We start from the raw sequence: 225222 nt of genomic DNA, 5'->3' as shown, positions 1-225222 counted from the left end.
ACCTGATCGTCATCGACTCGGTCGCGGCCCTGGTCCCCAAGGCTGAAATCGAAGGTGAAATGGGCGATTCGCTGCCCGGTCTGCAGGCTCGCCTGATGAGCCAGGCGCTGCGCAAGCTGACCGCCACGATCAAGCGCACGAACTGCATGGTCATCTTCATCAACCAGATTCGCATGAAGATCGGTGTGATGTTCGGCAACCCCGAAACCACCACCGGCGGTAACGCGCTGAAGTTCTACGCCTCGGTGCGTCTGGACATCCGCCGCATCGGTTCCATCAAGAAGGGCGACGAGGTTGTCGGTAACGAAACTCGCGTCAAGGTCGTGAAGAACAAGGTCGCGCCTCCGTTCAAGCAGGCCGAGTTCGACATCATGTACGGCACTGGCATCTCGCGCGAAGGCGAAATCATTGATCTGGGCGTTGCCGCCAATGTGGTGGACAAGGCCGGCGCGTGGTACAGCTACAACGGCAACCGTATCGGCCAGGGCAAGGACAATGTCCGCGAATACCTGAAAGAGCACAAGGAAATCGCGATTGAAATCGAGAACCGCGTTCGCGAGAACCAGGGCATCGTCAGCCGCGCCGCAGAATTCGTGCCCACGGTGGAAGACACCGCCGAGTAAGCTTTGGTCCCGTTGCCGCTTGCATAGCGTTGCAGGCGGCAGCCCATTGCGATCGGGCCTGGCCCGATGACTTGCGGCAGGCGCCATGACGGGCCTGCCGTAATGCATAGCACGCAGGAAGCGCATGAGCTGGAAATCGACCCCCGCGTCAGCCGACCGTCTTCGCGCCAAGTTGGATGACGAATTTGAAACCGTCGCCAAGCCGCAAGGCTTGCGGCGGAGTTCGGATGCGCGCCGCGAACAAGAAGCCGCAGCGTCCGCAGGCGAACCTGATCAGTGGCAACGCAGTTCGGAGCAACGTAGCGCCGAACGCGAACGCCGAGCCGCCGCTGGCGAAGCGTCTTCCGCAGAGGGCGGCAAGCAAGCGCGTAAGGGCCCGTCGCTGAAAATGCGCGCCGTGGGTTATCTATCGCGGCGCGAACATGCGCGCGAAGAGTTGTCGCGTAAGCTCGCGCCCTATGCCGAAGACGCCGGCGAGGTCGAAGCCACGCTGGACGCGCTGGAAAAAGAAGGCTGGTTATCTACGGAGCGCTTTGCCCAAAGTCTGGTACACCGGCGCGCCTCGCGTCAGGGGGCAGCGCGCATTGTGCAAGAGCTGCGCCAACACGGTGTGGACGATACCCAGGTCGCCGAATTCCGCGAGCAACTTCGCGCCACGGAATATGACCGTGCGCTGGAAGTCTGGAAGAAGCGCTTTGACGCCAAGCCAGCTGATCGCGCGGCCTATGCCAAGCAGGCGCGTTTCCTGGCCAGCCGTGGTTTTGCGCATGATGTGATCCGCCGTATCGTGGGCGACAGTGATGAAGACTGAGCGCTGCGTCTGTCTGCCGCCAAACACCAACCGCCCCGTAGGGCGGTTTTTTTTTCATGTCTCAGGGCCCCAAATGCAGGGGCGCGCTAGTTCACTTTGCCGACTTGATACCCGACAACGTCTTGAAGCACACGTCGCGCGTAATGGTCAGAAATTCGTCGATATACGAGGTGTCCGTATCTTCGCTGCGCACGGTAGCGTACAAGGTGCGCCAGACCCCTTGCGGACCCAAACGGCATAAGCGCAACCAGCCCTGATTCATATATTCGGTCAGCGCCCAATTGGGCAACGCCGCCACGCCCCGGTTGCTGGCAACCAACTGCGCAATGATGGGTGTGAGTTCCGCTTTGCGAATGGCGGCCGGTTCCACGTCGGCAGGGTCAAGAAAGGCGGTAAAGATGTCCAGACGCTGCTTGTCTACCGGATAGGTGATCAGGGTCTGATCGGCCAACTGGTCCGGCATGATGAATTTGCAGCTGGCCAGCGGGTTCGATTCCGACACGGCCAACACCAACTCGTACTTGAACAACGGCAAATACTCGACCGCTTCCAGCGGTTGCGGGTCAGACGTGATGACCAGGTCCAGATCGCCGCGCACCAAGGCTGGCAGAGGGGCGAACGAGAAAGCCGCTGACAAATCCAGCGCCACGTCTGGCCATTGGACCCGGAAGGCATCCAAGGCCGGCATCAGCCACTGGAAGCAGGAGTGGCAGTCAATGGCCAGATGCAGCCTGCCCGTACGGCCAGCCGCCAGGCGCTGCAATTCGCGTTCGGTGGCCCGGATGCGGGGCAGCACTTCGTCGGCCAGCGCCAGCACGCGCAAGCCGGCGGTTGTCAGCCGCGCTGGCCGGGTGCGCCGATTGAGCAGTGGCGTGCCCAGCCGGGTTTCCAGATCGCGCAATTGGTGCGACAGGGCAGACTGGGTCAGGTGCAGGCGTTCTGCGGCTTCTTGCAGGCTGCCGCCCTCGCGGATGGCGGTCAGCGTTTCAAGATGGCGGATTTCTAACATGTGGCGTGGCGATGACGTGAGGACACCGCAACTGGAATGGCTGCGGTTTCCGGCTCCGGACCCTTGGGGCGGGAATGAGCTTATATTGTATGAGAGTTATTCATCTTATGGATGTAGACATTGATTTTGATTCATTTTGGTTTGCCGTCAGAATAGTCGTCACTTGAACAAAATTTGTCTAACGGCGGTGTTCTCATGACTACTATTCATAATTTGGGGTTCCCCCGCATTGGTGCCCAGCGCGAATTGAAGCGCGCTGTTGAAGCGTATTGGGCAGGCAAGGAAACTGCCGGCTCGTTGCAAGAAACTGGCCGCCAACTGCGCGCCAAGCACTGGAAGCTGCAAGCTGCCGCGGGCCTGAAGTTCGTGCCCGTGGGCGACTTTGCCTGGTACGACCAGATTTTGGAATGGACCACGCTGCTGGGCGCCGTTCCCGCGCGCTTCGGCCAGAACGACAAAGAAGCGGTCTCGCTGGACACGCTGTTCCGTATGGGCCGTGGCCGCGCGCCGACCGGCAAGCCGGCCGCTGCTTGCGAAATGACCAAGTGGTTCGACACGAACTATCACTACATCGTGCCGGAACTCGCGCCCAACCAGACTTTCCGCATTGCGCGTGAATCGCTGTTCGAGCAAATCCAGGAAGCGCAGGCGCTGGGCCACGCCGTCAAGCCTGTGATTCCGGGCCCGCTGACCTGGCTGTATCAAGGCAAGGGTGATGCCTTTGCTGGCGGCGCCGCCGATGCAGGCAAGCTGCAATTGCTGGCATCGCTCGTGCCCGTTTACGAAGAAGTGCTGGCTCGCTTTGCCAAGCTGGGCGTGGAATGGGTGCAGATCGATGAACCGATTCTGGTGCTGGATCTGCCGCAAGCCTGGCGCGATGCCTATAAGCAGGTCTACGGCACGCTGTCCGCCAGCCCCGTCAAGCTGCTGATCGCCACTTACTTTGATGGCCTGAAGGACAATCTGTCCACCGTTCAAGCGCTGCCCGTTGCCGGTTTGCACGTGGATCTGGTCCGCGCGCCGGAACAATTGGCTGATGTCGTGGCCGGTCTGGGCGCCCAGCAAGTGTTGTCCGCTGGCGTTATCAACGGCCGCAATATCTGGCGTACCGATCTGGACGCCGCCATTGCCACATTGGCTCCGGTCAAGCAGCAATTGGGTGACCGCCTGTGGCTGGCCCCTTCGTGCTCGCTGTTGCACGTGCCGGTGGATCTGACCAACGAAACCGAACTGGACGCTGAACTCAAGAGCTGGCTGTCGTTTGCCGCGCAAAAGCTGGAAGAACTCAGCCTGCTGGGCCGTGCGCTGGATAACGCAACGGAACCCTCGGTGCAGGACGGACTGATCAAGCAGCGCGCCGCTCTAGCCGCGCGCCGTTCGTCGCCGCGTATTCACAACCCGGTGGTGGGTCAGCGTATGGCGACTGCCGCCGCTGTGTCGCGTGACCGTGCGCCGTTCGCCGGCCGTATCGCACGCCAGCAAGAACAACTGGGCCTGCCCGCCTACCCGACGACCACGATCGGTTCGTTCCCGCAGACCGCCGAAATTCGCGCACTGCGCCGCGATTGGAAGTCAGGCGCGCTGACGGATTCGGGCTACGAGACCGCCATCCGCAAGGAAATCGAAGAAGTCATCCGCTTCCAGGAAAAGGTGGGTCTGGACGTGCTGGTGCACGGCGAACCCGAGCGCAATGACATGGTGGAATACTTTGGCGAACTGCTGGCCGGTTTTGCCTTCACCAAGAACGGCTGGGTGCAAAGCTACGGTTCGCGTTGCGTCAAGCCGCCGATCATCTTTGGTGACGTGGCCCGTCCCGCGCCGATGACCGTGGGCTGGTCGTCGTTTGCTCAATCGCTGACCGACAAGCCGGTCAAGGGCATGCTGACTGGTCCGGTCACCATCCTGCAATGGTCGTTCGTGCGTGACGATCAGCCGCGTGAACAGACCTGCCGCCAACTGGCGCTGGCCCTGCGCGACGAAGTGGTGGATCTGGAAACCGCCGGCATCAGCGTGATTCAGATTGACGAGCCGGCGATTCGCGAAGGCTTGCCGCTGCGCCGCGCCGACTGGAAGGCGTACTTGGACTGGGCCGTGGACTGCTTCCGTCTGTCGACCGCCGGTGTGCGTGATGAAACCCAGATTCACACTCACATGTGCTATTCGGAGTTCAACGACATCATCGAATCGATCGCCGCCATGGATGCGGACGTGATCACGATCGAAACGTCGCGCTCCAACATGGATCTGCTCAAGGCGTTTGAAGACTTCGACTACCCGAACGACATCGGCCCCGGTGTGTACGACATTCACTCGCCCAACGTGCCCGAAGTGGACTGGATGGTCGGCCTGATGGAAAAGGCGGCAGCTCGTCTGCCCAAGGAGCGCCTCTGGGTGAACCCGGATTGCGGTCTGAAGACGCGTGCCTGGCCGGAAACTGAGGCCGCGCTGATCGGGATGGTGCAAGCTGCCCGCGCCCTGCGCAAATCGGCTTAAACAGCACAGCGGTTCCCGGAAAGTATCTTCCGGGGTTGCGGAAAACCTCGGGTTTGTGGCGTTCGTGCACAAACCCGAGGTTTTTTGCATTCGGGCTTGAACGAAATCCTGCGGCGTGGGTCAATAAACAAAAATCCTCACAGCCGGATTGTTGCCGTTCCTATGATTCTTCAAGGCCCTTATCGGTCCGATCTGCTTCTTGCGGAAACGTTGCCCGATATTCTGGAAGCCACGATCCAGCGGTTTCCCGCCGCCGCCGCCATTCAATGGCTGGATCAAACTCTGAACTACGAGACACTGGGTCAGCGCGCTGATCTGGCGGCGCATCATCTGATCGAAGCCGGTGTGCGGCCTGGCCATATTGTGGGTCTGTGCCTGCCGCGTGGCGCGGACCTGCTGGTGATGCAGGCGGCCATCGCCAAAGCGGGCGCCGCCTGGCTTCCATTTGAATCCGACACGCCACCCGACCGTATGTTGGTCTGTCTGCAAGACGCGGGCGCCAATGGGCTGATCGCGGGTGCGGATGTGAGTCTGGAAGGCATGACAACGTGGACCACCTGGGCCTTGTCCGAGCCTGCGGACGGGGCGTTGCGCAAGCGGGAAGGGCTGATGCCCGAGCATCCCGCCTACGTGATCTACACGTCCGGCTCCACCGGCAAGCCCAAGGGCGTGCCGATCAGCCAGGCCAGCATCTGTCATTTCTTGCGCAGTGAAAACGAGGTGCTGGGCGTCCGCCATGGAGACAAGGTCTACCAGGGATTCTCGGTCGCCTTCGACATGTCGTTCGAAGAAATCTGGATCAGCTACCTGGTCGGCGCGACCTTGTGGGTCGCGCCCAAGATGTTGACGACCGACCCGGAAGGACTGCCAGATGCTCTCGTGCGCGAAGGCGTCACGGTGCTGCATGCCGTGCCGACGTTGCTGGCTTTGTTTGCTCGTGATGTACCCGGCTTGCGCATCGTGAATCTGGGTGGCGAGGTGTGTCCGGACTTCCTGGTGCCGCGCTGGGCCACGCCCGGCAGGCGCTTGTTCAATACTTATGGCCCGACCGAAACCACCGTGTCCGCCAGTTTGGCAGAGCTTCTGCCCGGGCAGCCGGTAACGATCGGCACGCCCTTGCCGAACTACGGCATGCTGATCCGCGGCGAAGATGGCGCGGTGCTGCCGCAGGGGCAGGTGGGCGAACTGTGCATTACCGGGCCGGGTGTGGCGGGCGGGTATCTGGGCCGCGCCGAACTGACGGCCGAGAAATTTCTGGCCAATCCCCGGCCCAGCGGCGACCACGATACCCGGATGTACCGCAGCGGCGATCTGGCGCGCATCGATGAGCATGGGCAGATTCAGTGTCTGGGCCGCAGCGACGATCAGGTCAAAGTTCGAGGCTTTCGGGTTGAGCTGGGTGAAATCGAGGCGGCGCTATACCGGCAGGCTGGCGTGGGCGCTGCGGCCGTCGTGCTGCGTGACTTGGCTGGCATCGAACAATTGGTGGCCTTTCTGAAGCCGGAAGGCGAATGCAGATTGGACCCGCACGCTTTGCGCGTGGCGCTGGGCGCGGAATTGCCCGCCTACATGATTCCGGCGCGCTTTGAACTGGTGGCCGATGTGCCGAGACTGACGTCGGGCAAGATCGACCGCAAGACGCTCAAAGCGCGAGAACTTGAAACCGTCTCTGAACCTAGCGGTGAAGACGACGAGCCCGTGACGGCAGGAGAGGTGGCGCTGTTTGAAGCGCTGCGGCCACTGTTTCCCGGGCAACCGTTGCGGCTGGCCAGCGATTTCTTTCGTGATCTTGGCGGCCATTCCCTGTTGGCCGCGCGCCTGGTGTCGTCTCTGCGGAAACATCCGCATTTCTCGGCGCTGACGATGCATGAGCTTTATCAGCATCCCGGGTTGGGTTCGCTCGCGGCGCGGCTGGACGCGCTGGCGCAGGCAGATGTTGCAGCGGCCGCCAGCGCGGCTGCGCGGCCAGGCCAAGAACGGGACGCAACGGCAGTCCCGGCGGCGGCGCCCGAATGGCGCCGCTGGACTTGCGGTCTGGCCCAATTGACCGCGCTGCCGCTGTTGATCGGCGTGCGCATGTTGATCTGGCTGACGCCATTCTTTACCTATCACTACTGGACGGGTGACGAAGGCGATTCGGTCTGGCGCGCCGTGGCCTTGTCCATTGCCAGCTATCTGGCCTGCAATTTGTTGAGCTTCGGCGTGGCGGTGGCCTGTAAGTGGGGCATTCTGGGGCGGCTGAAACCCGGCCGCTATCCGCTTTACGGCTGGTTGTTTTACCGCTGGTGGCTGGTGGACCGCGTGATGGATATTCCGCCTGCTCACTTGCTTGCCGGATCACCGTTGCAAGTCTGGTATCTGCGCGCTCTGGGTGCGCGCATTGGCCGCGATGCCGCCATCAGCCGCATATCGGTGCGTGCGCCGGACCTGCTGTCGGTGGGCGACGGAGTGAGCATCGGCGCTGCGGTAAACCTGGAGAACTTCGCGGTGCGCGGCGGCATCTGGGAAGTGGCGCCCATCACGCTGGCCAACGATGCCTACGTCGCATCCTATGCAGTATTGCAGGGCGACGTGGCGTTGGGTGTAGGCGCCCGGCTCGAAGGCTTGTCGTCATTGGCCTCGGGCTCTCGTGTTCCGGCGGGGCAGATCTGGACTGGCGCGCCAGCGCGCCATGATCCCCAGGCGCGCACGCCTGAATTGCCGCCGCGCCCCGTACGCGAAGGCGTCTGGAGCCGGCTTGATGTGCTGGCGTACGCCGCCGGCGGCACGCTGATCGCCGCGCTCTTCTTCATGCCGGTGTTTCCCAGCTTTGTGCTGATCGACTGGATCGACGCGCGCTGGCTGGACTTGATGAGCTCGCGCGCGTCCTGGCCCTACGCCTTCCTGTGCTATCTGCTGCTGGCCTTGCCGGCCAGTGCCTTGCTGTTGTTTCTGACGGTGCTGGTTTCCGCCATGTTGCGCTGGGCGCTATTGCCCAGGCTGTCCGGCGGGCGCTGGCCCGTTTATGGACAAATCTATCTGCGTCGCTGGCTGACCAATCAAATCCAGGAATCCAGCTTGAGCGTGTTGCACGGCCTCTATGCGTCGATCTATGCCGGCACGTGGTATCGCTTATTGGGCGCAAAGGTGGGGCGCGGCACCGAGATCTCAACGGCCATGGGTATCGTGCCCGACATGCTGACGCTGGGCCGCGACAGCTTTATCGCCGATGGCGTCATGCTGGGCGACGAAGAAATAGACCGCGGTTGGATGACCATGCGCCCGACCATCATCGGCAACCGCAGTTTCGTGGGCAACGGAGCTTATGTGCCCGACGGGTCCGTGCTGCCGGACGATGTGCTGATCGGCGTGCAGAGCCGCGCGCCGGCCAACGGCCGTATGGCCAGCGGACAGACCTGGCTGGGCAATCCGCCGCTGGCGCTGCCAGCGCGCGAGCAAACGGCCGGCTTCGCGGCGCACCTGACTTTCCGCCCCAGCTTGGGCCGCAAGATTGCGCGTGGCGCGGTGGAAGGCATGCGCATGATTCTGCCGCTGGCGGTGGTGATTGCGGTGGGTTACCTGACCGTGATGAAAGTCATACCTATCGCGGCGGCCGAAGGTTTTCTGGCCGCCTTCGATGAACTGATGCTGGCAGGCGTGCTGTACGGCATCGGCACCTTCCTGTTCCTGGTCTTGCTGAAATGGGTGCTGATCGGCCGCTACAAGCCCCGCGCGGAACCGATGTGGACGCCTTTCGTCTGGAAGAGTGAAGCGGTGACGAGCCTGTACGAATCCATTGCGGTGCCCAATTTTTTCAATTTTCTGCGCGCAACACCCTGGCTGCCGCTGGCGATGCGCTGCATGGGCGCCAAGATTGGCAAGCGCGTCTTTATGGACACCACTGATTTGACCGAATACGACTGCGTTTCGGTGGGCGATGATGCCGTGCTGCATGCCTGGTCCGGCCCGCAAACCCATCTGTTCGAGGATCGAGTCATGAAAATCGGCCGGGTCAGTATCGGGCGCGGCGTCAACGTAGGACCGCGCACCACGATCTTGTACGACACCCATGTCGAGGACCATGCGCGGCTTGGGCCGCTGACCCTGGTGCTCAAGGGCGAGACGATTCCGGCCGGCCAGGCCTGGATGGGGAGTCCGGCCACACCGTGGACAGAATGACTGGCCAGATATTGAGGCTGACCGGGGAGGGTGCTCCCGTCGAGTTGTGGCTGATGCGCCTGGCGGCCGCCCGTGGCGCCCAGCGTCAGGCTGCCCGCGAGTGGCTGGCCGCAGAGTTGCAACGGCGCGAACCGAGCCTGCCCGCATGGGTAGAAACGTCCAAAGGGCCCGCACGGCCGCCGGGTGCGCGATGGAACAGTTCCTTTTCTTACTGTGGCCCCTATATTCTTTGCGGTTTGTCCCAGTCGGGCATGCCAGGCGTGGACCTCACCACCGCAGATACCTGGGAAGGGGCCGACGACGTGGCCCGGCTCTATGGCGGACCGGAAGCGGCCAAGATGGTGGCTGGCAGCCCGCCCTCCTGCCGGGCGGACATCTTTGCTCAGATGTGGGGCGCTTTGGAGGCTCGTCTGAAGGCTTGCCGGCGGGGCCTGGAGGAATATTCGCCCCAGCGCGACCTGCATCTGGCCGCCGCCGGCCTGACCTGCCAGGTCAGGCATGGCAGGCTTTGGGCATCGTCCGCCCTGTGTCCTGATAGGGGAAATGCCCAACAAGGCGCTTGATCTGGAGCCGCCTGCGCTATACTTTGAAGGTTTTGTTGCCGCGCACCATGCGCAGGCCATCTTCGCCCCGCAGGCCCCTAGCATGCCCTTGCCCCCTCCCGAATATCCTCGCCAACCGCTGCACACACGTTCCATACGTGTGCAGTCGTATGCGCGCGATGACGGGCATTGGGATCTGGAAGCCGAGCTGATCGACGCCAAGGCGTACGATTTTCCCAAAAGCGACGGCAAGATGTTCAAGGCCGGGCAACCCATCCACCATATGCACTTGCGCATCACCATCGACGAGAATTTCTTGATCGTGGCGGCGCAGGCTGTCTATGACGCGGCCCCTTATGGCGGTCATTGCATGGCAATCGAGCCGGCTTACACTGATTTGATCGGCATGAACCTGCTCAAGGGTTTTCGCCGCCAAGTCAAGGAGCGGTTCGGGCATGTGGACGGCTGTACGCACATGACCGAGCTGTCGCAGGTGCTTCCCACCGCGGCGGTCCAGACCATGGCCAACCGCCGGCGGCAGGAAACCAACCCGAACCGGCGTCCATTCCAATTGGATGGCTGTCATGCGCTGAGCACTGATGGCCCGGTGGTGGCTGAGCACTATCCCAAGTGGTACACCGGGGGTAGCACTGAGGCATCGGCCGATTCGTCCTCCGATTCACCTTCTTTTTCTCATACGTCCTGACAGGTAACACATGAAAATCCACGAGTATCAAGGTAAGGAACTGCTGAAGCAATTTGGCGTCCCCGTGCCGCGCGGGATCCCCGCACTTTCCGTCGACGAAGCCGTGGCTGCCGCTGAAAAGCTGGGTGGACCGGTTTGGGTCGTCAAGGCACAAATCCACGCGGGCGGCCGCGGCAAGGGCGGCGGCGTCAAGCTGGCGCGCTCGCTGGACGACGTCCGCAAGCTGGCCTCGGAAATCCTGGGCATGCAGCTGATCACGCACCAGACCGGCCCGGAAGGCCAGAAGGTTCGCCGCCTGTACATCGAAGACGGCGCCGACATCCAGAAGGAATACTACGTGTCGCTGGTCACTGACCGCGCTACGCAGAAGGTTGCCTTCATCGCTTCCAGCGAAGGCGGCATGGACATCGAGGAAGTGGCTCACTCCACCCCCGAAAAGATCATCACCGAATACATCGACCCGCTGACCGGCCTGTCCGTTGAGCAAGCCACCAAGATCGCCAACGCGATCGGCCTGCCCGCCGACTCGACCGCCCAAGCCGTGGACGTGTTCCAGAAGCTCTACAAGTGCTACATGGACACCGATGCTTCGCTGGTCGAAATCAACCCGCTGAACCGCGATGGCAAGGGCAACATCATCGCCCTGGACGCCAAGTTCAACTTTGATCCGAATGCCCTGTTCCGCCACCCGGAACTGGTCGCCTACCGCGATCTGGACGAAGAAGATCCGGCTGAAATCGAAGCCAGCAAGTTCGACCTGGCCTACATCCAGCTCGACGGCAACATCGGCTGCCTGGTGAACGGCGCTGGTCTGGCCATGGCCACGATGGACACCATCAAGCTGTTCGGCGGCGAGCCGGCCAACTTCCTGGACGTCGGCGGCGGCGCCACGGCTGAGAAGGTCACGGAAGCCTTCAAGATCATGCTCGCCAACAAGAGCGTGAAGGCCATTCTGGTCAACATCTTCGGCGGCATCATGCGCTGCGACGTCATCGCCGAAGGCGTGATCGCTGCTTGCAAGGCCGTCAACCTGAACGTGCCGCTGGTCGTCCGCATGAAGGGCACCAACGAAGAACTCGGCAAGAAGATGCTGGCTGACTCCGGTCTGCCGATCATTAGTGCCGACACGATGGCCGAAGCGGCCACCCGCGTCGTAGCCGCCGTCAAGTAAAAAAAAGCTAAGGATTCACAATGTCGATTCTGATCAACAAGGACACCAAAGTCATCACCCAGGGCATCACGGGCAAGACGGGCCAGTTCCACACCCGTATGTGCCGTGAGTACGCCAATGGTAAAGCCGCCTTCGTGGCCGGCGTTAACCCCAAAAAGGCGGGTGAAGACTTTGAAGGCGTGCCGATTTTTGCTTCGGTGAAAGACGCCAAGGCTGACACCGGTGCGACCGTGTCCGTCATTTACGTGCCGCCCGCCGGTGCTGCTGCCGCCATCTGGGAAGCCGTTGAGGCCGAACTGGAACTGGTGATCTGCATCACCGAAGGCATCCCGGTCCGTGACATGCTGGAACTCAAGAACCGCATGAAGGCCAAGGGCAGCAAGACGCTGCTGCTGGGCCCGAACTGCCCCGGCCTGATCACGCCCGACGAAATCAAGATCGGCATCATGCCCGGTCACATCCACCGCAAGGGCCGCATCGGCATCGTCAGCCGCTCCGGCACCCTGACGTACGAAGCCGTGGCGCAAGTCACCGAACTGGGCCTGGGTCAATCCAGCGCCGTCGGTATCGGTGGCGATCCCATCAACGGCCTGAAGCACGTTGACGTGCTGAAGCTGTTCAATGACGATCCCGACACCGACGCCGTCATCATGATCGGCGAAATCGGCGGTCCGGACGAAGTCAACGCTGCTGAGTGGGCCAAGGACAACATGAAGAAGCCGGTCGTCGGCTTCATCGCTGGTGTCACGGCTCCTGCCGGCAAGCGTATGGGCCACGCTGGCGCCCTGATCTCCGGTGGCGCCGATACGGCTGATGCCAAGCTGGAAGTCATGGAAGCTTGCGGCATCCGCACGACGCGCAACCCCTCCGAAATGGGCAAGCTGCTCAAGTCGGTGCTGTAAGTCTTCAGCGTTCGCGTTCAAAAAGCCCGCTTCGGCGGGCTTTTTGTTGTCTGGCCGTCTGAGGCACTAGGGAAATCCCGTGTCCATATCGCGGTCGCCCCAGCATACGGAAAGCTGAACGAAACTATAATGAAAGAAATTTCGCACGTACCCTGCAAGAATGCCGTCGGGCTCGCACCAAGACGGTCAGTACGGCTTTCATTTTTTTTCGTCCATTAATTTGGTTTGTCCTAGGGGGATCACACCTAGGAAAGAGAGGCATGGAACTCAGTTCAGCGGCATTCTGGATAGCGTTGCTCCAGATTATTTGGGTCAACATTCTGCTATCAGGCGACAACGCCGTGGTTATTGCGCTGGCGGCGCGTTCGTTGCCTCCGGCTCAACAGAAGAAAGCGATCACGATCGGCTCCGCCGCCGCGATCATCATGCGTATCGTGCTGACCCTGGTGGCGGCCAAGTTGTTGCTGTTGCCATGGCTAAAGCTGATCGGCGCGCTGCTTCTGGTCTACATTGGCGTGACGCTGCTGTTGCCGGAAGGCGAAGAAGACAGTGCGGGCAAGAAGCAGGGCAATTTGTTGACGGCAATTCGCACTATCATGATTGCCGATCTGGTCATGAGTCTGGACAACGTGGTGGCGGTTGCCGCTGCGGCGATGGGCGACACGACCTTGCTGGTTCTGGGCTTGGCGATCAGCATCCCCTTGGTTATCTTTGGCAGCACGCTGCTTTTGAAGGTCATCGAGCGGTTTCCCCTTATTGTGTGGGTGGGTGCAGCGTTGCTGGGCTTCATTGCTGGTGAGTTGTTGGTGGGTGACCCCGCCTTGCAGGAACCGGTGGCGCGCATCGACGCGGCATTGGGCGTTACACAGCACAGTTTCGAATTGATGACGGGCGTGCTTGGCGCAGTGCTGGTGCTGGCAATTGGTAAAGTTTTGCTGATGCGCCAGAAAGCTGACTGAAAGCTGAATTACAATAATTAGTTGTTTTGAATGACCTTGCCGCGTAAAACGCGGCAAGGTGGCCGGCTCGGGACCGGCCTTCTTTTCATAAATGCCTTCGGGGGTTCTATAGTGCTTGAGTTTTTCCAGACGCTGAGTTGGGCAGCGGTATTTCAGATCATCCTCATCGATATTCTTCTCGGCGGCGATAACGCCGTCGTGATCGCGCTGGCTTGTCGAAACCTGGCGCCCAAACAACGCATGCAGGGCATTCTGTGGGGCACCGCGGGCGCCATCATCCTGCGTGTCGTGCTGATCGCTTTCGCGCTGACGCTGCTGTCGATTCCGTTCCTGAAGGTCGTCGGCGGCCTGCTGCTGGTCTGGATCGGCGTCAAGCTCTTGATTCCCGAAGACGATGCCCATGGCAACGTGAAGGGCGGGACATCCATTGCCGCAGCCATCAAGACCATCATCATTGCTGACTTCGTGATGAGCCTGGACAACGTGATCGCCATTGCCGGCGCGGCCCAGAACGCCCATGCCGACCACCAGATCGGTCTGGTGGCCTTCGGCCTGATCGTCAGTGTGCCGATCATCATCTGGGGCAGCACGCTGGTTCTCAAGCTGATCGACAAGTATCCGCTCGTCATTACGCTGGGTGCCGCGCTGCTGGGCTGGATCGCTGGCGGCATGCTGATTACCGATGTTGTTGTCGAACGTCAATTCGGTGTTCAGCCGACTGCGGTTAAAATCGGTGCAGAAATTATTGGCGCCTTGCTCGTTGTTGTCCTTGGACGGTGGCTGGCAAGCCGCAAAACCGCTTCCAAGGAATCAGCACATGAGTCTGCGTAGATCCGTCGATCCCCAGCAATCCGAATCGGGCCTGAGCCTCCTTCAGGGCCTTTTCGTGCTGGCCATCCTCGGGGTAGTCGCGACGGTCATCGTCTCCAATTTTGTTTGATGACCTCACGTGTCTCTTCCGCAACGCCTGGTCATCGCGACCCGCGCCAGCCGGCTTGCCCTGTGGCAAGCCGAGCATGTGCGCGACCGGCTGCGCACGCTGTACCCAGCGTGCGCGGTTGAGCTTCTTACCCTGACGACCCGAGGTGATCAGATCCTTGACCGCACACTGTCAAAAGTGGGTGGCAAAGGACTGTTCGTCAAAGAACTCGAAAATGCGTTGCTCGATGGGCGCGCCGATCTGGCCGTGCACTCCTTAAAGGACGTGCCGGTCGATCTGCAAGCCCCGTTCGAGCTTTGCGCCGTTCTTGATCGCGCGGACCCGCGCGATGCCTTCGTGTCCAACCACTACGCTACGCTTGCCGATTTGCCGGCTGGCGCAGTCGTGGGCACGTCCAGCCTGCGCCGTGAATCCCAGATTCGCGCACGCTATCCCGAACTTGTGGTCAAGCCGCTGCGCGGTAATCTGGACACTCGCCTGGGCAAGCTCGATAAAGGCGAATACGACGCCATTGTGCTGGCCGCTGCCGGTCTGGAACGTTTGGGCCTGGGGGCGCGAATCAGCAGCCTGCTGGACCCGTCCGACAGCTTGCCGGCCGCAGGGCAGGGCGCTTTGGGCATCGAAATCCGTGATGACCGCGACGATATGCGCGGGTGGCTCGCGCCGCTGATCAGCGCTGGCACGACGTCCTGCGTGGTGGCCGAACGCGCGGTGTCGCGCCGGCTGGGCGGCTCCTGTCAGGTGCCGTTGGCGGCATTCGCCGAAATCTCTGGCGGCACCTTGTCCTTGCGTGCGCTGGTCGCGTCTCCGGATGGCCTGCGTATGGTTCATACGACCCGCAGCGGTCCTGTGGCCGAGGCCAATGCCATTGGCGAAGCCGCTGCGCAAGAGCTACTGGATTCCGGAGCTCAGGCCATCCTGCAGGAACTGCTGCAAGAACCCCGGTCCGAAGACTGATGGACAAGGCGCCCGCAGCCGCCGAAACGCCGCGAGTCGCCGTCCTGACGCGGCCTGCGGGCCGCAACGAGGCGCTGGCCGGCCGTCTTCAAGACGCCGGCTGGTCGACCTGCATCCTGCCCGCGCTGGAAATCCATCCCTTGCCGGTTGCCGCCGCAGACTTGCCGCGCCCGGCCGATTTCGACATGGCGGTCTTTGTGAGCGGCAACGCCGCCCGGCAATATTTGGATCAGCTCGCCAGCGTTGATGGCCAGACCCCTTGGCCCACGCAGACGACCGTCGCAACAGTCGGCCCGGCCAGCGCGCAAGGACTGCGCGAATTGGCGGGTTTTGGCGCGAATACAACAGTTCTGCATCCTGATGGCAATGCACTCAGCCACGATTCCGAAGCCCTGTGGGAAGTGCTTTGCGGCTTGCCGCAGTTGCCCCGCCGCGTGTTGCTTGTGCGCGGCACGCAGGGCAGGGACTGGCTCGGCGACAAACTAGCGGCGCATGGCGTGGCGGTGACACGTCATGCGGCGTACATGCGGCGGCCAGCCGCCTGGGATGCCGGACAACTGGCGTCATTGCGCCGTTGGGCGGATACCGGAGCTGGCGCGACATGGCTGATTACCAGCGGAGAGGGCGCCGATGCCGTGCGGGCCTCCCTGGACGCAGCAGGGCTTGCCAGTTGGTGGGAGCAATGCGGCTTTGTATTGACCCACCCCTCATTGACGCGCCGTGTGCCGCAGCCCTGTCATGGCGCCACATCGTCAGCAGTGGTAAAAATCTGCTTGCCCAACGACGAGTCGATATTCCAGGCTTTTGTTGCTGACTGATTCGTTGCATCGGACTGACACCGAATACAATCGCGTCATGACAGACAAGACTCCCGCTACCGATCCGGTCGTTCAATCGGCCGCCCCGGGCGCAAGCTCGCCCGCATCGGCCCCGGCCGATTCCGTCAAGGCCCGTCCGGCCAAGCGCGGCAGTGGCCCGCTGGTCACCGCCCTGATAATCGTCATTCTGCTTGCCGTGGGCTTGGGTTACGCCCTTTGGAAGCAGCGCACGCAATTCGTGTCCGCCGGGCGCGAAGTCGCTTCGCGCATCGATACGCTGAGCGCTGACGTTGCGCAGGCCCGCAAGGACACGCGCGAAGCGTTGGCGCTGGCGCAGGCGCAGGCTGGCCGCGTAGGCGAACTTGAAGAATCCGTCCGTGAAACGCAAAGCCAGTACAACGCCTTGCAACTGGCCTGGCAGAACTTCAACGACAGCGCCAGCGACGAACTGCTGGCCAATGACGTGGAACGCCTTCTGACCATCGCCAACCAGCAACTGCGTCTGGCCGGCAATGTTTCCAACGCCATCGTGGCGCTGGAAACCGCGCAATCGCGTCTGGCGCGCGCCGACCGTCCGCGTTTCGCCAGCCTGCAACAATCGATCAACGGCGACCTGGATCGCCTGCGTGCCGTATCTACCGTAGACATTCCTGCCCAATCCTCGCGCATCGAACGTCTGGTGGCGCTGGTTGGGAAGGCCCCCTTGCTGGTGCCGGATTCCGTTGCCCCGGGTATTGCGCCCGCTGGTGAAATCCGTCCCGCCGTGGCGCCTGCGCCTGCCGTGGACCCGCAAGCCGGCCTGCCTGCCGACGCGCCCTGGTGGCAGCGTTGGCGCGCCGAAGTGGCTTCCTGGCCAGGCCGTGCGGGGACTGCTCTGGCGCATGAGCTGGGCGGCCTGATCACGATTCAACGCGTGGATGAGCCGGCCGCGCTGCTGTTGTCGCCCGAGCAGGCTGACCAGGTGCGCGGCACGCTGCGTCAGCGTCTGCTGACGGTGCAACTGGCCATGCTGATGCGCCAGCCCGCTATCTGGAAGAGCGAGCTCGACAATGTCGGTGTGACGCTTGCCAAGTATTTCGATAATCGTTCGCCCGATACGGTCGCCGCCCAAACGCTGGCGCGTGAACTTGCACAGACCGACATCGCCGTGCGCATGCCGGAAGTGGCAGACAGCCTGAACGCCGTCGCCGCTTTGCGGGCTGCGGGTTTCAAGACTAGCGATCAGGACTAAGGCATATGCGTACCTGGTTCTGGACACTGCTGCTCGCCGTCATAGCCGTCGCTCTGGCGGTGGTGCTGCGCTCGCATTCCGGCAACGTGCTGTTGCTGGTCTGGCCGTGGCGCATCGGGATGTCGCTGACGCTTGCCGTCTTGCTGATCGTGGCGGCTTTTATCGTGCTCTATGTGGGCTTGCGATTGCTGGCATGGCTGCTGGCCATTCCTGATCGCGTCCGTGTGTGGCGTGGCAAACGCGCGCAGGCGCGCGATCACGAATTGCTGGAACGCGGCTGGATTGGCCTGCTTGAAGGCCGTTATGCGCACGCCGAAAAGGATCTGACCAAACTGCTGGATCAGACCAAAGTGCAGACCCGCCGCGTGCTGGCGGCGCTGTCAGCCGCACGCGCTGCCCACGGCTTGGGCGAGTTCGACCGGCGCGACCGTCTGTTGGCGACCGCGCAGGAACACGCGGGTACGGACCCCGGCCTGGTTGAAGCCACGGCTACGGTGTCCGCCGACATGCTGCTGGATCAAGGCCACGCCGAGCGCGCTTTGGCTGTGCTGGCGCCGTTGGCTGATGGTGGCGCGCGTCATCTGCACACGATGCGTTTGCTGTTGCGCGCCCACACGGCCCTGCACCATGACGAACAGGTTTTCACGCTGGCTCGCGGTCTGGTGCGCCGTAATGCTCTGGCGCGCGGCGAAGCCGATCTGCTGATCGACGCCTCTGGCGCGGCGCGTCTGCGTGCAGGCGCCAACAGCGATGCCTGGCGCGCTATCTGGAAAGATCTGAAAGCCGAAGAACGTCTGCTGCCGGATGTGGCGCTGGCAGGCGCAGCGGCCTTTGACGCCGCCGGCGAACCCAACGAAGCCGCCCGCGTGCTGGAAGCCGCCGTTGCCGTAAAGTTCAATCCCGCGTTGGTTGCCGCGTATGCTCGCTGCGAAGCCGAACAGGTCTCGCGCCGTCTGGCCAAGGCAGAAACCTGGTTGCAGCAGCGCCCCACCGATCCCGATTTGTTGACCGCGCTGGGCATGCTCTGCCTGAACGGCCAACTGTGGGGGCAGGCTGAACGTTATCTGCTGCGCAGCCTCAGCCGCCGCAGCGATGCGCAGACTCACGCACTGCTGGGCAGCTTGTACGACCGCCTGGACCGTCCTGCCGATGCCGTGCGCCACTGGCGTTTGGCGACAGCAGCCAGCATGGCTTTGCCGGTGCTGGCGGTTGACGCAATTTTGCCGGCCGCAGACACGGGCTTGGACCCGTATCGCGTAGACGCCGAAGGCGGCTATGCGGTGGGCTTGTCGGATACGGATAGCGACACCGATTTGGGTGGCGACTACCCGGCGCTTCCGCCTGCCGTGGCAGCCTCGGCTGCCGACTATGTGTTGGACCCGGACGCTCGTGTCAGCCGCGAACAGCGCGACCGTGCGCTGGCGCCGGAAGATGCTCCGCTGGCTGGCGGCACGTCCGACATCGACGAGTACTTCGACAGCGCCCCCATACCGGCGGCAGCTTTTGATGAACCCGTGCCTACGTATTCGCCGGCGCCGCCCGCCAGCCCGAAGCCCGCGCCTGCCGTGGTGCCCGTGCCGGCCACCAAGCCGCCGTTCAAGAACGACGGCTCGCTCTAATCATTCTTCAGACAAACACAAGGTTGAATCATGAGTCTTGATCGCGTCTCCCCTGGCAAGAATCTGCCGGAAGACTTCAACGTCATCATCGAAATCCCCATGAACGCCGACCCGGTAAAGTACGAGGTCGACAAAGACTCGGGCGCGATTTTCGTTGACCGTTTTATGCTGACGGCCATGCACTACCCGTGCAACTACGGCTACATCCCGCAAACTCTGTCGGACGATGGCGACCCCGCCGACGTGCTGGTGCTGACCCCGTTCCCGATCCAGATCGGCGCCGTCGTGCGCTGCCGCGCCATTGGCGTGCTGGAAATGGACGATGAGTCGGGTGGCGACGCCAAGCTGCTGGCCGTGCCGATTGAAAAGCTGTACCCCCCGTACCGCAACATCAAGTCCTACGAAGATCTGCCGACTGAAGACGTCGCTCGTATTCAGCACTTCTTCGAGCACTACAAGGACCTGGAAAAGGGCAAGTGGGTCAAGGTCAAGGGCTGGAAGGGCGTCGACGCTGCTCACGAAGAAATCGTGAATAGCGTAGAGCGCTACAACAAGGCCTGATCAGGCTTTGGGCCGCGCCGGTGTTGCACCGGCCGGCGCTCTGAGGCGGCGCGGCCGCGACGGCATGATGCCGATCGCCGCCGCGCCGTTGCTTTGCGGAGCTTGCAGATTCTGCGATACCTGCGCAGCCGCAATCTGTATGCGCGCCTGCAATACCTCCAGCCGTTCAGCAGAAGTGCGCGCCTGGGCTGCAATGAAGACCAGGCTGCCAACCACCTTCTGATCCGGACTGAAGATGGCCGAGCCTATCCCCATCAGCCCGCGGTCAACTTCCCCATGGGACACGCACACGCCTGCGCTGCGCAATTGCTTCAGGTTTGCGCGAAATTCATCCCAGTCGTCTCCCAGCCCGGCCTCGCGTATTTCCGCGGCGTGCCACAGCATCAGGTTGCGCAACTGGTAGGGGGGCAGGTTGGCAAGAATGGGTTTGGCCGTCGCGCCCCGGAACATCGGGAAAGGCCGCCCGCGCGCGTAGCTGGATTCAATGGATTGATCCGTCCAGTAGCGGTCCACGCACATGACCTTGTCGCCGTAATAGCTGCACAGCATCAGGTTGGCGTGCAGTTCATCGCCCGTGGCTCGCATGACGTCGCGTGCGGCCCGCATCAGCGGATCGTGCTGGCGCAGATGGCGGTCCAGTTCGATGATGCGCGAGCCCAGCACGTAGGCGCCGCCCGCAGTGGGCGCCAGTAACCCGCTTTCGGTCAGCGACTTCAGATAGCGATAAGCAGTGGCGCGTGAGCACTCCAGATGCGCCATGACATCCTCCTGGAACGCGGCGGTCGTGTCGTCGCGAAAGAGGTCTAGGATGGACAACATGCGGTCGGGAGTGCTCATTGCGAAAAGGCGCGCCTAATGAATGTGGAAGCCGCCATTGACGTCGACCACGATGCCGGTTGAATAAGAGGACAGGTCCGATGCCAGAAAAAGGATGGCTTGTGCGACTTCGACGGGCGAGCCGAAACGCTGTAGCGGAATGCCCTGTTTGAGTTCTTGTTCCCAATTTTCGCCGAATTTCCCCAGCGTCATGTCGGTTTCAATAATGCCTGGCGCCACGCAGTTGGCCCGAATGCCGCGCGGCCCCAATTCCCGGGCCAACGCCTTGGTGAAACTGATGACGCCGCCCTTGGACGCCGCGTAATGCGAACCGCCCAGCAGCCCGCCGCCCCGCAAGGCGGCGGTGGACCCCAGATTGACGATGGCGGGACGCCGCGTGCTTTCCAGGAGCGCTGGCAGCGCGGCATGTGTGACGTTGTAGGTGCCCGTCAGGTTGACCTCAATCATGCGGCGGAATTCGTCTTCCGGCAGATCCCAGATGCGGGTGGCGGCGACGATGCCGGCGTTGTTCACCAATACGTCGATGCCTCCTAGCGCCGCGTTCGCTTGCGCCAGCGCGGCTTCGCATGAAGCGCCGCGTGAGACGTCGCAGTGCAGGTTGACTCGGCCTTGCACAAGCGCGGCGTCTTCGCCGTCGGGGTAAGCCTGGTCCAGCACAGCGACCGTCGCGCCCTGTGCCAGGAACAGCTCGACAATCGCGGCGCCGATGCCCCGGGGGTTGGCGCCCCCCGTGACAACGGCGCGTTTGCCGGCCAGTAGTTGCGGGGCGCCATCCATTACGACTTCACCAGCGAGCAGCCGCCATCCTTCAGCGGACGGAATGCCTGTTCAGCAGGAATCTTGCGCACCAGGTTGTAGTAGTCCCAATCACGCTTGGATTCCGACGGCTTTTTCACCTGGAACAGATACAGGTCGCGCATCACGCGCCCATCTTCACGGATGCGGCCGTTTTCGGTCATGAAGTCGTTAATGGGCGTGTCGTGCATCTTCTTGATGACCGCTTCGGACGCGTCGGTACCGGCAGCCTTGACCGCATTCAAATAGTGCATGGTGGCGCTGTAGTTGCTGGCCTGCACCATGGACGGCATCCGGCCAGTGCGTTTGAAATAGCGTTCAGACCATTGCCGCGCCTTGTCGTCCTGATCCCAGTAGAAGGGCTCGACCAGGTTCAGCCCTTGCGCGTATTCCAGCCCCACGCTGCGCACGTCCACGATGCTCATGAAGAGCGCCGCCACACGTTGCTTGCTGCCCATGATGCCGAATTCAAACGCCTGCTTGATGCTGTTGATGGTGTCGCCGCTGCCGTTCGCCAGCCCGATGACCTGAGCCTTGGAAGCCTGCGCCTGGAGCAGGAAGGATGAAAAATCCGAACTGGCGATGGGGTGGCGCACGCTACCCACCACTTGTCCGCCCTTGGCTTTCACTACGGCCATTGCGTCACGCTCCAGCGAATGGCCAAAGGCGTAGTCAGAGGTAATGAAATACCAGCTTTTGCCGCCGTCTTCCATCACGCCGTTGGCTACACCAGTGGCATAGGCATAGGTGTCGTAAGTCCAGTGCATGCCGTTGGGCGAGCAGGCTTTTCCTGTCAGATCAGCCGAGCCCGCGCTGGTGAAGATCACCACGCGTTTCATCTGGCGCGTCAAATCCTGCACGGCCAGCGCGATAGCGGAATTCGGCACATCCAAAATCAGATCGACCTTGTCGTTCTCGTACCAGCGGCGCGCAATCGACACGCCGATGTCCACCTTGTTCTGGTGGTCGGCGGAAATGACTTCGATGGGTTTGCCCAGCACGGAGCCGCCAAAATCTTCGACCGCCATCTTCACGGCCTCTACGCCGAACTTGCCGGACAGGTCGGCCATCATGCCGGACTGGTCGCCCAGTACGCCGATCTTCACGACATCATCGGACACTTGCGCGTGAGCGGATACGGACAAGGCGCCCAACACGCAGGCGGCCAGGGTGTTCTTGAAACGGGTCTTCATGGGTTGTCTCCCTTGGGGGCTTGGTTCTCTGCATGCCGCCCTGTGCCGGGCGGTCTAGCGGGGTCATGACTGCGCAGCGGCCTATTCCAGTGTTTGTCCGGCGTAGGCGTCAATGAACAGATTGGGTTTCAGAAAAAAGCTGAGTACCAGCGCGCCGTTGGGCGCGCGCGCCACGTGCTGGTTGCCGCGCGGGCGCCATACGTAGTCGCCTGCGCAAACTTCACCTTCGGCGTCCACGATCGAGCCTTCCAGCACGTAGGTCTGTTCGACTTCAACGTGTTCATGCAGCGGCAGTTCGGTGCCGGGCTGCCAGCGGAACAGGGCGGTAAGCAGACCGGACTCTTTGTCCTGCATCAGCACCTTCATGTCGATGCCTTCTACCTGCGTTGGTTTCCAGGGCAGATCAGCGACTTTCAGGAAGCGCGAGGCCAGCGGCGGCAGCGCGTTGGCTGCCGGGCAGCCGGGGGTTTCGAGGGCCATGGTTGTCTCCTAGCCAGAACTCGTTATTAGAGATTAAGGAAGAATCTTGTTATTGAGTGTTTAAAAATAGTCGCGTATATTGAGATTAATGTCAATCGTGATTTCGCAAAGACGAACACAGATAGGCACAGGCCGGACCTAGAGATCTGGTGCATATAAGACAAGGAGACAAGCTTGAAGAACGACTATCTGAACCAGACGTTCGGTCTGGCGGGGCGCGTCGCGCTGGTGACGGGCGCAGCACGGGGGCTGGGGTTTGCGATCGCGCACGGCTTGGGAAAAGCCGGTGCGCAGGTGGTGGTAAACGACCTGTCGCAGGATGCTTGCGAAGCCGCCCGCGAGCGGCTGGCAGCTGACGGCATCCAGGCCCACATCGCGCCGTTTGATGTGGCGGACGGCGCGGCAGTAGCGGATGCCGTGGCTAGTCTGGAAGACGCTGGCGTTGCCATTGATGTGCTGGTCAGCAATGCTGGCAATCAGAACCGCAAGCCGGTCGTCGAGATGTCGCCAGCCGAATGGCAGACTCTGCAAAATGTGCACGTCAATGGCGCTTTTCATTGCGCACGCGCCGTGCTGCCCGCGATGAGCAAACGCGGTTTTGGCCGCATCGTTTTGATGTCGTCGGTGGCCGGTCAGGCCACGATGCCGAACATTGCTGCTTATGCCACCGCCAAAGGCGCAATTGCTGCCTTCGCGCGTGCGCTGGCAGTGGAGTACGGCGCAAGCGGCATCACTTGCAATGCCCTGGCGCCGGGTTTCGTGCGCACCGATTTCACGCAGGGACTGCAAGACAATCCACAGTTCCAATCCTTCTTGGCTACGGCCGTTCCCACCGGGCGCTGGGCCACGCCGGAAGATATTGCGCCGGCCGTGGTGTACCTGGCATCGCCGGGCGCGTCGTTCGTCAACGGGCACGTCCTGGCGATCGACGGCGGCCTTTTGGCCCGCATGTAGGACGACGGCCATGAGCACCAAAGCGCTTCCTAACGCGGTTCTCTCTGCAGAAGGGCTGGTCAAGCGATTCGGCGGTTTCAATGCCGTCGATGGCGTGACGCTCTCTTTGCAAGAAGGGTCCATCCATGCCTTGATCGGCCCTAACGGCGCCGGCAAAACCACCTGCTTCAACCTGCTGACGAAGTTCCTCACGCCTGACGCGGGCGTCATCCATTATCGCGGCCGCGATATCACGGCGCTTTCGCCGGAAAGCATCGCACGGCTGGGCATCGTCCGTTCCTTCCAGATATCTGCGGTGTTTCTGGGGCTGACTGTGTTGCAGAACATGCGCGTCGCCCTCATGCGCCAGCACGGCGACGGTCTGCGTTTTTGGCGCAGCCGCCGCAGTGTCGATCGCCTGAACGGGCGCGCGCTGGAGCTGCTGGATGCGGTGGGCCTGGCGAATCTGGCGGACACTACCGCCGCTTTGCTGCCTTACGGCCGCAAGCGGGCGTTGGAAATCGCCATGACTCTGGCGCTGGACCCGGAAATCATGCTGCTGGACGAACCCATGGCGGGTTTGGGCCAAGAGGACGTGGTCCGCATCGCCGCCTTGATCCGGCGCGTGTCCGTGAATCGCAGCATTCTGATGGTTGAGCACAACCTGTCGGTGGTGGCTGACCTGTCCGACACCATCACGGTTCTTGCGCGCGGCGCAGTGCTGGCGCAGGGTGACTATGCCGCTGTGTCGCGCGATGAGCGCGTCATTACGGCCTACATGGGTTCGGACGAGGAGGCGCACTGAGATGCTGTCGATCAAGAACCTCAACGCCTGGTATGGCGAGTCCCATGTGCTGCATGGCGTGAACCTGGACGTAAAGCGCGGTGAACTGGTCACCATTCTGGGCCGCAACGGCGCAGGCAAGACAACAACCTTGCGCGCCATCATGGGCATCATGGATAAGCGCAGCGGCTCTATCCGCCTGAATGACCAAGAGACCGTGGGCATGGCGCCGCACCGCATTCCGCGGCTGGGCGTGGTGTATTGCCCCGAAGAACGGGCGGTGTTTCGCAGCCTGAGCGTGACCGAGAACCTGATGCTGCCGCCCAAGCTGGCGCAAGGGGGAATGTCGCTGGACGAGATCTACACGCTGTTTCCGAACCTGCGCGAACGCAGCGCCAGTTCGGGCGGCAACCTCTCGGGCGGTGAACAGCAGATGCTGGCGATTGCGCGCATCCTGCGTACCGGCGCTCAACTGATCTTGCTGGACGAACCCACCGAAGGTCTGGCGCCCGTCATCGTGCAGCAGATCGGGCAGGCCATCCGCACGTTAAAGGAGCGCGGCTTCACCATCGTGCTGGTCGAGCAGAACTTCCGCTTTGCGACCAAGGTGGCTGACCGCCACTACGTCATGGAGCATGGCTGCGTGGTCGACCAATTGTCGGCGGACGAGGCGCGTCTTGATCCTGCCCGGATCGCGCGCCGCCTGGGCGTTTGAGGGGGAGATTCCAGTGTTCGAAATATTCGGTGTGCCGTCGACGGCACTATTCGGCCAGCTCTTGCTCGGCCTGATCAACGGTTCCTTCTACGCCTTGCTCTCGATCGGGCTGGCGGTGATATTCGGCCTGTTGAACATCATTAACTTTGCCCATGGCGCGCAATACACGGCGGGCGCTTTCCTGGCGTGGATGCTGCTGAACTATGCGGGCGTGAACTATTGGGCCGCGCTGGTACTGGTGCCGCTGATCATGGCGGTGTTTGCCATCGTGACCGAACGCCTGCTGATTTCGCGTACCTATCGGATGGATCATCTGTACGGGCTGTTACTGACGTTCGGCATTGCCTTGCTGATCGAGGGCGGGTTGCGGCAGGCCTATGGCGTGTCGGGCTTGCCCTATACGATTCCGAAAGCGTTGAGCGGGGGCGTCAATCTGGGGTTCATGTTCCTGCCGTGGTATCGCGGCTGGGCGGTCGCGGTGTCGCTGGTGCTGTGTCTGGCCGTGTGGGTGCTGATCGAGAAAACGCGTGTGGGCGCGATGCTGCGCGCGGCGACCGAAAATCCGACGATCGTGCGTTCCTTTGGCATCAATGTGCCGCTGCTGATCACGTTGACCTACGCCCTGGGTGTGGCGCTGGCTTCAGTGGCCGGCGTGATCGCGGCGCCCATCTATCAGGTCAGTCCCATGATGGGTTCAAACCTGGTGGTCGTGGTGTTTGCCGTCGTGGTCATTGGCGGGATGGGCTCCATCATGGGCGCCATCGTCAGCGGGTTTGGCCTGGGCATCATTGAAGGGCTGACCAAAGTCTTCTACCCGGAAGCCGCCAATCTGGCGATCTTCGTCATCATGGTGCTGGTGCTGTTGTGCAAACCTGCCGGCCTGTTCGGCAAACCTTTGCAAGTGCAGAACGTGCTGGCGGCGGAAGCCTCCCGGCAGCCGGTGCAGCTCAGCCGCCGTACGATGCGCATTGTGATGTCGGTGCTGGCCGTGGTGATGTTGATTGCGCCGTGGTTCGTATACCCGACTTTTCTCATGAAGGTATTGTGCTTTGCGCTGTTTGCGGCGGCCTTCAACCTGCTGGTGGGTTACGTGGGTTTACTGTCGTTCGGCCACGCGGCGTTTTTTGGCGCGGCGGCCTATGCCACCGGCATCGTCATGAAGCTGCTGGGCGCAACGCCAGAATTGGGGCTGCTGGCCGGGGCGTTGACAGGCGGGCTGCTGGGGCTGGCGTTTGGCGCGATCGCTATCCGGCGTCAAGGCATCTACTTTGCGATGATCACGCTGGCTTTGTCGCAACTGGTGTACTTCGTGGCGGTCCAGGCGGGCTTCACGGGGGGCGAGGACGGCTTGCAGAGCGTGCCGCGCGGCAAATTGTTCGGATTGATTGATCTGGACGGCGTGATGCCCATGTATTACTTCACGCTTGTGGTCTTTGCGCTGGGTTATGCCTTTGTGCTGCGCGTGCTGAATTCACCCTTTGGCGAAGTGATCCGTTCGGTGCGCGACAACGAGCAGCGCGCGCGGTCCTTGGGTTATTCCACGTCGCGCTACAAGCTGATCGCATTCACCTTGTCTGCATCGGTGGCGGGGCTGGCCGGTGGCCTGAAGGTGCTGGTGTTTGGCGTGGCCTCGTTGACTGACGTGCACTGGCACGCAAACGGCGAAGTGGTGCTGATGGCGCTTTTGGGTGGTATTGGCACGGTGTTCGGCCCCCTGGCCGGCGCCTTTGCCTTTGTGTCCTTGCAGAATTATCTGGCGCCGCTAGGGTCATGGGTGTTGATCGTTCAAGGCGCCATCTTTGTGTTGTGCGTATTGTTGCTGCGTGACGGCATCATGGGCCTGGTGTCCCGGGCCTGGCTGGCGCTCGCTCGCGTTAAAAAGGAATCCTGATGTTCTTGCATGTTGTGATGCTGCAACTATCCGAGGCCGCCGATGCGCGATTTCATGAACGGGTCCAGGCCTATTGCGACCGGATACTGGCGGAATGCGCGGGCGTGGCGGGGTACGCCTTCCGGCCAAATCAGGCGAGCCGCGCAGACGGTCTGACGCACGCGGTGGTGGCGGCTTTTGCTGACAGCGCGGCGCACGACCGCTATCAGGTTTGCCCGGCGCATCAAGAGATGAAGGCCTATATGGCGGACTTCATCGAGCGCCTGGTGGTGTTTGATGGGGATATCCCTACATTTTCCTGAACGCATCAGAGCTGCGCTTTGCTCTCTGGAAAGGGATAAACTCGCTGCTGGTTTTTCCACATTGTCAGGCCGTCCCAAGACAAGCCGCGTCCCCTCGGGGGCTGGTATCGCCCAGCGAGCGCGGCGCGGGAGCCTTTTTATTTCTGGTCGCGTATTCGTCATAGGTTAAGAGATCATGGACTACGTATTGCCTCCCCAGCCGCCCGTCGCGGTTCCCGTTACCGGCAGCGCTGCGCTGTTTCCGGTTCGCCGCGTTTATTGCGTGGGCCGCAACTACGCCGAGCATGCCAAGGAAATGGGTTTCACCGGCCGTGAAGACCCGTTCTTCTTCTGCAAGCCCGCCGACGCCGTGTTGAGCGTCGCCGACGGTGAAACCGGCAAGATGGCGTACCCGCCCAAAACCTCCAACCTGCACTACGAGATGGAGCTGGTTGTGGTGCTGGGCAAGGGCGGACGCAATATTCCGGTCGAAGAGGCCAATGAATGCGTGTGGGGTTATGCGCTGGGTCTGGACATGACCCGCCGTGACCTGCAAGGCGAAATGAAGAAGCAGGGCCGTCCCTGGGAAATCGGCAAGGCGTTCGACCAGTCCGCACCCTTGGGTCCTATCCACCCGCGCAGCGTCGTCGGCACTCTGGATAAGGGCGCGATCTGGCTGGATGTGAACGGCCAGCGCAAGCAATCCAGCGACATCTCGCAAATGCTCTGGAATATCCCCGAGAGCATTTCCTATCTGTCGGGCTTGTTTGAGCTGCAACCCGGCGACATCATCTTCAGCGGCACCCCGGAAGGCGTCGGCGCTGTGGTGCAAGGCGATGTGATCACGGGCGGCGTCGAAGGCCTGGGCGAACTGCGTGTGCAGATCGTCTGAGTCCGGTAACGGTTTCTTTTTTCTTAACGGAGTGACAGCATGCGCGGCAAGATCGTGCTGACCGCCTTTGTCGTATTCGGATTCGTGCTCGCCGGTTGCAATACCGTCGCGGGCATGGGCAAGGATATGTCCCGGGCCGGCAATGCCATTTCCAACGCCGCCGACAAGTAATTGTTGGTGTGTTTGTTGTGTAGCAGGGGGGTAGCGCGAGATTTTCTGAAGCAGAACCCGGAAATCAAACGCGTGTAGCCCACCATGTTCAGATAGAAAAAAGCGCCTGGCTTGTTATGAGCCAGGCGCCTTTTTTTGTGCCGCGTGGATGTCTACAGCACATCCCCGGCGTAGTCGGCCAAGCGTGAGCGTTCGCCGCGTTGCAGGGTGACGTGCCCGGAGTGCGGCCAGCCTTTGAACCGGTCGACAACGAACGTCAGGCCGGAGCTGCCTTCGGTCAGATACGGCGTATCGATCTGGGCGACGTTGCCCAGGCAGATCACCTTGGTGCCGGGGCCCGCGCGGGTCACCAGCGTCTTCATCTGCTTGGGCGTCAGGTTCTGGGCTTCGTCGATGATCAGATACTTGTTCAGGAAAGTGCGGCCGCGCATGAAGTTCAGCGACTTGACCTTGATGCGCGAACGGATCAGGTCCATGGTGGCGGCGCGCCCCCAGTCCCCGTTGCCTTCGCCTTCGCCCATATTGAGCACATCCAGGTTGTCTTCCAGCGCACCCATCCAGGGCAGCATCTTTTCTTCTTCCGTACCGGGCAGGAAACCAATGTCCTCACCGACGGGCACCGTGACGCGGGTCATGATGATTTCGGTGTAGCGCTTGGTTTCCAGCACCTGCGTGATACCCGCAGCCAGCGCCAGCAGCGTCTTGCCCGTGCCTGCCTGGCCCAGCAGCGACACGAAGTCGCATTCGGGATTCATCAGCAGGTTCATGGCGAAGTTCTGTTCGCGGTTGCGCGCGGTAATGCCCCAGACATTGTTCTTGCCGTGGGTGTAGTCGCGCAGCGTAGCCAGCACCGCCATCTTGCCGCTGACCTCGCGCACTTGCGCGTACAGCGGCATCTGGCCTTCAAAGTAGACGAACTGGTTGACGACAAACTGCGAGCACAGCGGGCCATGAATGCGGTAGAAGGTTGTGCCGCCTTGCTGCCACGATTCAACGTCCTTGCCATGCTTGTTCCAGAAGTCTTCAGGCAACTGCATTACGCCCGAGTACATCAGGTCCGAGTCTTCCAGGACGTGATCGTTGAAGTAATCCTCGGCAGCCATGCCCAGCGCGCGTGCTTTCAAGCGCATGTTGATGTCTTTGGACACCAGCACGACTTCACGTTGCGCGTACTTTTCCTGCAAGGCCCGCACCACGCCCAGAATCTGGTTGTCGGCCTTGCCCATGGGCAGGTCCGACGGCAGGGTGCTGTGGATGGCGGTCGTCTGGAACATCAGGCGGCCCGTGGCATCCTTGTTGCCCAGCTTGGCCAGCTCCAGCCCTTCATCGAGCTGCGTGGTGTCTTGCACCAGCGCATCCAGCGATCGGCTGACCTGGCGCGCGTTGCGCGCCACTTCCGACATGCCCTTTTTCTGGTGGTCCAGTTCTTCCAGCGTCATCATCGGCAGGAAGATGTCGTGCTCTTCAAACCGGAACAGCGAGCTGGGATCGTGCAGCAGCACATTCGTGTCCAGCACGAACAGCTTGCGCGGCTCGTTCTGGGCGCGTGGCTTGGCGCGCTTTGTGGCGGTTGGTGTGGTCTTGGCCGGCCTCGTTTGCGTGCGGGCGGCGGGGGCAGCGGGCGGGGGCGGGGCCACTTGGCGCGTTGGCGCGGGAATCTGCGCCTTGCGAGCCGGGGCGGCCATGCCCTCAAGTTCAGGCTGAACCAGCATCTCGTCTTCGGTGTCGTCAGCGAGGGCGGCTTGGGTATTGGACCGCGCAGCGGCAGTCGAGGTCGTGCGGGCCTGCGCCCGGGCGGATTCGCCCGAGGGGAAGGTCAGGATGGCTGCGGGGCGGGTAGGCAACTTCGGAAGCGGCATATGCGTCACTCTCCAGGGTGGGCCGGCTATAGCGCCTGACGGGTATTCCTGTACGGCTAACCGATGCTTTTTGCGGCCTGCAGGACTTCCTTGGCGTGGCCCGGGACCTTCACCCCGCGCCACTCCTGCACCAGCACGCCATAGGCATCAATCAAAAAGGTGCTGCGCTCAATGCCGCGCACCTGCTTGCCATACATATTCTTCTGCTTGATGACGCCGAACAGATTGCACACGGTTTCGTCGGCGTCGGAGATGAGCGGGAAAGGAAGTTCGTACTTGGCCTTGAAATTCTCATGCGATTTCAGCGAATCGCGCGAGATCCCGATGACCACGGCGCTGGCTGCCAGGAATTCGGCATTCAGGTCGCGGAAGTCCTGGCTTTCCGTGGTGCAACCAGGTGTATTGTCTTTGGGGTAAAAATACAGAATCACGGCGCGGCCCTGGCATTGGTCCAGACTGATCGGACCAATGGTGCTTTCAGCGGTGAACAGCGGTGCGGGCTTGCCTATGTTCGGCGTCATTTCTGGGATTCTCCGTTGGGAGGGATGAGGGCGACGACGACGCGGCGCCCCTCGGCCATCAGGATGTTGTAGGTGCGAGAGGCGGCATGGGTATCCATGATCTCGACGCCGATGCCCATTGCCAACAGGGGACGCAGCACTTCAGGACGCAAGAACTGTTGGCGGGCGCCCGTTCCGACCAGCAGCACTTCTGGCGCATTGGCCGGGCGGCTGGCGGGGGCGGCTTCTGGTTCGTCCAGAAATGCCATGGGATCGCGGACGGGCTCAGTCAAACCGGCCGCCTGATGCAATAGGGAGGATGTAATGTCAGCCGGCGACGCAACAGGCCACTCGGTGACTTCGCCTTCGGGGCCAAAGGCGACCGAAGAGGAAAAACGTATCTGATTGACCTCGATGTAGCCATCACCGTAGGCGGTGACGGTGTTCAGAGCGGCGGTCGCAGGGTCGGTATGCAGCTTCAATAAAAACTCCGGCTTTATGGCTTGATAATAGCGCATCAGGATGTACAGATGTTGCACTGTGCAAGGGACTTCACGCTTGTCTTGCCCGGCGCGTTCCTACCCTTAAAAAGCAGACTTTTTTTCTCGGGGCGGCCCGAAGGAAAAAATCCTGTCTTTTCAATGGGAAGACGGCCCCGTTTTTACTCCATTTGCCGCCCAGGCATCCTTGCGCTAGATTACAGGGTTTTGCTGCGCTGCAAACGTGTGCTGGCGCGGCGTTGATCTCAACCCCTACGCGCGACCGCGCCCTGGTTTTTTTGTCTTTTCGCCCCCCAAGGATTCCCATCATGAGGAAGTTCTCTCGCATTGAGCGTTTGCCACCGTACGTGTTCAACATTACGGCCGAACTCAAGATGGCGGCGCGCAGGCGTGGCGAAGACATCATCGATATGTCGATGGGCAACCCGGACGGCGCAACACCCAAGCACATCGTCGATAAGATGGTTGAAGCGACGACTCGTCCGACGACCCACGGGTATTCGGTGTCCAAGGGCATCCCGCGTCTGCGCAAGGCGATCTGCGACTGGTATCAGCGCCGCTATGCCGTTGAATTCGATCCGGATTCCGAGGCAATCGTCACCATCGGTTCCAAAGAAGGCCTGGCTCACTTGATGCTGGCCACGCTGGACCGCGGCGACACCGTGCTGGTGCCGAACCCGAGCTACCCGATCCATATCTATGGCGCGGTCATTGCAGGGGCCAACATCCGTTCCGTGCGCATGACGCCGGGCGTGGATTTCTTCGAGGAACTGGAACGCGCCGTGCGCGAATCCATTCCTAAGCCCAAAATGATGGTGCTGGGTTTTCCCAGCAACCCGACCGCCCAGTGCGTGGACCTGTCGTTCTTCGAGCGCGTGGTGGCGCTGGCCAAGGAACACGACATCCTCGTCGTGCATGACCTGGCCTACGCCGATATCACCTTCGACGGCTACGTCGCGCCGTCTATCATGCAAGTGCCCGGCGCGCGCGATGTCGCGGTCGAGTTCTTCACGATGAGCAAAAGCTACAACATGGCCGGCTGGCGCATCGGCTACATGGTCGGCAACAAAGATCTGGTCAACGCGCTTGCGCGGATCAAGAGCTATCACGACTACGGTACGTTTACGCCGATCCAGGTGGCGGCGATTGCCGCGCTGGACGGCCCGCAGGACTGCGTCAACGAGATCGTGGCGCAGTATCAAAGCCGCCGCGATGTGCTCGTGCGCGGCCTGCACGAAGCAGGTTGGAATGTGGAAATTCCCAAGGCGTCCATGTATATCTGGGCGCAGATCCCCGAGCCCTACCGGGCGATGGGCTCTTTGGAATTTGCCAAGCGTGTCCTTTCGGATGCGAAAGTGGCCGTGTCCCCCGGGATCGGCTTCGGCGAGTATGGCGACGACTACGTGCGCTTCGCTCTTATCGAAAACGAGCAACGCACCCGGCAAGCGGTGCGCGGCATCAAAGATATGTTCCGCAAGGACGGATTGCTGAAATGAATACCCCTGAACGCTCACCTGTCGCGCAAGGCTCTGAGGCCAGCGGCATGAACCCCATGAAGGTGGGCCTGCTTGGTCTTGGCGTGGTTGGCGGCGGCACATGGACCGTGCTGTCCCGCAACGCCGAAGAAATCGCGCGCCGCGCCGGCCGCCGCATCGAAGTCACCCGCGCCGCCGTGCGCGATGTGGCCAAAGCGCGTGCCCGCGTGGGCGACTCGATTCTGGTCGACACCGATGTGCACGCTTTGGTGCGTGATCCCGAAATCGATATCGTCGTCGAACTGATCGGCGGCGACACGCTGGCGCTTGAACTGGTGATGGAAGCCATCGCCAACGGCAAGCACGTTGTGACGGCCAACAAAGCGCTGCTGGCCAAGCATGGCAACGAAATTTTCGCCGCTGCCTACGCGCGTGGCGTGATGGTCACGTTTGAAGCTGCCGTTGCCGGCGGCATCCCGATCATCAAGGCCATTCGTGAAGGCCTGACGGCCAATCGCATCCAGTGGGTGGCCGGCATCATCAACGGCACCACCAATTTCATCCTGTCCGAAATGCGTTCGCGCGGCCTGCCCTTTGCCGAAGTGCTGGCTGAAGCGCAACGGCTGGGCTACGCGGAAGCCGATCCCACGTTCGACGTGGAAGGCGTAGATGCCGCGCACAAGCTGACCTTGCTGGCCTCTCTGGCATTTGGCGTTCCGGTGCAGTTCGACCGCGCCTATATCGAAGGTATTTCCCAACTGGCCGCCGAAGACATCGAGCACGCCGAACGTCTGGGTTATCGCATCAAGCTGCTGGGCATCACGAAGCGCCGTCCCGATGGGATCGAGTTGCGCGTGCATCCGGCACTGGTGCCGTCCGAGCGCCTGCTGGCCAACGTCGAAGGCGCGATGAACGCCGTGCTGGTCAAGGGCGACGCCGTCGGCCCGACGCTGTATTACGGCCAAGGCGCGGGTGAAGAGCCGACCGCTTCGGCCGTGGTGGCCGACCTGGTCGACGTGACCCGCTTGCACACGGCAGACCCGGGCAACCGAGTGCCGCATCTGGCGTTCCAGCCGGACGCGATGTCGGACACGCCGATCCTGCCGATCGAGCTGGTCAGCACCTCGTACTACCTGCGTCTGCGCGTGGACGATCAGCCTGGCGTGCTGGCGGATATCGCCCGCATTCTGGCCGACCGTTCCATCTCCATCGGGTCGATGATCCAACAGCCGTCCCATATCGGCGGCGCAGACATCATCTTCCTCACGCATGAAGCGGTGGAAGGCAACGTCAATCAAGCCATCGAGCGCATCGAAGCCATGCCGTTCGTGCGGTCGAAGGTGACGCGCCTGCGCGTGGAGAACCTGACATGAAATACATCTCTACCCGTGGCGGCATGGCTGCCCAGCCGTTCTCGGACATCCTGCTGGAAGGCCTGGCGCCGGACGGCGGTCTGGCCGTGCCGGAACATCTGCCCCAGGTATCAGAACAGACGCTTGAGTCCTGGCGTGGTCTGACTTACGCGGATCTGGCGTTCGAGGTGCTGTCGCTATTCGCAACCGACATTCCTGCGGATGACCTGCGCCGGCTGACACGCGCCGCCTACACGCCAGAGACGTTCAACAGCGAAGACATCGTTCCGCTGCGTCCGCTGGAAGGCGGCTTGTCGCTGCTGGGTCTGTCCGAAGGGCCGACGCTGGCTTTCAAGGACATGGCCATGCAGTTTCTGGGCCAAGTCTTTGAATACGTGCTGGCCCAGCGCGGCACCACACTGAATATCCTGGGCGCAACCTCCGGCGACACGGGCTCGGCGGCGGAATACGCCTTGCGCGGCAAAGCGGGTGTGGCGGTGTTCATGCTGTCGCCGCATGGCCGCATGAGCGCCTTCCAGCGCGCGCAGATGTATTCCCTGCAAGACGAGAACATCCACAACATCGCCGTGCACGGCGTGTTCGATGAAGCGCAGGACATCGTCAAGGCACTGGCAGGCGACCTGGAATTCAAGACCAAGTACCGTCTGGGCGCGGTCAACTCCATCAACTGGGCGCGCATTGCCGCTCAGGTGGTCTATTACTTCCATGGCTGGCTGCGCGCCACCGACAAGCCCGGACAGCAGGTGTCGTTCGCCGTACCCTCGGGCAACTTCGGCAATATCCTGTCGGGCCACATTGCCCGCAGCATGGGTTTGCCGGTGCGCCGTCTGGTGCTGGCCACGAACGAGAACAACGTGCTGGAAGAATTCTTCCGCACGGGCGTTTATCGTCCGCGCCCCGCCGAGCAAACTTACGCCACGTCCAGTCCGTCGATGGACATCTCGCGTGCGTCGAACTTCGAACGCTTTGTGTTTGACCTGGTCGGCCGCGATGCCGACCGCGTGAAGGCCTTGTGGGCATCCGTGGCGCGCGATGGATCGTTCGATCTGTCCGCTCTTCAGCCCCAGTTCGAGGAACGCTATGGCTTCGTGTCCGGCCAAAGCTCGCACGCGGATCGTCTGGCGACCATCCGCGCCGTCTACGAAACCACGGGTGTATTGATCGATCCGCACACCGCCGATGGCGTGAAGGTCGCGCGTGAGTTCGTCGAACCGGGCGTGCCGATGCTGGTTCTGGAAACCGCCTTGCCGGCAAAGTTCTCGGAAACCATCGAAGAAGCGCTTGGCCGTCCGGCCACGCCGCCGGGCAACCTGGCCAATCTGGAATCCTTGCCGCAGCGTGTGGAAGTTCTGGAATGCACCGAAGCCGCCGTACGCCGTTTCATCGAGGCCAACGCGAAGGTGTAAAGGTGTAACTGCTTGCGGTTTATGTAAGAGCAAAACCCCTGGCAGACGTGCTCTGCCAGGGGTTTTTTACGATGTAGGACGGGCGGGATTACGTTCTTACGCATTTTGACCACAACCAGACATGTATTTGGGGCCAGGTTGCCGATACAGTGGGTTCACCTAATCAACACTTGGAGAACACGCCCATGAACCTGAAGACCATGACGTTGGCCCTGGTGGTGACCGGAGTTGGGGTGCTGGCCGGATGCTCGTCGCCCTCGGTCATTCAGCAACGGGACGGGACCTCGACCGTAACCCCCGATACGCCGACTTACGACAAGAAGTCCGGCATGTATGAATACGATAAGGACGGCAAGAAGGTCCAGATCAATAAGGACGATGTGAAGTCCATTGAAGAGGTCAAGTGACCTGTATTGCTTAACACGCGCGATAAAAAAAGCCCCGGACTGAAATTTCAGCCGGGGCTTTTTAGTGCAGCGAGGTTTTACTTCGCCGCTTCTTGCGCATGGTACAGACCCACGCGCTCGACTTCGTTCTTCGAACCCAGAATCACGCTGACGCGCTGGTGCAGGGTGTCGGGCTGGATGTCCATGATGCGCTGGGTGCCATTGATCGACGCGCCGCCGGCCTGTTCGATCAGGAAGCTCATGGGATTGGCTTCGTACATCAGGCGCAGCTTGCCTGCCTTGCCCGGTTCGCGGGCATCCCAGGGGTACATGAAGATGCCGCCGCGGGTCAGGATGCGATGCACGTCCGCCACCATCGAGGCGATCCAGCGCATGTTGTAGTCCTTGCCCAACGGGCCGGTCGTGCCAGCCAGGCAGTCGTCCACATAGCGTTTGACCGGGGGAGCCCAGTGACGCATGTTCGACATATTGATCGCGAATTCCTTGGTGTCTTCCGGCACCTTGATGTCTTCGTGCGTGAGTACCCACGAGCCCATTTCGCGATCCAGCGTGAAGCCCACCACGCCGTTGCCGATGGTCAGGACCAGCATGGTCTGCGGGCCATAGACAGCGTAGCCGGCCACGACCTGCTTGTTGCCCGGTTGCAGGAAATCCTGTTCGCAGACGGGCGCGCCCGACACGTTGTGCGGCGCTTGCAGCACGGAGAAGATCGTGCCGATGGAGACGTTTACGTCAATGTTCGACGAGCCGTCCAGGGGATCAAACAGCAGCAGGTATTCGCCCTTGGGGTAGCGGTTCGGGATCAGATGGATAGTTTCCATTTCTTCCGATGCCATGGCCGCCAGGTGGCCGCCCCATTCATTGGCTTCCAGCAGAATTTCGTTGGACAACACGTCCAGCTTCTTCTGCACTTCGCCTTGGACGTTCTCGCTTTCCAGGCTGCCCAGAACGCCGCCCAGCGCGCCCTTGCTGACGGCATGGCTGATGGCCTTGCAGGCGCGCGCCACCACTTCGATGAGCAGCCGCACTTCCGGGGCAAGGGCTTGGGCGGAGCGTTGTTGCTCCACCAGGTATTGAGTCAGTGTTTTACGTTTCAAAAGGGTCTCCCTATGCTGCGAATTCTAAAGCCTTGGATACGATTTCCTGCACGTTGCGCGACAAACCTTCATGCGCGCGCACCTGTTGCAGGGCCGCCTGCATCGGCGTGCGCAAGGCCGGCACGTAGCGCGACCAGTTGTCCAGCGCACGCGCCAGGCGTGCTGCGATTTCCGGATTCAGCGCATCCAGCGCCAGCACCTGTTCCGCCCAGAACGCATAACCCGTGCCATCCGGGTGATGCATGCCGCGGGCGTTGTTCAGGCAAAACTGGAAAATCAAGGCGCGAGCGCGATTTGGATTGCGCAAGGTGAAGGCGGGGTGCGTCATCAGATCACGCGCCGTCTGCACGGTGGTTGAGCGGGCTGCCGCCTGCAGGGCAAACCACTTGTCCACCACCAGCGGATTGTCGCTCCACTTGTCGTAGAACGCGGCAAGCGCTTCTTGCGGGAACTCACCCTGACCGTAATTGATCAACGCGGACAGCGCGGCCATGCTGTCTGTCATGTTGCCCGCTTTTTCGTACTGCTGTTCTGCCAGGCGCTGCGCTTCGTGTTCGCCAGCGGCCAGCAGGTGGCTGAGCGCCAGATTCTTCAGTGCGCGCATGCCAGCCGGCACGGGCGCGGGGCTGTACTCGCCCGGCGTCTGGTTTTGGTCGAACGCCAGACGGAATTCGGCGGTCAGTTGGCGGCCGAGTTCAGCGCGCAGGAAATCACGAGCAACGGCCAGCGCGGGCGGATCTACGGCGTGCATGCGTTCGGCCAGCGTCTTTTCTGACGGCAGGGCCAGGGCGCGCGCACGATAGGCGGCGTCAATCGCCGGGTCGGTCAGCAGGGCGCGCCATGCGTCGATGAAGGCGGCATCCGCATGCAGCGTGCGGCCGGCCTGGCGAGCTTGCGCCAGCGCCAAAATCTGGCGCGTAGCCAGTTCCTGGCCGGCTTCCCAGCGTGCAAACGGATTGCTGTCGTGCGCGGATAGCAGCGCCAGTTCTTCGTCCGTCCAGTCGTAGTCGACAATGACCGGCGCAGAAAAGTCACGCAGCAAAGACGGCACGGGGTAATCGGCGATATCTTCGAATACCCATTGCTGGCTGTGCGTTGTCAGTTCCAGCAGCGCGGTTTCTTGCACGGTGCCTTCGTGGCGCAGGGGCAGGGCGCGGCCTTCATGATCCAGCAGGCCCAAAGCAAACGGGATGTGATACGGCGCCTTGACGTAGTCGGCGCCTGCCTTTTTCTCTACGCCAACCGGTTGGCATTCCTGGGTAAGCGTGACCGTGCAGCGGCGCGTCGCGGCATCGTGATCCAGTTTGACCGTGACACGCGGTGTGCCTGCCTGGCGATACCAGCGGCGAAACACGGACAAGTCGCGGCCTGGGTGCTGGCGCACGTAGACGGATTCCATGGCATCCACAAAATCGTCGCAGGTTACGGCCTGACCGTCATGGCGGCGAAAATACTCGTCCATGCCGGCACGGAAGCCTTCCTCGCCCAGCAGGGTGTGCTGCATACGGATGACCTCGGCGCCTTTTTCGTACACCGTGGCGGTGTAGAAGTTGCCGATCTCTTGGTAGCTCTCGGGGCGGATGGGGTGGGCCATGGGGCCTGCATCTTCCGGGAACTGGGCTGCGCGCAGCGCCACCACGTCATCGATACGCTTGACGGCGCGCGCGCTGGCTGCAGCGGCTGCGTCCATGTCATGCGCCATCATGTCAGCGCTGAACTCCTGGTCGCGGAAGACGGTCAGACCTTCTTTCAGGCTTAACTGGAACCAGTCGCGGCAGGTAATCCGGTTGCCGGTCCAGTTATGGAAGTACTCGTGTCCGATGACGGATTCGATGCCTTCATAATTGGCGTCCGTGGCGGTGTCGGGATCGGCCAGCACATACGCGGCATTGAAGATGTTCAATCCCTTGTTTTCCATCGCACCCATGTTGAAATCATGGACCGCCACAATCATGAAGCGGTCCAGATCCAGCTCCAGGCCGAAGCGGGTTTCATCCCAACGCAGCGCGCGCACCAGGGAATCCAAGGCCCATTCCGTCTTGGTTTCGGAACCCGGGTCACTGTAGACCTGTAGCAAGACGTCGCGGCCGCTTGCCGTCTTGACCGTGGTTTCACGGTGCGTCAGATTACCGGCGACCAGCGCAAACAGATAGCAGGGCTTGGGAAATGGATCTTCCCATTCGACTTCATTGCGCCCATCAGGCAATTGGCGCGTTGCGATCAGGTTGCCGTTGGACAGCAGCACGGGATATTGCGGCTGGGCGCGCAAGGTGACGCGGTACCGCGACATCACGTCGGGACGGTCGGCGAACCAGGTAATGCGGCGAAAGCCCTCGGCTTCACATTGGGTGAAGAAATTCCCGCCCGACACATACAAGCCCATCAACGTGGAGTTGGCGGACGGATTGCAACGGCTGACGATCTCAATCGTGGCGTCAGCGGGCAGGCCGTACAACGCCAGGCTTTGTTCGGACAGGTGGTAACCGTCGGCGGCCAGGGGCGCGCCATTGACGCCTACCGAGACGAGTTCCAGGTCTTCACCATCCAGTATCAAGGCCGCGTCGGTGCTGGCGCCGGGCTTGCGCAACACGCGCATCGTGCAGCGCACCTCGGTGGCTTCGGGCGCCAGATCGAAGGCTAGGGAGACTTCGGGAATGTCGTAGGGGTAGGGCTGGTAATCCTTGCGAAATACGGTAATGGGCGTGTCTGTGCGCATGGGATTGCAGTCCTGTATGAACGAGAGGTCTATTGTAGTAGCTGGCTGCTGGCCGCCGGCTGGAGCTTATGGGCTAGCACAAACTTTTTGCGATAGCCGCTGTCAAAGGTCAGTATGATGGCGCCGTCGCGCGCAAGAGGAGTCGCAAAATGTCCAGATCGTCTTTCTTCAGTGTAGGCCGTTGGGCCGGTGTATTGGCCTTGTTGGGAGTGCTGGCATTGACGGGCTGCGCCGCACCCACGGTATCCGCGCGGGTTACGTCGTTTCAGCAATGGCCGGCGAACGTCGAAGGGCAGACATATCAGTTCGTGCCGGCGGACCCCACGCAGGCCAATAATCTGGAATACCAGTCTTATCAGGACATGGTGCGCGCGGGTATAGGCGCAACGGGTTTGATCGAAGCGCCTCCGGGCACTAAGGGCCGGTTTGATATCTCGTTCAACTATGGCGCCAGCCAGACCCAGATCATGGTCCGCCGTCCCTATGATCCGTACTTTTACGGTGGTTATGGCTACGGCGGCTTTTATGGTCCGCGTCCGTGGGGGCCTGGCTACGGTTACTGGGGCTCGGACTGGGTTGATGTACCGATGGCGGTGCAGCGCAATACGCTCAGTCTGAAGATCCGCGATACGCAACGGGGCGGCGCCGAGGTATACCGTTCCACCGCTTTCATTTTGAGCGATGGGGATGATTTCATGCGCACGATGCCCTATCTGGTCCGCGCAATATTTGACAATTTCCCCGGAAATAATGGGGCCGAGCGCGAGATTCAATTCCCAGTTCGCTAAGTTCAATCGGCTTTTTGCCCTAAGACATAAAACAAAATCGGCGCACCATAATGGTGCGCCGATTTATTTCTTACTGAAGAATAGGTTTTATTCTTTGATAAGAAAACTGTCGCGCGTAGCGCCGGCGGCTTCTTCCGCGGCGAGCCAACGAGGCGCTTTGCCACGGCCGCTCCAAGTATCACCCGTTTGGGGGTGACGATACTTCGGGGCGACGGCGCGCTTGGCTGCAGTGGCGGGGCGGCCAGCCGCGCCAGCCTTGCGTCGGCCGGGAGCCGCGGCTGCGCCGCGCGCGGGCTTGCCAGCGCCGTAGGCGGCGATGATCTCTTCCGGCGTGATGTCGTATTCGCGCATGGACGTGACGATGGAGCTGATCACGGGCTTGCGGCGCTTCGTTTGAAGGACTTCAGCCTTCTTTTGAAGCTTGTTGATTTCCTTTTCGATCTTTGCTTGCAGTGCTGCGTATGTTTCTCGGGCCATGGTTTATTCCTGATTATGGAACTGCTTTTAATCGCCGGCGAAGTTATGTTTATTTGTTGTGCTTCGCATAATACAGAAGTTGCGCCTTGACTTCTCTATTTTCAGACTAATTACTTTGTATCAAAACCGCCTGAGAGCCTTTAGCCTTGCGGGTGACCGCTGCAAACAAGTATTGGGAAGGATATTCCCAAATTTGGGACGAGTGGAAACATATCCGGCTTTGGTTCACAAGGCGGACTAATGGGTGCAATTGCCCCGTGTTAGAGCATTTTTTGTTTCAGAGTGCGAGCGGATCACTCGCGAGAGGCGGCCTGGAGACGGCTGGCGGTGCGTTATTCAATAAGGATCGTAGGCGAAAAACTGCATTTCAGATGCAAGGTCAGATGACCGAACGCGCCCTAATTGTCCGCTTTCTAGTTGCTGTCATGCATTTTGGCATTCTTGCTTTCTGAGAATGATATGGGGCAGAAAGCAGCAAGCTGTCGGCCTATTCGTGTTCCTATGTCAGCTTGTATGACGAATTTGCCGAATTTGACCTGCTTGTGCGCCAAGGCCAAAACTCACGGGCACCTAGGACAGCCAGCGCGTCAGAACCGGTTATTGAACCGGCACAGTTTGGTGTTCATTGCTTAACTTGATACTTAATATTCCGTCCCCATCTAATTCACTAGTGAATAATGCGGGCGATTTTGCCGACTCGCCGCCGCGGTCGCCAGCCGCAACTTTTAGCGAGTGTCCGGGACGCCGGACCCTGGACGGCGTTACGATACGGTCTTGAGCGTCAACGCAAGCGCGCGCGCCCGTGCCGCGCCGGCGCCCCCTGAATAGAGCCCTATGAAAATTATCGATCCTGCTATTGCATCCCTCGCCACCGCCAAATCGCTGTTGCTGGACCCCTGGGGTCTGACAGAGGCGGATATGGCGCGCGCGTTGGGTGAGATCTTCACCCACAAGGTCGACTATGCCGATCTGTACTTTCAGTACACGCGCAGCGAAGGGTGGAGCCTGGAAGAGGGCATTGTCAAAACCGGTAGTTTCTCGATCAGCCAAGGCGTGGGCGTACGCGCTGTGAGCGGCGAGAAAACCGCTTTTGCGTATTCCGATTCCTTGTCGGCGGACGCGCTGTTGTCGTCGGCGCACGCCGTGCGCGGCATTGCGCGCCGTGGCGCAGGCAAAGTGAAAGTGGCCGCGCACGTCGAGGCCGAGATGGGCCGCAGTCTGTATGCCGACATCGACCCGGTCGCAACACTTAGCGCACCCGAAAAAGTGGCACTCCTTGAGCGCATCGAGCGCATGGCACGTGCCCGTGATCCGCACGTGATTCAGGTCATGGCCGGTTTGGGTGCCGAGTACGACGTGATTTTGGTCGCCGGTAGCGATGGCCGCCTGGCTGCCGACGTGCGCCCGCTGGTGCGTTTGTCGCTGACCGTGATCGCCGAGCGCAATGGCCGCCGTGAAATGGGTCACGCCGGTGGCGGCGGACGCTTGGGACTGGCGTATTTCACGGACGAAATGCTGCAAGGTTATGTGGAACGCGCGGTACACGAAGCCATGGTCAACCTTGAGGCGCGTCCCGCGCCGGCTGGTGAAATGACCGTCGTGCTGGGATCGGGTTGGCCTGGCATTCTGCTGCACGAGGCCGTGGGCCACGGGTTGGAAGGTGACTTCAACCGCAAGGGTTCCAGCGTGTTCTCGGGCCGTATCGGTGAACGTGTTGCGTCCAAGGGCGTGACGGTGGTGGATGACGGCACGCTGCCGGACCGCCGCGGCTCGCTCAATATCGACGACGAAGGCAATGCCACGCAGCGCAATGTGCTGATCGAAGACGGCATCCTGCGCGGCTATATGCAAGACACGCTGAATGCCCGCCTGATGAAGACGGCGGCTACAGGCAACGGCCGCCGTGAATCTTTCGCGCACCTGCCGATGCCGCGTATGACCAACACCTACATGCTGGCTGGTGACAAGCCGCCCGAGGAAATCGTGTCGTCGGTCAAACGCGGGCTGTACGCGGTCAACTTTGGCGGCGGCCAGGTTGACATCACGAACGGCAAATTCGTGTTCTCGGCGTCTGAGGCCTACATGATCGAAGACGGCAAGGTGACGTATCCCGTCAAGGGCGCCACGCTGATCGGCAACGGTCCCGACGCGATGACCCGCGTCACCATGATCGGCAACGATCTGCAGCTGGATTCCGGCGTGGGCACGTGCGGCAAGGATGGCCAGAGTGTGCCGGTTGGTGTGGGTATGCCAACGATTCGCATGGAAGGTCTGACCGTGGGCGGAACCGCCTGATCCCAGTTTCGGGCCGCCGCTCCGGTTCGATTTTGGGCTGGCTCCAAGATAAAACTGCCGTGACGGCCTGAAAAAACTGTGCTAGAGTCAATTCCCATGAAATTCGCGTCCCCCGCTTTTTATTTTTATTTTTATACTTTTCTGAAGCCGCTGGCGGAGGAAGGGACGCGCTCAATCTGAAGTTTGGAAAGAATCCCCCCCAAAAAAGCCGCCAGCGAACTGGCGGCTTTTTTTGTGCCGCCGGATCGGACTAGACCCGGACCAGAGAACCCGGACTAGACCGAGGGAATTGAACCCGATGGCGGGCAACCCAGGAGCAGTACCGTGTCACACAATACCGACGACCTTCGTATTCGAGAAATCAAGGAACTGAATCCGCCCGCGCATGTGATGCGGGAGTTCGCGTGTACCCAGGAGGCGTCCGACACCGTGTTTGCCGCCCGCCAGGGCATGCACCGCATCCTGCATGGCATGGATGACCGCATGATTGTCGTGATCGGCCCTTGTTCGATCCACGACACGCGCGCTGCTATCGAATATGCAAAGCGTCTGAAGCCCGTGCGTGACCGCCTGAGCGCCGATCTGGAAATCGTGATGCGCGTGTACTTCGAAAAGCCGCGCACCACGGTAGGCTGGAAGGGACTGATCAATGATCCTGACCTGAACGGCAGCTTCGACATCAACAAGGGCGTGCGCGTGGCGCGGGAACTGCTGCTGGATATCAACAGCCTGGGCCTGCCAGCCGGTTGCGAGTTCTTGGACATGATTACGCCGCAGTACATCGCGGATCTGGTCTCCTGGGGGGCGATCGGGGCTCGGACGACAGAAAGCCAGGTGCATCGCGAACTGGCTTCCGGTCTGTCGTGCCCGGTGGGGTTCAAGAACGGTACGGACGGCAATGTGAAGATCGCGGTCGACGCGATCAAAGCGGCGTCGCAGCCGCATCATTTTCTGTCGGTTACCAAAGGCGGCCATTCGGCCATCGTGTCGACTGCTGGCAACGAAGACTGCCACGTCATTCTGCGTGGCGGGAAAACGCCGAACTACGACGCAGCCAGCGTCGATGCGGCTTGCCAGGACGTCTCCAAAGCCGGTCTGGCCCAGCGCATCATGGTTGACGCCAGCCACGCCAATAGCAGCAAGAAACCCGAAAACCAGACGCTTGTGGTCGAAGACGTAGCGCGCCAGATGGAAGCGGGCGACACCCGTCTGGTGGGCGTTATGGTGGAAAGCCATCTGCTGGGTGGCCGCCAGGACATGGTGCCTGGTCAGCCGCTGGTTTATGGCCAGAGCATTACCGACGGCTGCATCGATTGGGATGCGTCAGTGGCCGTGCTTGACCGTCTGGCGCACGCAGTGCGCGAACGCCGCCGCGTGGCGCTGACCTCCGGCAAGTAAGGCTCGGGAAGCACCGCAAATCGCCTGGGTAGTGCGGTTTGCGGTGCAGCATGCAGGGCGGCGTAGAATATTCGGATTACCGAACCCCGAGAATACGCTGATCATGAACGCTCCTTTGCACGCTGAAACGTTGCGCCGCGCGGTGCCGGCTGCCTGTCTGGATGCCCTGCGGGCTCGCTTTGGCGACCGCCTGTCCGAATCCTCTGCCGTCTGCGAGCACCATGGCCGCGACGAATCGCCGTATCCGCCCATGCTGCCGGATGCCGTGGTCTTTGCGCACACCACCGAAGAAGTGGCCGAGGTTGCCAAGCTGTGCAATGAGCATCACGTTCCGCTGATTCCGTATGGCGCCGGCTCTTCGCTGGAAGGCCACATCCTGGCCATTCAAGGTGGCATCAGTCTGGACCTGTCCCACATGAACAAGGTCTTGGCCATCAATGCCGAAGACTTGACCGCCACGGTGCAGGCAGGCGTGCTGCGCAAGCAACTCAACGAAGAAATTCGCAGCACTGGCCTGTTCTTTCCGATCGATCCGGGCGCTGACGCCAGCTTGGGCGGCATGGCCGCCACGCGAGCTTCGGGCACCAATGCCGTGCGCTACGGCACCATGCGTGAAAACGTCATGTCGCTGACGGTAGTGACAGCCGATGGACGTATCGTTCGCACGGCTGGCCGTGCGCGCAAATCGTCGGCGGGTTACGACCTGACGCGCATTTTCATCGGCAGCGAAGGCACGCTGGGCATCATCACGGAAGTGACGGTGCGCCTGTACCCGCAGCCCGAAGCCGTGTCGGCCGCGGTATGCAACTTCCCCACGCTGGATGCCGCCGTGCAAAGCGTGATCGAGATCATTCAGATGGGCGTGCCGATCGCTCGCGTTGAATTCATGGACGCGGCCAGCGTGCGTTCAGTGAATCTCTACAGCAAACTCAGCCTGCGCGAAACGCCGCTGCTGGTATTTGAATTTCACGGCAGTCCGGCTGGTGTGCAAGAGCAGGCCGAAACGGTGCAAGCCATTACGGCCGAACATGGCGGTATGGATTTTGAGTGGGCCGAGCGCCCCGAAGACCGCAGCCGCCTGTGGACCGCTCGCCACAATGCCTACTTCGCCGGATTGCAATTGCGCCCTGGCTGCCGCGCCAGCACTACGGATGTCTGCGTGCCGATTTCACGCCTGGCTGATTGCGTGCGCGACACGGTCGAGGAACTGGACCGCGCGAGCTTCCCGTACACCATCGTTGGCCACGTCGGCGACGGCAATTTCCACGTGTTGATGCTGCTGGACGCCGATAGCCAGCAGGAGTGGCAGGAGTCGGAAACGATCAACCATAATCTGGTGCGCCGCGCGATCGCCGCAGACGGCACCTGCACTGGCGAACACGGCGTGGGGCTGCACAAGATGCAGTTCATGGCTGAAGAGCACGGTGAAGACGCGCTGGATCTGATGCGCAGCTTGAAGCATGCGTTTGATCCGAACAACATTCTGAACCCGGGCAAGATTGTGTCCTGGTAAAAGACGGCGGCGGCCGAGCCGCGCGCAGCCCCAGCCGACGGCATCGCCCGTCGGTTTTTTTTGTCTTCGTATTTTGGGTGTCGCCTGTTTTCAGTGACACACAGCGGCAAATCCTTTACTCTATTTTTTCGTAGACAAATGTCCATATTATGGACAAAAAGAATCAGGCCGTCTGCGAAACCTAAAAAAACGGACCCTGTTTCGATAGAAAACCGCGTCCAAGACAACGGAGACAAGGATGTTGATGAGACAAGGCTTGATGGCGGCCAGCCTGATCGCGGCCGGTTGGACAGCAGCGCTTCCGGCGCCCGCGCAAGCGGCAGACGCCTACCCGAACCAGCCAGTCACCCTGGTCGTGCCGTTCCAGCCGGGAGGGGGCACGGACGCCGTGGCCCGCGCGTTTGCCAAAGTGTCCGCCCAGTATTTTCCAAAAGGGATGGTGGTCTTGAACAAGGCCGGAGCAGGCGGCGCAGTGGGCTGGAAATATGTGTTGAACAACAAAAACGATGGGCACACCTTGACGGTCGTGACAGCAGAGTTCGTCATTCTTCCGCTGCTGGGGCTGTTCGACCATACCTACAAGGACTACACGCCGCTGGTGCAATTGAACGCGGACCCGGCGGCCATCGTGGTGCCGGTCAATTCGCCCTACAAAACCATCGAGGAGTTCATGGCGGCCGCGAAGAAATCGCCCGCCACGCTGAACGTCGGCACCTCGGGCACAGGCTCCATCTATGACGTGGCGTTGAGCGCATTCGAGGTCAAGTCAGACACCAAGTTCATGCACATTCCATTTCCAGGTTCAGGCCCGGCATTGTTGAATCTGCTGGGCGGTCAGTTGGACGCGGTGGCGACCAGCCCCGCTGAAGCCTCTGAATACGTGCGCGCCGGCAAGCTGCGCTTGCTGGTTTTGATGAGCGACAAGCGCGTGGCTGATTTTCCGGATGTACCAACAGCTAAAGAGAAGGGCGTTGACGTGGCTTATGGCACTTGGCGCGGTATTGCCGGCCCCAAGGGGATGCCGCCCGCCACCGTCGCCAAACTGAAGGAAGTCTTCGAGAAGGTAGCGCAAGATCCGCAGCTGATCTCGGCGATCAAGGCCCAGAACCTGGGATATGTCTATGCCGATGGCGCGGCCTTTGAAAAGACGATGGAGGCCGAAACCGCTGACTACGCCCAAGTCTTGAAGACCTTGAACATCAAGTGACTGCCCACGCCTCTTCCTCCACTTCAAACCGCAGGACTGCCATGAGTCATTCCACTGCCGTGCCCACTCCCTACCGCTATCCAAACCCCAAGGAGGCCTTGCCCGAAATCGTCGTGCCCCAAGTCATTCCCGATGACGAGCGCGTGTGGGTCCCGCAGGCAGAAAACGTCTGGTTCCGTCCGCTCTGTCTGAACGTGTCGCAGGGCTATTGGACGAACCTGCTGAGAGTGCGCAAATCAGGTGTGCTGAGTTGCCACCGGCATCCGCAGGCGGTGCACGGTTATGTGATCAAGGGATCGTGGCGCTATCTTGAACACGACTGGATTGCGCGCGAAGGCAGCTATGTGTTTGAGCCGCCGGGCGAAACGCACACTTTGTATGTGCCCGAAGACGTCGAGGAAATGATCACGATGTTTCAGGTCAACGGTGTCATGTATTACTGCGACAGCGAGGGTCGCCACACCGGCTATGAAGATGTGTTCACCAAGCTGGATATGTGCCGCAAACACTATGAAAGCGTGGGCTTGGGTTCGGACTACGTCGATCAGTTCATCCGCTGACCGGCGGCGCACCGAGCAAGGGAATCGTTATGAGTTTTCAAGCAGAGCTGTTTAAAGGCAAGGTGGCCGTGGTGACGGGCGGCACGCAGGGCCTCGGCCGTGGTGTGGCCGAGGCGTTGGCGCGATTGGGGGCGCACGTGATCGCGGTGGGACTGCCATCAACCGAGCCGCCGCCAGCGGGCGTTGAGGTCAGGGCGCTGGATGTGACAAAGGCCGGCGACATCGCCCAATTCGCCGCCTCGCTAGAGCGCGTGGACGTGCTGGTGAATTGCGCGGGTGTTATTTTTCGCCAGGAAGAATTCAAGCTGCCGGTCTTCGAGCGTGTGCTGGACATCAATCTGACCGGCACCATGCGCGTGTGCGAGGCCTTGCAACCGATGCTGGCGCGCGCTCAGGGCTGCATCGTCAACACGGCGTCCATGCTTAGTTTCTTTGGGGGCGGTCTGGTGCCGGCTTATAGCGCCAGCAAAGGAGGGGTTGCGCAACTGACCAAGTCGCTTGCCATCGCGTATGCCGAAGCGGGCATCCGGGTCAATGCCGTGGCGCCAGGCTGGATCGCGACACCGCTCACGCAAGCCTTGCAGGATGATCCGGTGCGCGCCGCTCGCATCATGGAGCGCACGCCGCTCAAGCGATGGGGCACCCCGGCCGATGTGGCGCAAGCAGTGGTGTTTTTGTGTTCGCCCGCCGCAGCTTTCATGACGGGCGTGGTGATGCCAGTGGATGGCGGCTACATGGTAACCTGACCCGCGCTCAGGCCCGCCTGCGCGCATCGTCACGGATATCGTCAATGAAAGCCACCCGCGTGCAAGCCCCCCGCGCCACTTCTGAGTCAAGCCCGGCGCCGGTCGTAAAACCAGTTGCCGGCACCGCATCGTTCTCCAAGTTCATGCGCGTGCTTGACACGATTGCACTGGGCGGCGACACCGCCTGGACGGTGCATGAATTGAGCGCCAGGCTGGGGTATCCGCGTCCGACCATTTATCGCATTGTCGAAGCGCTGGTGGCCGAGCAGATGATCGTTCAAAAGCGCCACACGCAAACGTTCGGGCTGGGGCCGCGGCTGATCAGCCTGGCCAGCCGCGCGCTTGAAAGCTCTGACATCCGCCAACTTTGCAAAGATCATCTGTTCGACCTGAAAACACTGACTCAGGAAACCGTGCACCTTGCCGTGCCGGACCGGTCGGAAATGACCTATATCGACAAACTGGAAAGTCCCAAGGCCGTGCGCATGAATTCGCGCCTGGGCAGCCGCGTCACGATGTATTCCAGTTCAGTCGGCAAAGCGTATCTTGCGCGGCTGGACCCGGACGCGTGCGAGGCGCTGATCGCGCAGTTGGACTTCAAGGTGTTTACCGACAGGACGTTGCGCACGCCCAAGGCGCTGAGAAGCGAACTGGAGCAGATCCGGCGTCAAGGCTACGCCGAAGATCGCGAAGAGAACGAGAAAGATATTTTTTGCTTCGGTTGCGCCATTACAGACAAGCAGAGCAGGCCAGTCGCCTGCGTGAGTCTGAGCATTCCAGCCTTTCGTATGAGCCCGAATCATACGGATAGCTATATCAAGCCGCTGATCGATACCTGCGCGGCCATTTCGCGGCAATTGGCGTTGGTCGATTTTTCAAATTAAGCGCGTGCACTGCGGCTTTTCGACGACAAAGCTGGTGTGCAATTACCGGTAGTTACGACTGCGTAGCCCGCAAAACCCGTGGATGCGGGTAAATCCCGGCCTGTTTTAAGGGACTGGTCGCGCTATTGTTGCGCTCATGAATTCACTGGTCGAAACCGGCCTGGCACAAGTGCAGGCGCCTTATTCATTGCAGCAGCTCACCGAGGCGTTGTTGGCCGCGTTGCCCGCGCACTGCGTGTTATTCCGCGAGGAAGACACCCGTCCCTACGAATGCGACGGCTTGTCGCTATACCGCGCGCTGCCTGCGGTCGTGGCCTTGCCTGAAACCGAAGAGCAGGTGCAGGCGATCATGCGCGTCTGCAAGCGGCTGAATGCCCCGATCGTTGCGCGCGGCGCGGGCACAGGATTGTCGGGCGGCGCGATGCCGCACAGCCAAGGCGTATTGCTGGGCTTGTCCAAGTTCAACCGCATCAAGCATATCGACTTGGCCAGCGCCACGGCCATCGTTCAGCCCGGTGTGCGCAACTTGGCTATCTCCGAAGCGGCCTCGCCTTATGGCCTGTATTACGCGCCCGATCCTTCCAGCCAAATCGCTTGCTCTATCGGCGGCAACGTCGCCGAGAATTCCGGCGGCGTGCATTGTCTGAAATACGGACTCACGGTGCACAACGTGTTGCGCGTGCGTGTCGTCACGATCGACGGCGATATCGTGGAATTGGGTTCCGAGGCGCCTGATGCGCCGGGCCTGGACTTGCTGTCCATATTCATTGGCTCCGAAGGCATGCTGGGCGTGGTGACGGAAGTGACGGTCAAGCTCATTCCCAAACCAGCGTGCGCGCAGGTGGTGATGGCCAGTTTTTCCAGCGTCGAAGCCGCAGGCAACGCCGTCACGCAAGTGATTGCGGCAGGCATGATACCGGCGGGTCTTGAAATGATGGACCGGCGCGCCACGCATATGGTGGAACCCTTTGTGCGTGCTGGCTACGACATGGATGCCCAAGCCATTCTGCTGTGCGAATCAGACGGCACACCCGAAGAAGTGGCGCATGAGATCGCACGAATGGAAGCGGTATTCCGCGATGCCGGCGCCACGCGCTGCCAGGTCTCCACGTCTGAAGCCGAGCGTTTGAAATTCTGGGCAGGACGCAAGAACGCATTTCCGGCGGCCGGCCGTGTGTCGCCCGATTACTACTGCATGGACGGCACGATTCCGCGCCGCCATTTGGCGCGGGTATTGGGCGCCATTGAACAGATGGAAGACGAATTCGGCCTGCGTTGCGCCAACGTGTTCCATGCGGGTGACGGCAATTTGCATCCGCTGATTCTGTTCGATTCGAATAAGCCAGACGAGGTTGAGCGCGCTGAAAAATTCGGCGCGGCGATTCTTGAGCTGTGCGTGCAAGTAGGAGGAACCGTGACTGGAGAGCACGGGGTGGGCATGGAGAAAATAAATCAAATGTGCGTGCAATTCTCTCGTGAAGAACTCGACGCGTTCCTGGCGGTCAAGCGGGCCTTCGACCCGCCATGTCTGCTGAACCCTGAAAAAGTGATTCCCACACTGGCCCGCTGCGCCGAATACGGCAAGATGCATGTCCACGCGGGCGAACTGCGCTTTCCAGATCTTGCTCGTTTCTAGGACATATCCCTTATGGATTTCGTCCTGTCGGAATTGTGCGACCAGGTCATGACAGCCCGTGCCGGTCACAAGCCTTTGTTTGTGATGGGTGGCGGCAGCAAGGCGTTTTACGGCAATTACCGTCCGGTAAGGCCGCAAGACGGCCACTGCCAGCTGGATATGACGCCGTATCGCGGCATAGTCAGCTACCACCCTTCGGAGTTGGTCGTGACCGTGCGCGCGGGAACCCCACTGGCTGAGTTGGAAGCTGCGCTGGCCGAGAACGGGCAGATGCTGGCTTTTGAACCGCCGCACTTCGGGCCGTCCGCTACCGTGGGCGGCTGTGTGGCGGCTGGCCTGTCAGGGCCTCGCCGCATGAGCGCGGGGGCCTTGAGGGATTTTGTCCTGGGCGTGCGCCTGTTGGACTCGGATGGGCGCTTCCTGTCGTTTGGCGGCGAGGTGATGAAAAACGTAGCGGGCTATGACGTGTCGCGTCTGCTGGCGGGTTCGCACGGTATCTTCGGCGCCATTCTGGACGTGTCGATGAAGGTGGTGCCTCGGCCGATGGAAGAATTGACGCTGTTGATGCCCGCGACGCAGGCCCAGGCGTTGAGCAGTTTTTCACTGTGGCGCGGCAAACCCCTGCCGATCTCCGCCAGCAGCTGGACAGGCGCCGATGAACATGGCGAGGGCGTCGTGCATGTGCGCCTGTCAGGCGCGCCGCCAGCCATTGCCAGCGCGCGTCAGGTCATCGGCGGAGATCCCATGACGCCGGATGCCGCTGAACAATGGTGGACATCGCTGCGTGAGCATACGCACGAATTCTTTGCGCCGGACCGGCCTTTGTGGCGAGTCGCGGTGCCGCCGACCGCCGCCGCGCTTGGTCTGGGCCCAAGCCTGATGGAGTGGGGCGGCGGGCAACGCTGGCTGTCCGGGCCATATGACGCGGCCGTGCTGCGCGAGGCTGCGGCCCGGCTGGGCGGGCATGCCACCTTGTTCCGGCCCGCTGGCATCAAACCGCCGGCCGATGGCGTTTTCCATCCGCTGGCCCCAGGCATCGCTTCGATTACGCGCCGGCTCAAGCAAGAGCTCGATCCGGCTGGCTTGTTCAACCCCGGCCGCCTGGTCCTGGACCTATAACGCATCATGCAAACCAACCTGGCATCCTGGGCACGCGACACTGATCTGGGCAAGGAGGCCGACGCCATCCTGCGGCGTTGCGTGCATTGCGGTTTCTGCACGGCCACCTGTCCGACGTATCAGGTCTTGGGCGACGAATTGGATAGTCCGCGCGGCCGCATCTATCTGATCAAGCAGGTATTGGAAGGTGCCGAGCCCACGCAATCCACGCAGTTGCATCTGGACCGCTGCCTGACCTGCCGTAATTGCGAAACCACCTGCCCGTCGGGGGTCGAGTACGGTCATCTGATTGATATCGGCCGCAAGATTGTTGACGAGCGCGTGCCACGCAAATGGGCGGACAAGACCAAACGCAATCTGCTGCGCCGGGCCATGCTGTCGCCGATGTTTGCGCCGGCGATGCGATTGGGCCAGGCGGTGCGGGGTCTTTTGCCCGATGCGTTAAAGCGCAAGGTTCCAGAGCGCCGCGATGCGGGCCCGCTGCCGGTGGTGACAGGCCACGCGAGGCAAGTACTGATGCTTACCGGCTGCGTGCAGCCGGCCATGATGCCCACCATTGATGCCGCTACGATCCGTGTGCTGGATGCCGTAGGCATTGGCGCCCGTCTCGCGCCCGGCGCTGGATGTTGCGGAGCGGTCAGTTTCCATCTGGATGCGCAGGATGCGGCATTGGCGCAAATGCGCGCCAATGTCGATGCGTGGTGGCCGCTGCTGCAGGGCGGGGGCGTCGAAGCTATCGTCATGAACGCATCAGGTTGCGGCGCGATGGTGAAAGACTATGCGCATCACCTGAAGCACGACCCTGCCTACGCGCAAAAGGCGGCGGACATCGTGGCGCTGGTAAAGGATGTGGCCGAGATTGTGGCGCCGCACGCGCAAGCACTGCGGGCGCGATTGCCTCAAGGCACGCGCGCTGCATTCCATCCGCCCTGCACTTTGCAGCACTGGCAAGGACTACGGCCTTTGTCTGAGCAACTGCTGGCGGACTTGGGGTTTGCCTTGCAGCCCTTCGCAGATAAACACTTGTGCTGCGGATCGGCGGGCGCCTATTCGGTTTTGAATCCGGAAATTGCGCTGGAATTGCGCGACCGCAAGCTGGACGCCATCGCGGCGGGTGGACCAGATGTGATCCTGTCGGCCAATATCGGCTGCATTGGCCATCTGCAAAGCGGCACTGACACGCCGGTCAGGCATTGGGTCGAAGTTGTGGACGAACAACTGCGCAAAGCAGCGGCGTAAGTCTTGGTCAGGCCGCTGCGGCAACGCCGATCCTGCGATACGAAATCAGCGCAGTAAATGAAGGCTGGGTGTAGCGCGATAGTCTTTTCGCACGTACACCCAGGCCTGATTGCGGGTGGCTCATCCGCCCCGCAATCACTCCACCGCTTTCACCATGTCTTCAATGACCTTCTTCGCATCGCCGAAAACCATCATCGTGCGATCCATGTAGAAGAGTTCGTTGTCCAACCCGGCATAACCAGAGGCCATCGAGCGCTTGTTCACGATCACCGTGCGCGCTTTATAGGCTTCCAGAATGGGCATGCCGGCAATGGGCGATGTCGGGTCGTTCTTGGCGGCTGGGTTAACGACGTCGTTCGCGCCCAGCACCAGCACCACATCGGTTTGCGCGAACTCGCTGTTGATGTCGTCCATTTCAAAGACCTGGTCGTATGGCACTTCGGCCTCGGCCAACAGCACGTTCATATGGCCGGGCATACGGCCTGCCACCGGGTGTATGGCGTACTTGACCGTCACGCCACGTTCCGTGAGTTTTGTGGCCAGCTCTTTCAACGCGTGCTGCGCACGCGCCACCGCCAGACCATACCCCGGGACGATCGTCACGCTTTCGGCGTTGGTCATCAGGAACGCGGCATCGTCGGCGCTGCCGGATTTGACGCTGCGTTGCTGCCCGTCGCCTGCTGCGGCGCCTCCGCCCGACTGGCCGCCGAAACCGCCCAGTATCACGTTGAAGAACGACCGGTTCATCGCCTTGCACATGATGTAGGACAGGATCGCGCCCGACGATCCGACCAGTGATCCGGCGATGATCAGCATCGGGTTATTGAGCGAGAAGCCGATGCCCGCCGCCGCCCAGCCCGAATAGCTGTTCAGCATGGACACCACCACCGGCATGTCCGCGCCGCCAATCGGGATGATGATCAGCACGCCCAGCACAAACGCGACCAGCGTCATGATGATGAAGGGCGTCCAGTCCTGCGTCAGCATGAACCACAGGCCGCAGCCCAGCATGACCAGCGCCAACGCCAGGTTCAGCATGTGCTGTCCGGGAAACACCACGGGGGCGCCCTGGAACAAGCGGAACTTGTATTTGCCGGACAATTTCCCGAACGCGATGACCGAACCCGAGAACGTGATGGCGCCCACGAAGGTGCCGATGAACAGCTCAAAGCGGTTGCCAGTGGGAATCAGCATGCCGGCCGGCACAATGCCGAAGGCGTGAGGTTCGGCCACCACGGCCACGGCGATAGCAACCGCCGCCAGGCCGATCATGCTGTGCATAAAGGCAACCAATTCCGGCATTTTCGTCATTTCGACGCGGCGTGCCATCAGCGTGCCGACTGAACCCCCAACCAGCAGGCCCAGCAAGACCCAGCCCAAGCCGATCGTGGCCGTGCCGCTACGCGCCAGACCGATGATGAGCGCCGCTGTCGTGAGTACTGCGATTGCCATGCCGGCCATGCCGAAGGCATTGCCCAGCCGTGAGGTGGTAGGGTGCGACAGCCCTTTCAGCGCCTGAATGAAGCAGACCGAGGCGATCAGATAAAGCAGAGTGACCAGATTCAGCGAGATCATTTTGCTTCCTCCTTGGCCGGCTTCTTGTCCTTTTTCCTGAACATTTCAAGCATGCGCCGGGTCACGAGAAAACCGCCGAACACATTGACAGCGGCCAGCGCCACGGCGAAAACACCCATGCCGCGAGCCAATCCGCCTTCGGTCAGCGCGGCCGCCAGCATGGCGCCCACGATGATGATGGCCGAGATCGCGTTGGTCACCGCCATCAATGGCGTGTGCAGCGCAGGGGTGACGTTCCACACGACGTGGTAGCCGACATAGATGGCCAGCACGAAGATGATGAGATTCATCAGGGTGGGGTTGATCGCTTCCATGTTCAGGTTCTCCGCAACACATTGCCGCCTTCGCACACCAGGCAGGCCGCCACGATTTCATCGTCGCGCTTGATGGCCAGTGCGCCGTCCGCATTGATGATGAGCTTCAGGAAATCCAGGATGTTCCGTGCATAAAGCGCCGACGCATCGGTGGCGACCAGACCGGGCAGATTGGTCAACCCGATGATCGTCACGCCGTGCTTTTCCACGATTTGTCCTTTTTCGGACAGGGGGCAGTTGCCGCCGCGTTCGACCGCCAGGTCGACGAGCACCGAGCCGGGTTTCATGGCGGCGACGGTTTCAGCGGAAACGAGCGTGGGGGCGGGCCGGCCAGGAATCAGCGCGGTGGAAATAACGATGTCGGCCTGCTTGCAGCGTTCGGACACCAGTGCCGCTTGCCGCGCCATCCACGAAGGCGGCATGGCGCGTGCGTAACCGCCCGTACCTTGCGCGATCTCACGTTCTTCGTCGGTTTCAAACGGCACGTCGATAAACTTGGCGCCCAGGGATTCCACTTGTTCGCGAGCGGCTGGACGCACATCGGAAGCTTCGACCACCGCGCCCAGCCGTTTGGCGGTGGCAATGGCTTGCAGGCCCGCAACGCCCGTGCCCAGGACAACGGCGCGCGCGGCTTTCAAGGTGCCAGCGGCCGTCATCATCATGGGGATCAGACGGCCGTAATGATGCGCGGCCAACAAGACGGCTTTGTAGCCGGCCAGATTGGCCTGAGATGACAAAACGTCCAGGCTTTGCGCCCGCGTGATGCGCGGTGCGGCTTCAAGTGCGAATCCGACCAGTCCTGCACCCGCCATCTGCTCAAGCCCCTCGGCATCGAATGGATCGAGCATGCCGATCACAACGGCGCCTCGTTTCATGAGGGTTAGTTCAGAAGCTGCAGGCGCGCGAACTTTCAAGACCAGTTCGGCGCCCAAGGCATCCTGGGCGGTGCCGAGCGTTGCGCCCGCGCCCTCGTAGGCGTCGTCAGGGTAGTGTGCGGCGCTGCCTGCGCCGCGTTCCACGACAACGGTGTGTTTGCCGGCTACATACTTCTTGACGGTCTCTGGTGTTGCTGCGACACGGGTTTCCCCGTCTCGGGTTTCACGTGCTATCCCGATGTGCATCGACGCCTCTCCTAGAAGGTTCGCCGTAGTTATAACGGAATAAGGGAAAAAAAGCCCCTAGGCAAAAAAAACCCCACGGCGTGAACCATGGGGTCTGGGTTTTTCAACCCGCTTGCTCCGGCCAGTCTTACTGCGCTGCTGGCCGGTACCGGCGCGCAAACGTCCGGCGTCAGGCCGTTTGCGCGCGAGTCCACTTGATCAGCGCGGCGGTGAGCTCGCGCAGATCGGCCTTTAAGCGGCCATAGTTTTCGGTAGGACGCAGTGTCACTTCATCCATATAGAGATTGCGGTTGATCTCAATCTGCAAGCTGTGGCGGCCCTCTTCGGGGCGGCCGAAAGCGCGCACCAGTTCGACACCCTTGTAGGGATCGTTCACCGTGACGTTGTAGCCGCGCTCGCGCAGCCAGGCCGCAATGAATTCCCGGAAGGCCGGATCGCTGGTGCTGCCGTCGCGGTCGCCGAGCACGAAGTCAGGGTGCACCAGGCCGGGGCGATCGGTCGCGAAAGCGCCTGCAACGCTGGGCATGGAATGGCAGTTGATATGCCAGACCTTGCCGAACTTCTTGTGGGCGGTGTCCAGCACTTGGCCGAGCGCTGCGTGGTAGGGCTTCCAGCACGCGTTGATGCGGTGGCGGACTTCTTCAATCGTCAGCTTGCGGTTGTACAGCGGCGTGCCGTCGTCCAGCATGCGCCAGATCAGGCCCTTGCCCAGCCGGACCTTGGGCGACGCATTGATGGGGTCGGGCCACTTTTCGTCCAGCAGCAGTTCGTCGATTTCGTCGGGCGCGCGGTTGGCGTCGATGTAGGCGCGCGGAAATCCGGCAGCGATCATCGGCACGCCCATTTCCATGGCGTCGCCCCACAGATCATCAACCCAGGTGTCCTCGGCAGTGCGCAGTGCGCCAAAGTCCACCGCGGCTGCGAAATCAGGAGGGTAGGCGGTGCCGCTGTGCGGAGAGTCCAGCACTAGCGGGGCCGAGGATTCCGAATCCGGATATTGCTGCGGAAGGTCGAGCCGGTAAGACAGGGGTTGGGTAATTCGCATATAGAGGTGTTGCGTTCGTGAATCGGAGGCCCTCGCGCTCCGTCGGGGCGCGAGGGCCGAAGATCGCTTAGTCGATCTTCACGTTGGCTTCTTTGGCGATGCGCTTGTTCTTGGCGATTTCTGCCGAGATCTGCTTGCCAAAATCAGCCGAGCTGTTGGCGGCGGGCTCAGCGCCCAGGCCTTCCAGGCGTGCCTTGACGTCGGCTTCGGCGCTGACCTTCTGAACGGCTGCATTCAGCTTGGCCAGGATGGGCTCCGGCAGTTTGGCCGGGGCAACCAGGCCAAACCACGACGCGTCGTTCACGGCCGGCAGGCCGGCTTCGGCGAACGTCGGCACGTCGGGCAAGGCTGCTACGCGCTTGGGCGAGGCAACGGCCATGGCGATCAGGCGGCCGGACTGAACGTGCGGCAACGTGGACGGCAGGTTGTCATACATGACATCGACTTGGCCAGCCAGCGCATCATTCAATGCCGGGCCCACGCCACGGTAAGGCACGTGCATCAGATCGGTGCCGGAGGCCATCTTGAACAGTTCGCCCATCATGTGCGAGACCGAACCGTTGCCAGCCGACGCGTACGTCAGCTTGCCCGGCTGGCTTTTGGCCAGCTTGATGAACTCGGCCATGTTCTTGGCCTGAACCTTCGGGTTGATCGTCATGATGTTCGGCACGGCAGCCAGGTTCGAGATGGGCGTGAAGTCCTTCTCGCCATCGAACGGCAGGTTCGGGTAGATAGCCGGGTTGATGCCGTGCGTGCTGACTGTGGCGATGCCCAGGACGTAGCCGTCCGGCGCGCTGCTGGCCACAAAGGCGCTGCCGATGGAGCCGCCGGCGCCGCCGCGGTTTTCCACCACGACGGTCTGGCCCAATTCCTTGCTCAGCTTGTCAGCGAACAGGCGGCCGACGATGTCGGTGGTGCCTCCGGGCGGGAAGGGGACGATCAGGCGGATGGGCTTGCTCGGGTACGCGTCTTCTGCGTGTGCGATACCCGAGGTCAGCGGCATGGCCAAGGTCGCGGCAGCGACACAGAGGCCCAGGACTACATTACGGCGTTGCATGAATTCCCCTAATTAATTGGAAAGCGGATGCGCAAAGGCAGACGCAAACGCAACGATTCTTTCCTGGGAGGCCGGTTTGCGCAAACGAAAGTTTCTCCGTAAGCTATGACTTTTTTTCATACCTCTTTTCGCGGCGGCCCAATCTTTGCGGTTTTTTTGTCGCGCGGTTTGAAACAATTTGCGCTCTCGGCGCAAATGCCCAAGAGGGGCGCGGATGTTTTTTCCGCCCAGCACCCCCAAGAAATTCGCCCGTTCTCAAGGGCAAGGAGCCTACGGAGACCGTGGGAGCAATGTAAATGCGTCGTTTCTGTCCCTCTTTAACGGATTTGCAGGCGTTTGAAGTCGCCGCGCGGCACAGCAGTTTCACGCGCGCCGCCCAGGAATTGTGTGTGACGCAGGGGGCGGTCAGTAAACAGGTGAAACATCTGGAAGAGTTCGTTGGCGTCGAACTATTCCTGCGGATCAGGCAAGGGCTGGTGTTGACCGAGGCTGGCCGCAGTTATCTGACCAAGATTCAAGCCGGCCTGGGCCAGATCGAAGCCGCCACCGTCGAGCTGATTGCGCACCAGGGGCAGGGCGGAACGCTCAACCTGACCTGTATGCCGACCTTTGGCGCGCGCTGGCTGATTCCGCGCCTGACGGCCTTTATGCGTCTGCGGCCCGATATCCACGTGGAGTTCCTGCCGCATCGCCAGGGGTATGACTTTTCAACCCCGGAGCTTGATGCCGCCGTGCGCTTTGGCGAAGGCCTGTGGCCGGGCAGCGGCTCGGATTACATCGTGGGCCGTGAAATCGTGCCTGTATGCAGTCCGCGTCTGATCCCGGGCGGCTGTGCGTCGCCCGAGGCGCTGCTGGCCTATCCGCTGCTGCACCACACGTCTGCGCTGGAGGGGTGGCGCGATTGGTTCGAGCAAGCCGGCTGTGACACCCGGCGCAGCCTGGAAGGCGCGCGCTTTGATCAGTACGCGCTGTTGTCCCAGGCCGCCGCGGCGGGTTTCGGCGTGGCGCTGATTCCGCGCTGCCTGATCGAAGACGAGCTGCGCGACGGTAAACTGTCGGTCGCAATCCAGCTGCCCATCCGGGCGCGCATGGGGTACTACCTGTGCTATCCCGAGCAAAAGGCCAATCTGCCCACTTTGCAGGCATTTCGGACGTGGCTGATGGAAGTGTCGCGTGCGGCGGAACCGCAGCCGCGGGAAGACGCCTTGTCCGAACTAAAATAGTCCCATCATGAGTCAAATATCCACCAAGAAAGGCCGCGTTGTCGTGGGCATGTCCGGCGGGGTCGATTCTTCGGTCACCGCATGGTTGCTTAAGCAGCAAGGCTACGAGGTCGTCGGCCTGTTCATGAAGAACTGGGAAGACGACGACGATTCCGAATACTGTTCCACCCGCCAGGATTTGCTGGACGCCGCGAGCGTCGCCGATCTGGTGGGCGTCGAGTTTGAATTCGTCAATTTCGCTGCCGAATACAAGGATCGCGTGTTTGCGGAGTTCCTGCGTGAGTACTCCGCCGGCCGTACACCCAATCCCGATGTGCTGTGCAATGCCGAGATCAAGTTCAAGGCGTTTCTGGACCACGCGATGGCGCTGGGCGCCGAACATATCGCTACCGGGCATTACGCACGCGTGCGCGAGGTGCCGGCCGAGGGTGGCGGCAGCCAGTTTCAGTTGCTGAAGGCGCTGGACGGGTCCAAGGACCAAAGCTACTTTCTGCATCGCTTGAATCAGGCGCAACTGTCGCGCACCTTGTTCCCCTTGGGCGAAATCCACAAGACGGAAGTGCGGCGCATTGCGCACGAAATCGGTCTGCATAACGCCGCCAAAAAGGATTCCACCGGCATCTGCTTTATTGGCGAACGGCCGTTCCGTGAATTCCTGAACCGCTACCTGCCCACAGAACCCGGCCCGATCATGACGCCGGAAGGGCAGAAGGTTGGCCGTCACGAGGGGCTCTCTTTCTACACCCTGGGCCAGCGCAAGGGCCTGGGTGTGGGCGGCGTCAAAGGTCGCCAGCGTGAAGACGGTACGGCTGAAGCCTGGTATGTGGCGCGCAAAGATCTGGAGCGCAACATTCTGTATGTGGTGCAGGGGCATGATCATCCCTGGCTGCTGTCGGACCAGTTGAAGGCGCAAGATGCCAGCTGGGTTGCTGGTCATCCTCCGGTGGCGGGCACTTACGGCGCCAAGACGCGCTACCGTCAGGCGGATGCGGCCTGCCGTCTGGACAATGCGCAGGGCAGTACCTTCGCACTGGATTTCACAGAGCCGCAATGGGCGGTCACGCCGGGCCAATCCGCCGTGCTTTACGATGGCGATGTTTGCTTGGGCGGCGGCATCATCGTATAGCCGGCGCTGGGACGCAATTTCTGTCCCAAGCTCAATACCTGGCCCGTAACGGCCCCATACTTCAAGGCCCCCGGTGCGCAGCCCGCGGGGCCTTGCTCATGGCAAACAAAAAAAGAATTCAACAAGAGGAGACAGTTGTGGATGTAACGATGGTGATTTGCCTGCTGGTGTTGGGCGGGGTGGTGGGTTTCGCGGCGGGATTGCTTGGCATTGGGGGCGGGATGCTGCTGGTGCCTTTTCTGACAATGCTATTTGCCTGGAAGGGCATGCCGTCTGATCTGGTGGTACACGCCGCTATCGCTACGTCGATGACATCGATCCTGTTCACGTCGATCTCCAGCGTCAGGGCGCACCAGCAGCGAGGCACGATCAAGTGGGGCATTGTGTGGGCGATGGCGCCCGGCATCATCATTGGCGGCCTGATTGCGGGCGGCGCGGTGTTCGCGGCGCTCAGCACTTTGTGGTTGTCGCTCTTTTTTGCGCTGTTCGTAGGCTATTCCGGCTGGAGCATGCTGCAAAACAAGAAACCCAAGCCGTCGCGCCAGATGCCCGGTATTGCCGGCACGAGCGCAGCGGGGGCTGGGATTGGTTTTCTGTCGGGTCTGGTTGGCGCGGGTGGCGGCTTCTTGTCCGTGCCCTTCATGGTCTGGTGCAACGTGGCGCTGCACAATGCGGTGTCGACTTCGGCGGCGTTGGGCTTTCCCATCGCGCTGGCCAACAGTGTGGGTTACGTGGTGTCGGGCCTGAATGAAGGCGCATCGCGGCCAGGCATGTTGGGATTCATCTACTGGCCGGCGTTGCTGGCGCTGGTCTGCACTAGCGTGTTGACGGCGCCCTTGGGCGCGCGCATGGCGCATCGCCTGCCGGTGCAGACCTTGAAGCGGGTGTTTGCGTGTCTGCTGTTCGCGTTGGCCGCGTACATGCTGTTCAAGGCCTGGCAGACCTTTACGGCTTGATGGCAGAGCAGGGAAGGGGGCAGGCCGCAGGACGCGGCTTGCGCCGAGCGCCAGGGTGAACCCGGCGCTCGTTCAGAACTGTCAGGCGGTCTTGGGCGCGGTATCGATGAACGATTGCCGCAGGGACAGCTTGTCGTACAAGCGGGCCAGGTTCAGCTGGTTGGCGCGCCAGTCCAGCGAGGCAAAGCGCAGGTCCAGGTAGCCAAGCGCGCAGCCGACGGCGATATCCGCCAGGCTGTAGTTGATGCCCATGCAGTGGGCGTTGTCACCCAGGCTTTTGTTCATGGCATCCAGGCTTGCGTGGATCTTGCTGTATTGACGCTCGATCCATTCAGGGCTGCGCTGCGCTTCGGGCCGCTGGTTTTCCTTGACGATGGCGACGCAGGCGTCCAGAAGGCCATCAGCAATGGCTTCCCAGCATTTCACGGCCGCACGATCGCGTCCCGGCTGAGGAATCAGGCGGGCAACGGGAGACAAGGTGTCCAGGTATTCGACGATGACGCGCGAATCAAACAAGGCGCCGGCATCTTCCATGACCAGGCAGGGCACCTTGCCCAGCGGATTGTACGTTTGGATCTGCGTGTCGGCGGACCAGACGTTTTCGAGTTCAAGCCGGTAATCCAGCTTTTTCTCGGCCATAACGATGCGCACTTTGCGTACGTAAGGACTGGTAAGCGAGCCGATCAATTTCATGGAGTCACAAGCGGAGTCGGAAAGCGGCCGAAGTATAGCAGGCCGCATGACGGTCGTATTGTCCGCTGGCCGGATTCTTCGTTAGTTTGCCACAATGTTGCATTGCCCCGGATGATAAAATCGTCGGGTTTTCCCATCCGTAGCTATTTCTACCTCAGACCATGCAAATCGCCGATCAGTTGAGCCAACTTAATGCCCTTTCGCCATTGGATGGCCGTTACGCTTCCCGAGGCGACGCATTGCGCGGTCTGCTTTCCGAAGCCGGCTTCATGGCGCACCGTGTCGAAGTCGAGGTGGCCTGGCTGGTCGCGCTGTCGGATGCCGGTCTGCCCGAACTGCCCGCTTTCTCTGAAGCTGCCCGTCAGCGCCTGCAGCAATTGGTGCAGAACTTCTCCGAAGCGGATGCTGGCCGCATCAAGGATATTGAACGCGTCACCAACCACGACGTGAAGGCTGTCGAATACTGGTTGAAGGAAAAAGTGGCCGATGACGCCGAGCTGGCTCGCGCTGCCGAGTTCATTCACTTTGCCTGCACGTCCGAAGACATCAACAACACCTCGCATGCGCTGATGCTGTCTCGCGCCCGCGATCAGGTTGTGGTGCCGCGCCTGCGTGAGCTGGCCGCCAAGCTGAATGAAATTGCCATTGCGCAAGCCGACCAACCCATGTTGTCGCGCACGCATGGCCAGCCGGCCAGCCCCACGACCTTGGGCAAGGAATTCGCCAACGTGGCGGCTCGCTTGAACCGCGCGATTGCCGCGGTTGAAGCGGTCCAGCCGCTGGCCAAGATGAACGGCGCCACGGGCAACTACAACGCGCACTTGTCGGCTTATCCCGAAATCGACTGGCCTGCATTCAGCCAGCGCGTGCTGACCGGCCTGGGCCTGACCCAGAACCGTCACACCATCCAGATCGAGCCGCATGACTGGATGTCGGCCTTGTTTGACGCCATCACGCGCGCCAACATCATTGTTCTGGACCTGGATCGTGACGTCTGGGGGTATGTGGCGCTGGGCTATTTCAAGCAGCGTCTGAAAGACGGCGAAGTCGGTTCGTCCACCATGCCGCACAAGGTCAACCCGATCGACTTCGAAAACTCCGAAGGTAATCTGGGGCTGGCCAACGCCGTCCTGCGCCATTTGGCAGACAAGCTGCCGATCTCCCGCTGGCAGCGCGATCTGACCGACTCCACCGTTCTGCGCAATCTGGGCGTGGGCCTGGGTTATTGCCTGGTGGCGTGGGATGCGTGCATGCGCGGCTTGGGCAAGCTTGAGGTCAACGTGGCTGCAATCGATGCCGATATCGATGCGTGCTGGGAAGTGCTTGCCGAGCCGGTGCAGACGGTCATGCGCCGTTATGGCCTGCCGCAACCGTACGAACAGCTCAAGGCCTTGACGCGAGGCAAGGGCATTACCGAAGAAGGTCTGCGAGAATTCATCCAGGGCCTGGAGCTGCCGGAAGAGCCGAAGGCCCGCTTGCTGGCGATGACCCCGCGCTCGTACATCGGGCTGGCTGCGGAATTGGCCCGGGCGGTATAGTCGCCACTTGCCGCGCGCGTGATGCGCGCGGCATTCACGTTGACCTTACGGGAGATTGCAATGAAGAAGTTGTCCACGCTTGTCGCGTTGGCCTGTATGACGGTGGGGCCGCTGTTGGCGACTACCGCCTCGGCGCAGTTCGCCAAGCCGGAAGACGCCGTCAAGTATCGCCAGTCGGCGTTGACGTTGATCGGTTCGCACTTCGGCCGCATGGCGCCGGTGGTCAAGGGACAGGCGCCTTATGACGCCGCGCAGATCAAGGCCAACGTCGAAGTACTGAAGACCTTGGCGGCGCTGCCGTGGGCAGGCTTCGGTCCGGGCACGGAGGGCGGCGATGCCCGCCCCGAGGTCTGGAGCGATGCGGCTGGCTTCAAGCAAAAGCAGCAGGCATTTCAGGATAACGTCGTGAAGCTGTCTGCGGCGGCCGATGCCGGCGATCTGGACAAGCTGCGCGCCGCTTTTGGTGACGTGGGCGCAAGCTGCAAAGCTTGCCACGATTCCTATCGCAAGAAGAAGTAAGACGCAGGCCGCCTCCGGGCGGCCTTGATGGTCAAAAAAAGGCCCCTCGATCGGTTTTCGAGGGGCCTTTCTTTTAGCGGTGACAACGTCAGGAAAATGACATGTCCGCCGCAACTTCCAGTGTCCGTATCCACAACACCAGGCCGGTGACGCAGGCGCCCAGCAGCAAGGCGCGCAACCAGATGACAAAGCCGTCTTGTGCGGGCGGAGTGCCAGCGGGCAGGTCTTTTGCGTCGACATTGCCGGTGATGATGGCGCGCACCAAGCGCTTGCGGCGCACCAGCGTATACCAGGCTACGGCCAGCAGGTGCAGCGCGATAAGGCCGATGATGACCCATTCATTCAGCTTGTGCCAAGAGGTCAGGGTGCTGGAGGTCGATTCACTGACGAGCCCGAACAGCGGCCCTTGCGTCATGATGTCATCGGTAGTGAAGAGGCCGCTTGCGGCCTGAAAGCCGATCACCAGCAGCAGGGCCATGACGGACAGTGCGCCTAGTGGATTGTGGCCGGCGGCCGGAGCGGCGCCTTTAAGGTATCGGGCCACGGCGGCGGGGCCACGCACAAACTGCGCGAAACGCGCATAGTGCGGACCGACGATGCCCCACAGCAAGCGGAAAATGATCAGTCCCAGCGCCGTACAGCCGAAGCGCACGTGCCAGTCCATATACAGACCGCCCAGCTTTACGCTGACGAAGGCGCCGACAATACAGACGACTAGCGCCCAATGGAATAAACGGGTGGGAAGATCCCAGATACGGACTGCAAGCCGGTTGTTCTGCATGATGATGTCGCCCTGACTAGGTTGCGACCGACTTTATCACGCATAAATGAACTCGCCGCGCATGAAGCGCGGCGAGTTTGAGCTAGCTCAGTGCGTGGTGCTTCGCACCGATTCGATGCGATGGACGTGCTCGTGACGGAAGCGGATACGCTGGCCGGGGGCCTTTTGCGTAGCCGAGCCGCAAGGCACGACTTCGGTCGTGTAGGTCGTCGTGCCGTTGATAGGCGCGTTGAAGATGACCGTTGCACGAATTGCGGGGCCATTGGCCGGTTGCAGGTAAACGATGTCGCCGATGTGGATCGGCGTGTTGTCCAGCGTCGTATGAGCCGGGCGTCGGATCAGGTCCGAAGTAGTAAAACGAGTATTCATGGTGTGTGTTCTCTTAATTTCTAGTTATTAGAAGACTGCATTCAGTCATGTCGCGCAGGGCGCGGCTTTTATATTCCGCGCATCCTTGCCGCTTGCCTGTCCAGCCGGGTTGATTTGGACGGGCAGTCATGACACTAACGCATAAGTGTTGCCGTTCCTTTGCGCATTCTCATGTTTTTGCGATCGCGGGTAACGGGGTGATGTCATCGGTCAGTCCGAGATGGCATCGATTCAGGCCAGGTGGCGTGCATGTTCAGAGCATGCGCTCTTTTGGCCTGAGGGGTCCGCGCAGAGTGGGTTGGCTCTTGCGGGTGCTGGGCGTGTTGCCGCAAAGGCGCGACGCCACAGCAAGTTTGGTTGCTTCTTGCCGAACCGGACTGGCGGTTGGGCGAAGGTGTATCGGATGACTGCGGGGTTTACTGATTTGTCCAGGCCGGTTCCGGAATTTGCGTTTTTGGTGTTGTAAGTCTTCGCAAATCAGCTCGGGGCCGAGTGGCTTGGAGGCTGGCTGTTGTTATGCGGCCAGCAGGGTTGCATGCCGTAGCATGGTGTCCAAAGCCCTGGAGAGTGGTCAGTGCATTGCGCCGGAATGTTTAAATAATAATGGCGCACGCAGAAAGCTCAACTAGGGATGATATCGCTAGTTGAGCCGGTTTGCAAGTGTTTTTTGAGGGCGGGCCGTTTGGGCGGGCAGAGCGGCCCTTGAAACCTTAGTGCGGGGCAGCGCTAGCTTGGCGCTGGGCCTCAATGATCAGTGTTTCAAGGCGGGGCGACATCTGCAAGGCGACCTGAGCGCCCATTGAACCGTCGGGCTGGCGTTGCGTTTCCAGCGCAAGCTCAATGCGCTCGCCGTCGAACGCCTCTGGCGCTGCCTGGATCTGGACGTAGCGGTTGAGCAGGGCGTCGACTGCCTTTTGTGCGTCGGCGAGCGATTCTTCCGACAATTGTCCCTGCCCCAGATATTGATTCACCACCCTGGCCAGATCGTTCATGAAAAACAGCAATGCGGCCGCGCCGTGGCAATCGGGCTGGAGAAAACCCCAGGTGTCGGAAGTGGTGTGTTGATTCATGGGCTGAAGCCAAACTCTTGTTGCAGGCGGCCATATGGCCGAAACCGCTATTTTAGGGGATCGGGGCGCCAGGGAGGCACGGCTGGGCCGTGCCCTGTGTCAACTCGATTCGATCGCAACAAAATCCGCCTGGCGGCGGGCGCGGGTGACGGCTTCGGGATAATCTGCGCACTGGCGGGCCGCTCGCAGGTGGCGCCGCGCCCTTTTTACAACCCGCACGCAAGGAGCATAGGCATGTCAATGTGGCGAGCCTGCCTGACGGGTCTGGCGATGGCCTCCATGCTGGTCGTCACGGCCTGCGTCAATAAAGAACCGCAAGAGCGGATCGCATTTATCCAGTTGCTGCAATCCCGGATCAATAGCGAGGCACTGTTGCCGCTGGCTGAGTTGAGCAAGTCCGAAAAAGAGGCAATTGGCGACTACACCAACGCGTACGAAGTCATGACTGAGTTTCAGCAGGCGATGGCGCGCGCCGCCATGCCGCTGCGCGAGGTGTTGATGGTAGAGACGATCCGGTCCGTGGGCGACATTGTCGAGCGCAAATCAGGATTTGAAACCGCCCGCAAGACGCTGGCGGACAGCGCGGCGGCGCTTCAGAAAGCGCGGGCCAAGGCGGATCAGGCGCGTGCCGCGATGGAATTGCCCCCCGATCTGGTGCCGGTCTATGGCGGCGTCTATGACGACGCCGTGACTGCGCCTGCCGCTGAATTGATGGAGGCGGCGTCCAAAATGGATACGGTGGCAAGAGATGCAATCGGCATTGCGGATTACGTGGCGGCGCATGCTGCGGACATTCAGCTTGACGATGGCCAGGCACGCGTGGCCACGCTGACTTTGCAGCAGGAGTTGAACCTGCGCTTGCAAGGTCTGAACGCGCAGGCAGAGAGCTTGGCCGAAGCCCGCAGCATTGTTCTGCTTGCCGCGGGCCGCGGGTCTTGAACGCGCCAAACGACGCCTTTGTACAATGCGGGTCTCGCGGCGTTTGCCGTGCCTGGAACGGAATATGAGTCAATCATCCGGCTTGCACTACAGAACCTTTCTGCTCCTGCTGGTGTTCGTCACCATCGCGTTTGGCTGGTTGTTGTGGCCTTTTTACGGCGCTGTTTTCTGGGGCGCCATTCTTGCCATCCTCTTTGCTCCCTTGCAGCGCCGGTTGGTGGTGCGCATCGGCGGGCGCCGCAATTTGGCCGCGTTGATTACCTTGATGCTGGTGCTGGTGCTGGTCATTCTGCCTTTGGTGCTCATCAGCGGATCGCTGGTGCGCGAGGGCGCGAACCTGTATCAAAGCATCAAGTCAGGGCAATTGAATTTCGGCGCTTATTTTCAGCAGGCCATGGAGGCGTTGCCGCCATCCGTGCATGACCTGTTGGCACGCCTTGATCTGGCCGACATTCCCAGCTTGCAAGAAAAACTCAGTGCAGGCGCGATGCAAGCCAGCCAGTTCCTGGCGACGCAAGCCTTGAGCATCGGGCAGGACACGTTCCAGTTCGTCATCAGCTTCGGCATCATGCTGTACCTGCTGTTTTTCCTGTTGCGCGATGGGCCTCAGTTGTCGGCGCGCCTAAAACGCGCGATGCCGCTGAGCGAAGCGCACAAGCAGCACTTGTTCCGCAAGTTCACCACCGTCGTGCGCGCAACCGTCAAAGGCAATATTGCGGTGGCCGCAGCGCAGGGCGCATTGGGCGGCATTATCTTTTCGATTCTGTCGATCCAGGGCGCGCTGCTATGGGGCGTCATCATGGGCTTTTTGTCGCTATTGCCCGCGGTGGGCGCCGGGCTGATCTGGGCGCCGGTGGCCATCTACTTCTTGTTGACGGGCGCCACGATCAAGGGCGCAGTGCTGATTGCATTTGGCGTGCTGGTCATCGGTATGGTCGACAATGTCTTGCGCCCGATTCTGGTGGGCAAGGACACGAAGATGCCCGATTACGTGGTGCTGATTTCCACGTTGGGCGGCATGGCCCTGTTTGGTTTGAATGGCTTCGTGATCGGTCCGCTGATCGCTGCGTTGTTCATGGCTTGCTGGGATCTGTTTTCACCCGAGTCCGATGAATTGCTGGCCTCGTCGGACGAAAACCTGCCCTCGGGCAAGTAAGCCGTCAGGCCTGCGCGGTATGACTATCGGTCATCCGCGCACGGCCAGACGGGTGTATGGTGTGTAGCAGCGCCGGTCCATGCGGGCCGGCCTTTCGTGTCAACTTCGCCGACTAGGAGCGCGTTGTATATGGAATGGAAACTGCATCGATCAGGCTGGATCGAAGAGCGTAACTTCGACATCGAGTTCGCCGAGACCCCAGAGGGGTTTCACACCCGGGTCCGCGTTTTCGGATTTCCGATTCTTGAAGATACCAAGCACGTGTTCCCCAACCAGGCGTTGGCGGAGAAAGGTGCGCTGACCTTGCTCAAGAGTCAGTTCACCGGCACGCCGGATCTGGAAGAACAGTAGCGCCAAGGCGGGCACGGCATCTGAAATCCGTGCCCGCCCGCATTTATCTGCCCATGCGCAGCAATTGGTCGCCAATCATCAGGTCGCGGTCCTTGCGGGGCACGGTGCGAACCAAGCCTTGCTTGAGCGCTTGCGGAATATCCCGGACGCCGGTCATATCCTTCATGTCCTGTTCAAAACTCTGTTCCTGAAGCCTGCCCTTATAGCGCCAGGAGCCGTCTGCGGTTTTCTCGTAGACGTAAAGGTCTTCCAGACGCTGCGGGTCATCGGCCGTTGGTGCGACATACAGTACAAGCTCTTCCTGGCCGTCGCCCGTCAAGTCCGCGAAGATCAGTTGGCACCGGTAAGTCGGCGTATCGCCGGGTTTCTCGGGTTTGATCGGGGTCGAGCAGTTTCTGAGCTGAAGCGAGGAGGTGGCTTTCAGAAAGTCCCACCACGACGTTGGCAACTCGTGACCCTGCGGGTAGGTGAGGAGCGGCGGGATATCCGGCGCGGGTTGCGCAGGATCTTGTAGCGGTTCATCCCAGCGGAAATAGTCACCCTTGAGCGCTTGCGCGGCGGCAAGGGCAATGCGGCGGTCTTGCGCATCGGCCGCGCCTGCGGCCAGTTGCTGCAACGCCTCGCGGCCCCACTGGCCAAACTCTTTCCTCATGTCGTAGTAGGGGAATTTTTCGGGTTTCTGCCGCCCGTCGATCACGCGTTGTAGTTGGCTTTCCGCCGTCAGGCGCAATGGGCTTGCAATCGGCGTATTGATTGCCACCAGTAGTGCCAGCGTGACGCCGGCCGTGAACAGATTGGTGACGGCAAGCAGGGAGTAATAGCGTTTGGGGCGCAAGGCTGCCCAGGCATAACCCGCGCCGTATAGCAGAAGCACAATGCTGCTGGCTACGCCCCAAGCCCGCAACACCGTCCAGCCATACTGTTCAACGCGTACCACTGCGCCGTAAAGAGCCACTGCGGACAGCGGCAGCAGGCACACCATGCCCAGCCGCAGCAAGCGTCGCAGCACAGGGCCGAAGGGGGCGGCATCAGGGCTGTCCTGCCAAGCGGCGTTAATCAGCTTGATCCACACCAGCGAAAACGCGATAAGCGCACCGGCCGAGAGCTGGACGGCATGCAGGCCCAGCGCCATTTGGGCCGCCAGCGCCAGCGTGAAGGCCAAACCGACCAGCGTCACCAACGGCAGCAGCCAGGCGTTGAGCGTGAGCCAGGAGCGTTGCAGTGTCTCTGTCAACTGCGGGCGGCGGCGAACTCCAACAAGGCAGGTGGCAAAAATCATGGGCCAGACGGCGAAGCGGAAGTAACCCGTAGCGAAGACATCCTGCACGATCCTGATGCCTATCATGTTGAACATTGCGCCCGCCGCAGTCAGCAGCAGGCACACGGCCAGCGCCAGGCAAGCGGCCAGCGTCAGGTGGACGGTGTTGCGCCATGCAGCACGAAACACCGCCGGGTAGTTCCATTGGGCTTGCCGGGCATCCAAGGCCTGGATCAACGGCAGCAGAATGAAACCCGCGGCGCCGGACAGCAATAGCGCCAGCGCCCGTTGGCTGGAATAGAGAAAGGCGCCCCTGTCCTCAGGAATCACGCTAAGGACTGCGTGTAGCCCCAGCGCCGTGATGGCAGGCAAGACCAGGGCATACACCGCGAAGGCGGCCAGCCAGCGTTTGCCGCTTTGCATGCCGGCCAGCAGTGCGCCGGCCATCGGCGCCATCAGCAGCCACTGAATGGAGAAATTCAGGGCGAACGGATGGCCCCACGGCCATAGCCGGCGCCTCACCAGCTCAAACAATGTCAGGCCCAGCACGGCGGCGATGGCTCCGTATACCAAGACGGTTTTATCGGACGCGCTTAAAGGAGCGGCGGCGAGCGGTTTTGGGGACGGATTATTCATGGCGGCGATAGTAGCAATCAGTGATTGCCTAGACTGGTTGCCAAGCGTATCTATATGTCAGAGAAATAATGCGTGGCGTATTAATCCGCGGTAAATTGGGGACGCGATACCGGTGCCATACGGAACAGCTGCGCAAGGTAGTATTCGGTGCGCAGCGATTGTGCGTTTGCTGCGTTCTGCAATAAATTCTGAATCTCATCCATTTTCTGGCTATTGACCAGAAAAGGACGTGTTGGGAGGCGCATGGGTCCAGGGGGAATACGCTATGGCTGATGGGGAAAGTCTGGCTGGCGTGCGGACACGCCCGCAGCATCGCTATTCCATGCGGGCCGGATTGTTGGCTTTGGTATTCACCTGTATTGCCCCGGCGCTGGTCGTGGCGTCGGTGGCGGTGTACGAAAGCTACATCATCCAAAAAGAGCGGATATTCCGGGACACGATTTTCCTGGCCCGCAATCTGACTTCCATACTCGATCGCGAACTGACTGGTGTCGAGGCGGGCTTGCAGATGCTTGCGTCGTCGCCCGATCTGATCGGTGGCGATCTGGCCGCCTTCCACCAGCGCGCGCGCGAGTCCGTCCGATTTCAGATCGTGGACAGCTACGTTCTGACTGACAAAGAAGGGCGGCAGGTTATCAATACGCTGGTGCCCTTTGGCACGGCATTGCCCATTAGCAATGCGTCCCAAGAATTAAGCCGTGTATTCCAAACGCGCACGCCCGTGCTCACCGGCTTGTTCACCGGTTCGGTCAGCCGCAATCCCACGCTTGCGCTGGGTGTGCCCGTGGTGCGCAGCGACGAGGTCGTCTACAGCTTGAACGTGGCGCTGTCGCCAGAGCGTATAGGCAGCGTACTGAGCCGCCGCGCCTTGCCCGATGGGTGGGTGGCCGCCGTGCTGGATGGTTCCGGGACGATTGTTGCGCGGACACGGGACACCACAAAGTTTGTTGGCCAGAAAGCCGTGCCTGCGCTTGCCCAGGCGGTTCACAAGGAAAGCGAAGGATCGCTGGAAACCACAACCAAAGAGGGTACGCCGGTCTATACCGCGTTCAGCCGGTCGGCATTGACGGGCTGGACCGTCGCGGCGGGGGCGCCAATGACTATGCTGACGACGGATCTTTACCGGTCCATTGCCTGGCTGGCGCTGGGGACGCTGTTCGCTTTCGGGCTGGGGCTTTGGTTGGCGTTACGGCTGGCGAATCGTCTGACGTCGGCGGTGCAGGGCCTGGTTGGGCCTGCACTGGCGCTGGGTGAGGGCCGTACCGTCGAACTGCCCGGGACCCGTGTGAAAGAAGCCGAGGAAGTGGGTACGGCGCTGTTGCAGGCCTCCCGCATGCTGGCGCATGCGCAGCACCTGGCTCACTACGATCCCCTGACCGGGCTGTGCAACCGGGTGCTGTTCGGTGAGCTGATCCTGCGTGAACTGGCGGTGGCGCAACGCAGTGGCGAGCCTTTCGCCATTTTGGCAATTGACCTGGACGGGTTCAAAGCCGTCAATGATATGCACGGCCATGCAGCGGGCGACACCGTGCTGAAAGAAGCCGCAGACCGCATGGCCCGCGCTATCAGGGTCTCGGACGTTGCCGCCCGGCTCGGAGGCGACGAGTTTGCGGTGTTGCTGATGGGCGTAGGGCTGGACGACGCCCAGCAGGTGGCAGAGGCGCTGGTAGAGAGCCTGTCCTTGCCGTATCCGAATATTCGCGTTGCGGTCTCGGCAAGCGTGGGGATCGCCATTTATCCCCAATCGGGGATCACGATGCTGCAACTGCTGGAACGCGCGGATGTGGCGCTATACAAGGCCAAGGGGCACGGCAAGCGGCGGGTAGAGTCAGATCAGTGACGTGCGCCGCCAGCACGTGGCTGTCAGGCTTCGTTGCGAGGTGGTGGCGGTGGAGGCAGCGCCGTCAGTACTTCGCCTGATTTCAGGCGATAGCGCTTGTCTCCCAAAGCAACTACGCCTTGTCCTTCCGACGTTCTGAATATGTAGCGTGTTCCGGTTGAGGGGGGCGGGCCGGTTGGGCCCGGATCATCTGCCCGCTGGAAAACCTCGATTCGATACAGCCTGCCGGACTCTGTACTGGCAAGTACGTCGCTTAGTCTACGTATGGAAATGGCCATGCGGCTTCTTCTCCCTCTTCTCAGCTCTGTCAGTGGGTGCGTCGCTTTGTTGGCATGAGGGTCCGCATGCCGGCGGGGTACTACGGCTGCCTGGCGTTTTCGCTACACTGCCCGGCTTGGCGCTGCATCTCGCTTTTGGGGCAAGGCAGCGTAAATAATTGGCAATCGGAAACGGTGATGCAATTCTCCCCCGGCCGCAACGCGGCCACTCTGCTGGGGTTGCTGGCGATCTTGCTGTGGGGCACGGTCGTCGGCTTGATCCGCGGCGTTAGCGAAAGCTTTGGCGCTATCGGCGGCGCCGCGCTTATCTACACCGTTGGTTCGATATTCCTTGTGGGTTTGCTGGGGTTCCCGAAGCTACGGAGCTTTCCCCGCTCGTATCTCATTGTCGGCAGCCTGCTGTTCGTTGCTTACGAGATCTGCCTGTCGCTGTCCTTGGGATTTGCCATTGATCGCGGGCAGGCCATCGAATTGGGTATCGTCAATTATCTTTGGCCGTGTTTCACGGTGGTGCTGGCCATGGTGATCAATGGGCAGCGGGCCAGCGCCTGGGTCGTGCCAGGGGTGTTGCTATCCATTTGCGGCATAGTCTGGGTCGTAGGCGGGTCCGGCGCGCTTTCTTGGGAACGGACTGTCGCCAATGTATCGAGCAACCCCCTCAGTTATGGATTGGCCTTCAGTGGCGCCATTATCTGGGCCGTTTATTGCAATGTGACCAAACGATTTGCCGACGGTAAAAATGGTGTTGCGTTATTTTTCATGCTGACGGCGGCGGCATTGTGGGTCAAATATTTCCTGAGCGCAGAACCGGCGCTTCAGTTTTCGGCTCCCTCCACGATCGAACTATGCGTGACCGGCGGCGCGATGGCGGCAGGTTATGCGCTGTGGAACGTGGGGATACTAAAAGGGAATCTGACCTTGCTAGCCACGGCGTCATACTTCACGCCGGTCCTTTCTACCTTTTTTGCCGCCGTGTGGTTGTCCACCCGCCTGACTGCAACGTTCTGGCAGGGAGTGGCCATGGTCACAGCCGGTTCGCTATTGTGCTGGGCGGCGACACGCGGAAAATCGGCCCGAGGCGCATGACCCAGGGCCGATTCACCGTGCTTGATCTTCAATCGATCAGCATGGTTTGCGCGACCGCATACCCCAGCGGAATCAGCAAGAGCGAAGCAAAGGTGGAACTGACAATCGCCGCCGAGATCTTCAGCCAAGGCTCGGGCCCTGCGCCTTGAACCGTTTGAATCACTAACGCGACGATACCCACAACCATCAAACAGCTAATACCGACTGCTAAGTAAGTCATGTTGTCTCCGTCCTCGCCTGATTAAAGGGATGCGGCGCCGCTGATGCGGTCTAGATGTTTGTGCTGATTGTGCGCCTGCTTTTGCAACCTGGGCCCTAGGGTTTTCCTGGCAGGCAAGAATGGGTGTGGCGTTTTCGCTGCGGGGTGCGCAGCATGAAATCGTGTGCGCGTGCAGCATTTCAAACTACGTTCGATGTGTTCTTTGCGCGCAGGCGCTTTGCGCTACGATGGCGGAATCGAATTGTTAAAAAGGCTGCAAAATGCCGCACAGATTGCGCCCCGGCACGCGTGCCACGCTTCAGGTCCGGCAGTTGATGCCCGGCGAGTTCGCCTGGATCATCACGTTGCTTGATCCGGAAACCGGCAATGTGCATAGCACCAATTATTCAGAGAAGCGCTATCCCAGTCAGGATGAAGCCTCTGTTGCGGGTAAAGCCGCCGTAGTGGAATTTTTGGGTCGCAATGGTGGAAATGGTCAGGATTTGCCGAAGGACATGAAGATCAAGGTCTGATCCGCATCGTCGCAGATTGATGAAAAGCCCTCAGTAGAGGGCTTTTTTTGTTTGATGCGCGAAGGAGTAATCCCGGGCACGCGATTTGCTGAGGAGGGTGGCGGCGCGCTTTGCGCTGCTAGAGGAGAGTTCACCATGTCCCAGTTCCCGCATCGCGAACCCGGCTTGCCCGATGACTTGCCGCCGGATGATCCTGCGTTGCCCGGCAATCTGCCTCCGGATGATCCGCTGCCGGATTCCAATCAACGTCCTGACGACCCGCCTTCGCATGACCCGACGCCTCCCGTGCCGGACCCCCGCATGCCGGGCGCAATAGATCTGGCCTGAGTGCCCGCCGTACGCGCGGCACATCGAAATCAAAAGGAGTCTCTTATGCGTTCCATCTTGCTTTGGCTGATTGGCGTACCTATCCCCATCATCATCCTGCTGGCGCTTTTCTGGCATTGACGCCCGTCGTTTCCCACTTAGATGGCTCCGTTGAACCTTCTTTGCCGGAGCGATAGAACAATGAATAAGGAATCACCATGGAAAACGCATCTTCATTGAGCCAGCCCTACGCTGCGGGCGTGCCTCCGCGCGAATCCGCAGTGTCGGCGGTATCGTGGGCGGCCGTGTTCGCGGGGGCTGTTATTGCCGCCGCGCTGTCATTGGCCTTGTTTGCCGGCGGCACAGGGCTGGGCTTCTTATCGGTATCGCCTTGGGCTGACGAAGGCATGTCGGCCCCCGCGGTCGGTATCGCCGTCATTGCATGGATGCTGTTCACGCAAATTGTGGCCTATGGGGTCGGCGGTTATGTCGCAGGACGACTGCGGACCAAATGGGTAGACGTGCATTCTGACGAGGTCTATTTCCGCGACACCGCACATGGCTTTTTGGTGTGGGCGGTAAGCGCAGTCATCAGTGCTGCATTGCTGGGTTCGGCGCTTGCCACGTTGGCCTCTGGCGCGGCGAAGGCAGGCGCGTCTGTCGCCGCCGGGGCTGGCGCTGCCGTGACGGCAACCGCCGCGGCTGGGGCAAGCGGCGGTGGAATGGATAAGGCCACTGACTACTTCACCGATACCCTGCTGCGTTCGGACAAGCCCGATGCGAGCGGCGATCGCAATGCGGCCAGAACCGAAGTTGGCCGCATCGTGGCGATGAGCCTGGCGCAAGGCGAGATGACGCCAGCGGATCGTGACTACGTCACGAAGGTCGTGGCGGCGCAGACTGGCGTGGAACCTGCCGTGGCGCAGCGTCGTGTCGAGCAGGCGATTCAAACCGCCAAGCAAACCGCCGAGACCGCAAAGCAAAAGGCGAAAGAAGCAGCCGATAAGGCGCGAAAAGCCGCCGCTGCATTCGCGCTGTGGGGCTTTGCTTCTATGCTGATCGGCGCATTCGTGGCGAGCCTTGCCGCGACCTGGGGCGGTCGCCGCCGGGATGCGGTGTATAAGGTGTAGGGTTGGATTAAGGGGTAGGTTTGATTTCAACCCCGCAATGCAAAAGGCCCTCAACAAGTGAGGGCCTTTCTAAATTCTTGGTGGCGCATCCCTGATTCGAACAGGGGACCTGCGGATTATGATTCCGGTAGCTGGATGACCCGGAGGGCCGCGCCAAATATAGAGATAGGAACTAAAACCGTCTAATATTTGAACGGTCTGACTAGGCTCAAGAGCTGCTTGTTTCCTAGCTTCGCCGCTCCGTTTTAGACAGCCAAAAGCGCCGTTTTGTTGGGACTGATCGTGCCGCGCCAACGCGCTTTGACGTAGATCTCCGTGGTGCGCACCGACTCATGGCCGCATAGGACTTGGATCTGCGTCAACGGTACGTTGTTCAGCCACATGTCTGTGGCGCCTTTTCCCTTCAAATCATAGAAGCCGAACGGCTCTGACAGCTGGCCACCCTTCACGGCGCGGTAGACGCGGCGGCGCAGCATGGCCGAGATGCCATCGTATGTGTAGGGCTCACCGCTGCGGCTCCGAACCAGATGTAGGCCGGGACCCAGGACGGCATCCCCTGGTGTGGCCATGGCCAGAATGGCCTCGATCTCTGAGCTAACTCGGATATCCACAACCTGTCCTGTTTTGGCCTGACGGTTGCGGATGACCCGCTGCAGTGTTCCATCTGCCTCGCGCTTGCTTATCAAGTTGGCAGTCGTCCAGGTGATGATGTCCTCCGGGCGCTGTAGCGTTCGATAGATTAGGTCCATGAGAATGCGTTCAGGCTTCGGCGCCGCTCGGTAGATCAGTGCGTATTCGTCATGGTCAACGTATCGATCGCGCTTTTGTTCAGGATTCCGGGCGATGCCAAAGCAGGGATTGGCACTGACGCCTGTCTCTGGCCTGCGCATCATCCAGGAGAAAGCCGCCGAGAGACACGCCTTTTCGCGGTTCGCGCGTACGGCGCGGGCGGCCTGGGCACCTGCGTCGAGGTACTGTGCCACGTGATAACCCTGCACCTGGTGAGGCAGCATCTTGCCAAAGAACGCGGTCAGCGGCGCGGTTGCACCCTTGTAATCGTCGAACGTGCGCTGGGCAATGCCCCGGCGTGACTTGGGTAGGCCGATACGCTTTTGGCAGTCCGCGACGAACATGCCGAGCCAGTAGGCCACGGAGCCATATTCACCCGCGGGATCGTTGTACAAGTTGCCGCGGCGCTTGGCTTCGGCGAGGTCGGTTCCTATCCGTTCCCATTTTCCACTGCCTGGGTGGACGTAATAGAACGCGCCGTGCTTCATGTAAACGCGCTGTGGCAGGCCCTGGTCAGCGGATTTGCGTTTGCGTCCCATGATTCCGTTGCTTGTTGAAGTGTTGCTGCAGTGCTGCGTGGTCGGGCTGCGGGCCGCTTCCCGGCAGTGAGTCGTCGTTGGCAACGGCAGGTGGTGCGGCTGCCATGACGCGGTCAAACGCTGTGCGGCCGACGAGTGGGCGTCCACCCGGTTTGCGGCTGACTGGTACGCCCAGGCCGCGCAGGTATCGGATTTGCGCGTGCGCCTGTGTGAGAGGCTTGCAGATTTCGTTTATTTCGTCATCTGTCAGGTAAGGCTTCATAGTTCTTTCCCGTCCACAAGTCGGCGGAAATCCACGACCCAAACCCACGGGTTCGACGACCAAGCGCTGACTCCATTGATATCGCACCACATATCGCGGAACGCGCGGCCTGCCGGATGCGCAATATCGTTGGCCACATGCTGGCGTGTGTGCCGGTCTTGTATCGTCACACCCTCAGCCAATGCGTCTGCTTCGCTGATGGCCTGCAGCCGCTCTATTCGAATGCCGGTGAGTTCTAGCACCAGCCGGCAGGCCCAGCGAGGCATGTGGATGCCCGGACGCAGCTTGCCGGGGATGGTGGCCGCGGGCGGTGTGTCGAAACCGCACCAGGCGCCGGCGCGGCTGCCGTCAGCCTCAAACTGCGTGGGTGCCCACGGCTTGCTGTAGCCGGCGTCCAGTGCCTTTTCGCCCACGCTGTTCGGTGAGAGGGGGTCCAGACTTGCGGCGAAGCGGAACGCCTCCCGCACCCACAGGCGGTCGCCGGGCTGGCCGTATGGGCAGAGCAATGCGTCGCCGGTACGGGTGTGCCATATCGCTGCCTGGGCTGGGGCGTGCGTGCCGTTAGAGAAGCGCACTCCAGGGCCGCCAATGGTGGTCGGCTCCCATTGCCCGAGCGGGTTATTGTGGGGCAGCTTTACGACCCGCCGCGTCTGCGTCTTCGTGCCAGCCACCAGCGCGCGTACCATCGCCCCATTGAACAGGATTGGGCGCTCCTGCGCTTCAGTCATGGGAATCCTCGCTAAAAACACGCCCATTGCGCTCCAGGGCTTGGATGCAATCCATCATGCCGTCCACGAGCTGGCGCATAGCATCGACAGTCAACGGCGCATTGGCCGAACTACCGGAGGCGGCATGCCCCGCTGATATCGAAAGGTGGGCCTTGCGACCGCACTGATCGTCGCGGCGCAGATGCACCGCGCCGACTCTTCCATCTGATGCGATGAAAGGCAGAGACACGCTTATCGGCTTACGCATGGTCGGTGGCATCCTTTGCGGCCAATCGCGCGATGAGTTCGTCGTGTTCTTTGCGTGAGTGGATTATCGGGTCTTGTAGGGCGAAGGCTTTCCGGGCTGCGTCGGCGCGTCGCAACACGATTGGTATTTCTCGCTCAACCGTGGCAAACAGCGTCCGAATGCCCGCTTCGTGAGGGCGCAAATAGCATTCGCCCATGACCTTGTAGAAGTTGCGCAGGAAAGCGTCCGGGCCGTAGTCCACCAGCGCTTTTAACGCGCGCATTTCGACTTCGGACAGTTCGATTGTGGCGCGCGTCTCAACGCGGGGCTGTTGCGTGAATCGGTTCATGTTGCCATTTCCCTCCAGGTGACGACGTTGCTGGTAGCGGTGGTCAAGTGCGGTTGTGCCGCTGCAGCGCGGGCCAGGGTTTCGCGCATGGCGAGGTCGTAACGCATCGGCCGCCGCATGACAGGCCTGTAAGGGGGCGGGGCGACGCCCGCCCGCGCCAGGTCCAAGAATCGGACGAGGAACGCCAGCAGGTCTGCCGGGTCCGCAGCCGGTGCCGGCCAGCCCGTGCGCTCGGCAATTAAGGCGGCCATTTGCACAATCGTGGCGGATGCTTTTACAGGTGTGCCGACCTTGCGCAGCAGTTCAGCCGCGTGCCGGCGGGCGATCTGCATTTCGAGGGAGTGGTGGCGCAAGGCGGTCATGCTGCTTCCTTGAGCTTGGGCTGCTCGGTCGTACCGTTTTCAATCCAGAAGGTGGTGAATGCTTGTGAGGGTGCGGGCGGTGCGGTTTTGAGCGTGCCCAGCAGCAGGATGGTGTCGATGCGCTCGTAGATAGCCAGCGCGTTGACCAGTTCCAGGGCGTCGGCGCGCCCGTCCATGTCCAAGCAGTCGAAGCGATCCAGGATCAGGCAGCGCAGGCCGGACATTTCAGCCAGGGCGGCGCCTACGAGCGCGTCTACGCGCCAGCGCTCGGACTCCGACAGGAGGCGGTAGGGCCGACCACCCCAAGTGATGGACATGTCGGCGCCGATCGAGGGAACGCGCCAGCCGGCGATGTCTGCAAGTGCGGCCAGCTTGTCGTTGAACGGCTGCAGGGCTTCGGACAGAATCTCTCCAGGGATCCCGTCGGGCGACAGCGCGTCGCCGATTGCTAGCCAGGCCAGCACCTCACCGTGATAGCGCGTAGCGTTCTGGGTCCGCTCGGCAGCGCTGACGGCGACCTGCTTGGCATTCAGCAGCGCCTGTACGCGTTCGTCGATTGCCTTGCGTTCTGCGCGCAGCGCAGTCACCTTGGCCCGTGCGGCCTCCACGTCGGAGGGCTGGACCGCCTCCGGCGCGGACGCATCCTGCAACTGTGCTTCGGCCGCCTCAGCCGCGGCGATGTCGCGGCGATCGTTCTCGACGCTACGCGCCATTAGGTCCCGGGCTTCGATCGCCTTCGGCAGGGCGGCTGCGGCCTCCGGATCTCCCTTGCCGTCAATGGGGCCATACTGCGCGACATACTTACCCAAGGTTGCATGGGCGACGTCATACGCTTCGAAGCCGCCGCCTTCTGCCTCGATAAAATTCAGCGCGGTGTACAGCCAATCGGCCAGCTCATGGATCAGGCCTTCGCGCGCTCCAGATCCAGCCTTGCCCTCTAGGACTTCGACCTTGGCCGTCAGATTGGTGCATTCGGCTTGGTCGAATTCCAGCTTTTGGCGTAGCGCTGGCAGCTTCGCAGCCTGCGCCTGACGAGCCGCGATCTGATCGCGGGCCGCTGCATAGGCGCTGGACTTTTGCTCGAGCGCACCGAGTGCCTTGGTGTTCTGTTCCAGCTTGGCGTCGACGCCGGCCAGTGTTGCGCGTTCACCTACCAGCGCGGCTTGGTCGAATGGCGGAATCTCCGCGGCCCATCCTTCGGCCTTCTGGCTTCCCCATTGCTCGCCCGTCGCTGCCTTCCAGGCGCCTTTGGCCTGGGTGCCCTCCAGCTTGGCGTGTTCAGCGCCGGCGGCGAAGCCGCTGCGCAGGATGGGCTTGATCTGCGTCACCAGCGCGGCGCTGCAGCCGCGTTCTACCAAGCGTCGTTCGATGTCGTCCGGCTTGATCTTCGCGCCCGTCAACGTGAACAGCAGCTTGGTCCGCTCTTTGGCGTCGGAGGCCGCGAAGCGCTCGGGCGCCAAGACGAAAGGAAGGGCAGGGGACTGCGGCACCAAGTCTTCGCCTGACTGCGTGCCCTTGGGCAAGCTGATGCCGACGGTGCCTTCGTCCAGTTCCAGTGCGACGGCCCCGACCTTGGCGCCGTCAGTGATCAGAGCGCCGAACTCCTTCTTTAGGCCGACACGCTCCGGCGAACCGAGAAATGCGAGGCGCACGGCCTCAGCGATGCTGGACTTACCGGCAGCATTGGATCCGGCGATCAGGGCTACCGGCGTGCGCAAATCCAGATTTATGGCGCGTGCGCCTTGGAAGTTGTCGATGGTGATGCGGTTGATTCGCATGGTTGCTCCTTATGCGTGCAGCTCGCGGCTGCCGTTGGATTGCATGGCCGACACCAGACCCGCCGTTTCCATCGCCTCCAGGAGGCGGGCGGCGCGGTTGTAGCCGATGCGCAGGTGGCGCTGAACGAGGGATATAGAGGGACGCCCGTACTGGCGCACGATCTTGATGGCGTTCGTGTACAGCGGGTCGGTGTCGTCGTGATCGTCCTCAGCTTCGAGTGCCAATTGGCCCGACGCAGACTCGGCAGTAGCAGGCTCGGACCGTTCGAACTGTTTCTCGCCACCTAGTGCATAGACCAGCTCCGCCAGCAGCCTGGTGATTTCGGTGGCCATGAGGAGAAATTCGCCGTCGAAGATTTCGGCCGCAGTTTCTTTGGCACTGTGGTTTTCTTTCAGCAAATCCAGCGGCCGGATTTTTCGGACGTCGAGATCCTCGGTCAGCTCGAACGAGATGCGGTCAGACCACGTCATGGCTAGGCGCGTGCACTGTTTGCCGTCCTGGATATGCCGACGAACTTCGTCGGCATCAATCGAGTGGTGGACATAGCGCACGACTGCTGCGCTTGCACCGGAGGCGCGCAGCTCGGCGTCTTGGTCAATACTGAAATTGGACGGCGCCTCGTCGCTGGCCAGCCAGCCCGTCATGGCGGACGTTGGCGACTGAACCACATACAAGTTTTCGATCGGGAACGGATCGATGCTCTTGGCCAGGAGGCCGATGACAGTGTCTGCCTTCGCAGGCGTACTGGTGTCAATGATTAGCCAGCGCCCGACGGGGTCAATCCACAGCCGGATGTCGTCGTACTGCGTCAAGGCCGTAGGCAGCTTTTCTTCGATGATCCGCTCCCGGATCTCCTTCATTTGCTTCTTACCCGGCTTGTAGCCTTGCTGCTGTTCCACATCGAGCGCGCGGGCGGCCGCAGCTTGATTGATGGCCTTGGAGGGCAAAAGCTTCGACTCGACGCGCAATGTGAGGAGTATCTTGCCGCTGACAGCATGTGCCAGGTCCGCGCCCTCGCGCGGCGGCACCCAGCCGATCGATTCGCGCTGCAGCTGGCCCGCCGGCGTGTAGACGTGCCGCAACAATGCGTCATTCAGGGCGTCGAGACTCCAAAAGGGCTTGATTGACGTGAGCCGGTAAATCTTGGCGTTCTTGAACATGGTGGCTTTCCCTTACTCCGGCGCAGCCATGCGGCGGCGGGTCGTGCCAGCCGGGCGGGCCTGCTGCTGCTCGGCCGTCAGGGACAGGCGACGAGCTTGGTACAGCTGATGCAATCGCGCCTGCTCGCCCAGATCGGTGACGCCCTCGATCGAGTCGCTGGCCAGGTCCAAGACATCAATGGACTTGGCGCTTTGGATTTGGTGCTCAACCTTGGCTGGATCTAAGCCTGCATCGTCGTCGGCGGCCGGCAGTTCGGCCTGCTGGGCGTCGGCATGATCTTCCTTGGTGGCAGGCGCGGAAGATGCCACGTTCTGCACCGGGGTATCGGCCTTGGCTTGCTCCTTCGCGGGGGAGGGGGCGGATTGAGTGGCCGGGTCGCGCGCTTCCACGTCGGTCACGTCTGCCGGCGCAGCCGTGGCTGGGCGGTGGGTTTGTGCCGCGCTACCGCGCAGCTCGTCCACGTTGACGCTGATCGTGCCGTCCGAACCGGTGGAGGCTTCGATAATGTCCTGGGCTTCTTCGACGGATTGCAGGCCCATCAGTAGCTCTGGCGCGTATAGCTTTCCGAAGAAGCTTGCAGTGCGATAGCGCAGCATGACTTCGTCCATGGTCTGCCACTTGCTGCCGTTCTTGGTGTACCAGCCTTCCTTAACGGCCATTTCGATGGAGACAGCGGGCGATTCGATGATCTCCCCAGTCTCCTTTTCGATTGCCCAAGCGACACACACCTTGTCTTCAATATCGACCTGGTCGACTTTGGTCTGACGCTGATTGTTTTCCCAGAACGTCGAGCGATATTCCACAACGCGCTTGCCGCGGTTCTCGATGCGGAAGCGCAGCGGCGAGAAGCGGCCGCAACCATTGATTGCGGCGATGATCCACTGTGACGACCAGGAAGGGCGTCCCTCAACGATGTACAGGTTTTGCATGACCATCAGCGGGTCGGCGCCCATGCGCTGGGCCATGTTCAACGCGACAACAGAGTTGGCCAACGCGTTCGGGTTCTCGCGGCTTTCCTTGACGTTGCCGAAGCGGTCCAGCTTCTCGATCGTCTGACGGTAGGCCACGGGCACCAGGGTGCTGCTGGAGAGCAGGCGCGCGGCGCGCTGCATGAGTTCGAAGCCCTGAAGACTGCCGAAGCCCGGTGCCACGATGGGCATTTGCGCTTCCGGTGCGGCACGCAGGTTCTGAATGGTTGCGGTCTGAGTCATGGTTTAGCCTTTGAACTTGCAGGTGGAATGACGCGGGCAGTACTTGCCCGAGCAGAGAACGGATTTGGGGTTGCCGTAGAAGCTGCCGCCATGCACCAGACGGGAGGCATGCTGGAGCAAACCGGGGCTGCTTTCATCGCCGACGAGCGCGTCGCGGGCACCGGAGATCTCGCCTGTACCGATGCGCTGCGCGGTGGCAGTTTTGCCGGTCTGCAAGCCAATAATTTGCGCGGGAGCGGTGATGGGTTTTCCGATTGCCTGCTGGGCAAGGATCTCGTAGACGCCCATCTGAGGGCCGTGCCCGGCAGTGGTGACCGCCCCGTCTGAGCCTACAGCGCGCGCGCCGCTCTTGAGGTCGGCGATGCCGAACTCGCCGCTGGTGGTGCGCCGCACGCGGTCGGTAGTGCCCGTAAGCGCGATGCCGAGGTCAGTGATCTCCATGCGATCGCACGTCAGCTCCACCGCGACGTAGTCCTGATGCGGCGCGATCTGCGCGCAGTAACGCGTATGCAGCGCCAAGCCGATGCGCTCGGCATCCTTGGGGCTTGCGTCGTCCCAATCGACCTCCTCGTCGGTGCCGTACAGGGACTTCACGAATTCGCCAGCGGCATCGTCTGGGGTGATGGGGTTGCCGTCGAGCTTGGCCTGGTCGAAAGCGGCCGTGCCGGCATGGATGGCCGTGCCCAGGCGTGCGGCGCCAGACGACGGCATGCGCATGCCCAGAAGGTTCTTAGCCTCCCAGCGGGCGGGGCAGTCGAATAACTCGGTCAGGCTGGACGCACGGATTGGGATGATTCGTTGCATGGTGGTGACTCCGTGATTAGTTAGGGGCGTGCGTCGCGGAGGCGGCGTTCGCGGAATGGGGAGCGGCGGCCGCCTGGTGGTGCGGCCGGGCAGTGTCTAAGGTCGGACCCAGCACGCCGGTGATGAATGCGAGGTACACAGTTCCGCCGACGATTCCTGCGGCGTAGGCGACGACGTCTAGATCGAGGCCGTTACGGCACGCTCGGCGCCAGACGATGAGCCAGCGGCGGGCGCTCATGCTTCCCTCGCGTAGTCGGAGTCGGGCACGATCACCACGTCGCCGCGGATCTGATGGGGAATTCCACGGGCAGCCTGGTAAAGGCGCGTCGCTGCTGGATTGACGGGCAGGCCTTTCTGGATGCTGTCGTCGTCGACCAGCATTACGTGGGTGCGGTCGGCGAGGCGGACGGTACTCAGAGCATCGGCACCGATCATCTGGCGGACGTCCTGGATGGCATGCGGGCCGTGCAACTCGGTCTCGGCGCCGTCGGCGCGGATCAGCTTGCGAACGTGCTTCATGCGCGGGCCTCCTGCTCGGCATCGAGAGCAGCCTGGGCAATCTGCGCCAACTCGGTGTCGCGGTCCGAATAGCCGGTAGCGCCGCCAGCGACCTGGGCCAGCGCATTTCGCAGCCGGGCGTTGGCTAGGCGCAGTTGGTGGTTCTTCGCCTGCAGCACGGCTTCGCTGACCATCTTGGGCTGGTCATGCTCCGATGCGACGTAGGGGAGGCCCTGCAGCGCGACATGCGCGCGGCTGGCTATCCAACGAAGCCGACGGGTCTGAGTCGAGCTGGCGCGCGCGGTGCGCATGATGTGATCCAGCGCGTCGTACAGGACCAGCTCGTTTGTGGGAAGGAGGGCTGGGGCGTTCATAGCGGTTGGTTCTCCAGGGTGGGCGCGGCGCCGGCGCGGATTTGCCGGCTGGGCATGCAGGTGAAGTCGATGCGGGTGCCGAACGGGAACACCGCCAGGACGTCGAGACATTCGGCCTGGGTGGCGAAGCGCTCGATAACCATGACCGGCGGGCGGTCGTGGGCGGCGGGCAGGAAGGCCAGCAGGACCCAGAGGGTGGTGGCGGTCATACGCGGCGGCTCCCAAGTTCCAGGCGGCAGACTTCGCCGGCGCGGCGGGCCTGGGCTTCGGCGAACATGGCGAAGTGGCAGATCGATTTGGCGATGCCCAGCGCCTGCGCCAACCAGGCGTAGGCGGCGCTGCGGTCATAGCCGAAGCGTGCGGCGGTCAGCCGTTGAAAGTCGGCCTTTGCCTCCTTGCGCGCCGCGACGGTCGCGCGATCGGCCATGATGCCCAGCGGCAGGTCCGTGTCCGGGTGCAGTCCCACGTAGGCTTGGCATTGCGTGCAGCGATACACGAAGGGCCAGTCTCCGAAGGAGTGCCCGTTGTAGATTTCGCTGTTGTTGGTCAGCTTCACCGGGCCGCCGCAGCAATGGCAGGCCTTCGGCGGCTCGATGCGATCACGCACGCGCGCTAGGGCGCGGCGCGAGACATGGGGGAGAGGGGCGGGCGCTTGCAGCTTGGTCTTGCTCCGGCTGCGCGGGTCCACGCCGAGGACGGTAACGATCATGCTTGTGCCCTCCATGGGTCGGTGCGACGGCGATAGGCTGCGAACGCGTCGATGGCGCGGGCCATGGCGTACGCAATGGGGATCAGGTAGAGGGCGGCGATCACAGGCGAATCTCGCCGGTTTCGACGGCTGCCTTGGCGATCAGGAACCGGGCGCGCGCCACCAGCGCAGCGCGCAGCGCATTCACGCCGGGGACACCTGCGCGATGGTCAAACGTCCACTTGCTCAGCGCCGGCAGAAGTGCGCCTGCGGCTTCTTTAACGGGTAGATCGGCGCACGTCTCCAACCACCATTCGATCGTTTCGCCGAATGCGAGCGGCGCCCGACCGGCGAATAGGTCGCACAGCATGCCGACGATGGCTTCGTCATCCAGGTCCGGAAACGAAATGACCGCTTCGGCGGGAAAACATCCGTGGTCAGCGGCGCGCGTCGGATCGTCCGGTAATGCGACAACTGGTGTTTCCATCCCATCCTCCAAATTTGCGTGATACGCATATATGGAAGTGCATGATACGCAAATTTAAATATGCGTCAAGCGCATTTTTGCTGTGGGACGAAAAAAAGCCGCCTTGATTGGCGGCGGTGTGCTGGGCGGAGAAGAGGCCGAAGTTGTGGCCTTAGGGCATTTAGGGCGTCAGCGGCGTTTTCGGTAGCGGCGGTGTTCGACCATGGTGCCGATGATTTGCACCGCGGACACGTCGGAACGCACAGAGGGATAGTCGGGGTTTAACGGGACAAGCTCAAAGACCATTTCGCCCCTTTCGGTAACACCACGGGGCCGATACTTTTTGAATGTGGCTTCGTGGTCCCCATTTTTGGCTACGACGAAATCCCCCGGCAGCGGCTCGACGGCCGGGTCGATCACCACAATATCCCCTTCGTTGAATGACTCTTCATTCATCGGGCTATACATAGACAGCCCCTTAATACGTAGTGCAAAAGCATTGCGCGAAAGGTCAAGGTCGGTGAGCAGCCAATCGTCGGGAGAGGGGGAGGGGTACGGGACAACCGATTCTGACAGTGCGCCGGCCTGCACATAGCTAAGCAGTGGAATCCTTCTGCTGCCAATAGCAGCCACTTGAATGTTCGATTCGGCGGGTGCGCCTGTGAAAAGCTCTCCGACCGAGCAGCCAAGGGCGTCCGCGATCTTGGCCAGGATCTCATCACTGAATCCTTGCTTGCCGCGCTCCAGGCGCGACAAGTTGCCAACATCGCTACCGATGCGATTGGCTAGTTCCAAGATTGTCCAGCCCAACGCTTTGCGCCGCTGGCGGATGTTTTCGCCCAAGTTCATCCCCGAATTGTCTTATTCAGTCTGCGTGTAGCGCAAAGCGTATTGCGCATATTCAATGAACCAACTAATATGCGTCACACGCATAATTTATGGACTCGAACGATGACCACTCCTTTGCGCCTAGCGCGCGAGAAGCGCGGATTGACCATTCAGCAGGTCGCAAATTCTGTCGGCATTGACCCCGGCAATCTGAGCCGCATCGAGCGCGGCCTGCAGGTGCCATCTAAGGATCTGGCCGAGAAGTTGTCCCTGGTGTTTGACGGCGACGTCAGCGAGACGCAGATCATTTATCCGGAGCGATTCGTGCCTACCGACCATGCGGCGCCGCCGCCAGGCACCGGTGCTGCGGCCCTGGCCCCGCGCCTAGGCGCATCCGATCCTGGCCATGCATAGCGGCCTCGATCTAACCCCTAACTGTCGGGCGCCGCGCGATGAGCGTGGGCTTTCAGTGATGCGTGATCGTTGCCGAAGCGGTCGGCTCCGGCCTCATGTCGCTTTCCATGCACAACCGATCGAAAACGGCCCGCACCGTCTCTTGGTCCGCATCCCCGACGACGTTATCCGCAATTTGCTTTGCCAGCTTAAGCAGGCCAATCGTGGCCTGCGCAGCGCGACTTTTCCCATTTATATCCATCCCGCCACCCCGTTTTCCGACTGTGTGGCGGGAATGTAACTGCCAGGAGTACCCGACGCATGCGACATGAATCGCACAAGACTTTGATCGCAGTTGTCCGCGATCACGTTTCCGCCTGGCGCAAGTCGCTGGATTGGTCACGGGAAACCCTGGTTGACAGCATCGTCAAGGCACATGAAAGCCTGAATGGCCCCGCCGTCACGGGCATCCGGTTTGAGCCGCCCACAGGTGACACTTTTTCCCGCATGAAGGTCAATGCGGATCGGGTATCGCGCTGGTTAGACGATGAGAGCAAGGAGAACAATCTACTGCCTGCAAATTTCTTGCCGTCTGTGCTCGCGGCGATGCCGCATGATAGGCGCCGGCATTGCGTTGACGACCTTTTACGTTCGCTGAATTTGGCTGTCCGGACGCTGGCGACGGACGGCGCCGAAACATTGTCCGTTGGGCAATTAGGCAACGTCCTACGAGAGCAGGCTGAGGCCAGTGCAGCACTTGCGGCTTTGCTAGACGGCAAGGCGACCAAGGGAGAACTGATTCAGGCCCATCGTGAAACGTCGGAATCCATTGTCGCGCTGCGCCAGGCCCGCGCGACGGTAGAGCGGCAGATGGCCGCCGCGGGCGTGCAGATCCCTGCCAAAGAGGCGGACCCGTCATGAAAGGGGCACCAGGTCAGATCCGGCGGGCATGGACCGATATCGAGCGGGCCGTGCTGCGCAAGTTCTACCCGGACGTGCCCACGGCGGTGATAAGCGTGGCGTTGGGCAGGCCCCTGACTCAGGTCTACCAGCAGGCGCGGAAACTCGGGTTGGCCAAATCCGTCGCATACCTGGCCAGCGAAGCAGCTTGCCGGCTTCGGCGCGGTGATCGCGTCGGCGCGGCTTTTCAGTTTCCGAAGGGGCATTCCCCCTGGAACAAGGGGAAGAAGGGCGTCGCAACAGGTGGCCACGAAACTCGATTTAAGGCGGGCATGCTGCCGCACAACCATGTGCCGGTGGGCACCGAAGTGCCAGACGCCGACGGCTACATCAAACGCAAGATCGCCGAGCCCAAGACCTGGGTCTACGTCCATCGCTACGAATGGGAACGCGTCCACGGTCCGATCCCCAAGACGCACGCCCTGGCGTTCAAGGACGGCAACAAAGCGAACGTTTCCCTAGACAACCTGGAGCTGCGCACCAAACGCGAAATGATGCTGCGCAATTCCGTACACAACCTGCCCGCCGAGCTGGTCGAAGTGATCCAGCTGCAGGGCGCGCTCAAAAGGAAGATCAATGGCCAACATCGACGCGCTGCGTGACCATCTTTTTGCGACTTTGGCGGCGTTACGCGACCCCGAAAAGCCGATGGATATCGATAGGGCCAAGGCGGTGTCTGACGTCGCTCAGACAATCATCAATTCCGCGAAAGTCGAAGTGGACTTTATGCGCCAAACGGGTCAGACCGGCTCACCTCGATTCCTGTTGGCCGCCGGGCAGGCGCCGGCTGAAACCACCGCGACAGCTACTGGCACGAAGGAAGTGTCGTGCGGAGTGACACGTCATAGGCTGGGGGGGTAGGGCCATGGATTTTCAAAAATGGACCTTTCAGCTGTTGTCCGTGCCCGTCAGCGTGCGACCTATTGCCACGGCGCTGGCCGTGCGCGGCGGGGAGGCCGCATGACGGATTTCGAACAGCTACCGGCCCCCCTGACCCCTCCGGATTGCAACCTGCGCGGGCTGCCTTTCATGCCGCTACACACCGAACGCCTGCTCGACAGCGACATGATGGCCCTCTCGACCGGGGAGGAGTTCAAGACGGCCCTGCGGCTGTGGTGCAAGAGCTGGAACCAGGAGCCGGCCGCGTCGTTGCCCGACGATGACCGGATTCTGGCCCACCTGGCCGGCAAGGAGTTGCCCGCCTGGCGCAAGGTGAAGGACATGGCCCTGCGTGGCTTCGTGAAATGCGCAGACGGGCGCCTCTACCATGCGGTCATCGCCGCCGAGGCGATCAAAGCAATGGCGAAACGAGAGGAGCACCAGGCCGCCAAGGAAGGCGACAACGACCGCAAGCGCGAAGAGCGGGAGGACCGAAAACTGTTGTTTGCGGCGCTGCGCGAAATCGGGCTGATTCTGCCCGCGAAGGGTACGACGACGTCACACCTGCGTGAGGTAGCGGCGTCACGTGGGATCGCCCTAACCGTCACAGCGGGGCACAAGGGTGTCACTGTGACAACAGCAGGAAGTCACACGGAAAGTCACGGGGGTGTCACGGCTAAGACAGGGACAGGGACAGGGATATATAAAAAAGAAGAAACAGCGGCGGCGTCTCTCGCGCATGTGTTTGCGCATGGCGACGACCCTGCGCCGCCGCCGCTGGACGGCGAGAAGACGGCCGAAGAACTGGCCATGGCGGTTGCTGTCTGGCTGCGCCGCAAGGAGCAGGCGCGAGGCAAGCAACCCCGCAGTACGCTGAGCAATGACCCACGAATCGCAGCGTGGATCAATGCCGGCGTCACCGACCTGCAATTGGCCGAAGCCTACGACCTGGCGGTGTTGGATCGCGAAACCACAGGCGATGCCGGCCCAATCGCACCGGGCTTCCTGGACATCTTCGTCGCCAAAGTGCTGAACCCGCCGCAGGGTGAGAGTGCCCTAAACGGCAAGAAGCCTGCTGTGTCGAAGTCCGATCCGCTGGCATGGCTGACCACGGCGTCAGGGCTGGAATCGAAGGGCGCCGAGCTGGGCATCGTGCAGGACCAGGGCGAACCGTTCCCGTCGTTCAAGGCCAGGGTGATTACCGCCGCCCACCTGAGCGAAGGCGACAAAGCCCGCGCCCGCGCAGACCTTGGGGTCCACATATGACGACTGCTGTCGAGTGCGTGAGCTGCGCTCTGTTCACCCTGCGTGAAGATCCGAAATATGCCCAGCTTGGGCTGGCCAGGTGCGCCGCCATGAAAGACCGCCCTGGCACCTTCGTCAGCCCGCAATACCCGCGTCAATGCCGGGACCACCAACCAGCGCCTGCGGCCAAGACGGCCGCGCGTATCGAATGGCTGCGCGACGCGCGCAGCGAGGGAGCATGATGCAAATCGTTTTCACCGTACCCGGTGTGCCGCAAGGGAAAGGCCGCGCGAAATCCAGCTCACGTATAGGCCGTGACGCCAAGACAGGGGCCGCCCGCGTTTTTACGCGCCACTACACCCCAGAGGCGACAGTGGCCTATGAAAGTCTGGTCAAACTGGTCGCGGCCCAGGCCATGGCAGGGCGCGAAGCCTATACCGGGCCTATACGGATGGACCTGGACATTGTCATGCCGATCCCGCAATCCTGGTCCGGCGTGCGGCAGCGCCGCGCCGCCGCCGGCGAGATCGCGCCAACCGTGAAGCCTGACGGCGACAACGTCGAGAAGGCCATCAAGGACGGCTGCAACGGCGTCGCATACCGCGATGACGCCCAGGTGGTCCAGGCTAGCAAGAGCAAGGTCTACGGCCTGGTGCCGCGCGTAGACGTGGTGCTGACCGTGCTGGACATGGAACCCGCCCAGGGAGTGAAGAAAAATGCGCCGTGAAGCCGGAACGTTCTCATGCCCCGAGCACGCGATCGCCGTGGCCTACCTGATGCTGGCCTACCCGATCGAGCCGAAGAATCCTACACAGTTGGTGTGTGAGGCGCTGCGCGACCGCTTTGACGCGACCTATGACCGCAAGGTGTTGTCGGGCCTGTCACCGCACGACTGGCATGCGCAGGCGGTATTCACGGTCAAGGTGCTGGAACGGACGCTGGGCGATGGTATGGGCTTTCACATCTTGCAGGCACAGTACGGCACAGGCGAGGAGGGTGCGGTCAGCGCGCGCCAAGTCTCGGAATGGTTGAACCCGGATGCGGCCGATGACAGCCGCGAACGCGAGCTGGTAGACCTGTTGGTGACCAACATTCTGCGGGGCAGGCCGAGGATCAGAGAGCTATCGGACAAATTCGACGTGCCGAAGTCGAATATCGGCCGGCTGTCGTCAGCCTATCGCGTGCTGGTGGAAGGCGCCCGTCGCGCCGCTTTGAACCGCCTGGATGTGCGAATGCGGGACGCCGACATCGTGGTGGACCTGGAGGCAGGTGCGACGCCAACGGCGCTTGACAATGTGGGACAAGATGAGCAGAATTCGCCCAGACTCGTAGCAAGTACGCGCTAAAGAAACGCCCCGGCCAAAAACCGGGGCGTTTTGCTTTGTATCATTCCGCATGAAATCCGATCGGCTTCTTCGCGCTTGTGGGCGGGGCCTTAGATAGAACCATGGATACCTGTGTGTAGTGCTGGATTACTCGACGAGGTCCGTCGCTTTCGTCGCGCCCGCTGAAGATGATGAACTGCCCGTCCAAGCGGATCGATTCCACGACCATGTCATAGCCGCCCGAAGTGAGGCAAATAGAGTATGAACCGGGTACGTTTTCCAGCTCTTTCTCGTACTGCTCAACTTGCCGACGTATCGCCGCGAAGGCGTACTCAGGTATAGATTTCGGCGCATTCTCAGATGGCGAGTAGCCCTGAGTCAAATTAGCGATAGCGTCTCGTAAACCCAAATCCTTGTTCAAGCGCCTCTCCTTGATCAATGCAATCTGTTGACATCTGGCAAGCAAAGAAGACGGCGACGGCCGCGCAGCGGTAACTGCGCGACCGACAGCCGACCCACGGAATAAGCCGTGAGCGACCCAAGGCCGTCCCACCTGTACAGGCGGGGGCTACGGTAACACATCGGTAACGTCACTCATGGAAGAACTACGTTGTACCAACTGCGGGCGCAAGCTCGCGGAAACGACCGGATATGTCCGGCTCAACATCAAATGTTCGCGGTGCAAGACCGTGAACGCGTTTTCGATGGCCGAGAGCGCCCCGAGCGCCCAGAGCCACAATCAAGCATGCCGCCGAGCATCCAGCCCAGAGGTAAGCAGGCATGGAGGCCAACGGCCATAACACCGCCGCGCCGGCGCGTAAGCAGCCCGGCGTCAACGGTTTCAAGTACAAGCCGCGCTACGGCGTGATCGTGCTGTGCGATGACGAAGGTCACCAGCAGCGCGTCTTCGACGACCTGCGCGCGAAGGGCTACCGCCTGAAGGTGGTAGCCGTATGAAAGTGTCCATTCAGCACCGCTGCGCCGACGCCGAAAGTTACCGCGCGGCTAGGGTGAAATCGCTGTTCAACGTCGATAGCGGCGCCGCGTTCGACCTGGAGGCCGATCTGCCCATCGACGACGGCCAATGGCGGGTAGGGGTGATCGTTGGCCCGTCCGGCTCCGGCAAGACCAGCATCGGACGTGCGATCGCGCCACTCTACGCCCCGGCCTGGCCATCGGACCGCCCCATCATCGACGCGATCGCGCCAGCCGGCGCATTCGACGACGTGACTGCCGCATTGTCGGCGGTGGGCCTGGGCAGTGTTCCGTCCTGGCTGCGGCCGTATGGCGTGCTGTCCAACGGCGAGCAGTTCCGCGCGAACCTGGCGCGCCTGGTTGTCGAGGCTCCGCCGGTCGCCGTCGTGGACGAATTCAGTTCCGTCGTAGACAGACAGATTGCCAGGGTCGGCGCCGGTGCGTTCGCCAAGGCGTGGCGACGCACCGGTGGCCAGGTTGTGCTGCTGTCCTGCCATTACGATGTGCTGGACTGGCTGCAACCGGATTGGGTGTTCGACAGCGCCACGGGCCAGTTTGATCGGGGGTCGGTTCGACGCCGGCCGCGCTTGGACCTGGACATCGAGCAAACCGATTGGCGCTGGTGGCCGCATTTTGAACCGCATCACTATCTGAAGATGCCTAAGATGATCGCCGCCACGAACTATGTGGGCTGGATCAACGGAGAGCCGGTGGCCCACATGGCGGTCAGCACCAGGCCGGGCCTGATCGAGGCGCGTGCATGCCGTCTGGTCGTTATGCCGGAATGGCAAGGCGCCGGCGTGGGCATGCGATTCCTGAACGCCGTGTGCGCTGCTTGGCTGGCCGGCAACAACCGATATGGCCTGTCACTTCGGACCCTGTTCCATACCAGCCACCCCGGCCTGGCCGCCGCGCTGCGCCGCGACAAGCGGTGGACGCAGGTCTCGGCGCCACTCTACGGCGCGCCAAGCGGGAAACTGCGAAAGCCTACCGCCGGGGGAGTGCTGACCAGTTACGGCGGGCACTTCCGCGCCGTGCAGGGCTTCCGGTACATGGGGGAGCCGACATGCGCATCATGATCATCGGCCAGAAGTGGCTGGGCGCGGCGTTACTGCGCCAGTGCCTGGCCGAAGGCCACCAAGTGGTAGCCGTGGCCGCGCCGCCGGCCGAAGGCATTGATTACGACCGGCTCTATGCGGCTGCGCAGCAACTCGGTGTGCCGGCGTGCGCGACGCGCGGCCGCCTGGGCGCGGCGGATGTTCCGGAGGGTTGTGACGTGCTGCTGGCGGCGCATGCTCATTGCTTCATTGAGGCGGGCGCGCGGGCGCGGGCACGGCACGGGGCGCTCGGGTATCACCCATCCCTGTTGCCGCGGCATCGTGGTCGTGACGCCGTCCGGTGGGCAGTGCACATGAAGGAGTCCGTGACGGGCGGAACGCTTTATCGGATGGATGACGGCGCCGACACTGGGCCAATACTGGCGCAGGCGTGGTGCCATATCCGCCCGAACGACACGGCCGCAGACGTATGGCGCCGTGACCTGGGTCCAATGGGGCTGCGCTTGTTCTCGCTGGTGCTGGGCCAACTCGAGGGCGGTGGGCAGATGGCAGGGCAGGCGCAGGACGAGGGTCTGGCCACATGGGAGCCGGCATTCAGTGCTGCCAAATTGGCAAACTTGAAGGTGTGAACATGGCCAGGTTGCGGGGACGTGCCGAGGGCGAAGGACGGCCGCGGCCGCCGGCCGAATGGCTGGAGCGTGTGTGCCAGTCCGACGCCCCGCAGCTATGTCCGGCGCCCGAGCTTCTCAGCTGGGCGCTCGGCGCGATCGTGGCGGACGAAGGCGGGCCAATCCACAACCCGGACCACGCGCACTTAGCTGACGCGGATCTGGCGTTCCTTTGGGCATCGTCCGGATTCTCTAAGGGGGGCCGTCAAATCCTTGGCCAAGCCGAGCAGGTCATGTTCCGAGCCGGCGGCTGGCAGAAGGCGCGCCAGGAACAGCAGATGGTGGAATGGTTCGGGCGAGTCCCCGCATTTCTGATCACGCTGGCGGCCGACTACTGCGCGTCCTGCAGCGATGCGGAATTCTGCGCGCTGGTGGAGCATGAGCTGTACCACATCGGTCAAGCGCTGGATCCGTATGGCGCCCCAGCGTTCGACAAGCTAGGCCGGCCGAAGCTGCGAATTGTGGGGCACGACGTGGAAGAATTCATCGGCGTAGTGGCGCGATACGGTCCTTCGGAGGATGTCCGACGCCTAGTGGCGGCTGCTGGCAACACGCCTGTGGTACCGAGATTAAGCATTGCGCGGGCCTGCGGTTGCTGCCTGAAGGCGGCATAACAGACTTTGGGATGTGGGTATGGCGAAGTTGAACGATGCGCACAAGCAAGTCATCGTGCAAGCCCTGGCCTGCTGGGACACGCCGACAGAGGTTTCGGAGCTGCTGCGAGAGCAGTTCGGCATCGAGGTGCCACGCACGCACGTCGCGCAATACGATCCGACGAAGGTGTCTGGTAGCCGCTTGGCCAAGAAGTGGCGGGACCTGTTCGAGAGTACACGTGACGCATTCAGGGCGGAAGCGGCCAAGATCCCAATAGCTGAACAGTCGTTCCGGCTTCGGGCTCTGAGCAAGATCTACGAACGGCACATGCAGCGTGGCAACGTCGTGGCTGCGGCGTCAGTACTCGAACAGGCCGCCAAGGAAAGCGGCGGCATGTTCACAAACAAGCGCGAACTCAGCGGCCCCAACGGTGGGCCGATCCCCACCATGCCCACGACGATCCAATTGGTTGCCCCAGGTGACGACGGCTAACATCGAACTCCCCCCAAAGCTGATCCCGGTGTTCTCCGGGCCGGCGCGGTACAGGGGGGCAAGAGGCGGCCGCGGTAGCGCAAAGACTCGCAGCTTCGCGCTGATGACGGCGGTGCGGGCATACATGTTCGCCCAGGCCGACGTGTCGGGTGTGGTCCTGTGCGGCCGGGAGTACATGAACAGCCTGGAAGACTCCTCTATGGAGGAGGTCAAGCAGGCTATCCGTTCAGTGCCTTGGCTCGATGCCTACTTCGAGATCGGCGAGAAGTTCATCCGCACGCGCAACCGCCGTGTCTCGTACACCTTCGCGGGCTTGCGGCACAACCTGGACAGCATTAAGTCCAAGGCGCGGGTGCTGATTGCATGGATAGACGAGGCGGAGAACGTCAGCGAGATCGCGTACCAGAAGCTGCTGCCGACGGTGCGGGAGAACGATTCCGAAGTCTGGCTGACCTGGAACCCGGAGCTGGACGGCAGCCCGACCGATCTGCGATTCGTCAAAAATCCGCCGCCGAATTCCAAGATCGTCGAGCTGAACTACACGGACAACCCTTGGTTCCCCGATGTGCTGGAGCAGGAGCGCCGCAATGACCGCGAGCGCCTGGACGACCAGACCTATGCCTGGATTTGGGACGGCGCCTACCGCGAGAATAGCGAAGCGCAGATCCTGGCCGGCAAGTACAGGGTTGCAGAGTTCGACCCGGCGGCTGGTTGGGATGGCCCGTACTTCGGTCTGGACTGGGGCTTTAGCCAGGACCCGACCGCCGGCGTCAAGCTCTGGGTGCATGACCACCGGCTGTGGGTCGAGCACGAGGCCGGAAAGATCGGGCTCGAGAACGACGACATCGCGGCGTTCATGGTCGCCCGCCTGCCAGGCATTGAGCAGCACGTGACCCGTGCGGACTCGGCCAGGCCGGAGACGATCAGCCACGTGAAGAGCAAGGGCAGGGACGGCCAGCGTGCCAACCTCCCGCGCCTCCAAGGCGTTGAGAAGTGGAAGGGCAGCGTTGAGGATGGCATTGCCCACCTGCGCTCCTACAAGGAACTGGTCATCCACCCGCGCTGCGTGCAGACCCTGCGTGAGGCTAGGCTGTACAGCTACAAGGTGGACCGCCTGACGGGCGATGTGCTTACAGACATCGTGGACGCCAACAACCATTACATGGACGCGACGCGGTATGCGTTGCAGCCCATGATCAAGCGCAAGCGCGGATTCTTCGGATGAAATTCTTTGACTGGTTCAAAAAGCGCCCGGAGCCCAAGGTTCAGCGGCGCGGCCTTTTCTCGACCCATCACCCATTGGGAGACAAGGTGCGCCCGGCGTTCGAGTTCCCGGCGTTCGAGCAGCCCCACGGTGCGCCCACTGTGGCATCAGACAACGGATACATCGGGGAGCGTCCGACGCCTAAGATGGCCAGCTTCACGCAGGTCAACGAGGCCCAGCTGGGGTTCTACGCGGCCGGCAGCATGTTCATCGGCTATCAGGCGTGCGCCATGCTGGCCACGAACTGGCTGATTGGCGAGGCGTGCAGCATGCCGGCGCGGGACGCCGTTCGAAACGGGTTCCTTCTTATGTGTGGGGACGTAAAGACTGCCGATACATTGAAGGAACAGGACGAGCGGTTTGGCGTGGAGCGACATCTGCGCGAGCTGGTGAACTTCGGACGAGTGTACGGTGGCCGCCTTGTGTTGTTCGATGTCGAGGCAGCGAACCCGGAGGAGTACTACAAGGCTCCGTTCAATTTGGATGGAGTACAGCCTGGCACGTACCGAGGTATGTCGCAGATTGACCCGAACTGGGTTACTCCGGTCTTGACCGAGGACAACCTCAACGACCCTGCGAGTCAGAGCTACTACGAGCCGACGTTCTGGAAGATCAAGGACCGGGTCTATCACAAGTCTCATCTGCGGATCTTCGTGCCGTACCCGGTGCCGGACTACCTGAAGCCCCATTATCGCTACATGGGTGTGAGCGTCCCGCAGCGCATGATGGAGCGGGCGTATGCGGCCGAGCGCAGCGCGAACGAGGGCCCGCAGTTGCTGATGACCAAGCGCCTCACGGTGCTGGGCGTTGGAGAAGGGGCTCTCAGCAATCGCGACGAACTGGAGAAGAACCTCGCCGAGTGGGTCGCTTACCGGGACAACTACGGCGTAAAGGTCGGAGGCGCAGACGAGACGACTCAGCAGTTCGACACGGCGCTTGGCGATGTGGACACGGTCATCATGACCCAGTTTCAGTTGGCGGCGGCAGTCGCCGGCGTGCCTGCTACCAAGATCCTTCAAACCCAGCCAAAGGGATTCAATGCGGCTGGAGAGTATGAGCGTTCGGTGTATCGGGAGCATTTGGAAAGCATCCAGTCGAACGACATGACCCCGATCCTGAAGCGGCACTACCAGCTGCTCGCCAAGTCCGAGAGCATCACGCTGCCGAGCAAGGTTCAGATCCAATGGCTTCCGGTTGATAGCCCGACCGCCAAGGAGTGGGCGGAGATCGACAAGCTCAAGGCCGACCGTGACGGCGTGCTGTTCAACACGGGAGCCATTGATGCGGAAGATATCCGCAACCGGCTGAGGGAAGACCGCGAAAGCGATTACCACAACATTGAAAAAGCCGAGTTCGTAGATGGCCAAGAGAATGGTAACGAAGCGGCGCCAGGCTTGGGGGCAGCAGCAACAGGCCAGCCAGTTCAAGGGCTCGGTGCTGGCGTACCCGGTAGCCGTTGAAGAGCGGTACCGGTCCAGCCTGTCGTCGTTGATCGAGGGCATGCTGGCCGAATACGACCGGGCGCTGCGTGGTCTGTATAGCTCAAATCCCGAGGTTGCTCAGGACGAGAGCGTGACCACTCAGGCGCGGCGCATCCTGGGAGATCTTGGGAAGAAGTGGAGCAAGGCCTTTGCGGAGAAGGCCGGGCCGCTGGCCAACCGGACCATTGGCCAGGTGGACAAGTTTTCCAAGCAGAACCTGGGTGCGTCGCTGCGGGACATGTCTGGCGGGTTGACCATCAAGACGTTCACGATGCCGGCCTCGTTGTACGACAAGGTTCTGGCCAGCACTGCGGAGAACGTGGGGCTGATCAAAAGCATCCCGGCGCAGTTTCAGGAGCGAATACAGGGCATCGTCCTGCGGTCAATCCAGTCGGGCGGTCAGGGCGCTGGCCAGATCTTCGAAGAGATCAAGAGCCTGAACAAGGTCACGAAGCACAGGGCCAAGCTGATTGCGGTCGACCAGACACGCAAGATCACCTCGGCGATGAACGAAGAGCGGATGAAGTCCGCCGGCGTGAAGAAGTTCGAATGGATCCACAGCGGCGGCGGGGCGGAGCCTCGGTCACTGCACGTTGAATACGACGGGCAGACATTCAGCATGGATGAGCCGCCCATCATCGACAAGAGAACAGGGCAGCGCGGATTTCCCGGTGAGTTGATCAACTGCCGGTGCCGTATGCGGCCGGTCATTGACTTTACCGAGTACCTCGATGAGCAACCGACAAACTGACGTCAACGGCTACCTGCTGGTGCGCGACAACCCGATCACTAAGGTGGGTGTGTTCCCGTACCTCGGTAGCGAGATCGGCGCGCCCGAGCCTGATCGCATCTACCAGGTGTACCGGCCGCAGGAAGAGCTGGAGAAGCCCGAGACGATCGCCTCTGCCAACCTGGTGCCTTGGATCGACGAACACGAGTTCCTAGGCAAGGACGGAACCCCGGCCGAGAAGAAGGGAGTGCAGGGCACTACGGGCGAGACAGCGCGCTTCGAATATCCGTACCTGCGCAATAGCGTCAAGGTCTATTCGGAGTTCATGAAGAACCTGATCGACCGCGGCAAGGTGGAGCTGTCGCCCAGCTACCGCTGTCGATACGAATTTACCGAAGGCGCGTTCGATGGCAAGAAGTACCACGCCATCCAGCGCGACCTTCGGTTCAATCATCTGGCAACCGTGAAAGAGGGCAGGACGGGGCCGGACTTGGCTGTACAGGACTGCCTAACCATCACATACGACTCAGCGGAGTTCATCAAAATGGAATTGACCCCCGAAATTCTCGAACAGATTCGGGCGTTGATCGAGCAGGTGCTGGCGGACAAAGCCGCCGCCGCTGGCTCGGACAATGACCCCAACAAGGAACCTGTCAAAGATGCGGACCCGGCCGCCGCCCCTGGTGCGGTGACACCGGCAGAAAAGGATGCTGTGAAGCAGACTGCAGCTGCCGCCGAAGAGGCCACCAGCGCCGTTGAATCGGCAACAGCTGCGATCGAAGAGGTGCAAGCTGCCCTCGAGGAAGTGCAGGCCGCAGCTGAGGAAGTGAAGTCGGCCCCGACTGCCGACAGCAAGAAGGCCTTGGACGCGGCTATGACCAAACTGGGCGCCGCCAAGAACAAGATTGCCAAGCGTGTCGCCGACTCGCAGGTGTCCGGCTTGATCACGGGTCTGCAAGCCCAGGTCAAGGCGAACGACGCCAGCGCGGTGATCAAACAGATCGCCGACCGCGATGCACTGGTCAAGCGCGTGACGCCGTTCATTGGCGCCTTCGACAGCGCGCTGCTGGTGTCCGCTGACCATGTGGCCCGTTATGCCGTCGAAAAACTGGGCCTGAAGGCGCAAGACGGCGCGGAGCACGCGGTGTTGCTGGGCTACCTGCAAGCCGCAAAGTCCGACGCCGACAAGATCGTCAGCGATTCCAAAACCGTGCGCGCCGAAGATACGGCCGCCAAGCTCTGGAGCCAGAAGCAATGATTCCGAACACCGCACGAACCTACCTGCTGTCCGGCATCCCCGGCAACATCAGCCATGACGGCCCCACCCGCGCCGCGTCGGCGATCATCGACTCGGCCGACGAGACCGAAAACGTCTTCGGCCGCGCCTTCACCTACAAGGCCGGCACCGATACCGTCGAAGTGGGCGGCACGGGCGCCTTCGCGGGCATCCTGATCAACCCCAAGGCCTATGCGATCGACGTCACCTACGCTCGCAACGGCACGGTTGGCGAGTTCCTGACGATGGGTGAGGTGAACGTTCAACTGGGCAACGACGGCAACATCGGCTTGCCTCTGTCGTTCGATCCGGCCACCGGCATCATCTCGTCGGGTGAGACCGGAACCGTCATCCCCGGCGCGCACATTGCCCGCCACGAACCCAGCGCCGAGACCCCGCGCCTCGCGGTTATCGCCCTGAATGGTCTGGTGAAGTTGCCGACCGCGCCCGTCACGCCCTGATTAAAGGAACAAGACATCATGGCAAAAACTCAATCCAAGGTGCACATGCACATGAGCGGCCGCCTGGCCGTTTCGCGTGGTGCGGTGAAGGTCGGCAAGGACGCCAAGATCGGCTTTGAAGACCTGGACAATCTGGGCGTCGGCCTGCGTTCCATGGACTCGGCCCTGACCGGTCCAGCCGTTACCAACGGCGCCATGCTCTCGCACATGCTGCAAACCTGGCTGCCCGGCACACTGCGCGTGGTCACCCAGGTGCGCAACATCGACGAAATCGCAGGTATCACGACCGTCGGCCGCTGGGAAGACGAGATGATCAGCCTGCGGGTGGCTGAACCGGTCGCGAAAGCCGAGCTGTACGGCGACACGACCAACATTCCGCTGGCCGACTACCGCCAGTCGATCGAATCGCGCGGCATCGTGCGCTTCGAGCAGGGTTTTCAGGTCGGCAAACTGGAAGACGCCCGCCAGGCCGCCATCGGCTATCAAGCCGCCGACGAGAAGCGCCGCGCCGCCACCGAGTCGCTGGACATCAGCCGCAACCAGGTCGGCTTCTACGGCTTCAACCAGCCCGATTCGAACGTGTACGGCCTGCTGAACGATCCCAGCCTGCCGGCCTACGTTTCGGCCACCACGCCGTGGCTGACCGCGAACTTCGACCAACTGGTCTCTGAGTACACGGGCATGTACAACCAGCTCGAAACCCAGATGGGCGGCGAGCTTAAGGACACGGCCAAGATGGTGCTCGTGCTGCCGACCGGCTACCGCTCGATTTTCAGCGTGTACAGCCCTGCGGCCTCGGGTATGACGTTCCGCCAATGGCTGAACGAGAACTTCCCGAACACTCGCGTGGTGACGACTGCCGAATTTAAGGACGCCAACGGTGGCCTGGACGTGGCCTACCTGTTCGTCGAGAACGCGGCCGAGCAGGACGAGTCGGACATCATGGCCGCAAGCCTGATCCAGGCCGTGCCGGTGCGCTACCAGGTGCTGGGCAGCGAAAACCGCATCAAGGGCTACATCGAAGACGCCATCAACGCGACGGCGGGCATCTTCGTGTTGCGCCCGTGGGCGTTCTCTCGCAAGACCATCAGCGCGTCCTGACCGCCGCGCTTCGAACAGAGGGCCGGGGAAACCCGGCCTCTTTCATTTCCGGAGTCGAAATGTTTCGCATCTATATCTACAGTACGCTCAGCAACGACCAACGCTACCAGCTGAAGAATGGCCAATCGGTCCTCATCGCTGGCAAGGCCAACGTGGCTAACAAGCAGCTGGTGACGCCCAAAGGCATGGCCACCGCGATCTCTGAAGACGAGTTCAACCTACTGCAGGAGAACATCGTGTTCAAGGCGCACTTCAAGAACGGGTTCGTGGCGGCCAGCCATGACAAGTCGGACGCGGAGGCGTTCGCCGCACGCAACCTGGAAGGCGCCGACAAGTCCGCTCAGGACACGCCCGCCACCGCCAAGAAGCGTAACGCGGGCGGCGCCAAGGTCAAAGACGCCGAGGCCTGACATGGACTTTCCGCTGGCGAAGTTCCGAATCCTATTCCCGATGTTCGCCACGGTGACGGACGACGTGGTGCTGGCCGTAGCGGAGTGGGGACAGTGCTACACCAGCGGGCGCGGTTGTCAGTGCAACGAGCAGCTGTGGATGCTCATCACGGCGCATCTGTTGCAGCTGCGTCTGAATGCTGCTGCTGGCAATGGCGGCGCGCCTGGCGCGCTGGCTTCCGCAACGATCGACAAGGTCAGCGTGTCCTTCCAGGCACCGCCGGCGACCGATTCCTGGTCGCACTGGCTGAATCTCACGCCCTATGGCCAACAGTTCCAGGCGCTGTCCAAGAGCTGCTCGGCCGGTGGGTTGTACGTCGGCGGACTGCCTGAGCGCGCCGCGTTCCGCAACGTGGGTGGTTTGTCCATCCGCGGGGGAAGGTCCCGATGAAGGTGGTACGCCAAGGTGGCACGGAAAAGCTGCGGGCGACGTTGAATGACGTTGGCAGCAAGCAGATCCGTGTCGGCTTCTTTCCCGAGGCCAAGTATCCCGACGGGACGCCCGTCGCCTATGTGGCTGCTATTCAAGAATATGGGTATCCGCAGGGCAACATCCCCGCCCGCCCGTTCATGCGCCCGACGGCCGAGCAGAAGAAGGCTGAATGGGGTCGGCAGATTGCCGGGGCGGTCCGTGGCGCCATCGATGGCAACGTGGAAATCACCCAGGCCTTCGAGGCGCTTGGCGCACGGTCGGCCGGCGACATCGCTCGGACCATCAGCCGGGTGACTACTCCGGGCCTGAAGAAGACAACGCTGGAAGCGCGGCAAGCCCGAAAGAAAACGCCCGGTGTATCCAAGAAGCCCCTGGTCGACACTGGCCAGATGATCCAGTCGGTCAGCCACGTCGTGGAGGATAAAACGTGATTCCAGGTATCAATGTATTTGCCTTGGCTGCTGGTGTGATCGCCCAACAGTCGCCGGTTTGGCTGAAATTCAAGGGTCGCATCGAGAACGAGCGGGGCCAGTGGGTGAACGAGTATGAGCCGCCCCTGCCGATCCAGGGATCCTGGCAGCCGGTGGGCGAATCGACCATCCGCGACTTGGGTCTGGATACGGCGAAGCGCTATTTCAACCTGTACACGTCCAACCCCGTGGACAGCGTGCAACGGGGCGCGGCACCGGACCAGCTCATCCACGATGGCCGGCGGCACGACGTGGTGGGCGGCGCCGACTGGTACACGCGGGACGGTTGGCGCGGCATCCTCTGCGTGGACGTGGGGGCCGCATGAAGCAAAAGAAGCTTGAGGCGACAGTGCGGGCTGCGTTGCTCATGCTGCTGGCAGAGCAGGGCATTCGCCTGCCCGTCCTGGCGGCGTTCCAGCCAACCAAGCAAGGCCGCGTCGATGACGGGATTTACTTCTTCCCGGTAAATCGCGGTAAGCGTGGCTGGCAGTCGCGCAAGTACCAGGACGACGGCGCCGCGTTGACCGCGACGGAGTCTCAGATCAATGAGTCGATGTACCAATTTCAGGCGTTCGTCGAGGACGATCTGGCGGCGCCGGATCAGTTGTTGGCGTCCGATGTGCTGTCCGTAGTCCGTGGTGTCCTGCAGTCGATGCGATTCGCGCAGGCCATGACGGCCGAGGGAATTGGGGTGCAGCGCGCGACAGAGATCGTGATCCCGTCGTTCGTCAACGAGCGCGACAACTTCGATTTCAACCCGAATTTCACGGTCATCTTCACCCACCAACGCAATATCACCCAGGCCACGGCGCACATCGAGCAGGTTGTGTCGGGCATCCATCGCATTTGAGGAAAAGACATGTCCATCAAGATGTCTCGCTACGTCCGAATCATCAGCGCGGTGATCGGCGCCAATGCTGTCGCCCAGCAGCAGCTGACTGGCCGACGCTTCACCACTGATCCGCGCGTGCCCGTCGGCCAGATCGTGTCGGTGCGCCCCGGCGGCGCCGACGACTACTTCGGCTCGGACTCGCCCGAGGCGGCGTTCGCGCGCCAGCTCTTCTCCTACATCAGCCCGGCACCCGCATCCCAAGCCCCGGAGCTGCAGTTTGCGGCCTATCCGGACGTCGCCCGCCCCGGCCGCGTTTACGGATTTCGTATCTCGGCCAGTCTCGCGGATTTCAAGGCCGTCACCGCTGGCGAGATGAACATCAAGGTTGGCCAATTCGCCTACGCGCTTACCGCTGTGGATCTGACAGCCGCCACGAGCTTGACCAACGTGGCTCAGCTTGTCACGACTGCGATTGCCACTGCTGCGACCGCCCAATCTGGCACCGCGGCTACCGTCACGTACGATGCCATCGCTGGATCGTTCACGGTGGAATCGGCAGTGTCCGGGCCCGGCGCTATTGTCGTATCCCCAACGACTGCAAACGACATTGGTGCAATGTTGGCGCTCCAGGGCGCTCAGGCGATCAGCTCGCCCGGTTCCGTCGCGATGACGCCGCTTCAGGCTTTCCGCGCGGCCGAGAACGTCACCGATTCCTTCGGGTCAGCATCCTTCGGTGTGGCGATTGACTTGGAAGACGCGCTCCCCCTGGCGGAGTACGTGTCGGGCGAGAACGTGAAGTATCAGATGTATTGGTCGGTTGATTCGGTGACCGCCGATACCTGGAATGCCGCCATGATCGGCACGGCTTCGAACGGCCTGATCTTGAATAGTGCGGCTGGTGAGTACAAAGAAGCGCTGCCGATGGCAGTCATGGCGGCTACCGACTACGACCGTACGAACGCGACGATCAACTACATGTACCGCCAGTCCGGGGTGACCCTGACGTCCGACGTGACCGACGATCAGATGGCGGACTTCTACGACGCGCGCCGGGTCAACTACTACGGCCTGACGGCCAGCGCTGGCCAGAAGATCTCGTTCTTCCAGCGGGGCTACCTGATGGGCGGGGTTACGGCGCCGCTGGACATGTCAGTACACGCCAACGAGCAATGGCTCAAGGCGTACATGACGGCGCAGTTGATGAGCCTGTTGTTGACGACGAACAAGATTCCGGCCAACAACGACGGCCGCGGCATGGTGATGGCAATCATCCAGGGTGGGGTCAACAAAGCGCTGAACAACGGCACCATCCTGATCGGCAAGACCCTGACCGAGCTGCAGAAGGTCGCGGTGACGCAATTGACCAACGACCCGCTGGCCTGGCACGACGTGCAAGACAACGGTTACTGGTACGACGTGCGCATCGAGCAATCAACTGGCGAGTCTGGTGTGACCGAGTACGCGGCCAAGTACACGCTGGTCTATTCCAAGGGTGACATGGTCCGGAAGGTGGACGGCTCTCACAACCTGGTCTGACCGGACAGTTAACACTTTGGGCGGCCTGCGGGCCGTCTTTCTTTTGAGGATCAGATATGTACGATATTTCCGCTATCGGGGTTGCGCTGCGCTGCGTGGCCAGTGAGTCCTTCCCGTCCGGCTTCACGATCACCGAATTCGCCGACGACGCGGATCCGTTCGACCTACCGGCCATCGATATCGCGACGCCAGCGATGACTGTCAATGGTGACCTGGTGACTTTCAGCGCGCCGACGCCCATCACCATCACCTTGAACGTCATCCCTGGCAGCGAGGCAGACAACAATCTCGCCGTCATTTTCGAAGCAAACCGCGCCGCCAAGAACAAGCGCCACGCGCGCGACGAAATCACAATCGTCGGGACGTATCCGGACGGTGCAAGCCTGACACTCAGCGAAGGCAAGATGACCAACGGCATGCCCGGCAACTCGCCAGCATCTGCCGGCCGCATCAAGTCCAAGTCCTACACGTTCGCGTTCCAGAACCTTTCCCGCACCCGCGCATAAGGGCAAACCATGGCAGATCTGATCAAGCCCCGCGTCATCATGGTCAAGAACCGTGACGGCGTCGAGAAGGCATTCACCATTTCCCGGCTGCCGGCCACGGTGGCGCGAGAGGTAATCGCCAAGTACCCGCTGTCGAACATTCCCAAGCTGGGCGACTACGGGACCTCTGAAGAGGTCATGAAGAAACTCATGTGTTTTGTGGCAGTCGACCTTGATGGCCGCGAGCAGCGGCTGACAACCCAAGCCCTGATCGACAACCACGTCGATGACGGCATCCAGTTGATGAAGCTGGAAGTCGAGATGATCGACGAGAACACCGGTTTTTTCGGACTCGGCGGGCAGCGCGGTTTCCTCGACTGCCTGCTGGAAAAGTTGCTCCTATCGATTACGCCAATGCTGACCCCTTTATTGGATCAATTGTCAGTTCCGGCCTCGCCCGACTCGCCGAGCTCAAAACAGAAATAGACCTAGAGGAGGCGATGGACCTTTGGGAAATCGCCACGACCAACAAGGTCAACGAAATCCGCGCGGCGGAAGCTCAACAGAGGAAGTGACATGGCATTGCTGGACGCGCTGACCTACATCATCAATGCCGACAATTCCCAGTTGGACAAGGCGGTCGATAACTCCGAAAAGAAGGTGGACGAGTTTGGCAAAAGTCTGACCTCTGCGGAGGGCCGGGCCAAGCTGATGGAGGACAAGATCAAGGGGTCTTTCGCTCGCATCGGCGGTGTGATCTTTGCGGCAGTGGCGGCTTCCAAAGCGTTGAGCGCCGCGGTGGAGCGTGCCCAGTTCGTCGAGCAGGTGCGGCAGGTGGGCGAATCCGCCGGTGTCGCCGTGGGCGATGTGGACGCGCTGGGCAAGTCTGTTGAGCTTCTAGGCGGTGACGCCCAGGGCGCTCAAGCTTCCCTTGAGGGGCTGGCTAAGTCGTCCTATGACGCCTTGCAGGACGTCAACAGTTCCCAAGCGAAGGCCTTTGGCGCGCTGAAAGTATCGCTCAAGGGGGCCGATGGGCAGATCAAGAGCACCATGCAGCTCATGGGCGACCTAGCGGGTGCCATCCAAGGCAAGGACCGCCGGAAAGCTGAAGACATGCTGTCTGGGGTTGGAATTACTGACCGGAAGACTATCGACCTGCTGTTCAAGGGAAGGCAAGAGCTAGACAGCCTGATGCGGGCGCAGAAGCAACAAGGGGTCGTTACTCAGGATTCTGTCGAACGTGCCCAGCGGTACACCGTAGCCATGGCGGGTCTGAAGCAAACATCAGGCAGTGTGCGTGACAGCATCTCTGACACGCTCTTGCCAGCTCTGACCTGGGTGATCGAGAAATTCGACGCGGTGATCAAATGGGTGCGCGCCCATGAACAGTTCGTGAAGGGCTTCTTCATCGGCCTGGCTGGCGTACTGGCGGTGGTGTTTACGCCGGCGGTGTGGGCTGCTGCTGTCGCCGTTTGGGCGCTGATCGCGCCGTTTCTGGCGGTTGCGTTGCCCATCGTTGCGGTGATCGCCCTGTTCGCGCTGCTCTACGACGATGTGATGAACTTCCTGGACGGGAATGATTCGCTGATCGGTCAGATCTCGGAGAAGTATCCAATCGTCGGCGAGACGGTCAAGGCAATGGCTGAGGCCGTTAAGGCTGCGTTCAAGTGGATTGTTGAGGCCATTGGCACGGCCTGGGAGGCTATCAAGGGCTTTCCGAAAAAAGCAATTGATGCCTTTGCAGCGATGGGCGCCAGCATCAGCAACATCTTTGATGCGATCGTCAAGGTTGTAAAGAACGCCTGGGCCTATGTGGGCAGCGTGTTCGACAGCGTTTCATCCGTCATCAAGAAGATTGGGAAGTGGCTTGGGTTCGGCGGCGGTGACGATATTCAGGTGAACGCGACGACCGTGTCGAGGGGAGTGTCCGACGCGGAGGCCAAAGCGGACCAAAACATGAAGGCGGCGCAGGAGCAGCTCAACCAAGCTGCGGCAAACCCAGTGAACTCGGTTACGTCGAACGCAATCTCCAACGCCAGCAACACGCGCACCGAAACGAATGTCCAGGTCGGGCAAGTGACCGTGCAGACGCAGGCGACCGACGCCCAGGGCATCAGCCAATCCATCGGTGGCGAACTGAAGGGCGAACTCAAGAATCTGCAGGCTGATTCTGCAAGTGGAGTGAACCGGTAATGCAGCTGTCCGATAGCTATTCAACGTCCACGCAGCAACGGGTGGCCATTCTCGACGCTGAAAGCGCTCAGGTGATCTTCACCTCTGCCGAGCCGATGCGGGTGTCCGTCAAAGAGTCAAAGCGTGCCACCAAGTTTGCTGTCGAGGATGGCACCGAACGGTCCGACCACGTTGTGCGCGAGCTGACAGAAATCCAGGTGGATTTTCTGCTGTCCGATGACACGCGGAACCAGTTCGAAAACATTCGCCAGGCGTTCGACCAAAACAAGTTGTTGATCGTACAGACCAAGGTTCGGTCGTACGAGAACATGCTGATACTGGATATTCCCCATGACGAGACGCCCGAGCTGGGCACAGCAATCAACTTGCCGGTTCGGATGCAGGAATGGGTTGAGGTCAAGCCTGAGTTCGGCGAATTGCCGCCGGCGAAAGTTGAGAACAAAAGCCAGTCCAGCACTGTCAAGCGCGGCCAGCAGACGACGCAGGAATCCAGCAGAGGTGGCAGCGTCCTGAGTGGAGTATTCAAGTGAGAGACATAAGCCTTCTACCAGTACCGAATCAAGAATTTTCATTCACGATCAACGGGGTTCTGTGGGAGTTGGCCATCAAGGTCGCGCGCGGGACGATGCTGGCAGACGTCAAGCGGGACGGTCAGGATCTGGTGCGAGGGCAGCGAATCGTTGCAGAGCACCCAATTTTGCCGTATCGCTATCTCAGCCATGCGGGCAACTTCGCCATTCTCACGCGCGACTATGAATTGCCGTGGTGGGAAGAGTTCGGACGGTCACAGTCCCTCGTGTATCTGGATCCGGAAGAGGTCGGAATAAATGATTGATTTACGCGCGATCAGGGTGGGGATCGAGGTGTCGGGCCGCATGAATTACTACAGCGCCGCAGGTGGGATGCGTATCAAGGCAAGCGGCACGAAATATGCCAACGCGACTCAGAATGAATGCAGCGTCACTATCTCGAACCTACGCCGGGAGACGCGGGACTTTCTGCTGACGGAGACGAGCCCGTTTAACAAAAACCGGACGCCGAAGCGGCTGATTGTCGAGGTCGGCCGGGTGTCCACAGGTCTCTTCAAGGTCTACACGGGCGACATCATCAGCGCGGAACCTAGCGGGCCGCCTGACGTGGATATCGTCCTGAAGTCCAAGACCGGCAATGCTTCAAACAGTGTGGTGGTGTCCAAGAGTGCGCAGGCGACCTCTAAGCTCTCCGCGATCGCTTCGGGTATCGCCACGGACATTGGCGTCACGCTGGATTTCCAGGCGCTGGACAAACTGATTGCGAACTACACCTACACCGGCGGGGCGCTGGGTCAGGTCAACCGCCTGGCTGAAGCTGGTGGTGTGAGGGCATTCGTGGACGATACACGTCTCATCGTGCAGGACTTCGACAAGGCCGCGCGCGGCCGGGTCAAGATCCTCAACATGAACAGCGGCATGGTGGGCATTCCCAAGGCGACCGAAAAGGGCGTGGAGGTCACCTACCTGATCGACGGCGAGTCTGTTCTGGGCGGCACGTTGCGCCTGGAAAGCAAGTTCAACCGGTCGCTTAATGGCGACTACAAGATTGACCAGCTGAAGTTCGACGTGGCCAGCCACGACGACCCATTTTTCTATCAAGCGACATGCAGCCGACTTTAGCCCCCAATATCGATGGCGCGGACGAAGGAAGCCTTTCAGGCGTCCTGAAGTCCTGGATCCGCTCATTCATCCGGGAGAACCTGGACGACATGCTGCCGGCCCAGGTTGTGTCCTACGACGACGCGTCGAACCGGGCGGTTATCAAGCCACTCATCATGGTCGGCACAACGGACGGCCAGAAGATCTCGCGCGGCAGCATTCCGAACATTCCGGTTTTCCGGTTTGGCGGTGGCGGCTTCTTCATGCGCTTTCCGATCAAGCAGGGTGATTTCGGCTGGCTTAAAGCGAACGACCGGGACGTGTCTCTAATGTTCCAGCGCGGTGGGCGGGAGGACTGGCCAAATACGGAGCGGCTGCATTCCTTCTCTGATGCCATGTTCTTTCCTGACACGATCAAAGACTGGGCAATCAACGGCGAGAATGCGGACGCACTCGTCCTGCAGTCCATGGACGGAACCACCTGCCTGGCCCTGCACGACGGCAAGATCGTCTTGAAGGGCGGGGAGTTCGTTGTGGAGACGGAAGCCATGACGGTGAAATGCCCGACGCATTTCGAGCAGCCCATCCGGGCGGACCACGGCATGGACCATGACGGGGTGCGCATCGATAAGAGCCACGGTCACACGAACGTGCAGAACGGGCCAAGCACTTCAGGAGGGGTCGCAGGATGATTTCGTTTCAGACCGACGAAAACAATGACTTCGTGACGCTGCCTAACGGCAACCTTGCGATGGTGTCTGATCGCGATGCGGTGGCGCAGGAGGCAAGGCACTTCGCGGCCACGGCGCGTGCGGAAATGATCCACGCCTATGACGAGGGCATCCCGTTCCTGCGCGAGGCGTTCAGCAAACAGCCGAACCTGGCGCAGTTCGAAGCGTCCCTGCGGCGTCGGCTGCTTGATACGCCGGATGTCACGGGCATCGTGAGCCTGACCACCCAGACTGAAGGCGAGACGCTGAAGTACACGGCAACGCTACAAACCACCTACGGCACGGTAACGATCAATGGCTGATTACAGTTTCCTCGAGAATCGCGGCGTCATCGTCGCTGATACGGCGGCCACTCGTGCGCAAGTTGAGGCCGAGTTCAGGGCGGTCTTTGGCGAAGATATGCCGACGGACCCGGCAACCCCCCAGGGGCAGTTGATTACCCGCATCACGGAAGAACGCGATGCGATCGCACGCAACAATGCCGAGCTGGCCAATCAGATCAACCCAGCGCTATCGGGTGGCGTGTTTTTGGATTCTCTGATGGCGCTGACCGGCGGCCGCCGCCGGAGCAGCGTCCGGTCCCTGATAGTCGGCGCGGTGCTTGGCGGTGTTCCTGGCACGAACGTGCCGGCTGGATCCATCGCAGAGACCCAACAAGGCGAGCAGTTCCAGATCGTGACCACCGTGGTGCTGGATGCCAGCGGTGGGGGTACGGCAAACCTTCGCGCACTGCAGGATGGCGAGATTATCGTACCGCCTGGCGGCCTCAGTACTGTGGCCTCCAGTGTGCTGGGCTGGGAGAGCATCACCAACCCGGCTGCCGCAATTCCGGGCCGGCGAGAAGAAAACGACGTGCTTCTGCGCCGGCGTCGAGCCCAGACTCTGGCCCTGCAGACGACATCGATCAACGAGGCCATCGTGGCGCGGCTGTATGACATCGAGGGCGTCCGCTCGTGCTACTACCTAGAAAACTACGCCGACGTCGACCAGACCATTGACGGCATCCCTTTGCGTAAGCACAGCATTTGGGCGTGCGTAGAAGGCGGAACGGATCAGGAGGTCGCGCAGGCACTGTTCGAAACCAAGACTGTCGGCGGTGGGTATAACGGCGCGGTCGTGGTTGCCGTTCCTGACCCGATCAATGGGCGGCTGTACGAGGTCAAGTTCGACCGGCCAACTGAAGTGATTCTTCTGGTTCGGGTAACTGTGCGGGAAAGCACACTGGACGTGCAGCAGCTGATCCCTGACCTGGTGATGAACTATGTCGACGGCGATATAGACGGCGACGTCAGCTTCGTCGTCGGGAGTGACGTTTCTACGTTTGAAATCGCAAGCGCCATCAATCAGCAGGAGGCAAGCATCTTCGTGAAGAAGGTGGAGCTATCCGTGGTCGGGTCGGGCGTTTGGTCTTCCGACTCTATGGATATCAACCCGAATCAAATTGCGCGCACGCAGCGCAGTTCCATCCAGGTGGTGATTGCATGAGCGGCACCCAGCAGTTCGACTTTGCTGTCGACTTGATGCGGTCGATCCTCTGGCAGTACGAAGGGGCGCCGCGCGCGGTGGCCCTAGCAAGAAATGATCAAGCATGGATCGACAGCCATCAGGGTGATTTCTGGCGCAACTGGCATCGAGACGTTTTCGACCTAGATACGGCCAACGAGTTCGGCCTGGTAGTGTGGGCGCGCATCCTGGGCGTTTCGCTAGAGATTGGCGAGTCGCGCCGCGTGGAAGGCGTGTTCGGCTTTGGCACCACCAATAAAAACTTCGGCAACGGCAATTTCGGGCGCGCCTCCGATGGTCAGGTGAGTCTTGACATCGAGTCCGCACGCAAGTTGCTAAAGCTGCGATGGTTCCAACTCACCATGCGGCCCACTGCGCCAAACATTAATCAGGCCCTGGCGAATGTATTCGGTGATGGCGCCGCCTATGTGGCCGACAGCTATGACATGACCCTCGTCACCTTCTTTTTCACCCAAACGCCGGATTACAGGCTGCGCCGACTTCTGGAGAAGACGGACATTCTGCCCCGGCCCTCGACGGTCCGGGTGGGCTGGACAGTGCAGGTCAAACCGTCGTGGGGCTTTGGCCCCAATCATCTCAACTTTGAAAACGGAAACTTCGGAGCGTAAATGGCTACTCGAATCTACAAGACGCCGTTCGCGGCCACGGGCGACAAAGAATCGTTGGCCACGGCAGATCAGCCTGATGGCAAGGTTTCGCTGCAATCCGGTTGGACGACGGACTATGAACTGCCTAACGACAACGCGAACTATCGGCCCATTGGCCGGGCTGAAATGAATGGGATCATCGGGGAGGTCACCGAGGGTTTGGGGGATATTCAGCTAAACGGATTCGCCACCTGGCAGGCTATTGATGGCGGCTGGCCGCTCGGCGCTCAGGTGGCGTCCGGCGGGGCGGTCTACCGCTCGGACATCGACAACAACACGACGACCCCCGGCGCGGTTGGAGCAAACTGGACGCCGATGGGTTCAGGTCTCGCCACCACCGCCCAGGCGCGGGCCCTTGCCAATGCGTCGGCGTTGATATCACCCAAGACCCTCGGCGAAGCCAGTACCGTATTCAGCCCAGTGGTAGGTTCCGCTTCGGGCGTGCGCATGAGCGTGCTGGCGGCATCTGCCGCGGCATCTTTGACTGCTGGGCAGGTGACTGTAGGCGTGGGCACTACAGGGCAGGCCTATCGCTTGTCGGCGCTCAACCTGCCTATCAATCTGTCGTCGGTGGGCGCCGGCGGTATGGACACTGGCCTGGCACCCGTGAGCGGATATGTCGCGCTATATGTGATCTTCAATCCTGCAACCGGCACGGCGGCCTTGTTGGCGGTGAACGCGACGGCCACCGCCGCGCCCGAGGTCTACGGCGGCGCGAACATGCCGGCCGGTTTTACCGCCTCTGCACTGTTGAGCGTCTGGCCCACGAACGCGAGCCGCCAATTTGTTGTTGGATTCCAGCAGGGACGTCAGGTCAGCATCGAAGTGCAAGGCGTGCTCAGCTCGTCCACTCAGCGGCCTACCGCTACATCCCTTTCGATTGCTGGCGCAGTTCCGTTGAATGCAAAAGCCGTGTCAGGGTATATCGCCTTGAGTTCGTCGACGCCTACTGCCGGATCTAGCAGCGTTGCTACCAGCGGTTCTGTTGGTGTGCAACTTTTCAATCCGCAAATCAGCGTGGCGGCGACCGCCTATTCCGCTCCGTACAGCAACGTGCAGCTTCAAACGCCTCAAACGATCTTCTACACGGCCACTGTGACGGCCGGAACGATGACAGCCTACATCGGGATCACCGGATACGCATTCTAGGGAGTGCATTATGGAAGAGTTTTTCGTCCAGTTCTCTGGAGCTGAGCAGAAGGAAATTGTGGCGACCTTTGGTTGTGTCCAGGATGAAAAGGTATATCCGAACCAGGGGAGTGTTGAGGTTGATGATCCGCGCTGGTTGACCTATTTCAATGGCCTGCCGCTTGCGATCCAGGAATCAATGGCGCGCCCGGCGCAGCCGAAAGGAGATTAGCTAATGAATGCCGGAGACCGTTGGATATACGTGGGCGACTCCACCAGTGCTGGCATCTTTATCGGATCGCCTCCAGTGCGCCAGTCTGCTGAAAATCTGATTACGACCAACCTTGCCAAAAACACCGGCTGCTACATCCAAAACCTATCTTGGGGTGGTGCGCGGGTAGCGGACGGCAATGTGCCAATGTTTGGCTGGGCGTCCAATTTCTCCACGATCTTGAGAGTGTCAGGGCCTCCGGTGGCGAAGGGTCTGATCATCGCCCTAGGTACGAATGACTGGGCGCAGACAAGCGTGAGTGGCGCAGAATTTATCGCCTCTTATCGGGGGATGGTGCGCGCCGCAAAATTTCACGGCTTGGCTGTGGTAGGCATGACGCCACTCTGGCGGTCTGACGGTGCCAACCGGCCAATGAAAGCCGACGGCGCGTGGAATATCGTTGAGTGGGGCGGCCTCATCGCCGACATTTGCAGCCAGGAAGGGGCGAAATTTATCAACGGGTATGAGGCGCCGCTAACACCGGCCAACTTTGGTGACGGTGTGCATCCTGATGAGGCAGGGCATCTTCTTTGGGAACCGTACGTTCGAACAAAGATGCAGGGCTTCAACTATATGAACTGATCGCTACCAAGTGTCCCGAGAATCGCTACGGGCATCTTGGAACCCCCAATACCAAGAATGATGTTTCTCGGTTCCTTCTGGGTAGGGGTTCGGCTTGTCGTCGGGGGAGTCTTTCGCGGTTTCCCATCCGACAAGATAAGCGACGCGATCGGTCGGACGCGGCGGCTGGTAGGTAAGCCGGTGCCACAAACCGCGAATGTGATCCAAGGCGTAAGCCAGCATGATGATTAGCCGATCTAGTGAGTCCAGTTGTAATTCTACCCGCCGCGTGCGGGATTTTTTTCGTCTATAGGGGACGTTATGAACGATTGGGAAAGAACCCTCGCATGGCTGGCCGGCGTGGGCGCACTGGTAGCAGTGGGCCGGGCGCTGACAAATAAAGAGGCGCTGTCTTGGCGTGTTGTCGTCGGCCGCGTGATTCTGGGAAGCGCGCTATCGATGGTGGTGTTCTTGTTGCTGATTCCCTATCCAGAAGCGCCGTTGCCCGTTCTTGTGGGCGCAGGCGCAGCTTTGGGGATTCTTGGCGAACAGGTACTGGAATTGGCCGCGCGGCGGCTCATTTCCTTCAAGCTTGGAGGCGACCCGAAATGAGTCAATTCCAACTTTCACAGCGCAGCTTGATTCGTTTGGTCGGCGTCCATCCGGACCTGATCGCGGTTGTGCAGTTAGCGATCCAGCGAACGGATGTGGACTTTACTGTCGTGGAGGGTGTACGGACGCTGGCGCAGCAGCGCGAGTACGTCACGAAAGGCGCCAGCCAGACGATGAACAGCTACCACCTTCCGCAGGCCGATGGTCTCGGCCACGCCGTCGACCTGGCTCCGCTGGTGCGGGGCGTTATCCCTTGGAACGACTGGCAGTCCTTCGCCAATCTCGCCAGAGTGGTGAAGGACTGCGCCGCAGTGCTAGGTGTGCCGGTTGAGTGGGGCGGCGACTGGAAGTCGTTCAAGGACGGTCCGCACTTCCAGATCCCGCGCGATTGGCGAGGCCAGGCATGACCGCCCTGGCCAAGCTTGGCCAAGCGCTCGTTGGGTGGAAGGGCTACGCCATGGCGGCGCTGGCCGGCGCGCTGATTGCCGGCGGCGCGGCTTGGACCACGCAGGGCTGGCGCAAGGACGTTCAAATTGCCGAACTGCAACGCGACCAGCAGCAGGTCAGAGCCGACACGAATGCCGCCGTACTGGACGCTGTCAGGGGCGACATTGGCGCGATCGCGGCGGCCGCGGCACGCGCTGCGGCAGACGCCCGCACACTTCCAGCCCACGTGGGCGAAATCACTAAGGCACTGAAAAATGCGAAACCTCTTATTGCTGGGTGCCGTCCTGATGACCTCCGGGTGCGCAATCTCACCGACGCAGTACGTGCCGCGCGAGGTGCCGCCGCTGGATACCAGCCTGGCGGAGCCGTGCCCGCCTATACCGGATCCGCCGCAAAACCCTGACAGCTACGACGACTGGCAGGTTTGGGCGCAGGAGCAAGTTCTAGTGCTCTGGGGAATCTGTGCGTCGCGGCATCGAGAGACCGTGCAAGCGTGGCCTACTAGTCTGTCCAATCCTCGCGCACTGCGCGGAGGCCGCGTTCTAGAATGAAGGTCGCACGGTAGGTGGTGGGCATGGCGCCGCGATCGATTTCAAGCAAGCCGTCGCGCTCCCCGGCGGCCAACACATCCCGCAACTTCTTTCCTTCGCCCAGGCCAAACGCTTCCTGTAAACGGCCGATGGTCAAATAATCCCCGTTCTTAACATCTGCCAGTGCGGGTAACGCGCGCAGCCATATCTCGCGGACTGGCGGCGTGTTGATGTATTCGGTCATTTTTGTACCATTCCTATGCGCAACTGGCTGCGCGACAAGTGCACCGCTTGTAGCGATTAAGTGGGCGATACGGACAAGTCCAGTTCCTTTCCCATCGTGCGTAGTGCGGCCGCGATGGTATCGATTTTGGTCGCATGGCCAAGGTTGACGATACGAGTGATGTCTTGCGGGCGCGTGTCCAAACGACGAGCCAGCTCAGCGGGTGTTACCCGTTGAGCCAGCATTTCATTTAGCAATAGCACCTTTGCCCACACACTTGCAGGCAGGGGGATTAGTACCTCTCCGTCTTTAGGCGAGGAGGGAAGAGGAACGGGCCGGCGGTCCTCAAAATAGAACTCCATAGCCGTTAGAAGAGCGCCGGCGGCCATTTCCAGAGCATCCTCCCGGTTGTCGCCGCAGGTGATCGCCTCCGGGATGTCACGGAAAGTGACGTTAAATCCCCCGTCATCGGGTTCGAGCAATGCAGGATATCGAGCCATATAATTTGCTGTGCGGTGTTGCTTGGGCGAGTGGGAAGCCCCTTTCGGGGCCTCCCTCCTTATTTCAGTCCTAGTGCTTTCAGGATGTTCTTCCTAGTACCATCTTTCAGCTCTTTGCTGGGGTGTCTCGGAAGGGTGGTTTGTTTCCCTTGGTAGTAGGCTTTCGTGTGGTTGGACCCCTCTGCGAAAGTTACTCCCTGAGAAGCGAGCCACCGTTTGAACTCGCTTTGCTTCACCGCACCTCCTTTGTTTGTTGACAGTGAAACCAGTATAAACATAAAAGTTTATGCAGTCAACAAAAAAGTTTCTACTTAAGAAGAGTTTTTCTAGGCGCTTTCGTCCGACTGTCTACCGTCCGGCCCTCGGTCTTTCGTTAGCCAAATCTCGTCGTCCGAGCCGACCTCTCGCACCCATCCGCCGCACCACCCCCTGTCCGGAAATGACGGCGCGATAGGGGCGTCTGGCGAGCGGCGGCAGTATGGTCTGCGCCCCTCGTCGGTCGTCTCACCGTGCCAATGGGTGCAGGTCCAGCAGCCCCCTGGGTTCGGGGCGATTGGGATGAAGTAGGACATGGTCGAATTTACTGTATAAAAAACCAGTATATTCCACCTCGGCAGGCTCATTTCATCGGCGTCGCGACGAGCTTTTCAGCCGGGAAGGGCACCAGAAAATCGCGCGTCGCATCCGCCTGCGCAATAAGCCAGTCGCCATATGCGCCCTCGGGTAGGATCACAACCATCCGTTTTTCCTTGCCCGACTGGTGGTAGTCGCGGAATAGGGGATCATCGTCCGCATTGATGGTCAGCATGGTGTAGCTCTCTTGGAGCTGCCCAGCGCTGTCACGCCAGCGATCCCATAATCCGGCAATGCCCAGCGGCGCTCCATCTGAGCGCGTGAAGCGCGTCGGCACCGCTGCGCCGGACCTCCAATCAGGTTCAAAGATCGCGTCAGCGGGGATGATGCAGTGCTGCGCGCGGCGCCAGGCATTCCCGAAGGTGAAGGACTTGGCCATAGTTTCGCTACGCGCGTTGAAAGTGGACAGCTTGCCCGCCTTGTCCAGTCCATCTGCTTTCGTCATCGCGCTGATCAGGCCCCAGCGGCCGGCCACCGCTTCCCGCTCCGGTACCGCCTCGTCGCCCGCGTCATGCTCCACCGGGCGTCGCACGAACACGCCCTGATAACGTGGCCACATGTCGTACTTAGCGCCGGCTGGCTTGTTGCGCGTGCCGAACTTCTTTAGCAGCAGTTCGGCGTCCTTCAGGGTCTGGTAATGGCTGCACATGGTCAGCGAAATTGGGCTATGTTGCAGCGGGCTGCCAGCCGTGGCGCTCAGCAATCACTTGCCATTCCGGCTTTTGCGAGGCAATGGCATCTTCGCAGAACGAACGAAGAGGCTTCCATTGGGGGTGATCGAGATTCAGCCTATCACCTGCGCTGGTGGGAGCTACGCCTTGTGTGTATTCATTGCTACTAAGTAGCTTGATTGCAGAATCCAATTGGATTCGAAGATCAAGGTCTTCGGTCGTCGTATAGATCGCAATGAATTTGTTGGCGCGCGCACGCACTTGAGCGGAGACCATCAGTGCCTCGAGGGTCTTTGAGTAGCTTGTCTTCGTCATTTCTGCGTAATCCTTATGGGGTCCTATCGGCCACTTAGATTACTCAATGCCACGCGGTACGTGTACTGGGTGGACTACTGGATATTGGACGCTGTCTAATATTCAGTCCAAAACGCACCAAATAAAAAAGCCCCCACTTACGTGGAGGCCCTTGAATTCTTTGGTGGCGCATCCCTGATTCGAACAGGGGACCTGCGGATTATGATTCCGTCGCTCTAACCGGCTGAGCTAATGCGCCATCTTTCTTTGCTGCGTTTACTTCTCTCCGCATCAATCAGTGCTGTGCCCTGATCAGCGAAGAACGAAATTCTAGCATGAAACTTTTTTAGGATGCAAGCGGGCTGGATTCAATTAATTAAGGAATCGCATCAGTCATCCCGCGCCAGCCGAATGCCCGTAAATTGCCAGCGCGCTTCTGGCGGGAAAAAATTGCGGTAGCTTGGCCGGATATGGTCCCGTGGCGTGGCGCATGAACCGCCGCGCAGGACGTACTGGTTGCACATGAATTTGCCGTTGTATTCACCGACCGCGCCCGCATCCGGCTTAAAGCCTGGATAGGCGTCATACGCACTGGAGGTCCATTCCCAGACGTCGCCAAACAACTGCACTGGGCCTCCTGCTGAATGGCGGGCGGGGGCGGGGCGCGGGTCCAGGTGGCCATTTTCCAGCATGTTGGCTCGGCTGGGAAAAGCGCCATCCGTGACTTGCCGGGCGGCCAGCTCCCATTCCGCTTCACGTGGCAGGCGCACGCGGGCCCAGCGGGCGTAGGCGTCGGCTTCGTAATAGCTGACATGGGTCACAGGGGCTTGCAGTTCCACTTCTTGCGTGCCGCGCAGCGTAAAGATGCGCCATTCATCGCGCTGCCCGTCCCAATACATAGGCGCGCGCCAACCCTCGGCGCAAACCTGGTCCCATCCCGCGGATAGCCATAGTTCGGGGCGCTTGTAGCCGCCGTCGCGGATGAATGCCAGGTACTCGTGCTGCGTGACGAGACGGTCTGCAAGATGGAACGGGGCCAGCAGCACGTCGTGCGCAGGGCCCTCATTGTCAAAGCCAAAGCCGCGTCCATCGTGTCCGATGCGGGCGATGCCGCCAGCGTAACGGGTCCAGCCCACGGGAGTGGCCGGCGGCAGCGCTGGTGAACCGGCGGCCACATACGCGGGTTTGAGAGGGTTGCAGGACAGCATGTGCTTGACGTCGGTCAGGATCAGCTCCTGGTGCTGCTGCTCGTGATTCAAGCCCAGTTCAAGCAGCGCGTCGAATGCGGGATCATTGCCGCCCAGCCGCGAGATGAGGTCGTGCATGGCCGCGTCCACGTACTGACGAAAATGCTGCACTTCAGCCAGGGCAGGGCGCGACAGCAAGCCGCGATGCGGACGCGGGTGCTTGGCGCCGATGGCGTTGTAGTAGGAATTGAACAGCATCCGGTATTGCGGATGGAATACCGTGTGCGATGGCTGAAACGGCGAGAGCATGAACGTCTCGAAGAACCAGGTCGTGTGCGCCAGATGCCATTTGACCGGACTGCAGTCGGCCATGGATTGCACCTGGCAATCTTCCGCGCTTAGTGGAGCCGCCAACGCCGTGCTGGTCGATCGCACGGCGTCGTACCGGTCATGCTGCCCGGCTTGGCCGATGGCATAAGGGCCGGTCGCGGGATGAGTCAGCAGGCAGGCAGGTTCCATGGCGTTCCTCCAGTGGCGTTGCGGGGCAGCGCGCGCGTCATGCGCGGGCGCTGAAGACGGAAAACCAGCCGCGGGAATCCGACCAATGCGCAATGTCGCGGTATCCCGCGCTTTGCAGTAAATCGGTGAAGGCCTGCGGCGTGAACTTGTAGGAATTTTCGGTATGGATGCGTTCGCCAGCGCTGAATGCGCGCTCGCCGCCGGGCCAGTTCACGCGCACTGCACGCTGGGCTTCCAGGTGCATCTCAATGCGTGATCGGCTTGTGTTGAAGAGGGCGACATGACGCCAGTGGTCCACGTTGAAATCGGTGTCCAGCAGGGCGTTCACGTGCCGCAGAAGGTTCAGATTGAATGCGGCGGTCAGGTGCAGCGCATCGTCGTAGGCGGGTTCAAGAATCTGCTTGGGCTTGACGCGGTCCACGCCAACCAACAGGCCGCCGCCCTCGCATTGCGCATGAATCCGTTGCAGCATTGCATGGGCATCATCGGGGCTGAGATTACCGATGCTGGAGCCAGGGTAGAAAAACAGCCGCTGCTCGGCTGCGACGCTTGAAGGCAACGCCAACGCGTGAGAAAAGTCCTGGCCAATCGCAGTGACGCGCAGGTCGGGATACGAGAGCCTGAGCCGCCGCACGGCAGTTTGCAGATAATCGGCTGAGATATCGATGGGCAGGTAGTGGCGAGGCCGCAGGCTGGCGAAGAGCCGTTCGGCCTTGACGCAATCGCCGGCGCCTAGATCAACCATGGATTGAACAGGTCCAATGTGGCGCGCGATGTCATTGCCGTGCCGTTCGAATATTTCGGCTTCGCAACGAGTGGGGTAGTACTCGGGCAGTTGCGTGATGGCCGTAAATAGCGACGACCCCAAGGAGTCGTAAAGAAATTTGGGATCGATGTGGGCGGGATGGTCGAGCAAACCGTCGCGCAGTTCGAGCAGGTCGGAACTGGGGGCTTGGGAAGATCTGGCCAGAAATTCCGGCGCGGCGTGAGCAAGCACTGTTGAAGGGGAAACCATGCGTTCACTTCCTTTTTTGAGGCGGTTGAAGCGCATTGCAAAGGGCTATTGTGGCGGCCAGGGGGGATTAGGTGTCAAGCTCTAAGCCCCTGAATGCAATGGAATTTTACGAAATCGAAGTGGGCCGTCCCAAGGGCGCGGGGCCGGGCGGGGACTTGTCCGCCATGGTGCCCAGCAAGTTTCGATCCGCTGAAATATCGAATTACGGCTAGTTGCCAAAGCTCGGGCACAACTGCCAATTGATGGTCACAATGGGGGTCATGGCCAATCGGATGTCAACGTCAGCGCGGCAATGGGTTGCGGTGCACCACGGCATGCCGGACGGCTCAATTTGCACAAGGAGCGACTATGAATCGAAAGAACCAACGCGCCGAGATGGCTCTGCATCGTGATCGGGTCAACGACAGCTTTCATGAGCTGCTTGCCGGGACCGAAGACCTCTTGCGATCGACGGCTTCGTATACGGGCTCCGAGATCGAATCGGCCCGAGCGCGTCTAAAGCAGCAATTGGCCGATGCACGTGAGCAGGCGGGCGACTGGGAAGGTGTGGCGCGTGAACGCGCCCGTCGCGCGACGGCTTACGCTGATGAGTATGTACACGAGCATGCTTGGAAGTCGGTCGGAGTGGCCGCGCTGTTGGGCGCTGCGTTGGGTTGCTTGCTGATCGGCGGCGGCCGACGGTAACGCCGCCGCATCATGAGGCCGTTTCCGGCCATGGGCCGGATCGGGCACGGGCCGGCCGCCCATACATGGACGTCCGGCCTTCACCGCTGCATGCGGGCACTGATGCTTGCATACATGACGGCGGTCCTGGCTGCCTGCGCCAGCGTCCCTGACTCGCAGGAGCGCGCGGCGCGCAAGGCGCAGGCGGGGCTGTCTGCCGATGCGGCGCGTGAGAGCTACCGGCGCGGGCACGGTATTGCCGCGGACCCCAATACCCCAAAAGACGATTTTCTGGCGCGCCATCTGGCCGTCGAACAAGCAGTCAGCGGCACGCCACTGACTGCCGGTAACCGTGTGCGGCTGTTGGCTGACGGCCCCAGTACCTATCAAGCCATGCTGCAATCCATCGGCCAGGCCCGCCGCTACGTGCACATGGAAACCTATATTTTTGAAGACGACGCCGAAGGCGCGCGGTTTGCGGACGCCTTGATTGCAGCGCGCAACCGGGGGGCCGAAGTCGCTTTGATGGTGGACGCAGTGGGTACGATTCAGACCCCCGACACGCTGTTCCAACGCTTGCGCGACGCTGGCGTGCAGGTCGCGGTATTCAACCCCGTCAACCCGGCCAAGGCGCGGGCGGGCTGGTCGCCGAACCAGCGCAACCACCGCAAGGTGCTGGTCGTGGATGGCAAGGTGGGGTATCTGGGCGGCATCAACGTCAGCAGCGTGTACGAGTCATCGTCGGCGCCGGGATCGGGCGGCGGACGCGGCGAAAGCAAGGCGGATGCGGCAACGGGTGGCGACGCAGATGCGGCGCCGTGGCGCGACACGCATTTGCGCATCGAAGGGCCGGCCGTGGCGCAGCTGGAACAGGTGATTCAGGCAGGCTGGGCGTCGCAGTCCGACGAACCCATCAAGGGCACGGGCGCTTACGTTGCGCCGCCGGTGGGAGCTACGAGCGTGCGTATTCTGGCCAATCAGCCTGATCGCAGCGATGGCTATACGGTTTATCTGACCCTGATGTCCGCGTTTGAAAGCGCGCAGAAATCCATCCATATCACCATGGCGTATTTTGTGCCTGACCCGGCGTTTATCGAGGTCCTGGCCGAAGCAGCCAAGCGCGGCGTGGATGTGGTGCTGGTGCTGCCCGGATTCAGCGATTCGTCGCTGGTGTTCAATGCCGGCCGTTCGCACTACAGCGAGCTGTTGCACGCAGGCGTAAAGGTGTATGAACGGCGCGATGCCTTGCTGCATGCCAAGACGGCCGTGGTCGACGGGGTCTGGTCCACGGTGGGTTCAAGCAATATGGATTGGCGCAGCTTTGCATTGAATTACGAAATCAACGCGGTGGTGCTGGGCCCGGAATTCGCGGGCGAGATGGAGGCGCTGTTTCAGCGCGATGTGGCTGACTCCGTGCAGATCACGCCCGAGGCCTGGCGGGATCGGGGCGTGGATGACCGGTTCATGGAGTTCTTCTCGCGGATGTTCGAACGCTGGTTGTAGCGTCCGAACATCCGTTGGCTTTTATGCAGGCATGGCCTGCGCAAGCCGAGTTTCCGCAAGCGCCGTCGTGAGATCGTGCGTAGGCTGGAAAGACTGCGCCTGGGCCATGGCCCAGCCAGCGCGGAACACCTGGTGGCGGAATTCGCCGCGCAGCAGTTCGCCCGGGGCCAGCTCCGGAAATAGCGCGGACAGCAGGCGGATTTCGCTGGACGAGATGCGGCGCGCAATATGGTGCGGACGCAACTGGTTAGGGTGGGTCAGGCCCGCCGCCGCCAGCAATTCGGCCAGCGCATGCAGCGTGTTGCCGTGAAAGTTGGCCACGCGCTGCGCCTTGTCAGGCACCACTAGCGCGCGTTGGCGTACAGGGTCCTGTGTCGTGACGCCTGTGGGACATTTTCCGGTGTGACAGGCTTGCGCCTGGATACAGCCAATGGCGAACATGAAACCGCGGGCAGCGTTGCACCAATCAGCGCCCATGGCCATGACGCGGGCCATGTCGAAGGCCGTGATGATCTTGCCCGATGCGCCAAGTTTGATGCGGTCGCGCAGGTTCACGCCGATCAGCGTGTTGTGTACCAGGCGTAGCGCTTCGCGCAGCGGCGTGCCCACATGGTCCACGAACTCCACGGGCGCGGCGCCCGTCCCGCCTTCAGCGCCATCGACCACGATGAAGTCGGGCGTGATGCCGGTTTCCAGCATGGCTTTGACGATGGCGAACCATTCCCACGGGTGGCCCACGCAGAACTTGAAGCCCACAGGTTTGCCGCCCGACAATTCACGCAGCCGGGCAACGAACTTCATCAGGCCAATCGGCGTGTCAAAGGCGGAATGACTGGCAGGCGAGTTGCAGTCCTGCCAGGCGACGACACCGCGTGCTTCCGCGATTTCGGGGGTGACCTTGCCTGCGGGCAGAATGCCGCCATGCCCGGGCTTGGCGCCTTGGGACAGCTTGATCTCAATCATCTTTACCTGCGGCGTACAGGCGTTCTTGACGAAGGCTTCTTCCGAGAATGCGCCGTGCTCATCACGGCATCCGAAGTAGCCCGAGCCAATGTTCCAGACCAGGCTGCCACCGGGCTGGCGGTGATAGCGGCTGATGCCGCCTTCACCGGTGTCATGAGCAAAGTCGCCTTGGCGGGCGCCTTCGTTCAGCGCCAGGATGGCATTGGCTGACAGCGCGCCAAAGCTCATGGCCGACACGTTGAATGCCGACATGGAGTAGGGCTGTTTGCAATCGGGGCCGCCTACGGTCACGCGGAAGTTCGTATCGCTGATATGCGAGGGCGACATGGAATGGTTGATCCATTCGTAGCGGTCGCCGTAGACATCTTCCTGGGTGCCGAAGGGGCGCTTGTCGATTTCGCGTTTGGCGCGCTGGTAAACGATGGACCGTTGCGCACGCGAAAAGGGCGAGGCCTGGGTGTCATCTTCCAGGAAGTACTGCCGAATTTCCGGACGGATGAACTCAAACAGGAAACGCAAATTGCCCAGGACTGGGTAATTGCGCCGGATGGCGTGGCGGGTCTGGATCAGGTCATACACGCCCAGCGCGCCCAGCATCGCCAGGGGAACCGCAGCCCATAACCACCCAAGCGAACTGGTGAAGGCCAGGAAGGCGGTGATGACAGCGCCCGCCAGTGTCAATAAAAAGGCCGTATAACGGCCGGCAATCCAGCTCATGGTTCTCTCCGTATTGCGGAATGGAGCCACCATACACCAGCTGAGGCGTGTGAAAAAAAACAGCCCGCTAAATAAGCAGGCTGTTTCTGGAACACTGTTTTTCAGCAGCTGGATGCTGGCGGTGTTTTTTCAACGGCAAGTCCGAAGGCCGGACGCAGCCGCACGCCGAGCGCGCTGCCTGCAAAAGCGGCGGGCAGCCAGAGCCACGCATGCAGGCTGCCCGACAGAATGCCGCTGAAGTAGGCGCCGATGTTGCAGCCAAAGGCAAGACGCGCGCCATAACCCAGCAGCAAGCCGCCGATGACGGCCCCAGCCAGCGAACGGGCGGGCACTTTCCAGATGGGAGCAAATTTGCCGGCGGCGCTAGCGGCGGCAAGGGCGCCCAGCATCAAACCGATGTCCATGACAGTCGTCACGTCTTGCCGCAAGGGCGCGGCCAGCGACGGTTGCTTGCTCCAGTATGCCCAGGTGGCCACGTCGCCGCCGATGGCGTCCAGCGCCTTGGCGCCCCACAACGCGAAGGCCGACGTGATGCCCCACGGGCGGCCAGCCAAGGCCAGCGTGGCGAAGTTCAGCACTACCAGCGCTACACCGCCCCAGATCAGAGGCCACGGGCCTTGCAACAAGGACACAGGCCGGGCCGTGCGGGACGCGAATGAAATTACGTGGCCGTGACGGCGCTTTTCAAGGGCGGTAGCGCCCCAGGCGATCAAGGCGAACACCACCAGATTGGCGATGAGCGCGGGCGCCAAGCCCCAGGTCTTGATCAGCGATGTGGGCGCCAGAGCCGGCAGATTGGACCACCAGCCAAAATTGGCAGTGGCAATGACTGAACCGATGATGAAGAACAGCAAGGTGACCAGCATGCGGGTATTGCCGCCGCCTACCGCGAACAGCGTGCCCGACGCGCAGCCGCCGCCCAGTTGCATGCCGATGCCGAACAGAAACGCGCCCAGCACCACCGAGACGCCAGGAGGTGAAACAAAGCCCGTGACGGGTTGGCCAAAAAGCGTGCCGGCCGCCAGAAAGGGGAAAAACAGCAGCACGCCGACACCCAGCATGAACATCTGTGCGCGCAGGCCCGCGCCCCGGCGATCCGACACGAACACGCGCCAGGCCTGGGTGAAGCCGAACGAGGCGTGGTAGAGCGTGACACCCAGCAGGGCACCAATCACCCATAGGGCGCTTTGGCGCCCGCTGACGGTCTGGTTCAAGTACAGCGCGCCAGCCAGTACCAGCAGCAGCGCAATCCACAAGGGCTTGCGGTTGATCTGGATGGGCGGCAGCGCGGAAGGTAGCGGCAGGGTTGAGGCGTTCGTGCTCATGGGGCGTCCCGGGGGATCAGATTCGTCAATGCAAACGGGCGCGTAGGAATGCGCCCGTGGAATGATGAAAGTCTATCGCCGTCCTTAAATCTCTCAAAGCACAAATTTATGCTTGAATCATAACTAGAAGTTATTAAGACTATTGCAGCCGCCATACCAGTGCCGCGAGCGTCAGCAGAAGCACGGGCAAGGTCAATACAATTCCTACTTTAAAGTAGTATCCCCACGTAATGCGCAGGCCCTTGCGCGCCAGCACATGCAGCCAAAGCAGCGTTGCCAGGCTGCCGATGGGCGTGATCTTGGGGCCGAGGTCGCTACCGATGATGTTGGCGTAGATCATCGCGTCTTTGATGGGGCCCGTCGCGGTGGTGTCGGCAATGGATAGGGCGCCCACCAGCACCGTCGGCAGGTTGTTCATGACGGATGAAAGAAATGCCGTGATCAGGCCGGTTCCCATCGCGGCGCCCCACAAGCCGTATTCGGCGCAGCGATCCAGCACCTGCGCCAAGTGGGCGGTCAGCCCTGCATTGCGCAGGCCGTAGACGACCAGGTACATGCCCAGCGAGAAGATCACGATATGCCAGGGCGCCTCGCGCATGATCCGGCGCGTGCCGACAATGTGCTGCCGGCCGGCAATCAGCAGCAGGCCCAGCGCGCCGGCGGCGGCAATGGCGCTGACCGGAATTCCCATGGGTTCAAGAATGAAGAATCCTGCCAGCAGCAACGCCAGCACGATCCAGCCGGCGCGAAACGTAATGCGGTCCCGAATGGCCGTATCGGGCGCGGGCAACTGGCTGACGTCGTAGCGCGGCGGGATGCTCTTGCGAAAGAACAGCAGCAGCACCACCAGCGTGGATGCCACGGCCATCATATTTACCGGCAGCATCACCGAGGCGTATTCGCCAAAGCCGATGTTGAAGAAATCCGCCGACACGATGTTCACCAGGTTAGACACGATGAGCGCAATGCTGCCGGTGTCGGCGATGAAGCCCGCCGCCATCACAAAGGCCAGCGAGGCGCCCGGCCCAAAGCCCAGGGCCAGCAGCATTTCCATGACGATGGGCGTCAGAATCAGCGCGGCGCCATCGTTGGCAAAGAGCGTCGAAACAGCAGCGCCCAGCAGCACGATCAGCACGAACAGCAGCCGTCCGCGTCCGCCGCCCCAGCGCGCAACATGCAGCGCCGACCACTCGAAAAAGCCCGCCTCGTCCAGGATCAAGCTAGTGATGATGATGGCGATGAAGGTTGCGGTGGCGTTCCATACGATGTGCCAGACATCGGCAATGTCGGCGACGTGGACCACGCCGGTCGCAAGTGCCAGCGCGGCGCCGATCACGGCGCTCCAGCCGATCGACAGCCCTCGGGGTTGCCAGATGACAAGCGTGATGGTCAGGATGAAGATGGCAGCGGCAAGCAGCATGTGTACAGGTTCAGGAAATAGGGTGGGCGCTGATCCACGCGACCAGCAGGCTGACGGTAAGCACCGACGCCACGGTGGATATCAGGATGGCGCGCGAGGTCACGCCTGCATCGCGGCCGTACATATTGGCCAGCATGAACGGCCCGGTACCGATCGGCAGCGCGCTCATTAATACTGCGGTCCACGCCCACAACGGCGGCATGGAGAAAACATAGAAAGCCAGTACGGCCGTGGCGGCAGGTTGCAGCAGCAGTTTGCCCAGCACTAGCCGTAGTACTCCTGGGCCTGCCGCAGCGCGTTCGGTTTGCGCCAGAAACAGGCCGATGGTGACCAGCGCGCAGGGGCTGGCGGACGCGCCCAGCAGGGCAACATAGCGGTCCAGACCTTCGGGCAAGGCAAGTCCAGTCGACGCCCAAGCCAGGCCCAGCACGGGGGCAGCCAGCAAAGGGTTGCGGGTCAGAGCGCGCCCGACCTTGCCCAGCGTTGCCATGGCGTTGGGGGTTTGCTGGCGGTCGAACTCGATCAGTGCAATGGCAAATCCGAACAGCACGCTGGCCGTCAGCAGTGTGGTGAAGGTCGCGGGCGCCAGGCTTTCAGCGCCAAACAGCGCCAGACAGAGCGGGATGCCCATATAACCCGCGTTGGCGTAGGACGCGGCCAGGCCTTCGATGCTGCGGTCAGTCATCGCGCGTGGCATGCTTTTGCGCGGCAGAAATGACACGAGAAAGGTGATGGCGATGCCACCGGCGAAAGCGCCGACAAAACTCCAATGCGCCATGTGCGTCAGGTCTACCTGCGTCATGGCGCGAAACAGCAGCGCGGGCAAGGACAGATAGACCACGTAGCGGTTCAGCGCGTCGGTCGCGCCCAGTCCCAGCACTTTCCAACGCGCAGCCAGCCAGCCGGTCAGAATCAGCGCAAAGACCGGCAGGGCGGCGGTGATAACGGCGTTCATGGCTGGGGTGGATTGCGGGAAGCCGCCAATTCTACTTGGGCTGGGCGCGCGCCGTGCGCGTAACCAGCAGAATGCCCAGCGCCGCCAATGCCATGCCTGGCCAGGCCAGCGGCGGGATAGGTTCGCCTAGCACTGCTAGCGCGAAGACGGCGGTGCAGGGCGGCACCAGGAAAAACAGGGCGGATACGCGGGAGGCTTCGCCGTGCCGGATCATGGTCAGCAGCAAGGTGATGGCAATCAGTGAATTGCCCACCACCAGGTACGCCAGTGCGCCCAGCAACGGGCCGGTCCACTCGATGCGCATGGGTTCCAGCCAAAACGCCAGCGGCGCCGTCACCCCCAGGCCCACGGCGTATTGAATCAGGTTGGACGTGACGGGATGCGTTTGGACGCCATAGCGTTTTTCATACAGCGTCCCGCTGGTGATGCAGAGCAGCGCACCCACGGCAAACAGCAGGCCCAGTGGCGCCAGTACATCGATCGAGGCCTTGGCGACGATGACCAGTGCTGCGCCCGATACGCCCAGCCCCAATCCGACCCAGCGTCGGATATCTACCTGCTCGTGCGCGAAAACCGGGGCCAGCAGCCCGATCAAAATGGGCTGCAGGGACGCGATCAGCGCCAAACCGCCGGCTGACATGCCCCATTTCAGCGACAGGTAGGTGCAGCAAAAGTAGCCTGCCTGCAACAGCAGGCCGACCATGGCGAGGTGGCCCCATTCACGGGCGCCGCGCGGCAGCGGCGGCCGCATTAGCAGCATCAAAGGAGCAAGAATGAGCACCACGCAGGCATAGCGCACGGCCAGGAATGTCAGCGGATCGGCGTAGGCCAACCCCACTTTAAGCACCACAAAACCACTGGACCACAACAGCAGAAATAGCGCGGGCGCGGCTTTCAGCCAGGTCGGGGTGGTGGCAGGCGTCATGTTATCGGGGGCGGCAACGTGGGCAAGCCGCGATCGTACCCCTTTTCGTCCCGCCCTCATCCGGGCGAGAATGCGGCGTAGGATGTTTTTTTATCTGATTAGTTGCACAAGAGGGGATGGACATGTCGACCAACAAACAATCATCGGTTCGTATCGCGCTGGGGACGTGGGACCGCCTGCGCGAAGACGCCTATTCCGTTCGATACGAGGTATTCGTCGTCGAGCAAAGGGTGCCGCCCGAGGTCGAGCTGGACGATGATGATGCCGTGTCGGTGCATGCCGTCGCGTATGGGCCCGATGGCACACCGATGGGCACGGGCCGGTTGCTGCCTGATGGCCATATCGGCCGCATGGCCGTACACAAGAAGGCGCGTGGAATGGGAGTGGGCAGCCAGTTGCTGGATGCGCTGATCGAGCAAGGTCATGGCGACGGCCATCGCATGCTGGTGCTGCATGCGCAAACCCATGCCGCAGGTTTTTATCGTGCGCACGGTTTCGATGTAGAAGGCGAAGAATTCGTCGAAGCCGGCATTCCGCACGTGGTCATGACGCGCGTGCTGAAGTAGGGGCGGGCAAGGCTTGCATGGGGCCAGGAATTTCTGGCCTCGTTTTTGGCAGCCGGCTATGGTCACCAGCTATGGTCACCGGCTTTGGCCGCACAAAAGAAAAAACCCCGAACGCTTACGCGTTAGGGGTTCTTCTTGGCGCATCACGACAGGTACCTCGTGATGTAATAATTGGTGCCCAGGAGAGGACTCGAACCTCCACACCTTGCGGCACACGGACCTGAACCGTGCGCGTCTACCAATTCCGCCACCTGGGCGCTGGTGCTTTACTTGATACGTCGCTTGGCGCTTCGTTTCTTGTTCAGCAGCAGAGGAACGAGATTATGCACACTTTTTTGAGCGCGTGCAAGATGTGCGGCCCTTTTTTCACTTTTTTTTCCGCCCGGCCCGCTTTCTATATAGTGTCGCCCCATGTCTCGTACCCTTTGCACGCGCTGTCTGCGTCCCGAATCGCACTGCTTGTGCGCGCTCATTCCGTCTTTGTCCTGCCGCACCCGTGTCCTGGTGTTGCAGCATCCCAGTGAATCGCGTCACGCCCTGAACACTGCACGGCTGGCCGTGTTGGGGCTGGTAGGCGCGCGGCGTCTGGTGGGCGAGTACTTTTCGCCTGAAGATTGGGCCGAGCCTGGCTATGCGCCTCGCTTGCTGTTTCCGGGGCCTGCGGCCGAGGTGTTGAATCCAGGGTACGGCCAGGATCTGGATCAACCTATTCAACTGATCGTGCCGGACGGCACCTGGGGGCATGCGCGCAAGCTGCTGCATATCAATCCCGAACTGGCCGCGTTGCCGCGCGTGATGTTGCCGGCGGGGCTGACTACACGCTATCGCGTGCGCCATGCCGACATCCCGGGCGCCTTGTCCACGATCGAAGCCGTGACACATGCGCTAAATGCCATCGAGGCGCCGATGAATGTGGATGCGTTGTTGCGCCCGTTTGAAGCGCTGATCGACGGGCAGATCGATGGGATGGGCGCGGATCTGTATGCGCGGCATCATTTGCAACGCAAGGTGCCGTGGCGTTGAGCGGCTCCCAATGCAAAAGCCCCGAAGATCTTCCGATCTTCGGGGCTTTTTAGCTTTTGCATCCGATCAGCCATGCAGCTGATCCGACGTACTTGCGGGTGGTGCCCAGAAGAGGACTCGAACCTCCACACCTTGCGGCACACGGACCTGAACCGTGCGCGTCTACCAATTCCGCCACCTGGGCACTGAAACCTGCTGGCTAGCGCTTGCGGTATTCAAACTCGCCGCACTAGCTGTCTTTCTTTTGCTATCAAGCCAGCCCGAAAGCTGACCTGATTTAAATTCTATGGTGCCCAGGAGAGGACTCGAACCTCCACACCTTGCGGCACACGGACCTGAACCGTGCGCGTCTACCAATTCCGCCACCTGGGCACTGAAAGATACTGTCAGAACTATGTGATACGCTGCCGCTCGTGTTGCTTTATTTTCGTTGAACCTTAATAAATTCAACTAAATGAAGCGCCCTAAGTGCAGTTGGTTTTACAATGGGTTTTTTAGACCTGGGTTTAGTTTGTGTTTTTCACTAAGTGTATTTCCACTTAATTTTTCACTAAACTACCCTTTCTGACCATTTCTGCTTCAGTGTTCAGCCTTGGGCGAACCACAGAAGCTGCGCATTATATACGGAACTTTTAGCTTTGGCAAAACGATCGAATAACGAATCGAATAAGAATAGATCAACACCCTTGCCCGAAGCGCCGCCGGACTTCGACCCCGATGTCCCGTCCCGTGAAGCCATCCTGACCGCGCTGCGATCCGCTGGTTCGCCGTTGTCTCCCGTTGAGCTGGCCGAACGCATGGGCGTTGAGCGCGCGGAGACGATGGTGGGGTTCGAGCGCCGCCTGGGCGCAATGGAACGCGACGGGCAGTTGATGCCCAATCGCAAGGGCGTGCTGCTGCTGGCCACAAAACTGGATTTTGTTGCCGGTAAGGTGCTGGGCCACCGTGATGGCTTTGGTTTCCTGTTGCGCGATGACGGCGGACCGGATCTGTTCCTGTCCCCGCGCGAAATGCTCAAGGTGCTGCATGGCGACCGCGTGCTGGTCAAGCCCACGGGCGAATACCGTGGCAAGCCCGAAGGCACCATCGTCGAAGTCATCGAACGGCGCACCAACAAATTGGTGGGCCGCTTCCTGCACGAGCATGGCCTGTCCATCGTCGTGCCCGAAGACCAGCGCATCAAGCATGACATTCTGATTCCGCCCAGCGATACCAATGGCGCCCAGCACGGGCAGGTGGTCGCCGTGGAAATCATGGCGCAACCCACCCGCCACACGCAGCCGTTGGGCCGTGTGGCTGAAGTCTTGGGCGAGATCGACGACCCCGGCATGGAAATCGAAATTGCCGTGCGCAAGTTCGACGTGCCGGTCGAGTTCTCGGAAGCCGCTCGCAAGCAGGCTGCCCGATTGCCCGATGTGGTCAAGAAGACCGATCTGAAAGACCGCGTGGACTTGCGCGACGTTCCGCTGATCACGATTGACGGCGAAGACGCTCGCGACTTCGACGACGCGGTGTATTGCGAACCGGTTGAACTGGGTACGGGGCAGCGCAAGCGGCCGGGCTGGCGTTTGCTCGTGGCCATTGCCGACGTAAGCCACTACGTGCGTCCGGGCGATGCGCTGGATGATGATGCGATCGAACGCGGCACCAGCGTGTACTTCCCGCGCCGGGTCATCCCGATGCTGCCCGAGACCTTGTCCAATGGCCTGTGCTCGCTCAATCCCGACGTAGACCGGCTGGTGCTGGTCTGCGATATGGTGATCCCGGCAAGCGGCGCCAAGGCGGGCACGGTCACGGCATATCAGTTCTACAACGCGGTGATGCACTCGCATGCCCGCACGACTTACACCAACATCTGGGCTGCATTGCAGCAGCCGGGCGGTCCGGCGGCGGCGGCGATGCGCGCCGTCATGCCGCAGGTTCAGCACCTGTATGAGCTCTTCCAGGTGCTGCAGCAAGGCCGCAAGAAGCGCGGCGCGATCGATTTCGATACGGTCGAAACCAAGATTGTCTGCAACGAGCTGGGCCGCATCGAACAGATCGTGCCGTCGGTACGCAACGATGCGCACAAGCTGATTGAAGAGTGCATGCTGGCCGCCAACACCTGCGCCGCCGACTTCATGACGCGCAGCAAGCATCCCGGTCTGTACCGTATTCATGAAGGCCCCACGCCGGAACGCCTGCAATCGTTGCGTGAATTCCTGCGCACGATGGGCTTGTCGATGGGCGGGGGCGAGACGCCCACGGCCAAGGACTATGGCGACTTCCTGGATACCGTGCGCGGCCGTCCCGACTACCAGCTGCTGCAGACCATGTGCCTGCGTTCGATGCAGCAGGCCGTCTACAGCCCGGACAACATGGGCCACTTTGGCCTGTCTTATCCCGGCTACAGCCACTTCACGTCGCCCATCCGCCGCTACCCTGATCTGCTGACGCACCGCGTCATCAAGGCTCTGCTGGCGGGTCAGCGTTATGTGCCCAGCCTGGATGAGCAGGCGGTAGTTATTGGCCGCACGCAAAAAGAACACGAGCACGCCATCTGGGAAAAGATGGGCCTGATGCTGTCAGCTACCGAGCGCCGTGCAGACGAAGCATCGCGCGACGTCGAGGCATGGCTCAAGTGCTGGTTCGTCAAGGAACGTGTGGGCGAAGACTTCAGCGGCACCGTTACGGGTGTGGCCAGCTTTGGTATTTTCGTCACGCTGGACACCCTGCACGTTGAAGGCCTGGTGCACGTGTCTGAACTGGGTGGCGAGTACTTCCAGTTCAATGACGGACTGCATGAACTGCGCGGCGAACGCACGGGTATGCGCTATCGCCTGACCGACAAGGTGCAGGTGCAAGTGGCGCGTGTGGACCTGGAAGCCCGCCGGATTGAGTTCCGTCTGGTGCAGGGCACAAGTTTCGATGCGCTGCGCAAGGCAGCAGCCCGGGGTCCGGATGAGCCGGTGCGCCGCGTGAAGAAAGCGGCAGCGCCCAAGCCGGCCGCTTTGAAGGGTCAGACTGCCAAGGAGCGGCGCGCCGATGCCAAGAAGGCCGGCAAGCCGGCCCGCGCATCCAAGCACGCCGCGCCGGCTAAAAAGGCCGTGCACAAACGGCACTGACTGCCCGCAATTCATTCCGCTTATGGCCAGCTCGTCGTTTGGCGGCTGGGCCATAAGGGGTAACATTGCGCATATGGCCGGTTTTTTCCGGTGGCCCGCCCCGCTCTGGGGCGGGTATTCGTTTATTTAAAGGTATTGCATTTATGGCGTCGACCCAAGTTCTAGCCGGGTTTCACGCGGTTGTCGCGCGGCTGCGCCACGCGCCCGAGTCGATCAAGGAAATCTATGTAGAAGCCTCGCGCCGTGACAAGCGGATGCAGACGCTCATCGAGCAAGCCGAGAAGGCGGGCCGCCGCCTGCATCCGGTCTCGACCGAGCGGCTTGATGGCTTGGCGCGCGGCACCCGCCATCAAGGCGTGGTGGCCCTGGCCGACGAGCGCCAATTGGCCGTGGACGTGGATGACGTGCTTGACGTGATCGAAGGCCCGCCGCTGCTGTTGATTCTGGATGGCGTGACCGATCCCCATAATCTGGGCGCTTGCCTGCGTACCGCTGATGCCGCGGGCGTTCATGCCGTGATTGCGCCGCGTGATCGCGCCGTCGGTTTGAATGCGACCGTGCAGCGTGTAGCTTGCGGCGCTGCCGACACGGTTCCGTACATCATGGTGACCAATCTGGCGCGCACCATGCGCAGCCTGAAGGATCGCGGCGTGTGGCTGGTGGGCACGGATGATCAGGCCACCGAAAGCATGCACCAGATCGATGCACGCCAGCCGATGGCGTGGGTCATGGGCGCCGAAGGCGAGGGCATGCGCCGCCTGACTCGCGAGACCTGCGATCAATTGGTGAATATTCCGATGCTGGGTTCGGTCGAAAGCCTGAACGTCAGCGTGGCCAGCGCAGTCTGCCTGTATGAAACCGTGCGCCAGCGGCAATCCTGATTTGACCGCTGCACTTATTTTGTAGATCTCTTCTTTCGCGTCAGCCCATCATGCACCAGAACGGCTTTACCACCACGATCCTCCATTCCGACCGCCAACAATCCGTCGAGCACGGAGCGGTGCACAAGCCGATGCATCCGTCATCGGAATTCGCGTACGACGATGCGCGTGAGCTGGCTGCGGTGTTCCAGGGCAAGGCGGGCTTTACCTACGCGCGTCAGGGCACACCCACGACCACCGCGCTGGAAGCCAAGATCAACCACATGGAAGGCGGCAAGGGCACGGTCAGCTTTGCAACAGGCATGGCCGCGCTGGCAGCGATCTTCACGACGCTGCTGCGCCGGGGCGATCACCTGGTGTCCAGCCAGTTTGTATTCGGCAATACCAACAGCTTGCTGGGCACGCTGCTGGAATTGGGGGTGGAGATCACGTTTGTGGACGCAACCGACGCATCGCAAGTGCGCGGCGCAATCCAGCCCAACACGCGCATGGTCTTTACCGAGACCATCGCCAACCCGGGCACGCAAGTTGCTGATCTGGCTGTGATCGGGCAAATCTGCCGCGAGAAGAATCTGGTCTATGTGGTGGACAACACGCTGACGTCGCCGTGGATGTTCCGGCCGTCTTCGGTCGGCGCGTCGCTGGTGATGAATTCGCTGTCCAAGTACATCGGCGGGCACGGCAATGCGCTGGGTGGCGCGGTGACGGACACGGGTCTGTACGACTGGTCTGACTATTCCAATATTTACGACGCTTATCGCAAAGGGGCTCCCACCAGTTGGGGCCTGACGCAAATCAAGAAGAAGGGTTTGCGCGACATGGGCGGCACGCTGGCGGCGGAACCCGCGCACCGTATTGCGGTGGGCGCCGAGACGCTGGCGCTGCGCATGGCCAAGCACTGCGCGAATGCGCTGGCGCTGGCACGCTTGCTGGAAGAGCATCGCGGCGTTGCCAAGGTGCACTATCCGGGGCTTGCCAGCCATCCGCAGCATGCACGTGCAGCGGCCATGTTCGGATCGCGCTTTGGCGGGCTGCTGGGTGTGGAGCTGGCGGACGGTGTGGATTGCTTTGATTTCCTGAACCGGCTGAAGATTGTGCTGATGGCGACCCATTTGGGTGACACGCGCAGCCTGGCGCTGCCGGCAGCGCACACCATCTATTACGAGATGGGGGCAGAGCGCCGCAAGCAGATGGGAATCGCCGACAGCCTGATTCGTGTGTCCGTGGGTATCGAAGATGAAGCCGATCTGCTGTTTGATTTCGATCAGGCGCTCAATGGATGCTTGAAGGGATAATGCCGCGAGGCATAGGCGCTGCGAGCGGGCGCGCCGGTGGTGAAATGAGGGTGGGGCATGCTTATACAGATTGCAGAAGTTTTTACGCCCGAAGAGGCGGCTGATATCCGGGCCAGGCTGGATGCGTCCGAATGGGTGGATGGCAAGGTCACGGCGGGCTACCAGTCGGCCGAGGTTAAACGCAACCGCCAGTTATCGGAGCAGCATCCGCTGGCTCAGGAACTGGGCAACCTGATCCTGCAACGTCTGGCATCGAACAATCTGTTCATGTCGGCCGCGTTGCCCCGCAAGATCTTCCCGCCGCTCTTTAACCGCTACGAAGGCGGCGAAGCCTTTGGCTATCACGTCGACAACGCGGTGCGCGGCATCACGGGCACCTCCGAGCGGGTGCGAACAGATTTATCGGCCACGCTGTTCTTCTCTGAACCCGATTCCTATGAAGGCGGCGAGCTCGTCATTGACGACACCTATGGCCCGCGCGCGGTGAAGCTGCCAGCGGGGCACATGGTGCTGTATCCGGGCACGAGCCTGCACAAAGTGAATCCGGTTACGCAGGGTGCGCGGGTGTGCTCGTTCTTCTGGATGCAGAGCCTGGTGCGCGAGGACAGTCAGCGCGCTTTGCTGCTGGATATGGATGTGGCGATACAGCGTCTGAATCAAGATGCGGCAGGGCATCCTTCCATCGTCCAGCTGACCGGCATTTATCACAATTTGCTGCGCCGCTGGGTCGACGTTTGATTCAAGTTTGAAGTGTTGTTCAGGGGTGTCGCGCAAACCCCGAAGTTCGCGTTTTTGTTTATTGCGAAATCGGCTAAAAGCTAGTATTGGCGCGGGTTGTGATGAGGTTTTCGCTTGACAGCCGCGTCACGCCGTTGCCTAATACATGCCTGCGTCGCTGACGATTTGAAGGCATTTATGCCATCAAATCCTAAGCGGCGCAGCAGTTTAAAAGTTGTGCTTTGCAGCGCAAGAAAAAAGTTTATCCACTGTCTGTTCTTCGTTTGTCGGGCTTTGCGTTTGTTGGTGGCGTCCCATCATGACAGCCATGAACCGCACGGTCTGGGCAAACTCCATACCTTGTGAGGGGTACATCTGAATGAACAAAACTGAACTCATCGATCACATCGCCAGCAAGGCTGACATCTCCAAGGCTGCCGCCGGTCGTTCGCTCGACGCCCTGATCGGTGCCGTCAAGACCACCCTGAAGAAGGGCGGTACGGTTACGCTGGTTGGCTTTGGCACGTTTGCCGTGTCGGCCCGCGCTGCGCGCACTGGCCGTAACCCGCGTACGGGCGAAACCATCAAGATCAAAAAGGCCAAGGTGCCGAAGTTCCGTCCGGGCAAGGCCCTGAAGGACGCCGTCAATTAATTGACGGAAATGGCAAATCGCAGGGCACCGGCCCCAACGATTTGCAGACATGTACGCGGTCCGGTATACTCCGGCCCGCGTATTGCTTTTGAGTGCCCCGAGTTGGCAGTGCTTGGTTCGAATCTTGTGCCAAGGCTGTATCAGGAACGGGTGCTTAGCTCAGTTGGTAGAGCGGCGCCCTTACAAGGCGTAGGTCACAGGTTCGACCCCTGTAGCACCCACCAGAAGCAATCCAGACCGTAGCAAAACGCCGCGGTACAAGCCTGATCAAAAACCCGCACGTTTTTTCGTGGCGGGTTTTTTGTTTTCTGCGGCCAGCATGCTATTTCGTAAGCGTTGTTGAGCGTATCGCATGATAAAGATCATGGGTGGTACGCCAGGCCAGACGAAATACAACGTGCGAATCATTCGCATTTAAGATATTATGATGGGCTTGTACCGGTCAGCCGGCGTCGCGTTCTAGTGCACGTCTTTTCTCTGACTGGCCGGATAAGTTAATGCACCCCTGGCTGATTCATGCCTAGTTTTCAACGCGGTTGGAACTCTTCTTCGCCGTCTTCTTTTGGTATACGTGCAGGCGCTGGCCTGGCGGTTGTCGCGATTCATGCGGCAGTGATCGGCGCCATTTTCATGGCTCCCGCGAATCGTCCTGAACTGGAGGAACCCGAGGCTGTCATGGTGAGCCTGGTGGATGCGCCCATCCCCCAGATTGCCAAGGCCGAGCCCACTCCTGAAGTGCCGCAACCGGTGACGGAGCCTCCGCCCGAGCCGCAGCCTGAGATCGAGCCGGAACCTGAGCCCGAACCTGAGCTGAAGCCCGAGCCCGAGCCTGAACCCGAACCGGTGGTTGAAAAGCCCCCGATGCCGGCCCCCAAGCCCAAACCAAAGCCCAAACCCAAGCCTCAGCCCAAGCAGGAAGTCAAACCCGAGCCCAAGCAGGAGACTCCGCCGCCGCAGACGCCGCCCGCGGGCGCGACTGATGGCGCTCAGGCTTCGCAGAGTCCGCAGCAAGGACCTCCGCCCGACCAGCCTATCTTGGTGTCGAGCATTGAGTTCCAGGGTGCACGGCCCATGCCCAATTACCCGATGGCGTCGCGCCGCATGCGGGAAGAGGGCCGGGTCCTGGTGCTGGTGGAAATCAATACCCAGGGCATAGTGGACCGCGCCACGATCGACACGTCATCGGGTTTCCCGAGGCTGGACGAATCCGCGCTGACCGCCGCCCGCAAGGCCAAGTTCAAGCCCTATACCCGCAACGGCGTGGCCTATCCCGCCAAAGCCAAAATTCCGTTCGATTTCGTAATGAGGAACTGAGATGTCCAACGCACTGCATAGCGCTACTCTGGTAGCGCAGGCGACTACCAGCCCGGCAGCACCGGCTGCCGCCGCCGCTGCGCCCGCAGCCCAACAAGCCGCGACTGCCGCTGGCGGCCTGGCCGGACAAGCCAATGGCGTCGTTCAGCAATCGGCTGATGCGCTGCACAGCGCTGCCGCTGCGCTGCCTTCGGTCCCCTCGGTCCCAGCTCCGGCGGCCGTGCCCGACATGGGTTTCTTGCACTTCGTCGCCCAAAGCGACTTCGTGGGCAAGAGCCTGTTCATCATCCTTATCCTGATGTCGCTGGTGACCTGGTATCTGATCCTGGTCAAGGCCGCTAGCAACGTCAGCATGCGCAAGCGCTCGGCTGACTTCCTGAACAAGTTCTGGAACGCCAGCTCGCTGGAACAGGTCGAGCACGAAATCGCCACGCATGGCGCACGTGATCCGTTCTCGCATCTGGCCAGCCACGCCATGCACGCGCAGGCGCACCACAATAAGTTCGGCGCGACCAAGCTGGAAGAGTCGGGCACCAACTCGGATTTCGTCACGCGCACCATGCGCAAAGTGATCGACGAAGAAACGGCCAAGCTGGAAAACGGTCTGACCATTCTGGCGTCGGTGGGTTCGACGGCGCCGTTCGTGGGTCTGTTCGGTACGGTTTGGGGCGTGTACCACGCCCTGGTCGGCATCGGCCTGTCCGATGGCGTGACGATCAACCGCATTGCTGGTCCCGTGGGCGAGGCCCTGATCATGACCGGTCTGGGTCTGGCCGTGGCAATTCCGGCGGTGTTGGCTTACAACACCTTTGTGCGCAACAACCGCGTGTTCTTGTCGCGTCTGGATGCCTTTGCGCATGATCTGTTTGCGTTCCTGACCACCGGCCAGCAAGTGACGCTGTCGGACGGTAAGGTGCGTGCCCTGCGCCGCCAGAACGGTAACGGCGCTGCGGTTCAACGCGGGAGCGAATAATGGCCTTTGGCAGCTTCGAGGGTAAAGGATCGGGAAGCCACGCGGTTTCCGAGATCAACATGGTGCCCCTGATCGACGTCATGCTGGTGCTGCTGGTGATCTTCATCATCACGGCGCCGCTGCTGGCGCACTCGATCAAGATCAACATGCCCCAGGTGGCCGCCGAGCAGATCGAGGAAGAGCCCAAAACCGTGGATCTGGCGATTGACGCCAGCGGCGCGCTGTTCTGGGACGAGAAGCCGGTCAATATCGATGACCTGCCCAATCGCTTCAAATCGATCGCCGGCACCAAGCCGCAACCCGAGATCCGCATCCGCGCTGATCAGAACACGCGTTACGAAACGCTGGCCAAGGTCATGGCTTCGGCCCGCCGTGGCGGTATGACGCGTATTGGTTTTGTCACGACGCCGCCTTCGGGCGGAGCCCCTGCGGCCGAAGCGCCTGCGGGTGCTGCGGCTCCTGCTGCGGCTCCCGCTACGGCTCCAGCAGGCCGTTGAGCGATTCAAAAGAAAAGGGGGCGCATTTCGCGCCCCTTTTTTTTCGGATCGCGCTAGAATCGCGGCATGCGAGTACTGGTAATCGAAGACGACACCACCCTGGGCCATGCGCTCCAGGAATTCCTGGCCGACCAGGGGTATGCGGTCGACTGGCTGACTGAAGGCGACCGAGTTCTGGGCGCCTTGGCAGGCCAGCCGTATGACCTGATGCTGCTCGACCTTAATCTACCCGGCATGAGCGGGCTTGATGTGCTGCGGCAATTGCGCCAAGACGGCAATCAGGTTCCCGTGCTGATTCTTACCGCGCGAGACGGCATTGAAGACCGTGTCGCGGGGCTGGACGCCGGGGCCGACGACTACGTCACCAAACCTTTCGAACTGCCTGAACTGGCAGCGCGTGTCCGTGCCTTTGGCCGGCGCCGCGCGGGCCAGGCGCAGCCTTTGATCGAAGTGGGTCCCCTGGTGTTCGATACCGTCGGGCGCGAAGTTCGGGCCAATGGCCAGCGGCTGTCGCTATCGGTGCGCGAGCTTTCCGTGCTTGAGATGCTGATGGCCCGAGTGGGGCGCGTTGTGACCAAGCGTCAGATCGTGAACTCGCTGTCCGCCTGGGACGCCGATTTCAGCGAAAACGCAGTCGAGGTCTACGTGTACCGTCTGCGCAAGCGCCTGGAAGGCACTGGCGCCAGCATCCAGACGGTGCGTGGCTTTGGCTACATGCTGGATGTGGAAAAGGCCTGACGGGCCGGCGCGGCGGGCTTGCTCCGGCTGCGCACATCCAATCTATGCATAAGCGAGGGTATCGCGGCATGACGCAGGAACGTACTCCTTCCGCTCCCCCAGCAACTCGCTCCATACTTCCCTCACGCTCCCTGGCGCGGCATCTGGTGATACGCCTGATGCCGCCGATCTTGCTGCTGGTCCTGCTGGACCTGGCCGCCACGTGGGTCATTACCCACAAGATCGACATGTCGTTGTGGATGCTGGAAGACTTCTTCTGGCTGATGGTGGTGGGGCAGGTAGCCCTGATCGCGCTGTTTACCTGGGTCGTGGTGCAGGGCGTGAGGTCCGGGTTGCGCTCGGTGAACCACTTGTCCGAGGAAATTCGCCAGCGCTCCATTGACGATATGCAGCCCTTGGAAGTGGCGGGCGTTCCGGTCGAGATCGAGCCGCTGGTGACCCACACCAATGATCTGCTGCTGCGCCTGGATGCCTCTTTGGCAGCGCAACGCCGCTTTATCGGGCATGCAGCGCACCAACTGCGCACCCCTTTGGCCGGCCTGCGGCTGGAATCCGAACTGATGCTGGCCCGCCCCTTGCCCGACGATGTGCGGGCGCGTGCCGAGCGGATCAAGGCCGTCAGCGACCGCATGATCCGCTTGGGCCAGCAGTTGCTGGTGCTGGCGCGCGCCGACCCCAACGCCCGTCCGCAAGACAGTTTCGTGCGTATCGACTTGTGCGAATGGGTGCGGGCCAATGGCGCAGAGTGGTTTCCGCGAGTGCGCGAGGCGCGCTACGAGCTGGATCTGGTCGCGCCCGACGCGCCGATCTGGATTGATGCCGATCCCTTATTGCTGGCGGAGTTGCTGGGCAACCTGATCGACAACGCCTTGCGCTATGGCAACGAGACCGGCCGTATTACGCTGATCGTCGGGGCGAATCCGCCGTCGCTGACGGTCGAGGACGACGGCCCCGGCATTCCCGCCGAAGAGCGCGACCGTGTGTTTGAAGCGTTTTACCGGTCACCCACCGCCACGGCGGGCGGCTCCGGTCTGGGGCTGGCCATCGTGCGCGAGATCGCGCATGCCCATGGCGCCTGGTGGAAGCTGACCAGCCGGCCTGCTTTTTCTGGAACGCGACTGTCTGTCGTCTTCCCCGGCCCCCGTAAAGGGGCTCAACTTACTCGGCAAGAACCCACATCATGAGCCAAGGCACGGCTGGCGCTCCTTCTCCAACAGGCGCTCACGCGGGCGGAGTGCACGCACCGTCGTCGCGCGCGGCGCTCATCATGGGAGCCTTGGGCGTGGTGTATGGCGACATCGGCACCAGCCCGCTGTACACATTGCGAGCCTGCCTGACGGGCTTGAGCGTGCATACCGATCTGGAGCCCGCCCACTTGCTGGGCGTGCTGTCGATTCTGTTCTGGATGCTGATGGTCGTGGTGTCGCTGAAGTACGTGACACTGGTGCTGCGTGCGGACAATCGGGGCGAGGGGGGCACGCTGGCGCTGTTGGAGCTGGCCGTCCGCAATCGCGAGGGCAAGATGCGGTGGGTGCTGATCGTGCTGGGCATTTTCGGCGCGGCGCTGTTCTATGGCGACAGCATGATCACCCCGGCGATTTCGGTGCTGTCCGCGCTGGAAGGGATCAGCATTGTGTCGCATACGCTGGACCGCTGGGTGGTGCCGATTGCTCTGGTCGTGCTGGTGGGCTTGTTTGTCATTCAGTCGCATGGCACGGGCCTGATGGGAAAACTGTTTGGCCCGGTGATGGTGTTGTGGTTTGGCACCTTGGCGGCGCTGGGCGGCTGGCAGATCTGGCAGACGCCCGAGGTGCTGGCTGCGCTGAATCCCATGTGGGGCCTGCGCTTTATTGTTGAATTTCCTGTGATCAGCTTTGTGCTGCTGGGCGCAGTGGTGCTGGCGCTGACCGGAGCCGAGGCGCTCTACGCGGACATGGGCCACTTTGGCCGGCCGGCGATTCGCAGCGCCTGGTTCAGCATGGTGCTGCCGGCGCTGACCTTGTGCTATTTCGGTCAGGGCGCGCTGTTGCTGCGCGACCCCACGGCGATCCGCAATCCGTTTTTCATGATGGCCCCTGAATGGGGACTGGCGCCGCTGGTGGCGTTGGCGACGATCGCCACGATTGTGGCGTCGCAGGCAGTGATCTCCGGGGCATATTCCGTGACGCGCCAGGCGGTGCAGCTGGGCTTCTGGCCGCGCATGCAGATTCTGCACACCTCCGCCGTCGAGAAGGGGCAGATCTATCTGCCGCAGGTCAATGCGCTGCTGTTGTGCGCGGTGCTGGTGCTGGTGCTGCTGTTCCGCAATTCCGACAACCTGGCTGCGGCCTATGGTTTTGCCGTGACCGGAACCATGCTGACGACATCGGTACTGGCCTTTGCCGTGTTGCCGCGAGGCAGCACGGGCGTGAAGCGCGTGCTGTGGCTGACGATTCTGGGCTTTTTGCTGTTGTTTGATGTGCTGCTGTTTTCGGCGAACGTCTTCAAGATCCATGAGGGCGGCTGGTTGCCGCTGCTGGTGGCGATTGTGGTGTTCACACTGATGATGACGTGGCGCCAAGGGCGCCGCTTGCTGTCCGATATGCAGCACCGTGACCGGCAACCGCTCAAGGAATTCATGGAGCAGCTGGAAGAGTATCCGCCGTCGCGTGTACCGGGCACGGCGATTTTCATGACCATGAATTCTGGCAATGTGCCCCCCGCGCTGTTGCACAACCTGAAGCACAACAAGGTGCTGCACGATCACGTGCTGTTCCTGACGATTCTGGTAGCTGACGTGCCGTACATCTCGCCCGAAGAGCGCTTCGAGGTGAAGAAGCTATCGGCGTCGAGCTGGACGGCAACGGTGAATTACGGCTTCAAGGAAGATCCGGATGTGCCCGAGGCCTTGCGGTTGGTGGCCGAGGCGTATCCGGAGCTGGATCTGGAGCCCATGCGGACGTCTTATTTCCTGTCGCGGCAAACGGTCGTGGCGGCGCGCAAACCGGCGCTGTGGAGATGGCGGCGCGCGGTGTTTTCGTTCATGGCGCGAAACTCGACGCGGAGCACGAAGTTCTTCAAGATTCCGGCGAATCGGGTGGTCGAAATGGGCATGCAGGTGGAGTTGTAGATTGGATGGGGCGCGGCCCCATCGGCAACCCATAAAAAAACCCCTCGGGAGAAAAACCGAGGGGTTTTTTTGCGGCCTGAAGAATTACTTCTTCTTGGCCTGATCCTTCAACTGCGGCAGCGACGTGCCGCTGGATGCGAGCAGGCCGGTTTGCACGTAGGTGAACAGCTTGGCGCGGGTGTCGACGATGTCGAGGTTGCGCATGGTCAACTGGCCGATACGGTCTGCGGGGGTGAACGGAGCGTTTTCCACCTTTTCCATGGACAGACGCTCGGGGGCGTAGGTCAGGTTGGCGGATTCGGTGTTCAGCAGCGAATAGTCATTGCCGCGGCGCAGTTCGATCGTGACTTCGCCCGTGATGGCGCGAGCGACCCAGCGTTGGGCGGTTTCGCGCAGCATGATGGCTTGCGGGTCGAACCAGCGGCCTTGGTACAGCAGGCGGCCCAGCTTGCGGCCGTTTTCGCGGTACTGCTCGATGGTGTCTTCGTTGTGAATGCCGGTGACCAGGCGTTCGTAAGCGATGAACAGCAGGGCCAGGCCCGGGGCTTCGTAGATGCCGCGGCTCTTGGCTTCGATGATGCGGTTTTCGATCTGGTCGCTCATGCCCAAGCCGTGACGGCCGCCGATGCGGTTGGCTTCCAGCAGCAGTTCGACCGGGTCGCTGTATTCCACGCCGTTCAGGGCAACCGGTTGGCCTTCCTCGAAGCGGACGGTGACTTCTTCGGCCTTGACGGCGACGTCGTCGCGCCAGAACGCCACGCCCATGATGGGCTGCACGATGCGGATGCCGGAATTCAGGTGTTCCAGATCTTTGGCTTCGTGGGTGGCGCCCAACAGGTTCGAGTCGGTCGAGTAGGCCTTTTCCGACGACATCTTGTAGTCGAAGCCGGCTTGGCGCATGTATTCGGACATTTCCGAACGGCCGCCGAGTTCGTCGATGAAGCGCTGGTCCAGCCAGGGCTTGTAGATCTTCAGGTCAGGGTTGGTCAACAGACCGTAGCGATAGAAGCGCTCGATGTCGTTGCCCTTGAAGGTGCTGCCGTCGCCCCAGATGTTGACGTCGTCTTCCTTCATGGCGGCCACCAGCATCGTGCCGGTGACGGCGCGGCCGATAGGCGTCGTGTTGAAGTACGTGATGCCGGCGGTCGAAATGTGGAACGCGCCTGCTTGCAAGGCGGCGATGCCCTCGGCCACGAGTTGCTGACGGCAGTCGATCAGGCGGGCGTTCTGCGCGCCGTAGGCGAGTGCCTTGCGGGGGATTTCGTCGTAATCGGACTCATCGGGCTGGCCCAGGTTCGCCGTGTAGGCGTACGGAATGGCGCCGTTATTGCGCATCCACAGGAGCGCTGCGCTGGTGTCGAGGCCGCCGGAAAAGGCGATGCCGACCTTCTGGCCGGTGGGAAGGTTCGGGAGGATAGTGGTCATTGTTTGAGGTGAGACGCCAACAGGACTTTGACAGCAACGAGCCGCCAAACAAGAAATATAGCGGCCTATTTTAACTCTTTTGACCGAGACGGGCCGCAGCGGCCGGGATGGCGCGGGCGGCCCGTGGCGGAGGGTCTATGAGGGCAGCCTGGCATCCGTCCCTGATGAGGCCGCCACCCGCAGGCAGCAGAGGCCGCTACCCTCACGCGAGACAGAGAAACCTGTCCGTTTTGTCAGTATCCGGACAGCGTGACGTCCCGGACGCCTTTTTACATTGAGGGCGTACCAACTGTCGGCCGGGTATCCGGCGCTGCCATGAATCCAGGACATCGTATCGGGCCGCGTTGGGCGGCGGCAGGGCTGGCGGCCTCAATGGCGCTGGCCGGCTGTGCCGTCGGACCCGATTACACGCGTCCGGCGATGGACCTGCCGGGCGCCTACAAGGAGGCCGGCCCATGGAAGCCCGCCCAGCCCGGGGCCATCGACAGCAATATGCGCTGGTGGGAAACCTATGGTGACCCCACGCTGAACAGCCTGATCGTGGCGGCCAACGCGGCCAATCAGAACATTCAGCAGGCTCAGGCCCAATACCGCCAAGCGCGCGCCGCTGCGGATGCCGCCCGGGCGGGCTTCTGGCCCAGTGTCGGGGCCAATGCGTCGGCTGGCCGGGCTCGTGCCAAAAGCAATGGCGTGACTGGCGTTTCCAACAGCTATTCGGCAGCTATCGACGTGTCGTGGGAACCCGATTTGTGGGGTGCAGTGCGGCGGCAGGTCGAAGCCAGCGACGCATCGACTCAGGCGAGTGAAGCCAGTCTGGCGGCGGCCCGTCTCAGCATCCAGGCGGCGCTAGCGCAGGACTACCTGCAATTGCGGGCGGTGGACCGCGAGAAAGATCTGTACGCCCGGACCCTGGAAGCCTATGCGCGCACGCTCAAACTGACGCGCAGCCAGTACGACGCAGGCGTGGCGTTGCGTTCCGACGTTGCCCAGGCCGAGGCGCAGTTCAAGACTGCCCAAGCGCAGTCGATTGATCTGGACGCGTCCCGCAATCAGCTGGAACACGCGATTGCCATCCTGACCGGACGGGCGCCAGCGCAGTTCAGTCTGGCGCCATTCCCGGCCAGCCAGCCGTGGATGTTCCAAGTGCCGCCTGTACCGACGGGTCTGCCGTCGGATCTGCTGGAGCGCAGACCGGACATTGCCGCGGCTGAACGGAATGTGGCGTCGGCCAATGCAGATATCGGGGTGGCGCGGGCCGCTTATTTTCCGTCGCTGGTGTTGTCTGCAAGCGGGGGCTTTGGCGCCGCCAGTTTTGCCCAATGGTTCAACGCGCCGGGCCGGGTCTGGTCGCTGGGCGCGCTGTTGGCCGGGACGATTTTTGATGGCGGCCTGCGGCACGCTCGCGACGCCCAGGCTGTTGCCGCATTTGACGCCAGCGCCGCGCAATACAAACAGACGGTGCTGGGCGCGTTCCAGGAAGTGGAAGACAACCTGTCGACCTTGCGCGTCCTGGATGACGAGGCGCGTGCGCAGGACGAAGCCGTGACCGCGTCGCGTTTGAGCGAGCAACTGGCCTTGGCGCAATACCGCGCGGGCACGGCCACGTTCCTGACGGTGGCGGTGGCGCAAGCCTTGACGCTGTCCAACGAGCGCACGGCAGTGCAACTGCGTGGCCGCCAAATGGTGGCCAGCGTGGCGCTGGTGAAGGCCGTGGGTGGCGGCTGGAACGCTGGCGCCCTTGATACCCCTGATGCCCAAGCGCTTGCCGTGGCCGGCCGGCCAGCGGCGGCAAGCCAACCTTCTACCCACAATGAGTAAGTCCATGGACCGTACGGTGAGTTTTTCGGATCGGCGCAAGACGCTGCGGGTGGGCGCTGTGGCGCTGGTGATAGCCGCATGCTCGCTGGCGGCGTGGCTGTTTCTGCGCGGGCCTCGCGCGCCGGCCGCAACCGTGGCTGCGGCCGTGCCGGTTGCGACAGTGCAGGTTCAACGCCAGGAGCTTGCGCATTACCTGACGGGCGTAGGCACGGTTACCGCTGCCGCCACGGTGACGGTGAAAGCGCGTGTCGACGGCCAGCTGGACAGTGTGGGATTTTCCGAAGGGCAAGACGTCAAGGCCGGACAGGTGCTGGCCAATATCGACCCGCGTGGGCTGCAAGCGCAGTTGGCGCAGGTGCAGGCGCAGCGGGCCAAGGATCAAGCCACGCTGGCCAATGCGCGTCTGGACTTGCAACGCTATACCCGCTTGCAGCACGAGGACGCCGCGACGCAGCAAACGCTGGACGCGCAGCGGGCGCTGGTTGCGCAGCTGGAAGCCGCGACCCAGACCGACGACGCGCAGATCAGTTATGCCAAGGTGCAGCTGGACTACACGCGCATCGTGGCGCCCATTGCCGGACGCGTGGGCGCTCGGCTGGTGGACCCGGGCAATATCGTGCATGCGGCGGATGTGAACGGGCTGGTCGTGATCAATCAGATCGACCCGATCACTGTGTTGTTTTCGCTGCCGGAAGAGGCGGTGCCCGCGATTAACGCGGCGCTGGATCAAGGCCGGAAATTGCCCGTTGTGGCGTATGCCCGCGATAGCAATGAGCCTCTTGAAACCGGGACGCTGGTGCTGTTGAACAACCAGATCGATACGACTACGGGCACCGTGCAACTCAAGGGCCGTTTCGACAATCCGCAGCACCGCTTATGGCCCGGCCTGTATGTGAACGCGCGTCTGGTGCTGGACGCGCATGAAAGCGCATTGACGGTGCCGGCCGCCGCTGTGCAGCGCGGCCAGAGTGGCCCCTATGTGTATGCGGTGGATGGCAATGACATTGCGCAACCTCAAGCGGTTACGGTGGAGCGATTGCAGGATGGTTTGGCGCTTATCCAGAAGGGTTTGGATGAAGGGCAGCGCGTAGTGGTCGATGGGCAGTACAAGCTCAAGCCCGGCAGCAAGGTGCGTGAATTGGCTTCAAACCCTGTACCCGTTGCAGCGGTGAGCAAGCCATGAGTATCTCTGCCCATTTCATCAAGCGGCCAATCGGCACATCGCTGCTGGCATTGGCGATTCTGCTGGTCGGCATTGCGGCGTGGCCGCTGTTGCCCGTGGCGCCGCTGCCGCAGGTGGACTTTCCCACGATCCAGGTGCAGGCAAGCCTGCCTGGCGGCAGCCCCGAGACCATGGCGTCCAACGTGGCGCAACCGCTGGAACGGCAGTTCTCGTTGATCGCGGGCTTGACGCAGATGACGTCGGTCAGCGCAATCGGCATGACGCAGATCACCTTGCAGTTCGACCTGAACCGCAGCATTGATTCCGCGGCGGTGGATGTGCAGGCGGCCATCAATGCGTCGACCGGACAGTTGCCGGCCAACCTGCCGAACCCGCCCACCTTCCGCAAGGTCAACCCGGCTGACGCGCCCATCATGGTGATGGCGGTGCAGTCGGACACCTTGCCGCTGATCCAGGTGAACGACTACGCGGACAATATCCTGGCCCAGCAGATCTCGCAGATATCGGGGGTGGGGCTGGTGAACATCGGCGGCCAGCAAAAGCCCTCTGTACGGATTCAGGTGGACCCCGGCAAGTTGTCGGCCTTGGGCTTGAGCCTGGAAGACCTGCGCGGCGTGATCGCCACCACTACCGTCAACCAGCCCAAAGGCACCATCGACGGCGCGCGTCAAAGCTTCACGACCTATACCAACGATCAACTGCTGTCGGCGGCTCAGTGGAACGATATGGTGCTGGCCTACCGCAACGGCGCGCCGATCCGCGTGCGCGACGTGGGCGTGGCGGTGGACGGGCCCGAGAACACCAAACTGGCTGGCTGGGCCTACGCCGGCAAGGCGTCTCCGCCAGACAACACGATTACCAATGGTCGTTCGATTGTGCTGCAAATCAGCAAGCAGCCGGGCGCCAATGTGATCGACACGGTGGACAGCATTCGCGCGGCGCTGCCCCGGCTGGAAGCCTCGATTCCGCCATCGGTCCATGTGAACACCATCATTGATCGCACGCAGACGATCCGGGCATCGGTGCAGGACGTGGAGTTCACGCTGACGCTGACCATTCTTCTGGTCGTGATGGTGATCTTCCTGTTCCTGCGCAATGTGCCCGCCACGCTGATTCCGTGCGTGACGGTGCCGCTGGCGTTGATGGGCACAGCCGCGATGATGTATGTGCTGGGATTCAGCCTGGACAATCTGTCGCTGATGGCACTCACCATCTCGGTTGGCTTTGTGGTGGACGATGCCATCGTGATGCTGGAGAACGTGTACCGGTATGTCGAGGCAGGCATGTCACCGATGGAAGCCGCTTTCAAGGGCGCGGGCGAAATCGGCTTCACGATAGTGTCGATCTCGGTGTCGCTGATTGCCGTATTCATTCCTTTGCTGCTGATGGGCGGTATCGTGGGCCGCTTGTTCCGCGAGTTTGCGGTGACGGTAACGTTAGCCATTGTGGTGTCGGTGCTGGTGTCGCTGACGCTTACGCCCATGCTGTGTTCGCGCTATCTGAAGAATCATCATGGCGAGAAACATGGCCGGCTGTACCTGCTGTGCGAACGGGGTTTTGACGCCATGCTGCATGGGTACGAGCGCGGTTTGAAACTGGTGCTGCGGCATCAGTTCGCCACGCTGTGCGTATTTCTGGCCACGGTTGCCTGCACGGTGGCGCTGTTCATGGTCATTCCCAAGGGCTTTTTTCCGCAGCAGGACACAGGCTTTATTTTCGGCTTTGCCGAGTCGTCGCAGGACTCGTCTTTTGCGCTGATGAACCAGCGCATGATCCAGATGGCGGAGGTGATTCGACTAGATCCTGATATTGCCAGTTTCGGGTTCAACGGCAGTCAGAGCACCTACAACACGGGCAATTTCTACATAGGTTTGAAGCCCAAGGACGAAGGGCGCACCGCCACGGCTGACGAGGTGATCGCCCGGCTGCGGCCGCAACTGGCCAAGGTTCAAGGCGTGACGCTGTTCATGCAGGCAGGGCAGGACATCAACGTAGGCGGGCGCTTATCCCGCACGCAGTACCAATACACGCTGACGGACTCCGATCTGGACGAGCTGAACGTGTGGGCGCCGCGCCTGCTGAACAAGTTTCGGGAATTGCCGCAATTGACCGACCTGGCGTCTGACCAGCAGAACGCGGCGGCCACGGCATCGCTGACCATCGACCGCGCGCGCGCCTCGTCGTTTGGTATTTCGCCAGCGCTGATCGACGCCACCATTTATGACGCCATCGGCCAGCGCCAGGTTGCCCAGTACTTCACGCAGATCAACAGCTATCACGTGATTCTGGAAGTAACGCCCAAGTTGCAGCAGGACCCCAGCCTGTTTTCAAAGCTTTACCTGACCTCGCCGCTGACGGGCCAGCAGGTGCCGCTGTCTACCTTCGTCAAGCTGGACACGAACAAGACGGCCTACCTGTCCATCAGCCACCAGGGCCAATTCCCAGCTGTGACCATTTCGTTCAACCTGGCGCCGGGCGCTTCGCTGGGCGATGCGGTGCAGGCCATCCAGCAAGCGCAGAACCAGATGGGCGTGCCTGCCAGCCTGACGGGGGCATTCCAGGGCACGGCCAAGGCATTTGGCGATTCCCTGTCGACGCAACCGTACCTGATCGCAGCGGCGTTGATTGCCGTCTACATCGTGCTGGGGCTGCTGTACGAAAGCTATATCCATCCCTTGACGATCCTGTCCACGCTGCCATCCGCAGGCGTGGGGGCGTTGCTGATCCTGATGCTGGGTGGTTATGACCTGAGCGTGATTGCGCTGATCGGCATTATTTTGCTGATCGGGATCGTCAAAAAGAACGGCATCATGATGATCGACTTTGCGTTGACGGCAGAGCGCGAGCACGGCATGGCGCCTGCCGAGGCGATCTATCAAGCTTGCGTATTGCGCTTCAGACCCATCATGATGACGACCATGTGCGCGCTGCTCAGTGGATTGCCGTTGATGTTGAGCCACGGGCAGGGGGCGGAGCTGCGCCGGCCGCTGGGTTATGCGATGGTGGGCGGGTTGATCGTGTCCCAAGCGTTGACGCTGTTCACGACACCTGTGGTCTACCTGTACCTGGACCGCGCGCATTATTGGTACATGGAACGCAAGGCGGCGAGGGCGGCGCGAAAGGCCGGGAAAACCAACAATGCGGTCATCGCTGCGCCGGGCGATCTTGGGTCAAAATAGGGATCAACCGTAAGGTCTTGCGGGGCGGCACATGAAAATCCTGATAGTCGAAGATGAACTGAAGACGGCGGATTACCTGCGCAAAGGCCTGGGCGAACAGGGCTGTACCGTCGATGTCGCGCATAACGGCATTGACGGCCAGCATCTGGCGCTTGAGCATGATTACGACGTGATCGTGCTGGACGCCATGCTGCCGGGTATGGACGGCTTTGCGGTGTTGCGGTCTTTGCGTACGGTGCGGCAGACGCCCGTGATCATGCTGACCGCCCGCGACGGCGTCGAAGACCGCATCCGCGGGTTGCACGACGGCGCTGACGATTACCTGGTCAAACCCTTTTCTTTTCTGGAACTGCTGGCGCGGCTACAGGCGCTGACCCGGCGCGGCCGGGCGCAGGAACCCGTGCAACTGCGCATCGGAGACTTGCAGATCGACCTGATCAGCCGCAAGGCGTGGCGCGCGGGATCGCGTCTTGACCTGACGGCCAAGGAATTCGCGCTGCTCGCCGTACTGGCGCGGCGCCAAGGAGAAATCCTGTCCAAGACGGCCATTGCTGAACTGGTCTGGGACATGAATTTCGACAGCAACGTCAATGTGGTGGAAGTGGCCATCAAGCGGCTGCGCGGCAAGGTGGATGCGCCGTTCGGCCGCCGGTTGCTCCACACCATCCGCGGCATGGGTTACGTGCTGGAGCTGCGCGATGACGCGGCAGCGGAATGAAGGCGGCGCTTTGAAAACGTCGCTGACACTGCGGCTGGTCATCCTTTATGCGGTGGCGGCGGCGGTTACGTTCGCGTTGACGGGCGTGGCGCTCTACGGCGTGCTGGACCGGCAATTGGACCGGCTGCAACAGGATGCGCTGCGTACTACCGCGCAAGAGGTCAGCTACTCGCTGGCCCGCAGCGGTGACCCGGAACGCTGGGGGCGATTCAAAACCAAGCTGGATACCCTGACGCCCGTTGACGGCAGTTTGCGCTTTTGGGTGCTGTCGGATGATCCGGCCTATGAGTACGGCAAGGGATTGGCGGATATCAGCAGTCTGGAACGGCACCCCGATGGCTTCGGCAAGATCACCTTGCCGGACCGCGAGACTGCGCTGACCACCATCACCGCCACGGTCGACCCGTATCTTGCCCGGCCGCAAGTGCGCCTGATCGTCGGTATGGATTCGGCGCCCTACGCGCACACCTTGCGCTATTTCTTGTGGGCAATGGCCGGCCTGTCGTTGACGGCAATCTTGCTCGTGGGATTGTTGGGCTTTTGGGTGACGCGGCTGGGACTGCGGCCCTTGAACCGCTTGTCGGCCGAGGCCCGCGCTCTGCGGCCGAGTGCCTTGTCGCAACGTCTGAGCATGGCCGCGCTGCCCGTAGAGCTGGAAGACCTGGCAACCTCATTCAACGGCGCGCTGGCTCGGCTCGAAGGCGCCTATAACCAGCTTGAAGCGTTTAACGCTGACGTCGCGCACGAGCTGCGCACGCCGCTGACCAATCTGATCGGGCAAACTCAGGTGGCCCTGTCGCGCCCGCGTAGCGCAGACGATTTGCAGGAAGTGCTGCAATCCAATCTGGAAGAACTGGACCGCCTGCGAGCCCTGATCAACGACATGCTGTTTCTGGCGCGCGCCGATCAGGGCGAAGCCGCGACGGGCCGGATTCAAGCCGTGCTTGCGGACGAAGTCGGCAAGACGGTCGAGTTTTTTGAATTCCTGCTGGACGAGGCCGGTATGCGGGTTCGGATGGAAGGCGACGCCTTTGCCACCGCGCTGATCGACACGGCATTGTTTCGCCGCGCGGTGACGAATCTTCTGCAAAACGCCATTCAATACTCTGCACCGGGGGCGGAAATTACGGTCGATATCCAGCGGCGCGGCGACATGCTGGAAGTGGCCGTCAGCAACGCCGGACCACCGATTGCGCCCGAGCACCTGCCGCATCTGTTTCAACGTTTCTACCGAGTGGACGCGGCGCGCCGGGTTGACGGCTTGGAGCACAGCCATGGCCTGGGCCTGGCCATTGTGAAGGCAGTGGCTGCCATGCATGGCGGCAATGTGTCGGCCAGCAGTGAAGGCGGCACCACGCGCGTGGCGTTTTGTGTCGACGCGCGCACGTCTGGTTAGCGCGTGCCGTTTTCCGGCGCAAACAGCTCCGCCAGTTTCAACTGACGGATCAGGTGCGCGGTGGCGGTCGCCAGCCGCGTGGCCGGCCGATGGCGGGCGCTGGCCAGCACCAGGTTATTGGTGATCGTGGGCGACGCGATGTCGCACAAAGACAGCGCGTGTTCAGCGGCTGGCCCCTGGGCGGCGGAACGCGGCAAGATGGCGTACGCATCCCCTTGGGCCGCCAGTTCCACAATGGTTTGCACGGCATCGACTTCGGCCGCCACCTTTAAGCGCACGCCTTGCGCGCGGCACACGCTTTCCACCAAGGTTCGGATGGCGTTGGGCAGGCTGGGCAGCACCAGCGGGTAGTTGCCCAACTGCGCCACCGCAACGCGGGCGGGCAAGGGCGGTTGATGCCCGGCGGCGGCCGCCAGCACCAGGTCTTCACGGAACAGCGATTCGTAGACCAGTTGCGGCGATGGCGCGGGGTCGTACAGCAGCGCCAGTTCCACCCGGCCCGCCAGCAGCCATTCACGCACCTGGGCGCTTAACCCTTCGGCCACCGCAATGGAGGCGTCGGGGAAACTTCGCCGGAATGCCTGCACCAGCGGCGGCGTCAGCACCCGTGCGATGCGCGGTGGCAGGCCTACGACGACCTTGCCCGTGGGCGTTTCGCGCAAGCTCTGTAAATCTTCCTTGGCGCGTTCGGCCAGCGTCAGCAGGGCGCGGGCGTGTTCCACAAACCGCAAACCGGCCTCGGTGGGTTCCGCGCCGCGGCCATTGCGATACAGCAGGTGTTGGCCCAGTTCCAGTTCCAGCAGGCGTACCTGGCGGCTGAGTGTGGGCTGGGCCACGTCCAGCATTTCGGCCGCGCGCGAGAAGCTGCGCCGCTCCGCGACCCGCAGGAAATACTCGATTTGTTTAAGGTCCATCGGATATTTAGGTTTTCTATATCTGAAATCAAAGATATAGCATTGTTAGCCGGACGGCAATGCTGGACCATGACGCTTTCACCGCAGGAATTGCCCGTGCCTGATTGCCGTCCTCCGCTTGCGTCGCCGTCTCGTCCCCGCCATGTGCTGCCGCCTGGCGCGTGCGATGCGCATTGCCACGTTTTTGGTCCCGGTAACGTGTTCCCGTACGCCGAAGGGCGGTCGTATACGCCGCCGGACGCGCCCTACGCAAAGATGGCGGCATTGCATGCGCACCTGGGCGTGGAGCGCGCGGTGGTGGTGCAGGCCAATTGCCATGGCTCGGACCACAGCGCCTTGCTGGATGCGCTGGCGCAAAGCGGCGGCCGTTATCGCGGCGTGGCGCTGTTGGGCGCTGACGCCACGCCCGCAAGCGTTCAGCAATTGCATGAGGGCGGCGTGCGCTCGGCGCGCTTCAATTTTGTGCCGCATCTGGGCGGCGCGCCCGAGCCGGCCGTGTTCGATCACGTGGTATCGCTGATTGCGCCACTGGGTTGGCATCTTTGTCTGCATGTGGATGGCGCGATGCTGCCCGGCCTGCTGCCGCGTTTGCTGGCCTTGCCCGTGCCTTTTGTGGTGGATCACATGGGGCGTCTGAAGGCGGCCGATGGGCTGGATTCTCCCGCCATGCGCGCCTTGCTGAGTCTGGCCAATGTGCCGCAGGCATGGGTCAAGGTGTCGGGCATAGACCGTATCGCGGCTGGCCAGCGCCCGTTTGCCGAGGGCATTCCATTCGTGCGGGCATTGGTCGAGGCGATGCCGGATCGCACCTTGTGGGGCACGGATTGGCCGCACCCGAATGTGGCAGGCGACATGCCTGACGATGGCGAATTGGTGGACACGTTTTTTCAGGCATGTCCCGATGCCGCGCTGCGCCAGCGTGTGCTGGTCGACAACCCGGCGCGGTTGTACGGATTTCAGTAAGCAGCAGCGCCGCATAGACAGACGGCGCTTGCCAGCAAAAACAATATTGCATTCAACGAGGAGACACCATGTTCAAGAAAATTCTATCGGCCTCTGTGCTGAGTCTGGCCGCGCTGGGCGCAGCCCACGCCGACGGCCCCGTCCGTCTGATCGTCGCGTTTCCGCCTGGCGGCCCGGTCGATCTGGTCGGCCGGGTGCTGGCCGAACAACTGGGCAAAGAACTCAAGCAGCAGGTCATTGTTGAGAACAAGGCAGGCGCCAATGGCAACATCGCGGCGGCCTATGTGGCCAAGGCGGCAGGCGACGGTTCGGTGCTGTTTCTGACCAGCGTCGGCGCGGTGTCGATCAGCCCCGCCTTGTACAAGGACCTGCCGTATGACCCGGTGCGCGACTTTGCGCCGGTGTCCAAGGTCGTGAACAACGCCACGGTGTTCGTGGTGAACCCGGTCAATCCGGCTACTGACGCCGCGGACTTCGTCAAGAAATCGCAGGCGGCATCGCAATCGGTCGCCATCGGCTCATCGGGCATAGGCAGCATTCCGCATTTGACGATGGAAATGTTTGCGGACGCCAGCAAGGCCAACGTGATGCACGTGCCCTACAAGGGCGCGGCTCCCGTGATCAACGATGTGATGGGTAATCAGGTGTCGGGCTTTTTCGGCGACGTGCCCGGGCTGATCGGCCACATCCAGGGCGGAAAGCTGAAGCCGCTGGGTATTGCCGCGCCCACGCGCCATCCGCTGCTGCCGGACGTAAAGACGCTGGCCGAGCAAGGCATTGCCGGCGTTGAATCCAACAACTGGTATGGCATTGTGGCGCCCGCGTCCACTCCGGCCGCTACCGTTGAAAAGCTCAATCAGGCTGTGCGTGCCGCACTGAGCAACGAAGCCGTGCGCGCCAAGCTGGAGAAGTTCGGCGCGCAGGCCGCGCCCAGCTCGCCGGCGGAATTGACCGCACTGATCGCATCGGATCGCGATAAGTGGACCGCACTGATCCAGCGCAAAAACATCCGTCCGGAGTAATCATGAGCGCAAGCCGAGTGACCCCCGTCGTACCGGGCACGCGCCAGGAACTGGCCGCTGTGGAAGCGCGCATCACGGCCGCACGCGGCCGGATATCGCCTTTGTATCAGGTTCTGTTGAACAGCCCGGCAGTGGTGGAAGGCTGGGAAGCCATGCTGACCGCCATCCGTCAGAAGACGTCATTGTCGCCGCGCTTGCGCGAATTGATTATCTTGCGCGTGGCCACGCTGAACAATGCGCCATACGAATTCGACGCGCATGTGCCGCACGCTTTGGCGGGCGGCATGCCTCAAACCATGATCGACGCGTTGCGCGGTCATCCCGCGCCCAACGCCGTGGCAGAGCTGGCGCCCGGCGAGGCCGATGTGCTGGCGTTGACCGACGCCATGACGCGCGACATCGAAGTGCCCGACGCAGTATTTGCACCGCTGCGCGCACGCTACGATGATGCGCAACTGGTGGAACTGGCGGCAACTGTCGGCGCGTACAACATGGTGTCGCGCTTTTTGGTGGCGCTGCGCGTCGGCCATTGATCGGAGAAGACGATGCAGGAAACGGTATTGCTGGTGTCGCTGGGCGAACGCTTTGACGAAGCACGCGCGGCCGATATGGCCCGGCGTCTGACGCAGGGGCTGGATGGCCTGCGGGTCAACGCGTATGCGGCGTTGGAAGGTGACGACACCTACGTCTATTTTCGTGGCGCAGCCGCCGCGCTGCCCGAGATTCAGGCTCGTTTGGCAGAGCAATTTCCTGGCGCGCATGCGCGGGTGGTGCATCGCACGCTGGATTTGCCGGGGGCGTCGGCGGGTCAGGATGCGCCTTGGCACTACATCGTTGAAACCGATGTGACTCCGGAAGCCGAGGCCGATCTGAACGCGTGGTACGACCAGGAACATTTGCCGGGCTTGGCGTCGGTGCCCGGCACGGTGCGTGCAATGCGCTACGAATGCCGCGATGAGGCGCCGCGTTATCTGGCCTGCTATGACCTGCACACCCAAGAGACATTCGGCAGTCCGCCGTGGCTCGCGGTGCGCGCCACCGACTGGAGCAGCCGGGTGCGCCCGTCGTTCCGCAATACACGACGGACGATGTTCAAGAAAATACTGTGACGCGGGTTTTTGCGTATGTGGCGCTCAGTTCAATTTGCAGCGCCTGATCTAGTAAAAAGGCCTGGAATCTTGCGATATCCAGGCCTCTTTCATGCTGAACCGGCTTACTTGATCTGGCCCAGCAACAGGAATTCCATCAGCGCTTTTTGCACGTGCAGACGGTTTTCGGCTTCGTCCCAGACCACGCTTTGCGGGCCGTCGATGACTTCGCCCGTGACTTCTTCGCCGCGGTGGGCGGGCAGGCAGTGCATGAAGACGGCTTCGGCGTCAGCGGCTGCCATCATTTCGGCATCCACGCACCAGTCGGCGAACGCCGCGCGGCGCTCTTCGTTTTCGGCTTCGTAGCCCATGCTGGTCCAGACATCAGTCGTGACCAGATGCGCGCCCTGGCAGGCTTGCATCGGGTCCTTGAACTGCCGCAAGACCTTGGCCGAAGGCGTGCCGATACGCGCGGCTTCCAGCTCATAACCCGCCGGGGTGGACACATGCAGCGTAAAGCCCAGCATTTCTGCGGCGTGCAGCCACGTGTAGGCCATGTTGTTGGCGTCGCCCACCCAGGCCACCGTCTTGCCGGCGATAGGGCCGCGGTGCTCGATGTAGGTGAAGATGTCCGCCAGGATCTGGCAGGGGTGGAATTCGTTGGTCAGGCCGTTGATCACGGGCACGCGCGAGTGCGACGCAAAGCGCTCGATGCGGGTCTGCTCGAATGTGCGGATCATGACGATGTCGACCATGCGCGAGATCACGCGCGCGGTGTCTTCGATGGGTTCAGAGCGGCCCAACTGGGAATCGTTCGAGGTCAGGTTGATGACCGAACCGCCCATTTGGTACATGCCGGCTTCAAACGACACGCGGGTGCGTGTGCTGGCCTTTTCAAACACCATCGCCAGCGTGCGGTCATGCAGCGGCATATGGGGTTCATAGCGTTTGAATTTTTCCTTGATCAGGCGCGCGCGGTCCAGCACGTACGCGATCTCGGCGGGCGAGAAGTCCTTGAACTGAAGAAAATGCCGCAACGGGCCGTTTTGAGTCGTGGGAGGAGTCATGGTGATGTCGCAGGTCATTAGGCCCGGCCAGGCTTATGGCCCGGGCGGGACGTTGATTATGGTTTTTCGGCCAGGAACTGTTGAATGAGCGGAACCAGGATGGAGACGATCTGATCGGCTTCTTGCCGGTTCAGTATCAGCGGCGGCAGCATGCGGATGACGCGGTCGCGCGTGACGTTGATAAGCAGGCCGGCTTCCAAGGCGTTCAAGGCCAGGACGCCGCAAGGGCGGTTCAGTTCGATGCCCAGCATCAAACCGCGGCCGCGTACCTCGGTAACGCCCGGAGTGTCAGCCAGGGCGCCGGCCAGTGTGTCTTTCAGGTAGTTGCCCACGGCGTGGGCGTTGTCCAGCAATTTGTCGGATTCCAGCGTGTCCAGCACCGCCAGCCCGGCAGCGCAGACCAGCGGACCGCCGCCAAAGGTGGTGCCATGCGTGCCCGGCGTCAATACGCCCGCGGCAGGGCCGGCGGCCAGCATCGCGCCGATTGGCACGCCGCCAGCCAGGCCCTTGGCCAGTGTCATGACGTCGGGCAAGATGCCCGCCCATTGGTGAGCGAACCACTTGCCCGTGCGGCCAACGCCGGATTGCACTTCATCAATCATCAGCAGCCAGCCGCGCTCGGTGCACAGGCGGCGCACTTCTTGCAGATACGCAATATCCGACGGGCGGATACCGCCTTCGCCCTGCAGCACTTCCAGCAGCACCGCCGTGGTGCGCGGTTCAGCGTCGCCGGCGGCGCGCACGGCATCCAGGTTGTTGTAGGGCACCTGAATGAAGCCGCTGGGTAGAGGGCCGAAGCCCTTGCGCGCCTTGTCGCTGCCCGTGGCCGCCAGCGTGGCCAAGGTGCGGCCATGCCAGGACGAATCCATGGTGATGATGTGGGCGTGCTGGTTGCCGCGCTGGTAGGCGTAATAGCGGGCCAGCTTGATGGCTGCCTCGTTGGCTTCCGAGCCGCTGTTGTTGAACGCGACTTCCTGCATGCCGGACAGCGCCGTCAGGCGTGCGGCAAGCGCCGTTTGTTGCGGCACTTCGTAGATATTCGACGTGTGAATGATGCGCGCGGCCTGCTCACTGATGGCGGCCACAAGCTTCGGGTGCGCGTGGCCCAGGCAAGAAACGCCGATGCCCGCCAGCGCGTCCAGGTATTTCCGTCCGTTCGCATCCCACAGCCAGACGCCCTGGCCGTGCGTGAACGCTACCGGCAGGCGGGCATAGATATTGGCCAGAGGCGAGGTCATGACGGATCCTCCTGGGATGATTTCAAATACGGCGGCTCTTGCGCGAGCCCTTGTTTTTGCCCTGGCTGTTGCTCCAGCCGGCGCCCGTTCAGACGGAAATTCAGGGGCGAATCGCCTTTTGGAAGAGGGCAAAGGATCAATCATATACAATTCGCGGCGCAGGGCGCATGTTTGATCACGCCGAAGATCCGGCTTTCGTGAAAGGCGCGCTGTAGTGAAGAACTCATGGCAACTCGCGTCAGACAATTCGTAATTCATGGCGTTACCGAAAGCGGTAGCCGATTCCGCCCCAGCGATTGGGCGGAGCGGCTCGCTGGCGTAATGGCACAGTTCCGGCCCGCCGGCAGTGCTGGTAACCACCTCACTTATTCGCCCTATGTGCTGCCCGTCGTGATCGACGGTGTGCGCGGGGTTGTGGTCGACTTGCGTTTACGCGAGCTGGAACCGCTGGCGTACAAGTTTGTGGTGGATTTCGCCCGCGACAACAACCTCAAGACGGAAGAACGCGAAATTTAGGCCTCATGAACGAAAAAGCGCCCCGATCGGGCGCTTTTTCATTCGGCGGGGCAGGTGCGCCTATCGGGCGGGCCTGGTGCTACGTGCCGTAACGATCCAGGATCTTGCGGATATCCCGCACGCCCGAACCATCCGTGCTCAACAGCGCGCGCGCCGTCACCGACTCCAGGTGGTGCTCCAGCAGATGCAGCACGTGCTTTTCGTCGCGTGCGCGCAGCCCTTGCACAATCTCCATATGTTCGCTGACCGCGCATTCGCTTGAATGCGGCCGCCCATAAAGGGCCAGAATCAGCGAGCACCGCGACACAATCTCGTTCACGTAGCGCGCATACACCGCATTGCCCGACAGCTCGGCCATCAGGATATGAAATTCGCCTGACAGCCGGATGGATTCATTGGTGCTGTTGCGCTGGCGCGCCTCTTCCTCTTGCGCCACATGTTGCGCCAGCCGGCTGAGGCCGGCCTCGGTGATGTGTTGCAGCAGCCGGCGCGCCACATCGCGCTCCAGGCAGCGGCGGGCCTCGAAGATGTCGTGCGCCTCTTCCAGGCTGGGCCGGGCCACCGCTGCGCCGCGGTTGGGCCGCAAATCCACCAAGCCTTCGCTGAACAAGCGCGTAAGCACGCCACGCACGATCGTGCGGCTGACGCCGAAACGTTCGCCGATCACGTCTTCAGGCAGCTTGTCTCCCGGCAGAAGAGCTTGCTCAATGATGGCTCGGCGTAAGTTTTTGTATACGATTTCAGTGCGATTCGTGTCCTTCTTGGCGGGCTCATCGGCCGGCGGCGCTAGGGATTTCATCTTCTTTTTCGCTCCTGTGCTTGCCCGTTTTCATTGTGTAGGAATCGTCTGGCGACTGCGGCCAGCGTACCTTTGCGGGCTGTTGGCAAGCATACTACACCGCACGATAAGGGTTATCGATAGCTTGATGGTCCGTCTTATCGGCGTAAATTGGCGACATAAATCGTATACAAGAATTTATACAAAATCAGCGATTCGCAGCGAATTTGTATTTTGTGATCGTATACAAACCAATCGAGGTTTGTCTTATGTCTGCTATGTCCGACGCCGTCACTGTGGATCGGCCCGCCTTGTTGCCCTATCGCCTGTTGGTGGTGAACGGCAACACCACCTCTGAATTGACCGGCAGCCTGGCGGCGCAGGCGCGCAGTTTTTTTGGGGGCGCCGCGCACGTTCACGCCGTAACTGCCGCCTTCGGACCCGCCTATATCGCCAGCCGCGCAGAAGCCGCGATTGCTGCGCATGCCGTATTGGCAACGGTGGAACATGAAGTCGCCCAGGCGGCGCTGCCATTCGACGCCTGTCTGCTTGCCTGTTTTGGCGAACCCGGTATTGGCGCCGTGCGCGAACGCCTGACGGTGCCTGTCGTGGGCATGGCTGAAGCCTCCATCCTGACGGCAATGCAGCGCGGCGACCGCTACGCCATCGTGACGGTGGGCCAGCGCTGGCCCGGCATGTTGCGCGAACAAATACGCCAGCTGGGACTGGAATCCCGTTGCGCCGCGATTATTTCCTTGCCCGGCAATGCGCTGGACTACGTGTCGCGCTCGCCCGAGTCGGCTGCGCGCGTCAGCCACGCGCTGGACGCTGCGGTGGAGCAGGGCGCCGATGTGTTGATTGTGGCTGGCGCCGCGCTGGCGGGGTATCTGCCCAGCCTGCCCCGGCTGCCCGCCGTGCCCATCATCGATTCCTATCGCGCCGCCCTGGCTCAGGTGCAGGCGCTGGCAACGCTGGACCGGGCGCAGCGCCAGTCCGTCGCGATCTGACGGCGGCATCCAAACAAACGGTATTTCAGATCAACAGACAAGGGAGAGTTGCAGCCATGAAGACTTTACTCAAATGGACCGCCGGCGCGGTGATCGCGCTGTCAGCCATCAGCGGCGCCTCTGCCGCCAACACGCTGAAGTGGGGCGCCGCGCGCGACCTGGATTCGCTGGACCCGTATTCGTACGGCAGCACGTTCAATCTGGCGTTTCTGAACCACGTCTATGAAGCGCTGATCCGCTACGACGACAAGTTCAACATCACGCCTGCGCTGGCCGAATCCTGGGAGAACACCTCGCCCACGGTGTTACGGTTCCGGCTGCGCCACGGCGTGAAGTTCCATAACGGCGCGCCATTCACGGCGGACGATGTGGTGGCGTCCATGACTCGCGTGTCGGACGATGCCTCACCGCTCAAGGGCAATCTGCCCGCCTTCAAATCAGTGCGCAAGGTGGACGACTACACGGTCGACATCGAAATGACGCATCCGTACCCGTTGATGCTGAATGACCTGACCAATATCTTCATCTTCAATCGCCAATGGCTGGTTGATAACAACAGCACCAAACCCACGGACGCCGCCAAGAAGATCGAAGGCTACGCCACGCACAACGCCAACGGCACCGGCCCGTTCAAGGTGGAGTCCTATCGCCCTGACACGCGCACCGTGCTGGTGGTGAACCCGGATTGGTGGGATAAGCCCCGCCACAACCTGGACCGCATCGAATTCACGCCGATCGCTTCGGCGCCGACTCGCGTGGCCGCGTTGTTGTCTGGCGATATCAATTTCACCGAAAACGCGCCCTTGCAGGATCTGGACCGGCTGCGTGCCGCGCCTAACGTAAAAGTACTGGCGGCGACGGAATTGCGCACGCTGTACTTTGGCTTCAACCTGGGTGACAAGCTGGTCGGCTCGAACATTACCGACAAGAATCCGCTGAAGGATTTGCGCGTGCGGCAGGCGCTGTACATGGCGCTGTCGCCGGACCTGCTGCAAAAGCGCGTGATGCGCGGGCTGTCGCGCACCACGGGCGCGCTGGTGGCGCCGTCTATTCCCGGCTACGAACCCAAGCAGGAAGAGCGCCTGCCTTTCGATGCGGCGCGAGCCAAGAAGCTGCTGGCGGATGCCGGATATCCCGATGGGTTCACGCTGTCGCTGCTGTGTTCCAACGATATGTTCGTCAACGAAGAAGAGCTGTGCCAGGCGGCCGCGTCGATGTGGGCGCGCATCGGTGTCAAGGCATCGCTGGCCAGCGGCCCGCGCTCTTTGCAGAACCCGAAGCGCTCGCGCGGCGAGTTCGACATCACCATCCACGGCTGGGCCAACGAGCCGCAGATTGATGCGCTGTCGATCCTCCTGCAAGTGATGCACAGCCGCACGGGACCTGCCGGCGTCTTCAACTGGGGGCAGTGGGGCGATGCGGCGCTGGACGCCAAGATCGACGCGGCTGCGGCCGAGATGGATCGCCCCAAGCGTGTCCAGATGATGGCCGAGGTCTTGCAGACCTTGCATGACGATGTGCGCTTTCTGCCGCTGCACCAGCAGCCCATGGCCTGGGCGGTGGGGAGCAAAGTCGGCGAAGTGCTGCAAATGCCGGACAACAAGGCGCGGTTGTGGAACGTGCGCATGCAGTAATGCTGGCGGGTTTTTCGGGGAACGCGGGGCCCGTCGCGGGCGTCCCGTTCCTGTTCCGAATTCAGGACTGAAGGGAGCCGCCCATGCTGGCGTTCATTGTTAGACGGGTCTTCAACGCGGTTGGCGTCATGCTGGCTGTGGCGTTGCTGGCGTTCGTGATATTCCGTTTCGTCGGCGATCCCGTCGACATGATGCTCAACGAGCAGGCCTCGCAAACGCAGCGCGATGAGTTGCGCGAACGGCTGGGCTTGAATGCGTCGGTGGGGATGCAGTTCGTGCATTTCGTGACGAACGCAGCGCAAGGCGAGTTCGGTATTTCCTACCGTAATCAGCAAGACGTGTTTGCGCTGGTGGCCGAGCGCTTTCCGGCAACGTTTGAATTGGTCATGATGGCCACGCTGTTGTCGCTGATCATCGGCGTGCCCTTGGGCGTGCTGACCGCCATCTATCGCAAATCGCGCGTGGCGCAGGCGTTGCAGTTCGTGTCCATTCTGGGCATCTCGCTGCCCAGCTTTGTGGTGGGCATCATGCTGATCCTGATTTTTTCCGTGCAACTGGGCTGGCTGCCGGGGTTTGGGCGTGGGGAAACGGTAAATATTGGCGGCTGGTCCACCGGCCTGTTGACGCCGTCTGGCCGCGCCGCGCTGGTACTGCCCTCGATCACGCTGGCGCTATTTCAGATCACGCTGATCATGCGGCTGGTGCGGGCCGAGATGCTGGAAACGCTGCGCACCGAATTCATCAAGTTTGCGCGTGCCCGCGGCTTGCCTGACCGGGTGGTGCACTTCCGGCTGGCGCTGCGCAACTGTCTGATGCCCGTGATCACGGTCACGGGGATGCAGATCGGCAACCTGATTGCGTTCGCGCTGATCACCGAAACCGTCTTCCAGTGGCCGGGCATGGGCTTGCTGTTCATTCAATCGGTCATGTTCGTGGACATTCCCGTCATGGCCGCGTACCTGGTGATCGTGTCTTTCATTTTCGTGACGCTCAACACGTTGGTGGACATGATGTATGGCGTGGTGGACCCGCGTCTGCGCAGCCAGCATGTCAAAGGAGGCGCCAATGCTCACTAAACCTTTTTCTGGCGGCGCACAAAGCCGGATGTCGCGGTTTCTGCAAAGCGATCTGTGGTGGAGCTTGCGGCAGGACCCCGTGGCGATGGGCGCGGGCGTGGTGTTGATTGTGGTTGTGTTGCTGGCGGTGTTTGCGCCATGGATCGCGCCGCAAAATCCCTACGATCTGGCGCAGCTGGATCTGCTTAATGCCGAACTCCCGCCTCGTTGGGAGGCCGGGTCCGACCCGCAGTTCCTGCTGGGTACGGACACGCAAGGGCGCGACGTGTGGTCAGCCATTTTGTATGGGTCACGCATGTCGCTCGTGATCGGGTTGGCCACGGTGGTGTTGTCGTTGGCGATCGGCCTGATGGTGGGCTTGGCGGCCGGGTATTTCGGTGGCTGGGTAGACAACGCATTGATGCGCGTGGGCGACACCCTACTCAGCATTCCGACCATTCTTGTGGCCATTCTGGTGACAGCGGTATTCCGGCAGCTGTTGCCGCCCGGCATGCGGGAGACGCTGTCCTCGGTGATTCTGATTCTGGCCATTTCGATGACGAACTGGGTGCAGTACGCGCGCACGGTGCGGGCGTCGGCGCTGGTGGAACGCGGCAAGGAATACGTGCAGGCGGCGCGCCTGATACGCGTCAGTTCGATGCGCATCATGCTGACGCACATTCTGCCTAATACGCTGACCCCCGTCATGGTGACCGCGACCCTGAATCTGGGGCTGGCCATTCTGATTGAAGCCACGCTGAGTTTTCTGGGGGTGGGCATGCCGCCCACCGAGCCGTCGCTGGGCACCTTGATCCGCCTGGGCAACCAGTTTCTGTTTTCGGGTCAGTGGTGGGTGGTGGTGTTTCCCGCCCTGTATCTGAGCCTGATCGTGCTGGTGGTGAATCTGCTGGGCGACTGGCTGCGCGATGCCCTGAACCCCCGTCTGCGCTGAAGCGCATTCCGATACGAGTAGAACGATGGAAAACGCAACGCTGTATACCCAAGTCCGCCCGGCCGGCGGCGAATTGACCTCGGTGCTGGTACGCGATGGGCGTATCCAGGCGCTGGGCGTCGCGGCGCCCGCAGGCGCAACCGTGGTGGAAGGCGGTGGCGCGCTGATGCTGCCCGGCCTGATCGACGCCCATGCGCATCTGGATAAAACCCTGTACGGCATGCCCTGGTATCGCAACGAAGTCGGGCCGCGGTTGATCGACAAGATCGAAAACGAGCGCGCCGAAAAAAAGCGCCTGGACATCGATCCATACCGCCAGTCCGCGCGTCAGCTGGTGATGTCGATTGCGGATGGCACCAGCCATATCCGCAGCCACGTGGATGTAGACACCGACATAGGCCTGGGCGCCATTGAAGGCGTGATGCGCGCACGCGAACAGTACCGCGACCAGATCGATGTGGAGATCGTCGCGTTTCCGCAAAGCGGCCTGCTGATCCGCCCGGGCACGCTGGAACTGATGGACGAAGCGCTGCGCATGGGCGCGGACGTTGTTGGCGGGCTGGACCCCGCCGGCATGGACCGGGACCCCAAAGGCCATCTGGACGCCATCTTTGCCCTGGCAAGCAAACACGGAAAACCGATAGACATCCATCTGCACGAGGCCGGCGAGCTGGGCGCATTTTCGATGCAGATGACGATAGACCGCGTGCTGGCGCTGGGCATGCAGGGCAAGGTGACGTTGTCGCACTCGTTCTGTCTGGGCATGCCTGACACGCAAGCGGTCGACGCGCTGACCGATGGGCTGTTGCAGGCGGGCATACACATCATGACCACGGGTTCGGCATCCAGGCCGGTGCCCAACGTGGCGCGGCTGCGAGCTGCGGGCGTGTCGATCTGCACTGGCAACGATGGCATGCGCGACACGTGGGGTCCTTATGGCAAGCCCGACATGCTGGAACGCACGATGCTGGTGGGCCTGCGAAACAACTTCCGCCGCGACGATGAACTGGCGCTGGCGCTGGACGTTGCCACGTACGGTAACGCGCGCGTCATGAAGCTGGAAGACTATGGCCTGACGCCGGGCTGTCACGCCGACTTTTTGCTGGTCGATGCTGAGACGGTAGCCGAAGCGATCGTGTCACGGCCGGTGCGCAAGCTGGTGGTAAAGCGTGGCCGCGTTGTCGCCCGTGATGGCCGGGCACTGGCAGAGGCGCCCTGATGCGCGCCGCAGAAGAGCAGAACGCCAGCGGCCGCGCCGCCCCCGGCCCCATTTTGCTGACTGCCCGCTGGGTGGTCGGCCATGAAAATGGACGGCATTGCCTGTATGAAAACGGTGAAGTCGTCTTTGACGGCGACCGCATCATTTATGTTGGTCACGGCTATCCGGGGCCCGTTGCGCGCCGCCATGATTACGGGCGGGCAGTGATTGGACCCGGGTTTGTGGACCTGGACGCGCTGTCTGATCTGGATACGACCATTCTGGGCTTCGATAACTCTCCTGCCTGGCAGAAAGGCAGAATCTGGCCCGAGACCTACATGAAGCAGGGGCCGTACGAAATGTACACGGCCGCCGAACTGGCATTCCAGAAGCGCTACGCCTTTGCGCAACTGATCAGAAATGGCATCACGACGGCGCTGCCGATTGCGTCGTTGTTCTATCGGGTGTGGGGCGAGACCCGTGAAGAATTCCTGTCCGCCGCCAATGCCGCTGGCGAATTGGGTTTGCGTGTCTATCTGGGGCCGGCTTACCGCAGCGGCCATACCTATGTGGACGCGGACGGCAAGATCCGCTGCCATTACGACGAGGCGCGCGGCATGGCCGGGCTGGCTCAGGCTATCGCCTTTTGCGACGAGATCGAAGGCCGCCATGACGGCCGGGTGCGCGCCATGCTGTCGCCCGACCGTATCGAGACCTGCACGCCTGGACTGTTGCGGACATCAGCCGCCGCCGCACGTGAACGCGATATTCCCATTCGCCTGCACTGTTGCCAGTCGCGCCTGGAATACGACCTGGTGCTGGAGCAACACGGAATGAGCCCGCCGGAATGGCTGCAAAGCCTGGACTTTTTGTCCGAGCGCGCCTTGCTGCCCCACGGCACCTATGTGTCGGGGTCGCGCCATATAGACCGGCCGGGGCGCGACATGGAAATCATCCGCGATGCGGGTGCCAGCATCGTCCACTGTCCGCTGGTGTCGGGGCGGCACGGCGCCACCCTGGAATCCTTTGCGCGCTACCGCAAGATGGGCGTCAACATCGGCATGGGTACCGACACCTGGCCGCCAGATATGGTGTTGAACATGCAGGTGGGCATGATGCTGTGCCGCGTGGCGGAAGGGTCCACCGAGGCGGTTCGGTCCGAGGACTACTACGATGCCGCCACGATAGGCGGCGCCGATGCGCTGGGGCGGCCTGACCTGGGCCGGCTCGCCGTGGGCGCGAAAGCCGACATTGTTGTCTTCGATTTTTCGCATGACCGTAACGGCCAGATGATCGACCCGATTCAGACGCTGATGGTCAGCGGCAGCGGACGCGATGTGTCGCAGGTGATCATCGATGGCCGGTTTGTGATGGTGGACGGACACATCCCCGGTTTCGACGCGCGTCTGGCACAGAGTCAGGCGCAGGCGCAGTTCGACGGTCTGGCCGCGCGCTATCCCGACCGCACCTGGGGCCACCCGCCAGCCGACCAGATTTTCTCTTCAAGCTATCCGCGTCCCGCAAGGAGCCCGACATGATGGCAATCGTACCCAACACGCGGCCGCCGCAAGCGGCGCCAAGCGCGTCTTCGTCCGCAACCTCAGCCCCAACGCCGACCTTGTCCGTGCGCGGACTGTCCGTGGAGTTTCCCACTCGCCACGGCATTCTGGTGGCCACGCGTGACATCAGTTTTGACATCCAGCCTGGCGAGATCCTGGGCATGGTCGGGGAATCGGGCGCGGGCAAGTCGCTGACCGGGATGGCGGTGATCGGCCTGCTGGAACCGCCGGGCCGGCTGGGCAGCGGCGAGATTCATTTGAACGGACGCCGCATCGACAACCTGCCGGCCAAGGCGCGCCAGCGCCTGCGCGGGAGAGAGATCGGCGCGATCTTCCAGGACCCGCTGACCAGTCTGCATCCGCTGTTCACGGTGGGCGATCAGCTGGTTGAGACGATCCGCCATCACGACAAAGTGTCCGCAACGGCTGCTCGGGCAAGGGCGCTGGAGCTGCTGCTGGCCGTAGGTATTCCTGCCGCCGACAAGCGCATCGACCACTACCCGCACCAGTTTTCAGGCGGCATGCGCCAGCGCGTTGTGATCGCGCTGGCCTTGGCGGCGCGGCCTGCGCTGATCATCGCCGACGAACCCACGACGGCGCTCGACGTATCCGTGCAGGCGCAGATCACCGCGCTCTTGCGCCGCCTGTGCAGAGAGCAGGGCACCTCGGTGCTGCTGGTGACGCACGACATGGGCGTCATCGCAGAAACCGCCGACCGAGTGGCCGTCATGTATGCCGGCCGGATTGTTGAGATCGGCCCGGTGCTGGAAGTGTTGCGCCGCCCCGGCCATCCCTATACCCAAGGCCTGATGAACGCTATTCCAGGCTTGCGGCAACGCGCGGCCAGGCTCAACCAGATCGACGGTTCCATGCCGCGTCTGCATGCGATGCCGGACGGCTGTGCTTTCCATCCCCGCTGCGTACACGCCGGACCGCGCTGCGCCCAGACGCGGCCGCCGTTGGCGGCGTCGCCATCAGGCGCGACCGTCAGCGCATGCTGGCTGCATCAAGAAGGAGTCGCTCATGCCGCGTAACGATGATGTGCTGCTGCGGGCCGATGACCTGGCCTGCTGGTTTGATGTGTCGCCGCCCTGGCTGGAACGCACCTTGTCACGCCAACCCGAACAAACGCTGAAGGCCGTGGATGGCGTGTCGCTGGCGGTGCCTCGCGGCACCACCCTGAGCATCGTGGGCGAATCGGGTTGCGGAAAATCCACGCTGGCCAAGCTGCTGGTGGGTTTGGTCGCGCCCACGCGCGGCGCCTTGCAGTACGGCCGCAACCGCAAGGGCGGCGTGCTGCATCCGCAGATGATCTTTCAAGATCCCTATGCCAGCCTGAACCCGCGCTGGCGGGTAGGCAACATTGTGGCCGAACCCATCATCACATTGGGCTTGCGCGCCACCGCCGAGGACACGCGGCGCCGGGTAGACGAACTGCTGGAACTGGTGGGCCTGTCCGCCAGCGACGCCGGCCGGTTTCCACACGAGTTCTCGGGCGGCCAGCGGCAGCGCATCTCGATCGCCCGCGCGCTTGCGACCGAGGCGGAGTTCCTGGTGTGCGACGAGCCGACCTCGGCGCTCGATGTATCGGTGCAGGCGCAGATCCTGAATCTGATGGGCGACTTGCAGCAGGAGTTCGGGCTGACGTATGTGTTCATCAGCCACAACCTGTCAGTGGTTCGCCACGTGTCGGATAGCGTTGCCGTCATGTATCTGGGCCGAATAGTCGAGCAGGCGCCAGCGGATCAACTCTTCGAATCCCCGCAACATCCGTACACGCAGATGTTGTTGGATACGATTCCCGACCTGGATGATCCCAGACGCGATCGCGAGCCGATGGGGGGCGAAGTGCCAAACCCGATATCACCACCGCCGGGATGCACGTTTCATCCGCGTTGCGCCATGGCCCGGGAAGAATGCCGCGTGGATGTGCCGGCCGTGAGTCATGTCGGCGGACGGCAACTGCGGTGTCATGCCGTACGGTGGGAGAGCGTGCTGGCGGCTTGATGCGTGGGTTTGTTTGGGCGTGAAGACGATGGGTTGCGCGCGATCCGTGCCGGGATTCCTGCGGACAGTCACACGCGCTACACACCCACTCCAAGGCTCAAGATACAAGTGAGCCGAAGGCGGACGAAGAGGACGAGGGGGGAGCCGCCTGGGCAAGTCCGGAGCGAAGGCTCCGGACCGCAATCGTGGGCGCGAGCAGACATGGCGCCTGTGGCGAGGGGCGGCCTGCGAAGAGACATCCAACGGTACCTGCGAAGCCCAAAACCCGCCCCGACGAAGCCCCCATCAGCTCATGAAAATCACGTATGTGGCTGAATAATCCACATGCGTGATTCCTGAAGCCCCCTCACTTCGCGTAAACCAAATCCCTCAATCCCAGTGACAGCCCCGGCCAATATGTAATCACCATCAGGCAAACAATCACCACGCCAACAAACGGAATCAAAGGCTTGATCAACCTTTCCAGCGGCAACTTGGCCACTGCGCACGCCGCGAACAGATTCACTCCGAACGGAGGCGTAATCATCCCCAGCGCCAGGTTCACCACCATGATGATCCCGAAATGCACCGGGTCCACCCCGAACTGCAACGCCACCGGCAGCAGCAAGGGAGCCAGCACCACGATCGAAGCCGAGGTCTCGATGAACATGCCAATTACGAACAGCGCAGCGTTCACGCCCATCAGGAACGAAAACTGCGTGTCGAACAACTGCGACAGCCAGACGCCAAGCGCGTCAGGGATGCCCGCGCGGTTCAGCAGAAAACTGAAGACCCCGGCGTTGGCGATCACGAACATAATCACCGCCGTCGACACCACCGACTTATGCAGCGTCACGGAAATCTGCTTGAAGCTCAGGCGGCGGTAGATGAATTTGCCCACCACCACCGCATACATCACTGCCACGACGGACGCTTCCGTCGGCGTGAATACGCCGCCGTAGATGCCGCCCAGAATGATCACGGGCATCAGCAGTGCCAGCCACGCGCTTTTGAACGCGGGCCACAAGGGCAACCGGCCCTCTCCGTCGCGCTTGCCCAGGTTGTTGCGCTTGGCGTAGAACCAGACATAGAACATCAGCGCCACGCCGATCAGGATGCCTGGCATCACGCCGGCGATGAACAGCTCACCCGTTGAGGTGTCCGTGGACACCGCAAACAGAATCATCGGAATGGACGGGGGAATGATCACGCCCAACTCGGCCGCGCTGGCCTGTAAGGACGCGGCAAACGGGGCGGGATAGCCGTGCCGGATCATCGCCGGGATCAGGATCGCACCCACGGCGAACGTGGTTGCCACGCTGGAACCGGCCACGGCGGCAAAGATCATGCAGGTCAGCACGCAGGTGCAGGCCAGGCCGCCCTGGATGCCGCCGACCACGCTCTTGGCGAACTCCACCATGCGTTCAGAAATGCCGCCGGCTTCCATCAGGTTGCCGGCCAGAATGAAGAAGGGAATGGCGACGAGCGGGTACTTGTCCAGCGCCGCAAACAGCTGCTGGGCGACGACGACCCACGGCAGGCCGGTGGCGCCGACGCCAGCCAGGCTGGCCAAGCCGATCGACACAGCGACCGGCACGGACAGCCCGAAGAAAATCAGCATCGAGACAATCATTAATTGGGACATGGCGATATCTGCTGCTCAGGTTCGATAGGGGGGCGGCTCAGCCTTGCGCATCATTGCGCACGGGCACGTCTTCTTCCTCGCCGGCGCACCAGCGGGCCAGCACGGCGATGGCGGCAAGCGTGGCTCCCACCGGAATCGCCAGATAGATCCAGGAAATCGAAATGTCCAGGCTGGGCACAGTCTGGAAGCGCACGCGGTAGGTCATGTTGCCGCCGATCCAGGCCAGAAAACCCAGGAAGCTGGCGCAGGTCAGGCCAATAATGGCCTCAAGCACACGCCGTTTGGTGCCGCCCAGCAGGTTGCGAAGCAGCTCGACGCTGATCATGGCGCCGTGGCGGAAGGCGAGGGCTACGCCCAGCAGCACGGTCCAGATCAGCAGGGCGCGGGTCAGCACCTCGCTCCAGTCGGCGGGCGAGTGCAGGATAAAGCGGGCAATAACTTGATAGAAGGCGGCGGCCGCGGCCCCCACCAGCAAGAGTTGGGCAAGGATCGAGACCAGTTTGAACAGGCCGCGATCGAAAGCGCAGAGCAAACGCATGATGAATCCCGTGAGCGATGGACGCAAAGGATGGGGAGCGAAAAGCGGCGGGATAAAGATCCCGCCGCCGGGGGCGGTGTGCCCGTTTGCGGGCAGGCCCGGATTACTTGGTGTCGCGGATCGAGTCGATCAGCTTCTTGTCGAACTTCTTGTAGTACTCGGGATACGCGGGTTCGACTGCGGCGGCGAATGCTGCGCGATCCACCTGGGATACTTGCATGCCATCCTTGGCCAACTGTTCGGCGCCGGTCTTCTCGATGTTGTCCACGTAGGCGCGCATCGCCAGGGCCGACTCCTTGCCTGCCTTGTCGAAATTCGCCTTGTCGGCGGCCGATAGGCCGTCATAGACGTTGGACGACATCAGCACCAGGGCCGGGCCGTACACGTGTCCGGTCAGGGACAGGTACTTCTGCATTTGCGCCAGCTTGGCCGAGGTGATCACTGACAGCGGGTTCTCCTGGCCGTCGATCGTGCCCTGTTGCAGGGCGGTGGCCACTTCGGGCCAGGCCATGGGCGTGGGCAGAATGCCAATCTGGCGGAACGCCAGGATGTGGATCGGGTTCTCGGTGGTGCGGATCTTCAGGCCCTTGGCGTCCGCCGGGGTCTTGACCGGGCGCACGTTATTGGTCAGATGCCGAAAGCCCTGCTCGCCCCAGGCCAGGGCGACAATGCCACGGCTGGGAAACTTGGCCAGCATGTCCTGGCCGATCTTGCTGTCCAGCACCGAACGGGCGTGCGGCAGGTCACGCAACAGGAAAGGGATATCGAAAACCCCAGTTTCGGGAACAAAATTCAGGGTAGCCCCTGTCGAAACGATGGCCAGATCGATGGTGCCGATCTGCAGGCCTTCGATCACCTCGCGTTCACCGCCCAGCGCGCTGTTGGCGAATTGCTGTACTTTGTACTTTCCGTTGCTGGAAGCCTCTATCGACTTGGCCAGCGCGTCGGCGCCCGCGCCGTAGTGTGATGACGTGGATAGCGCGTAGGCCATCTTCAAAGGGGTTTGAGCTGCCGAGGGCAGGGATGTGGCAGCCGCGCAGGCGGCCAGAATCGTGGCCGCAAGCCAGGATTTACGCATTGTCTTCTCCGGTTTTAAGTATCTTTATGGGCGGGCTGAACCCCCCGCCCCGGGATGATATCGGGATTCAGTTCCGATTCAGGCAGTTTTTAACTTTGGTGAATGATGGATTTCCCTGATATGTCACAGGCCAAGCGCCCTGGTTTCTGGTCCACGTTGCGCTTGGGCGCCAGGATGATGATGCGCGATGCGCGGGCAGGCGAACTGCGCTTGCTGGTGCTGGCGCTGGTCGTGGCGGTCGCCGCCGTCACCAGTGTGGGCTTTCTGGCTGACCGGGTCAGCCGGGCGCTGGAACGCGACGCTGGCCAGATGCTGGGCGCGGATCTGGTACTGGATGCCGACGAGCCTGTACCGGCCGCGTTTCTGGATCAGGCGCGTGAAAGGGGGCTGACGCTATCGAGCACCTGGCAATTTCCGTCCATGGTGGGCGCGGGCGATGGTGCGCAACTGGCTGCCTTGAAGGCGGTCGAACCCGGTTATCCGCTGCGAGGCGCCTTGCGCGTGGCGGACGCGCCGTTTGCCCCGGACACAACTACCCGGGACATTCCGGCTGAAGGCGCCGTATGGGTGGATGCGCAGTTGCTGTCGCTGCTCAAGTTGAAAGTGGGCGACACGCTGAACGTAGGAGATGCCCACCTGCGCATCGACCGCGTGATTACGTATGAACCCGATCGCGGCATGCAGTTCGTCAATGTGGCGCCGCGGGTGTTGTTGCGCGCCAGCGACCTGCCGGCCACCGGCCTGATCGCGCCGGGCAGCCGCATCGGCTACGCCATGCTGATTGCCGGGCAGCCAGATGCCGTGGCGGGGTATTCAGCCTGGTTGAATCAAAATCTGAAGCGCGGCCAGAAGGTCGCCACCTTGGAATCCGGCCGGCCTGAAGTGCGCCGCACCTTGGACCGCGCGCAGCGGTTCCTGTCGCTGGTGGCGTTGCTGGCCGTGCTGATCTCTGCCGTGGCGGTGGCCTTGGCGGCTGGGCGCTACATGACCCGGCACCGTGACGGCATCGCCGTCATGCGCTGCCTGGGGGCGGTGCAGTCGCAAGTGTCGCGGATGCTGACGCTCGAATTCACGCTGGTCGGCCTGTTTTCGTCGGCTGCAGGCTGCTTGCTGGGTTACGCGGTCCATCAGGTGCTGGTGATGCTGCTGGGGTCACTGATCGACACGACTTTGCCTGCGCCATCGGCCATTCCGGCCTTGCAAGGCGTGTTGACGGGCATATTGCTGCTGCTGGGTTTTGCCTTGCCCGCATTGGCGCAATTGCGTCACGTGCCCCCGGCTCGCGTGTTGCGGCGCGACGCTGATGCCATCAGCGCCCGCAGCGCGTTTGGCTATGTGTTGGGCGCAACGGGATTTGCCTTGCTGATCTGGTGGTTTGCCGGTGACGCGAAACTGGGCGCTGTGGTTGCGGGCGGCTTTTTGGGCGCTTTCGCGGTGTTCGCGCTGGTGGCGTGGCTGTGCATTCTGGGCTTGGCGCGCGTGCGCGGGCTGGCGGCGGGGCTGCCCGCGCTGCGCTTTGCGCTGGCTGGCGTCGTGCGCCGGCGCGCTGCCACCATCACCCAGGTCTGCGCGCTGGCCGTCGGTCTGATGGCGCTGCTGTTGCTGACCATGACGCGCACCGACCTGATCGATGGCTGGCAGCGGACCATGCCGCCCGATGCGCCCAACCGCTTTCTGATCAATGTGCAGCCCGACCAGCGTCAGGCCGTGACCGCCGCGCTGAACCGCGAAGGGCTTGAACGCATCACCTTGTCGCCCATGGTGCGTGGACGGCTCATCGCCATCAATGGCCGCGCTGTAGGGCCGGACGATTACGAAGAGCCGCGCGCCAAGCGTCTGGTGGACCGCGAGTTCAACCTGTCTTATGGCGACGAGCTGCCGTCGTCCAACCGGATTGAGCAAGGGCGCTGGCTGGCGCCCGGTTCGGCCGAGGTGTCGCTGGAGTCCGGCCTTGCCAAGACGCTGGGACTGAAACTGGGCGACAAGATGACGTTCGATGTGGCCGGACAACAGGTCGAAGTGGCCGTGTCCAGCACTCGCCGCGTGGATTGGGATACGATGCGCGTCAATTTTTTCGCGATTCTGACCCCTGCCTCGCTGGCCGATATGCCCCAAAGCTGGATCACCTCGTTCTATCTGCCGCCTGAGAAGGCAGCGGTGCTGCCTGCGCTGGTCCGGGAGTTTCCGAACCTGACCGTGTTCGACGTGGGCGCCATCCTGCAACAGTTGCAGTCCGTGCTCAATGAAGTGGGCAAGGCTGTGCAGCTGCTGTTCCTGTTTACGCTGGCCGCGGGCGTGCTGGTCTTGTCGGCCGCGTTGACCGCGACCCGCGACGAACGTATGCGCGAGGCCGCCGTGCTGCGGGCGCTGGGCGCCACACGCAGCCAACTGGCGCGTTCCCAGCGTATTGAGCTGTGGGCAGTGGGCGGTCTGGCGGGGCTGTTGGCCGCCGCTGGCGCCACCGCAATTGCTTGGGTTTTATCAACCCAAGTGTTCGATTTCACCATTACCCTCAGCCTCTGGCCGTGGCTGGCCGGCATCGGCGCGGGTATGCTGGGCGCCTGGGCGGGCGGCGCCCTGGCCCTGCGTGGCGTGTTGCGCACGCCGCCCCTGGTCACCTTACGAGAAACCTGATGACGACCCGCGTCCAAACCATTTCTGAACCCGTGGAAAATTCCAGCAGCATTTTTGACCTACTTGGCGGCGAGCCCGGCGTGCGCGCGCTTGTCGATCGCTTTTATGACCTGATGGACATGGAGCCGGACCTGAAAGAACTGCGCGCCGCCCACGGCCCCAGCCTGGACGAAGCCCGCGACAAGCTGTTCTGGTTTCTGTGCGGCTACTTCGGCGGCCCGGATCACTATATTGAACGCTTCGGCCACCCCCGGCTGCGGGCGCGCCATCTGCCATTTTCCATTGGCGAGATCGAGCGCGACCAGTGGGTAACCTGCATCGGGCGCGCCATGGAAGATGAAGGCGTAGCACCGGCGCTGGTCGAGCGGTTGTTGCAGTCTTTTTACGGCGTGGCTGACTGGATGCGCAACCGTGAAGGTTGACGGCAAATCTTCGGGCGCGCAGCGCAAGGCCTGGGCAGGCCCCCTTGGGGGCGCCATGCTCAGCGACGTATCGCGCCTGGCCGATGCCGGTCCGGAAGTTTTCAACCCCGCCCATTACGGTGACCGGGCCCGCCTTGTCGATGCCGGCGGCCGCCAGGCGGCCTGGTTTGTGCAGGGGCAGGGCTGGCAGGGCGTACTGCGGCGGTATCGGCGTGGCGGCATGATCGCCCGCATCAGCCGCGACGCCTATCTTTGGAACGGCGAAGACCGCACTCGCAGCTTCCGCGAATACCGATTGCTGGCCGCCATGCGGGCCCAGGGGCTGGCCGTGCCGGTGCCGCTGGCCGCGGCGTATTGGCGCCAGGGTCCGATCTATCGCGCCGCCATTGTGGTGGAGCGCATTCCCGGTGTGAGGCCGTTGGCCCAGGCGCTGGCTGAACCAGCCTGGGGCGCCGTGGCGGAAGCCATCGTGCGCATGCACCGGGCTGGTGTCTGGCACGCCGACCTGAATGCTTTCAATATATTGCTCGGCGGCGACGGCCAGGTCTGGCTGATCGATTTCGACCGCGGCACCCAGGGCGCGTTGTCCGAGCGGCAGCGCCAGGGCAATCTGGAGCGTCTGCGCCGGTCCTTGCGCAAGGTGGCCGGTGAAGACGGCGAGCGTTTCTGGCTGAGGCTGCGTGATAGCTACTGGACGGCCTGGGGAGTGGGCATCCAGCCCTGAACCGGACCGGGCGCCCATTTGCCGTGATCTGGCCCGAATTGCGCTAATTACCCCTCAAAGTTGGTCAGGCCATTGCTAAAAGGCTTTATCATTTCGCCTTTTGGTACTCCTGACATATACGGCATAGAGCTGGGGGGCTTGCAATGGAACTAAGGGCGGGAATGCGCTGGGCGCTTGGGGCGGTGTTGGTCGCGGCATCGACATCGGCCGCCGTCGCGCAGAACAAGGTCGTCAACGTCTACAACTGGGCCGAATACACGGCCCCGGACACGATTTCTGGTTTCGAAAAAGAAACCGGCATCAAGGTCCGCTATGACGTTTACGACAGCAACGACACGCTGCAGGCCAAACTGCTGGCCGGCAAGTCCGGGTATGACGTCGTTGTCCCATCCACCCATTACGCGTCACGACAGATCGCGGCGGGCCTGTTCCAGAAGCTGGACAAGTCCAAGATCCCGAATTGGAAGAACCTGGACCCCGAAGTGATGGCGCTGGTCGCCACCGTCGATCCGGGCAATGAGCACGCCATTCCCTGGGGCTACGGCACCAACGGGCTGGGCTACAACGTCACCAAGGTCAAGCAGATCATGGGCGACAACGTAGACCTGGCCAACTGGGACATGATCTTCAAGCCCGAAAACGCCGCCAAGCTCAAAGAGTGCGGCATTTCGATGCTGGACGAAGCCGCGCAAGTGTTCCCGGCTGTGCTGAAGTATCTGGGCAAAGATCCCAACAGCACCAACGCGGACGACTACAAGGCCGCGCAAGACGTGCTGATGAAGATCCGCCCGTACATCCGGCAATTCAGCTCGTCGGGTTATATCGACGAACTGGCCGTGGGCGACCTGTGCATGGTCTACGGTTTTTCGGGCGACGTCATGATCGCCCGCAAGCGCGCGCAAGACGCCAAGAAACCCTATGAAGTGAATTACTTCATTCCGAAGGGCGGCGCGCCGGCGTGGTTCGACCTGATGGTGATCCCGAAGGATGCGCCGCATCCCGAAGAGGCCCTGGCGTTCATGAACTACATTGAAACGCCGCAAGTGCACGCCGCCATCACCAACACCATGTTCTACCCCAACGCCAATAAAGAGGCGCGGCAGTACGTGGTGAAGGATGTGGCCGACAACCCCATGATCTATCCGCCGGCCGAGGTCTCCAAGACCTTGTACGTGATCAAGGCGCTGCCCTTGAATATTTCACGTCTGCAAAACAAATTGTGGTCTGAGCTGAAGTTGGGAAAATAGTCATCATGAGCGATAGCCGTTTCTCGGCGCCGCACACGGTGGACCCGGACGAATTTGTCCGGGTCTCCGATGTGGTCAAGATTTTTGGCGATGTGGTCGCCGTGCGTTCCGTCAACCTGTCCGTCAAACGCAATGAGATTTTTGCGTTGCTGGGCAGCTCCGGCAGCGGCAAGTCCACGTTGCTGCGCATGCTGGCGGGCTTTGAAGAGGTCACCTCCGGGCAGATTCTGCTGGACGGCGAAGACATCACCAGCGTGCCGCCTTACCGCCGGCCCGTGAACATGATGTTCCAGTCGTATGCCTTGTTCCCGCACATGACGGTCGAAGCCAACGTGGCTTTCGGTCTGAAACAAGAGGGTGTGGACCGCGCTGAAATCCACGACCGTGTGTTTGAAGCGCTGGATCTGGTCCAGATGGCCGGTTATTCACGCCGCAAGCCAAACCAGTTGTCGGGCGGCCAGCAGCAGCGCGTGGCGCTGGCGCGCAGTCTGGTCAAGCGTCCCAAACTGCTGTTGCTGGACGAACCCATGTCCGCGCTGGACAAGCAGATTCGCCAGAAAACCCAGATTGAACTGGTGAAGATTCTTGAACAGGTTGGCGTCACCTGCATCATGGTCACGCACGACCAGGAAGAGGCCATGACCATGGCGCACCGTCTGGCCGTCATGACCGAAGGCCAGATTGTCCAATGCGGCACGCCGCAGGACGTCTACGCGTTTCCGAATTCTCGCTTTGTTGCCAGCTTCATCGGGTCGACCAATATGTTCACCGGCACAATCGTGGTGGATGAGCCTGACCACGTCGCCATCGAATGCGCCGAGCTCACCCGGCCGCTGTTTGTGAATCACGGCGTCAGTGAGCCTCTGGGCATGGAAGTGCACGTGTCCATCCGGCCCGAGCGCCTGGTGGTGTCGCGCGAACAGCCCGAAGGGGAATACAACTGGGCGCATGGCATGGTCAGCCATATGGCGTGGATGGGCAGCTACGCGCTCTACCAGATTCGCCTGGATTCCGGCAAAACGGTCGAGGCCAGTGTGCCCAGCCTGCTGCTGGCTCAGATGGATGCGCCGGGCATCGACGAAGAAATCTTCGTCAGCTGGGACGCCGATAGCGCGACGGTGCTGGCGTCATGATCCGGTTTTCGCCCCGCGACTGGTTGCCGTCCAGCCGGACGCTGGCGGTGGTGCCGCCGTTCGCCTGGCTGGTGCTGTTTCTGCTGCTGCCGTTCCTGCTGGTACTGAAGATCAGCTTTGCCGAAGTGAATTTCGGCATTCCGCCGTATACGCCGCTGGCTGAATTCAAAGATGAAGCAGTGCAGTTCAGCCTGCACTTGCGCGGCTACATCCTGTTGTTCAGCGAAAGCCTGTACTTCAAGACCTACCTGAGCTCGGTGAAGATTGCCGCCATCACCACGCTGATCTGCGTGCTGATCGGTTATCCCATTGCCTACTACGTCGCCCGCTCGTCGCCCAGGGTGCGCAATCTGCTGCTGTTGGGCGTGATTCTGCCGTTCTGGACGTCGTTGCTGCTGCGCGTGTATGCCTGGGTCGGCATCTTGCGCAATGACGGGTTGTTGAACAATCTGCTGCAAGGCTTGGGCCTGATTTCCAGCCCGCTGGAAATCTACCGTACCGACGTGGCGGTTTATATCGGCATGGTCTATGCGTATCTGCCGTTCTTCATCCTGCCGCTCTACGCCACGCTAGTGAAAATGGACCTGCGCTTGCTGGAAGCCGCCTATGACCTGGGCGCCAAACCCTGGCAGGCGTTCTGGCAGATCACCGTGCCGCTGTCGCGCCAGGGTGTGATCGCCGGCGCCATGCTGGTGTTCATTCCCGCCGTGGGCGAATACGTGATTCCGGAAATGCTAGGCGGCGCCAACACGCTGATGATGGGCCGGGTCATGTGGAACGAATTCTTCAATAATGCCGACTGGCCGATGGCCTCGGCAGTGACGTGCGTGATGGTGCTGCTGTTGCTCGTGCCGCTGGTGTACTTCCAGTACAACCAGGTCAAGCAGCAGGACATGGCTGGCGGAGGCCGCAAATGAACGGGCCGAACAAAACCTTGCGCGCCTTAGTGCTGGGGCTGGGCTACTTCTTTTTGTATGTGCCCATCATCAGCCTGATGGTGTTCTCATTCAATGAGTCGCCCACGGTTACGTCCTGGGCAGGCTTCTCGTTTCGCTGGTATCACGCGCTGGTCAACGACGATGCGCTGCTGCGCGCCGCCTGGCTGTCATTCCGCGTGGCTGCCATGACCGCCACGGCGGCCGTCATCATCGGGACATGGGCGGGTTATGTGCTGGGCCGCATGGGCCGCTTTCGCGGCTTTGCCCTGTACGTGGGCATGCTCAGCGCGCCGCTGGTCATTCCAGAAGTGGTGCTGGGCATCTCGTTGCTGCTGATGTTCGTGGAATTGCGCGGCACCCTGGGTTGGCCGTCTGAAAACGGCATCTTCACCATCTGGGTCGGCCATGTGACGTTGTGCATGGCGTTTGTGGCCGTTGTGATTCAGACCCGTATCCGCGACCTGGACCGGTCGCTGGAAGAGGCCGCGCTGGACTTGGGCGCGACCCCCATCACCGTGTTCTTCAAAATCACGCTGCCGCTGATTGCGCCGGCGCTGGCCTCGGCCTGGCTGTTGTCTTTCACGCTGTCGCTGGACGATGTGGTCATCGCCTCGTTCCTGTCCGGCCCCGGTTCGACTACGCTGCCGATGGAGATTTTTTCGCGGGTGCGCCTGGGGTTGAAGCCCGAGATCAACGCGCTTGCCACCCTGTTCATCCTGGCGGTTGGCACCTGCGTGATCCTGGCCAACCGTCTGCAATGGCGTAAGGAGTCCGAATCCAAATGAAGCAAACCACCTTGTATGGCCTGACCAAATGCAGCACCTGCATCAAGGCCCGCGATTGGCTGACCGAGCATGGCGTGGATCACGCATTCGTTGATTACCGCGACCATCCCATACCGGCAGCCACGCTGAAATCATGGTCGGAAAAAGTCGGCGGCTGGGAAAAACTGGTCAACCGCACGTCCATGACATGGCGCAATCTGCCGGAAGACAGGAAGACGGCTCACACGGATGCGCAGTGGAGCCAGCTGATCGCGGAATATCCAGCGCTGGTCCGCCGCCCGGTTACGGCAACGCCCGATGGCGAGGTCACGGTGGGCTTCAGCGAAAAGCGCTACGGCGAACGCTTCGCCTGACGGTTCATTCGTCGCGATGGCGTCTTCCATCCAGGTATCGCGCAGCGCCGGTCAGGCATTGCCCGATGCCTTTTTTAATCGTGATGCGTCGCAGCTGGCTCGTGAGTTATTGGGCAAGGTTATCCGGCACCGGGTTGATGGCCTGTGGCTGTCCGCCCGCATCATCGAAACCGAAGCCTACTACCTGGAAGAGAAGGGCAGTCACGCGTCGCTGGGATACACCGAGAAGCGCCGCGCGCTGTTCATGGATGGCGGTGTGATCTACATGTATTACGCCCGAGGCGGCGACTCGTTGAATTTCAGCGCAGCGGGCCCGGGCAATGCCGTGCTGATCAAATCCGGCCACCCTTGGACAGATTCGCTGTCGGGCCCCGAAGCCCTGGCGCGTATGCAGCAGCTAAACCCGGACGCGCAAGGCCGGCCGCGTCCGCCATCCCGCTTGTGCGCAGGCCAGACGCTGCTATGCCGGGCGCTGGGGCTGAAAGTGCCGGATTGGGATGCGCGCCGGTTCGATGCCGGAGCGCTTTTTGTTGAAGATGTTGGGGATTCGCCCGCTGCGCTGATCCGCACGACACGCCTGGGTATTCCGCTGGGGCGAGACGAGCACTTGCACCATCGCTACGTCGATCCGGGATACGCCGCTGTGTGCACGCGCAATCCTTTGCGGCGCGGGCAGCGCGCTGGACAGGACTACAGCTGGGTAGATCTAGCTGGCATGGAGTTGCCCGCCGCGTCCTGACGGAAAAAAACCGGGCAATTTACGCTGGCGTGCGCGAATAGCGCCGATCCAGGGACTCACGCATTTCCTTGTATTTGCGCCCAATGCGCCACCGGTTCAGCCGCTTGCTCCAGGCATACAACGGTATCAGCGGCAACACCCCAAAACCATCGATCAGGTACAGCCCCTGCTTGCCATCGGCATTTTTGCCGAACGCGATGTTGCTAGGGGACACGTCATGCAGCACGACGTGGGCATCAGCCAGATCCTTGAATAATTCGTCCAATTGCATGGATAACTGCTCATCCAGCTTGCCAGCTTTGGCCAAGTCCGCCACCGTGGGGGCAATATTGCCCGCATCGTCGGTAATTTTTTCGACCAGCAGGCCCAATCCCAACGAGGTTTGCGCGACGCCCACGATGCGCGCCATGGGCACCTGCCAGATGCCTGACGGACGTGTGGTGGTCGTGACGTATTCCGAGATTTCGTTCAGGTAGACGCGGTATGCGCTTTCCCGTTGGTACTGCTTGTACCAGCGCTTGAACGGACGGGCTTCCAGATAGATCGCGCGCGCACGCATATCCATGACCTTGACAAGCAAGGCGGGCGTATGGGGATGCTGGAAGATGTGGCGGTCTCCGCCAGATGCCAGCGGCTCTGCGGCGTTGAGGTCCAGTGGGCCGAAAACGGACTGGAACGTCACCGAGGGCTGACAGGCGGGTAGGTCAGCTGAATTCAATGGGACTGAATGGATCGATTTGTGGTGCGCTTAGTGTAAAACCCGTTGCATTCGGCGGTTAGGGTGATCCCTGATAGTTCGTGACCGATCGCAACAAATCGTACGCGCGGCATCCTACAATTCCGCCTTTGGAGAAGCTACTTTTGAACGACATTCTGCTTTGGATCGCCGCATGCGGCGCCGTGCTGGCTGGCCTGGCGGCACTCTTCGGCTGTTTTCGCCCGCCCGCCCGAGATGCGCGCCTGGACGCGCTGCTGGAAGCGCTGGAAAGAACCGAACGGGCGCTGCGTGCGGATATTTCTGAAGGTCAACGGGGCCTGCGCACTGAATTCGCGGAATCGACTCGGAGTTTGCGTGTTGAGTTGTCGCAGTCGCATGGCGAACTGCGAGCCGGTCTGTCGCGCGATGCGCAGGCTGCGCGCGCGGAATCGGCCGAATCACTGTCCCGTTTCGCGGCGGGTTTCGGCGAGCAATTGCAGGGGCTCATCCAGATCAATGAGCGCCGCTTGATGGAAGTGCGCGCCACTGTCGATCAGCGTCTGCAATCCTTGCAGACTGACAACAGCGCCAAACTGGACGAGATGCGCCGGACCGTGGATGAAAAGCTCCACGCGACGCTTGAGCAACGCTTGGGTGAGTCCTTCAAACTGGTGTCCGACCGCCTTGAGGCCGTACACAAAGGGCTGGGCGAAATGCAGGCCTTGGCGGCGGGCGTCGGCGACTTGAAGCGGGTACTGACCAACGTGAAGTCGCGCGGTACCTGGGGTGAAGTCCAATTGGCTCGCCTGATTGAAGACAACATGACGCCGGATCAGTACGCCAGCAACATCAAGCCCGTGCCGGGTAGCGATGCCGTGGTCGAATTTGCCATCCGGCTGCCTGGGCGCGGTGACGGGATGGAACCGGTCTGGCTGCCGATAGACGCCAAGTTTCCCAAGGAAGAGTACGAGCGGCTGATGGACGCCCAGGATGCGGCCGACGCCGAAGGCGTGAAGACGGCCGGGGCCGCGTTGGGTCGTGCGGTGGAGGTGCAGGCCCGGTTGATCGCCAGCAAGTACGTGTCGCCGCCCCACACCACCGACTTTGCCATCATGTTTCTGCCTACCGAAAGCCTTTATGCAGAAGTCCTGCGCCGCCCTGGGTTGCTGGATAAGCTGCATGACTTGCGCATCAACGTTGCGGGCCCCAGCAACCTGGCCGCCTTGCTGAACAGCTTGCAGATGGGCTTTCGGACCTTGGCAATTGAGCAGCGGTCCTCCGAAGTCTGGCAGGTGCTGCGGGCGGTCAAGACGGAATTCGGCAAGTTTGGCGAGTCACTGGCCAGCGTCAAGAAAACGCTGGACACGGCCAGCAATAAGATTGGTCAGACCGAAGTACGCACCCGCGCCATGTTGAAAAACCTGAAAAGCGTCGAAGCGCTTCCCGAAGCTGATGCTCTGCGGCTGCTGGGAACGGGCGAGGCGGCTGAGGGCGCGGAAGATGCGGACGATGATGCCGAAGAGCCAGGCGCGCGGTCGGCGGACTCGATCGGGTCCTGACGGATTGGGGCAACCGTCACGCGCAAGCTTGTTGCCCGCTCAGAGTGTCGATATCCTGGCAGTTGCGGCATTTCGCCGTCGAACCCTGGAGCATCGTAAGCATGAGCACCGCTGAACGCCATGATTCCTCTTCCCTCGACGCGACGGCGCTGGGCGCCGATATCGCCCAAGGGGTCACCACTGCGCTTGCTGCAATGCAGCAGGCGGTGGACAGGGTGGCGGCCCGCAATCCCAAGATCAACGCTGCGTGCGGCATGCAGACCGAAACCGGTTTGCAGCTGGCCCAGGCATTGGACGACGAGCTGGCAGCCCTGACGCCCGAAGCGCGGCTGGCGCAACTGAACGCGCGGCCCTTTCTGGGCGTGCCCACTTTGCTGAAAGACTTGGGAACAGCCGCGCTTGGCCTGCCCAGCGCCATGGGTTCCGTGTTGTATGGCCATGTTGAATGGACCGTCGATGCCGAAATCGTCAAGCGTTACCGCCGTGCCGGTCTGATTCCCTTTGGGCGTACCACCAGCGCGGAGCTGGGCCTGAGCCCCACTACCGAGTCCCCCGCTTATGGTCCCCCCACGCAAAACCCCTGGAAGGCCGGCCATAGCGCGGGCGGTTCCAGCGGGGGCGCGGGCGCGGCGCTTGCCAGCGGCATGGTGCGCATCGCGCATGGCAGCGACGGCGGCGGTTCAATCCGCATTCCGGCCTCGTGTTGCGGTGTGCTGGGTTTGAAGCCCTCGCGCGGGCTGATGCCCTTGGGTCCGCTCAAAGGCGAAGGGTGGGGCGGCCTGGCGACGGAACACATGATGACCCTGTCGGTGCGCGATTGCGCGGCGTCACTGGATATCAGCGCGGGCGCCGATGTGGGCGCGCCGTATGCGGCGCCCGCCCTGCCCAAGGATTCCTACCGTGCCGTCGTGGCTCGGGTCGCAGCCGATCCGCATGCCGCCGCGCGCCGCCGTATCGCATTCATCAACACCACGTACGAAGGCGCCGCCATTCATCCTGAAGTGGCGGCCACGGTGGACGAAGCGGCTCGCTTCTTCGCCGCGCTGGGACATGAGCTGGTGCCGGCGGCGCCGCCGGTGGGCTCCGAGGAAGTGCTCTCGCCCATGCTGCCCCTGATCGCCAGCGCTGCGGCCAATGCCATCGATAGTTTCGTGGCCGCGCGCGGCCGCCGTCTGGCCGCCGACGAATTGCAGCCCACGACCTTGGGTGCGCGCGAATACGCCCGGGCAATCTCAGGCGCGCAGTACGTGGCTTGCGTCGATACCTGCCATGAGATCACGCGCCGCATCGGCCGCTTCCTGCATCGGGACGGCGCTCAGGGCCATGATTTGTTCCTCTGCCCGGTCCTGGCCTTGCCGCCCGCCGCAATCGGCCGCTATGCCATGGACAACGCCGACTACCTGGCCTACCGTCTGGGCAAGAAGGGTGTGATCGGCTATTCACCATTTGCGCCGTTGGCCAACCTGACGGGCATGCCCGCCATCTCCATTCCCTTTGGCATGTCGTCCGATGGCCTGCCCATCGGCATCCAGGTCATGGGCCCGTTGGGCAGCGAGGCCCTGCTCTTGGAATTGGCGGCGCAGGTAGAGATATTGCGGCCGTGGGCGCTGGTGGCGCCGATGGCCCGGTAGCGGCAAAGGGGCGGCACACGCCGGGGCGTTTTTTCCAGGGAGCAGTCATGTCTTCGTTTGCGACGCATACCGTGCAAAATCAGGTTCCGCCCCTGGAAGACTATTCCCTGTATGTCTCGGACCCCGCCTTGCGGGAGGCCATAAGGCGCGAAGGCGCCGAGGCTTGGGATGGGGATTTGGCCGCGCACGGCGCCTGGCTGGGCCGCGCGCAAACCTTGGCGGCGGGCGCCGAAGCAAACCGTTGCCCGCCCCGCCTGATCTGCTATGACCCCGGGGGTCACCGCATTGACCATGTGGAATTCCATCCGTCCTGGAACCTGCTGATGAGCGGCATTGTGTCGCGCGGCCTGCACAGCCGCGCGTGGGCGCAGCCGGTGCCGGGGGCGCAAGTGGCGCGCGCAGCAGCCTATTTGATGCAGGGCCAGGTCGAGGCCGGGACGCTGTGCCCCACCACGATGACATTTGCCGCCGTGCCGCTGTTGCAGCGCGAACCGGCTGGGGCCGTGGACTTTGCCGGGCAATGGTTGCCCGCGTTGTATTCACGGGAATTCGATAGCGCCGACGCGCCGCTATCCATTAAACGCAGCGCCTTGATCGGTATGGGCCTGACCGAAAAACAGGGCGGTTCCGACCTGCGTGCGGTCAACACGCGCGCTGTCCCGCTGGGCACGCCGGGCCGCGGCTGCGCGTATCAGTTGGTGGGGCACAAATGGTTCTTCTCCGTGCCGCAGGCGGATGCACACCTGGTGCTGGCGCAGACGGACGAGGGTCTCAGCTGCTTTTTCGTGCCGCGCTGGATTCCAGACGGGCCGCGTAATGCCATCCGCATACGCCGCTTGAAAGACAAACTGGGCAACCGCAGCAATGCCAGCGCCGAGGTCGAATTCGAGGCTGCCTGGGGCGTCATGGTGGGCGATCCAGGCCGTGGGCTGGCGGTCTTGCTTGAAATGGCGGCCACCACGCGTCTGGATTGCGTGCTGGGCAGCGCCGCGCTGCTGCGGCAGGCGCTGGTTCAGTCCATCCATCATGCGCGGCATCGTCATGCTTTTGGCAAACCGCTGATCGAGCAGCCGCTGATGCGCAACGTATTGGCCGATCTGGCGCTGGAAAGCGAGGCTGCCATGGTCCTGGCGTTGCGGCTGGCGCGTGCGGTCGACGCGCGCGCTGACGCCGCGACCCGTGCCCTGGTGCGTGTAGGCACGCCCGCTGCCAAGTTGTGGATTTGCAAGCGTGCGATCAGCGCCGTGGCCGAGTGCATGGAAGTTTGGGGGGGCAACGGCTACGTGGAAGAAGGGCCGATGCCGCGCCTTTATCGGGAAACGCCGGTGAACTCCATCTGGGAAGGGTCGGGCAACGTCATGGCGCTGGACGTGTTGCGCGCCTTGCAGCGTGAACCCGAGGCATTGCCTGCGCTGGAACAGGAGTTTGCGCAGGCGGCCGGCCAGCACCGCGTGTTTGACGAAGCAGTCGCGCGATGGCGGGCCCTGCTGGCCGATAGCGCCCAGGCGGAATTCCAGGCTCGCCGGATCGCCTGTGGTCTGGCGCGTTTGTGGCAGGCCGCCTTGCTGATCCAACATGCCCCGGGCACCGTCGCCCAGGCGTTCGTCAGCAGCCGTTTGCAACCGGACGGCGGGGTGTTCGGCGAGCTCGCTGCCGGTGTGGACACGCAAGCGATTCTTTCGCGCGCGTGGCCTGCGGCCGCCGCATGCTAAATTTCCCGGCTTAGACAACCTTCCCGCACTTTCACCGCCATGCTCTCCCAGCAAGAACTTAAGCAACAAGCCGCCGACGCCGCCCTGGAATTCGTTGAACAGGTCGCAGGCCCGGATGTCATCATCGGCGTGGGCACTGGCTCCACGGCTGATTTGTTCATCGATGGCCTGGCGCGTTTCAAGGGCCGTATCGGCGGCACGGTTGCCAGCTCCGAGCGCAGCGCTGCCCGCCTGGCTGGCCACGGCCTGAAAGTGCTGGACCTGAATGATGTGGCGACGATGCCCATCTATGTCGACGGCGCCGATGAAATTGACGCCAATCTGCATATGATCAAGGGCGGCGGCGGGGCGCTGACGCGCGAGAAGATCGTGGCCTCGGTGGCCGAGCGCTTCATCTGCATCGCCGACGAATCCAAACTGGTCCAGACACTGGGCAAATTCCCGCTGCCCTTGGAAGTAATTCCGATGGCGCGAGAGTCCGTGAGCCGTGCTTTGACGGCGTTGGGCGGCCAGCCGCGTCTGCGCGATGGCTTTATCACTGATAATGGCAACATCATCCTGGACGTGTCGGGTCTGGCTATCACCGACGCGCGAGGTTTTGAGGCCCTGGTGAACAACCTGCCAGGTGTGGTCACTTGCGGTTTGTTCGCGCTGGCGGGGGCCGATGTGGCGCTGCTGGCAACCCAGAACGGTATCCGCCGGCTGGATCGCGCGGCATAAATCGCATCGCGCGCGGCCCGCGTCTTGCGGCCGCCGTCCCGTCTTGCGGGCGGCGGGGCCTCGATTCATAATCCTGTCACACTTGGGTCATAACCTTGCCGGTTGTGCAGTCCCATCTTGTAACTCTCATATTTCGGGGCAATGCAATGAGATCAACCACGCAGGGAGCCCGGATGACGGAGCATACAAACAAGCAGTTCGACGCCGATCTGGAAAGCGTCCGTTCGCAGTTCTTGCAAATGGGCGGCTTGGTGGAAGCCATGATCCAGGAAGCCATCGACGCGCTGGCAACCGGCGATTTAACGCTGGTTGAGAAAGTTCGCGAGCGTGAAAAAGAAGTCAACCGGCACGAAGTCGAGATCGACGAAAGCATCAGCCGCATCCTGGCCCGGCACCAGCCCACCGCCATCGATCTGCGCATGCTGATGGCTGTGTCGAAGATGCTGACCGACATGGAACGTTCCGGCGACGAAGCCGAGAAGGTCGCCACCGTCGCCCGCCGCATCCACGAAGCCGAACTGCGTCACATCCCGGTGATCGAACTGCGCCACATGGCCGCCAATGTGCGCACCATGCTGCATCAGGCGCTGGACGCGTTTGCCCGCCTTGACCCCATCCAGGCCGCTGCCGTGGTGCGTAGCGACAAGGAAGTGGACAAGGAATGGAAGGGCGCGCTGCGTCACCTGATCACCTACATGATCGAAGACCCGCGTACCATTTCGCGCGCCATCGACATGATCTTCATCGCGCGCGCGCTGGAACGCATTGGCGATCACGCCAAGAACATGTCCGAACGCGTGATCTACATGGTCAAGGGCGCCGACGTGCGTCATACCGGCGTGAAGAACACCGAGCGCCTGGCGCGCGGTGATGAGGGCGAAGAAGAGCCTCAGGACCACTGATACGCCTGGATCGCCACGGCGGTTGAACGATAAAAAACCCCAGATGCGTTTGCCACGCACTGGGGTTTTTTGTTTGGAGAGTGATGCTACAGCGGCAGCTTTGCACCCTGGCACAAGCGGGGGTCCGGCACGCCGGATTTACCGGCGTCAATGCGGCCGGCCAACCGCCGTCCAAAGGCAGGCATGCCGGGCGCGGTGATTTCCAGGTCATACCAGCCTTCGCAACCCGTGTGCTTGAGTTCCAGCGCACCGCCAGCTTGCACATGCGCCATGGCTTGCCAGCCATCATTCATGCGAGATTCCAGCTTGACGGGTTGCGGGGTGTCGCTGTGATTGATCAGGCGCACGCGCAGGCCCGATGTGACCGGCACGAGCTGGGCTTCCAGCATGCCTGCATCACGCGAGTCGCCGCGGAATTGCCTGTGAAAGCCATCAGGCCCCAACAGCCACAAGTCATAGGCGCCTTGTTGGCCTAAGCGCCAGCCGTCGTCCAAGCGCGCGCCAGCGCCCACGGTGTAGCGCCGGGGCGCGCGGCTCAGGTCCAGCCGGTTGTACACATGCAGCACGGCGCCCGCGCTGCCAGGATTACGCAGTGTCAGGCGGTAATGCTCGCCGTCGGCTGTCATGCGGCCCACGGCTTCCAGCGCATAGGGCAGGGGGCAACTGTGCCGGTTGCTGTCCGCATGGTGCGAGCAACGGTCTCCCGAAAAATCGAAGGCAGACGTCAGGTCGCCGGCCACGGCGCGGCGCCACGGGCTGATATTGGGTTCGGCCACGCCGAAGCGGGCTTCCAGAAAGCGAATCACGGATGTGTGGTCGAACACTTGCGAATTCACCCAGCCGCCGCGGCTCCAGGGGGAGACCACCAGCATCGGCACGCGCGGCCCCATGCCGAATGCCCGGCCGTGCAGGCTGGCGGGATCTTCGAGCGTGGCGGCGCTGCGGCCATGCCGGGCGTCGTGATATTCGCCGTCCAGCTCTACCGTGGACAGTCCGCCCGATTGGCCGTCAGATTGGCGGGCGGGCGGCGCCGGTGGCGGCATGTGGTCGAAGAAACAGTCGTTCTCGTCGTAGGTGACCAGGAAGACGCAGCGGCTCCACACCTCGGGGTTGCTCGTCAGAATGTCCAGCACGCGCTCGGCGTAGGCGCCGCCTTGCCGGGGCGACGAGACTTCCGGATGTTCGGAGTCAGCCGTGGGCGCGATGATCCACGAGACCTGCGGCAGCCGCCCTTCGGTGACGTCTCGCGCCAAATCGTCCAATGTGCAGGTGGACAGGCCGCGATCGCGCAACGGGGCGGCGGCGGCTTGGCTGGCGTGCTGTCGGCGGTATTGCTGAAAGCCAGCTAGCGGGTTGTCGTTGAAGTTGTCGGCCATGTCCTGGTAGATGCGCCAATCCACGTCCGCGTCCTGCAGGCGCTCGGGATAGGTCGTCCAGGCATATCCTTCAGTGGCGGGTCCCAGGCGGTCGTAATGGTTGACCAGCGCAGGCCCTCCGGCCAGACCCTCGGGGTCATTCGTGCCGGTCCACAGGAAGAGCCGGTTCGGATTGGTGCCCGCGTGCAGCGCGCAGTGGTAGGCATCGCACAGTGTGAAGGCATTGGCCAGCGCGGTCTGAAACGGCACATCCGCGCCATCGTAGGCGCCCATGCCCAGCCGGCCTTTTGCAGGCAGCCACTGGTCCATGCGGCCGTCATTCCAGGCGCGCTGCGCGTCGTCCCAGGTATGCGGCGTGATGTAGCCTACTGGCGTGCCGCTGGCGTATTCCATTTGCAGCGCGTAGGGGCGGCATCGCACGGCGCCGTCCGCTTGCGTCAGCACATTGCCGGCGGCGGTGGGCGCGGGGTGCGGGTCGGCAAAGCCACGTACGCCGGGCAGCGTGCCGAAATAATGGTCGAAGGACCGGTTTTCCTGCATCAGGATGACGACATGCTTTACGTCGTGAAGCGTGCCTGTCTTGCGATCAGGGGCGATCGACAGGGCGCGCTGGATGGACGACGGCGGGTCGGCAGGAATGGGCGAGCGCGATTCTTCTTTCATGACAGCGTTAATACGGCCAGCAAACTTTGAATCTTAAGGCCAGATTGGCGCCATATCGCTGCGGCAAGGCGTAAGCGTCCAAAAAAACGAGGCCCCTCGCGGGCGAGGGGCCTTGTTGGAGAACGCCGGATGCCGAAGGCTCAGACGCCGCCGGTTCAGGCCGACGGGGGCACGTAGCCGTTGGCTTCCACGGTGCCGTCTTCGAACAGAAAGCGTTCCATCTGTTCTTTCAAGTACTTGCGGGCACGCGCGTCGGCCAGGTTCAGGCGGTTTTCATTCACCAGGCGCGTTTGGATGGCCTTCCATTCTTCCCAAGCTTCCTTGGAAATGCTCTGCCAGATCTTGGTGCCGAGTTCGCCGGGGTAGGGCGGAAATTCCAGCCCTTCGGCTTCACGCTTCAATTTCACACAGTTGACGGTACGGGACATGGTTCGCTGCCGGAAAGATAGATAACGGCGTATTTTAGCGGGCTTGGCGGATACAGGCCGCCAAGCCCCTTCAGACCCTGCGGTTAGGGGCTGACGCGGGCGTGGCGCTTACAGTTTCTTGATGAAGACCAGGCTGTTGCGCGAGCGGTTGTAGTGGTTTTGCTTTTCACGCGGCAGGTCGGCGATGCCGCCCTGCACAAAGCCGCGCTTCATGAACCAGTGCGACGTGCGGGTGGTCAGCACGAACAGACGCTTGGCGCCCGTGGCACGTGCGCGTGATTCCATGTGGCGCAGCAGAATTTCGCCTTCGCCCGATCCCTGCCATTCGGGATGCACGATCAGGCAGGCCATTTCAGCCATTTGCTCGTCGGCAAACGTGTGCAGCGCCGCGCAACCGTAGATGACGCCATCGTGCTCCAGCACGGTGAAGTTTTCCACGTCTCGTTCAATCACGCTGCGCGGTCGCGGCACCAGGGTGCCGTCGGCTTCCAGCGGTTCAATCAGGCTGAGAATGGCGCCCACGTCGTCGATCGTGGCGGCGCGCAGGTCGTCCAGCGTGTCTTCCACGACCATCGTGCCCACGCCATCGTGGGTGAAGATTTCCAGCAGCACGCTGCCATCCAGCTCAAACGGCAGCAGGTGGGCGCGTGCCACACCGCGCTTGACCGCCAGCGACGAATATTGAAGAAACGCGTGAGTTTCTTCGTCCAGTTCGCCGATTGCGAGCAGGGCGTCAGCGTCCACGCGCGCCAGCTCGGTGTCCAGCGTGCCATCTTCGTTCAGCACGCCTTGGGAAGTAGACAGGAAAATCAGCTTCTCGGCGCGCAGCGCCACCGCCACACTGGTGGCCAGGTCTTCCATGGCCAGATTGAATGCGTCGCCGGTAGGTGAAAAGCCCAGCGGCGACAGCAGCACCACCGACGAGCCTTTTTCAATGGCGAACTTCAGCGCGTCAATGTCGATCTTGCGCACTTGGCCGGTGTGCTTGTAGTCCACGCCATCCAGCACGCCCGTGGGACGCGCGGTGACGAAGTTGCCCGAGATCACGCGGATGTGCGCGTGCGACATCGGCGTATTGGGCAACCCCTGGCTGAACGCGGCCTCGATATCCAGGCGGATTTCGCCGGCGGCTTCTTTGGCGCATTCCAGCGCGGCGGCGTCGGTGGGGGCCAGGCCACGGTCGAATTGCTGCGTGAAACCTTTCAAGCGCAGTTGCTCATTGACCTGCGGGCGCGATCCATGGACCAGCACCAGCCGGATACCCAGCGAAGACAGCAGCGACAGATCCTGCACCAGCGCATTGAGCGCGCCCGCTTGCACCAGTTCACCGCCAAACGCCACCACAAAGGTCTTACCTCGGAATGCGTGCACATACGGCGCCACGTCCCGGAACCATCGGACGAACTGGGCGGGTGCGAATTCGGGGGCTTCAAGGGCGGATACGGTGTCTGGTTCCAGGTCGGGCATGATGATTGGAGGGGTTCCTGAGAGTCGGTAAAAACGCGGCGCTCTGCCGCGTCATAGCGCCGTCACCAGACGGCGTGGCGAAATTATATGACCGTCGGGGGCGGACGCAGGCGGAATAACACCCTTATTTGGTGCCAGATTTCATCACTTTCATACAGCCGCCCAGGCAGGGGGGCCGTAGAAATTTATAATGCCGGGCTAACCGGACTATCGTACATGCCTGAATCCTCCCGCCCGCGGGCGCCCAAGGCGGCTTCCCCGGCGGCTCCAGCCGCCGCCGCAGCTGCCCCGGCCGCCCGCCGGCCCCCCCGCCCCGAGCGGCCCATTCCCGTGGTGACCTACCCCGAAGACCTGCCCGTCAGCACGCGGCGGCAGGAGATCGCGCGCGCCATCGCTGGCCATCAGGTCGTGATTGTCAGCGGCGAAACCGGCTCAGGTAAGACCACTCAGCTACCCAAGATCTGTCTGGAACTGGGCCGTGGCCGTCAGAAGATGATCGGCCACACCCAGCCGCGCCGTCTGGCCGCGACCTCGGTGGCCAAGCGCATCGCAGAAGAACTGAATACGCCGCTGGGTGAAGTGGTGGGTTACCAGGTGCGGTTTAACGATCGCACGGGCCCCAACGCATCCATCAAGCTGATGACCGACGGCATCCTGCTGGCCGAGTCGCAACGCGATCCGCTATTGCGCCGCTACGACACGATCATCATCGATGAGGCGCACGAACGCAGCCTGAACATCGATTTTCTGCTGGGCTACCTAAAGCAGCTGCTGCCGCGGCGCCCGGACCTGAAGCTGATCATCACCTCGGCCACGATCGACGCCGAGCGGTTCGCACGCCACTTTGGCGCATCCGAGGACAAGCTGGCGCCTGTGATCGAGGTGTCCGGACGCCTGTATCCCGTCGAAGTCCGCTACCGGCCCGTGCGCGAAGAACTGGCTGAAGACGCCGCCGCGCCCGCCGCCAAAGCGGGCCGCGACCGGGAACGCATGTCGGGCGACGAAGAGCGCGACCTGATCGATGCCATCGTCGACGCCGTAGACGAGTGCGCCCGGCACGGTCCTGGCGACGTTCTGGTTTTTCTGCCCGGCGAACGCGAGATCCGGGAGTCGGCCGAGGCGCTGCGCAAGCGCCACCCTGCTGGCACCGAAGTGCTGCCCTTGTATGCCCGCCTGTCGCAGGCGGAGCAAGAGCAGATATTTCATCCGCGCACCAATGCGCGGCGCATTGTGCTGGCCACCAACGTGGCGGAAACGTCGCTGACCGTGCCCGGCATCCGGTTCGTGGTTGATAGCGGGCTGGCGCGCATCAAACGCTATTCGTGGCGCAACAAGGTCGAGCAGCTGCGGATCGAACCGATCAGCCGCGCCTCGGCCAACCAGCGCGCCGGCCGTTGCGGCCGGATCGGGCCGGGCGTCTGCATCCGGCTCTATGACGAGCTGGACTTCAACAACCGCGCCGCGTTTACCGACCCGGAAGTGCTGCGCTCGTCGCTGGCGTCCGTCATCCTGCGGATGAAGTCGCTGAAGCTGGACGATATCGAGCAGTTTCCGTTTGTCGAGGCGCCGCCTGGGCGCGCCGTGGCCGACGGCTATCACCTGTTGCAAGAGCTGGGCGCGATTGATCTGGCGTCTTCCGACGAAGATGAAGCGGAAGGCACGCGCACCGGCGCGTCCTTTGTGCTGACTGAGACGGGTCATGAACTGGCCAAGCTGCCGGTAGACCCGCGGATCGGCCGCATGATTCTGGCCGCGCGCGAACACCACTGCCTGGCCGAAATGTTGATCATTGCGTCGGCGCTGTCGGTGCAGGATGCGCGCGATCGCCCCATGCAGGAACGCGAGGCCGCCGAGGCCGCGCACGCCAAGTTCGCTGATGACAAGTCCGAATTCATTTCCTTCCTGAAGCTGTGGCGCTGGTATGGCGAACAGGTGCAGCACAAAGCGTCCCAGCGCAAGCTGGTGAATCTGTTGCGGCAGAACTTCCTGTCGCCCATCCGTCTGCGCGAGTGGCATGACGTGCACACGCAACTGGCCGCGCTGGTGGGGGAGCAGGGCTGGCGCGTCAATCAGACCGAAGCCACGTACGAACAGCTGCATCTGGCCCTGTTATCGGGGCTGTTGGGCAATATTGGTTTCAAGAGCGACGAGGGCGGCCACTACCAGGGCGCCCGCGAGATCCGTTTCCACATTCATCCGGGTTCCCGCCTGGTGAAGAAAGCGGGGCGCTGGATCATGGCGGCCGAACTGGTCGAAACCACGCGCCTGTACGCGCGGTGCGTGGCGCGCATTGACCCGGTGTGGCTGGAAAAGGTGGGCGCCCACCTGATCCGCAAGAATTGGTCCGACCCGCGCTGGGAAAAGAAGGCCGGACAGGTGGTGGCCAATGAACGCGCCACCTTGTACGGGCTGACCATCTATACCGGTCGGCGCATCCACTACGGGCGCGTGAATCCCACGCACGCGCGCGAACTGTTCATTCGCCAGGCCCTGGTTCCAGGCGACATCGACACTCGCCTGGCGTTTGTTGCGCACAACCGCAAGCTGATCGCGGGGATTGAAAAGCTGGAGCATCAGACGCGCCGCCCGGACATTCTGGTCGACGACGAACTGATTCACGCTTTCTATGACCGCCAGTTGCCTGCCGATATCTCGCAGACGGCGTCGCTGGAAAAGTGGGTGTCCGGTCTGGACAAAGCGTCCGCCGCCAAGCTGATGCTGACCCGCGATGAGCTGATGCGGCACGAAGCGGCCGGTGTCACGACCGATGTCTTTCCCAAGAAGGTGGAATGGCAGGGCGTGTCCATGGCGCTGGACTACCACTTCGAACCCGGCTCGCCTCGCGATGGCGTGACGCTGTCGGTGCCCTTGTTCGCCCTGAATCAGATCGACCCGGACCGCTGCGAGTGGCTGGTGCCCGGCATGCTGAAGGAAAAAGTGCACCTGCTGCTGAAATCGCTGCCGCAAAAGCTGCGCCGCCATTGCGTGCCGCTGCCCGACTATGCGGCCGGTTTCTACGACCGCTGGTTTGAACGGCAGTCGGACCCGCAGCAAGGCCTGGTGGATGCGATCATTGCCGACATGTGGGATCAGGTGCAGGTGCGTCCTGCCGTGGGCGACTTCAAGCTTGAGACCTTGCCCGCCCATCTATTCATGAATTTCCGGGTGGTCGACGAACATGGCCGCATGCTCGCCGCCGGGCGCAATCTGGCGCAACTGCGCGCAGAGTTCGGCAAGCAAGCGCAGGCGACGTTCCAGCAATTGGCGGCCAGCGATACGCAGGTTGCCCAGGCGCTGGCGCACGAAAACCTGACGTCCTGGTCCTTCGGTCCACTGCCCGAGATCATGGAGATCAAGCGGCGCGGCCAGTCCGTCATCGGCTATCCGGCCCTGGTGGATCGCGGCGCGCACTGCGACCTGGATGTGTTCGATGACCCGGACGAAGCGCGCAAGCATCATCGCGCGGGTCTGTTGAAATTGTTCCGCCTGGGGCTCCGAGAGCAGGTCAAGTTCCTGGAAAAGAACCTGACCGACCTGACCAAGATCAGCATGCTGTACATGACGCTGGGCACGCAGGAAGAGTTGCGCGACCAGATCATCGATTGCGCGCTGGGACAAGCGTGCCTGGGGGAACCCTGGCCGGTCAACGAACAGCAATTTGAAGCCCGCCGCGCGGAAGGCAAGGGCCGTCTGGGTCTGCTGGCGCAAGAAGTCGCCAGACTGGCCGGTGCGGTGCTGACCGAGTACGCGGCCGTGCAACGCAAGCTGCCGCAAGCCAAGCCGCACGCGACTGCCTACGCAGACTTGCAGCAGCAATTGGGCGCATTGATGCCCAAGTGGTTCATCCGCGACACGCCGTATACGCAGCTGGCTCACTATCCTCGGTATCTGAAGGCGGTGGTGGCGCGTATCGACAAACTGCGGGCTGACCCCGCTCGGGACGCCAAGCTGGTGGCGGAGATGGCGCCGCTGGTTACGCAGTATCAACGGGCCAGAGTGGCGCTGAAAGGGGCGGCGGACCCCCGGTTGGATGAGTTCCGTTGGCTCTTGGAAGAGCTGCGGGTGGCGTTGTTTGCGCAAGAGCTAAGGACACCGATGCCGGTGTCGGTGAAACGCTTGATGAAGAGCTGGGAGTCTTTGAAGCGCTAATCACGTTTGTGTTTCTTAATACCTCGTATGTGAATGGGTGCAAAGCACCCATTCACTCGAAAAAAGCCCAAATCGCAAAAGCCGTCAAAAACTAACCACAATAGCCGTTCAGACCGCCGTCATCTCGTTATGCTCCAATTCGCTGGCCTCCCCCAACGCGCTACGGAACATCGCCGCCATGTTCGAGCTATTCAGCACCCGGACCCGCCCTAAATCCGGTTCCCGTTCTACCCCCAACCGCTGGGATTGGGCGTTATTACCTCTGGTGCTGGGGGTCCTGGCCGTTATGGCCTACGGCGCTTCCCAGATGAGCCGGCCGTTCCTGGTGGGAGAAGACCTCCCCATCTCTCTGGACCCGGTCTACCTTCCGTACTACCTGTTGCGCACCATCCTCCGGATGTTCACGGCGCTGGGTTTTTCGTTGATCTTCAGCTTTGTGTTCGCCGCCATCGCCGCCAAGTACCGGACGGCTGAGAAGGCGATGATTCCCATGCTGGACATCCTTCAGTCCGTCCCCATCCTGGGTTTTCAGGCTATTGCCATTGCGCCGTTCATCGCGCTGTTCCCGGGCAATCTGCTGGGGGTGGAATGCGCGGCAATATTCGCCATCTTTACTTCCCAGGCCTGGAACATGGCGTTCAGCCTGTATCAGTCCATGCGAACCGTGCCGGCCGAACTGCATGAAGCCGCGCGCATTTTCCGGCTGTCGGGCTGGCAACGGTTCTGGCGGCTGGAACTGCCCTACGCTACGCCGGGGCTGCTCTGGAACATGATGATGTCCATGTCCGGCGGCTGGTTCTTCCTGGTGGCGGCTGAAGCGATTTCGGTGGCGGGGCAGGACATCAAGCTGCCCGGCATCGGTTCCTATATTGCGGTCGCCATCGAAGCCGAAGACGGCCACGCCATTGCCTGGGCGATCGGCGCCATGATGGCGGGCATCCTGCTGTACGACCAATTGTTCTTTCGCCCGCTGCTGGCCTGGGCAGACAAGTTCCGTTTCGAAGAATCGCAGGGTGACGCCGCCCAACAATCCTGGTTGCTCGATTGGACGCGGCGCAGCCGCTGGATGCAGGCCGTCTCCAATTGGTTCTGGGCGCGCATGCGCAGCGCGCTGGGCTGGTTCAGCGTGTCGTACGACGGCACCTCGATTCGCGCCCGTGCCAAGGCGCCTGATCCCCGCTGGACGCGCGTCTGGGACGCGGTGCTGGCCGCGGCGGCCCTGTTGGCCACTTACAAACTGGTGCTGTTCGTCCACGAAGATGTGGGTTGGGGCGAGGTGCTGCACGTGCTTGGCCTGGGCGGCATCACGCTGGTCCGCGTCATGTTGCTCATTGCTCTGGCCTCGCTGGTCTGGGTGCCGATTGCGGTCTGGATTGGCCTGCGGCCCCGGTATTCGCAGCGCGTGCAGGCGGTGGCGCAGTTTCTGGCGGCGTTTCCCGTCAACCTGCTGTTTCCCGCCGTGGTTTACGTCATGGTTGCCTGGCAGCTCAATCCCAACATCTGGTTGAGCCCGCTGATTATCTTCGGGACCCAGTGGTACATCCTGTTCAACGTGGTCGCGGGCGCCTCCACCATTCCCAATGAGCTGCGATTGGCGGCGGATAACCTGGGTTTGAAAGGCTGGTTGCGCTGGCGCCGTGTGTACCTGCCAGCGGTATTCCCCAGCTTCATCACGGGCGCCATTACCGCAAGCGGAGGGTCCTGGAACGCCAGCATCGTGGCCGAGTACGTTTCCTGGGGCAAGACCTCGTTGGTTGCCGACGGTCTGGGCAGCTATATCAAGCAAATGACCGAACAGGGCGACTTCCATCGCATTGCGCTGGGCATCGGAGTGATGTGCGTGTTCGTGATGCTGTTGAATCGATTTTTCTGGCGCAAGCTCTATCTACTGGCCGAAGACCGCGGCCGCTAGGAGTTGTTATGAATTCCAACCTGCTGATTGAACTGCACGACGTCGGCAAGTCTTTTCGCGCCGCTGATGGCACGGCGCGGCACGTCCTGGAACACGTGGACTTCACCCTGAAAGAGGGCGAGATCGTCGCCCTGCTGGGCAAGTCCGGTTCGGGCAAATCCACCTTGCTGCGCATCATGGCCGGACTGGTCAATGCCGACCAGGGCACGGTCAATTACCGTGGCCAGCCGGTCTATGGTCCCGCCGCAGGCATTGCCATGGTGTTCCAGTCTTTCGCGCTGTTTCCGTGGCTGACCGCCCAGCAAAACGTTGAGCTGGGGCTGGAAGCCCAAGGCGTGCCATCGGCTGAACGCGCCAAGCGGGCGGATGCCGTGCTGGATCTGATCGGCCTGGGCGGTTTTGGCGGCGCCTTGCCGCGAGAACTATCCGGCGGGATGCGCCAGCGCGTAGGGATCGCGCGTGCGCTGGTCATGAACCCCGACGTGCTGCTGATGGACGAGGCGTTCTCGGCGTTGGATGTGCTGACCGGCGAAACGCTGCGCGACGACATGCTGGAGCTGTGGGACGAAAGCCGCATCTCCACCAAGGGCATCCTGATCGTCTCGCACAATATTGAAGAAGCCGTCATGATGGCCGACCGCATCATTGTGTTCGACAGCGATCCCGGCCGCGTTCGCAGCCAGGTCATGATCGGACTGCCGCGCCCGCGCAACGCGGATTCGCCGCAGGTCCGGGCGTTGATCGACGAGGTCTACGCGTTGATGACGATGCGGCCCGCGCACGGCGTGCCGACTCCGCGTCAGCAAGGCCTGGGCTACCGGTTCCCGCAGACCGAGGTCGAACGCATGGAAGGGGTGCTGGACGTGCTGTCCGAAGCGCCGTTCAATGGCCGGGCGGACTTGCCCAAACTGGCCGAAGAGGCTGAAATCTCGGATGACGACTTGCTGCCGGCCTGCGAAGCCCTCGGCTTGTTCGGCTTGGCCCAGTTGGACCGGGGCGACATCTTCCTGACTCCGTTGGGCCAGCGTTACGTGGTGGCCGAACAGGGGCAGAAGCAAGCCATCTTCGGGCGTCAATTGCTGGCACATGTGCCGCTGGCGGCACACATTCGCCATAGTCTGGAACAAGAACCCACCGGCGCCTTGCCCGAAAAGAACTTCCTGGACTCGCTGGAAGAATTCTTGAAACCCGACGAGGCCGAACGGGTGTTGAAGATTGCAGTCGAGTGGGGTCGCTACGGCGAAATCTACGGCTACGACTATCACACCGGGCTGTTGACGCTGCCGGTGCGTGAGCCTGCTTGAAACGCGAGATTGCCGTGCGCGGTGCGCCCGGGCCGATTACGGTCCGGGCAAGAAGGTTTACAGAGCCAGAAAACCCGCGATCACCAGAACGATCAGGCCAAACTTGGTGGCCTTGTAAGCGGTACGGTTCCAGGCCTTGAACGCCTTGCGCTTCTGATCGATGACCCAATGGGTGTGAGTCAGTTTGTTGATGGCGCCCGTCTGGTCGCCGCCATCGTTGGGCGAACTGGCGGCCGACATGACCACGCGCCCGAACCATCGGTTGAACGCTTCAGCCCAGCGCCACTTCAGCGGGCGCTCGACGTCGCAGAACAGAATGATCCGGTTCTGATCGGTCTTGTTATAGGCCTCGTGCACATACGTTTCGTCAAATACCACGCTTTCGCCATCGCGCCAGCTGTATGACTCGCCGTCCACAATGATGTGGCAGCCGTTGTCGTTGGGCGTCACCAGCCCGAGGTGGTAACGCAGCGACCCGGCGAACGGGTCACGGTGCGGGTTCAACTGGCCGCCCGGGGGCAGCTCGGCGAACATCGCGGCCTTGACCTTGGGCAGGGTTTTCAGGATAGCGACCGTCTTGGGGCACAGTTCTTCAGCGGAAGGGTGGCGGGCGTCATACCACTTCAGATAGAAACGTTTCCAGCCGTACTTGAAGAAGGAATTGAAACCGATGTCATTGTGCGTGTCGGCCGCCTTGATACGGCGCAGCTCGGCCATTTGCACGGCTTCTTCCCGGATCGTCTCCCAGTGATCATCCAGCACCTTGAGCTCGGCGATTTCGCTCGTGGTCAGGTAAGGCGTGGAAGGCACTCGCGAGGCCAACACCATGAAGGCGTTGATAGGGGCAAGCAGCACTGAGTGATCGAGCATTTGCCGGCCCAGCGGCAGCCTTACTCGGCCTCGGAAGTGTGCAAATAGGATGGCGGCCAGCCAAATCCCGGGGATAAGCCATTTCATACTGTTATTCGTCCTGCGGCAGGGGGGTCAGGTCTACCCGCGTATTGTTACACAAGGAGCGCGGCGCGCCTTTGCGGATTCTCAGACGCATCCGCTTGGACCGCCATCACTAGGTACAATTCCCCTCATGTCCGAAGCCGTAACAAATCCGATCCCCTTTGTGCATCTGCGCGTTCACTCCGAGTTTTCGGTGGTGGACGGCATTGTGCGCATTTCCGACCTCATCAAGCGTGTCGCCAAGCTGGGCCAGCCAGCCGTTGCGCTCACCGATCTGTCGAACCTTTTCGGCCTGATCAAATTCTATAAGGGCGCGCGCGGCGCGGGGGTGAAACCCATTGCCGGCTGCGATGTCTGGGTCTCCAACGACGATGACCCTGGCAAGCCTTTCCGGCTGCTGTTGCTGGTGCGCAACCATCAGGGTTATCTGAACCTGTGCGAACTGCTGTCCAAAGCGTTTTTGACGAACCAGGGCAAGGGCCGCGCCGAGGTGCGCCGCGAATGGCTGCAAGGGCAGGAAGGCCTGATTGCGCTGTCCGGGGGACGCATGGGCGACGTGGGCCAGGCGCTGGACGCCGGCAACGCCGTTTCGGCGTTGGCCCTGGCGCGCCAATGGGCCCTGTTGTTCCCGGGCAGCTTTTACATCGAGTTGCAACGCGCCGGCATGGATGGCGACGAAGCCTATACGCAAGCGGCGATGCGGCTGGCGGGCGAAGCCGGTTTGCCGGTGGTGGCGACGCACCCGGTTCAGTTCCTGGACGAATACGAATTTCAGGCGCACGAGGCCCGAGTCTGTATCGCCGAAGGTGAAATTCTGGCCAACCCGCGCCGCGTGCGCCGGTTTACCAAAGAACAATATCTGCTCAGTTCCGAAGAAATGGCCCGGCGCTTTGCCGATGTGCCGTCGGCGCTGGCCAATACTGTCGAAATCGCCAAGCGCTGTAATTTGAACTTGGTGCTGGGCAAGCCGCGTCTGCCCAACTTTCCCACGCCCGAAGGCGTGACGCTGGATGACTACCTGGTCCAGTTGTCGGAAGAGGGGCTGGAAAAGCGTATGGAGTTCCTGTTCCCCAATGTGGCGGAACGCGAGGGCAAGCGCGAGCAGTACTACGAACGCTTGCGCTGGGAATGCAAAACCATCATCCAGATGGGGTTCCCGGGTTACTTCCTGATCGTGCAGGACTTCATCAACTGGGGCAAAAACAACGGCGTGCCGGTCGGACCGGGCCGGGGTTCGGGCGCAGGTTCTCTGGTGGCCTATGCGTTGGGCATCACTGATCTGGACCCCATCCGCTATGACTTGCTGTTCGAACGATTCCTGAATCCCGAACGGGTCTCCATGCCCGACTTCGATATTGACTTCTGTCAGGACAATCGCGAACGCGTCATCGACTACGTCAAAGAAAAATACGGGCGTGCGGCCGTGAGTCAGATCGCCACCTTCGGCACGCTGGGCGCCAAAGCCGTGGTCCGCGACGCGGGCCGCGTGCTGGACATGCCCTATATGTTCTGCGACGGCCTGTCCAAGCTGATCCCGTTCAACCCGATGGACCCCTGGACGCTGGAGCGCACCCTTAAAGACGAACCCGCCTTCAAGGACCGCTACGAGCAGGAAGAAGAAGTGCGGGCGCTGGTGGATCTGGCCAAACCGCTTGAAGGCCTGACGCGCAACATCGGCATGCACGCCGGGGGCGTGCTGATTGCGCCTGGCAAACTCACCGACTTCTGCCCCTTGTACTGTCAGCCGGGGCAAGAAAACAGCGCGGTTTCGCAGTTTGATAAAGACGACGTCGAAGCTGCCGGCCTGGTGAAGTTCGACTTCCTGGGCTTGCGCAACTTGACGATCTTGGACTGGGCCGTGCGCTACGTGCGCCAGTTCAACGCCGAAAAGCGCGATTTCGACGTCATGGCGCTGGAGCTCGACGATCCCGCTGCCTACAAGATTCTGTGCGACGGCAACACCACTGCCGTATTCCAGCTGGAATCGCGCGGCATGAAGGAGCTGCTGAAGAAGCTGCGGCCTAACACCTTCGAAGACATCATCGCCATGCTGGCCCTGTATCGCCCGGGCCCGCTGGAATCGGGCATGGTGGATGACTTCGTCAATCGCAAGCACGGACGTGCCGCGGTGGACTACTTCCACTCTGATCTGGAAGGCACCTTAAAGAGCACCTACGGGGTCATCGTCTATCAAGAACAGGTGATGCTGATCTCGCAGATCATCGGCGGCTATTCGCTGGGCGGCGCCGACCTGCTGCGCCGCGCCATGGGCAAGAAAAAGCCCGAGGAAATGGCGAAGCACCGAGAGCTGTTCGAGCAAGGCGCCAAGGAAAAGGGTCACGACCCCGATCTGGCGGTCAAGCTGTTCGACCTGATGGAGAAGTTTGCGGGCTACGGCTTTAACAAGTCGCACTCGGCCGCGTACGCGCTGATTTCCTATCAAACCGCCTGGCTCAAGGCGTATCACCCGACCGAATTCCTGGCCGCCACGATGTCGTCTGATATGGACGACACCGACAAGGTCCAGATTTTCTGCCGCGACGCCCAAGACAACGGTGTCGAAGTGCTGCCGCCGGACGTCAATTTCTCGGGTTATCGCTTTGAACCCGTGGCGGACAAGCACACTGAAAAAGGCAAGCCGCCGCGCACCATGCGTTACGGCCTGGGCGCGGTCAAAGGTACGGGGCAAGGCGCGGTCGAAGACATTCTGCGTGCGCGCAAGGAAGGCGGTCCCTTCCAGAATCTGTTCGATTTCTGCCGCCGTGTCGGCAAGCAAGCCGTCAATCGCCGCACGATCGAAGCCCTGATCAAGGCGGGCGCGTTCGACACCATCGAGCCCAACCGCGCCGCCATGCTGGCGTCCGTGCCCACTGCGATGGAAGCCGCCGAACAAGCCGCCCGCAGCGCCAACCAATCGTCGTTGTTTGGCGATGACAGCGGCGATGTGGTCGCCGGTGAACTGTCCAAGGTGGCGCCCTGGGACCTGCACAAGAAGCTGACCGAAGAAAAATCGGCGCTGGGTTACTACTACAGCGGCCACTTGTTTGACGCATGGCGCGACGAAGTGCGCCGCATCGTGCCGATGCAGCTGGTTCGGGTCGAACCCCAACGCGATCTGCAATGGATGTGCGGCGTGCTGGCCAGCGTGCGCGTCATGATGACCCGCCGCGGCAAGATGGTGTTCGCCGTGCTGGATGACGGCACGGCGCAAGTGGAAATCTCGGTGTTCAACGAACTGTACGAGAAGCACCGCAACCGTCTGCGTGAAGATCAACTGGTCATTGTGCAGGGCAAGGTCAGCAATGACGACTACTCCGGCGGCATGCGCATCGTGGCCGAGCAGCTCTATGACCTGCAACTGGCCCGCGAGGCGCGCGCCAAGTCCTTGCGCGTCAAGCTCAACGGCAGCGCCGACGCTGCACGCCTGCGGCAGATGCTCAATCCGTTCCGCGCGGAACCCGAGAACGGCATTCCAGGCGTGCCGGTCGATATCGTCTACACCAAGAATAATTTCCTGTGTACGGTCCGGCTGGGTGAAGAGTGGCGGGTCCGCATGGCGGACACCTTGCTCGCCAACCTGAATGCCTGGACCAAGCCTGACGGCGTCGAGGTCACCTACTGATGCGAAAACTGCGTATCGTGCACTCGGAAGCGGCCACCAGCTTTGGTGGCCAGGAAGGGCGGATATTCAAGGAAATGACGGCCATGCGCGCGCGCGGCCATCACCTGGAAGCCATCTGCCAACCCCAAGCCTTGTTGGCGGAACGTTTGGCGGAAGCCGGTTTCACTGTGCATACGCTCGAGATGGATGGTGCCGTGAACTACGTGAAAGGCATTGCCGCCATACGCGGCATTTTGCGTGAAGGCCGCTTTGACGTGCTCAATACGCACAGCCGTCGCGACACCGTCATCGCAGCGGTGGCGGGCAGGCTGGCAGGCACGCCCCTGATCGTGCGGACCCGGCATCTGTCCAACAAAGTCGGGTCGCTGTGGTCCTATACCCGGCTGCCGCACAGAGTTACGACGGTAAGCGATCATGTGCGCGAGCACATCATCAGCCGTGGCGTAGCCGCCAACAAAGTGGCTACCGTCTATTCGCCCATCGTGTTGCCCCCGCCTGTCGAACACTCCACCTTGCGCAGCGAACTCGGCCTGGCAGACGATGATGTGGTTGTGGGCTGCGTAGCGGTCATGCGGGCGACCAAAGGCCACAAAGATCTGATCGACGCGATGGCGCCTTTGATGGCCAGCCGGCCCAAGCTGCATATGGTGTTTGTTGGGGGCGGCTCGCCGGTTTTTGAAGAAACCCAGGCGTACGTCGCGCAGCGCGGCTTGCAAGACCGCATTCATCTGATGGGCATGCGGCGCGATGTGCCGAATCTGCTGGCCGGCTTCGATATCTTCGCGCTGGCAACGCAGCAAGAGGCGTCCGGCACGGTTTACGTTGAAGCGCAGGCCAGCGGCTTGCCGGTGGTTGGCACCGACGTGGGGGGCGTGTCCGAGATGTTCCGCGATGGCACAACCGGCATCCTGGTGCCGCCCAAGGACTCCCGCGCGTTGACCGACGCCCTGCAACGCCTGATCGACGATCCGGTTCTGCGCCAGCGCATGGGCGAGGCCGGCCGCAAGATGGTCTGGGAGGAGGGCGTTTTTTCTCCCGTCCGCCTGGCCGAGACGACCGAGGCCATCTACAACAGGTGGCTGACGGAGCGTGGCAGATGAATGCGCCCAACATTCCGGTGCTGATGTATCACCACGTCACCCCGGCGGGCGGCATGATCGCGGCAACGCCTGACGTCTTTGAAGCCCAGATTTCTCGCCTGGCGCGTGCTGGCTACGAGTCCTTGTCCGCTGCGCAGTTTGCGGGTTATCTGGCTGGCGCCGCCGTGCCTGAACGCTCGGTGCTCATTACCTTTGACGACGGCTATTTGAACAACTGGGTGCATGCGCATCCGGTGCTGGCCCGTCACGGCATGCGCGCCGTGCTGTTCACCATCACTGGCTGGATTGGCGATGGCCCTGTCCGCCCGCACGCGGGGCAGGGCGGCCCTTTGCCCGCCACTCCCGATCACGACGCCTGCAAGCAACTGGTAGCCAACGGCCGTAGCGATGAAGCCATGCTGCGGTGGAGCGAGATCGAAGCCATGCAGGCCGCGGGCACCTTTGAGTTTCATTCGCACACGCATACCCACACCCGCTGGGACAAGGTCTGCGGCGCAGATATGGCCGCCAAGCGCGGCCATATCGCGCAGGAACTGCATGATTCCCGGGATACGCTCGTGCGCCGGCTGGGCGCTGTCAGCGACCATCTCTGCTGGCCGCAGGGATATTTCGATGCGGATTACGTGGATGCCGCCCGCCAGGCTGGTTTTCGCCACTTGTACACTACCGACCCTTTTGGACAGAACACCGCCGGCGCGGACCCCGAACATATCTATAGGTTCGCGGTGCGCAACCAAGGCGGCACCTGGCTGAACCGGCGCATCTGGCTGTCTCGCGATCCCTTTTGGGGGCCGCGTTATCACGCCTGGAAAGCCTGGAAAAAGCGTCTTAGGAATCGCGGATGAAGTTATCAGTCATCATCATCACCAAAAACGAAGCAGCCAATATCGCTGGCTGCCTCAAGTCTGTTGCCTTTGCCGACGAATTTATCGTGGTGGATTCGGGCAGCACCGACGGCACGGTTGAGCTGGCGCAGGCGCTGGGCGCGCGCGTCGAAATCACGCAGGACTGGCCTGGCTTCGGCCCTCAGAAAAACCGCGCACTGGATCTGGCCACGGGCGACTGGGTGTTATCCATAGACGCCGACGAGCGCGTTACGCCTGAACTGGCCCGCGAAATCCAGGAAGTGCTGGCGAACCCGCGTGCTGATGCCTACGAGATTGCTCGCCTGTCGAACTTCTGCGGCAAGGATATTCGTCACAGCGGCTGGTGGCCCGACTATGTGCTGCGCTTATTCAAGCGCGGCACGGCGCGCTTTACCGATGCGGCGGTCCACGAGCGCGTGGTGCCGGCCAACGGCCAGCCCCTGAAATTGCAGGGCTACTTCAATCACTACCCCTACGACAATCTGGACGCGCTGATCAACAAGGTCAACCGCTACTCGTCGGATGCCGCGGCGATGATGTACGCCAAGGGCCGCCGCACGTCAGTGTTCGGGGCCTTGGGCCATGGTTTTTGGACCTTTGTGCGCATCTACCTGATCCGGCGCGGATTTCTGGATGGCAGGCATGGTCTGGTGCTGGCCGTTACCGCCGCAGCAGGCAGCTTTTTCCGCTATTCCAAATTGATGTTCCTGGCCGAGAAGCAGAAGTGAAGATCCTGTACACGAACTTCCACGCTGGCAATGGCGGGGGGCACGTCACCTACATCATCAACCTGGCACGCGCGCTGGCCCCTACCCATGAGATCACCATTGCGGCGCCGGCCACCAGCCGGCTCTACCGCTACGCTCGCGCTATTCCCGGCGTGACGGTCGCAGACATGCAGTACACGACCCGCCCATCCTCGTGGTTCAAAGACCGCGCGCAATTGCGCCGCCTGATCAAAGACGGCCGTTTTGACATCATTCACGCAAACGGCTCCGCGGATCACAAGCAAGTCATGCTGGCCACGCTGGCCATGGCGCGCCGTCCGCGCATCGTGTTTACCAAGCACAACGATCATCCGCTCACCAGTTTTGGCCATAAATTACGCGTAACACTGGCCACCGATCACGCCATCGCGGTCAGCGATTACATCCATGGTTTGATGAAGGATTCGCCGTATGGCAAGCGGCCCATCACGACCATCCGCCATGGCATCGACACGAATTTCTTTGCGCCGCCGCCACCGGAAAGCCTGGATAAGCTGCGCGACCTGATCTTCGGCCCGGATTGGCACGGCAAGCTACTGCTGGGCAGCGCGGGCGGCACAGACTTCGACAAAGGCTGGCTGGATCTTGTGGCCGCTGTTGCCGCGTTGCCGCCGGCTGACAAGGCCCGTGTGCTGCTGATGGTGGCGGGTGATCCGCCCTCTGAAGCTAAATTGGCGCGCGTGCGTGAACTGGGCATGATCGATCAAGTCCGGTTTCCCGGGCTGCTGGACGATGTGCGCGCCTCGCTGGCGGCATGCCACGCAGGCTTTGTTCTGTCCTACCGTGAAGCGCTTTCATTTGCCTGCCGCGAGATCATGGGCCTGGGGTTGCCGGCGCTGGTGACGGATGCGGGCGGCTTGCCCGAAAACGTCACCGATGGCGTGGATGGCTGGATCGTGCCGGTGCGCGACGTGGCCGCCATGACCGCCAAGCTGCACTTCATGCTGGACCACCCCGAAGCAGTACGCGAGATGGGCGCCCGCGCCCGCGAAACCAGCTTGCGCGATTTCAACCTGGATCGTTTCGCCGCCGCCACAGTCGACGTCTACCAACGTACGCTGTCCGGACGCGCGGCCCTATAATCCGGTCCTATGTCTATACCCATTCTCATGTACCACCAGATCGGTGTGCCCAATCCCAAGGGCACGCCGTTTCGTGGGCTGACGGTGACCCCGGACAGCTTTGCCCGCCAGATGCGCTGGATGCGCCGGCTGGGTTATCGCGGCCTGTCCATGCGTGACGTCATGCCCTATGTTCGCGGCGAACGGCAGGGCAAGGTGTTCGGCATCACGTTTGATGACGGCTACCGCAATGTGCTTCACAACGCGATGCCGGTGTTGAGCGAACTGGGCTTTACCGCCACCAATTATTTCGTGGCGCGCCAGTTCGACGGCGGCAATGTGTGGGATGAGCATAAGGGCATTCCGTTCTCGGCGCTGATGACCGTGGGCGAGATGCGCGAATGGGCGCAGGCCGGCAACGAAGTCGGATCGCACACGCTGGATCACGTGCATTTGCCCGAAATGACGCCCGAGGAAGCCCGCCGCCAGATTGTCGAATCCAAAGACGAACTGGAGCAGGCGCTAGGCGCTCCCGTCACGGCATTTTGTTATCCCTACGGCGATCACGGACCAGAGCATCGCGTCATGGTGCGCGAAGCCGGCTATGACAACGCCACGCTGACGCAGCGCGGTCTGGCTGCCGCATCCGACGATCCCTTTGGCCTGCCGCGCGTAACGGTTGCGCGTTCGACCAACATCATCCGCTTCTTGCAGAAGTGTCTGACCCGGTATGAAGACAGCCGCCGGCGCCGCTGAACGGCGGCTCCGCATTGCGCTGTTGGTTGACCGCTTCGGCAATCGCTTCGGCGGCGCGGAAGCCTACGGCGTCGAGCTGATGCGTGTGCTGGCGCAACGCCACGATATCTCCGTCGTGGCGCGCGACTTCGACAGCGACCTGCCGTTTCCGTTTCTACGTGTGCGCTTTCCCGGATGGCTGCCCAGCTGGATGCGCGTCGCGTACTTTGCCTGGCGCGCCGACCGGCTTACACGCGGCCGCTTCGACATCGTCCACTCGCACATGAACGGCTGGGCGGGCGAGATCCAGGTCATGCACGTGACGCCGGTGCGCTACAACCGCGTTACCCGGGTCAACCCGTTGCAGCGCCTGACTGCAAGGCTCAGCCCTCGTTTGGCGACTTATCTGCTGTTGGAAAAATGGCGGGTCCGGCGTGCGCCTGACCGACGCGTCGTGGCCGTTTCCGGGCTGATCATGGATCAGCTGCATCGCAGCTATGGTCCCGACCTGCCAGTGGACATCATCGCGCCCGGCGTAAAGCTGCCCGCAGCTGATGGGGCAGGCGGGCGCGATGCCACCCGCGCTTCATTGGGCTGGGATGCGGCCACCATCGGCTGCCTGCTGGTGGCGCGCAATCCGCTGCGCAAAGGCTTGCCCGCCTTATTGGACGCGCTGGCTCAGTTGCCGTCCCAATACAAGCTGCTGGTGGTGGGCGCGGATGAACCGACTCGCGAGCGGGTACGAGCGGCGGGCGCTATCGCCAGCCGTGTTTCGCTGATCGATCCAACGCCAGAAGTGGCCCGGTATTTCACCGCTGCGGATATCTACGCGCATCCTACGCTGAACGACAGCTACGGTATGGCGCCGCTGGAAGCCATGTCGCACGGGCTGCCGGTAGTGGTCAGTTCACCGGTCTACTGCGGTTTCGCGCAATATCTGTCGGCGGGTAAAGACGCCTTGATCCTGCAAGACCCGCGAGACGGCGCGCAATTGGCGCAAGCGCTGGAACGCCTGGGTTCGGAACCCGCGCTCCGCGCGGCGCTGATCGAACGCGGCCTGGAAATCGCCAGGGATCAAAGTTGGGAGACAGTGGCCGCGCGGTACGAAGCCCTGTATGAAAAGGTGCTCGCTGCACGAGGCTAAAAAAACGGGGCAATCAGCCCCGTTTTCAATCTGGTCAGCGCTCAATGGCCGGGCGCCGTTGCCCTTTCCAGATCCCCCAGCCACACAATCGCATGCTCGCGATCCGGGCCGCACATCTCGTGCTGGGGTTGCAAGCCGCCACAAAAATCGGGGCGCGATGGCTGGCCGAAAACGCCGCAGCGCATATCCGGCAGCAACTGAATACAGGGCACGCCGGCGGGTTTACCTTGCGGCATGCCGGGAATCGGCCGTGTGATCGACGGCGCGATGCAGCACGCGCCACAACCGGCCCGGCAATCCAGCGGCGAGGCCGTCAGGCTCATACCCACCCGCGCAGCCAATACACGAACAATCCGGCGTATTCCTTGATGATGGAACGGCTGGCATCAAAGGTGCGTTGGTCAGGCAGCCACAATGACAGTGAGCCATCCTTGGGCTCCACGATCTGCGGAGGTGCCGGGGCGGCGATGGCTTCGACGCCTTGTTTGGAAAATGCAGCCATGGCGCGTGGCATGTGCAGCGCGGATGTCACCAGCAAGACTTTACCGATGCCGCGCGACTTGAGCTGGTCTTCGGTCAAGGCTGCGTTCTCATAGGTCGTGCGGCTGGAGTTTTCCAGGATCAACGCGGATTCAGGAACCCCTTGCTGCCGGATGGCATGCGCCATGCCGCGTGCTTCGCTGACGTCGCCTTCCAGCGCGCCGCCCGACAACAGCACCTTGGGCGCTCGTCCGGCCAGGAACAACTGGGCCGCCGTGTCTATGCGCACGATCGCGGTGTCTTTGTCATAGGGCAGGAACCAATTGGCGCGGCCATTGGCCGTATTGCCTCCCAGCACGACGATGGCGTCAGCGGTGGGGGAATCCGAGGGCGCTAGATGCGGATACCGCGATTCGAGCGCGCCGCCCAGCCACAGCGACGTTGCCGGCAGCGACCAGAACAAGGCCCAGAGCAAGCCCGCCGCAATGATGGCGCCGCCAGTTTTGCGCAAGCGGAACAGGCCAAGCACCAGTCCGATGATGACCAGGGTCACGCACAAGTTGTAGGGAATGATCAGATTCGTGAGATAGCTGGAAAAGGTCATGTCAAAACAATCCTGATTACACCGTCCCGTTCAGCAGGGTAGTGGCCTGCTGCAGAACGTCTTCAACGGACGGCCAAGCCTGCTCCGACCCCACGCACACCGCCCGCGGCGACCACGGTCCGGTCCGGCCAGGACGCGTCACGCCAAATAGCGCGAGCTCCCGGGCGGATGCCGCGGCGGCAACGTGCGAGACGCCGGAATCGTTACAAATCACCAGCGCCGCCTGAGCCGTCAACGCGGCAAAGGCGCCCAACGACAAGGGCGGCAACAACTGCGCCGTAGGCGCGTTGCGCAAAGCCTCGTCGGTTTCGGCCGGAGGGGGGCACATTACCACGGTATGGCCGCGGCTTTGTAAGGCGCGTGTCAGTGTATCGAATCCCGGCCAGACCTTGATTTTGCCCTTGTGCAGGCCAGTGGCAGTCGGTGCAATCAGCACAAAACGATGGGCGTGGAGCCCGGCGGCCCCTAGCGCCTGATCGGCCGCATTTTGATGGGCTTCGGTCAGCGGCAGGTCCAGCGTGGGGCCTGGCTGGCTGGGGCCGGGCGGCAGTCCCCAGCGGATCAGCGCCTCACGGGTCAGGTAGTGCCAGGATTGGACAGCATGCAATGCGTCATCAGGCTTGGCGATGGGCCAGCGCAACAGAAAGCTGCGGCCGTCATCGCGATACCCCGCCGACGGCAAGCCCGCCAGCCGGAAGACCAGCGCGCTGGACAAAGAATCCGGCAGCAACAGGCCGCGGGCGCGCCGTCCCATGGCGCCCAGGCTGCGCCGGTGGGCGCTGACCGCCGCCCGGTCGGGGCCGGCTTTGCCGCGCATGGGAATGAAATCCAGCTTCGCCACGCCGTCGAGCAGGTCGCGGGCCCAGGGGCGGGCGCAGATCACCAGGGGCAGGCCGGTGCCCTGCAGGGCGCGCAGGCTGGGCAGGCTCATGCAAACATCGCCCACCCAATTGGGCAACCGGACATACAAGCAACTGATATCGGACATGGGGGTACTGGGGGCTAGTAGGGCGAAAAGGGCGGGGGCCGGAACAGCGATTCTGCGCGTAGCCGGTACAATCCTGGGCACAATTGTATAAAAGCGAGTGTTCCCTTTGAATTCTTCCGTACGCAACGCACCTGCGGATTCCAAACCGGTCAAATCCGAACTCTGGAGCCGGATTTACAGCCGCGTAGGTTCGTACTGGAAAGGCTTGCTGTTAGCCGTCCTGCTGATGGCAGGCGCGGCCGCCACGCAGCCGGTTCTAGCCGTCATTATGAAGCCCTTGCTGGACGGCGGCTTTTCCGGCACCAAACCCTACTACGTCTGGGCGTTGCCGCTCGCGGTCGTCGGCCTGATTCTGTTGCGCGGAATTTGCAACTTCTTCAGCGACTACCTGCTGGCCTGGGTGGCCAACAACGTATTGCTGGGTATGCGGCGCGACATGTTCGACCGCCTGCTGGGCTTGCCCGATTCTGATTTCAAGCAAGGGGACACCGGCCGCCTGTTGAACCGGTTCACGATCGATGCGGGCAACGTCACAGGCTACGCCACCGACGTCATCACCGTGCTGGTACGCGAAACGCTAGTGGTCATCGCGCTGATCTGCGTGCTGCTCTATATGTCCTGGGTGCTGACGCTGATCATTCTGGTCATGCTGCCCGTATCGGTGCTGATTTCCCGCTTTTTCATCAAGCGCCTGCGCCGCATCAACCGCGAAACCGTCAATATGAACGCTGAGCTGACCCGGGTGGTCGGTGAAGGCATCGACGGCCAGCGCGTCATCAAACTGTTCGACGGCTATGAAGTCGAGCGCGGCCGTTTTGATTTTGTCAGCCGCCGCCTGCGCCGTTTCGCTATGCGTACCGCCACGGCGGATGCGGCCCTGACGCCGTTGACCCAGGTTTGCATTTCGGTATCGGTCGGCGCGGTCATCGCCGTGGCGCTCAGCCAGGCAAACAGCGGCGCCCTGACCGTCGGCAGTTTCGCGTCCTTCATGGCCGCGCTGGCTCAGATCTTCGATCCCATCAAGCGCCTGACCAACGTGGCCGCCCGCATGCAAAAGATGCTGGTGTCGGCAGAAAGCGTCTTCACGCTGATCGATCAAACGCCTGAAAAAGACACCGGCACTCGGCAATTGCCCGAACCCGTGCGCGGTAAGGTCGAATTCCGCAACGTGACGCACCGCTTCGCCGACGCCGACCGCGACACCGTCAACAATGTGTCTTTCACGGTCGAACCCGGCCAGACCGTGGCTTTGGTGGGTCGTTCGGGTAGCGGCAAGACAACCTTGGTCAACATGCTGCCCCGCTTCGTGCTGGCGGATTCGGGTTCGATCATGGTTGACGACGTGCCCATCGAAGACCTGACCTTGCGCAGCCTGCGCTCGCATATTTCGCTGGTCAGCCAGGATGTGGTGCTGTTTGACGACACCATCGCCGCTAACGTAGGTTATGGCGCTTTGGGCAAGTCCAGCGAGCAGAAGGTGCGCGATGCTTTGGCCGCCGCCAACCTGCTGGAATTTGTCGAAGGCCTGCCCCAAGGCTTGAACACGCCGGTGGGCGAGAACGCGGCTCGTTTGTCGGGCGGGCAGCGCCAGCGCCTGGCGATTGCACGCGCGCTGATCAAAAACGCACCTATTCTGATCCTGGACGAAGCAACGTCCGCACTGGACAACGAGTCCGAACGCCAGGTTCAGGCTTCGTTGGAGCGCCTGATGAAAGGGCGCACCACGCTGGTTATTGCCCACCGGCTATCCACCGTCCAGAACGCCGACCGCATTATCGTGCTGGACGCGGGCAAGATCGTTGAGCACGGGCCCCACGCCGAGCTGCTGGCCGCCAATGGCCTGTATGCCTCGCTGTACAAGATGCAATTCCGCGACGACTGATCGCGCACCCCAGCATCCCGCCGCCGCATTTAGCGGCGGTTTTTTTTTGGCGCCTTGCTGCCCCTATAAAAATGTGCCGCCAGGGGGCAGAGAATTCCGGATTGCCAATCCATCCGATTGCCGGAAAATGGGGCAAGCCCGCCCGCCACGCAACCAGGAGCGCCTTATGGCTCTGCCTTCCGAAGGCAATCAACTCATCAACGTCGTCGTGCTGCTGGGCGCGGCGGTCGTTGCCGTCCCCTTATTCAAACGCCTGGGGCTGGGATCTGTGCTGGGATACCTGGCGGCAGGCTTGGTCATCGGACCGTTCGGCATAGGTCTTTTTTCCGACCCAAAATCCATCTTGCACGTCGCCGAACTGGGCGTGGTGATGTTCCTGTTCATCATCGGCCTGGAAATGCAGCCATCGCGTTTGTGGAAGCTGCGCGGTGAAATCTTTGGGCTTGGCGTGGCCCAGGTGCTGGCCTGCGGCGGTCTTTTGACGGTGGTCGGCCTGCTGGCCGGCCTGTCTGGCCCTGCCGCATTCATGGCTGCGATGGGTTTTGTGCTGTCGTCCACCGCCATCGTGATGCAAATTCTGAGTGAACGCGGCGACAGCACCAGCGCGCAAGGCCAGCGTATTGTTTCCATCTTGCTGCTGGAAGATTTGGCGATTGTGCCTCTGCTGGCCTTGGCCGCGTTGTTGGCGCCGGCGGGCAATGCCGAGCACGGCGATCCCTGGATACAGTCCGCCATCGCGCTGGGCTGCATCTTGGCGCTACTGGCGGCGGGCCGTTGGTTGCTCAATCCTCTGTTCCGCCTGCTGGCCGCCGCCCACGCGCGGGAAGTGATGACCGCGGCTGCCTTGCTGGTCGTGCTGGGCGCTGCGCTGTTGATGGAATTCGGCGGTCTATCCATGGCGATGGGCGCTTTCCTGGCTGGTGTGCTGTTGTCGGAATCCACCTTTCGGCATCAGCTGGAGGCCGAAGTCGAACCTTTTCGCGGGATTCTGCTGGGTTTGTTCTTCCTGGGCGTGGGCATGTCGCTCGACCTGTCGGCAGTGGCGCGCGAGTGGCCTTTGATTCTGACGGCCGTCGTCGTGTTCATGCTGGTGAAGTCAGTGGGCGTGTATGCGGTGGCGCGGTTGTTGCGCGCTTCTCACGCAGAAGCGTTGACCCGGGCCGCGCTGCTGGCGCAGGGCGGGGAGTTCGCTTTTGTGCTGTACGGCGCGGCGGCGGTAGCGGGTATTTTCGACGCGCACACCGCAGCGATTCTGACGGCTGTCGTCATTATTTCCATGGCGCTGACCCCGTTATGTGTCTTGGCATTGCGCTGGCTGTTGCCCAAGCCAGTGCTGTCGATGGATGACGTGGATGTCGCCAAAGACTTGGACGGCTGCGCGCTGATCGTCGGTTTCGGCCGTTTCGGTCAAATTGTCACGCAGACTATGCTGGCCCGGGATCTGAAAGTTTCCATTCTGGACATCGACACCGATGCCATCCGTGCTGCGGCTAAGTGGGGCGTGAAGGTGTACTACGGCGATGGCACCCGTATCGACATGCTGCGTACGGCTGGCGCCGAGAATGCCTGCGCCATCCTGATCTGTATCGACAACCCCCAGGCCGTGAACCACATGGTCAAGCTGATCAAATCAGAATTTCCGCTGGTCCGCGTGGTGGTGCGCGCCTACGACCGGATTCATTCCCTGGCTTTGGCCAAGGAGGGTGTGGACTACCAGGTGCGTGAGACCCTGGAGTCCGCGCTGGTCTTTGGTGCGGCGGCGTTGCGGGCCATAGGTGTTCCCGCGGATGAGGCTTCCGAGGTGGTGGAGGATGTACGCAGGCGCGATACTGACCGTTTTGAACTGGAAGTGGCGGGCGGCCTCTTCGCCGGGCGTTCGCTTCTCTACGGCAATATGACCAGCCCGCCTGACGGCAAGAACGACAAGCCTGACCGGGAAACCACGGAAGCCGCGCCTAACCCCTTAGCGTGACAGCATTGTTTCTGCATCTTTGCATTACTTTACGCTTCATTTCACGCGCAAATCCCAGAGACTGCGGTAGATTGGTTCGCATGACTCTTTACTCATGAAGAGCACTAGCCAGGGGGCTGCCATGTTGCAAACGGTACGGATGTTGACGACGCCGCACGCGGTTGGAGTTGAACTTGCCCGGCGGCAGGCGCTGGCCTTGCATTGCGGTTTTTCGGCCGGATCGATGCGCCAGCTGATCTTGCTCACGGGCAGAGCGGGTCCTGCCTGGGCAATCGGTGCGCAGCGCGAGTCAGACAAGGTTCGGGGCACGGGAGCCTTCCCCTTCCGTATCGCTGCCACGGCAACGACGTAAGGAGTACTCCGGGCGCAGGGCGTCCGGAGTTCAGGTTTGGGCCATTGCCGTCTGGCGTTTGCCAGCGGATTTTGCCAAGTACAGCGCCCGGTCTGCGGCGTGCAATACCGCCGCGGTATCAGCGCCATGGCGCGGGATCAGCGCAATGCCAACGCTGCCGCTGATCGAAATCGGGTGATCCTGTTGCAAATCATAGGGTTGCGCGACGGATTCAATGACCCGGTCGCTGAATGCCCGTGCTTCGGCTTCATCGCCGTGCTGCGTCAGCAGCACGAACTCATCTCCGCCAATTCGCGCCGCTCCTGCGCCCTCTGGCAATAGCGCCAGCACGCGATTCGCCACCAGTCTCAGCAGCGCATCACCCGCCGCATGGCCGTAGGTGTCGTTTACCGCCTTGAAACCATCCAGGTCCAGATACAGCACGGCGAATTCAGCGCTTCCCGGATTGGCGAGAGCCACAGCCTGATCCAGCCGCCGAAGCAGACCATGGCGGTTCAACAGTCCGGTCAGCGAATCCTGCCTCGTATGGCGCTCGTGTTCACGTTCGGCCAACATTGTCGACACGAGCATCGCGTTCAGGCGGTAAGACGCCATCGACATGGACGCGATGTAGAGAGGCACCTGCACCAGTACCAGCCAGAAAATGGCTTCCTGGGTAAACAGGGCTCCCAGCGCGCAAGGTCCGACACTCAGCACCACCATGGCTGCGGACATCCGCGGAGCGCCAAAATTGCGCACGCAAATTCCGCCCACCATTGACGCCGCAGACAGGCAAGCAATGGTCGCGGCGATCCAATCGCCGCTGACCAGGCTGATGAACGTGCCATATCCCACACTGGACGCCCATAACAGAGCCAGCACGACATACAGGTCGGTATAGGTGGGCCGCCCCAGTCGCGCCGCTTTGCGTGCGGATATCAGTACAACGATGCGCGACACGCAAACCAGCGATTCCAAGACCAGCCAAACCAAAAACAGTGGCTCGGGATGCCGGACGGTGATCAAGGCCGCGACCAGCAAGGTATTGATGATCCCGCCAAAAAAAATGGGCAGAGAACCAAACAATCCTCCGATCAGCTCCACACGGATATCGGACGGGACATCCCGGCCCGGGCTGACCAGCCATCGTGTCAACCGCCATTGGGGCAGGCTGTAGGTGCGATCGGTATTTTGCATAGAAGCGTAATCGTAGCTGGGGCGCACGAAGGTTGCACGAAGTTGTGTCCCTGATTGTCTGGCCCTATCTTGCGCCCGCCGTCCGCGACCGGCATTATCACGCTGAATAGTTTCAGGGCATGCGCCACGACATCTCACCGCCATTGCGAAGGAGCGCCGTAGTGAAGTCTCGCGGGTGGGTGATACGCATCTTGTACGCACTGGCCGGGCTGGTCGCGATCGGCATCTGCGCCGCGTCGGTCGCGCTGCTTTGGATAGACCGTCGCGTCACGTGGGAATCCGCTTACGTTGCTGCCCGCAATCTGACGGGCGTACTGGCCGCTGATATCAGCCGCACATTGCACGTCTACGATCTCGCCCTTCAAGGCGTGGTTGAACGGCTGCATGAACCGGGCCTGGCCCGGGTAAACGCCGAAACCCAACATCGTTTCCTGTTCGACCGATTCGCCACCGCCGAATATCTGGGCGTGATTGGCGTCATCGACAAAGACGGCAACGTACTTTACGACTCCAGCTCTCTCACGCCTTCGACGCTGAATTTTTCGGATAGAGACTACTTCACCGTGCACCGTGACGCCGACGATGCCGGTATGTATGTCAGCCGTCCATACCTTAGCCGGCTGCGCGATGGCGATGAAAGCATCGCCATCAGCCGTCGCCTTTCCAATCCTGATGGCAGTTTCGCAGGCATCGTGGTTGGCTCTCTGCGTTTGCAGTATTTTCGCGATCGCTTCGCCCAGGTTTCCATAGGCGAACACGACGCCATCACCGTATTTCGCAATGACGGCGTGGTGGTGCTACGAAATCCCTACTCATCGGCGGACATAGGCAGCGAGTTTGATGCGTCTTTGGACTTCCAGCAGTATTTGATCAGGCGGGAGGGGGCGTTCGTCGGCATCTTGTCGCCAGACGGCGTTAACCGGCTTCACGCGTTTGCCGCCATTGACCGCACGCCGCTGGTGATTGCCGTAGCCTTGGCGGTGGAAGAAGTGCTGGCGCCATGGGTACGCCGGGCGATTCTGATCGTGCCCGTCACATTGGCGCTATTTTTCTCGGTCATGGCACAGATCGTGCTTTTCCGCCGCGAGATGCGTACACGACGCGCCTTCGAAGTGCAGCTGAAAGCCCAGGCTCAGACGGATGGCCTGACCGGTATCGCCAACCGGCGCACGTTTGACCAAACGCTTTCCCGCGAATGGCAAGATGCCCGCCGCGAGGGCGAACCCATCGCGCTGCTATTCCTGGATGCGGACCGTTTCAAACTCTTCAATGACCGTTACGGTCATCAAGAAGGTGACGAGCTGCTGAAGATGCTGGCCATGGTGCTCAAGCAAAAGGCACGGCGGCCGCGCGATTTGGCCGCCCGTTATGGCGGAGAGGAATTCGTGGTGCTCTTGCCCAAAACCAGCAAGCAGCAGGCGGCACGGATTGCAGAAACCATCAGACGGGCGATTGCCGAGTTACGTGTGCCCCACGAAGACAGCGAAGGCGGGATTGTCACCGTCAGCATTGGCGTCGCTGCGATCGTGCCGCAGGCGGAGGGTTCCCCGTCCGAACTGGTCGAAGCCGCTGACTCCGCGGTCTACCAGGCCAAGGAATCTGGGCGCAATCGAGTGGTGGTTGCGTGATCCTGTACATGAGCTTTTCGCAAAAGTGAGCGGGCAGAAGTCCGCAACAAAGAAAGGCCCGCCGTTTCAGAAAACGGCGGGCCTTCTTTCAAAAAATGGAATTCCGCGCTGCGGTCTTGCTGCGTATCAGCGGCCCGACATCACGGCCTGCCAGCGCGTTTGCGCCTGCTGCACGTTTTTCGATTGCGCATTCAGGTCTTGCAGCATCTGATTCAGCTCGGCCTGCACCTTGGGATCACTGATCGTGATCGTTGAGCCCGATGTCTGGATCTGAGCCTTGTGCGCGTCGTAGTAATCCGCAATCTTCAGCGCGATGTCGAACGTGCCATTCAGTTGCGGCAGTACATCGCGGAACGTATCGGCAGGCAGGCTCACGGTCTTCTCGTAAGCCTTGTCGTAGACCGCCTTCAAATCGTCCGGTTGCTTGAGCTGTGCCCGTGCGGCATTCGCCTTTTCTTGCTGTGCCTTCAATGCGGTGCTCATGTCGTTCAGCGATGTCTGCACGGACTTCAAATCTTCGCGGCGGGCGAGCAGATCGTTCAGCGAACGGATGGCGCCTTTTTGCATAATGCCCGACAGTGGTTTGACCGACGCATTCATGCCATTGTTGAAGTCGGTAATCACCGCGTACTGCGATGCGTAATCACCAAAAGACTTCGCTTCCTCATCCGTCAGCTTCGGCACACGTACGCCAGGCTTATCGACGATGCGGGTTTGCAGAAACTGCGTGAACGCAGCCCGTTGCTCAGGCTCCTTGTTGCCGCAAGCGGCCAGCACCAGGGGCAGCGCGGCAACCAGCATCAGGAATGGACGGAATAGGGACTTCATTGCAATGATCTCCAAAAGCAAAAGACGCGGGCGTCACGCGAGGATTGCCCCCGCGAAGAGCCCGAGAGCTTATCGCTCCAGCCTGCCTGCTGCCAGTGGATTCAAACTTCATTGCACCAGTATCATTACGACACGTAGTCCGCAATGCCTTGTAATGATGGCGGTGAGAACTGCCAGTGCATGGGTTTGGTGGATCAGACCAGAATGATGTCGTACTTCTCTTGAGAATACGTGCTCTCGACTTCCAACGACACTCTCTTGCCCACAAAGTCGCCCAGCATTGCCAAGTGCTGGCTTTCCTCTTCCAGGAACAGGTCCACTACGTCTTGCGATGCCAGAATTCGGAATTCCTTTGGATTGAACTGACGCGCCTCACGCAGAATCTCGCGCAGAATTTCATAGCAGACGGTGCGTGGCGTGCGCACATTCCCACGTGACTCGCACATCGGGCAAGGCTCGCACAACTGATGCGCCAGCGAATCCCGAGTGCGCTTCCGTGTCATTTCCACAAGACCCAGCTGTGTAAAGCCGTTGACCGTCATGCGGGTTCGGTCGCGCGACAGCGCCTTCTTCAATTCAGCCAGCACGGTGTCGCGATGCTCCTGGTCTTCCATGTCAATGAAATCCAGGATGACGATGCCGCCCAGGTTGCGCAGCCGCAGTTGACGGGCAATAGCCTGCGCCGCTTCCAGATTGGTCTTGAAGATCGTGTCGTCGAAGTTGCGTCCGCCCACGAAACCGCCCGTATTGACGTCTACCGTCGTCAGCGCCTCGGTCTGGTCAATGATCAGGTACCCGCCCGACTTCAGATCCACCCGGCGCGAGAGCGCCCGCGCGATCTCGTCATCCACATTGGCGGTATCAAACAAGGGACGGTCACCGCTGTAGTGCTGAATGCGGTCGACTACCGACGGCGTATAGATGCGCGCCCACTCCAACATCGCCGCAGTGGTCGTGCGTGAGTCCACCAGAATGGTGCCGGTGTGCGGGCCCACCATGTCGCGCAGTACCCGTTGCGCCAGCGTCAGATCCTGGTGAAGCAGGGCGGGGGCTGGCTGGGTGCGCGCAGAGACTTGCACACTCGCCCACAGCTTGCGCAGATATTCCAGGTCGGCCGTCAACTCATCGTCGTTGGCGCCTTCGGCCTGGGTGCGCACGATGAAGCCGCCTTTTTCCTCCGGCGGCATCAGCGCTTGCAAACGTTCCCGCAGTTGGATGCGTTCGGACTCGGCATCGATTTTTTGGGATATACCGATATGCGGGTCGTGCGGCAGGTAAACCAGCATGCGGCCGGCCATGCTGATCTGGGTGGACAGGCGGGCGCCTTTGGTGCCCAGCGGGTCCTTGACCACCTGGACCATGATGGTCTGTCCCTCAAACAGTAGCTTTTCGATGGGGGTGGGCGTTGCACCTTGGCTACGCTCGGCGCGGTTCTCGCGCAAATCCGCAATGTGGATGAACGCCGCGCGTTCCAGTCCAATATCTATAAACGCGCTCTGCATTCCCGGCAGCACGCGGACGACCCGTCCCAGATAAATATTGCCGACATGGCCACGCTGAATGCTGCGTTCAACGTGCAACTCCTGCACCGACCCCAGTTCTACCAGCGCGACGCGAGTTTCGAAGGGGGTAACGTTGATCAGGATGTCTTCGCTCAAGGCGATGGTTGGCGGCATGGGGTGTTCGTCTCCAATTAGGTGCGGCGTACAAGCGAATAGTAAACGTACCCCAAGGGTAGGCAAGCCAGGAGGCGGATCTATCTCTATATATAGATAGCGGCGGACCCTCTATATATAGAGAGAGGTTGCGCCGGGACGGATACGACAGCCGTCAGGCAAAATTCTTATGACTCGGCCATGACAAGCCAAAAAGTTGTGCTATAGTCTCGCTCCTTCGCAGTTCAAGCAGTTCTGAACCGCGAAGCCAAGCAAGGCACAACAGGTTTGAAGGCGTTGCCCGATACGGGCTCACCAGCAAATCTGCCGCACAGTACTCAGCGATGAGCACGCCGCGGTTG

The 225222-nt window shown here is 61.7% G+C and carries 223 protein-coding genes, 5 tRNA genes and 1 pseudogene (1 of these 229 running past the window's edge); 154 read left to right on the top strand and 75 right to left on the bottom strand.

The features are described 5' to 3' along the window. Both recA and recX read left to right on the top strand, forming a co-directional pair. Positions 1 to 623 carry the 3' portion of a recombinase RecA gene (recA, locus tag RAS12_RS13880; protein WP_306950829.1) on the top strand. 439 nt of this gene lie to the left of the window's left edge, so only the last 623 of its 1062 coding nucleotides appear in the window; the start codon falls outside the window, past its left edge; its stop codon occupies positions 621 to 623. Positions 624 to 747: 124 nt separating this feature from the next. Then, positions 748 to 1434, top strand: a complete 687-nt coding sequence (recX, locus tag RAS12_RS13875; RefSeq protein WP_306950827.1) for a recombination regulator RecX — start codon at positions 748 to 750, stop codon at positions 1432 to 1434. A gap of 91 nt (positions 1435 to 1525) precedes the next feature. Here recX and RAS12_RS13870 read toward each other — a convergent pair whose 3' ends face one another. Beyond that, complete coding sequence (locus tag RAS12_RS13870) at positions 1526 to 2443, bottom strand: LysR family transcriptional regulator (protein WP_306950825.1); 918 nt, start codon at positions 2441 to 2443, stop codon at positions 1526 to 1528. 195 nt (positions 2444 to 2638) lie between these two features. Between RAS12_RS13870 and metE the strand changes: the two genes are divergently transcribed. The 13 genes from metE (at position 2639) to ppa (ending at position 19500) form a co-directional block, all read left to right on the top strand. Next, positions 2639 to 4936 (top strand): 5-methyltetrahydropteroyltriglutamate--homocysteine S-methyltransferase, encoded by a 2298-nt coding sequence (metE, locus tag RAS12_RS13865; RefSeq protein WP_306950823.1) that lies wholly within the window; start codon positions 2639 to 2641, stop codon positions 4934 to 4936. 162 nt (positions 4937 to 5098) lie between these two features. Continuing rightward, a complete protein-coding gene (locus RAS12_RS13860; RefSeq protein ID WP_306950822.1) occupies positions 5099 to 9094 on the top strand; it encodes a Pls/PosA family non-ribosomal peptide synthetase in 3996 nt (1331 codons plus the stop codon). Further along, positions 9091 to 9657, top strand: coding sequence for a 4'-phosphopantetheinyl transferase family protein (locus tag RAS12_RS13855; RefSeq protein ID WP_306951444.1), 567 nt, complete (start codon positions 9091 to 9093; stop codon positions 9655 to 9657). The genes RAS12_RS13860 and RAS12_RS13855 overlap by 4 nt, the downstream gene beginning before the upstream one ends. An 82-nt stretch (positions 9658 to 9739) precedes the next feature. After that, on the top strand, positions 9740 to 10342 hold the full coding sequence (locus tag RAS12_RS13850; RefSeq protein ID WP_306950819.1) for a DUF2889 domain-containing protein: 603 nt from the start codon (positions 9740 to 9742) through the stop codon (positions 10340 to 10342). A 10-nt stretch (positions 10343 to 10352) separates the two neighbouring features. Further along, on the top strand, positions 10353 to 11513 hold the full coding sequence (gene sucC, locus RAS12_RS13845) for an ADP-forming succinate--CoA ligase subunit beta (RefSeq protein ID WP_306950818.1): 1161 nt from the start codon (positions 10353 to 10355) through the stop codon (positions 11511 to 11513). Positions 11514 to 11533: 20 nt separating this feature from the next. After that, positions 11534 to 12415 (top strand): succinate--CoA ligase subunit alpha, encoded by an 882-nt coding sequence (gene sucD / locus RAS12_RS13840; protein ID WP_306950816.1) that lies wholly within the window; start codon positions 11534 to 11536, stop codon positions 12413 to 12415. Positions 12416 to 12675: 260 nt separating this feature from the next. Next, the gene (locus RAS12_RS13835; RefSeq protein WP_306950814.1) at positions 12676 to 13374 is read left to right on the top strand and encodes a TerC family protein; all 699 of its coding nucleotides are present in this window, start codon (positions 12676 to 12678) and stop codon (positions 13372 to 13374) included. Positions 13375 to 13485: 111 nt separating this feature from the next. After that, positions 13486 to 14205 (top strand): TerC family protein, encoded by a 720-nt coding sequence (locus RAS12_RS13830; protein WP_306951442.1) that lies wholly within the window; start codon positions 13486 to 13488, stop codon positions 14203 to 14205. Positions 14206 to 14323: 118 nt separating this feature from the next. After that, positions 14324 to 15271: a hydroxymethylbilane synthase gene (gene hemC / locus RAS12_RS13825; RefSeq protein WP_306950812.1), complete on the top strand. Its 948-nt coding sequence runs from the start codon at positions 14324 to 14326 to the stop codon at positions 15269 to 15271. After that, the gene (locus tag RAS12_RS13820; protein ID WP_306950810.1) at positions 15271 to 16089 is read left to right on the top strand and encodes a uroporphyrinogen-III synthase; all 819 of its coding nucleotides are present in this window, start codon (positions 15271 to 15273) and stop codon (positions 16087 to 16089) included. Before hemC ends, RAS12_RS13820 begins: the two co-directional genes overlap by 1 nt. 37 nt (positions 16090 to 16126) lie before the next feature. After that, positions 16127 to 17320 carry a uroporphyrinogen-III C-methyltransferase gene (locus RAS12_RS13815; RefSeq protein WP_306950808.1) on the top strand — a complete coding sequence of 398 codons (1194 nt, stop codon included), beginning with the start codon at positions 16127 to 16129 and terminating at the stop codon, positions 17318 to 17320. Between the two features lie 5 nt (positions 17321 to 17325). Beyond that, complete coding sequence (locus RAS12_RS13810; RefSeq protein ID WP_306950806.1) at positions 17326 to 18939, top strand: heme biosynthesis HemY N-terminal domain-containing protein; 1614 nt, start codon at positions 17326 to 17328, stop codon at positions 18937 to 18939. A 30-nt stretch (positions 18940 to 18969) separates the two neighbouring features. Continuing rightward, positions 18970 to 19500, top strand: a complete 531-nt coding sequence (ppa, locus tag RAS12_RS13805; RefSeq protein WP_306950804.1) for an inorganic diphosphatase — start codon at positions 18970 to 18972, stop codon at positions 19498 to 19500. On the opposite strand, the gene RAS12_RS13800 is transcribed toward ppa, so the two are convergent. The 4 genes from RAS12_RS13800 to RAS12_RS13785 form a co-directional block, all read right to left on the bottom strand. Next, the gene (locus RAS12_RS13800) at positions 19501 to 20337 is read right to left on the bottom strand and encodes an IclR family transcriptional regulator (RefSeq protein ID WP_306950801.1); all 837 of its coding nucleotides are present in this window, start codon (positions 20335 to 20337) and stop codon (positions 19501 to 19503) included. Positions 20338 to 20352: 15 nt separating this feature from the next. Then, the gene (locus RAS12_RS13795) at positions 20353 to 21114 is read right to left on the bottom strand and encodes an SDR family NAD(P)-dependent oxidoreductase (RefSeq protein WP_306950798.1); all 762 of its coding nucleotides are present in this window, start codon (positions 21112 to 21114) and stop codon (positions 20353 to 20355) included. Next, positions 21114 to 22325: an ABC transporter substrate-binding protein gene (locus RAS12_RS13790; RefSeq protein ID WP_306950796.1), complete on the bottom strand. Its 1212-nt coding sequence runs from the start codon at positions 22323 to 22325 to the stop codon at positions 21114 to 21116. The genes RAS12_RS13795 and RAS12_RS13790 overlap by 1 nt, the downstream gene beginning before the upstream one ends. An 81-nt stretch (positions 22326 to 22406) precedes the next feature. Next, a complete protein-coding gene (locus tag RAS12_RS13785; RefSeq protein WP_054423485.1) occupies positions 22407 to 22805 on the bottom strand; it encodes a cupin domain-containing protein in 399 nt (132 codons plus the stop codon). 174 nt (positions 22806 to 22979) lie between these two features. Here RAS12_RS13785 and RAS12_RS13780 point away from each other — a divergent pair, with 174 nt between their 5' ends. The 7 genes from RAS12_RS13780 (at position 22980) to RAS12_RS13750 (ending at position 28472) form a co-directional block, all read left to right on the top strand. Next, complete coding sequence (locus RAS12_RS13780) at positions 22980 to 23759, top strand: SDR family NAD(P)-dependent oxidoreductase (protein WP_306950791.1); 780 nt, start codon at positions 22980 to 22982, stop codon at positions 23757 to 23759. A gap of 10 nt (positions 23760 to 23769) precedes the next feature. Beyond that, positions 23770 to 24543 carry an ABC transporter ATP-binding protein gene (locus tag RAS12_RS13775; RefSeq protein ID WP_306950789.1) on the top strand — a complete coding sequence of 258 codons (774 nt, stop codon included), beginning with the start codon at positions 23770 to 23772 and terminating at the stop codon, positions 24541 to 24543. A 1-nt stretch (position 24544) separates the two neighbouring features. Then, the gene (locus RAS12_RS13770; protein WP_306950787.1) at positions 24545 to 25237 is read left to right on the top strand and encodes an ABC transporter ATP-binding protein; all 693 of its coding nucleotides are present in this window, start codon (positions 24545 to 24547) and stop codon (positions 25235 to 25237) included. A gap of 13 nt (positions 25238 to 25250) precedes the next feature. Beyond that, a complete protein-coding gene (locus RAS12_RS13765) occupies positions 25251 to 27128 on the top strand; it encodes an ABC transporter permease (protein WP_306950785.1) in 1878 nt (625 codons plus the stop codon). Further along, the gene (locus RAS12_RS13760; protein WP_306950784.1) at positions 27128 to 27430 is read left to right on the top strand and encodes a Dabb family protein; all 303 of its coding nucleotides are present in this window, start codon (positions 27128 to 27130) and stop codon (positions 27428 to 27430) included. Before RAS12_RS13765 ends, RAS12_RS13760 begins: the two co-directional genes overlap by 1 nt. Before the next feature lie 175 nt (positions 27431 to 27605). Next, positions 27606 to 28301 carry a fumarylacetoacetate hydrolase family protein gene (locus tag RAS12_RS13755; RefSeq protein ID WP_306950782.1) on the top strand — a complete coding sequence of 232 codons (696 nt, stop codon included), beginning with the start codon at positions 27606 to 27608 and terminating at the stop codon, positions 28299 to 28301. 39 nt (positions 28302 to 28340) lie between these two features. Then, entirely contained in the window at positions 28341 to 28472 is a 132-nt protein-coding gene (locus tag RAS12_RS13750) for an entericidin A/B family lipoprotein (RefSeq protein WP_306950780.1), read from the top strand. A 152-nt stretch (positions 28473 to 28624) separates the two neighbouring features. Here RAS12_RS13750 and RAS12_RS13745 read toward each other — a convergent pair whose 3' ends face one another. From RAS12_RS13745 to RAS12_RS13735, 3 genes are read right to left on the bottom strand one after another with little or no spacing between them, the layout of a single operon-like run. Further along, on the bottom strand, positions 28625 to 30331 hold the full coding sequence (locus RAS12_RS13745) for a PhoH family protein (protein ID WP_306950778.1): 1707 nt from the start codon (positions 30329 to 30331) through the stop codon (positions 28625 to 28627). A gap of 56 nt (positions 30332 to 30387) precedes the next feature. After that, positions 30388 to 30852 (bottom strand): peroxiredoxin, encoded by a 465-nt coding sequence (locus RAS12_RS13740; protein WP_306950776.1) that lies wholly within the window; start codon positions 30850 to 30852, stop codon positions 30388 to 30390. Continuing rightward, positions 30849 to 31313 carry an Mth938-like domain-containing protein gene (locus RAS12_RS13735; RefSeq protein WP_306950774.1) on the bottom strand — a complete coding sequence of 155 codons (465 nt, stop codon included), beginning with the start codon at positions 31311 to 31313 and terminating at the stop codon, positions 30849 to 30851. The genes RAS12_RS13740 and RAS12_RS13735 overlap by 4 nt, the downstream gene beginning before the upstream one ends. 326 nt (positions 31314 to 31639) lie before the next feature. Here RAS12_RS13735 and alaC point away from each other — a divergent pair, with 326 nt between their 5' ends. From alaC to RAS12_RS13715, 4 genes are all read left to right on the top strand, one after another. Next, complete coding sequence (gene alaC / locus RAS12_RS13730) at positions 31640 to 32827, top strand: alanine transaminase (RefSeq protein ID WP_306950773.1); 1188 nt, start codon at positions 31640 to 31642, stop codon at positions 32825 to 32827. A gap of 47 nt (positions 32828 to 32874) precedes the next feature. Next, a complete protein-coding gene (locus RAS12_RS13725; RefSeq protein ID WP_306951441.1) occupies positions 32875 to 34179 on the top strand; it encodes a homoserine dehydrogenase in 1305 nt (434 codons plus the stop codon). Further along, positions 34176 to 35585 carry a threonine synthase gene (gene thrC / locus RAS12_RS13720; protein WP_306950771.1) on the top strand — a complete coding sequence of 470 codons (1410 nt, stop codon included), beginning with the start codon at positions 34176 to 34178 and terminating at the stop codon, positions 35583 to 35585. Before RAS12_RS13725 ends, thrC begins: the two co-directional genes overlap by 4 nt. 185 nt (positions 35586 to 35770) lie before the next feature. Further along, positions 35771 to 35992, top strand: coding sequence for a YgdI/YgdR family lipoprotein (locus RAS12_RS13715; RefSeq protein ID WP_006393778.1), 222 nt, complete (start codon positions 35771 to 35773; stop codon positions 35990 to 35992). A gap of 77 nt (positions 35993 to 36069) precedes the next feature. Here the strand turns inward: RAS12_RS13715 and RAS12_RS13710 are convergent, their stop codons facing one another. Both RAS12_RS13710 and pepN read right to left on the bottom strand, forming a co-directional pair. After that, entirely contained in the window at positions 36070 to 37089 is a 1020-nt protein-coding gene (locus RAS12_RS13710) for a class 1 fructose-bisphosphatase (protein ID WP_306950757.1), read from the bottom strand. 10 nt (positions 37090 to 37099) lie between these two features. Further along, on the bottom strand, positions 37100 to 39805 hold the full coding sequence (gene pepN, locus RAS12_RS13705) for an aminopeptidase N (RefSeq protein ID WP_306950755.1): 2706 nt from the start codon (positions 39803 to 39805) through the stop codon (positions 37100 to 37102). Positions 39806 to 39954: 149 nt separating this feature from the next. On the opposite strand from pepN, the gene RAS12_RS13700 reads away from it, so the two are divergent. Beyond that, the gene (locus RAS12_RS13700; RefSeq protein WP_306950753.1) at positions 39955 to 40593 is read left to right on the top strand and encodes a DUF4136 domain-containing protein; all 639 of its coding nucleotides are present in this window, start codon (positions 39955 to 39957) and stop codon (positions 40591 to 40593) included. 87 nt (positions 40594 to 40680) lie between these two features. Here the strand turns inward: RAS12_RS13700 and RAS12_RS13695 are convergent, their stop codons facing one another. Further along, on the bottom strand, positions 40681 to 41070 hold the full coding sequence (locus RAS12_RS13695) for an H-NS histone family protein (protein WP_306950751.1): 390 nt from the start codon (positions 41068 to 41070) through the stop codon (positions 40681 to 40683). An 834-nt stretch (positions 41071 to 41904) separates the two neighbouring features. On the opposite strand from RAS12_RS13695, the gene tldD reads away from it, so the two are divergent. The 10 genes from tldD to glcF all read left to right on the top strand — a co-directional run bounded on the left by tldD (position 41905) and on the right by glcF (position 53667). Continuing rightward, entirely contained in the window at positions 41905 to 43365 is a 1461-nt protein-coding gene (gene tldD / locus RAS12_RS13690) for a metalloprotease TldD (RefSeq protein WP_306950748.1), read from the top strand. Positions 43366 to 43689: 324 nt separating this feature from the next. Next, on the top strand, positions 43690 to 44763 hold the full coding sequence (aroG, locus tag RAS12_RS13685; protein WP_306950746.1) for a 3-deoxy-7-phosphoheptulonate synthase AroG: 1074 nt from the start codon (positions 43690 to 43692) through the stop codon (positions 44761 to 44763). Positions 44764 to 44866: 103 nt separating this feature from the next. Then, a complete protein-coding gene (locus RAS12_RS13680) occupies positions 44867 to 46276 on the top strand; it encodes an FAD-binding oxidoreductase (RefSeq protein ID WP_306950745.1) in 1410 nt (469 codons plus the stop codon). A 238-nt stretch (positions 46277 to 46514) separates the two neighbouring features. Further along, on the top strand, positions 46515 to 47483 hold the full coding sequence (locus RAS12_RS13675; RefSeq protein WP_306950743.1) for a tripartite tricarboxylate transporter substrate binding protein: 969 nt from the start codon (positions 46515 to 46517) through the stop codon (positions 47481 to 47483). 41 nt (positions 47484 to 47524) lie between these two features. After that, a complete protein-coding gene (locus RAS12_RS13670) occupies positions 47525 to 48043 on the top strand; it encodes a 2,4'-dihydroxyacetophenone dioxygenase family protein (RefSeq protein WP_306950741.1) in 519 nt (172 codons plus the stop codon). A gap of 29 nt (positions 48044 to 48072) precedes the next feature. After that, the gene (locus RAS12_RS13665) at positions 48073 to 48789 is read left to right on the top strand and encodes an SDR family NAD(P)-dependent oxidoreductase (RefSeq protein WP_306950739.1); all 717 of its coding nucleotides are present in this window, start codon (positions 48073 to 48075) and stop codon (positions 48787 to 48789) included. 44 nt (positions 48790 to 48833) lie between these two features. Continuing rightward, the gene (locus tag RAS12_RS13660; protein WP_306950736.1) at positions 48834 to 49673 is read left to right on the top strand and encodes an IclR family transcriptional regulator; all 840 of its coding nucleotides are present in this window, start codon (positions 48834 to 48836) and stop codon (positions 49671 to 49673) included. A 136-nt stretch (positions 49674 to 49809) separates the two neighbouring features. Beyond that, the gene (locus RAS12_RS13655) at positions 49810 to 51309 is read left to right on the top strand and encodes an FAD-linked oxidase C-terminal domain-containing protein (RefSeq protein WP_306950734.1); all 1500 of its coding nucleotides are present in this window, start codon (positions 49810 to 49812) and stop codon (positions 51307 to 51309) included. A gap of 12 nt (positions 51310 to 51321) precedes the next feature. Further along, on the top strand, positions 51322 to 52428 hold the full coding sequence (gene glcE, locus RAS12_RS13650) for a glycolate oxidase subunit GlcE (protein WP_306950732.1): 1107 nt from the start codon (positions 51322 to 51324) through the stop codon (positions 52426 to 52428). Between the two features lie 6 nt (positions 52429 to 52434). After that, positions 52435 to 53667: a glycolate oxidase subunit GlcF gene (glcF, locus tag RAS12_RS13645; RefSeq protein WP_306950730.1), complete on the top strand. Its 1233-nt coding sequence runs from the start codon at positions 52435 to 52437 to the stop codon at positions 53665 to 53667. A 135-nt stretch (positions 53668 to 53802) separates the two neighbouring features. Here glcF and RAS12_RS13640 read toward each other — a convergent pair whose 3' ends face one another. The 5 genes from RAS12_RS13640 to RAS12_RS13620 all read right to left on the bottom strand — a co-directional run bounded on the left by RAS12_RS13640 (position 53803) and on the right by RAS12_RS13620 (position 58779). Next, complete coding sequence (locus RAS12_RS13640) at positions 53803 to 55242, bottom strand: NAD(P)(+) transhydrogenase (Re/Si-specific) subunit beta (protein WP_306950729.1); 1440 nt, start codon at positions 55240 to 55242, stop codon at positions 53803 to 53805. Continuing rightward, the gene (locus RAS12_RS13635) at positions 55239 to 55556 is read right to left on the bottom strand and encodes an NAD(P) transhydrogenase subunit alpha part 2 (protein ID WP_306950727.1); all 318 of its coding nucleotides are present in this window, start codon (positions 55554 to 55556) and stop codon (positions 55239 to 55241) included. The genes RAS12_RS13640 and RAS12_RS13635 overlap by 4 nt, the downstream gene beginning before the upstream one ends. A 2-nt stretch (positions 55557 to 55558) precedes the next feature. Continuing rightward, on the bottom strand, positions 55559 to 56677 hold the full coding sequence (locus tag RAS12_RS13630; RefSeq protein WP_306950725.1) for a Re/Si-specific NAD(P)(+) transhydrogenase subunit alpha: 1119 nt from the start codon (positions 56675 to 56677) through the stop codon (positions 55559 to 55561). A 169-nt stretch (positions 56678 to 56846) separates the two neighbouring features. Beyond that, the gene (locus RAS12_RS13625; RefSeq protein ID WP_306950723.1) at positions 56847 to 57722 is read right to left on the bottom strand and encodes an N-formylglutamate amidohydrolase; all 876 of its coding nucleotides are present in this window, start codon (positions 57720 to 57722) and stop codon (positions 56847 to 56849) included. 67 nt (positions 57723 to 57789) lie between these two features. Beyond that, positions 57790 to 58779, bottom strand: a complete 990-nt coding sequence (locus RAS12_RS13620; RefSeq protein WP_306950721.1) for a Bug family tripartite tricarboxylate transporter substrate binding protein — start codon at positions 58777 to 58779, stop codon at positions 57790 to 57792. Between the two features lie 296 nt (positions 58780 to 59075). Between RAS12_RS13620 and RAS12_RS13615 the strand changes: the two genes are divergently transcribed. The 3 genes from RAS12_RS13615 (at position 59076) to RAS12_RS13605 (ending at position 62084) form a co-directional block, all read left to right on the top strand. Then, on the top strand, positions 59076 to 60002 hold the full coding sequence (locus tag RAS12_RS13615) for a LysR substrate-binding domain-containing protein (RefSeq protein ID WP_306950719.1): 927 nt from the start codon (positions 59076 to 59078) through the stop codon (positions 60000 to 60002). Between the two features lie 7 nt (positions 60003 to 60009). Then, entirely contained in the window at positions 60010 to 61128 is a 1119-nt protein-coding gene (gene mnmA, locus RAS12_RS13610; RefSeq protein WP_306950717.1) for a tRNA 2-thiouridine(34) synthase MnmA, read from the top strand. Positions 61129 to 61265: 137 nt separating this feature from the next. Beyond that, positions 61266 to 62084, top strand: a complete 819-nt coding sequence (locus RAS12_RS13605) for a sulfite exporter TauE/SafE family protein (RefSeq protein ID WP_306950715.1) — start codon at positions 61266 to 61268, stop codon at positions 62082 to 62084. 81 nt (positions 62085 to 62165) lie between these two features. Here RAS12_RS13605 and RAS12_RS13600 read toward each other — a convergent pair whose 3' ends face one another. Then, positions 62166 to 62777 carry a glutathione S-transferase N-terminal domain-containing protein gene (locus RAS12_RS13600; RefSeq protein WP_306950714.1) on the bottom strand — a complete coding sequence of 204 codons (612 nt, stop codon included), beginning with the start codon at positions 62775 to 62777 and terminating at the stop codon, positions 62166 to 62168. 161 nt (positions 62778 to 62938) lie between these two features. On the opposite strand from RAS12_RS13600, the gene purB reads away from it, so the two are divergent. Together purB and RAS12_RS13590 are read left to right on the top strand one after the other, a co-directional pair. Further along, positions 62939 to 64315 carry an adenylosuccinate lyase gene (purB, locus tag RAS12_RS13595; RefSeq protein WP_306950712.1) on the top strand — a complete coding sequence of 459 codons (1377 nt, stop codon included), beginning with the start codon at positions 62939 to 62941 and terminating at the stop codon, positions 64313 to 64315. A gap of 60 nt (positions 64316 to 64375) precedes the next feature. Beyond that, a complete protein-coding gene (locus RAS12_RS13590) occupies positions 64376 to 64834 on the top strand; it encodes a c-type cytochrome (RefSeq protein ID WP_306950710.1) in 459 nt (152 codons plus the stop codon). An 88-nt stretch (positions 64835 to 64922) separates the two neighbouring features. Here the strand turns inward: RAS12_RS13590 and RAS12_RS13585 are convergent, their stop codons facing one another. From RAS12_RS13585 to RAS12_RS13575, 3 genes are all read right to left on the bottom strand, one after another. Next, on the bottom strand, positions 64923 to 65615 hold the full coding sequence (locus RAS12_RS13585; protein ID WP_306950707.1) for a cytochrome b/b6 domain-containing protein: 693 nt from the start codon (positions 65613 to 65615) through the stop codon (positions 64923 to 64925). A gap of 87 nt (positions 65616 to 65702) precedes the next feature. Continuing rightward, positions 65703 to 65984 carry a hypothetical protein gene (locus tag RAS12_RS13580; RefSeq protein ID WP_306950705.1) on the bottom strand — a complete coding sequence of 94 codons (282 nt, stop codon included), beginning with the start codon at positions 65982 to 65984 and terminating at the stop codon, positions 65703 to 65705. Positions 65985 to 66694: 710 nt separating this feature from the next. Then, complete coding sequence (locus RAS12_RS13575) at positions 66695 to 67054, bottom strand: hypothetical protein (RefSeq protein ID WP_306950703.1); 360 nt, start codon at positions 67052 to 67054, stop codon at positions 66695 to 66697. 234 nt (positions 67055 to 67288) lie between these two features. Between RAS12_RS13575 and RAS12_RS13570 the strand changes: the two genes are divergently transcribed. The 3 genes from RAS12_RS13570 to RAS12_RS13560 all read left to right on the top strand — a co-directional run bounded on the left by RAS12_RS13570 (position 67289) and on the right by RAS12_RS13560 (position 69500). Continuing rightward, positions 67289 to 67993, top strand: a complete 705-nt coding sequence (locus RAS12_RS13570) for a DUF3053 family protein (RefSeq protein ID WP_306950702.1) — start codon at positions 67289 to 67291, stop codon at positions 67991 to 67993. A gap of 64 nt (positions 67994 to 68057) precedes the next feature. Further along, positions 68058 to 69149 (top strand): AI-2E family transporter, encoded by a 1092-nt coding sequence (locus tag RAS12_RS13565; protein WP_306950700.1) that lies wholly within the window; start codon positions 68058 to 68060, stop codon positions 69147 to 69149. A 129-nt stretch (positions 69150 to 69278) separates the two neighbouring features. Next, on the top strand, positions 69279 to 69500 hold the full coding sequence (locus tag RAS12_RS13560) for a hypothetical protein (protein ID WP_306950698.1): 222 nt from the start codon (positions 69279 to 69281) through the stop codon (positions 69498 to 69500). A 43-nt stretch (positions 69501 to 69543) separates the two neighbouring features. Here RAS12_RS13560 and RAS12_RS13555 read toward each other — a convergent pair whose 3' ends face one another. Then, positions 69544 to 71394 (bottom strand): DUF4153 domain-containing protein, encoded by a 1851-nt coding sequence (locus tag RAS12_RS13555; protein WP_306950697.1) that lies wholly within the window; start codon positions 71392 to 71394, stop codon positions 69544 to 69546. Positions 71395 to 71659: 265 nt separating this feature from the next. Here RAS12_RS13555 and RAS12_RS13550 point away from each other — a divergent pair, with 265 nt between their 5' ends. Further along, the gene (locus RAS12_RS13550; RefSeq protein WP_306950696.1) at positions 71660 to 73234 is read left to right on the top strand and encodes a sensor domain-containing diguanylate cyclase; all 1575 of its coding nucleotides are present in this window, start codon (positions 71660 to 71662) and stop codon (positions 73232 to 73234) included. A gap of 455 nt (positions 73235 to 73689) precedes the next feature. Beyond that, entirely contained in the window at positions 73690 to 74598 is a 909-nt protein-coding gene (gene yddG / locus RAS12_RS13545) for an aromatic amino acid DMT transporter YddG (protein WP_306950695.1), read from the top strand. A 28-nt stretch (positions 74599 to 74626) separates the two neighbouring features. Here yddG and RAS12_RS13540 read toward each other — a convergent pair whose 3' ends face one another. Next, on the bottom strand, positions 74627 to 74818 hold the full coding sequence (locus RAS12_RS13540; RefSeq protein WP_306950693.1) for a hypothetical protein: 192 nt from the start codon (positions 74816 to 74818) through the stop codon (positions 74627 to 74629). Positions 74819 to 75078: 260 nt separating this feature from the next. On the opposite strand from RAS12_RS13540, the gene RAS12_RS13535 reads away from it, so the two are divergent. The 3 genes from RAS12_RS13535 to RAS12_RS13525 all read left to right on the top strand — a co-directional run bounded on the left by RAS12_RS13535 (position 75079) and on the right by RAS12_RS13525 (position 76766). Next, on the top strand, positions 75079 to 75330 hold the full coding sequence (locus RAS12_RS13535) for a hypothetical protein (protein WP_306950691.1): 252 nt from the start codon (positions 75079 to 75081) through the stop codon (positions 75328 to 75330). 135 nt (positions 75331 to 75465) lie between these two features. Then, the gene (locus RAS12_RS13530; protein WP_306950689.1) at positions 75466 to 75657 is read left to right on the top strand and encodes a hypothetical protein; all 192 of its coding nucleotides are present in this window, start codon (positions 75466 to 75468) and stop codon (positions 75655 to 75657) included. Positions 75658 to 75854: 197 nt separating this feature from the next. Further along, a complete protein-coding gene (locus RAS12_RS13525) occupies positions 75855 to 76766 on the top strand; it encodes a hypothetical protein (protein WP_306950687.1) in 912 nt (303 codons plus the stop codon). A 245-nt stretch (positions 76767 to 77011) separates the two neighbouring features. Here RAS12_RS13525 and RAS12_RS13520 read toward each other — a convergent pair whose 3' ends face one another. The 17 genes and pseudogenes from RAS12_RS13520 to RAS12_RS13440 form a co-directional block, all read right to left on the bottom strand. After that, positions 77012 to 78094: a tyrosine-type recombinase/integrase gene (locus tag RAS12_RS13520; RefSeq protein ID WP_306950685.1), complete on the bottom strand. Its 1083-nt coding sequence runs from the start codon at positions 78092 to 78094 to the stop codon at positions 77012 to 77014. Then, a complete protein-coding gene (locus RAS12_RS13515) occupies positions 78069 to 78356 on the bottom strand; it encodes a DUF4224 domain-containing protein (RefSeq protein ID WP_306950683.1) in 288 nt (95 codons plus the stop codon). The genes RAS12_RS13520 and RAS12_RS13515 overlap by 26 nt, the downstream gene beginning before the upstream one ends. Then, entirely contained in the window at positions 78353 to 79084 is a 732-nt protein-coding gene (locus RAS12_RS13510; RefSeq protein ID WP_306950682.1) for a hypothetical protein, read from the bottom strand. Before RAS12_RS13510 ends, RAS12_RS13515 begins: the two co-directional genes overlap by 4 nt. Further along, positions 79077 to 79331, bottom strand: coding sequence for a hypothetical protein (locus RAS12_RS13505; RefSeq protein ID WP_306950680.1), 255 nt, complete (start codon positions 79329 to 79331; stop codon positions 79077 to 79079). Before RAS12_RS13505 ends, RAS12_RS13510 begins: the two co-directional genes overlap by 8 nt. Beyond that, positions 79324 to 79659: a hypothetical protein gene (locus tag RAS12_RS13500; RefSeq protein ID WP_306950678.1), complete on the bottom strand. Its 336-nt coding sequence runs from the start codon at positions 79657 to 79659 to the stop codon at positions 79324 to 79326. Before RAS12_RS13500 ends, RAS12_RS13505 begins: the two co-directional genes overlap by 8 nt. Beyond that, positions 79656 to 80021 (bottom strand): hypothetical protein, encoded by a 366-nt coding sequence (locus tag RAS12_RS13495; RefSeq protein ID WP_306950676.1) that lies wholly within the window; start codon positions 80019 to 80021, stop codon positions 79656 to 79658. Before RAS12_RS13495 ends, RAS12_RS13500 begins: the two co-directional genes overlap by 4 nt. Continuing rightward, complete coding sequence (locus RAS12_RS13490; protein WP_306950674.1) at positions 80018 to 81799, bottom strand: AAA family ATPase; 1782 nt, start codon at positions 81797 to 81799, stop codon at positions 80018 to 80020. Before RAS12_RS13490 ends, RAS12_RS13495 begins: the two co-directional genes overlap by 4 nt. A gap of 9 nt (positions 81800 to 81808) precedes the next feature. Next, entirely contained in the window at positions 81809 to 82024 is a 216-nt protein-coding gene (locus RAS12_RS13485; RefSeq protein ID WP_306951439.1) for a DNA translocase FtsK, read from the bottom strand. Positions 82025 to 82054: 30 nt separating this feature from the next. Beyond that, positions 82055 to 82960: pseudogene (locus RAS12_RS13480) on the bottom strand (recombination-associated protein RdgC); the annotation flags it as partial. Between the two features lie 12 nt (positions 82961 to 82972). Continuing rightward, positions 82973 to 84172 (bottom strand): hypothetical protein, encoded by a 1200-nt coding sequence (locus tag RAS12_RS13475; RefSeq protein WP_306950672.1) that lies wholly within the window; start codon positions 84170 to 84172, stop codon positions 82973 to 82975. 3 nt (positions 84173 to 84175) lie between these two features. Next, complete coding sequence (locus RAS12_RS13470; protein WP_306950669.1) at positions 84176 to 84976, bottom strand: RecB family exonuclease; 801 nt, start codon at positions 84974 to 84976, stop codon at positions 84176 to 84178. Positions 84977 to 85210: 234 nt separating this feature from the next. After that, positions 85211 to 85495 (bottom strand): DUF3846 domain-containing protein, encoded by a 285-nt coding sequence (locus tag RAS12_RS13465; protein ID WP_306950667.1) that lies wholly within the window; start codon positions 85493 to 85495, stop codon positions 85211 to 85213. Beyond that, positions 85492 to 85848 carry a hypothetical protein gene (locus RAS12_RS13460; protein ID WP_306950665.1) on the bottom strand — a complete coding sequence of 119 codons (357 nt, stop codon included), beginning with the start codon at positions 85846 to 85848 and terminating at the stop codon, positions 85492 to 85494. Before RAS12_RS13460 ends, RAS12_RS13465 begins: the two co-directional genes overlap by 4 nt. Further along, the gene (locus tag RAS12_RS13455) at positions 85845 to 86057 is read right to left on the bottom strand and encodes a hypothetical protein (RefSeq protein ID WP_306950663.1); all 213 of its coding nucleotides are present in this window, start codon (positions 86055 to 86057) and stop codon (positions 85845 to 85847) included. Before RAS12_RS13455 ends, RAS12_RS13460 begins: the two co-directional genes overlap by 4 nt. Beyond that, positions 86054 to 86557 carry a zinc-finger-containing protein gene (locus tag RAS12_RS13450; RefSeq protein ID WP_306950661.1) on the bottom strand — a complete coding sequence of 168 codons (504 nt, stop codon included), beginning with the start codon at positions 86555 to 86557 and terminating at the stop codon, positions 86054 to 86056. Before RAS12_RS13450 ends, RAS12_RS13455 begins: the two co-directional genes overlap by 4 nt. Before the next feature lie 100 nt (positions 86558 to 86657). Next, on the bottom strand, positions 86658 to 87023 hold the full coding sequence (locus RAS12_RS13445) for a hypothetical protein (RefSeq protein WP_306950659.1): 366 nt from the start codon (positions 87021 to 87023) through the stop codon (positions 86658 to 86660). Positions 87024 to 87191: 168 nt separating this feature from the next. After that, positions 87192 to 87845, bottom strand: coding sequence for a LexA family protein (locus RAS12_RS13440; RefSeq protein ID WP_306950657.1), 654 nt, complete (start codon positions 87843 to 87845; stop codon positions 87192 to 87194). A gap of 108 nt (positions 87846 to 87953) precedes the next feature. Between RAS12_RS13440 and RAS12_RS13435 the strand changes: the two genes are divergently transcribed. The 8 genes from RAS12_RS13435 (at position 87954) to RAS12_RS13400 (ending at position 92653) form a co-directional block, all read left to right on the top strand. After that, entirely contained in the window at positions 87954 to 88244 is a 291-nt protein-coding gene (locus RAS12_RS13435) for a helix-turn-helix domain-containing protein (protein ID WP_306950656.1), read from the top strand. A gap of 324 nt (positions 88245 to 88568) precedes the next feature. Further along, positions 88569 to 89144, top strand: coding sequence for a toxin YdaT family protein (locus RAS12_RS13430; RefSeq protein WP_306950654.1), 576 nt, complete (start codon positions 88569 to 88571; stop codon positions 89142 to 89144). Continuing rightward, positions 89141 to 89785: an HNH endonuclease signature motif containing protein gene (locus RAS12_RS13425; protein WP_306950652.1), complete on the top strand. Its 645-nt coding sequence runs from the start codon at positions 89141 to 89143 to the stop codon at positions 89783 to 89785. Before RAS12_RS13430 ends, RAS12_RS13425 begins: the two co-directional genes overlap by 4 nt. Then, positions 89760 to 90044, top strand: coding sequence for a hypothetical protein (locus RAS12_RS13420; RefSeq protein ID WP_306950650.1), 285 nt, complete (start codon positions 89760 to 89762; stop codon positions 90042 to 90044). The genes RAS12_RS13425 and RAS12_RS13420 overlap by 26 nt, the downstream gene beginning before the upstream one ends. A 99-nt stretch (positions 90045 to 90143) precedes the next feature. Continuing rightward, positions 90144 to 91328 carry a YdaU family protein gene (locus tag RAS12_RS13415; protein WP_306950648.1) on the top strand — a complete coding sequence of 395 codons (1185 nt, stop codon included), beginning with the start codon at positions 90144 to 90146 and terminating at the stop codon, positions 91326 to 91328. Next, on the top strand, positions 91325 to 91549 hold the full coding sequence (locus tag RAS12_RS13410; protein WP_306950646.1) for a hypothetical protein: 225 nt from the start codon (positions 91325 to 91327) through the stop codon (positions 91547 to 91549). The genes RAS12_RS13415 and RAS12_RS13410 overlap by 4 nt, the downstream gene beginning before the upstream one ends. Next, the gene (locus tag RAS12_RS13405) at positions 91546 to 92034 is read left to right on the top strand and encodes a RusA family crossover junction endodeoxyribonuclease (RefSeq protein WP_306950644.1); all 489 of its coding nucleotides are present in this window, start codon (positions 91546 to 91548) and stop codon (positions 92032 to 92034) included. The genes RAS12_RS13410 and RAS12_RS13405 overlap by 4 nt, the downstream gene beginning before the upstream one ends. After that, complete coding sequence (locus RAS12_RS13400) at positions 92024 to 92653, top strand: hypothetical protein (RefSeq protein ID WP_306950642.1); 630 nt, start codon at positions 92024 to 92026, stop codon at positions 92651 to 92653. Before RAS12_RS13405 ends, RAS12_RS13400 begins: the two co-directional genes overlap by 11 nt. A 40-nt stretch (positions 92654 to 92693) precedes the next feature. Here RAS12_RS13400 and RAS12_RS13395 read toward each other — a convergent pair whose 3' ends face one another. Then, positions 92694 to 93053 (bottom strand): hypothetical protein, encoded by a 360-nt coding sequence (locus RAS12_RS13395; RefSeq protein WP_306950640.1) that lies wholly within the window; start codon positions 93051 to 93053, stop codon positions 92694 to 92696. Between the two features lie 175 nt (positions 93054 to 93228). Between RAS12_RS13395 and RAS12_RS13390 the strand changes: the two genes are divergently transcribed. From RAS12_RS13390 to RAS12_RS13225, 34 genes are all read left to right on the top strand, one after another. Next, on the top strand, positions 93229 to 93432 hold the full coding sequence (locus tag RAS12_RS13390; protein WP_306950637.1) for a Com family DNA-binding transcriptional regulator: 204 nt from the start codon (positions 93229 to 93231) through the stop codon (positions 93430 to 93432). Next, positions 93413 to 93589, top strand: coding sequence for a hypothetical protein (locus tag RAS12_RS13385; RefSeq protein ID WP_306950636.1), 177 nt, complete (start codon positions 93413 to 93415; stop codon positions 93587 to 93589). Before RAS12_RS13390 ends, RAS12_RS13385 begins: the two co-directional genes overlap by 20 nt. After that, positions 93586 to 94686, top strand: coding sequence for a GNAT family N-acetyltransferase (locus RAS12_RS13380; protein WP_306950634.1), 1101 nt, complete (start codon positions 93586 to 93588; stop codon positions 94684 to 94686). Before RAS12_RS13385 ends, RAS12_RS13380 begins: the two co-directional genes overlap by 4 nt. Next, a complete protein-coding gene (locus RAS12_RS13375) occupies positions 94674 to 95294 on the top strand; it encodes a formyltransferase family protein (RefSeq protein WP_306950633.1) in 621 nt (206 codons plus the stop codon). The genes RAS12_RS13380 and RAS12_RS13375 overlap by 13 nt, the downstream gene beginning before the upstream one ends. A gap of 2 nt (positions 95295 to 95296) precedes the next feature. Next, a complete protein-coding gene (locus RAS12_RS13370) occupies positions 95297 to 95947 on the top strand; it encodes a putative metallopeptidase (RefSeq protein WP_306950631.1) in 651 nt (216 codons plus the stop codon). A gap of 19 nt (positions 95948 to 95966) precedes the next feature. Further along, positions 95967 to 96419, top strand: coding sequence for a DUF2280 domain-containing protein (locus tag RAS12_RS13365; RefSeq protein WP_306950630.1), 453 nt, complete (start codon positions 95967 to 95969; stop codon positions 96417 to 96419). Further along, positions 96358 to 97644 carry a PBSX family phage terminase large subunit gene (locus tag RAS12_RS13360; RefSeq protein ID WP_306950627.1) on the top strand — a complete coding sequence of 429 codons (1287 nt, stop codon included), beginning with the start codon at positions 96358 to 96360 and terminating at the stop codon, positions 97642 to 97644. The genes RAS12_RS13365 and RAS12_RS13360 overlap by 62 nt, the downstream gene beginning before the upstream one ends. Beyond that, on the top strand, positions 97641 to 99143 hold the full coding sequence (locus tag RAS12_RS13355; RefSeq protein ID WP_306950626.1) for a phage portal protein: 1503 nt from the start codon (positions 97641 to 97643) through the stop codon (positions 99141 to 99143). The genes RAS12_RS13360 and RAS12_RS13355 overlap by 4 nt, the downstream gene beginning before the upstream one ends. After that, on the top strand, positions 99043 to 99915 hold the full coding sequence (locus RAS12_RS13350; protein WP_306950624.1) for a phage head morphogenesis protein: 873 nt from the start codon (positions 99043 to 99045) through the stop codon (positions 99913 to 99915). Before RAS12_RS13355 ends, RAS12_RS13350 begins: the two co-directional genes overlap by 101 nt. Beyond that, positions 99896 to 101152 carry a DUF2213 domain-containing protein gene (locus tag RAS12_RS13345; RefSeq protein WP_306950623.1) on the top strand — a complete coding sequence of 419 codons (1257 nt, stop codon included), beginning with the start codon at positions 99896 to 99898 and terminating at the stop codon, positions 101150 to 101152. Before RAS12_RS13350 ends, RAS12_RS13345 begins: the two co-directional genes overlap by 20 nt. Beyond that, a complete protein-coding gene (locus tag RAS12_RS13340) occupies positions 101149 to 101631 on the top strand; it encodes a structural cement protein Gp24 (RefSeq protein WP_306950620.1) in 483 nt (160 codons plus the stop codon). Before RAS12_RS13345 ends, RAS12_RS13340 begins: the two co-directional genes overlap by 4 nt. Positions 101632 to 101649: 18 nt before the next feature. Further along, entirely contained in the window at positions 101650 to 102732 is a 1083-nt protein-coding gene (locus RAS12_RS13335) for a major capsid family protein (RefSeq protein ID WP_306950618.1), read from the top strand. Between the two features lie 59 nt (positions 102733 to 102791). Beyond that, positions 102792 to 103142: a hypothetical protein gene (locus tag RAS12_RS13330; protein ID WP_306950616.1), complete on the top strand. Its 351-nt coding sequence runs from the start codon at positions 102792 to 102794 to the stop codon at positions 103140 to 103142. A gap of 1 nt (position 103143) precedes the next feature. Beyond that, positions 103144 to 103572, top strand: a complete 429-nt coding sequence (locus tag RAS12_RS13325; protein WP_306950614.1) for a DUF4054 domain-containing protein — start codon at positions 103144 to 103146, stop codon at positions 103570 to 103572. Further along, positions 103569 to 104045, top strand: coding sequence for a phage virion morphogenesis protein (locus tag RAS12_RS13320; protein WP_306950612.1), 477 nt, complete (start codon positions 103569 to 103571; stop codon positions 104043 to 104045). Before RAS12_RS13325 ends, RAS12_RS13320 begins: the two co-directional genes overlap by 4 nt. After that, complete coding sequence (locus tag RAS12_RS13315) at positions 104042 to 104410, top strand: phage collar protein (protein WP_306950610.1); 369 nt, start codon at positions 104042 to 104044, stop codon at positions 104408 to 104410. The genes RAS12_RS13320 and RAS12_RS13315 overlap by 4 nt, the downstream gene beginning before the upstream one ends. Continuing rightward, positions 104407 to 104934, top strand: coding sequence for a phage gateway protein (locus tag RAS12_RS13310; protein ID WP_306950608.1), 528 nt, complete (start codon positions 104407 to 104409; stop codon positions 104932 to 104934). Before RAS12_RS13315 ends, RAS12_RS13310 begins: the two co-directional genes overlap by 4 nt. A 9-nt stretch (positions 104935 to 104943) precedes the next feature. Continuing rightward, entirely contained in the window at positions 104944 to 106452 is a 1509-nt protein-coding gene (locus RAS12_RS13305; RefSeq protein WP_306950605.1) for a DUF3383 domain-containing protein, read from the top strand. Positions 106453 to 106508: 56 nt separating this feature from the next. Next, positions 106509 to 106958, top strand: coding sequence for a phage tail fiber protein (locus RAS12_RS13300; protein WP_306950603.1), 450 nt, complete (start codon positions 106509 to 106511; stop codon positions 106956 to 106958). Positions 106959 to 106967: 9 nt separating this feature from the next. Beyond that, positions 106968 to 107423, top strand: a complete 456-nt coding sequence (locus RAS12_RS13295; protein WP_306950601.1) for a hypothetical protein — start codon at positions 106968 to 106970, stop codon at positions 107421 to 107423. Positions 107424 to 107513: 90 nt separating this feature from the next. Beyond that, entirely contained in the window at positions 107514 to 109130 is a 1617-nt protein-coding gene (locus tag RAS12_RS13290) for a phage tail tape measure protein (RefSeq protein WP_306950599.1), read from the top strand. After that, positions 109130 to 109660: a phage baseplate protein gene (locus RAS12_RS13285; protein WP_306950597.1), complete on the top strand. Its 531-nt coding sequence runs from the start codon at positions 109130 to 109132 to the stop codon at positions 109658 to 109660. Before RAS12_RS13290 ends, RAS12_RS13285 begins: the two co-directional genes overlap by 1 nt. Continuing rightward, entirely contained in the window at positions 109657 to 109965 is a 309-nt protein-coding gene (locus RAS12_RS13280; protein WP_306950595.1) for a phage baseplate plug family protein, read from the top strand. Before RAS12_RS13285 ends, RAS12_RS13280 begins: the two co-directional genes overlap by 4 nt. Beyond that, positions 109958 to 110782 carry a baseplate hub protein gene (locus RAS12_RS13275; protein WP_306950593.1) on the top strand — a complete coding sequence of 275 codons (825 nt, stop codon included), beginning with the start codon at positions 109958 to 109960 and terminating at the stop codon, positions 110780 to 110782. The genes RAS12_RS13280 and RAS12_RS13275 overlap by 8 nt, the downstream gene beginning before the upstream one ends. Beyond that, complete coding sequence (locus tag RAS12_RS13270; protein WP_306950591.1) at positions 110767 to 111453, top strand: Gp138 family membrane-puncturing spike protein; 687 nt, start codon at positions 110767 to 110769, stop codon at positions 111451 to 111453. Before RAS12_RS13275 ends, RAS12_RS13270 begins: the two co-directional genes overlap by 16 nt. Then, positions 111450 to 111794 (top strand): contractile injection system sheath initiator, encoded by a 345-nt coding sequence (locus tag RAS12_RS13265; protein WP_306950588.1) that lies wholly within the window; start codon positions 111450 to 111452, stop codon positions 111792 to 111794. The genes RAS12_RS13270 and RAS12_RS13265 overlap by 4 nt, the downstream gene beginning before the upstream one ends. After that, positions 111787 to 112977: a baseplate J/gp47 family protein gene (locus tag RAS12_RS13260; protein WP_306950586.1), complete on the top strand. Its 1191-nt coding sequence runs from the start codon at positions 111787 to 111789 to the stop codon at positions 112975 to 112977. Before RAS12_RS13265 ends, RAS12_RS13260 begins: the two co-directional genes overlap by 8 nt. Next, on the top strand, positions 112974 to 113624 hold the full coding sequence (locus RAS12_RS13255; protein WP_306950584.1) for a DUF2612 domain-containing protein: 651 nt from the start codon (positions 112974 to 112976) through the stop codon (positions 113622 to 113624). The genes RAS12_RS13260 and RAS12_RS13255 overlap by 4 nt, the downstream gene beginning before the upstream one ends. Then, complete coding sequence (locus RAS12_RS13250) at positions 113625 to 114812, top strand: hypothetical protein (RefSeq protein ID WP_306950581.1); 1188 nt, start codon at positions 113625 to 113627, stop codon at positions 114810 to 114812. A 10-nt stretch (positions 114813 to 114822) separates the two neighbouring features. Next, the gene (locus RAS12_RS13245) at positions 114823 to 115023 is read left to right on the top strand and encodes a hypothetical protein (RefSeq protein ID WP_306950579.1); all 201 of its coding nucleotides are present in this window, start codon (positions 114823 to 114825) and stop codon (positions 115021 to 115023) included. Positions 115024 to 115026: 3 nt separating this feature from the next. Then, the gene (locus RAS12_RS13240; protein ID WP_306950576.1) at positions 115027 to 115644 is read left to right on the top strand and encodes an SGNH/GDSL hydrolase family protein; all 618 of its coding nucleotides are present in this window, start codon (positions 115027 to 115029) and stop codon (positions 115642 to 115644) included. 300 nt (positions 115645 to 115944) lie between these two features. After that, a complete protein-coding gene (locus RAS12_RS13235) occupies positions 115945 to 116235 on the top strand; it encodes a phage holin family protein (RefSeq protein WP_306950575.1) in 291 nt (96 codons plus the stop codon). Then, positions 116232 to 116642: a M15 family metallopeptidase gene (locus RAS12_RS13230; RefSeq protein ID WP_306950573.1), complete on the top strand. Its 411-nt coding sequence runs from the start codon at positions 116232 to 116234 to the stop codon at positions 116640 to 116642. Before RAS12_RS13235 ends, RAS12_RS13230 begins: the two co-directional genes overlap by 4 nt. Then, on the top strand, positions 116639 to 117085 hold the full coding sequence (locus RAS12_RS13225) for a hypothetical protein (protein ID WP_306950571.1): 447 nt from the start codon (positions 116639 to 116641) through the stop codon (positions 117083 to 117085). The genes RAS12_RS13230 and RAS12_RS13225 overlap by 4 nt, the downstream gene beginning before the upstream one ends. A gap of 98 nt (positions 117086 to 117183) precedes the next feature. Here RAS12_RS13225 and RAS12_RS13220 read toward each other — a convergent pair whose 3' ends face one another. The 8 genes from RAS12_RS13220 to egtD form a co-directional block, all read right to left on the bottom strand. Continuing rightward, on the bottom strand, positions 117184 to 117456 hold the full coding sequence (locus RAS12_RS13220; RefSeq protein ID WP_306950569.1) for a hypothetical protein: 273 nt from the start codon (positions 117454 to 117456) through the stop codon (positions 117184 to 117186). A gap of 56 nt (positions 117457 to 117512) precedes the next feature. Further along, complete coding sequence (locus RAS12_RS13215; protein WP_306950567.1) at positions 117513 to 117935, bottom strand: type II toxin-antitoxin system HicB family antitoxin; 423 nt, start codon at positions 117933 to 117935, stop codon at positions 117513 to 117515. 59 nt (positions 117936 to 117994) lie between these two features. Further along, the gene (locus tag RAS12_RS13210) at positions 117995 to 118213 is read right to left on the bottom strand and encodes a type II toxin-antitoxin system HicA family toxin (RefSeq protein ID WP_306950566.1); all 219 of its coding nucleotides are present in this window, start codon (positions 118211 to 118213) and stop codon (positions 117995 to 117997) included. Positions 118214 to 118554: 341 nt separating this feature from the next. Next, positions 118555 to 119217: an SOS response-associated peptidase gene (locus tag RAS12_RS13205; protein ID WP_306951437.1), complete on the bottom strand. Its 663-nt coding sequence runs from the start codon at positions 119215 to 119217 to the stop codon at positions 118555 to 118557. 16 nt (positions 119218 to 119233) lie between these two features. Beyond that, a complete protein-coding gene (locus tag RAS12_RS13200) occupies positions 119234 to 119554 on the bottom strand; it encodes a hypothetical protein (RefSeq protein ID WP_306950564.1) in 321 nt (106 codons plus the stop codon). 161 nt (positions 119555 to 119715) lie between these two features. Further along, positions 119716 to 119792, bottom strand: a tRNA-Met gene (locus RAS12_RS13195). A 130-nt stretch (positions 119793 to 119922) separates the two neighbouring features. Further along, a complete protein-coding gene (gene egtB, locus RAS12_RS13190; protein ID WP_306950561.1) occupies positions 119923 to 121239 on the bottom strand; it encodes an ergothioneine biosynthesis protein EgtB in 1317 nt (438 codons plus the stop codon). 37 nt (positions 121240 to 121276) lie between these two features. Further along, positions 121277 to 122254, bottom strand: coding sequence for an L-histidine N(alpha)-methyltransferase (gene egtD / locus RAS12_RS13185; RefSeq protein ID WP_306950559.1), 978 nt, complete (start codon positions 122252 to 122254; stop codon positions 121277 to 121279). Between the two features lie 348 nt (positions 122255 to 122602). Between egtD and RAS12_RS13180 the strand changes: the two genes are divergently transcribed. Together RAS12_RS13180 and RAS12_RS13175 are read left to right on the top strand one after the other, a co-directional pair. Continuing rightward, entirely contained in the window at positions 122603 to 122938 is a 336-nt protein-coding gene (locus RAS12_RS13180) for an ElaB/YgaM/YqjD family protein (protein WP_306950557.1), read from the top strand. A gap of 102 nt (positions 122939 to 123040) precedes the next feature. Next, positions 123041 to 124420, top strand: coding sequence for a phospholipase D-like domain-containing protein (locus RAS12_RS13175; RefSeq protein WP_306950555.1), 1380 nt, complete (start codon positions 123041 to 123043; stop codon positions 124418 to 124420). A gap of 21 nt (positions 124421 to 124441) precedes the next feature. On the opposite strand, the gene RAS12_RS13170 is transcribed toward RAS12_RS13175, so the two are convergent. From RAS12_RS13170 to RAS12_RS13150, 5 genes are all read right to left on the bottom strand, one after another. Further along, positions 124442 to 126100: an FMN-binding glutamate synthase family protein gene (locus tag RAS12_RS13170; RefSeq protein WP_306950553.1), complete on the bottom strand. Its 1659-nt coding sequence runs from the start codon at positions 126098 to 126100 to the stop codon at positions 124442 to 124444. Between the two features lie 101 nt (positions 126101 to 126201). Beyond that, positions 126202 to 127425, bottom strand: coding sequence for a YeeE/YedE family protein (locus RAS12_RS13165; RefSeq protein WP_306950551.1), 1224 nt, complete (start codon positions 127423 to 127425; stop codon positions 126202 to 126204). A gap of 139 nt (positions 127426 to 127564) precedes the next feature. Continuing rightward, entirely contained in the window at positions 127565 to 128845 is a 1281-nt protein-coding gene (locus tag RAS12_RS13160; protein WP_306950549.1) for an arsenic transporter, read from the bottom strand. A gap of 10 nt (positions 128846 to 128855) precedes the next feature. Continuing rightward, the gene (locus RAS12_RS13155; protein WP_306950546.1) at positions 128856 to 129800 is read right to left on the bottom strand and encodes an AEC family transporter; all 945 of its coding nucleotides are present in this window, start codon (positions 129798 to 129800) and stop codon (positions 128856 to 128858) included. A 31-nt stretch (positions 129801 to 129831) separates the two neighbouring features. Continuing rightward, positions 129832 to 130725, bottom strand: coding sequence for a DMT family transporter (locus tag RAS12_RS13150; RefSeq protein ID WP_306950545.1), 894 nt, complete (start codon positions 130723 to 130725; stop codon positions 129832 to 129834). A 116-nt stretch (positions 130726 to 130841) separates the two neighbouring features. On the opposite strand from RAS12_RS13150, the gene RAS12_RS13145 reads away from it, so the two are divergent. Beyond that, entirely contained in the window at positions 130842 to 131291 is a 450-nt protein-coding gene (locus RAS12_RS13145) for a GNAT family N-acetyltransferase (RefSeq protein ID WP_371321280.1), read from the top strand. 172 nt (positions 131292 to 131463) lie between these two features. Here the strand turns inward: RAS12_RS13145 and RAS12_RS13140 are convergent. Then, a tRNA-Leu gene (locus RAS12_RS13140) sits at positions 131464 to 131548 on the bottom strand. Positions 131549 to 131702: 154 nt separating this feature from the next. Between RAS12_RS13140 and RAS12_RS13135 the strand changes: the two genes are divergently transcribed. Further along, a complete protein-coding gene (locus RAS12_RS13135) occupies positions 131703 to 132314 on the top strand; it encodes a tRNA-uridine aminocarboxypropyltransferase (RefSeq protein WP_306950541.1) in 612 nt (203 codons plus the stop codon). A 99-nt stretch (positions 132315 to 132413) separates the two neighbouring features. Here the strand turns inward: RAS12_RS13135 and RAS12_RS13130 are convergent. Continuing rightward, positions 132414 to 132498, bottom strand: a tRNA-Leu gene (locus RAS12_RS13130). A 103-nt stretch (positions 132499 to 132601) separates the two neighbouring features. After that, a tRNA-Leu gene (locus RAS12_RS13125) sits at positions 132602 to 132686 on the bottom strand. Positions 132687 to 132952: 266 nt separating this feature from the next. Here RAS12_RS13125 and rnr point away from each other — a divergent pair. The 12 genes from rnr to RAS12_RS13065 all read left to right on the top strand — a co-directional run bounded on the left by rnr (position 132953) and on the right by RAS12_RS13065 (position 145594). Beyond that, positions 132953 to 135418, top strand: a complete 2466-nt coding sequence (gene rnr / locus RAS12_RS13120) for a ribonuclease R (RefSeq protein ID WP_306950540.1) — start codon at positions 132953 to 132955, stop codon at positions 135416 to 135418. A 143-nt stretch (positions 135419 to 135561) separates the two neighbouring features. After that, on the top strand, positions 135562 to 136299 hold the full coding sequence (rlmB, locus tag RAS12_RS13115) for a 23S rRNA (guanosine(2251)-2'-O)-methyltransferase RlmB (protein ID WP_306950538.1): 738 nt from the start codon (positions 135562 to 135564) through the stop codon (positions 136297 to 136299). Positions 136300 to 136349: 50 nt separating this feature from the next. Beyond that, a complete protein-coding gene (locus RAS12_RS13110) occupies positions 136350 to 137594 on the top strand; it encodes a cystathionine gamma-synthase family protein (protein ID WP_306950537.1) in 1245 nt (414 codons plus the stop codon). 57 nt (positions 137595 to 137651) lie between these two features. Continuing rightward, positions 137652 to 138332 carry a Fe2+-dependent dioxygenase gene (locus RAS12_RS13105; RefSeq protein ID WP_306950535.1) on the top strand — a complete coding sequence of 227 codons (681 nt, stop codon included), beginning with the start codon at positions 137652 to 137654 and terminating at the stop codon, positions 138330 to 138332. A gap of 358 nt (positions 138333 to 138690) precedes the next feature. Next, on the top strand, positions 138691 to 138963 hold the full coding sequence (locus RAS12_RS13100) for an HU family DNA-binding protein (protein WP_003812968.1): 273 nt from the start codon (positions 138691 to 138693) through the stop codon (positions 138961 to 138963). Between the two features lie 148 nt (positions 138964 to 139111). Further along, a tRNA-Val gene (locus RAS12_RS13095) sits at positions 139112 to 139187 on the top strand. Positions 139188 to 139479: 292 nt separating this feature from the next. Beyond that, positions 139480 to 140277: an energy transducer TonB gene (locus RAS12_RS13090; RefSeq protein WP_306950191.1), complete on the top strand. Its 798-nt coding sequence runs from the start codon at positions 139480 to 139482 to the stop codon at positions 140275 to 140277. A gap of 1 nt (position 140278) precedes the next feature. Beyond that, on the top strand, positions 140279 to 141250 hold the full coding sequence (locus tag RAS12_RS13085) for a MotA/TolQ/ExbB proton channel family protein (RefSeq protein ID WP_306950189.1): 972 nt from the start codon (positions 140279 to 140281) through the stop codon (positions 141248 to 141250). Next, positions 141250 to 141747, top strand: coding sequence for an ExbD/TolR family protein (locus RAS12_RS13080; RefSeq protein WP_306950187.1), 498 nt, complete (start codon positions 141250 to 141252; stop codon positions 141745 to 141747). Before RAS12_RS13085 ends, RAS12_RS13080 begins: the two co-directional genes overlap by 1 nt. Positions 141748 to 141813: 66 nt before the next feature. Then, the gene (locus RAS12_RS13075; RefSeq protein ID WP_306950185.1) at positions 141814 to 142485 is read left to right on the top strand and encodes a response regulator transcription factor; all 672 of its coding nucleotides are present in this window, start codon (positions 141814 to 141816) and stop codon (positions 142483 to 142485) included. Positions 142486 to 142643: 158 nt separating this feature from the next. Continuing rightward, a complete protein-coding gene (locus RAS12_RS13070) occupies positions 142644 to 143669 on the top strand; it encodes a sensor histidine kinase (protein ID WP_371321279.1) in 1026 nt (341 codons plus the stop codon). Then, positions 143666 to 145594: a potassium transporter Kup gene (locus RAS12_RS13065; RefSeq protein WP_306950182.1), complete on the top strand. Its 1929-nt coding sequence runs from the start codon at positions 143666 to 143668 to the stop codon at positions 145592 to 145594. The genes RAS12_RS13070 and RAS12_RS13065 overlap by 4 nt, the downstream gene beginning before the upstream one ends. A gap of 84 nt (positions 145595 to 145678) precedes the next feature. Here the strand turns inward: RAS12_RS13065 and argG are convergent, their stop codons facing one another. Then, the gene (gene argG / locus RAS12_RS13060; RefSeq protein ID WP_306950179.1) at positions 145679 to 147019 is read right to left on the bottom strand and encodes an argininosuccinate synthase; all 1341 of its coding nucleotides are present in this window, start codon (positions 147017 to 147019) and stop codon (positions 145679 to 145681) included. 315 nt (positions 147020 to 147334) lie between these two features. On the opposite strand from argG, the gene RAS12_RS13055 reads away from it, so the two are divergent. From RAS12_RS13055 to RAS12_RS13035, 5 genes are read left to right on the top strand one after another with little or no spacing between them, the layout of a single operon-like run. Then, positions 147335 to 148837 carry an efflux transporter outer membrane subunit gene (locus RAS12_RS13055; protein ID WP_306950177.1) on the top strand — a complete coding sequence of 501 codons (1503 nt, stop codon included), beginning with the start codon at positions 147335 to 147337 and terminating at the stop codon, positions 148835 to 148837. Between the two features lie 4 nt (positions 148838 to 148841). Next, positions 148842 to 150020 carry an efflux RND transporter periplasmic adaptor subunit gene (locus RAS12_RS13050; protein ID WP_306950175.1) on the top strand — a complete coding sequence of 393 codons (1179 nt, stop codon included), beginning with the start codon at positions 148842 to 148844 and terminating at the stop codon, positions 150018 to 150020. Next, on the top strand, positions 150017 to 153199 hold the full coding sequence (locus RAS12_RS13045; RefSeq protein WP_306950173.1) for an efflux RND transporter permease subunit: 3183 nt from the start codon (positions 150017 to 150019) through the stop codon (positions 153197 to 153199). Before RAS12_RS13050 ends, RAS12_RS13045 begins: the two co-directional genes overlap by 4 nt. A 31-nt stretch (positions 153200 to 153230) precedes the next feature. After that, positions 153231 to 153917 carry a heavy metal response regulator transcription factor gene (locus tag RAS12_RS13040; protein ID WP_306950170.1) on the top strand — a complete coding sequence of 229 codons (687 nt, stop codon included), beginning with the start codon at positions 153231 to 153233 and terminating at the stop codon, positions 153915 to 153917. A gap of 10 nt (positions 153918 to 153927) precedes the next feature. After that, positions 153928 to 155313, top strand: a complete 1386-nt coding sequence (locus RAS12_RS13035) for a heavy metal sensor histidine kinase (RefSeq protein WP_306951435.1) — start codon at positions 153928 to 153930, stop codon at positions 155311 to 155313. On the opposite strand, the gene RAS12_RS13030 is transcribed toward RAS12_RS13035, so the two are convergent. Then, the gene (locus tag RAS12_RS13030) at positions 155310 to 156227 is read right to left on the bottom strand and encodes a LysR substrate-binding domain-containing protein (RefSeq protein ID WP_306950168.1); all 918 of its coding nucleotides are present in this window, start codon (positions 156225 to 156227) and stop codon (positions 155310 to 155312) included. The genes RAS12_RS13035 and RAS12_RS13030 overlap by 4 nt on opposite strands. A 96-nt stretch (positions 156228 to 156323) precedes the next feature. Here RAS12_RS13030 and RAS12_RS13025 point away from each other — a divergent pair, with 96 nt between their 5' ends. The 4 genes from RAS12_RS13025 (at position 156324) to RAS12_RS13010 (ending at position 159321) form a co-directional block, all read left to right on the top strand. Then, positions 156324 to 157190 (top strand): amidohydrolase family protein, encoded by an 867-nt coding sequence (locus tag RAS12_RS13025; RefSeq protein ID WP_306951433.1) that lies wholly within the window; start codon positions 156324 to 156326, stop codon positions 157188 to 157190. A gap of 68 nt (positions 157191 to 157258) precedes the next feature. Next, positions 157259 to 158212, top strand: a complete 954-nt coding sequence (locus RAS12_RS13020; protein ID WP_306950167.1) for a Bug family tripartite tricarboxylate transporter substrate binding protein — start codon at positions 157259 to 157261, stop codon at positions 158210 to 158212. Positions 158213 to 158214: 2 nt separating this feature from the next. Next, a complete protein-coding gene (locus RAS12_RS13015) occupies positions 158215 to 158745 on the top strand; it encodes a carboxymuconolactone decarboxylase family protein (RefSeq protein ID WP_306950166.1) in 531 nt (176 codons plus the stop codon). Between the two features lie 12 nt (positions 158746 to 158757). Then, entirely contained in the window at positions 158758 to 159321 is a 564-nt protein-coding gene (locus RAS12_RS13010; protein ID WP_306950165.1) for a DUF4286 family protein, read from the top strand. Positions 159322 to 159425: 104 nt separating this feature from the next. Here RAS12_RS13010 and argF read toward each other — a convergent pair whose 3' ends face one another. After that, the gene (gene argF, locus RAS12_RS13005) at positions 159426 to 160367 is read right to left on the bottom strand and encodes an ornithine carbamoyltransferase (RefSeq protein ID WP_306950164.1); all 942 of its coding nucleotides are present in this window, start codon (positions 160365 to 160367) and stop codon (positions 159426 to 159428) included. A gap of 56 nt (positions 160368 to 160423) precedes the next feature. Continuing rightward, complete coding sequence (locus RAS12_RS13000; RefSeq protein ID WP_306950163.1) at positions 160424 to 161605, bottom strand: aspartate aminotransferase family protein; 1182 nt, start codon at positions 161603 to 161605, stop codon at positions 160424 to 160426. Positions 161606 to 161830: 225 nt separating this feature from the next. Between RAS12_RS13000 and RAS12_RS12995 the strand changes: the two genes are divergently transcribed. Continuing rightward, positions 161831 to 162121, top strand: a complete 291-nt coding sequence (locus RAS12_RS12995) for a DUF3579 domain-containing protein (protein WP_306950162.1) — start codon at positions 161831 to 161833, stop codon at positions 162119 to 162121. 79 nt (positions 162122 to 162200) lie between these two features. Here the strand turns inward: RAS12_RS12995 and RAS12_RS12990 are convergent, their stop codons facing one another. Further along, positions 162201 to 162920, bottom strand: a complete 720-nt coding sequence (locus tag RAS12_RS12990; RefSeq protein WP_306950161.1) for a GntR family transcriptional regulator — start codon at positions 162918 to 162920, stop codon at positions 162201 to 162203. Between the two features lie 248 nt (positions 162921 to 163168). Here RAS12_RS12990 and RAS12_RS12985 point away from each other — a divergent pair, with 248 nt between their 5' ends. From RAS12_RS12985 to RAS12_RS12950, 8 genes are all read left to right on the top strand, one after another. After that, the gene (locus RAS12_RS12985) at positions 163169 to 163906 is read left to right on the top strand and encodes an aspartate/glutamate racemase family protein (protein WP_306950160.1); all 738 of its coding nucleotides are present in this window, start codon (positions 163169 to 163171) and stop codon (positions 163904 to 163906) included. A gap of 56 nt (positions 163907 to 163962) precedes the next feature. Next, complete coding sequence (locus RAS12_RS12980) at positions 163963 to 165540, top strand: ABC transporter substrate-binding protein (protein ID WP_306950159.1); 1578 nt, start codon at positions 163963 to 163965, stop codon at positions 165538 to 165540. An 83-nt stretch (positions 165541 to 165623) separates the two neighbouring features. Next, on the top strand, positions 165624 to 166616 hold the full coding sequence (locus tag RAS12_RS12975) for an ABC transporter permease (RefSeq protein ID WP_306950158.1): 993 nt from the start codon (positions 165624 to 165626) through the stop codon (positions 166614 to 166616). After that, a complete protein-coding gene (locus RAS12_RS12970; protein WP_306950157.1) occupies positions 166606 to 167547 on the top strand; it encodes an ABC transporter permease in 942 nt (313 codons plus the stop codon). Before RAS12_RS12975 ends, RAS12_RS12970 begins: the two co-directional genes overlap by 11 nt. Before the next feature lie 25 nt (positions 167548 to 167572). Further along, positions 167573 to 168766 carry an amidohydrolase family protein gene (locus RAS12_RS12965; RefSeq protein WP_306950155.1) on the top strand — a complete coding sequence of 398 codons (1194 nt, stop codon included), beginning with the start codon at positions 167573 to 167575 and terminating at the stop codon, positions 168764 to 168766. Further along, the gene (locus tag RAS12_RS12960) at positions 168766 to 170283 is read left to right on the top strand and encodes an amidohydrolase family protein (RefSeq protein WP_306950153.1); all 1518 of its coding nucleotides are present in this window, start codon (positions 168766 to 168768) and stop codon (positions 170281 to 170283) included. Before RAS12_RS12965 ends, RAS12_RS12960 begins: the two co-directional genes overlap by 1 nt. Further along, positions 170280 to 171338, top strand: a complete 1059-nt coding sequence (locus tag RAS12_RS12955; RefSeq protein WP_306950151.1) for an ABC transporter ATP-binding protein — start codon at positions 170280 to 170282, stop codon at positions 171336 to 171338. The genes RAS12_RS12960 and RAS12_RS12955 overlap by 4 nt, the downstream gene beginning before the upstream one ends. Further along, positions 171328 to 172311: an ABC transporter ATP-binding protein gene (locus tag RAS12_RS12950; protein ID WP_306950149.1), complete on the top strand. Its 984-nt coding sequence runs from the start codon at positions 171328 to 171330 to the stop codon at positions 172309 to 172311. Before RAS12_RS12955 ends, RAS12_RS12950 begins: the two co-directional genes overlap by 11 nt. Positions 172312 to 172657: 346 nt before the next feature. Here RAS12_RS12950 and RAS12_RS12945 read toward each other — a convergent pair whose 3' ends face one another. The 3 genes from RAS12_RS12945 to RAS12_RS12935 all read right to left on the bottom strand — a co-directional run bounded on the left by RAS12_RS12945 (position 172658) and on the right by RAS12_RS12935 (position 175551). Next, the gene (locus RAS12_RS12945; protein WP_306950147.1) at positions 172658 to 173935 is read right to left on the bottom strand and encodes a TRAP transporter large permease; all 1278 of its coding nucleotides are present in this window, start codon (positions 173933 to 173935) and stop codon (positions 172658 to 172660) included. A 37-nt stretch (positions 173936 to 173972) separates the two neighbouring features. Next, positions 173973 to 174473 carry a TRAP transporter small permease gene (locus RAS12_RS12940; protein ID WP_306950145.1) on the bottom strand — a complete coding sequence of 167 codons (501 nt, stop codon included), beginning with the start codon at positions 174471 to 174473 and terminating at the stop codon, positions 173973 to 173975. Between the two features lie 103 nt (positions 174474 to 174576). Further along, complete coding sequence (locus RAS12_RS12935; RefSeq protein WP_306950144.1) at positions 174577 to 175551, bottom strand: TRAP transporter substrate-binding protein; 975 nt, start codon at positions 175549 to 175551, stop codon at positions 174577 to 174579. Positions 175552 to 175653: 102 nt separating this feature from the next. Here RAS12_RS12935 and RAS12_RS12930 point away from each other — a divergent pair, with 102 nt between their 5' ends. From RAS12_RS12930 to RAS12_RS12890, 9 genes are all read left to right on the top strand, one after another. Further along, positions 175654 to 178185 (top strand): ABC transporter permease, encoded by a 2532-nt coding sequence (locus tag RAS12_RS12930; protein WP_306950142.1) that lies wholly within the window; start codon positions 175654 to 175656, stop codon positions 178183 to 178185. Continuing rightward, positions 178185 to 178607 (top strand): group II truncated hemoglobin, encoded by a 423-nt coding sequence (locus tag RAS12_RS12925; RefSeq protein WP_306950140.1) that lies wholly within the window; start codon positions 178185 to 178187, stop codon positions 178605 to 178607. Before RAS12_RS12930 ends, RAS12_RS12925 begins: the two co-directional genes overlap by 1 nt. Positions 178608 to 178662: 55 nt before the next feature. Beyond that, positions 178663 to 179331: a 3-deoxy-D-manno-octulosonic acid kinase gene (locus RAS12_RS12920; RefSeq protein WP_306951431.1), complete on the top strand. Its 669-nt coding sequence runs from the start codon at positions 178663 to 178665 to the stop codon at positions 179329 to 179331. Between the two features lie 143 nt (positions 179332 to 179474). Continuing rightward, positions 179475 to 180578, top strand: coding sequence for a polyamine ABC transporter substrate-binding protein (locus RAS12_RS12915; RefSeq protein WP_306950137.1), 1104 nt, complete (start codon positions 179475 to 179477; stop codon positions 180576 to 180578). Between the two features lie 5 nt (positions 180579 to 180583). Then, the gene (locus RAS12_RS12910; protein ID WP_306950135.1) at positions 180584 to 181711 is read left to right on the top strand and encodes an ABC transporter ATP-binding protein; all 1128 of its coding nucleotides are present in this window, start codon (positions 180584 to 180586) and stop codon (positions 181709 to 181711) included. After that, positions 181708 to 182628 carry an ABC transporter permease subunit gene (locus tag RAS12_RS12905; RefSeq protein WP_306950134.1) on the top strand — a complete coding sequence of 307 codons (921 nt, stop codon included), beginning with the start codon at positions 181708 to 181710 and terminating at the stop codon, positions 182626 to 182628. The genes RAS12_RS12910 and RAS12_RS12905 overlap by 4 nt, the downstream gene beginning before the upstream one ends. Next, positions 182625 to 183434, top strand: coding sequence for an ABC transporter permease subunit (locus RAS12_RS12900; protein WP_306950132.1), 810 nt, complete (start codon positions 182625 to 182627; stop codon positions 183432 to 183434). The genes RAS12_RS12905 and RAS12_RS12900 overlap by 4 nt, the downstream gene beginning before the upstream one ends. Continuing rightward, on the top strand, positions 183431 to 183787 hold the full coding sequence (locus tag RAS12_RS12895) for a Spx/MgsR family RNA polymerase-binding regulatory protein (RefSeq protein WP_306950130.1): 357 nt from the start codon (positions 183431 to 183433) through the stop codon (positions 183785 to 183787). Before RAS12_RS12900 ends, RAS12_RS12895 begins: the two co-directional genes overlap by 4 nt. A 16-nt stretch (positions 183788 to 183803) precedes the next feature. Further along, entirely contained in the window at positions 183804 to 184526 is a 723-nt protein-coding gene (locus tag RAS12_RS12890; protein WP_306950129.1) for a DNA-3-methyladenine glycosylase, read from the top strand. Positions 184527 to 184545: 19 nt separating this feature from the next. On the opposite strand, the gene RAS12_RS12885 is transcribed toward RAS12_RS12890, so the two are convergent. Then, positions 184546 to 185244, bottom strand: a complete 699-nt coding sequence (locus RAS12_RS12885) for a PhoP regulatory network YrbL family protein (RefSeq protein ID WP_306950127.1) — start codon at positions 185242 to 185244, stop codon at positions 184546 to 184548. A 143-nt stretch (positions 185245 to 185387) separates the two neighbouring features. Here RAS12_RS12885 and RAS12_RS12880 point away from each other — a divergent pair, with 143 nt between their 5' ends. The 5 genes from RAS12_RS12880 to phoU all read left to right on the top strand — a co-directional run bounded on the left by RAS12_RS12880 (position 185388) and on the right by phoU (position 191747). Continuing rightward, positions 185388 to 186782, top strand: a complete 1395-nt coding sequence (locus RAS12_RS12880) for a DNA recombination protein RmuC (RefSeq protein WP_371321278.1) — start codon at positions 185388 to 185390, stop codon at positions 186780 to 186782. Positions 186783 to 186883: 101 nt separating this feature from the next. After that, positions 186884 to 188413 (top strand): amidase, encoded by a 1530-nt coding sequence (locus tag RAS12_RS12875; RefSeq protein ID WP_306950126.1) that lies wholly within the window; start codon positions 186884 to 186886, stop codon positions 188411 to 188413. 47 nt (positions 188414 to 188460) lie between these two features. Next, positions 188461 to 190125, top strand: a complete 1665-nt coding sequence (locus RAS12_RS12870; RefSeq protein ID WP_306950124.1) for an isovaleryl-CoA dehydrogenase — start codon at positions 188461 to 188463, stop codon at positions 190123 to 190125. A 39-nt stretch (positions 190126 to 190164) separates the two neighbouring features. Next, complete coding sequence (gene rpiA, locus RAS12_RS12865; protein WP_306950123.1) at positions 190165 to 190845, top strand: ribose-5-phosphate isomerase RpiA; 681 nt, start codon at positions 190165 to 190167, stop codon at positions 190843 to 190845. Positions 190846 to 191018: 173 nt separating this feature from the next. Beyond that, on the top strand, positions 191019 to 191747 hold the full coding sequence (phoU, locus tag RAS12_RS12860; protein ID WP_306950121.1) for a phosphate signaling complex protein PhoU: 729 nt from the start codon (positions 191019 to 191021) through the stop codon (positions 191745 to 191747). Between the two features lie 86 nt (positions 191748 to 191833). On the opposite strand, the gene RAS12_RS12855 is transcribed toward phoU, so the two are convergent. The 3 genes from RAS12_RS12855 to argA form a co-directional block, all read right to left on the bottom strand. Further along, complete coding sequence (locus RAS12_RS12855; protein WP_306950119.1) at positions 191834 to 193786, bottom strand: phosphocholine-specific phospholipase C; 1953 nt, start codon at positions 193784 to 193786, stop codon at positions 191834 to 191836. Between the two features lie 155 nt (positions 193787 to 193941). Further along, a complete protein-coding gene (locus RAS12_RS12850) occupies positions 193942 to 194214 on the bottom strand; it encodes an oxidative damage protection protein (RefSeq protein WP_306950117.1) in 273 nt (90 codons plus the stop codon). A gap of 108 nt (positions 194215 to 194322) precedes the next feature. Further along, positions 194323 to 195681, bottom strand: a complete 1359-nt coding sequence (gene argA / locus RAS12_RS12845; protein ID WP_306950115.1) for an amino-acid N-acetyltransferase — start codon at positions 195679 to 195681, stop codon at positions 194323 to 194325. A 216-nt stretch (positions 195682 to 195897) separates the two neighbouring features. Between argA and hrpA the strand changes: the two genes are divergently transcribed. The 3 genes from hrpA to RAS12_RS12830 all read left to right on the top strand — a co-directional run bounded on the left by hrpA (position 195898) and on the right by RAS12_RS12830 (position 203046). Beyond that, positions 195898 to 199830, top strand: a complete 3933-nt coding sequence (gene hrpA, locus RAS12_RS12840; RefSeq protein WP_306950113.1) for an ATP-dependent RNA helicase HrpA — start codon at positions 195898 to 195900, stop codon at positions 199828 to 199830. A gap of 178 nt (positions 199831 to 200008) precedes the next feature. Continuing rightward, the gene (locus tag RAS12_RS12835) at positions 200009 to 201742 is read left to right on the top strand and encodes an ABC transporter permease (RefSeq protein WP_306950111.1); all 1734 of its coding nucleotides are present in this window, start codon (positions 200009 to 200011) and stop codon (positions 201740 to 201742) included. An 8-nt stretch (positions 201743 to 201750) separates the two neighbouring features. Then, positions 201751 to 203046, top strand: coding sequence for an ABC transporter ATP-binding protein (locus RAS12_RS12830; RefSeq protein WP_306950110.1), 1296 nt, complete (start codon positions 201751 to 201753; stop codon positions 203044 to 203046). Positions 203047 to 203103: 57 nt separating this feature from the next. Here RAS12_RS12830 and lpxO read toward each other — a convergent pair whose 3' ends face one another. Beyond that, positions 203104 to 204003, bottom strand: coding sequence for a lipid A hydroxylase LpxO (lpxO, locus tag RAS12_RS12825; protein WP_306950108.1), 900 nt, complete (start codon positions 204001 to 204003; stop codon positions 203104 to 203106). A 127-nt stretch (positions 204004 to 204130) separates the two neighbouring features. Here lpxO and dnaE point away from each other — a divergent pair, with 127 nt between their 5' ends. Genes dnaE through RAS12_RS12790 form a run of 7 tightly spaced genes read left to right on the top strand, consistent with a single transcriptional unit; the run spans position 204131 to position 213295 of the window. Next, on the top strand, positions 204131 to 207622 hold the full coding sequence (gene dnaE, locus RAS12_RS12820) for a DNA polymerase III subunit alpha (RefSeq protein ID WP_306950106.1): 3492 nt from the start codon (positions 204131 to 204133) through the stop codon (positions 207620 to 207622). After that, the gene (locus tag RAS12_RS12815; RefSeq protein WP_306950104.1) at positions 207622 to 208722 is read left to right on the top strand and encodes a glycosyltransferase family 4 protein; all 1101 of its coding nucleotides are present in this window, start codon (positions 207622 to 207624) and stop codon (positions 208720 to 208722) included. Before dnaE ends, RAS12_RS12815 begins: the two co-directional genes overlap by 1 nt. After that, a complete protein-coding gene (locus tag RAS12_RS12810; protein ID WP_306950103.1) occupies positions 208719 to 209567 on the top strand; it encodes a polysaccharide deacetylase family protein in 849 nt (282 codons plus the stop codon). Before RAS12_RS12815 ends, RAS12_RS12810 begins: the two co-directional genes overlap by 4 nt. Next, the gene (locus RAS12_RS12805) at positions 209564 to 210316 is read left to right on the top strand and encodes a glycosyltransferase family 2 protein (protein WP_306950101.1); all 753 of its coding nucleotides are present in this window, start codon (positions 209564 to 209566) and stop codon (positions 210314 to 210316) included. Before RAS12_RS12810 ends, RAS12_RS12805 begins: the two co-directional genes overlap by 4 nt. Beyond that, positions 210313 to 211437 carry a glycosyltransferase gene (locus tag RAS12_RS12800; RefSeq protein WP_306950099.1) on the top strand — a complete coding sequence of 375 codons (1125 nt, stop codon included), beginning with the start codon at positions 210313 to 210315 and terminating at the stop codon, positions 211435 to 211437. The genes RAS12_RS12805 and RAS12_RS12800 overlap by 4 nt, the downstream gene beginning before the upstream one ends. Before the next feature lie 9 nt (positions 211438 to 211446). Continuing rightward, a complete protein-coding gene (locus RAS12_RS12795) occupies positions 211447 to 212172 on the top strand; it encodes a polysaccharide deacetylase family protein (protein WP_306950097.1) in 726 nt (241 codons plus the stop codon). Beyond that, positions 212147 to 213295, top strand: a complete 1149-nt coding sequence (locus RAS12_RS12790) for a glycosyltransferase family 4 protein (protein ID WP_306950095.1) — start codon at positions 212147 to 212149, stop codon at positions 213293 to 213295. Before RAS12_RS12795 ends, RAS12_RS12790 begins: the two co-directional genes overlap by 26 nt. Positions 213296 to 213336: 41 nt before the next feature. Here RAS12_RS12790 and RAS12_RS12785 read toward each other — a convergent pair whose 3' ends face one another. The 3 genes from RAS12_RS12785 to RAS12_RS12775 are packed head-to-tail and all read right to left on the bottom strand — an operon-like array spanning position 213337 to position 215367. After that, on the bottom strand, positions 213337 to 213618 hold the full coding sequence (locus RAS12_RS12785; protein ID WP_306950093.1) for a YkgJ family cysteine cluster protein: 282 nt from the start codon (positions 213616 to 213618) through the stop codon (positions 213337 to 213339). Continuing rightward, positions 213615 to 214379 carry a YdcF family protein gene (locus tag RAS12_RS12780; RefSeq protein ID WP_306950091.1) on the bottom strand — a complete coding sequence of 255 codons (765 nt, stop codon included), beginning with the start codon at positions 214377 to 214379 and terminating at the stop codon, positions 213615 to 213617. Before RAS12_RS12780 ends, RAS12_RS12785 begins: the two co-directional genes overlap by 4 nt. 16 nt (positions 214380 to 214395) lie before the next feature. Continuing rightward, complete coding sequence (locus RAS12_RS12775; protein ID WP_306950090.1) at positions 214396 to 215367, bottom strand: glycosyltransferase family 9 protein; 972 nt, start codon at positions 215365 to 215367, stop codon at positions 214396 to 214398. Between the two features lie 106 nt (positions 215368 to 215473). Between RAS12_RS12775 and msbA the strand changes: the two genes are divergently transcribed. The 3 genes from msbA (at position 215474) to RAS12_RS12760 (ending at position 219573) form a co-directional block, all read left to right on the top strand. Then, positions 215474 to 217249 (top strand): lipid A export permease/ATP-binding protein MsbA, encoded by a 1776-nt coding sequence (msbA, locus tag RAS12_RS12770; RefSeq protein ID WP_306950088.1) that lies wholly within the window; start codon positions 215474 to 215476, stop codon positions 217247 to 217249. 166 nt (positions 217250 to 217415) lie between these two features. Next, on the top strand, positions 217416 to 219221 hold the full coding sequence (locus RAS12_RS12765; protein WP_306950086.1) for a monovalent cation:proton antiporter-2 (CPA2) family protein: 1806 nt from the start codon (positions 217416 to 217418) through the stop codon (positions 219219 to 219221). A 94-nt stretch (positions 219222 to 219315) separates the two neighbouring features. Continuing rightward, entirely contained in the window at positions 219316 to 219573 is a 258-nt protein-coding gene (locus tag RAS12_RS12760) for a hypothetical protein (RefSeq protein WP_306950084.1), read from the top strand. 30 nt (positions 219574 to 219603) lie between these two features. Here the strand turns inward: RAS12_RS12760 and RAS12_RS12755 are convergent, their stop codons facing one another. Next, positions 219604 to 220749: a GGDEF domain-containing protein gene (locus RAS12_RS12755; protein ID WP_306950082.1), complete on the bottom strand. Its 1146-nt coding sequence runs from the start codon at positions 220747 to 220749 to the stop codon at positions 219604 to 219606. A gap of 161 nt (positions 220750 to 220910) precedes the next feature. Here RAS12_RS12755 and RAS12_RS12750 point away from each other — a divergent pair, with 161 nt between their 5' ends. Beyond that, on the top strand, positions 220911 to 222377 hold the full coding sequence (locus RAS12_RS12750; protein ID WP_306950080.1) for a sensor domain-containing diguanylate cyclase: 1467 nt from the start codon (positions 220911 to 220913) through the stop codon (positions 222375 to 222377). A gap of 126 nt (positions 222378 to 222503) precedes the next feature. Here the strand turns inward: RAS12_RS12750 and RAS12_RS12745 are convergent, their stop codons facing one another. Together RAS12_RS12745 and rng are read right to left on the bottom strand one after the other, a co-directional pair. Continuing rightward, positions 222504 to 223205 carry a DUF3053 domain-containing protein gene (locus RAS12_RS12745; RefSeq protein ID WP_306950077.1) on the bottom strand — a complete coding sequence of 234 codons (702 nt, stop codon included), beginning with the start codon at positions 223203 to 223205 and terminating at the stop codon, positions 222504 to 222506. 194 nt (positions 223206 to 223399) lie between these two features. After that, the gene (rng, locus tag RAS12_RS12740; protein WP_306951428.1) at positions 223400 to 224863 is read right to left on the bottom strand and encodes a ribonuclease G; all 1464 of its coding nucleotides are present in this window, start codon (positions 224861 to 224863) and stop codon (positions 223400 to 223402) included. Between the last annotated feature and the right edge of the window lie 359 nt (positions 224864 to 225222).

The organism is Achromobacter seleniivolatilans (genome assembly GCF_030864005.1).
Classification (GTDB): Bacteria; Pseudomonadota; Gammaproteobacteria; order Burkholderiales; family Burkholderiaceae_B; genus Achromobacter; species Achromobacter seleniivolatilans.
This window is presented reverse-complemented; position numbering and strand designations above follow the sequence as displayed.

Excerpts from the sequence above, each read along its gene's own strand:
- recX (WP_306950827.1), top strand. The coding sequence starts at position 748 with ATGAGCTGGAAATCGACCCCCGCGTCAGCCGACCGTCTTCGCGCCAAG.
- RAS12_RS13870 (WP_306950825.1), bottom strand. The coding sequence starts at position 2,443 with ATGTTAGAAATCCGCCATCTTGAAACGCTGACCGCCATCCGCGAGGGC.
- metE (WP_306950823.1), top strand. The coding sequence starts at position 2,639 with ATGACTACTATTCATAATTTGGGGTTCCCCCGCATTGGTGCCCAGCGC.
- RAS12_RS13860 (WP_306950822.1), top strand. The coding sequence starts at position 5,099 with ATGATTCTTCAAGGCCCTTATCGGTCCGATCTGCTTCTTGCGGAAACG.
- RAS12_RS13855 (WP_306951444.1), top strand. The coding sequence starts at position 9,091 with ATGACTGGCCAGATATTGAGGCTGACCGGGGAGGGTGCTCCCGTCGAG.
- RAS12_RS13850 (WP_306950819.1), top strand. The coding sequence starts at position 9,740 with ATGCCCTTGCCCCCTCCCGAATATCCTCGCCAACCGCTGCACACACGT.
- sucC (WP_306950818.1), top strand. The coding sequence starts at position 10,353 with ATGAAAATCCACGAGTATCAAGGTAAGGAACTGCTGAAGCAATTTGGC.
- sucD (WP_306950816.1), top strand. The coding sequence starts at position 11,534 with ATGTCGATTCTGATCAACAAGGACACCAAAGTCATCACCCAGGGCATC.
- RAS12_RS13835 (WP_306950814.1), top strand. The coding sequence starts at position 12,676 with ATGGAACTCAGTTCAGCGGCATTCTGGATAGCGTTGCTCCAGATTATT.
- RAS12_RS13820 (WP_306950810.1), top strand. The coding sequence starts at position 15,271 with ATGGACAAGGCGCCCGCAGCCGCCGAAACGCCGCGAGTCGCCGTCCTG.
- RAS12_RS13815 (WP_306950808.1), top strand. The coding sequence starts at position 16,127 with ATGACAGACAAGACTCCCGCTACCGATCCGGTCGTTCAATCGGCCGCC.
- RAS12_RS13810 (WP_306950806.1), top strand. The coding sequence starts at position 17,326 with ATGCGTACCTGGTTCTGGACACTGCTGCTCGCCGTCATAGCCGTCGCT.
- ppa (WP_306950804.1), top strand. The coding sequence starts at position 18,970 with ATGAGTCTTGATCGCGTCTCCCCTGGCAAGAATCTGCCGGAAGACTTC.
- RAS12_RS13800 (WP_306950801.1), bottom strand. The coding sequence starts at position 20,337 with ATGAGCACTCCCGACCGCATGTTGTCCATCCTAGACCTCTTTCGCGAC.
- RAS12_RS13795 (WP_306950798.1), bottom strand. The coding sequence starts at position 21,114 with ATGGATGGCGCCCCGCAACTACTGGCCGGCAAACGCGCCGTTGTCACG.
- RAS12_RS13790 (WP_306950796.1), bottom strand. The coding sequence starts at position 22,325 with ATGAAGACCCGTTTCAAGAACACCCTGGCCGCCTGCGTGTTGGGCGCC.
- RAS12_RS13785 (WP_054423485.1), bottom strand. The coding sequence starts at position 22,805 with ATGGCCCTCGAAACCCCCGGCTGCCCGGCAGCCAACGCGCTGCCGCCG.
- RAS12_RS13775 (WP_306950789.1), top strand. The coding sequence starts at position 23,770 with ATGAGCACCAAAGCGCTTCCTAACGCGGTTCTCTCTGCAGAAGGGCTG.
- RAS12_RS13770 (WP_306950787.1), top strand. The coding sequence starts at position 24,545 with ATGCTGTCGATCAAGAACCTCAACGCCTGGTATGGCGAGTCCCATGTG.
- RAS12_RS13760 (WP_306950784.1), top strand. The coding sequence starts at position 27,128 with ATGTTCTTGCATGTTGTGATGCTGCAACTATCCGAGGCCGCCGATGCG.
- RAS12_RS13755 (WP_306950782.1), top strand. The coding sequence starts at position 27,606 with ATGGACTACGTATTGCCTCCCCAGCCGCCCGTCGCGGTTCCCGTTACC.
- RAS12_RS13750 (WP_306950780.1), top strand. The coding sequence starts at position 28,341 with ATGCGCGGCAAGATCGTGCTGACCGCCTTTGTCGTATTCGGATTCGTG.
- RAS12_RS13745 (WP_306950778.1), bottom strand. The coding sequence starts at position 30,331 with ATGCCGCTTCCGAAGTTGCCTACCCGCCCCGCAGCCATCCTGACCTTC.
- RAS12_RS13740 (WP_306950776.1), bottom strand. The coding sequence starts at position 30,852 with ATGACGCCGAACATAGGCAAGCCCGCACCGCTGTTCACCGCTGAAAGC.
- alaC (WP_306950773.1), top strand. The coding sequence starts at position 31,640 with ATGAGGAAGTTCTCTCGCATTGAGCGTTTGCCACCGTACGTGTTCAAC.
- RAS12_RS13725 (WP_306951441.1), top strand. The coding sequence starts at position 32,875 with ATGAACCCCATGAAGGTGGGCCTGCTTGGTCTTGGCGTGGTTGGCGGC.
- thrC (WP_306950771.1), top strand. The coding sequence starts at position 34,176 with ATGAAATACATCTCTACCCGTGGCGGCATGGCTGCCCAGCCGTTCTCG.
- RAS12_RS13715 (WP_006393778.1), top strand. The coding sequence starts at position 35,771 with ATGAACCTGAAGACCATGACGTTGGCCCTGGTGGTGACCGGAGTTGGG.
- pepN (WP_306950755.1), bottom strand. The coding sequence starts at position 39,805 with ATGCGCACAGACACGCCCATTACCGTATTTCGCAAGGATTACCAGCCC.
- RAS12_RS13700 (WP_306950753.1), top strand. The coding sequence starts at position 39,955 with ATGTCCAGATCGTCTTTCTTCAGTGTAGGCCGTTGGGCCGGTGTATTG.
- RAS12_RS13695 (WP_306950751.1), bottom strand. The coding sequence starts at position 41,070 with ATGGCCCGAGAAACATACGCAGCACTGCAAGCAAAGATCGAAAAGGAA.
- tldD (WP_306950748.1), top strand. The coding sequence starts at position 41,905 with ATGAAAATTATCGATCCTGCTATTGCATCCCTCGCCACCGCCAAATCG.
- RAS12_RS13680 (WP_306950745.1), top strand. The coding sequence starts at position 44,867 with ATGAACGCTCCTTTGCACGCTGAAACGTTGCGCCGCGCGGTGCCGGCT.
- RAS12_RS13675 (WP_306950743.1), top strand. The coding sequence starts at position 46,515 with ATGTTGATGAGACAAGGCTTGATGGCGGCCAGCCTGATCGCGGCCGGT.
- RAS12_RS13670 (WP_306950741.1), top strand. The coding sequence starts at position 47,525 with ATGAGTCATTCCACTGCCGTGCCCACTCCCTACCGCTATCCAAACCCC.
- RAS12_RS13665 (WP_306950739.1), top strand. The coding sequence starts at position 48,073 with ATGAGTTTTCAAGCAGAGCTGTTTAAAGGCAAGGTGGCCGTGGTGACG.
- RAS12_RS13660 (WP_306950736.1), top strand. The coding sequence starts at position 48,834 with ATGAAAGCCACCCGCGTGCAAGCCCCCCGCGCCACTTCTGAGTCAAGC.
- RAS12_RS13655 (WP_306950734.1), top strand. The coding sequence starts at position 49,810 with ATGAATTCACTGGTCGAAACCGGCCTGGCACAAGTGCAGGCGCCTTAT.
- glcE (WP_306950732.1), top strand. The coding sequence starts at position 51,322 with ATGGATTTCGTCCTGTCGGAATTGTGCGACCAGGTCATGACAGCCCGT.
- glcF (WP_306950730.1), top strand. The coding sequence starts at position 52,435 with ATGCAAACCAACCTGGCATCCTGGGCACGCGACACTGATCTGGGCAAG.
- RAS12_RS13640 (WP_306950729.1), bottom strand. The coding sequence starts at position 55,242 with ATGATCTCGCTGAATCTGGTCACTCTGCTTTATCTGATCGCCTCGGTC.
- RAS12_RS13635 (WP_306950727.1), bottom strand. The coding sequence starts at position 55,556 with ATGGAAGCGATCAACCCCACCCTGATGAATCTCATCATCTTCGTGCTG.
- RAS12_RS13630 (WP_306950725.1), bottom strand. The coding sequence starts at position 56,677 with ATGCACATCGGGATAGCACGTGAAACCCGAGACGGGGAAACCCGTGTC.
- RAS12_RS13625 (WP_306950723.1), bottom strand. The coding sequence starts at position 57,722 with ATGCGAATTACCCAACCCCTGTCTTACCGGCTCGACCTTCCGCAGCAA.
- RAS12_RS13620 (WP_306950721.1), bottom strand. The coding sequence starts at position 58,779 with ATGCAACGCCGTAATGTAGTCCTGGGCCTCTGTGTCGCTGCCGCGACC.
- RAS12_RS13615 (WP_306950719.1), top strand. The coding sequence starts at position 59,076 with ATGCGTCGTTTCTGTCCCTCTTTAACGGATTTGCAGGCGTTTGAAGTC.
- mnmA (WP_306950717.1), top strand. The coding sequence starts at position 60,010 with ATGAGTCAAATATCCACCAAGAAAGGCCGCGTTGTCGTGGGCATGTCC.
- RAS12_RS13600 (WP_306950714.1), bottom strand. The coding sequence starts at position 62,777 with ATGAAATTGATCGGCTCGCTTACCAGTCCTTACGTACGCAAAGTGCGC.
- purB (WP_306950712.1), top strand. The coding sequence starts at position 62,939 with ATGCAAATCGCCGATCAGTTGAGCCAACTTAATGCCCTTTCGCCATTG.
- RAS12_RS13590 (WP_306950710.1), top strand. The coding sequence starts at position 64,376 with ATGAAGAAGTTGTCCACGCTTGTCGCGTTGGCCTGTATGACGGTGGGG.
- RAS12_RS13585 (WP_306950707.1), bottom strand. The coding sequence starts at position 65,615 with ATGCAGAACAACCGGCTTGCAGTCCGTATCTGGGATCTTCCCACCCGT.
- RAS12_RS13580 (WP_306950705.1), bottom strand. The coding sequence starts at position 65,984 with ATGAATACTCGTTTTACTACTTCGGACCTGATCCGACGCCCGGCTCAT.
- RAS12_RS13575 (WP_306950703.1), bottom strand. The coding sequence starts at position 67,054 with ATGAATCAACACACCACTTCCGACACCTGGGGTTTTCTCCAGCCCGAT.
- RAS12_RS13570 (WP_306950702.1), top strand. The coding sequence starts at position 67,289 with ATGTCAATGTGGCGAGCCTGCCTGACGGGTCTGGCGATGGCCTCCATG.
- RAS12_RS13565 (WP_306950700.1), top strand. The coding sequence starts at position 68,058 with ATGAGTCAATCATCCGGCTTGCACTACAGAACCTTTCTGCTCCTGCTG.
- RAS12_RS13560 (WP_306950698.1), top strand. The coding sequence starts at position 69,279 with ATGGAATGGAAACTGCATCGATCAGGCTGGATCGAAGAGCGTAACTTC.
- RAS12_RS13555 (WP_306950697.1), bottom strand. The coding sequence starts at position 71,394 with ATGAATAATCCGTCCCCAAAACCGCTCGCCGCCGCTCCTTTAAGCGCG.
- RAS12_RS13550 (WP_306950696.1), top strand. The coding sequence starts at position 71,660 with ATGGCTGATGGGGAAAGTCTGGCTGGCGTGCGGACACGCCCGCAGCAT.
- yddG (WP_306950695.1), top strand. The coding sequence starts at position 73,690 with ATGCAATTCTCCCCCGGCCGCAACGCGGCCACTCTGCTGGGGTTGCTG.
- RAS12_RS13540 (WP_306950693.1), bottom strand. The coding sequence starts at position 74,818 with ATGACTTACTTAGCAGTCGGTATTAGCTGTTTGATGGTTGTGGGTATC.
- RAS12_RS13535 (WP_306950691.1), top strand. The coding sequence starts at position 75,079 with ATGCCGCACAGATTGCGCCCCGGCACGCGTGCCACGCTTCAGGTCCGG.
- RAS12_RS13530 (WP_306950689.1), top strand. The coding sequence starts at position 75,466 with ATGTCCCAGTTCCCGCATCGCGAACCCGGCTTGCCCGATGACTTGCCG.
- RAS12_RS13525 (WP_306950687.1), top strand. The coding sequence starts at position 75,855 with ATGGAAAACGCATCTTCATTGAGCCAGCCCTACGCTGCGGGCGTGCCT.
- RAS12_RS13520 (WP_306950685.1), bottom strand. The coding sequence starts at position 78,094 with ATGGGACGCAAACGCAAATCCGCTGACCAGGGCCTGCCACAGCGCGTT.
- RAS12_RS13515 (WP_306950683.1), bottom strand. The coding sequence starts at position 78,356 with ATGAAGCCTTACCTGACAGATGACGAAATAAACGAAATCTGCAAGCCT.
- RAS12_RS13510 (WP_306950682.1), bottom strand. The coding sequence starts at position 79,084 with ATGACTGAAGCGCAGGAGCGCCCAATCCTGTTCAATGGGGCGATGGTA.
- RAS12_RS13505 (WP_306950680.1), bottom strand. The coding sequence starts at position 79,331 with ATGCGTAAGCCGATAAGCGTGTCTCTGCCTTTCATCGCATCAGATGGA.
- RAS12_RS13500 (WP_306950678.1), bottom strand. The coding sequence starts at position 79,659 with ATGAACCGATTCACGCAACAGCCCCGCGTTGAGACGCGCGCCACAATC.
- RAS12_RS13495 (WP_306950676.1), bottom strand. The coding sequence starts at position 80,021 with ATGACCGCCTTGCGCCACCACTCCCTCGAAATGCAGATCGCCCGCCGG.
- RAS12_RS13490 (WP_306950674.1), bottom strand. The coding sequence starts at position 81,799 with ATGCGAATCAACCGCATCACCATCGACAACTTCCAAGGCGCACGCGCC.
- RAS12_RS13475 (WP_306950672.1), bottom strand. The coding sequence starts at position 84,172 with ATGACTCAGACCGCAACCATTCAGAACCTGCGTGCCGCACCGGAAGCG.
- RAS12_RS13470 (WP_306950669.1), bottom strand. The coding sequence starts at position 84,976 with ATGCAACGAATCATCCCAATCCGTGCGTCCAGCCTGACCGAGTTATTC.
- RAS12_RS13465 (WP_306950667.1), bottom strand. The coding sequence starts at position 85,495 with ATGAAGCACGTTCGCAAGCTGATCCGCGCCGACGGCGCCGAGACCGAG.
- RAS12_RS13460 (WP_306950665.1), bottom strand. The coding sequence starts at position 85,848 with ATGAACGCCCCAGCCCTCCTTCCCACAAACGAGCTGGTCCTGTACGAC.
- RAS12_RS13455 (WP_306950663.1), bottom strand. The coding sequence starts at position 86,057 with ATGACCGCCACCACCCTCTGGGTCCTGCTGGCCTTCCTGCCCGCCGCC.
- RAS12_RS13450 (WP_306950661.1), bottom strand. The coding sequence starts at position 86,557 with ATGATCGTTACCGTCCTCGGCGTGGACCCGCGCAGCCGGAGCAAGACC.
- RAS12_RS13445 (WP_306950659.1), bottom strand. The coding sequence starts at position 87,023 with ATGGAAACACCAGTTGTCGCATTACCGGACGATCCGACGCGCGCCGCT.
- RAS12_RS13435 (WP_306950656.1), top strand. The coding sequence starts at position 87,954 with ATGACCACTCCTTTGCGCCTAGCGCGCGAGAAGCGCGGATTGACCATT.
- RAS12_RS13425 (WP_306950652.1), top strand. The coding sequence starts at position 89,141 with ATGAAAGGGGCACCAGGTCAGATCCGGCGGGCATGGACCGATATCGAG.
- RAS12_RS13420 (WP_306950650.1), top strand. The coding sequence starts at position 89,760 with ATGGCCAACATCGACGCGCTGCGTGACCATCTTTTTGCGACTTTGGCG.
- RAS12_RS13415 (WP_306950648.1), top strand. The coding sequence starts at position 90,144 with ATGACGGATTTCGAACAGCTACCGGCCCCCCTGACCCCTCCGGATTGC.
- RAS12_RS13410 (WP_306950646.1), top strand. The coding sequence starts at position 91,325 with ATGACGACTGCTGTCGAGTGCGTGAGCTGCGCTCTGTTCACCCTGCGT.
- RAS12_RS13405 (WP_306950644.1), top strand. The coding sequence starts at position 91,546 with ATGATGCAAATCGTTTTCACCGTACCCGGTGTGCCGCAAGGGAAAGGC.
- RAS12_RS13400 (WP_306950642.1), top strand. The coding sequence starts at position 92,024 with ATGCGCCGTGAAGCCGGAACGTTCTCATGCCCCGAGCACGCGATCGCC.
- RAS12_RS13390 (WP_306950637.1), top strand. The coding sequence starts at position 93,229 with ATGGAAGAACTACGTTGTACCAACTGCGGGCGCAAGCTCGCGGAAACG.
- RAS12_RS13385 (WP_306950636.1), top strand. The coding sequence starts at position 93,413 with ATGGAGGCCAACGGCCATAACACCGCCGCGCCGGCGCGTAAGCAGCCC.
- RAS12_RS13380 (WP_306950634.1), top strand. The coding sequence starts at position 93,586 with ATGAAAGTGTCCATTCAGCACCGCTGCGCCGACGCCGAAAGTTACCGC.
- RAS12_RS13375 (WP_306950633.1), top strand. The coding sequence starts at position 94,674 with ATGCGCATCATGATCATCGGCCAGAAGTGGCTGGGCGCGGCGTTACTG.
- RAS12_RS13370 (WP_306950631.1), top strand. The coding sequence starts at position 95,297 with ATGGCCAGGTTGCGGGGACGTGCCGAGGGCGAAGGACGGCCGCGGCCG.
- RAS12_RS13365 (WP_306950630.1), top strand. The coding sequence starts at position 95,967 with ATGGCGAAGTTGAACGATGCGCACAAGCAAGTCATCGTGCAAGCCCTG.
- RAS12_RS13355 (WP_306950626.1), top strand. The coding sequence starts at position 97,641 with ATGAAATTCTTTGACTGGTTCAAAAAGCGCCCGGAGCCCAAGGTTCAG.
- RAS12_RS13350 (WP_306950624.1), top strand. The coding sequence starts at position 99,043 with ATGGCCAAGAGAATGGTAACGAAGCGGCGCCAGGCTTGGGGGCAGCAG.
- RAS12_RS13345 (WP_306950623.1), top strand. The coding sequence starts at position 99,896 with ATGAGCAACCGACAAACTGACGTCAACGGCTACCTGCTGGTGCGCGAC.
- RAS12_RS13340 (WP_306950620.1), top strand. The coding sequence starts at position 101,149 with ATGATTCCGAACACCGCACGAACCTACCTGCTGTCCGGCATCCCCGGC.
- RAS12_RS13335 (WP_306950618.1), top strand. The coding sequence starts at position 101,650 with ATGGCAAAAACTCAATCCAAGGTGCACATGCACATGAGCGGCCGCCTG.
- RAS12_RS13330 (WP_306950616.1), top strand. The coding sequence starts at position 102,792 with ATGTTTCGCATCTATATCTACAGTACGCTCAGCAACGACCAACGCTAC.
- RAS12_RS13325 (WP_306950614.1), top strand. The coding sequence starts at position 103,144 with ATGGACTTTCCGCTGGCGAAGTTCCGAATCCTATTCCCGATGTTCGCC.
- RAS12_RS13320 (WP_306950612.1), top strand. The coding sequence starts at position 103,569 with ATGAAGGTGGTACGCCAAGGTGGCACGGAAAAGCTGCGGGCGACGTTG.
- RAS12_RS13310 (WP_306950608.1), top strand. The coding sequence starts at position 104,407 with ATGAAGCAAAAGAAGCTTGAGGCGACAGTGCGGGCTGCGTTGCTCATG.
- RAS12_RS13305 (WP_306950605.1), top strand. The coding sequence starts at position 104,944 with ATGTCCATCAAGATGTCTCGCTACGTCCGAATCATCAGCGCGGTGATC.
- RAS12_RS13300 (WP_306950603.1), top strand. The coding sequence starts at position 106,509 with ATGTACGATATTTCCGCTATCGGGGTTGCGCTGCGCTGCGTGGCCAGT.
- RAS12_RS13295 (WP_306950601.1), top strand. The coding sequence starts at position 106,968 with ATGGCAGATCTGATCAAGCCCCGCGTCATCATGGTCAAGAACCGTGAC.
- RAS12_RS13290 (WP_306950599.1), top strand. The coding sequence starts at position 107,514 with ATGGCATTGCTGGACGCGCTGACCTACATCATCAATGCCGACAATTCC.
- RAS12_RS13285 (WP_306950597.1), top strand. The coding sequence starts at position 109,130 with ATGCAGCTGTCCGATAGCTATTCAACGTCCACGCAGCAACGGGTGGCC.
- RAS12_RS13275 (WP_306950593.1), top strand. The coding sequence starts at position 109,958 with ATGATTGATTTACGCGCGATCAGGGTGGGGATCGAGGTGTCGGGCCGC.
- RAS12_RS13270 (WP_306950591.1), top strand. The coding sequence starts at position 110,767 with ATGCAGCCGACTTTAGCCCCCAATATCGATGGCGCGGACGAAGGAAGC.
- RAS12_RS13265 (WP_306950588.1), top strand. The coding sequence starts at position 111,450 with ATGATTTCGTTTCAGACCGACGAAAACAATGACTTCGTGACGCTGCCT.
- RAS12_RS13260 (WP_306950586.1), top strand. The coding sequence starts at position 111,787 with ATGGCTGATTACAGTTTCCTCGAGAATCGCGGCGTCATCGTCGCTGAT.
- RAS12_RS13255 (WP_306950584.1), top strand. The coding sequence starts at position 112,974 with ATGAGCGGCACCCAGCAGTTCGACTTTGCTGTCGACTTGATGCGGTCG.
- RAS12_RS13250 (WP_306950581.1), top strand. The coding sequence starts at position 113,625 with ATGGCTACTCGAATCTACAAGACGCCGTTCGCGGCCACGGGCGACAAA.
- RAS12_RS13245 (WP_306950579.1), top strand. The coding sequence starts at position 114,823 with ATGGAAGAGTTTTTCGTCCAGTTCTCTGGAGCTGAGCAGAAGGAAATT.
- RAS12_RS13240 (WP_306950576.1), top strand. The coding sequence starts at position 115,027 with ATGAATGCCGGAGACCGTTGGATATACGTGGGCGACTCCACCAGTGCT.
- RAS12_RS13235 (WP_306950575.1), top strand. The coding sequence starts at position 115,945 with ATGAACGATTGGGAAAGAACCCTCGCATGGCTGGCCGGCGTGGGCGCA.
- RAS12_RS13230 (WP_306950573.1), top strand. The coding sequence starts at position 116,232 with ATGAGTCAATTCCAACTTTCACAGCGCAGCTTGATTCGTTTGGTCGGC.
- RAS12_RS13225 (WP_306950571.1), top strand. The coding sequence starts at position 116,639 with ATGACCGCCCTGGCCAAGCTTGGCCAAGCGCTCGTTGGGTGGAAGGGC.
- RAS12_RS13220 (WP_306950569.1), bottom strand. The coding sequence starts at position 117,456 with ATGACCGAATACATCAACACGCCGCCAGTCCGCGAGATATGGCTGCGC.
- RAS12_RS13215 (WP_306950567.1), bottom strand. The coding sequence starts at position 117,935 with ATGGCTCGATATCCTGCATTGCTCGAACCCGATGACGGGGGATTTAAC.
- RAS12_RS13210 (WP_306950566.1), bottom strand. The coding sequence starts at position 118,213 with ATGTTTATACTGGTTTCACTGTCAACAAACAAAGGAGGTGCGGTGAAG.
- RAS12_RS13205 (WP_306951437.1), bottom strand. The coding sequence starts at position 119,217 with ATGTGCAGCCATTACCAGACCCTGAAGGACGCCGAACTGCTGCTAAAG.
- RAS12_RS13200 (WP_306950564.1), bottom strand. The coding sequence starts at position 119,554 with ATGACGAAGACAAGCTACTCAAAGACCCTCGAGGCACTGATGGTCTCC.
- egtB (WP_306950561.1), bottom strand. The coding sequence starts at position 121,239 with ATGGAACCTGCCTGCCTGCTGACTCATCCCGCGACCGGCCCTTATGCC.
- egtD (WP_306950559.1), bottom strand. The coding sequence starts at position 122,254 with ATGGTTTCCCCTTCAACAGTGCTTGCTCACGCCGCGCCGGAATTTCTG.
- RAS12_RS13180 (WP_306950557.1), top strand. The coding sequence starts at position 122,603 with ATGAATCGAAAGAACCAACGCGCCGAGATGGCTCTGCATCGTGATCGG.
- RAS12_RS13175 (WP_306950555.1), top strand. The coding sequence starts at position 123,041 with ATGCTTGCATACATGACGGCGGTCCTGGCTGCCTGCGCCAGCGTCCCT.
- RAS12_RS13170 (WP_306950553.1), bottom strand. The coding sequence starts at position 126,100 with ATGAGCTGGATTGCCGGCCGTTATACGGCCTTTTTATTGACACTGGCG.
- RAS12_RS13165 (WP_306950551.1), bottom strand. The coding sequence starts at position 127,425 with ATGAGCACGAACGCCTCAACCCTGCCGCTACCTTCCGCGCTGCCGCCC.
- RAS12_RS13160 (WP_306950549.1), bottom strand. The coding sequence starts at position 128,845 with ATGCTGCTTGCCGCTGCCATCTTCATCCTGACCATCACGCTTGTCATC.
- RAS12_RS13155 (WP_306950546.1), bottom strand. The coding sequence starts at position 129,800 with ATGAACGCCGTTATCACCGCCGCCCTGCCGGTCTTTGCGCTGATTCTG.
- RAS12_RS13150 (WP_306950545.1), bottom strand. The coding sequence starts at position 130,725 with ATGACGCCTGCCACCACCCCGACCTGGCTGAAAGCCGCGCCCGCGCTA.
- RAS12_RS13145 (WP_371321280.1), top strand. The coding sequence starts at position 130,842 with ATGGACATGTCGACCAACAAACAATCATCGGTTCGTATCGCGCTGGGG.
- RAS12_RS13135 (WP_306950541.1), top strand. The coding sequence starts at position 131,703 with ATGTCTCGTACCCTTTGCACGCGCTGTCTGCGTCCCGAATCGCACTGC.
- rlmB (WP_306950538.1), top strand. The coding sequence starts at position 135,562 with ATGGCGTCGACCCAAGTTCTAGCCGGGTTTCACGCGGTTGTCGCGCGG.
- RAS12_RS13110 (WP_306950537.1), top strand. The coding sequence starts at position 136,350 with ATGCACCAGAACGGCTTTACCACCACGATCCTCCATTCCGACCGCCAA.
- RAS12_RS13105 (WP_306950535.1), top strand. The coding sequence starts at position 137,652 with ATGCTTATACAGATTGCAGAAGTTTTTACGCCCGAAGAGGCGGCTGAT.
- RAS12_RS13100 (WP_003812968.1), top strand. The coding sequence starts at position 138,691 with ATGAACAAAACTGAACTCATCGATCACATCGCCAGCAAGGCTGACATC.
- RAS12_RS13090 (WP_306950191.1), top strand. The coding sequence starts at position 139,480 with ATGCCTAGTTTTCAACGCGGTTGGAACTCTTCTTCGCCGTCTTCTTTT.
- RAS12_RS13085 (WP_306950189.1), top strand. The coding sequence starts at position 140,279 with ATGTCCAACGCACTGCATAGCGCTACTCTGGTAGCGCAGGCGACTACC.
- RAS12_RS13080 (WP_306950187.1), top strand. The coding sequence starts at position 141,250 with ATGGCCTTTGGCAGCTTCGAGGGTAAAGGATCGGGAAGCCACGCGGTT.
- RAS12_RS13075 (WP_306950185.1), top strand. The coding sequence starts at position 141,814 with ATGCGAGTACTGGTAATCGAAGACGACACCACCCTGGGCCATGCGCTC.
- RAS12_RS13070 (WP_371321279.1), top strand. The coding sequence starts at position 142,644 with ATGCCGCCGATCTTGCTGCTGGTCCTGCTGGACCTGGCCGCCACGTGG.
- RAS12_RS13065 (WP_306950182.1), top strand. The coding sequence starts at position 143,666 with ATGAGCCAAGGCACGGCTGGCGCTCCTTCTCCAACAGGCGCTCACGCG.
- argG (WP_306950179.1), bottom strand. The coding sequence starts at position 147,019 with ATGACCACTATCCTCCCGAACCTTCCCACCGGCCAGAAGGTCGGCATC.
- RAS12_RS13055 (WP_306950177.1), top strand. The coding sequence starts at position 147,335 with ATGAATCCAGGACATCGTATCGGGCCGCGTTGGGCGGCGGCAGGGCTG.
- RAS12_RS13050 (WP_306950175.1), top strand. The coding sequence starts at position 148,842 with ATGGACCGTACGGTGAGTTTTTCGGATCGGCGCAAGACGCTGCGGGTG.
- RAS12_RS13045 (WP_306950173.1), top strand. The coding sequence starts at position 150,017 with ATGAGTATCTCTGCCCATTTCATCAAGCGGCCAATCGGCACATCGCTG.
- RAS12_RS13040 (WP_306950170.1), top strand. The coding sequence starts at position 153,231 with ATGAAAATCCTGATAGTCGAAGATGAACTGAAGACGGCGGATTACCTG.
- RAS12_RS13030 (WP_306950168.1), bottom strand. The coding sequence starts at position 156,227 with ATGGACCTTAAACAAATCGAGTATTTCCTGCGGGTCGCGGAGCGGCGC.
- RAS12_RS13020 (WP_306950167.1), top strand. The coding sequence starts at position 157,259 with ATGTTCAAGAAAATTCTATCGGCCTCTGTGCTGAGTCTGGCCGCGCTG.
- RAS12_RS13015 (WP_306950166.1), top strand. The coding sequence starts at position 158,215 with ATGAGCGCAAGCCGAGTGACCCCCGTCGTACCGGGCACGCGCCAGGAA.
- RAS12_RS13010 (WP_306950165.1), top strand. The coding sequence starts at position 158,758 with ATGCAGGAAACGGTATTGCTGGTGTCGCTGGGCGAACGCTTTGACGAA.
- argF (WP_306950164.1), bottom strand. The coding sequence starts at position 160,367 with ATGACTCCTCCCACGACTCAAAACGGCCCGTTGCGGCATTTTCTTCAG.
- RAS12_RS13000 (WP_306950163.1), bottom strand. The coding sequence starts at position 161,605 with ATGACCTCGCCTCTGGCCAATATCTATGCCCGCCTGCCGGTAGCGTTC.
- RAS12_RS12995 (WP_306950162.1), top strand. The coding sequence starts at position 161,831 with ATGGCAACTCGCGTCAGACAATTCGTAATTCATGGCGTTACCGAAAGC.
- RAS12_RS12990 (WP_306950161.1), bottom strand. The coding sequence starts at position 162,920 with ATGAAATCCCTAGCGCCGCCGGCCGATGAGCCCGCCAAGAAGGACACG.
- RAS12_RS12985 (WP_306950160.1), top strand. The coding sequence starts at position 163,169 with ATGTCTGCTATGTCCGACGCCGTCACTGTGGATCGGCCCGCCTTGTTG.
- RAS12_RS12980 (WP_306950159.1), top strand. The coding sequence starts at position 163,963 with ATGAAGACTTTACTCAAATGGACCGCCGGCGCGGTGATCGCGCTGTCA.
- RAS12_RS12975 (WP_306950158.1), top strand. The coding sequence starts at position 165,624 with ATGCTGGCGTTCATTGTTAGACGGGTCTTCAACGCGGTTGGCGTCATG.
- RAS12_RS12970 (WP_306950157.1), top strand. The coding sequence starts at position 166,606 with ATGCTCACTAAACCTTTTTCTGGCGGCGCACAAAGCCGGATGTCGCGG.
- RAS12_RS12965 (WP_306950155.1), top strand. The coding sequence starts at position 167,573 with ATGGAAAACGCAACGCTGTATACCCAAGTCCGCCCGGCCGGCGGCGAA.
- RAS12_RS12960 (WP_306950153.1), top strand. The coding sequence starts at position 168,766 with ATGCGCGCCGCAGAAGAGCAGAACGCCAGCGGCCGCGCCGCCCCCGGC.
- RAS12_RS12955 (WP_306950151.1), top strand. The coding sequence starts at position 170,280 with ATGATGGCAATCGTACCCAACACGCGGCCGCCGCAAGCGGCGCCAAGC.
- RAS12_RS12950 (WP_306950149.1), top strand. The coding sequence starts at position 171,328 with ATGCCGCGTAACGATGATGTGCTGCTGCGGGCCGATGACCTGGCCTGC.
- RAS12_RS12945 (WP_306950147.1), bottom strand. The coding sequence starts at position 173,935 with ATGTCCCAATTAATGATTGTCTCGATGCTGATTTTCTTCGGGCTGTCC.
- RAS12_RS12940 (WP_306950145.1), bottom strand. The coding sequence starts at position 174,473 with ATGCGTTTGCTCTGCGCTTTCGATCGCGGCCTGTTCAAACTGGTCTCG.
- RAS12_RS12935 (WP_306950144.1), bottom strand. The coding sequence starts at position 175,551 with ATGCGTAAATCCTGGCTTGCGGCCACGATTCTGGCCGCCTGCGCGGCT.
- RAS12_RS12930 (WP_306950142.1), top strand. The coding sequence starts at position 175,654 with ATGATGGATTTCCCTGATATGTCACAGGCCAAGCGCCCTGGTTTCTGG.
- RAS12_RS12925 (WP_306950140.1), top strand. The coding sequence starts at position 178,185 with ATGACGACCCGCGTCCAAACCATTTCTGAACCCGTGGAAAATTCCAGC.
- RAS12_RS12920 (WP_306951431.1), top strand. The coding sequence starts at position 178,663 with ATGCTCAGCGACGTATCGCGCCTGGCCGATGCCGGTCCGGAAGTTTTC.
- RAS12_RS12915 (WP_306950137.1), top strand. The coding sequence starts at position 179,475 with ATGGAACTAAGGGCGGGAATGCGCTGGGCGCTTGGGGCGGTGTTGGTC.
- RAS12_RS12910 (WP_306950135.1), top strand. The coding sequence starts at position 180,584 with ATGAGCGATAGCCGTTTCTCGGCGCCGCACACGGTGGACCCGGACGAA.
- RAS12_RS12905 (WP_306950134.1), top strand. The coding sequence starts at position 181,708 with ATGATCCGGTTTTCGCCCCGCGACTGGTTGCCGTCCAGCCGGACGCTG.
- RAS12_RS12900 (WP_306950132.1), top strand. The coding sequence starts at position 182,625 with ATGAACGGGCCGAACAAAACCTTGCGCGCCTTAGTGCTGGGGCTGGGC.
- RAS12_RS12895 (WP_306950130.1), top strand. The coding sequence starts at position 183,431 with ATGAAGCAAACCACCTTGTATGGCCTGACCAAATGCAGCACCTGCATC.
- RAS12_RS12890 (WP_306950129.1), top strand. The coding sequence starts at position 183,804 with ATGGCGTCTTCCATCCAGGTATCGCGCAGCGCCGGTCAGGCATTGCCC.
- RAS12_RS12875 (WP_306950126.1), top strand. The coding sequence starts at position 186,884 with ATGAGCACCGCTGAACGCCATGATTCCTCTTCCCTCGACGCGACGGCG.
- RAS12_RS12870 (WP_306950124.1), top strand. The coding sequence starts at position 188,461 with ATGTCTTCGTTTGCGACGCATACCGTGCAAAATCAGGTTCCGCCCCTG.
- rpiA (WP_306950123.1), top strand. The coding sequence starts at position 190,165 with ATGCTCTCCCAGCAAGAACTTAAGCAACAAGCCGCCGACGCCGCCCTG.
- phoU (WP_306950121.1), top strand. The coding sequence starts at position 191,019 with ATGACGGAGCATACAAACAAGCAGTTCGACGCCGATCTGGAAAGCGTC.
- RAS12_RS12855 (WP_306950119.1), bottom strand. The coding sequence starts at position 193,786 with ATGAAAGAAGAATCGCGCTCGCCCATTCCTGCCGACCCGCCGTCGTCC.
- RAS12_RS12850 (WP_306950117.1), bottom strand. The coding sequence starts at position 194,214 with ATGTCCCGTACCGTCAACTGTGTGAAATTGAAGCGTGAAGCCGAAGGG.
- argA (WP_306950115.1), bottom strand. The coding sequence starts at position 195,681 with ATGCCCGACCTGGAACCAGACACCGTATCCGCCCTTGAAGCCCCCGAA.
- hrpA (WP_306950113.1), top strand. The coding sequence starts at position 195,898 with ATGCCTGAATCCTCCCGCCCGCGGGCGCCCAAGGCGGCTTCCCCGGCG.
- RAS12_RS12835 (WP_306950111.1), top strand. The coding sequence starts at position 200,009 with ATGTTCGAGCTATTCAGCACCCGGACCCGCCCTAAATCCGGTTCCCGT.
- RAS12_RS12830 (WP_306950110.1), top strand. The coding sequence starts at position 201,751 with ATGAATTCCAACCTGCTGATTGAACTGCACGACGTCGGCAAGTCTTTT.
- lpxO (WP_306950108.1), bottom strand. The coding sequence starts at position 204,003 with ATGAAATGGCTTATCCCCGGGATTTGGCTGGCCGCCATCCTATTTGCA.
- dnaE (WP_306950106.1), top strand. The coding sequence starts at position 204,131 with ATGTCCGAAGCCGTAACAAATCCGATCCCCTTTGTGCATCTGCGCGTT.
- RAS12_RS12815 (WP_306950104.1), top strand. The coding sequence starts at position 207,622 with ATGCGAAAACTGCGTATCGTGCACTCGGAAGCGGCCACCAGCTTTGGT.
- RAS12_RS12810 (WP_306950103.1), top strand. The coding sequence starts at position 208,719 with ATGAATGCGCCCAACATTCCGGTGCTGATGTATCACCACGTCACCCCG.
- RAS12_RS12805 (WP_306950101.1), top strand. The coding sequence starts at position 209,564 with ATGAAGTTATCAGTCATCATCATCACCAAAAACGAAGCAGCCAATATC.
- RAS12_RS12795 (WP_306950097.1), top strand. The coding sequence starts at position 211,447 with ATGTCTATACCCATTCTCATGTACCACCAGATCGGTGTGCCCAATCCC.
- RAS12_RS12790 (WP_306950095.1), top strand. The coding sequence starts at position 212,147 with ATGAAGACAGCCGCCGGCGCCGCTGAACGGCGGCTCCGCATTGCGCTG.
- RAS12_RS12785 (WP_306950093.1), bottom strand. The coding sequence starts at position 213,618 with ATGAGCCTGACGGCCTCGCCGCTGGATTGCCGGGCCGGTTGTGGCGCG.
- RAS12_RS12780 (WP_306950091.1), bottom strand. The coding sequence starts at position 214,379 with ATGACCTTTTCCAGCTATCTCACGAATCTGATCATTCCCTACAACTTG.
- RAS12_RS12775 (WP_306950090.1), bottom strand. The coding sequence starts at position 215,367 with ATGTCCGATATCAGTTGCTTGTATGTCCGGTTGCCCAATTGGGTGGGC.
- RAS12_RS12765 (WP_306950086.1), top strand. The coding sequence starts at position 217,416 with ATGGCTCTGCCTTCCGAAGGCAATCAACTCATCAACGTCGTCGTGCTG.
- RAS12_RS12760 (WP_306950084.1), top strand. The coding sequence starts at position 219,316 with ATGAAGAGCACTAGCCAGGGGGCTGCCATGTTGCAAACGGTACGGATG.
- RAS12_RS12755 (WP_306950082.1), bottom strand. The coding sequence starts at position 220,749 with ATGCAAAATACCGATCGCACCTACAGCCTGCCCCAATGGCGGTTGACA.
- RAS12_RS12745 (WP_306950077.1), bottom strand. The coding sequence starts at position 223,205 with ATGAAGTCCCTATTCCGTCCATTCCTGATGCTGGTTGCCGCGCTGCCC.